Here is a 230686-nt window from a genome sequence, read left to right on the forward strand (position 1 = left end):
ATCTAGACATACTTCCATTTACCTGACGATATCCAATCAAAAATTCCTGGACTACACAAAATTTATAATGTTCAGCAAGACGTAGATAAATATCTAAATCTTCACATCCTTGAGCATTATTCTGTTTCAGTTCACTATTGTAGCCACCAATTGTTTCAAAACAAACTCTACGAATTAGTGGTACACTAGCATTTCCTAGGAAGTTTCTGAACAAAATTTCTTTGTACACATCTCCCTCTACACTATTCATATTTAGGTAAGACCAATAATTGTACTCGCCAATAATAGCGTCATCCTCATCAATGATTGCTGACCAAGCATAAACTACTCCTACCGATGAATCAGCATTCAAGAAGCATTCTACTTGTTTTTCTAGTTTTTTGGGATACCATATATCGTCAGCATCAACAGGCGCAATATATTCACCCGTAGACTTGGAAATTGCTAAGTTGCGAGCAGCTGCAACTCCTTTATTTGACTGCTTTATTAAAATGACTCGATTGTCGTTTCGCGCAAAAGATTCAACGATTTCAGTGGTTCTATCTAAAGATCCATCATCAACTACTAAGACTTCAATATTTATATATGTTTGAGATAGAACAGACTGTAATGTTTTACTTATAAATTTTTCTGCATTATAGGCAGGTATAATAACTGAGACCAAGGGATGATGTGATTGCATATACTCTCAAAACTCTGTATTTTATATTACTATAATTTTCAATAAAAATACTTCTGTTCAAAACCTTTTTTTACTTATGCTAAGTTTGTATAAAGTTGCATAAAAAGAGAAAGCTAAAACCTTTACAGTGCTATGTTTTCACTCTTTTCTTAATTCACGCAGCTTCGCAATAATTTGATATTACTATGAATAGAGAAAATGAAAGTAAACGTATGAGTAGATTATTATCAATGTAATATAGGAATCATATTTGATTTTTGAAAAAAAACTAAGAGATAAGACGGAGATAGGTCACAAGTATAATGAGGAACAATGATGAACCAGCACTTGCAGCAGGCGATCGCTGAACTACAGGAATTTGTAGTTCAAAATCTAAATACCCGTGAAGCGAGAAAAGGGTTAGCTGTCAAGTTGGTTTATCAAGGTTACTTATATAAGGAAATCCAGAAAATTCTTGGCGTTTCACTTGGTTCAATAACAGGTTGGAAACAAGTATATGAGGAAAATGGAATTGATGGTCTAAGACTAAACTACAAAGGAAGAAAGAGCTATTTGAGTACCGAGCAGCGAGAGGAGGTATTGAGTTGGCTTCAGACAAAGGATTATTGGGAAATAGGAGAGTTGGAGTATAAACTAGCTATGAGCGAGAAAAACAAACTTATTATGGAGCGATTGACTATCTCGAAGGAGAATTAATACTTAAAAGCTATGATGCAGGAAATTCAAAAAATACGATTGATTATTTACGTTATTTACTAGAACAGTCTCCTGATCAGCGATTACTAATTTTTTGGGATGGAGCTAGTTACCATCGTTCTCAAGAAATTAAAAATTTCTTAGATGAAGTGAATCAAGGACTTTCGACTGACCAGTGGAAGATACATTGCGTTCGTTTTGCTCCCAATTGCCCAATACAAAATCCAATTGAGGATGTTCGGTTGCAAGCCAAAACCTGGGTTCGACGTTTCTGCGCTTTAATACCTTCATTCCCCCATTTGAAATGGATGTTTGAATGGTTTATCCGACACACCACCTTTGATTTTCCTACTCTTCAGATGTACGCAGCTTTTTCAAAAATCAAATATTAGTCCTATACAAAACTTTTGGCTTTTGACCGGTAGTTCAATGCTTAAGTATTACGCAATTAAGACCGGACTGTTGATCAGCTGATGATGGGGAATATCAAAGCGAATGGTGTTGGCTGACCAATTTTTAAAATCAGGTGCTAACCAGATTAACTTATTAAGGATTTCATCATTGACCCACAACACTATGGGAAAGTCAAAAGTTTTGCGAAACTCATCTCGCATCATATTGGTACTGGTGATGAGTTGGTTAATCGCCGCGACAGATTCTAAACCCCTAATCATCAAGGCTTCTGGGTGAACTGTGCCAATTTCCTTGTTAATGGTTGTGTATAGTGTCTCGTCGGTTGACTGGAGAATAATTTCTTGGATATTGAATGCTGAAGATTCAGTGACTAAATTGAGTATTTGCTGTTGTTTGTGAAGGGAGTTACAGCAAGCGAATATCAACGAAAAATCACCAGCAGCAAGCATGATTGCCCTTTCTAGTCTCTTGGTGGCTGCTGTCGTTTCTGCCAGATGATTTTGCGAGTTACTGAAGCTATTCATCACTAAATTTGAGATTTTAGGTTGAAAGTTGTAAATATAACCGTGTATCCACCGTCTACTAGCTATTTTGGGTTTACGTATCCCTAGGTAACTAGATAGAAACTTTTTAATTACTAGTTAGTATACTGCTAAATATACTCTAATGGTCAATCATTCGGTATATTATTTACTTTATTCAAACAAATATGAAGATGATGCGTTGATATTAACAGATGAATCAGATGAAATCATTACATTAAGATATAAAGAAAACATAAAGATTTATCCCTTTCTATCTCTATAGATAAAAGTGTTCATCTACTAATAATCCTTATTTGGAGCAACTTCTGGCTTGTGAATGCGTCATAATTATTGTTTTATTTTCTGCCGATGTAACAATTTATGAAAATGTTTAGAAAGTGGGATATGAGGTTTTTGTTGCAGAATTTTAATCAAAAAAGCAAGCCAGTATTTTTTGCAGTGATGCTGGTTTTGAGTGTAGTGACTACAGTTATTTTATCGTTACCTTTAAACGCACAAATCACTCCCAACTCATCATTAGCATCGGAATTGAGGGGGGTTTGGTTAACTAATATTGATAGTGATGTGCTGTTTAATCGCGATCGCCTGCAAAAATCTTTACAAAAATTAGATGAACTTAACTTCAATACCGTATATCCAGCAGTGTGGAACTGGGGATATACACTGTATCCGAGTCAAGTAGCAGCGAAAGTGATTGGGCGATCGCTTGATCCTACTCCTGGATTACAAGGGCGCGATATGCTCAAAGAAATTGTCACCGAGGGACATAAACAAGGTTTAACCGTGATTCCTTGGTTTGAATTTGGCTTCATGGCCCCAGCAGATTCTCTCCTAGCTAAAAATCGTCCCCAATGGTTGACAAGTCGCAGCAATGGTACTCGCATTGTTAAAGAAGGCACACATGAACGAGTTTGGTTAAGTCCCTTTCGCCCCGATGTACAGCGATTTATCCAGGATTTAATTGTCGAAATCGTCAGAAACTACGATATCGACGGTATCCAATTTGACGACCATTTCGGCTTACCTTCGGAACTGGGCTATGATGCCTACACCATAGACTTATACAAAAAAGAACATCGTGGTCAAGCACCATCCAAAAACCCCAAAGATCCAGAATGGGTACGTTGGCGAGCTAGCAAAATCACTGCTTTCATGAAGCGGGTATTTACAGCGATTAAATCTGTCAAAAAAGATTGCTTAGTTTCCGTTGCACCCAACCCCCAGCGTTTTTCCTACGAATATTTTCTCGCAGATTGGCAACGCTGGGAACGTATGGGAATAGTTGAAGACTTGGTATTGCAGATTTACCGCGATGATCTTAATGTCTTTGTCAAAGAATTAGAGTATCCAGAAGTCAAAGCAGCCCAAAAACATATACCTGTGAGTATTGGGATTTTGTCTGGATTGAAAAATAGATCCGTACCCATGCAGCAAATTCAAACCCAAGTGGAGAAAGTACGCGATCGCAATTTTGCCGGAGTCTCCTTCTTTTTCTATGAAACCCTCTGGAATCTCACTAAGGAAAAACCCTTAGAACGTCAGACAGCCTTGAAACAAATGTTTTCAACCCCAGCTAAGTATCCCAATTTGCTGAGGGGGTGGAAAGCGTAACAATTCAAAATTCAAAATTCAAAATTCAAAAATAAATTATGAGTAATAAGTAATGGGTATTTACTCATTACTCATTACTCATTACTCATTTACCCGCCGATTCCCAACCTTCCAGCCAGTCCGGGGGTTAGGGGTAAAAGGGTGGTAATCATCAAGAACAGAACCAATAAACCCAAAGCAGCCCTTGCATCATTGGGTTCAGTGATTTCATTCAAGCTGGGGCGTTCTAAATCCCGTTGTAGAAATAGAATGACGATTAACCAATATAATGCCAGAGCATTACCCAAGCCTACCAAAGCTAAGACAATTAAAGTAGCGATCGTTGACCTATTTGCAGTTTTGCGTCCATAAATGGCCTGTACAATGCGTCCACCATCTAATTGTCCGGCTGGCATCAAGTTTAAAGCAGTGATGACTAATCCCAGCCAACCAATCACCACGAGGGGATTAACATTGACTAACGGTGATTGCAACGCTGAACCCAGAACAACCCGTGCTAGGCTACCTACTAAAATTGAACCTTGGAAAAACTGATTGGGTAGTTGAAATAAACTACCTGGGTGAGAAAGCAGCAAGCCCACAATCAGCATCAGTAAAGATACAATACCACCAGCAATCGGCCCTGCCACGGCAATATCAAATAATACTGAGCGATTCTGTAACAGCGACTCAAAGCGGGTGATTGATCCAAAAGACCCAATCTGTACCGCCGGTAAGAAGAAAGGCCAACTGAGGCGGACTTGATGACGACGGGCTAGTAACCAATGTCCAATTTCATGGGCGATCAAAATCGCAAATATACCCAAGCCGATGGGTAAAGCCTCTTGCAACCGTTCTGGGTTAGCCAGGACATCAAAATTGAGCAATAATCCCGCCGTTTCTAGACTAGTGCCAATAGTTGCTACAGCCAAGATAGCTGCAAAAACTTTTTGCGGTAACGTGATTGGGCGTGGGTCATTGCTGCTAGGTAGAACAATAACCACAGGTTTACCGTCTGTGTTTTCTAATAAAAACAAGCGATATTTATCACCAAGTTTTTCTTTTAAACTGGTAGTCAGACGTTGGTGAACATCTTGGGGTTCACCGCGTAAATTACCCTTGAAAATAGCACCTTGTTGGTAGGCGATCGTTTCTGTGGCAAAAAACGTATCAATCCCAAAAATGCTTCTAATGGAACTCAAGTCTTCTTCTGGAATTGGCAGTATTTCTACAACTACTGCTGTTGACTGTGGTAAGTTTTCAGATGCTTGAGAAGATTCATCCGCCAACCTTTGGGTTGCTCGTTGCTTCAGGATGGCATCTTGACCAGCAGCACGCAACTGTCTGCCTAAGTAGACATACAAGCCAGCAGAAACCACCACCAAGAACAATATACCAGCTATGTTGATATAAATTCCGGCTGCAAACAAACCGAAGAACAACAGCCAGGGAGTCATTAACACCACCGACTGCAACCAGGCCAAGATTCCCAGTTTCCCAAAAGGTCTAGCGCGATAAAAGCCCCAACCTAAAATGGCAAAAGCCACTAACAAAATTATCCCAAGTATAGGAGTCTCTGACGAAGTAAACATTTCCAAACCCTTCGCTGTGAAAGACCAAGCCCGAATTAGTCAGGTGATACAGATACATTACTAATCTATAACGGACGCTGTAGTCTGCCCAAATCGCAAAGGGTGTAATTTCCGTTTAAATACAAAGACACAAAGATACAGAGGCACAAAGAAAAATTCATCCAGATTTCACAGGAAAAACACGGGATGCTGGAAGCTCAGTCACGAAGAGTGCTGAGAGGAAAGCGGCACTAGCGACTTTAGTCGCCTTCAGTCTTTGCCTCAACAATAAGTCTATCAACAAATTCTCTTAACCGTTCTTGCCAGTCAGGAACGGTTTTTAGTTTGTCTTTGACACCGGGCAATACTTTAAAGCAAACAGGGTCTTTGTCGAATGGCTGTTTACTCGTAAAACCTAACTTGTTCTTTTTCTGGAATGGCATTGCAATTAGCTACATATGTTGATATACTAACTATATAACATAGTTACGAGCAACCGATGTCTTACGGATGCCAGCAGATTTTAATTACTCCAGACAACAGATTAAAAGCCTTGCTTGAGTACGTCTGTACCGAAGCAAATAATTTGATTAACTGTGGAATTTATTACAGTCGTCAATATTATTTTAAAACTGGTAAATTCCCGAGTAAAGTTGATTTACATAAGCAGATAGGGACTATTCAAAAGAACAGGCATTATCAAGCTTTGTATTCAGATACTGCACAGCAAATATTAACTGGCGTGGCTGAATCGTTCAAATCTTACATGGGACTAGTCAAGGGGATAAAAAAAGGTATAGTTACTCAAAACCCTAGATTACCGAATTACAGGACATCTGGAGGTTTAGCACTAGCAACTTTTACCGGGCGTTCTCTTAAGTTGAAAGACGGAATACTTCGATTCCCCTTGGGAAGTTTGGTAAAAACTTGGTTCGGGGTTGATGGTTTCTATCTGCCAATGCCTGCGAATCTAGATTTTAAATCGATCAGAGAGGTGCGAATTTTACCAAGAAATAGATGTTTTTATGCTGAGTTCGTTTATCAGCAAACTATAAATGTAGTTGAGCTTGATAAATCTAAGGTGCTAGGAATTGACCACGGCTTAAATAATTGGCTAACCTGTGTTTCCAATATTGGGACTTCCTTTATTGTTGATGGATTGCATCTCAAAAGTTTGAATCAGTGGTACAACAAGTCAGTTGCTAAAATCAAAGAAAATAAACCTCAAGGTTTTTGGTCTAACCGACTTGCAGCGATCACAGAAAAGCGCAATAGCCTAATGCGTAACGCTGTAAACAAAGCGGCAAGAATTGTCATTAACCACTGTATTGATAATAAAATCGGTTCAATAGTTTTTGGTTGGAATAAGGGTCAAAAAGATGGTGCTGATCTGGGCAAAAAGAACAATCAAAAGTTTGTTCAAATCCCAACAGCAAAACTAAAAAACCGCATTGAACAACTCTGTGAACAATACGGAATAGACTTTATTGAAACAGAAGAAAGCTATACTTCAAAAACATCGTTCTTAGATGATGATGTTCTACCTAAATTTGGCGCAAAACCCAAAGGGTGGAAAAGCAGTGGTGTTAGAACCAATCGCGGTTTATTCAAAACAGCAACTGGAATCAAGATAAATGCAGACTGTAACGGGGCTGCAAATATTATCCGAAAAGTAGCGATGATAGCTAAATTTGATTTAGTTGGAATCAGTAGAGGTGCTTTAAGTGCGCCTAAGAAAGTTCTTCTATGGACTCTTTAGAAATCTCAGCGTCTTTAGACCTGAGAAGCTTAATTTTATTTGCCAAACTAAATAATTGAACTGCTCGCTTATGTGGTACGTGAAACTTATGCGATTCCCCGCTTGGAAAAAAAGTTTTTTAGCTTTTAGCTTTGTAGTCTTAACAGCGTGTTCTCCAAATTCTCAAGCCCAAAATAAAAACTCTAATCCCATTGCTGATGCTAGCGATAAGCAGCACATGAATCATGGTGGTATGAATCACAACATGGCAATGGATTTAGGTCCAGCCGATGCTGGCTATGATTTGCGATTTATCGACGCAATGATTCCTCACCATCAAGGGGCGTTAGATATGGCTAAGGAATTGCAACAAAAATCCACCCGCCCTGAACTCAAACAGCTAGCTACAGATATTATCAAAGCTCAGAACCAAGAAATTAGCCAGATGAAACAGTGGCGAACAACTTGGTATCCCAAAGCAGGAGATAAACCAATGGCTTATGATGCCAAAATGGGTCACATGATGGAAATGTCATCAGAGCAAATTAAAGCCATGATGATGAGCATGGACTTAGGCGCGGCTGATGCAGAATTTGACCTCCGCTTTATCAATGCCATGATTCCTCATCATGAAGGAGCTTTGGTCATGGCTGAAGATGCTTTAAAAAAATCCCAGCGTCCTGAAATCAAAAATTTAGCGCAAGCAATTATCAAAGGTCAAAATACAGAAATTAATCAAATGAAACAGTGGCGGAAAACTTGGTATCAACAATCTAAATCGTAAATATGGGGCGATGATACAGTATCAGGTGAAACGGCAACTCACAGCAGCCACGCAAAATAACAGAAAATAATTGAGTGCTATTGAAACCTTGAGGAGTAAATTTATCATGTTCCGTCTCTCACCAGCTTGGACAAAGCAACTACTGTGGAGTATTGCTTGTGTAATATTTTTAACTTTAACTTGTAGTTTAATACTTCCTGCTACAACTTGGGCTGACTCTTCTGGCTTGGGAGTTAAGTTAGGACATCTGAGTGCTTGTCCAGTTTCAGATAACTGTGTTGTAAGTCAAGATGGTGATGCCAAACACGCCATTGAACCGATCGCCTATCATGTAGATCGCGACAAAGCACGAGAAACCTTACTCAAAGTTCTCACCGTTGTTCCCCGGACAGAGGTTTTAGAAGAAAAAGAAAATTACATCTACGCGATTTCCAAAAGCCGCATTTTCAAATTTGTGGATGATGTAGAGTTTTATTTACCTCCTAATGAGTCAGTCATTCATATGCGATCGGCATCCCGCGTAGGAGAATCCGATCTGGGAGTTAACCGTAGGCGTTTAGAACAAATTCGTTTAGCCCTGAAAGATTTAAACATTTGAGGGTAAAGTCCAAAATTTGGCGATCGCAATTAGAATAATCAAAATTTTTAGTCATGGCTTCTTTGGTTGCCAACTCTGTTGTTAGCAATCAAAAAAGCCACTATCTTCACCTCATTAGTACAGCACGGCGTAAAATAAGCGCAAAGATAACAACTCAGCGACGTGACTCCACCAGAAAAAAGCTCGACTTTTTTTGATACTATAAAAACTCTTGACTCTTGTAACCTAACCATTGACTTATGAGCAAAGGAACACTGTTCGATAAAGTTTGGGACTTACATACGGTTGGTATACTTCCTTCAGGGCTGACACAGCTATTTATTGGGCTACACCTAATTCATGAAGTTACCAGTCCCCAGGCCTTTGCTATGTTACGGGAGAGAGGACTAAAAGTTTTGTTTCCAGAGCGGACTGTAGCCACTGTAGATCACATTGTACCTACAGATAATCAGGCACGTCCCTTTAGCGATCGCATGGCAGAAGAAATGATCCAGTCGCTAGAAACAAACTGTCAAGAAAATGCTATCACCTTCCATAATATTGGTTCTGGCAACCAAGGTATAGTCCACGTCATTGCCCCAGAGTTGGGACTCACCCAGCCAGGAATGACGATCGCCTGTGGAGACAGCCACACTTCCAGTCATGGGGCGTTTGGTGCGATCGCCTTTGGTATCGGTACAAGCCAAGTACGGGACGTTCTCGCCTCCCAAACCCTATCATTATCTAAACTCAAAGTCCGCAAAATTGAAGTTAACGGCACTCTTAACCCCGGTGTCTACGCTAAAGATGTCATCCTGCATATTATCCGCATCCTGGGAGTAAAAGGTGGTGTAGGTTACGCCTACGAATACGCAGGTACGACCTTTGAGCAGATGAACATGGAAGAGAGGATGACAGTCTGCAACATGGCCATTGAAGGCGGTGCAAGATGTGGTTACGTTAATCCTGATCAAATCACCTATGATTACCTCCAAGGTAGAGACTTTGCGCCGAAAGGTGCAGAGTGGGAGCAAGCAGTGGCTTGGTGGGAATCCATCAAGAGTGATGCTAATGCCGAATATGATGATGTGATAGTCTTCAACGCGGCAGATATTCCCCCCACCGTGACTTGGGGAATTACCCCCGGACAAGGTATTGGCGTGAACCAGTTGATACCCAAGCCGGAAGAATTAGCAGAAGAAGACCGCTTCGTTGCAGAAGAAGCATATCGCTACATGGATTTATATCCCGGTCAACCGATTAAGGGAACTAAAATTGATGTCTGCTTTATTGGTAGCTGCACCAACGGCAGAATTAGCGACCTCAGAGAAGCAGCCAAAATCGCCAAAGGTCGCCATGTAGCGGCGGGAATTAAAGCTTTTGTCGTCCCTGGTTCGGAACGAGTCAAACTAGCCGCCGAAGCGGAAGGATTAGATAAAGTCTTCCAAGAAGCCGGCTTTGAGTGGCGTGAACCCGGTTGTTCCATGTGTTTGGCGATGAACCCCGACAAACTAGAAGGCAGACAAATTAGTGCTTCCTCCTCCAACCGCAACTTTAAAGGACGGCAAGGTTCAGCCTCCGGGCGGACACTCCTAATGAGTCCCGCAATGGTAGTAACTGCGGCAATTAAAGGTGAAGTCGCTGATGTAAGAGAACTGCTTTAAGAAGGGGTATAGGGGTGTAAGGGTGTAGGGGTATAGGGGGAAAGACAATACATAACATTTTCCCTCTTCCACAGTCCCCAGTCCCCAGTCCCCAGTCCCCAGTCCCCAGTCCCTATTCCCTATTGTTCAATTTTGAATTTTGTTAGCGCAGCGTTAGCGAGTCCACGAGCGTCATTTTGAATTTTGAATTGATTATGGTAAGTGAAGTTAAACAAGTTTCTGGACGTGGCATACCTTTAGTGGGTAATGATATCGATACAGACCGGATCATTCCCGCGAGATTTTTGAAAGCTGTCACCTTTGATGGATTGCGTGAAGGGGCGTTTATTGACGATCGCACTGCCCTAAATGGTGAGCATCCTTTTGATCAACCCCAATATCAAGGCGCGAATATCTTAATTGTTAACCGCAATTTTGGCTGTGGTTCATCACGGGAACACGCACCCCAAGCTATATCCAAATGGGGTATTCAAGCCCTCATCGGTGAAAGCTTTGCGGAAATTTTCTTTGGTAATTGTGTGGCAATTGGTATACCTTGTTTGACAGTTGATGAGGTGACAGTTAAACAACTACAAGAATTAGTAGCAGCTAATCCCCAAGCTAGTGTCACAGTGAATTTAGAAACTTTGCAGGTACAAGTTGGCGACTTTACCGCCCCAGTTACCCTTGATGAAGGTACTAGAAGCACCTTTGTTTCTGGTGCTTGGGATGCGTGCGGTCAGTTAGTGGCAAATACTGAGCAAATTCGGGCGACGGCTGCTAAGTTACCCTATGTGGGTTGGGGTAGGTTGGCTGCGAGTTAAGAGAAATAATCGGTTGGGTTGCGCGACAGCAAAACCCAACAAAGCCTTTATAATTTAGATAATGAACGAAATTGGATGATTCTATGGCAATTACCCTTGAATTAACTCCAGAAATAGAAGCTCGTTTGATAGCTCAAGCCGCCGCGAAAGGTATGACGGCTGAAGCTTTTGTGCAAGCCGCAATCGAAAATTTACTAACTACTGAACCCCATTTATATCGAGTTGGAACGGCCTTAGTTATTCAATCTACCCCAATTGGGAATCTGGAAACCTTTTTTGACCAAATACGGCAAGAAAGACTCAGTAGCCTAATTGCAGATTATTAATCTAAGCTATAAGCAAATGAGTTGATATTTCTTATGGTTGTGCCTACAGAAATTCGTCAAAGAGCGATCGCACTCCTAGAACAATTGCCAGGAGAATCTTTAATGAGAGCCGTTGAATTTTTGGAAGCTCTTTCTCAAGAGTCTTTGAGGGTATCAGTAGCATCATTAACAGAAGCAGACGAAGCAGCTTTACTGAAAATTATTCAACGTCGTTTGTCCCCCGAAGAACAAGAAAGATTAGCTTATTTACGTCAGCAAAACGAGACTGGAAAAATTACAGAGACAGAACATCAAGAGCTACTAATGTATGTTGAGCGCGTCGAACAACAAGATGCAGAACGTGCAGCAGCATTAATTCAATTGGCTCAACTTCGTCAAGTTGATTTGCAAGTGCTGATTAACGAGTTATTGCCTACACACAGCAGCGTAGCCTAATTTTATTTTAGCCACTCAAGTAAATAAGCTTGCATCTACATGAAAATAATCTGCTAGCAATTGTGCTTCTGCTGGATTGATCGGGCGATCGCCATTAACAATTTCCCTGACAACTTCCACTGATCCAATTACCTCAGCTAAGGCTTCTGGAGTCATATCGCGTGCATCTATCAAATGCCTTAGCATCGAATGGGAAGTACCTTGAGGGATTGGGTAATGAGTTTCTTCAAACTTTTCAATTAATGTTACCAACAGTGCCAACAGCGTCTCCTCTTCTGGTGTAAGATTGGGACGATGTTCTAAAGTTAAAGCCAGTTTGATAGCTTGTTCATTTTCTTTTTCCGTATTAATTGTTCTTGGTTGATACTCAGCTAGCAATTTACCGTAAGATTCAGGATCAAAAGTACGCGTCATTTTTCCATTTATCCTTATCATATTCGGCGTGAGTTAAAATATATTTAATATAGATTCTTTGAGCTTCGTAAACAATATCAACAATTAAACTTGCACATCTAAACCCAGATTTGAGAGCGCGATCGCCGCAGCTAAACCACCGGGGCCAGCACCAATAATTGCAACTTTTTGTACCAATAATTTTGAATCTATCATATTTTTTATGAGATACTATGTTGAGAACTTTAGCTGAAAATATTGCCAAAATTCATCTACAAAAGAGAAAATATCCAATTACATATGGACAAAAAAATTATATCTCCAACAAGTCATAATTTTGCTAATGAAGACATAAAAATATTTCCCTCAGAAGAAGTAGAAATGGTTTTATGTGTAAATAATCAGTCTTATTTGGTAAATCTAGAACCTTGTATGACGTTACTAGACGCGCTGCGAGAGAAGCTGGGTTTGATAGGGACTAAAAAAGTGTGCGATCGCGGTGAATGTGGTGCTTGTACTGTATTGATAAATGGGCGAAGAATTAACTCTTGTATGACTTTAGCAATCATGCACACAGACAGCGAAATTACTACCATAGAGGGATTAGCAAAAGATGGTGAACTCCACCCAATACAGACAGCTTTTATTAACCATGATGCCTTTCAATGTGGATACTGTACTTCTGGTCAAATAGTATCTGTCTTAGGGATGATTGCTGAAATAATACCCCAATCAGAAGCAGAAATTCGTGAAAAAATGAGTGGTAATCTTTGCCGATGTGGTGCTTATCCCAATATTATTGCAGCTATTCAAGAGGTACTAGAGGGAATAGAAGATGCAGCCATTTAGCTATGCCAAAGTAACAACAAAAGAAGAAGCAATCTTGACCTTAACACAAAACCAAACTGCGGCATTTATCGCAGGTGGTACAGATTTATTAGGCTTAATGAAAGATAGGGTGCAGTCAGCCAATATATTAATTGATATTAACAGTTTACCTTTAGCTAATATTGAAGTCTCCGCCGCAGGAGTTCGCATTGGTGCAATTTGTCGGCTAACTGATGTCGCCTTTCATCCTTATATTCAGAAACACTATTCAGTTATTACCCAAGCCATAAATCAAAGTGCGTCACCACAACTTAGAAACATGGCGACAGTTGGCGGTAATTTATTGCAAAAAGTACGCTGTTCTTATTTTCGTGATCCAACTTTCCCCTGTAATAAACATACCCCAGGTATAGGTTGTTCTGCAATTAACGGTTACAACCGGATGCACGCTATTTTCGGCACTAGTGAACATTGTATTGCCGTACATCCCTCAGATTTAGCAGTAGCTTTAACGGCATTAGATGCAGTAATTTGTATTCAAGGTGCAGAACAAGAACGCCGAATTTCTATTCATGATTTTTATCTATTACCTGGAGATACACCACATCAAGAAACACTGTTACAGCCTGGAGAATTAATTGTGGCTGTGGAAATACCAAATGATAATTTTAGTACAAAATCACATTATTTAAAAGTCAGAGATAGAGCAGCTTATGAATTTTCTTTAACATCTGTAGCCATTGCTTTAGATAGAGAAGAAGACACAATTAAAACTGCCAAAATTGCCTTCGGTGGAGTAGGAACTAAACCTTGGCGTGGGTGGGAAGTTGAGGAATTTCTACAAGGGAAACCACTAAATCAAGATACATTAACAACTGCGGCAGAATTAGCAGTTAAAGAAGCCAAACCACAGCAACATAACGAATTCAAAATTGAGTTAGTAAAACGTGTTTTAATACGCGCACTTAGTGAATAATCAGTAAGATTTATCACGCTCCAGACGCGGAGGCGCAGAGGGAAGAATCAGAGAAATAAACAAGCTGAAAATTCAAGTTCTCTAACTCCTCTTCTCTGCGTCTTTGCGCCTTTGCGTGAGCCAAATTAATCCCCAACACCCAGCGAAAAGATATGAATAACATTATCGGTCAACCCCTCAATCGCGTCGATGGTAGATTAAAGGTGACAGGAGAAGCTCAATATACAGCCGATATTCCTATAGAAAAATTAACCTATGGAGTAATATTTCAAAGTGCGATCGCTAAAGGTAAAGTCCTCACCATAGACACAACCCAAACCTTAGCCGTCCCTGGTGTAATAGATATTATCACCTATCATCAAACCCCCAACTTAATCAATATCCCCTTTATTCCCACCCCCACCCCACCAGAGAAAGATGATAATATTCACTATCATGGGCAACCCTTGGGCATTGTAGTTGCCGAAACCTTAGAACAGGCTGAATATGGTGCATCTCTAGTAAAAATCACCTACGAGGAAGAACCGCCGACAGTCACAATGGCGCAAGCACTACCAGAAGTATTTGAGCCAGAATCTATCTTTTTTGGCATTATGCCTGGAAAAATCACCAGAGGCGATATTGAATTAGGTAAACCCCAGGCAGATATTTTCATTGAACAGGTGTACAGCACCCCAATGGAACATCATAATCCCCTAGAAACTTCTGCTAGCATCGCCATTTGGGAAGGTGATAATCTAACAATATATGAAACTACGCAAGGTATTTCCGGTACACAGAAACGCCTTGCAGGGGTGCTAAAACTACCGCTAGAAAATGTCCGTGTCATCTCCAAATATTTAGGCGGGGGATTTGGTTGTAAAGCTTTGCTACGTTCCCATACTATTCTAGCCGCGATCGCATCTCGTCAAGTCCAGCGTCCGGTGAAAGTTGTGCTGACGCGATCGCAAATGTATACTAACTGCGGGTATAGATCCCAAACTCACCAAGAACTCACCCTAGGCGCAACCAAACAAGGACAGCTAACCCTCATCAAACACATCGGGACATCCTTAACTTCCATATTTGATGACTTTGTAGAACCTGTAGGCGCAGCCACTACAATGATTTACGCCTGTCCTAATTTGCAAGTAAAATACCGTTTAGCGCGAATAAATGCAGGTACACCCACCTTTATGCGTGCGCCAGGGGAAGCACCGGGGATGTTTGCCTTAGAATCGGCAATGGATGAACTAGCCTATGCCTTAAATATTGACCCCATCGAAATTAGACTGCGAAATCATGCAGATATCGACCCCCAAACAGGCTTACCTTGGTCAAGTAAATCACTCAAACAATGCTACCAAAAAGGGGCAGAACTTTTCGGCTGGTCAAAACGTCACCCTACACCCCGTTCTATGCAGGATGGTAACTTCCTGATAGGTTGGGGAATGGCGAGTGCAACATTTCCCACCCATTCCATGTCTGCAACTGTCAAAGTAGAAATTTTTGCTACAGGGGAAGTCAGCGTCCAAACGGGAACTCAAGACATTGGTACGGGAACTTATACAGTTATGACTCAAGTCGCGGCTGAGGCGTTAGGCTTATCTAGTCAACCAGTGCAGTTTAGCTTAGGTGATAGCAATCTTCCCACAGCACCCATTACAGGTAACTCCATCACCGTGGCTAGTGTATCCCCTGCTGTGCATCAAGCCGCTACTGCTGCACGAGAAAAGCTGATACAAATGGCAATAGCAGACTCAAACTCACAACTTTATGGGTGTCAAATAACAGATATCAGCGTTGAGTCAGGACAAATCTTTTTAAAACCAGAACCATCCAGGCGAGATAGCTACACGGAGATTTTGCAGCGTCATGGGTTAGAAAGTTTAGTAGTGACTGAAGCTACATCTCCCAATCCAGAAAGTAAACAATATTCCAAATATTCCTTTGGTGCGGTATTTGTAGAAGTAGCCGTTGATGAGTTATTAGGTGAAGTCAAAATTAGACGGTGCGTAGGCGTATACAGTGCAGGACGCATTCTCAACACCAAGACAGCACGCAGTCAGGTAATTGGCGGTATTACTTGGGGGATTGGGATGGCATTGATGGAAAAAACCGTTATGGATATGAATAGCGGTAAAATAATTGGTGCAAACCTTTCCGATTACTTAATTCCCGTTCATGCAGATATTCCCAACATGGAAGTGCAATTTATTGAAGAACACGATCCTCATGTCAACTCACTGGGAACTAAAAGCTTGGGTGAATTACCAATTGTCGGCGTAGCAGCTGCGATCGCTAATGCAGTTTATCACGCCACAGGTAAACGCATCCGTGACCTGCCCATCACACCAGACAAACTATTGTAAACTTTCACGATACAGGGGTGTAGGGGTTTATTAGATAAACCCCGAAAAACCACAAGGACATAAGTCCAAAAAATCAAAGCATGGCTCACACCAGGAAAAATCTGTTAAAGATAAAGAATCTGCGGCTATTAAAACCGTAGAATTATCCCCTACAGAAAACATTTAGGAATATGGATTGGAGTGCTGCATTACCAACTTTCTTTATCACCCTCAGAGAAGGTGTAGAAGCTGCTTTAGTTGTCGGTATTGTCTTCGCCTGTTTACAACAAGCTGAACAACAAAAATTGCATCGTTGGGTATATTTAGGAATTTTTACCGCCGCTATAGCTAGTTTTGTGGTTGGTTTATTACTAAATTTAGGTATCCAAGGATTACAGACATCTGAGAATATATATGCACCTGTTTTCAAACAATTATTTGAAATGGGACTGGGTGTAATTGCGATCGCTATGCTCAGTTGGATGCTCATCTGGATGACTAAACAAGCAAGGTTTCTCAAAGCAGAAATCGAAGGCTCTGTTAAAAGTGCATTAGGTCAAGATAGCAAAGCAGCTTGGGGAATTTTTAGCCTCATTTTTATCGCTGTATTTCGAGAAGGCTTAGAGACGGCTGTGTTTATCGTCGCTAAGTTTCAAGAAGGCTGGACACCTGTACTGGGTGCGATCGCTGGACTAGGTATGGCTGTTGTCATTGGTATGCTGCTATTTAAATGGAGCATCCGCATTAATTTGCGACAATTTTTCCAAGCAATGGGTGTATTGTTACTGCTTATTGTCTCTGGCTTAGTGATTTCAGCTTTGCGACATCTAGATGCAGCTGCGATCGCCTTTAACCACATCAATCCCTCAATATCTAACACTTGCGGACTAGAAAACACCTCTTGTCTTCTCGGCCCCCTCATGTGGGATTTATCAGGAATCTTACCTGATAGACAGTTTCCAGGTATTTTGTTCAAAACCCTATTTGGCTACACCCAAAAACTGTATCTCGTCCAGGCGATCGCCTATCTGCTGTTTTGGCTAACCGTAGGTAGTCTATACTTCCGTAGTCTCAGCCAACCTACACAACTAAAAACCGTCACAAATCCTTGATTTTTTCTTAAAAAACCCCAATATTTTCTTCTTTATCACTGTCACCTGTCCCCTGTCCCCTGTCACCTCATACACTATTCCTCAATCAAATGTTCTAACGCCAACTGCAAATCCTGCGTCAAACCACTTACAGCACGTTTAGCTGCTTGACGGTCATGCTGCACTTTTTCCCAGCGTTGAGTCACAGAAATGGGTTCACCTACTTTTAGTGTTGCTTTTCGTAAACCTAAACGCGATCGCCCTGGTAATGTAGATGATTGAATACGGGATAACATATCAAACATCAGTAAAGCTGTCTCTGCTAACCTGTCAGCAGTTGGCTGTTCTTGCAGATAATTAGCTTGAACAGCTACAAAACTTTCTACCAGGCGCATATGCTGTACCCGTAAGTCTGCTTCCTGGGCTACCCAGTCAGCGAGTCCCCGTTTAAAGGGTGGTAAAGTATTTATATCTGGTAAATCATCCCGATAAATCAGATTCCAACTAGCTTCTTCCAAACGGCGACAACGGTCAATAAAATTACCCTGGGGTTGCACGCCAAAATATTGCTCGGAAACTTGCAAAGCTTTATCTAGTAAGTAATGTAGCCTATCTATTAACACCTCATTGGGTGTCTTCGAGGCTTCAGATACGCTCGCTTTCGGGATATCTTGATGATAGAAGCGGCGATAAAACTCTTCCATCTCCGTAATCAGATATTCACCTAAACGACAAATCCGTTGATAGTAAATTTCCGGTTGATTTACGCCATCACCAATAGACTTGACTGGTAAACCACTATCAGCTTCTAACTTACTTAATAACTGATCTAGTTTTAACCAAGGTGGCTGAATATAGTGATATTGAATCGAAATCGGCACAATCACCACAGTTTCATCCCGGTTAGCCTTGTGCAAATCTTCCACACACCAGAACCCCATTTGCGCCACACCAGGTTCTAAGGGACTAACAACGCCACTATGACCATTATTACCTCCTTCCGGGGCAATGGCGATCGGTAATTTCCCATTCGCAAATAAATTCCGCGCCGTTTGAATCGCCTGCTTATCCAATCGCCGTCCACGACGCACCGCCACACCACCCAACCGCGAAAACAACCACCCCAACCACTCCCCAGCCCAGATAGTCATACCTCGGTCATAGAGAAAATGGCTGTGAATTGGGTATTGTAGCTTGATTCCTTGCTGACGTGCTGCTTGTGGTACAAGACGCGACAACATATATAGTACACACAGGGGGTCTTCTACCTCTGGGTGACGAAATGCCATCAACAGGCGAATTTTACCAGTTTGGAATTGTGCATATAGTTCCGCCAAGACCTCAACATTTTCCGCTTCCACTCCGACAATTCCCGCCGGTAGCCAAGGACGAGTCCGAAACCGTAAGATAATCGGCAACAACCCGTGAAAGATTCGCAGGATAAGCGGATTAAATCGGTGAGGGATAAATTTTAGCGGCGGTTGGACAGATGTAATAAATTTAGGCAAAGGAATCTCCGGGAAGTGTTGACTGTTTACTGTTGACTGGGAAGACAAGGGAGAACTATTGACCAAATTGAAAAATTTGTGCGGCGGTTAATTTTAGTTCTGGGAACGTCGGTGAGATGAGAAAGTCCTGATCTCTAAATTGATTGACTTGATACTCGCCTTCTACTAAAGTGTAGATTGAGATAGTGGGTTGTTTAGGGTTGCCAATAAATCGCCTCGCACCCAATCCTAAATAGTCAACAATCCAATATTCTGGAATTCCTATCACTTCATAATCACTAGCCTTTTTAACATAATCATCTCGCCAGTTGCTACTCACCACTTCAATAACTAACGGAACTGATGCAGCTTGGCTAACTGTTGATGTTTTTTTCCACAGAGGTTCGTTAACTAAGTTGGGGCGATTCAATATCACCACATCTGGCGAATATGCAGATTCGTTGTCTAATGGTTTAATTAATGCAGTTTTGGGAATGAAGTAAGGTAGTTGTAAACGCCTATATTCCGTAACTATTTCTTCAACCAAGAATCCAATCTCTTCTTCATGGTCGCCTGTGGGTTGCGGCATTTCAATAATTACTCCATCATGCAACTCATAACGTCGCTGTGGGTTGTCTGGATACCAAGCAACGAATTCATCAAATGTCACTAACTGGCGTAAGGCTTGAGTCATAGCTTAACCCTCAAGACAAAATTAATATAATATACGCGGGCGATCGCTGTTAGCTTAATTATCAGATGAATATCCCAGAGCGACTACACCTGAATCAGCAGGAGCATGGTAGCCTCGAATTACAGGCAAGTCTTCCCTGGAGTTGGTGAGCAACGCTTAACAAATCAATAAGTTCTAAGTAGAACGGCGTAAATAATTAAAGGTTTGTAGTAAGGACTTTAGTCCTAAAATAAGGACTAAAGTCCTTACTACGAACTCAATCCTATTTTTTTACATTACTTAACATAGTTTTGTTTTTTCAAGTTGTTCTACTTAAGCCATTATGAAAACCTTTACTGCGGTTGTTGAGAAAGACATGGACACTGGTTTATATGTGGGCTACGTTCCTGGGTTTCCTGGCGCGCATTCTCAAGCTGAAACTTTAGACGAGTTACAGATGAATCTGCGTGAAGTAATCGAGATGTTACTAGAGGATAAAAATCCAACTTTCACAACTGAATTTGTTGGTACTCAGCAAATTGTCATTTCTTAGCTCATGAGCAGTATTCCTGTTTTGAAACCTCAAGAGGTTGTTCGCATACTAGAAAATCTCGGTTTTGTAGAAGTTCGTCAAAGAGGTTCACATAAGCAGTTTCGCCATGAAGACGGTCGAGCAACAACTGTTCCATTTCACAAAGGTCGTGATATTTCCCCCAGACTGCTCAAACAGATTGCGAGTGACGTTGAATTGACAGTTGAAGAGTTTTTGGAATCCAGGTAATAAGGCTTGAGTCATAGCTTAACCCTCAAGACAAAATTAATATAATATGCGCGGGCGATCGCTGTTAGCTTAATTATCAGATGAATATCCCAGACAGGCTACACAGTCAAATGAATACACCACAAGAAGACGCACGGAAATACGCCCCAGCTACACAGCGCAATCGTGAACCCATTCTAGAACTGCTTTTGCAAGTCTTACCCACCAGTGGCACTATCTTGGAAATAGCAAGCGGTACTGGCGAACATTCCATATTTTTTGCCCCCCGCCTCACTCCCCGTCAATGGCTACCTTCTGATCCTAATCCCGAATTACGGGCTAGTATTGCAACTTGGGCAGAACATTTCCCCAGCGATAATCTTTATCCCCCTCTAGAACTGGATGCTGCACAACCAATTTGGCCAGTAGAAAAAGACCAAGACAGTCATTACTCCCCCATAGTTGCCATTGTAAATATTAATATGATTCACATTTCCCCTTGGTCAGCCTGTTTGGGACTAATGGCGGGTGCTGGGCGCATTTTACCCCCAGGCGGTATTCTCTATTTATATGGCCCCTATAAACAAGACGGAAAACATACCGCACCCAGTAACGCGGCGTTTGACGAATCTTTACGCGCTCAAAATCCAGAGTGGGGTGTACGCAACTTAGAGGACGTTGTAGCAGTCGCTAGTAAAGAAAATCTCAACTTACAGGCAACTTACCAAATGCCAGCCAATAATCTGTCAGTAGTATTTCATCGTTCTAAGTAGCCATCATGAACTGCGTACACAAGAAAACATGAAAAAGTCTTTCCCTTACACCCCTATACCCTTACACCCCTACACCCCTTTTTCAAGTCAGTACATTAATTTTAATAGGTTTGTAGTAAGCACTTTAGTGCTTTTCTATTTAAGGACTAAAGTCCTTACTACAAACAAACTTAACTCAATGAAAGTATGGAGGTTAGCGGACTCGAACCGCTGACATCCTGCTTGCAAAGCAGGCGCTCTACCAACTGAGCTAAACCCCCGTAAAATAAAAATGTGAGTAATTTTATTTCACTTAGATAAATATACCAGAAAGTTGTAATTTTACCAAAGGGATGAACCAAGAAAATACCCAAATTGTTGCCGCGTTTTATAAATTCGTGAGTTTACCGGATTTTACCGAGATGCAAGCACCCTTATTGTCTTATTGTTTAGCACAAGGCATTAAGGGAACGATTCTTTTAGCCAAAGAAGGAATCAACGGGACGATCGCAGGTTCGCGTCCAGCAATAGACTCAATTCTTAGCCATCTGCGTTCTTTTCCTCGCTTCACAGACTTAGAACACAAGGAATCTACGGCTGAAAACCCACCTTTTGAAAAGATGAAGGTGCGTTTAAAAAAAGAAATTGTGACTTTGGGTGTACCGGAAGTTGACCCAAATCAACAGGTAGGTATTTACGTCACCCCTCAGGAATGGAATGATTTAATTGCTGACCCAGATGTCACCGTGATTGATACTCGCAACGATTACGAGGTACATATCGGTACTTTTAAAAGGGCGCAAAATCCACAAACCGATTCCTTCCGCGAGTTTCCCGAATATGTCAGTCAAAACCTTGACCCCAATCAACACAAAAAAGTAGCCATGTTCTGCACTGGGGGAATTCGCTGCGAAAAAGCCTCTGCTTTCATGCTTTCCCAAGGCTTTACGGAAGTTTATCACCTCAAAGGCGGCATTCTCAAATATTTAGCAGAAATCCCCCCAGAACAAAGTCTATGGGAAGGGGAATGTTTTGTTTTTGATGAACGCATAGCCGTAGGTCATGGGTTAGAAACAGGGAATCATCAATTATGCTTCTGCTGTGGACATCCTCTATCTGAAAAAGATAAAGCCTCACCCAAATATGAGTTAGGTATGTCCTGTTCCTACTGTTTTGATCATCTCACCCCAGAGAAAAGAGTGTGTCAGCAAGAAAAATGGCGACAGTACCAACTACAAAAGCAACGGTTTGGCTAATTGACGGCTATTCTAGAATTTTACGCCAACCATCTAGAATGCCATCCCCTATCGAAATTATCGTACTATTAGCCACAACTTTTTATCAGGCGATCGCAAGTTTAATAGAAAATCGACAGCCGCCACCAGGACAACTGATTGATGTGGGTGGATATCGCTTACACTTTTACACGGCGGGAAAGTCTAGCCCCACTGTGGTCTTAGAACACAGTTTAGGCGGAATGGAAGGTTATTTACTTGTACAAGAAATAGCCAAGCTATCACGAGTTTGTATATATGATCGTGCTGGGTATGGTTGGAGTAATCATAGTCCTCATCCACGCACCAGTCAGCAAATTGTTACAGAATTAGATTCTCTCCTCACACAAGCAGGAATTGAGCCACCTTATATTCTTGTAGGTAATTCCTTTGGTAGTTATAACGTCCGGTTATATGCCCATTATTTTCCCGAAAAAGTAATCGGGATGGTACTTACTGATGGACTCCATGAAACAGGAATGCTGAAAATGTCCATCTATTTACAAGCTTTGAAACTATTTTTTGTTTCTGGTTTCTTCATGTCAATTTTAGGATCAATGCTTGGCATTATCAGATTACTCAAATTGATTGGTACTTTTGAAATTATTAAGCCAGATTTAATTAAATTTCCTCAAGCCGCACTCAACCCAATTAAGCGTTCTTTTTGCCGCCCTAAACACTGGATTACCATGAGTCGTGAACTCTTAAACCTGGATAAGAGCAGTCGCCAACTCCAATTAACTAATAATTTTGGGTCATTACCTATAGTTAGCATTAAAGCGCATACTTTTTTTCAGGCTTCTATTTGGACGATACTTTTACCGATAAAAGCAGCTAATCATTTACGAGATCAAATGCACAAGCAAATAATTAGTTTATCTACAGATTGTACACAAGTTAAAGCTCATAAAAGTAGCCATTTTGTTTGGATTGATCAACCTGATTTAATCGTAAATGCTATTAAGTTTATTTTAGAAAAGGTTGATTCTAGTAATCCGTAATTCGTAATCTGTAATTCGTAATTCGTAATTAAAGAACCACTACAAACAATTTTTTGTTCTTTAACACCTATTTTCTAAGCCTAAATGTTGTCTCAAAGCTTGGCGCATGACATCTACAGGTATATCGTCTTGCTGTAACCAGATTTTTAAGGCTGCAACACCTTGCTGGACTAGCATTTCTAAGCCGTCAATTGCGATTACCCCTTGTTGTTGTGCGTATTGGAGAAATTTGGTCGGTTGGGGGATATAGATCAAATCATAGGCGATCGCACCCAATTGTAGATTCGTCATTTCATCTACACTCACAGGCGAATCATCCACGTTGGGATACATACCGATAGGGGTTGTATTTACCAGTAGGTCGGCTTGGGGAATGAGTTGTGTTAATTTATCCCAAGTATGAACTTGTAAAGTGTCCGCAATGGGTGAATATTCCCAACTGTGCTGAAAATCTTTTAATTTCTCTAGATTTCGCCCCACCACGTGAATTTCTGCAAAACCTAGCTGGTGACAACCTGCAACAACCGCCCTAGCCGCGCCACCATTCCCTAAAATGACGGCTATTTTCTGACTCCAATCTTGTTTATAAGTAGTTTGCAAAGGGTGAATAAATCCTACTATATCCGTGTTTGTACCCACCCATTGATTATTTTTCCGGCTCACGGTATTAACTGCACCTATAGCTTGAGCCAGGGGTGTAATTTCTGAGAGTAGCGGGATAATTGCTTGTTTATGGGGAATTGTCACACTAAACCCGACAACACCCACAGCCGCCAAACCTGCGATCGCCACTTCTAAATTTTGTGGCTCAATAGGTAACGGAAGATACACATAATCTAACCCCAAATGAGCAATTGCTGCATTGTGCATCACTGGTGACAGTGAATGTCCCACCGGATACCCAATCACACCCAATAGTTTAGTTTTGCCTGTAATCATAATTATTAGTCTTTCTCCCTTGTCTCCCCTGTCCCCTGTCCCCTGTCCCCTTCCCCCACATCTGCTTTACAATCAATAAAAATACTTAACATTTATTAAAACTATGCAGGTAAAAACCGCCCCTTCTACAACCCCTATTCCTGGACAATATTGGCAGTGGCGAGGGCATCAAATTTATTATGTCCGTGCGGGAGAAAAACAACCTCACCGTCCGCCATTACTTTTAGTGCATGGTTTTGGTGCTTCCACAGACCACTGGCGTAAGAATATCACAGGTTTGTGTACTGAATTTGAAGTATTTGCGATCGACCTGTTAGGATTTGGACGTTCAGCCAAAGCAAAATTAGAGTATGGCGGCGACTTGTGGCGCGACCAACTCCATGATTTTATTAGTGAAGTGATTGGTCAAAAAGCAATACTAGCTGGTAACTCCCTTGGGGGTTATGCTTGTTTATGTGTAGCGGCTCAACGTCCTGACAGTGTAGCTGGTGTAGTTTTACTTAACAGTGCTGGCCCCTTTAGTGTCACTCCATCTACATCTGAACCAGAAGCTTTACAATCACAGATTCAACCACCTAAACAACCATCTCCCTTACAAAAACTTTTGGGTACTAGTGTTAAATGGATTTTTCAACAACCTCTAGCCCAGTTTTTATTATTTCAATACTTGCGACAAAATTGGGTAATTCGCCGAACCTTAGAAAAAGTTTATCTTGATAAAACAGCAATCACAGATCAATTAGTAGCAGAAATTGCCCGTCCTGCTTACGAACCTGGTGCTTTGGATGTGTTTGTCTCAGTGTTTAGCACTCCTCAAGGTGAAAAAGTTGATGTCTTATTAAAGCAATTAACTTGCCCTTTATTACTACTTTGGGGAGAAGCTGATCCTTGGATGAATGCTAGAGAACGTTCCCAAAAGTTTCGCCTATATTATCCTGAGTTAACAGAATATTTTCTCAACGCTGGTCATTGTCCCCATGATGAAGTACCAGATCAGGTAAACCCAATTTTCCGCGATTGGGTATTGTCAATTGTTTAAATGATGTCAAAATTGTAGGGTGCGTTCACAAAACGCACCATCTTGCTTTTATTTATCCAACTTGCTCTAAATACTGGTTAATATCTTCAATCACCCGCACCAATTCAGCTTCCGTAGTCAACCGAATATTGACATCCCGCACAGTGAGCAATACCTTAGCTGCAAAGGGGGTAGGCCAGATATTAGGATTACAGAAAATTTCTAAAAATACCTCACCCGTGTAACGATATTCCAAAGGTGGTTGAGGACTAACTTTAGTACCTGGGTTGGATTTGGCCGCCACCGCTTTCAGTCCTACCATCAATTGATCAATCGCCGCTTTTAATTCCCTCGCCGCTTCGGGGGAAAAACTGAAACCAATAGAACCTTCAACTAGATTTAATGTCAGAGGAGTGGAAGACATAAGTGAGTAAGGGGACAGGGGACAGGGGACAGGAGACAGTATAGAGCATCCCTGTACTAATGCAAAATCAAGGCGTTATTAAACCTGCTTCCGCAGGTTTTGTTTGTGTAGCCGCCACTTCTAGTCGCCCAAGCTGAAGTGAAACACAAAAAGCACGAGTAATAAAAACTACTCATGCTAATAACAGTTGACATCTACCGTCTCTCTAGAACTACAAAGCAAAATAAAAAACCGCTTTTTACCTCTTCTCAGATCATGGTTTTATTTCTGCCGTAACTTACTAGATATAGTATCCAGAGAGACTAAAACTATATTGTTGGACAAACTTTTACTATATCAGCCACCTGCGACAGCCGGGACAATACTAACTTCATCCCCATCTTTCAAAGGTGTAGCGATACCCTCCAAAAAACGGATATCTTCGCTGTTGACATACAAATTCAAAAAGCGTCTTAGCTGTCCCTTTTCATCGCACAACCGCGATTTAATCCCAGGGAAGCTTGTTTCTAAAGAGTCTAAAAGTTCAGCAATGGTGCTACCACTAGATTCTAGAGCAGCTTGATTGTTAGTGAAATTTTGTAGAGGAGTAGGGACTAAAACTTTTACAGCCATAGTGAGTTAATAGTGGTCAGTTGTTACAGAGAGATTGTCAATAGCCATTATGTAGTTTACTAATAACTAATGACTAATGACTAAGGGACTTCCAGATCAAAAAAATATCCAGACTGTAGGGTGCGTCAGTGCGATATAACCTAACTATACTCAGAAATTATTCATACTGACGCACCTTACCCAACCATCGATTGTGGATAATTTATTTTTTGGTGTTCCCTAAACAAGAACTTGTTGCCATTCCAAGCGGTCTAAAGTGCGCGATCGCTCTAATGCACGTTCAAAACTATCGAGTTTGGCATCAATTGTCAAAGGTTCGCCAATATAGCCTTGTATTGCTTCTTGGGTTTTTAAACCGTTGCCAGTGATGTAAACCACGGTAGTTTCATCTGGATCTATCTTGCCAGCTTCTACCAATTTTTTCAGTACAGCAATGGTAGTTCCGCCGGCTGTTTCTGTGAAGATACCTTCTGTCTCGGCTAACAGCTTCATACCTTCGATAATTTCTGCATCGTTGACTGATTCAATATTACCGCCAGTTTTCTTCGCAATCTCAACGGCGTAAACACCATCGGCTGGGTTGCCGATCGCAATTGATTTGGCAATTGTATTCGGTTTAACTGGTTTAATAAAGTCGCGGTTTTCTCTAAATGCTTCGGCGATTGGTGAACAACCTTCTGCTTGTGCGCCACTAAAGCGGACGTTTTTACCTTCCACCAAACCAACTTCTACAAATTCGTTGAAACCTTTATAAATTTTGGTGAACAGTGAACCCGAAGCCAAAGGTGCAACTATATGGTCTGGTAGTTCCCAACCCAATTGTTCTGCTACTTCAAAGCCTAGTGTTTTAGAACCTTCAGAATAATATGGGCGTAAATTAATGTTGACAAAACCCCAACCATGTGTATTAGCAACTTCCGAACACAGGCGATTTACTTGGTCGTAGTTACCTTTAACAGCCATTAAAGTAGGACTGTATACCAAGCTTCCTAAGACTTTACCAGCTTCTAAATCGGAGGGGATGAATACACAACAGTCTAAACCGGCATGAGCTGCGATCGCAGCTGTAGAGTTTGCCAAGTTACCGGTACTTGCACAAGAAACTGTAGTGAAACCCAACTCCCTAGCACGGGAAAGAGCGACGGACACCACCCGATCCTTAAAGCTCAGGGTGGGCATATTTACCGCATCATTCTTGATATATAGTTTGTTTAGACCCAGGCGGCGAGCCAGACGATGGGAACGCACCAGGGGAGTCATACCTGTTCCCACATCAATTACATTGTCAGTTGCGACGGGCAAAAAGGGACGATAACGCCAAATGGAGTTCGGGCCAGCTTGGATGGTTTCGCGGGTGACAGTCAGACGCAAAGCATTGTAGTCATATTTCACTTCCAAAGGCCCAAAGCATAACTCACATACATGAATGGCTTTGAGTTCATATTCCGCGCCACATTCTTTACATTTCAAAGCACTAAAGGTGGCGTTGCTTGTTTTGGTAGGAGTGGATACTGCCTGAGTCATAGTAACTATCTTTCCCTGTTTGTCCGTCAACTGTGGCTGAATAGTAACACGAGTAAAAATACCCGTCAAACATACCCGACTAAAACTATCGGGTATTCTACAGCAGAACAATATTTGGTTGAAGCGCAGTTATACGTAACTAAAACTACGGTATTACTGAATCAAAATAATAAATTTGTATAAAAAAATAGATAAGTTTTTACACTGACATGAGTGAAAAAAACTAAATATTTTTGATGTAAATCTTTGAATATTGGTAGTTTAACGGTTATGAAATCTGATGTTTTTGATTTAAGGTTGTGATTGTTCCGCGATCGCTCTGTGACAATTAATCGGTGAGACATCAGTAAATAAAGCTGATTCAAGCAAAAATCAGGTTACATCATAGTTCAGATATGAACTCAAACTAGTGTTCCGAAGTAATTGAGATTGCTTTGGAATCAGTTTCCTATGGAAAGAAATAACTGCAACTTACATCAAATTTTAGATTTGAATGGCTCAGGTGTATTTTGCATTAATTCTTATCGAAATTTATCAGGCAGCACTCTACCCAGCAACTACACCCAATGAAATCTCATCATAGAATGAATAATACCAGTAAGTCTAGACTTTACCGCGCCTTAATAGCAACAGCATTCCTAGCTAACGGTATTTTCCAATTTGTTACGCCTGTACTAGCCGAGGGAACGACAGCAGGTACAACCATCAGCAACGAAGCTACAGCCACCTACGAAGATCCCAATGACCCAGACAAACCACTGAATACTACTTCCAACACTGTTACTGTAACGGTTGCAGAAGTAGCAGGTATTACCGTCGAATATACAGGTTTAGTAGATAATAACGGCGGTAACGTTGAAGTAAACGATCAATTAATTTTCAACTACACTATCACCAACGTCGGTAACGACCCCACCGGCTTCCGCATACCCAACCTCGCCAGCACAACCGGGCCAGCAACAGTCTCAGGAACATTACCTAATGGTGGGACACCAAATAATCTGCAATATAGTATAGACAATGGTACAACCTGGACTAATATCACTGGCTCAGATGTAACCGTACCCAATATTCCTGTAGGGGGTCAGGTCTTAGTCAGAGTCCCAATTACTGTACAGTCAGGCGCGCAACCTGGTGACGTAATCACTGTTAAGTTGGGTAATACTCCCGCCAATGCTCAAAACGTCTTGCGAAGTCCTGACGGTGGTGACGTTTACACCGTAGATAATGCTGATGGTAGTCCTGGTGAAGTAGCTGGCGCACCTGTGAATGGTACTAGGGAAGCTAGCGATACATCTATAGATGTCCCAGTAGGTAGTGCAGTTAAGACTTACTCTTTAGCTACTATTCTCAAGACTCGTACTAATTACAATAACAACAATACCACTAACACAATTACAGATGACACCCTCACCTATGGGTTGAGTTTAAGAGTTGAAGGCAATGATACTACAGGACAGGGAATTACACCAACCGCTTTAGAGGGGACAAATATTCAACTTGATACAGGTTCAGGTGTAACTACTCAACAACGCATCTTAATTTCCGATGCAATTCCTATGGGTACAGATTTAGCAGCAGTACCAACTGCCCCGACTGGATGGATACCAGTTTATACTACCACTCCAGTAACAACAGATGCGAATGCTGCTACATGGACGACAACAGCACCCGGTACTCTAAGTACAGTTACCCGTGTTGGTTTTATCAACAACCCTGCTACGGTTACTTCTGTTGCACCAAATGTCACAGTTACGGGTTTTTCGATTCAATTAGCGGTTGAAGCTGGCGCAATCTCACCTCTGCAAGTTGCCAACATCGCCCAAGTATTTGGTCAAACTCCCGGTACTAACGCGCCTGTATACGATGAATCTGGTGATCAAAACCCCAGTAACTTTGATGGTCAACCCGGTAACATGACACCACCTCTAGGTACAGATACTAATGGCAATGGTGTTCCTGATACTCTTCCTGACACTAGTGTTGATGATGGTTTTATTGATACACCAGCTACGCCAGAAACAGGAGTTGACGGTAATAACGATAACACTGGGGTTGGACAAGGTGGTGAAGCCAACATCTTCACTATAGAAGTTCCTGTAACTTCAGCAGTTCTCAATGGCCCTGTCAATGCTCCTGATGCCATTGGCCCATCTGGTACAACCAATGATGACTTCACTAACAAATCTTCTTTAGTACCAGCAGGTACAACACCAGGTTCTACACTTAACCCGCAACCAGTAGCTTTCACTAACACAATCAGAAATAGTGGTACTGACCCCAGCAGCTATTCTCTAGTACCTACACCACCTGCAACTGCTAGCGATTTACCCACAGGTACATTAGTCACCATTACCTATGGTTCTGAATCTAGAGCCTATGTTTGGAATGGAACTAATTTCCTCTTTGATACTGATCGCAATCCTGCAACCACAGGTGATCAATCAGCTATTGATGCTACCACTGAATACATTACCATTCCTAATGTCCCGGCTGGCACTAATGTTAACTACGGTGTGGAAATTGATTTACCTGCTGGAACTCAATTATCTACAGATATTGACAGAGGTTTCCCAGTTCCAATTACAGCTTTTGTCGATGATGGTACTGGTGGTTTGGGTTCTGAGACTGTCCGTAATACAACTATCGACCGTGTATATACTGGTTACTTGAAACTGGAGAAACTCTCCAGAATCTTAGATGCAAATGGACAGCCAGTAGCAGGTGCTGATGGTCAACTTAGTGATACTGCCAAGAGTCCTGTACCGGGAAATATTATTGAATACGTGATTCAGTACAGTAATATTTCTGAGCCACAGTCTGGAAACAATAACATCATTTTGAACGCCAGCAATGTGGTGATTAATGAAAATGGTGTGACATCTCCTAATAACTGGGCATTAGATAACGATAGTAATGGTCAGATTGATACCAGTAATATTATTGGTTCAGCAACTGATCCTAATGGTAATATCCAGTTCTTTAACGGTAATCCAGCTACTACCTCTGGTAGTGACCAGACTGGGACAACCTTAACTACCGATGTGACTAGATATGTAAATAATGTGACTGGTCAGGTAGCACCGGGTCAGCTAAGAACATTTACCTTCCGTCGTAAGGTTAACTAAAGGTTTGCAAGGTTCGTAGTAAGTATTTTAGTGCTGAGGAATTAAGGACTAAAGTCCTTACTACAAACATGGGAATTATATATCTAAGAGTTTTTGAGGCGACTTGAATGAAGGGTGTTTTAATTGCAGGTATGGGAGCATTTGCTCTAATTGCTACTGTACCATTTATCGGGAATTTACCGGGGGTCACTTCTTGGTCATCTAGCAGTGTGGTGGCGCAAAATGTTCAAAAGCAACCACAATTGCAACTGCGTTTAGCAGCAGAAAAGCAAGTTGTGACTAAAGACCAACAAGGGAAGCAAAAGATTGCATGGAAAGCATTACAAGGTAAAGCTGTAGTGCAACCAGGGGATATATTACGTTATACCTTGAGTGGGGAAAATAAGAGCGATCGCCCCATTAAAAATCTTACTCTCAATCAACCCATTCCTAAAGGGATGTTGTATGTGTTGAAGTCTGCCAATATGACTAATAAAGATGCCAAAATTACCTACAGCATCGATGGCGGACGTAATTTTGTAGACAATCCCACAATTAAAGTTACCCTTCCTAGTGGCAAAGTCGAAACTAAACCAGCACCTGCAACTGCTTATACTCACATCCGCTTAAAACTTCCCTCTGTAGCAGCAAAAACTACAGTTCAGGCGACCTATCAAACTCAGGTACGCTAACTGACTACTTTTGTACTGTTTTTGGGCAACATTTACCTATTAGCAAGTTAGTAGTAAGGACTTTAGTCCTTAATTTTTCAGCACTAAAGTCCTTACTACAAGCCTTAATTCTTTGGTCTGACAATAATTGTCACTTTTAAATAAATGCCTTTATTCATAAATATCAGGATGCTTCTGAGGAGATAAGTCAGTGAATCTTCCTCATAACAGGAAAAAAAATAATTTTGGTAGTAACAGGTATCAACAGTTAACAGCAACAATTCTCCTTAGCAGTTTGTTGCAGACTAGCGTCTTTATACCAGCTACTGCACAAGATGCTCGTGTGGTCAATCTCACAAATCAAGCTACTTATACTTATCAAGATACTGCTAGCAATAATCGATATCAAGGACTTACTAGTCAGCTTAGTTTAAATCCTGAGCCTTTAGTTGACCCATTAGGACGAATTTTAGGTTGTGGAGGTCAGATTTTACCAGATTATACAGGTTTTTCGGTGAGTGTATATGAAACTAATCCTAATGATCCAACTGGGACAGAACTGGGGCAATTAGTTGATTTAACACGCACAGAATTACCTGATATTCCTAATAATAATATTCCTGGTGGTAAAGCACCAAATATAGAAAATAGTAACCCTTATTTCATTACCAATAATCCGGCTGGTGTTTATAATTTCTTATTTGACCCCAATAAAGGTCAAACTGATCCAGGAAGAACTTACATTCTTGTAGTTAATCCGCCAGCTAATTCTATTTATCAGCAACGACGGATCAAGATTGAAATTCTTAATAGTACAGGCGCAATTAATAACAGTATTGTACGTTATCTTGCCACTTCTTTAGATGGTCAACCAATTAGTCTTACAGGTGATACCAGAGTAGAAGACACAGTGGTTTTAGTGGCAAATGCGGAAGTGGAGGGACTGGATTTACTAGCTTTTAACTTCACTACGAATATGTGTCAAGCCAACCAGATGCAGATCATCAAAACAGGCGATCGCGCTGCGGCTGAACCAGGCGATACTGTAATCTATCGTCTATCAGTCCGTAACCTATCTGATGCGGCTTTAAGTAATGTAGTTGTCACCGATAACTTACCTTTAGGATTTAACTTTTTACCGAAAGCTGTCCGGGGAGAAATAGATGGTCAATCAGTCGCCATCACCTCTACACGTAACGGTAGTACAGTCACCTTCAGCACAGATGTGAATATCCCCGTCGGGAAAGTGCTAAATATTGCCTACGCAGCGCAATTAACAACCGATTCTCTGCGGGGGACTGGGAAGAATAGCGCGATCGCTAATGCTCTACGTGCTGATAATCAGTTTAGTATTAAAGATGGCCCAGCTACCCATCAATTAAGAATTCGTCCCGGTATAGTTTCTGACTGCGGCACAATTATCGGTCGGGTGTTTGTAGACAAAAATTTCGATGGGGAACAACAACCAGGAGAACCAGGCGTTCCCAACGCGGTGATTTTCTTACAAGACGGCAACCGCATTACTACTGACCCCAATGGTTTGTTTTCCGTAGCTAACGCCTTACCTGGAAGTCACGCCGGCGTATTAGACCTCACCAGTGTTCCCGGTTACAAACTCGCACCCAACAAAAAATTCCGTGAACGTAATAGCCAATCTCGCCTAGTGCGTTTAGAACCAGGTGGCTTGGTAAGAATGAATTTCGCCATCACTCCTATCTCAGAGGAGGTAGTTAAGCCATGAAACCTGTAACTAATTTCAATTTAAGGTTAATGGGAGTGATGGTAGGGGCTTTTAGCTGTGTTTTGTATCCGGCTATAGCTCATGGTGAAACTGCTGAGACGAATAATCACGCAGAATTTTTACCAGAATTAGAAAACCCCTCGCCCCCAACAGAACAAGAACCTTTAAATATTCCCCCTTCCCTAGTAGGGAAGGGGGTTAGGGGGTTAGGTCAAACAACCACTCAATTAAAAAAGCAAGTTTCCCCAGAAGCAGAAACGGAAAATTTTCAGATTTCTGAAAACGCCATCCCACCATTTCAACCCTCAGATGAAATTGAAGTACCATTAGCTTTAAGCAAACTCACCGCACCCATCCCAGAAAAACTTCAACAAATCCCCACATTCCAACCAGCTACCGAAACCCACTTACCAAGAGGCTTAAGTAAGTTAATAGCAGCAGAACCAATCCCCAATCCCCAATCCCCAGTCCCCAGTCCCCAATCCCCAATCCCCAGTCCCCAGTCCCTAATCACAATCCTCACCCCCATAACTGACAGCATTGTAGATGTTCCAGCAACTACAGTAACGGTACAGTTTCCTGTTGGTAGTCAGGTGGAACTGCGGGTAAATGGTGTATTAGTTGATGCTTCGTTAATAGGAAAAACAGCAACCGATGGGGATACTAACTTAGTAACGCAGACATGGTATGGAGTCTCTCTGAAAGACGGTGAAAATACTCTTTCTGCTCAAATCATCGGAAGTACAGAAACACCTGTTACAGCTAGAGTAGTAGTTAGGGGAACAGCCAGCAAATTAACCATAGAAACCATTGAGTCTCGTATCCCGGCTGATGGACGTTCAATAGCTACCATTAAAGGTCAACTCCTAGATATAAATGGTAATCGATCTAATCAAGATGCGATCGCTACTTTAATCCCCACGGCTGGCGAGTTAGTAGGAACAGACTTGAAACCAGAACAACCAGGGTTTCAGGTAGAGGTGAAGAAAGGAGAATTTACAGCTCAATTGCGTTCTGATCTCAAAGCCCAAACTGTGAGAATTAGAGCCGTAACTAATAATTTAGAAGCTTTTACCCAACTGCAATTTGAAACGGCGTTGCGTCCCAGTCTGGTAACTGGGGTGATAGATTTGCGTTTAGGTGCGAGGGGAACAAACTATTACGGTAGCTTCCGTGATTTTCTCCCTCCCGATAAAGATAACAGCACCCAATTAGATTTTCAGTCAGCTATCTTTGCTACGGGTACTTTTGGCGAATGGTTATTTACGGGTGCATACAACAGTTCTCGTAGTTTGAACGAAGATTGTAACTGTGATAATCGCCTGTTTAGGGGTTATCAATTTAGCGAACAAAACTATCCCGTTTACGGTGACAGTTCCACAGTTGATGCTGTGACACCTTCCATTGATAGCCTATATCTACGTTTTGAGCGTTCCTCTCGTATCCCTGGAGCTGCCCCTGATTATGCCATGTGGGGTGACTACAATACAGAAGAGTTTGCCCGTTCTTCGCAGCAGTTTACAGCAGTAACGCGACAACTCCACGGTTTCAAAGCCAACTACAATTTAGGGAATCTGCAAATTACAGGTTTCTATGGCAATAATTTAGAGGCTTTTCAACGGGATACAATTCCTCCTGATGGGACTAGCGGTTATTATTTCCTGTCCCGTCGGCTATTAGTTCCTGGGAGTGAAAATGTCTTCATTGAGTTAGAAGAATTAAATCGCCCCGGTACAGTATTGCAACGGGAACAACTAAACAGGGGAAGAGACTACGAAATAGATTACGATCGCGGTACTCTCATTTTCCGTGAACCAATTCTGCGGACAGATATTGACGAAACGGGACAAGTTCTCGTGCGGCGGATTGTTGTTAGCTATCAATATGACGGTGACAACTCTGACAGCAACATCTATGCAGCTCGTTTGCAATACAACTTTTCCCGCACCCTCAATCAAGAAAGTTGGCTAGGTGCTACCTACCTCAGAGAAAATCAAGGATTACGGGGTTTTGAACTCTATGGCGCAGATGCCATGATCTCTTTAGGTTCTCAAGGTAAGTTAACCGCAGAATATGCCCATTCCACCAATGATTCTGACATTATGGGACTGGTAAGCGGTGAAGCTTACCGTCTAGAAGCCCAGGGAGAGATTTTTAAAGGTTTACAAGGTCGCGCCTATTATCGCCACGCCGATACAGGTTTTGCGAATAACGCCACCATTAGCTTTGTTCCTGGTCAAACTCGCTATGGCGGACAGTTAACAGGGAGAGTTACTAAAACTACAAATATTCGGGTGCAGTACGACCATGAAGATAACTTTGGGATTGCACCCCAACCATTAGATACATTTGAAGAATTATTTTCACCACGTTCAGAAGCCATCCCCGGTAGTAAAGTTGATAATTCCCTCACAACAATTTCGGCGGGGATACAACAACGCCTAGGTAAAGCTAGTATAGACGTTGATTGGATTCACCGCGATCGCCAAGACCGGATTTCGACTAACGCCTTAAATGGCTCATCAGACCAATTGCGTAGTCGTTTCACCTATCCTCTAGCCAATAACCTGACTTTCCAAGCCCAAAATGAACTTACCTTATCTTCCCAAAAAGATACAGTCTACCCAGACCGCACTATTTTAGGGTTGAATTGGGCTGTTGTATCTGGTATCAATGTTAGTCTCGCCCAACAGTTTTACAGTGGTGGTCAGTTAGCAGGAAATTCCATCACCAGCTTAAGTGTCAACGGCGAACATAAACTTGGTACAGATACAACCTTAACTGGTCGTTACTCCATTATCGGTGGGGCTAATGAAATTACTACCCAAGGTGCTTTAGGGATTAAGAATCACTGGATGATTGCTTCTGGGTTGCGGTTGAATCTGGCTTACGAACACGTCTTTGGTAACTTCTTCAACCGCACCGCCGCAGGTCAACAATTTCCCCAACCATTTGCACCTGGACAAAGTGCTTCCGCTATTGGATTTAATGGCGGTGATAGTTACAGTGTTGGCTTGGAATATTCGGATAATCCTGAGTTTCAAGCCAGTGTGCGTTATGAACATCGCACTTCCTCCGGCGGTTCTAATACCGTGATTTCCGCCGCAGCTTTAGGTAAAATATCCCCTGCGCTGACAGGTTTAGTCCGCTATCAACAAGCTAACTCAGCCAATCAAAAACTTTCGGGACTGGGTGATACAGTGAATTTGAAATTGGGTTTAGCTTACCGCGACCCCGCCAACGATAAATTTAACGCCTTGTTGCGTTATGAATATCGCCAAAACCCTGCAACTATTCCCGACACCATCCTGTTAGGTAGTGGTACAGGTTCACAAGATCATACCTTTGCCGTAGAAGCAATTTATGCACCTAATTGGCAATGGGAATTTTATGGTAAGTATGCGTTGCGTAATAGCACTTCTTATTTAGCTAATGATTTAGCGGGTACGAGTACGGTAAATCTCGGACAATTACGGGCTACCTATCGCCTCGGCTATAGTTGGGATTTAGTCGGTGAGGCGCGTGTGATTGGTCAACCTAACTATACTGAGACGGGCTTTGTGGTGGAAGCCGGTTATTATTTGAGTCCTAACCTGCGTCTAGGTGCTGGTTATGCTTTTGGTAAAGTTGATGACCGGGATTTTTCAGGAACGCGATCGGCGGGGGGGCTGTATTTGGGTGTGACGCTCAAACTTAACGAATTATTTGATGGCTTTGGATTACAGAAACCTGTAGCAGCACCCCAAAAACAATAGAGGTATAAAAAGCACAAGAATCTCTACTCTGGGTTATAACCAATAGCAATTAACAATTAAAAACTATAAAATTATGAATCGTAGTCCAACTAATCAGAAAACACCCAAAAAAATCCCAAATATCAAATCTTTTACTACAGGTGCGGCTCTTTTTGTAGGTATCTTAGCTATTGGTATCGAACCCGTCCAAGCCGAAGGAAGCCGCAATTTATATCCAGCCTCTTCCCCTGGGACTGCATATCGAGCTAATTTAGAATGGCGAACAGAGACTACAGGTAACTTAATTAAAAGAAGAACATTATTAAAAGTTTATGCAAAGAAAGACGAATATATTCTTGTTGGTTCTACAGCTGTAGGGGTTGATAATGGTGATATTTATATCTATAATCCTGGCTTAGTAACTGGTTCAATAGGTAGCGAAACTGTCCCTAGTACACCTAGTTTTCTATGTACTAGTCAAACTGGTAGGGGAAAAATTACTAGTAGAACTCAGGAATTAGCGGGACCACAAGATATTAATGGTACAGGCAATCTGGGAGGATATACACCTTGTTACTATCAAGCACCCTCGGAAGGGATTTATGATGTAGTTATTCTTGGTCCACGGGGGTTTAATGGTAGCGGAGATGGTGGTGGAAACAGCTTACCTGCGGATATCGCATTGACTGATGCTAATAACTTTAACAGTAATCAGCGTACTAGTGTGGCAGCTTGGGATGTAACTGTTCGCAGTAGTACCAGTTCAACCACAGATTTAAACGGACGTTTATTTTCTTATTATTTAGCATTATTTACAGCAGATAATGGCAGACCAGTCTATTCAACTGTTTATCCTGTCACCACAGACGGTTATAGATATAGAACAGAAATTAGAGGTTTAGACCCCAATGGTTTTGTTCTTTATGGTAACGAAGCTGGTTTTTTTGATAGTGATGGTATCTCCACTCTATACCGTAACGTTGTTGGTACTAACGGTAACGTATCTAACATCCAAGGTGGTGCATCCTTAGCACGTCCGCAATTTCCCACATTTTTTAATCTGCTTGATCCTAATGCTTTAGCTTTTATTAATCGTTATGACCGCTTTGGGACTTTCCAGGGTGTGGGTATTAATTCTACCCCAGTTCCTCCCATTGTAGGTAGTGCTAGTTTTGTAGGTAATTTATCTGGTAACAACAGTAAAGTCGGTAATGGTGGTACTTTTAGCTTCAATAGCACTGTTACAGGGTCATACGAAATTGTCATCAAAGGTAGTGGTAGCGCAGATTTTGACCCGAAAAACCCCATAAACAGAGTTATTAGGGGTTATATGAACTCATCTGGTACACAAACTACCACTTGGGATGGTAGAGATAATGCTGGTAATTTCTTTCCTGTGGGGACAAATTATCAATTCGCTATCAGAATCAATGCTGGGGAATATCACTTTCCGGTATTAGATGCAGAAAATAATTTCTACGGTGGACCAACAGTCACTTTACTTAATCCTCCTGCTTCATACCCTGCTGACTTACCTGGTTTTGGTCTCACCACAGGTTTTTATGATGACCGTGTATATAGAACTAAAAATGGTACTATCGTCCATACAGGGGCAACACAAGCTGATATTGATAATAATAATCCTCTTTGCGGTGTGGGCGCACCCACTATTACATTCAGTAATCAAATTACAGGATTTGACACTAGCACCAATCAGCGCGCCTTTGGGCAAAGTGGTAACTTAGGTAACGCCAATACTGTATGTAATGGCTCGTTTGGGGACACCAAAGGTTTAGATCAATGGACATTCTTTCCCAGTGTTGCGGCTAATAATTTTCTCAATATTGTTAGTCCTGATTTAACAATTAGTAAAACCCATACACCAACTGATTTTGTTAAGGGTGGTACAGGTACTTATGTAATCACAGTTCCTAACTCTGGGGGTGACGCTACTAATGGTACTCAAGTGACAGTAACAGATACTCTACCCACTGGCATTATTCCCACAGCCGCTTCAGGTACAGGATGGAATTGTATAATTTCAGGACAAACCGTAACTTGCACTCGCAGCGATGTTTTAGCCGCAGGTAGTAGTTATCCTAATATCAGCATTAATGTGTCTATTGATGCCGATATTACGGCTACTACTGTGACAAATACTGCAACTGTATCTGGTGGTGGTGATGGCGATAATACTAATAATACTAGCCCCCCTGATGTTGCTAATATTATTTCTTCAAGTTCAACCTCTAATCTCATTCTAGTCAAACGTATTACTCGGATTAACAACCAAGATTACGATAATACTATCAATGGACGTAGTGATGTCAGTCCCGATGATGATCAATATGTAGCTACGCCACGGGATATTGATGATGATGATGCCAAATGGCCGAATGGTTATTTACAGGGTTTAATTCATACTGATATTGTCAAGCCAGGAGATGAATTAGAGTACACTATCTATTTCTTGTCTAATGGTGAAAATAATGCGGTAAATGTGAAATTGTGTGATTTAGTGCCTAGTAATGTCACCTTTCTCCCTGCTGCTTTTAATAATCAAACGCCCAATGATAGTGGTTTAGCTGGGGCTGATCAAGGGATTGCAATGGCAGTGGGTTCTACTGAACCTACAGTATATTTTAGTAATGTAGCAGATAGCGATCGCGGCACTTTTTACCCAGCCAATGACCCCAATACACCCAACTTCTGCTCTAGTAGCAACACCAATGGGGCTATAGTTGTAGAAATCACCCGCACTCTGATTTTACCCGTGCTACCCTTTGCAACTGGTAGCGGTACACCTCCAGAATCTTACGGCTTTGTACGCTTTAGAGCTAAAGTAAAGTAAAAGTTGGGCATTAGTTTTCCCTGTCACCTGTCACCTGTTACCTGTCACCTCTAGCCTAACCACCGCTAACGGGTGGAATTAACACCACTTCATCACCATTTTTTAAGACTGTATCGGGTTCGACAAAAATCAAATTAATCCCAAAGCGGGTAACATCGCGCCATTGGCTGAGTTTTGGGTGTTCGGTAATCAGGCGATCGCACACTGCGCTAACAGGTGTACCATAAGGAAAATCTAACACTAGCTCTGGTACTCCATAGGTTTCTTGATAGACAGCAAATAATTTGACGGTGATGGTGATGGCAGAATTGCACATATAATTTTATCGTCCGGGGTTTTACGGTACGAGCCTTGTTAAGGACGTAGACTAGATTGACAAGGTTTCTAACGTTTGGGCGATTATTTGAGGTTTACTGTTGACTATCACTAACAAAAACCCTAACTTTTTGTTTTAACGGTCGTTATATACACTTTATTTAAAATTTATTTAATTTTTGAGCAAAATGCAACCCGAATTCAACTTTTTTCAGCATTGGTATCCAGTATCACCCATTGAAGATATCGATCCTCAACGACCAACTCCTATAACACTGTTAGGGTTGCGTCTAGTCATCTGGAAGCCTCAATCTTCGGAAACTTACCGAGTATTTTTAGATCAATGTCCCCACCGTCTTGCACCTTTAAGTGAAGGACGAGTTGACGACAAGACAGGGAATTTGATGTGTAGTTATCACGGTTGGCAATTTGATACTCAAGGGGTTTGTACTCACATTCCCCAAGCTGAGAATCCAGAAATTGTGACTAAGAATCAAGATAATTTTTGTGTTACGACTTTACCAGTTCGGCAAGCGAATGATTTACTCTGGGTCTGGCCGGATGCTAAATCAACAGAATTAGCTGATCAAACACCTTTACCTTTGTCACCTCAGATAGATGCTAGTAAAGGTTTTGTTTGGAGTTCTTTTGTCCGTGATTTGGCATATGATTGGCAAACTTTAGTAGAAAATGTCGCCGATCCTAGTCATGTGCCTTTTTCTCATCATGGCGTGCAGGGTAGGCGAGAACAAGCAAAACCAATTCCTATCGACATTGTGCAATCTACACCAGATTTGATTGAAGTCAATGTGAGTAGAAACTTGAAAAGCACAATTATTTTCGAGCCACCTTGTCGTTTAGAGTATGCTATCAGTTTCGGTGATGCTGGAAAACAAGTAGGATTGATTACTTACTGTATTCCTGTATCTCCCGGTAAATCTCGAATCGTGGCACAATTTAGCCGTAATTTTGCCAAAAAACTCCATCGTTTTACACCCCGTTGGTGGGATCACATCAACAACCGTAATCCTGTTTTAGATGGAGATATGGTTCTATTACTTCAACAAGAACAGATTCTCCAACAAAAACAATTAACGGAAAGCTGGAAAACAGCCTACCAAATGCCTACTAGTGCAGACCGTTTAGTAATTGAGTTTCGTAGATGGTTTGATAAGTATTGTCAGGGAAAATTACCTTGGGCAGAAGTTGGTATCAATGTTGCAGAAAGCTCAACCATCAATGCCGATCGCGCTGTGGTATTAGATCGTTACAAACAACATACCCAGCATTGTAGTAGTTGCCGTAATGCTTTGAAGAATATTGAGCGATCGCAAATCATCCTCCTGGCATATTTTGCCATTACTGTGGCTGCGGCTGCCATCCTTCCAGACAGCCTCAGACTGAAGTTAGGTTTACCTCTAGTAATTAGCGGAGTTTTAGGTCTTGTTGCTTATGCTTGGCTAAAATTCTGGCTAACTCCAAAATTTTACTTTGTAGACTACATTCACGCGGAAAGGTGATAGGTGATAGGTGACAGGTGATAGGTGATAGGTGACAGCTAATGCCCAATGCCTATTGACTTTTTCTAAAAAATCTGATCTAACTTTTGGAAGTCGCGCTGTATTTCTTCCCATAAGGTTTTATTATGGGGGTCGGTTTTTAAGGCTTTTTTGAGATAAACTCTGGCTTTTAGTAGTTGGTTTTCATTAATCAGGGCGCGTCCCCAAATTTGATAGGCGATCGCCTGCCATTGTCTCACTTCTGCGTCTTTGGGTAAACGTGCGGCTAAGGCTTCTGCTAAGGCGATCGCTTGGGGAAATCTCCTCTCTCTCAAGAATCTTTGCAGTTGTTCGTATGTCTTCCACTTTAGCCGTTGTTCGATTTCTACAATGTTCGGCGGTTGGGTGGTCGGTGGTTTCTCAGTTGTTGCGGTGGCTGTAGTTGTTTTTTGTGGCTGGGTGGTTTTCGTCTCTTCGCGTTTAGATGTAGAAGTAGGCGACTGCTTTGTCTGTGGGTTTGTCTCCTCTGGTGGGACGACAGTCAATAAAAATCTGTATGCCTCAGTCAAGGCAATAAATTTATCCTGAGCTTTTTTATCACCGGGGTTGATATCCGGGTGATATTGATGCGCCAGTCGTCGGTAAGAGGCTTTAATATCGGTAAAAGAAGCTCCCGACCTTAAACCCAATAAACGGTAGCAATCTCCAAGATCCATTTTGATCTATTAGTGGTGAATATTCGGCTATCAGCTATGATCTGCCAACCGAAAGTTTTAATAATATTGAATAATCTTATATTTTATAGTTCATATTTGACAGATTTAGTTAAGTCTTGGGAATTAGTCCTCAACAGTTATCTGTGAAGAGTGAACAGTTATCAACTGACTGGTAACTGTTCACTCTTCACTCTTCACTGATTTTAACAAAGTATAGGGGTTTAAGTCCCCGGCTTCTATCAAGCCGCAAGTGTTGTGGCGGGGTTTAAATCCCCGTTACAACACGTAATTGCGTTAGCGGAGCGGGGCGGGAGCATCGTTGCGAATTGCGAATTGCGAATTGCGAATTGGTTTAAGTCTCCTCTGCTCCCTCAATCCTAAACGCGGTCTTCAATCACACGGTCAATTAAACCGTATTCTTTTGCCTCGTGGGCGGACATGAAAAAGTCCCGATCCATGTCTTTTTCAATCTTGGCTAGGGTTTGACCAGTATTGTCAGCATAAATTTGATTTAGCTGGTGACGAATTCGGATAATTTCTCTGGCTTCGATCTCGATATCGGTAGCTTGTCCACGAGTCCCGCCGGAGGGTTGGTGAATCATAATTCGGGAATGAGGTAATGCTAGGCGTTTACCTTTGCTACCAGTCGCCAACAAGAAAGAACCCATCGAAGCTGCTAAACCGACACAAATTGTTACTACCTCAGATTTGATGTACTGCATCGTGTCGTAAATTGCTAAACCTGCGGTGACAGATCCACCAGGGGAATTAATATACAGATAAATCGGTTTGGTTTGATCGTCAGAATCTAAATAGAGCAAATAAGCAACGATCGCATTAGCGATACCGTCATCTACTTCCTCTGTCAAAAAAATAATTCGCTCCCGAAATAGACGATCTTCGAGATCGATCCATTGCTCATAACTACTACCAGGGAGGCGATAAGGAACTTTGGGAATACCAATAGGCATAGGACAATTTGGGTAAAGACTAGAAGATAAAATTGTAGATTTTCGGTAAAGTTTGAGAGACCAGAGTCTAGGATTTAGATCAAGCCAGAATAGAATTTTCCAACTGTTTGGTACTTTCCAAAACCCGATCAATTAACCCGTATTCTTTGGCTTCCTGGGGAGTCATATAGAAAATACGTTCACTATCTTTCGCAATTTTTTGAGTTGATTGTCCCGTATTTTGGGAGAAAATATCAAGAATTACGGCTCTTTTCTTTAATACTTCTTCCGCATTAACTTGAATATCTGTTGCTTGGCCTTGCGTTCCGACCCGGAACTGAGTAAGTGCGATATTGGCGTGAGGTAAACTCACCCGTTTTCCTTTCGCTCCAGATGATAGAATCAAGGCTGCCATGCCAACTGCTTGACCGAAACAGATCGTGACAATTTCTGACTTGATATACTGCATTGTGTCATAAATTGCCAAACAAGCTTTAATTGACATCATTCCAGATGCTTCATTTATGCTGCCATCTAGGACAGGATCACCCAGGGAATTGATGTAAAGGTAGATTGGTTTGCTCTGATCCTCTGATTCTAGATACAGGATTGTAGAAATGAGGGAATTTGCCAAAGACGTAGTGAATGGCTGATTTAAGAAGAGAATTCGCTCCTGAGCCATGCGCTGACCAATAGTAACCCATTGCCAGGAATTACTAGCAGGAATGTTATAAGGAACGCGAAGTTCTGAATCAACAGGCATAGGGATAATAGGAAAAGATTAGGAATGATTAGAAGCAATTTAAGTCAGGACTGGTATAGCCTTGGGCAGATCCTTCATACTTTCTAGGACGATATCAATTAGCCCATACTCTTTCGCTTCTTGAGGAGTCAAATAGAACATCCGCTCAGTGTCTTTAGCAATTTTTTCAGGAGTCTGTCCACTATTCTTGGAGAAAATATCTAGGATAGTGGCCTTGTTTGCTAAAACTTCCTTCGCATAAATTTGAATATCTGTTGCTTGTCCCCGTGTACCACTGCGAGGTTGATTAAGTACAATGGTCGCATGAGGCAAACTAGCTCGATAGCCTTTAGTTCCGGCTGATAGAATCAGTGCGGCTGTGCCAATTGCCTGACCTATGCAAATTGTATGTACGGGGGTTTTGATATACTCTATGGTGTCGCAGATGGCAAACGCTTCCGTTTCATAGCCAATCGCATCCCCTGTATACCAGGATGTACCAGTTGAATTGATATAAAAGAAAATTGGCTTGTCTGGATTGTCAAATTTCAGATAGAGTAACTGAGCAATAATCAACTTTGTTACGTCAACCCCCATTTGACGTTTATATTCATCTGCTGAAACCAGGGGACTCCCCAGATAGACAATTCGCTCCTTCAGTAGTAGGGAGGCTAAATCTGGTGGTGGTGTTCTGTAGGAGCTGTCGCCGTAGTAAGGGGCTTGAACAGCCTTGACGGGGGAAGTTTCCATAGCAACTGATCGCCTGATATTGTGCCGTTAACTGTAATACATCCTAGCGCGATGCTCGCTATCTTCAAGTGCGGTTTTCTCGCTAATTAGCAAGACAGCTGGGCATCTGCCAATGGGTGGCTTCTAAGATATTCTGAATATATTATCTGACAATATATTAATGGATTGCTTTAATTAAGTTTTCCGTAGCACTAGTGTAATGATTTGAAGTTATTCAAGAATATGTAAGACAAGTTCCCTTACCCATGTTTGTTAATTATCCTGGAAATTTTGGGTTGTCAGTAACCCAGGCCTAAAGGGACTGAGCTTGTAAGAGAAATCAAGCAAGCTGTACTGACCCGTCTAAGTCAAAACTTGACTACGTTTTTTGAGTCACGACACCCTGGGATACGCAGCCAGTCCCCTGCTCTGTCGCTTGTGATTAAACAGTTCTAAGGTCACTGGAACAGTGTTGCAAGCCTAACAAGCTCTTAAAACATTGACTAGGCTAACTTTACTCCCGCAAGGGAAGGCTCTATTGAGCAAAACATTATGCGTACAGGGTGAAAAGTTTGATCGGTAATTGTCCCGTTGAAAGTGCATTACAACAGCACACCAAGCAGAGTAACCCCAAGGCGATAATGTTTCTAATTATTTAAGGCGGTTAAAACCGCACGAGTCGTTTTCCTCTCAGGTCTAAAGACCCGCTCGTTTCCAACTTACCGATTTTTTTTATGAAAGTTAATTTGCAGCCTACCCTCAATGATGCCAATCTGGACGCTAACCAAATCAGTAGTCAGCGTCAGTTGGCGATTTCCATTTCAGCCGGTGCAGAACCTCAAGATCGTACTGTTCCTCTGAATTTATGCTTAATTCTTGACCATAGCGGTTCGATGAATGGACGACCGCTAGAAATTGTCAAACAAGCGGCGAATCGTCTGGTGGATAGATTGAATGTGGGCGATCGCCTGAGTGTGGTAGCCTTCGATCACCGTGCTAAGGTCTTAATACCTAATCAAGTGATTGCAGACCCAGAACAAATCAAAAAACAAATCAACCGTCTCTCGGCGGATGGCGGTACAGCCATAGATGAAGGTTTGCGCTTGGGAATTGAGGAGTTAGCCAAGGGGAAGAAAGACACAATTTCCCAGGCGTTTTTGTTAACCGATGGGGAAAATGAACATGGTGATAATAATCGCTGTTTAAAATTTGCTCAGTTGGCTGCTGGTTATAACTTGACTCTAAATACTCTGGGGTTTGGCGACAACTGGAATCAAGATATTTTAGAAAAAATCGCTGATGCGGGTTTAGGTGCTTTATCTTATATTCAAAAACCAGACCAAGCGGTGGATGAGTTTGGCCGTTTGTTCACGCGGATTCAAACTGTAGGCTTGACTAATGCTTATCTTTTATTCTCCCTGATGCCCAATGTCAGGTTAGCAGAACTCAAACCCATTGCCCAAGTTGCCCCAGACACAATTGAGTTACCCTTGCAACAAGAAACTGATGGCCGCTTTGCTGTCCGCTTGGGAGATTTGATGAAGGATGTAGAAAGGGTAATTTTGGCGAATATTTATTTGGGACAGTTACCAGAAGGTAAACAACCCATAGCTAATGTGCAAGTCAGGTATGATAACCCGTTTCAAAATCAAGCCGGGATATTCACACCGAATATCCCCGTTTATGCCAATGTGGTTAAGGTCTACCAACCAGAAACCAATCCCCAGGTGCAACAATCGATTTTGGCTTTAGCTAAATATCGTCAAACCCAATTAGCAGAAGCCAAATTACAGCAAGGCGATCGCTCTGGTGCGGCTACTATGTTACAAACTGCGGCGAAAACTGCTCTGCAAATGGGTGATACAGGCGCGGCGACAGTTTTACAAACCTCAGCAACTCAACTCCAAGCTGGTCAAGATTTATCAGAAAGCGATCGCAAGAAAACTAGGATTGTCTCGAAAACTGTGTTGCAAGATACCCCTCCTCAATGAAAGTCCAATTGCTCTCAGCCTTAAGTGATCACAATATTGATGCGGCTCAACTCAATAGCCAGCGTCAATTGGCAATTTCCGTTTCTGCCATCGCCGAGCAGTTTGAGCATAATTTACCCCTAAATTTATGCTTAATTCTAGATCAAAGTGGTTCTATGCACGGTCAGCCTCTGAAAACAGTGATTCAGGCTGTAGAGCGATTATTAGATAGACTAGAGCCTGGCGATCGCATTTCTGTTGTCGCTTTTGCGGGTTCTGCTACGGTCATTATCCCTAACCAACTAGTTCTCAACCCCGAAAATATCAAATCTCAAATTAGAAAGAAACTAGCCGCTAGTGGTGGTACGTCGATTTCTGAGGGTTTGCAGCTGGGAATTACAGAATTAATGAAGGGGACAAGAGGTGCTGTTTCCCAAGCGTTTCTCCTAACCGATGGTCATGGTGAAAGCAGTCTGAAAATTTGGAAGTGGGAATTTGGTACTGATGACGGTAAGCTGTGTCTGGAACTCGCTAAAAAAGCCGCAAAAATCAACCTGACTATCAACACTCTGGGATTTGGTAATAACTGGAATCACGATTTACTCGAAAAAATTGCTGATGCTGGTGGCGGGACTCTCTCCCATATTGAGCGACCAGAACAAGCCACTCATCAATTTAATCGCCTATTTACGCGGGTGCAGTCGGTGGGGTTAACCAACGCTTACCTGCTGCTGTCTCTGACACCCCATGTCAGATTAGCAGAACTCAAACCCATTGCCCAAATTTCCCCAGATATTATTGAGTTACCCGTAGAAACAAATGATGGTAGTTTTGCTGTGCGTTTGGGAGATTTAATGAAAGACGTGGAACGGGTGGTTTTGGCTAATTTGTACTTAGGCAAGTTACCCCCAGGAGAACAGGTAATTGGTAACATACAGATCCGCTACGATGACCCATCTTTGGAGCAAGAGGGGTTACTGTCGCCTATTTGTCCAGTGTATGCCAACGTTTTAGAGGTATATCAACCAGATTTCAATTCCCAAGTGCATCAGTCGATTTTGGCTTTAGCTAAATATCGCCAAACTCAGTTAGCTGAGACTAAATTACAACAAGGCGATCGCTCTGGTGCGGCGACAATGTTACAAACTGCTGCTAAAACTGCTTTACAAATCGGTGATCAGAACGCAGCCACGGTTTTACAAACTTCCGCTACCCGCCTACAATCTGGGCAAGAACTCTCAGATGCAGACCTCAAGAAAACTCGCATTGCCTCCAAAACAATTTTACAGAGTTCTTGAACCCATGAAAACTACTGGCATTCATCACATAGCTATTATTTGTTCAGACTACGAACGCTCAAAGAAATTTTATGTAAATGTTCTAGGTTTCGCAATTATTCAAGAGACTTTTCGTGCTGCCAGAAATTCCTATAAATTAGATTTGCAGATTAACGAAACTACCCAAATAGAATTATTTTCTTTTCCTAACCCTCCCCAAAGAGTCGGTAATCCAGAGGCTTGTGGTTTAAGACATTTAGCTTTTGCTGTTGAGGATATAGAAGAGACTGTTGATTATTTAAAATTGCATGATCTAGAAGTAGAAAATATCAGAGTTGATGAGATTACAGGCAGAAAATTTACATTCTTTAAAGACCCTGATAACTTGCCTTTAGAAATTTATGAGTATTCATCAGGACTTACGCACAGAGGTTATTTGTGAAGAAGGGGTGTAAGGGTATGAGGGTGTAGGGGTGTAAGGGTTTTGAACACCTACACCCCCACACCCCTATACCCCTATACCCTCGCCCAAACCCTTGATTCTTCGTATCACTGCGTAAGTCCTATTCATAACAAAAAACCCCAGCCTTGCAACTGGGGTGATTTAGAGAAGTCCGAATGAAGATGAGAAAGTTAAACCGAAGTTAAAAATTTTAGCTAACGCCCAAAGCAACCAAAACTAAAGTAGTAACAAGCAATGTAGCGTATGCGGCTTGCAATGCGTAGCTGCGTTGTTGCTCTTTGTTGGGGTAAGCAGCGTAGTACATTTTAGGTTCGTTTGCGTAGTTATTAAGGATGCCGTTTTCGTTAATGGTGGTATACATAATTTTTTCTGTGTTTTATTAACTTATGTAAATAAATTTAACAAAATTGTTACGAAGTGTCAACCTGGCTTGACAATAAAAGGCTGATGACGTTAATAAATATTACTTATCAAGGAGAGGTATCAAAAAATGATTGGCAATGATACTGCGAGAATATCCTTGAAAAATGAACTATTGCAGCGAATAGAAGTCTTAGATTTACAGCAAGCCTTGTTTCCCTCATCAGAACCCAAGATTGATGAAATAGTGCAGAAATTAGAGAATATCAATCCCATCGCCAATCCCCTGAGTGTAAATCACCGGGCTGATTTAACTGGTAACTGGCAGTTGGTGTATGCTTCTCGCGGAACTGTTGTTACTCGTCCCTTGGCATCAATTACAGATGTTTGGGGAGGAATCAAAATCACTGGAGTTTGGCAAAGCTTAGTTACAGGCGATAACGGGAAAATTTCTGCTACTAATAGTGCTGAGTTTGAATTACCCCTATTAGGAAACTGGCAGCTGTCGGCTGATGGAGTTTGGACTTGGGGTGATGATGAGCAGGTAGCAAAGGTGAGTTTTTATTCCTTTGCTGTGCAAGCTATCAAACCCTTGGGGATATCTGGCTGGAGTTTACCGCTATTGAAAATCCCGGTATTAGAATTTTTGCGAAAAGAGGCTGTATGGATAACCTCATATTTAGATGAAGAAATCAGGGTGGGGAGAGGTGCGACGAGTAATCTGTTTGTCTTTCGTCGTGAGTAAGTTTATTACCAATACATGGCACTTCTTAACCTGCGGCTAGCTTTCATCCCCGCCTTGAAAGGACGGGGTTCTCAGCATATTTCCTATAGAAGCGATCGCTAATCATTCTACAGTTGTTAGTCAACAGCCGCCGCAAAGCGCGTAGCTAAGTTGATAATGTCTTGTTTGCGAGCAATTTGGTTATACCATTGTTGGGGTATACCTTCCACCCCATAATAAATACCAGCTAAACCCCCTGTCACCGCCGCCGTTGTATCGGTATGTCTTCCTAAGTTGACAGCTTTTAGTACCGCCTCTGCATAAGTGGAACTATTTAACAAGCACCAGAGGGAGGCTTCTAGTGTATCAATTACATAGCCACCAGAATTAATCTCTGCTATTGGTAACTTGGCAATTTCACCCCGGAAGATGCGCTGAAAATAAGGCATTTCTGGAAGATATTCATCTGCTGCATAAACCGTTTGGATGTTTTCTAATCCTTTTAAATAGGCTGTTTGGGGATTAGCACCTTTGAGCAGTTCCACGGCAATACTAATATAAATACCGCAGGCCATTTGCGATCGCAGATGAGCATGGGTAATACTAGAAACTTGATGTACTCTGGTAATCAACTCCTGTAAAGCTAAACTTCGATGACAGTAAGCCATTGGTAAAATTCTCATCAAAGAACCATTACCATTGCTCATTTCACTAGTTCCCCCAGCCTCCAGAGGTGGAACTCCCTGCTTGAGACGCATAATCACGGCGTAAGTGCTTTCACCAATACCAAAGACTTCGCCACGGGGTGTCCAGTAAGCTGCTCTATACCAACGGCAAAAAGAATCTGCGATCGCATCTATAGAATAGCCCCTACACAGACTCTCCGCTAAACAAAATGTCAGTGAACTATCATCAGACCATGTTCCTGGGGGTTGATTCCATGTCCCATAACCCAGCATCTTTGTGACTGGAGATTGAGCTAAGTCAGCGCGGCTAGTGAACTCCACCGGCACACCCAACGCATCACCGACACACAAACCCATCAAACCAGATAACGTTTTTGTAGCGGTTAGCATTTATTAAATCTCCATGCAAACTACTCAAAATTAACTTTATAGATTTCCTGTAGAGATGATTGAAGTAACTGCTACAGCTTATTTATTCTTTCTATATAAATAATCAAAAAACAGGATTGAATGAATCAATTCAAAATTCAAAATTCAAAATTAAATACAGCCACCCACATTCGCGCAGCGTCCCGCAGGGAACGGATAGAAGTACGGGTTTAAACCTAATTTTTTCCTGTCAACCTGTTTTTCCCTTCAGCTTGTGCCAGTTTTAAAAGTGCATATTACCTATTTTTAATACAGAAATTCGTAAAAATGTCTGGAACATATTTGACATATCTTTCGACTTTAAAAATAAATGTAAGAAATAAACAATTTGCTCAAGATTATGAAAAATATACTCAAGTCTCTAGTGACAATCTCTGCATTGTCTTCCGTAATTATGACCGCTTTTGTAATTAATTCTGGTCAAGCTGCGGCTGAAACTAAAAAAGGTACTGATGCTAGTTATGTCGGTGCTGGTGTCGCCGCAGGTGTTACCGAAGGTGGACAAACTAACGATGCTCCTAACTTTGGCGGTAATCTTACAGGACGCGTCAAACTAGGCAATACACCATTCTCAGCACGCGGTAACGTACTTTGGAATGATAAAACGAGTGCAATTATTCCAGAACTTTCCTTTGATGTACCTATTGCTAATCGCACTAATGCCTTTGTAACTGGTGGTTATTCCTTCGTAGAAAAAAATGGCTCACCTACTCCCTTGGGAAATAGAGATGCTGTTGTCGTAGGTGCGGGGATTGAATCTGAAGTGGCTAACAACTTCCTGGTTTACACCAACGCCAAAGTAGGATTGCGTGCTTACCAAAATAGCCCCGCGTCTGCTGTCAGTATTAATGGTGGGATTGGTTATCGGTTTAGATAGGGGACTGGGGATAGGGGACAGGTGACAGGTGACTGGGGACTGGGGACTGGGGACAGGTGATAGGGGACAGGTGACAGGGGACAGGGGACAGGGGAGCAGAGGAAGGTAGACAAGGTAGAATTTTGAACAAAAATGTTGAGCGCAGTCCCTACCTAAACTGCGTTATAGGTAGGGTAAGCGAAACCCAAGGTACATGGTAAAATACAGTTGGTACGGTAAAAGGCAAAGCCTGGAGACACGACCATTTTTATATTAGTAATTACTAGTTTTGTTGCTATTATTACTAATTTTTTACTAGAGTGTCCGTAGGCAAAAGTTCCAACGACACACTGAGAACGCCAGTTTTTCTGGTAACGCTATTTTTAGCGAATGAATCACCATCTATAATCTTTGATTTAGATGGGGTGCGTTCAACACTTTTTGCGGTAGTATATATTTAACTCAGCACTAAAAACTCAGAAACGTCAAAAGCTGGTTTGATGAAGTGTTTAATCACTGAATAAAGCCAGCTTTTTGTCGTGCTAAGATAGAGATATTCTGCACATTTCCGACCGGATTACCGGGAATAGCCAGACGCAGCAATGCTGCTAACTTGCTAATTCGGCAATTACTGATGCCTTATTGAGAATACTATAGAACTCTGATGGTTAAATCTGCTCCTTCCCCGATCGCCAGCCGCAAGCCTTCCAAAGTTGAAGGGTTGAAAGAAAATAGTAATTTTTTACGTGAACCTGTAGCAACGCAGATACTTGAGGATACTACTCATTTTAGCGAAGACGCAGTACAAATCCTCAAGTTTCACGGTTCTTATCAACAGGATAACCGCGATAACCGCGTTAAGGGACAGGAGAAAGATTACCAGTTCATGCTGCGGACTAAAAACCCTGGTGGGTTAGTACCGCCGGAACTGTACTTGGCTTTAGATAAGTTAGCTGATGAATATGGCAACAATACTTTGCGGGCAACGACTCGTCAAGGTTTCCAACTGCACGGTATTTTAAAGAAGAATCTGAAAGCAGCGATCGCTACAATAGTTAAAAATCTCGGTTCAACTTTGGGTGCTTGTGGTGACATTAACCGCAACGTCATGGCCCCGCCAGTTCCATTTAAGAATCGCCCTGAATATCAGTATGCTTGGGAATACGCCCAAAATATTGCTGACTTACTCTCACCCCAAACTGGTGCTTATTACGAAATCTGGTTAGATGGAGAAAAAGCCATCAGTGCAGAGGAAAGTCCAGAGGTCAAAGCCGCCAGAAACAGTAATGGCAATGGTACAATTATTCATGGCACAGAAGAACCTATCTACGGCACATATTATATGCCGCGTAAGTTCAAGGTGAGTGTGACAGTACCGGGAGATAATTCGATTGATTTATATTCCCAAGACCTGACTTTAGTAGTCATTACTGACCCCCAAGGCGACCTCCAAGGATTTAATATCTTTGCTGGTGGTGGCTTAGGTAGAACCCACAACAAAGAAGAAACCTTCGCCAGAATTGCCGACCCCATTGGCTATATTGATAAAGCCGATGTGTATAATGCAGTGAAAGCGATTGTGGCTACACAGAGAGATTATGGCGATCGCACTGACCGCAGACACGCTAGGTTAAAATACTTAATCAATGATTGGGGTGTAGATAAATTCCGCGCCAAGGTCGAAGAATATTTTGGCAAACCCCTCGCACCTTTCCAGGAATTACCAGAGTTTAAATATCATGATTTCTTGGGTTGGCAAGAACAAGGCGATGGCAAACTATTTTTAGGCATTTCCATTGATAACGGTCGAGTGAAGGACGAAGGCTCGTTTCAACTGAAAACCGCGCTACGGGAAATTGTCGAGCAATTTAACTTACCCATCCGCCTCACAGCTAACCAAAACCTGATTTTTTACGAAATTGACCCAGAAAACAAACCCGCAATTCAAGCAATTCTCGACCGTTGCGGCATAGTTTCCGACCCCAACACCATCGAACCTCTAGTCCGTTATGCGATGGCTTGTCCCGCTTTACCTACTTGTGGTTTGGCTATCACCGAGTCAGAACGAGCAATCCCAGGAATTTTAGACCGGATTCGCGCCCTCTTAGATAAACTTGGTTTACAAAATGAGCATTTTGTGGTAAGGATGACAGGTTGCCCCAATGGTTGCGCCCGTCCTTATATGGCGGAGTTAGGTTTTGTGGGTAGTGCGCCGGAAAGTTATCAAGTTTGGTTAGGTGGTTCACCTAATCAGATACGCCTAGCCCAGCCTTATGTAGAACGCTTGCACGATAATGACATAGAAAGCTTCCTAGAGCCGATTTTTGTTTACTTTAAAAAGTCTCGCACACCTGGAGAAAGCTTTGGGGATTTTTGCGATCGCGTCGGCTTTGATGCTATTCGTGAATTTACCGCCCAGTATGAGCCAGAAGCAGAATCAGTTACCGCTAAGTCTCGCAAGTCACGGTATCGCGTCAGCCTGCATGATGACCTGTACAGCAAAGTTAAAGCCACAGCTACCAGCCAAGGTAGATCAATGACTGAGTTAGTTAAAGAGGCGTTGGAAACTTACTTCCAAACTCTTTAATAAGCATTTTAGTGCTGACCAGCAAAGACAGGAAAGGGGGAAATTTTATCATTCCCCCTTCATCTCCGTGTTGACCCACCTAAAATTGATTTATCAATAAGAGAAAAATATTTAAGCAAATTTGACTTAATTACTGGGGTTCTTCCAGTTTCTTAAAATGAAAGCCGCCGACTTCAACACTTCCACAATCTTTGCTACTACCTTTAACTACTCGGACTAAAACTGGTTTAGCATCCTTCCTTTCACCATCAATGAATTTGAGTTCATTTCCTGAAGTTTCATTAGCTGGTAAATGAACAGATTTTAGCTTTTCAATTACATCTTTTCGCTGTTCATGTACATTCTTGTTAGATAGATCAGATTTTGATATGGCTGCAATAAAAGCCTTAGTTGCATCATAACTAGAAGCTGTTTGCCAGCTAACTTTATCTTCCCATCTTTCGCAAGCTTTCTGTGCAAATTTTTGCGAGTTTTGTTCTTCAGGCGACCAGGAAACTGGCAGTATTAGACCTTCAACATACTTTTTACCTAGTCTCAAGGTTTCTGAATTATAGAAAGTTCCTCCTCCTAAAAACATTACATCCTTTGATATGTATGGCAAACCTTCTTTAGCACGCAACATTTCAATTACAGCAGAAATTAATTCTGTATTTGGAAAAAAAACAAACGCATCGGGATGATTCTTATCAATGAGATCACTTCTAAATTTTTCTGGTGAATTCTGTTGTTGATCACTCAAATCTACAGAAGACTTCACTTCTCCTCCTTTGTGCTTAAAAAAAGTTGCAAAATTTTCCTTTATATCATCACTGTAAGCATCTTTAGATTTATAGTAAATAACAACTTGCTTAATCTTATTCTTGATAGCATAGTCTGCTAAGTGTTCAGCAGTGCTTTTATTGGAATAGATTGTCCTGAAAAAAACCTTACTGCGTAATTCATTACTAGCACTGCTGGAAGATATCATTGCTAATTCTGCCTTTTCATATTCAGAAAGTGCAGATTTACTAGCGTTGCTAGCATTGTGACCAATCACTGCTAATACATTTGAGTCTTTAATTAATTCTTTAGCCACTTTTTGAGCTAGGACTGGATCATTACTATCATTGGCTATAACAACATTCAAAAGTCTATCTTGGGGTTGAGCATTTTCGTTAAACTCATTCTGGGCTAACGCGACTCCTCTCAATATGGATATAGCAGATTCTTTTCTCGCATATATAGGTACAACTACAGCTATAGTTAAAGGCTTGATATTATGTTGATTTTGTTTTTCATAGGCTAAAGCATTATTGTAATAAATTTCTGCTTCAGGATCATTACGATCTACATTTTTAGATTTTTGGAAAAGCTCTCTTGCTTTTGAATAGTTACCTTGCTTAAAAGCTACAACACCCTGTTTTTGAAAAAAATTTCCATCACCAGAAAAGAAAGTTCTTTCTCCTTGGCTAAAGAGTTCTGGCTCTAAAATATATGGTACATGGAACACCTCTGATTGAATTGTTTTTTGTAGTTGGAATCCACTTATTCCAGCAATAATTATCATGCTAAAAGTTATTCCTGCGAGTAAGCGTTGAAAATGTTCTTTTTTTTGAATTTTAATCCCTAAATTAGCTATTTTTAATTCTTGGCTGGCATTAATAAACTGATAATCTTCAATATTTAAAATTTTACCATCGCACCATACAATGGCTTTTTGTAAATCTTGACCTTGCAATAGCCAGGATTTATCTTGACGATTAGAAGACAACCATCCTAATAATTCTTCTTCATAGGGTTTCATATCTGCTAACATTTCAGTAACCCATCCAGCATCAAATACTTCTTTGTAAATAAGGTTATAAACCTTTAAATTACCATTTTTTTCTTCTAATAAACCAGAGAGAATTAATTCTCTTTGCTCCAAACTGTCATTAACTGGTAATTCTTTTTCCTGAAGAACTTGAAGATAAAATTTAAGCAGCTTAACCAGAGATACTTGACTATTGATAATTCTATTACGAATAGTTCTTAAATGTTGAGGTTCATCCTGGTATTCCCAATTTTCAATTATTCGTGATTTTACAAATACCTCTATCCATTTAGGAATTATTTTTTCATCACTAGGTACTATATTTGCATCCTCTGCAATTATTTTGCATATTTTTTGGGTTAAAAATGGTTGTCCACTAGTCCATATCAGCACTTCTCTAACAATATATTCAGCAATTAGGGGGTCATTTACTTTACTTTCCAACCCTTTTGCTAAAGGTTGAGACTCTTGTAATGAAAAACCATTTAATTGAATTGCTTCGCCAATATTAAAAGGTGTACGTTGAGTATCTTGAATCAATTGTGAGGGTGTAGCTACTCCTAGCAATGCAAAGGTAATGCGTTCATAAATGGGGTTATTAGCACGCTGATTATAGCAATGTCGAATAAAAGCAAAAAAATCATCAGTTGGAAAATCTAAGCTGAGAACAGTATCTATTTCATCTATAAAAATAACTATATTTTTATTAATTTTTAGTAATAATTTTTTCTCAAAGAAATCACTTAAATGATGCAACGGAGTTGCAGTTGATAATTGCTCTGGTTTTAAATTGAAAGTATCTGCCAGATTTTTGACTAAAGAATTATACCATTGTAATTGAGTCACGCCTCTAGTCCCAAATTTATCGAGGCTGATTACTACACATATAAAATTTTCTTCTGCTAATTTTTTACTTACTCTTACTTGTAAGCTAGACTTTCCCATCTGCCTAGAGTTAAATACATAGCAGAAATTTCCACTTTTCAGTTCTTTGTATAGGTTTTTATCTGCTTGTCGCTCTATATAACTAGGAGTATCAGGCTTTAAAGTTCCACCTACTTGATAATATGTTTGTGCTTTATTCATTGTTAGTTATTTACCCTATATTGCAAGTAATCACTAAAGAAAAGCTCGAAAATATAGTCGATATAATTCACAACGCGGCTTGGCAAAATTCCCGTGTAAATTGACTAATCCCAAGCGTTGCAAAGACCTAGAAATTCTCGGATGTAACCGAACTGGATTGTTTTCATCCGCAGATATAACCTGAATAAATGCCATTCTTAACTCTGGACTATTTTCGAGTGTTTCCAAGAGTTCTTGTAGATGATCTCTGTATGCTCCTGATAAGGTGGATGCTTCTGCTAAAAATTTATCAAGGTTCTTTTTCTTCGATTTAATATTATTAATAGCAGTTCGTAAAAGATAGGGATGTCCTCCTACCATAGCCATAAGTTTATCTACTTGATTCGTATTCCATTTGAGTCCATATAACTTGACTAAACATTGCACCTGTTTCTGGTTAAATTCTGGTAAATCAACTATCAATCCCACATTGGCAAGAGGTGAACTATTGATATCTAGTGAAGCATAAACTTCTGTAGAATGAACAATTATTAAACGAAGTCTTTCCCAAATCCTATTATTAGGATCGCCGCGCCTTGCCATATCATAAAAACTTCTGAGAAGGCTACAAAAGTCTTGAGAAATTTCATTGTGTTCAAAAATTAAATCAACATCATTTAGAGCTAGCACTAACTCATTAGTCGTATTTGGCAACAGGTATTTTTTAAAATATTCGCTACTGTTATAAATAGGAGTCACTCGGTTGTCCCAATATTCATGTACCTGATTGGTTAAACCTAGCTCTTTGCTAACAGCAGCACAAAATGACTGGAGAAATTTCTCCATATCAGTTGCTAATTGGCGATCTATTAACCCTCTGCAACTCAATGTTACGGTTTGATAGTTATTCGCTCTCGCATAGGTAAGAATCCTATTCATTAAAGATGTTTTACCCATCTTATCTGGTGCTTTAATCCGTATTAAAGCACCCTGTTGTCTAATCTCTTCATAACATTGCTGTTCGATGGGAGGGCGTTCTACATAAAAACCATCAGGAGATTGCTGGACTGTTTTTTGATAGAGAACTGGAGTTAGTTCTTCGGGAATACCTTCTAGTCCAATCTCCGCACACCCAAATTTAAAAGCCTTTTCAGGGGAATGATTTGCTCCTAATGCTTTGTAAAAACCCACAGCAAAAGCGATCGCAGCTTGATCGCCAATAGCAGTGTTCATACCAATGACAAAAGGGATATACTTAGCAATAGCCTCCGCCTGAGTGACGGAATAACAAGCATTCAGAAGTACACACTGGACTTGATCGGCTACTAATTCAAACAATGCAGCTAAAGCTTGCGGTTTGACTGACTGAACTTTACCCAAACCATCCTCAAAGCAAAGCTCACCTGTACTTGCGCCATGTCCTGAAAAATGCACAATATGAGGCTCAAATTTCAGTAATTCCTGGCTAACATCTCCAGAACGTGCAGATAATACGTACTCTAGCTGAAATCTTTCTCGATGCTGGCTTTGTTGTAACTTTTGCTTGATTTCTCGCAACTCTTGTCCTAAACGCAGTTTAGCCGTATCAGTAGGTTCAGCAGTTAAAAACAAAATTCTAATCTGGCTATCGTTGGTGTAGGTCATCGATATCTGTTCTTAAAGCTCCATTAATTACCTCTTAGGTCTGTTTTAGCATACTTACGAGAAACTACGGAAGTGATTCCACCTAATTTTAATGTTTTATAAGATATATCGCCCAAAAGCCATCTAGACGGGAAACAAATCATTTCTAATCCCACAGCGCAGAAATATCCATGTCTCAACTACAACGAATTGCGATCGCACCTTCCCAACTCCAAGAACATCAAATTTTACTCACACCACCACAACAACATTACTTAAAGCGGGTGTTGCGTTTGGGTGAGGGTGAGCAATTTATTGCTATGGATGGACTGGGTAAATGGTGGTTAGCTCAGATAACTGGAGAACACGCAAAGGTCTTAGAATCGCTAATTGTTGAGACTGAGTTACCTGTAGCCATTACTTTAATGATGGCTTTACCCAAAGGTAGCGGTTTTGATGAAGTGGTGCGGAGTTGTACTGAGTTAGGTGTAGCTTGTATTGCTCCAGTGTTGAGCGATCGCACTTTACTAAATCCCAGTCCGCAAAAGCTGGAACGTTGGCGGCGTATTGCAGCCGAAGCCGCAGAACAATCAGAGCGTGCTTTTGTCCCAACAATTTTAGAACCTGTAACATTTAAAGATGCTGTAACTAATAGCACAGCTAGTCACCGCTATATTTGTGAAGCGCGTGGTGAGTATAGCCATCTTCAGAGCGTAATTACCAAGATTGCGGGAGATGTTGTCATAGCTACTGGCCCGGAAGGAGGATGGACAGATAGAGAAATTGAGGAAGCGATCGCCGCAGAGTTTCAACCAGTATCTTTAGGTCGTCGTATCTTACGGGCAGTAACAGCACCTATAGTAGCATTATCCCTAATTTCCGCAGCGTGTGAAGTATAAATGTAGGTGACAGGGGACAGGGGACAGGGGACAGGGAAGAAGAATATTGCACTGTAACAGACTACATCTGAATTTCTTAATTTTGCCATGATTGAGCAAGTAGCGATCGCCTTTGAGCATAATTTACTAGACTGGCTGACTCAGTATCTACCACAAGTCAAACATTACTCAGACTTTACACCCTTTGCACAGACAGTCCTAGAGCAAACAGAAATGCTGGGTAAAATTCAGTCTCACATTCACCTGTTTCGCAGAGAGAAGACCTATTGGGACCCAGCATTTCATTTATATAGCGGATTGATATTTAACAAAGACACGGCAAAAAACTATTAGTCATTGGTAATTAGTTCTTTTCCCTGTCACCTGTCACCTATCACCTATCACCTATCACCTTCAATACTTAACCAGGAGTTTTAACTTGACGCGCCATATCTAGATAAGTATTCATATTCGCGCCTGGACGACGACGACCATTTGAGCCACTAACGGAGGGAGTTAGGTACTTAGGTGCAAATGTAGTTTCAGTAGGTGTAGCGGGTTTAGTGCTAGCGGCTGGTGCTGGTACTGGTTCAGTTGGAGCAGCCTTACCATTCTGAGAAGCTTCTTTCTTAGCTGCTTTCACAGGAGATGGTTCTGGCTGTGGTGCTGTGGCTACTTTTGCTTTCGTACCGTTAGATGTTTCTGCTGCTGGTTTAGCCTCAACAACTGGTGCTGAACCTGTACCAGTTTCTTCTAGTTGTAAGTAGTAACCACCATTTTTCTTGCCAGGTAACAGCCCGGTAATGAAACTTACGATGCCAGCGATTAGATTTTTGATAAAACCGAACATGGGATATTTCTCCTGAATTCTATACGTAATTCTGTAAAATTTGACCGCAATATTAATAATTACGTCACAATGCTACGTTTTGTGATGGTCAGCTATTCATGATCCAACTTGATTGACTTTGTTTCAATCAGGCTTAGAGCGAGAGTTACAAGAGTCTCAAGTCTTATTTAGCAGCACTGTGCAATATGTAAACACTGAAGACTAATTATTAAATTTTACCCTAATCTAAAGCAAGATTCTGAAAGCTTGCTTTACAAAAATTAACATAAATTTATTTGATAGTTATCTATTGTCATCAGTAATGATTATCCAACAGAATTGACCCAGTAGAATTATTTGTTGAGGGGCAGGGGAGCAAGGGAGCAGGGGGCAGGGGGCAGGGGGCAGGGGGCAGGGGGCAGGGGAGATTTTTTCAGCATCGGCTAAAACGCCACGCTACCGCTAACACAACTCATCACTCATCACTCATCACTCATCACTCCTCACTCCATCAACCAGTCCGAAGAGTGTCATAATCTGGCTTCTAGCAAGGATTAGACTCAGTTACATTTTCTACAGAACTAATGTCAACCATATAGAATAATGAAGACAAAAAACCAACAGCGTAATCCTGTATTGTTGGTACATGGCATTACTGATACGGAAGCAGTCTTTGATGAAATGGCTGTTTTTTTAGGAAAACAGGGCTGGCCTGTGTATTCACTAGATTTAGTCCCAAATAATGGTGAAGTAGGCTTGGATGTATTGGCACAGCAACTTGCTAACTACATTGCCAGAAACTTTGCACCAGAACAAACCTTAGATGTAGTAGGCTTCAGCATGGGCGGAATTGTTAGCCGTTACTATATCCAACGGCTGGGAGGAATTGAGCGTGTGCAACGGTTTATTACGATTTCTTCACCGCATCATGGAACTGTTGTTGCTTATGCTTCCCACAATCTTGGGTGCTTACAAATGCGTCCTAACAGCGAATTTCTCAAAGATTTAAATGCTGATGCGATGATGTTAGAACAGTTAAATTTTACTTCTATTTGGACAAATTATGATTTGATGATTATTCCTGCGAATAGTTCCAAAATGCCCATAGGTAAAGAAGTAATCATTCCAGTAGCGTTGCATTCATGGATGCTCACAGACTCTCGTTGCATAGCCGAAGTAGCCGCAGCTTTGGCAGAACCAATTAAGCCCTATCACCAATTTGAGTATATTCATAGCTCCCAAAAATTGCTTCTGGGTGGCGATAATATTTAAATTCCATTAAATTATTAAACGGATCTTCTAAAAAAAAAGTGCAATGTTCTAGGGTAGAACCAACAAAGCGATTTTTGGGTTCTTCACGAAATAAAAGCTGTTTTTGTTGCGCCCTTTGTAGTAGTTCTTTCCAGTCTGTTTCTTGGGTAAAAATTAAACCAAAGTGTCTAGGATAAATAGTGCGTTGACGCGTTAAAGGTTCTTTGGTCAAATGGGCTACTAATTGATGACCATAAAGATTGAGAATGAGGGCTTGGGGGTTTTCACGACCGGGTATACAGCCTAAGCCATCAACATAGTATGTTTTTGCCTGGGCAATATCAGTCACAGGGAAAGCTAGGTGAAATAAAGTTTGGTTCATAGTTTTAATTGGAAATTGGGTATTAGTGGTTTGTAGTAAGCACTTTAGTGCTTAGAGGTTATTTATAAATTGCTTGGCTATTCTCTTAGAAAATAAGGACTAAAGTCCTGACTACGAACTTAGCTAACCTGAGTTCGGGATAAGGAAAAGGACAGGTAGTAAGCTGAAAATAACAACAAATCCAGCAGCCTGTCCTATGTTTAGTTTAGATGCTTTGTTCTGTCATGTAGATGATTTCTGTAAAGCGTTTGAAGCGCAATGGCACAAAAAATTGTTAAATCATGGAGGAATAAAACGTTTTCGTGCTAAAAGCTTATGTTTAAGTGAAATCATGACAATTATCATCGCTTTTCATCAAAATCACTACCGGAATTTCAAGCATTTTTATTTAAATCAAGTGAAACAACAGTGGAGTTCTGCATTTCCAGGTCTTCCTTCTTATCAACGATTTATTGAATGGATGCCATCAACCTTGATACCTTTGTGTGTCTATCTGAAGCATTGTTTTGGACAATGTACAGGTATCGGTTTTATCGATTCAACTTGCTTGAAGGTATGTCATAATCGTCGGATTTCTAGGCATAAGGTGTTTGAAGGTTTAGCCGCTCGTGGCAAGACTTCTGTGGATTGGTTTTTTGGTTTTAAGCTGCATCTGGTCGTCAATGAGTTTGGTCAACTCTTAAATGTATCTCTGACTCCTGGTAATGTCGATGACCGTCAACCAGTACCCGATTTACTGAGTGGTCTGTTTGGCAAAATATTTGCCGATAGAGGTTATGTTTCACAAAAACTTGCTTCTCAACTTTTACAAGACTTCGGAATTGAATTTTTTGCCAAACCCCGTCGCAATATGAAGAATAAGCTAATGCGTCTTCATGACAAGCTTTTGTCCCGTAAACGCTCAATTATTGAGACGATTAATGACCAACTCAAAAATATTTCTCAAATTGAGCATTCCAGACATCGATAGCGAAGCGGTAGCCGGTACCCCGGCGTCAGCCCTGTTAATTTTTGCGTTAACGTTCTTTGCGGATTAATCGCTTATTGTCATCAACCTAAGAAACCTAGCCTTCAACTGGAGTGGCTTTTACCTCCTTATCTTTAACCCGAACTCAGGTTAGCTAATCATTTTTTTGCTATTTTGCCTGTTTATTTCTCCCTTAAGCTGTAAAGAAAATATAAACTATGCACTTTGGGAATGGGGAGGTAAAGGAAATAAAGTTCCAAGCCAGATATACAGCCTGTTTTACTTCTGACTCCTGAATTATGACTCCTGAATTCTGTTGTTAGCTCTAAAATTCGCTATTCTGGTTGATATCTGGGCAACACTACACATGGTTCATTGCTGATGTTCTCATTTATTAGCTCTGCCAATCCTTGGTTAGTAGGAGTAGGACTAAACGCCATTTTATTGAGTTTAGTTTGGTTTGCTCCCAAAAAGCTGCTGACTCCGGCGGGAGTATTCCACGCTTGGCTATTGGGCGTATTGATTTGGGGAACTATCGGCTGGCGGGGATATGTAGTAGTGATGTTTTATTTTTTAGTGGGTTCTGGTGTGACGCGCATCGGCTTGGCACAAAAAGAGGCCGAAGGTATTGCTGAAAAGCGTTCAGGTGCGAGAGGCCCGGAAAACGTCTGGGGTTCGGCTTTGACTGCGGCGTTGTGTGCAGTAGGATTCGGACTAATTAATGCTGGAATAATTTTACCTAATTCCCAGTCCCTCATCCCCAATCCCCAATCTCTACTCTTGTTGGGCTATGTGGCAAGTTTTAGTACAAAGCTGTCTGATACCTGTGCTAGTGAAGTGGGTAAAGCCTACGGTAAAAGGACTTTTTTAATTACTACACTGCAACCCGTAGCGAGAGGGACAGAGGGTGCTGTGAGTTTAGAAGGGACTTTAGCGGGTGTAGTGGCTTCAATTGCGATCGCTATTTTAGGTTGGGGTGTGAGTTTAGTTTCACCGATGGGTATACTGTGGTGTGTCTTAGCAGCATTCGTTGCCACAAATTTAGAAAGTGTCATTGGTGCAACCCTGCAAGCTAAATACACTTGGCTGACAAATGAAGTCGTTAATATTGTTAACACTTCAATTGGTGCGATCGCAGCTATGCTATTCGCTTTTATCTGGGCAAGTTTATTTAGTTAAGGGTGCAGGGAAGATTTCAATTTGTTGACTGTTGACTGTTGACTGTTGATGCCCCGTAGTTATTGTTAATTTTAATAACTCTAATTGAGAGTCGCTTTAGCTAGGACGCAGAAGTGGACCATTTTGTATATTTGAAACGAATGTAAACCCCAAAGTTTTTCCCAGTCCCCAATCCCCAAGAGTTATTTAATTAATTTTGACTTTTGAATTTTGAATTGATTTGTCCCCAATCCCCAATCTGTTTATAAAGTTTTAGCTCTTTTACCAGGTGATTTCATGGAAACTTTATCGTTTTTGAGCATTGACGAGCAGCCAATTTCTGTTGAACAAACAGTAAAATATCTGCAAACATCAGGAAAATTGTCTCAGTTTATTAGTGATGTGCTTCGTCAGTATGTAATTGAGCAAGAAATCAGCACGCGGGAGGATATAGAAATCAATTCAGCCCTGTCAGAACAGAGTGTTATTGATTTTCGCCTGAAAAATCAACTAGCTGATCCTCAAGTTTTTCAGGAATGGTTGAGGAGAAATGGTACTGATTACAATACATTCCACGCTGCCATTACGTTCAATTTTAAATTAGAAAAATTAAAAGCTTTAGTGACAGAGGCAAAAATCTCTGAATACTTTATTGAACGGAAAATTTTTCTGGATCGTGTGGTACTCTCACGAATTGTGGTGGATAGTGGGGAACTGGCAGAAGAGTTACAACTGCAAATCACCGAAGGAGGTAGTTTTGAGCAATTAGCCAAGGAGTATTCCCAAGCAGACGATCGCATTGTCAACGGTATGATGGGGCCGATTAGCCGAGGCACAATGCCAGATATATTAAGGGCTGCTATTGATGCCGCCAACCCTGGACAAGTAGTAGGCCCTATAGAACTTGATGGACGCTTTGGGTTGTTTCGCATAGAACAATTATTACCCGCGTCTTTAGAAGATACGCAATTAACACAAGCACTACAAAACGAATTATTTGAACAATGGCTAGCGGAGAAAATTCAAAAGCTGACAGTCAAATTACAGATGAGTTAAAACTTCAGGATCATGAATCTCTAAGACAATACGTGCTAGCTAGTATACCTTGGAATCAACCACCTCTGGGTTTGCTCAATCCTGAACAAAAATCCCAATTAGAACAACGTTTAGAAACCCGTCGCTATCGACTGGGAGAGAAAATTTGGTCGAGCGAATTAGGCGGCTACCAGTTTTTAATTATTGCTGGTAAAGTTCGCCTGCGGGAAGAAGATACAGGTACACCTTTAGTAGCCTTAGAGGTGGGAGATTGGTTTGGCGACTTACAAAAAATCCCAGGGGATTATAAAGCTGTAGCTGCTACTAAAGAAGTAGTTGTAGTTTGTTGGGATACAAAACTGTGGGCGGAACTATCTACCCCAGAAATAGAAGATTTTTGGTTAGGTGTAGCACAACCTGAGAGTCCAGTCATTGCCACCAAAGTACAAGTATTCCAGCCCATTACACCAGAACCAACCCCAACTCCTCAGCCGACAGCCCAGAATTATCCTTTTGTTACTAATGGGAATACAGCAGCCGCTTGTTTAACAATGGCAGCCCAACAGTTAAATAATCCCGTGAAATTGGAATGGGTACAACGCCAACTCAGGGGACAGAATGCCAAACAAGTTGTTGAAGCCGGGGAAAAATTAGGGTTAGTGCTGCGGCGGGTGCAAATTAGTTGGAGTGAGTTACGACAGTTGTCATTTCCGGCTTTACTCCAATGGGAATCACAGTCATGGGTAATAGCTTATGGTGTGAAAGGCGATCGCTTAATTATCGCTAATCCCCTCCATCCTGATAGTATTTGTGAGAGCCTGCCGCAATCAGTGGTTGAGCAAGTCTGGGATGGGCAGTTGTGGCAAGTAGAACTGATATCCCAGCAAGAAAAATTCAACCTGAGTTGGTTTACTCCAGCTGTTTGGAAATATCGCAAACTGTTAGGAGAAGTCTTACTAGCTTCTTTTACCTTGCAGTTATTGGGGTTGGGGACACCACTAATTACCCAGGTGGTGATTGATAAAGTCATGGTACAGGAGAGTTTACCCACTCTCGATGTCATGGCGATCGCACTGTTATTTATCGCATTATTTGAGTCTATACTCGGTATTCTCCGGCTATTTATCTTTACTCACACAGCCAGACGCTTAGACTTAAGTTTATCAGGACAGTTATTTCGTCATCTCATGCGCTTGCCCTTGGCTTATTTTGAGTCTAGGCGCGTCGGGGATACTGTCGCCAGAGTGCAAGAACTGGAACAAATCCGCCAGTTTCTTACAGGTACAGCATTAACGGTAATTTTAGATAGCATCTTTGCTGTTGTCTATTTGGTGTTGATGTTCTACTACAACATCCCTCTCACCTTTGTAGCGTTAGCAGTTTTACCACTGTTTGCCACCTTGACGATAGTTGCAACACCGATTTTGCGTAACTGGTTAAACGAAACCTTTAACCGCAGTGCTGATAGTCAGTCATTTTTAGTAGAAACAATCACGGGTATCCATTCTGTCAAAGCTCATGCAGCCGAATCAGTAGCCCGCGATCGCTGGGAAGGCTTATTTGCTCGTTTTGTCCGTACTGGCTTTAAAGCTTCCACTACTTCTAACATTAGCAGTAATATTGGTGACTTCCTCACTAATTTATCTTCCCTATTAATCCTCTGGGTAGGTGCAAAATTAGTGATTGATCAAAAGCTGACAGTTGGGCAACTTGTAGCCTTTCAAATGCTATCTGGTAGGGTGACAGGTCCACTGTTGCGGTTAGTGCAGTTGTGGCAAAATCTGCAACAAGTTTTACTCTCAGTAGACAGAATTGGGGATATTCTCAACGTCGCCCCAGAAGCGGAAATGGGGACAGGTTTAGTCTTACCACCCCTGAAAGGAGAAGTTAGCTTTGAACAAGTATTTTTTCGTTATAAAGCTAACACTGAACCTGTTTTGCGAGGCATTTCTTTTAATGTTGAACCAGGGCAATTTGTCGGGATTGTCGGACGCAGTGGTTCTGGTAAAAGTACCCTATCTAAACTCTTACAAAGACTCTATCAAATAGAATCAGGACGCATTCTGATTGATGGTTTTGATATTAAGAGTGCTGATTTATCATCACTGCGGCAACAAATTGGTGTAGTTCTCCAAGAAGACTTTTTATTTAATGGTACTATCTTGGAAAATATTACCCTGGGCAATCCCAATATTACCGCCGAACAAGTAGTAGAAGCGGCAAGAATGGCGGTAGCCCACGACTTTATCAGTCAATTACCCTATGGTTATGAAAATAATGTTGGGGAACGGGGTACAGCCTTATCTGGAGGACAAAGACAACGCATTGCTTTAGCGAGGTTGTTTCTCTCGGAAGCACCGATTTTAGTATTAGATGAAGCTACCAGTGCTTTAGATAGTGAAACTGAGCAACAGGTACTACAAAATCTGCAAAAGATATCCGCTAACCGGACTGTATTTTTGATTGCTCACCGCTTTGCACCTCTCAAACGAGCTGATCAAATTTTAGTGTTAGAGCGAGGGGTGATTGCTGAACGTGGTACTCATCCACAATTATTGCAGCAAAAGGGTTTGTATTGGTCACTTTACCAACGCCAGCAAGCAAACGTGTAGGGGAAGAGTTCGTAGTGAGGACTTTAGTCCTCATCTAAGGACTGTTCGCGGAGCGTTCCCGAAGGGTAGTCCTTACTACAAACTATTTTCTTAACTGAACTGTATTGATCTTTATCCCCCTTCTATTCCTCTGTTGCTTCTAGTTCCAGCAATTCCCAAATTAGGATAGCTAACTCCATCACAATTCCTGAGCCGGGAAACAACCAATCAACAACTAATGGAATCAGAAAACACAAAACCGCTATCAGCCTTTTAGATGTCATTTGCTTTACCTTGAATGCTGAAGCAAAGCTAAATTTGGGGTAGTACCTGAAGGCAAAAGCGGTTATTTCTTCGTGGTAATGCGTGAATATGCCGAAGTTTAAGTTTGGGGATGCTAGATTAAGTTTGGGGATTCCCTAAACTTTGTCGCAAATTTGGGCAAGAATAACTGATGGCGCGTGTTAGCTATGGTGATGATGTCAAAGCACGGGTAAGGCTGCTATTAGAAAAGTTTTTGGCTTATGTTAATCATGAGTTAGAAAACAGTGAACTTTATAAAATTGCCCTTAACTGGGAAAACTCACAGCAAGTTATAGTCAGAACACAGCTAAGAGTCTTGGCGGAACTTAGCGGTTTAACCACAAAGCAAGTCGGAGAAGCACTAAATCGACTGAAAGATTTTTTAGACATTCTCGAAGATTTGCGCGAACACAAGCAAGGTTCGGCAGACTGGCACTTTCGACTGAAGCTTTGGCATGATAAAAGCGACAAAGACGGGAATTTACAGAAATTTGATGCAGAATGGCAACGCCGCCGAGAAGAATTACCAGGTGTGCAGCGTGGGGAAGGTAGAAAAACTCAACCCCAGCCTACCCGTTACGAAAATATTCCTTTTAGTTGGGTGGTGGAGTTTGTCGGACGAGAAACGGAATTGCAAAAACTGCATGAACTATTGCAGGAAAATCAACAGGTAGCAATTGCGGCTATTGCTGGGATGGGTGGAGTCGGGAAAACAGAACTAGCTGTGCAATACGCCAATTCTCACCGCGTTACTTATCAAGGTGGGATTTGTTGGTTGTCTGCATTACAGGATGTGGGGGTGCAACTGGTGCAGTTCGCTGCTAATAAACTGCAATTAAAGCCGCCAGAAGATTTAGATTTAGTTGGGAGAGTACAGTATTGTCTGACAAATTGGCATGAGGGTGAGGTTTTATTGGTAATTGATAACGTCACTAACTATCGAGATGAGGTTAGGTGTTATTTAGAATCTGTTCCTTCGCGGTTTAAGCAGTTAATTACCACACGGGAAAAATTACAGTCGCCAATAGCGCGCTTGGATTTAGATGTGCTGACACCACTAGCGGCGATGCAGTTATTAAAATCCATAGTGAGTAGGGAACGACTGCGACGTGAGGCTTTAGTTGCTAGAAAGCTTTGTAAATGGTTGGGATATTTGCCCTTGGGTTTAGAATTAGTCGGGCGTTATTTGTTAGGTGATGAGGAATTATCCCTAGCAGAAATGCTGCAAGACTTGGAAAATGAGCGTTTGCAGCATGAGGCTTTAGACGAAGCTCCCCAAGAAATGGCTGTGAAATGGGGTGTTGCGGCTGCTTTTGAGTTGAGTTGGCGACGTTTGCGAGAAAATGCCCAACATTTAGGCTGTGTTTTGAGTTTATTTGCTTTAGCTCCCATTTCTTGGGAGTTGGTGGAGGGGATAACAATAAATAATGAGGCTCAAAATTGGAAAAAAGCCAGACGTGAGTTGTTACAGTTACACCTACTTCAGCCTAAAGGTGAGGGAATATATCAATTGCATCCCCTGTTGCGGGAGTTTTTCCAATCTAAGCTTACAGGTTTAGAACAGGCAGAGGAATTTAAGCATTCAGTTTGTAGAGTGATGATAGCAGTTGCTCAAGATATTCCTGAAACCCCCACACTTGAGCAAATTAAGGATGTCGCCCCAGCAATACCTCACTTAGCTGAAGTAGCAAACAATCTCATTCAATATGTCAGCGATAAAGATTTACTTTGGCCATTCGTCGGTAATGCTCGTTTTTACAATGGTCGGGGATTGTATAACCAAGCTATACCTTGGTCTGAGCAGTGCCTAAAAATCACCAAAAAACGCTTAGGGGAAGAACATCCATCTGTCGCTACTAGCCTCAACAATCTAGCGGGACTCTATGAATCCCAAGGCAGATATAGCAAAGCCGAACCTCTATACAAGCAAAGTTTGACGCTAACGCAACACCTGCTAGGAGACGAAAATCCATCTGTCGCCACTAGCCTCAACAATTTGGCATTACTCTACAAATCCCAAGGGAAATACAGCCAAGCCGAACCCTTGTACATCCAAGCTTTGGCACTGCGGCGCAAACTCCTGGGTGAAGAACATCCATCTGTCGCCACTAGCCTCAACAATCTGGCATTACTCTACAAATCCCAAGGAAGATATAACGAAGCTGAACATATGTGTTTGAAAGCTTGTGAACTAATGCAACGTCTACGGGGAGACGAAGATTTAGATGTTGCCAATAGCCTTGACAATTTAGCGTTAATCTATGATTTCCAAGGAAAATATAACGAAGCTGAACCTCTATACCTGCGAGTTTTAGAAGTAAGACGACGCTTACTGGGGGAGCAACATCCCGATTTTGCACTTAGCCTAAATAATCTGGCAGCACTCTACTACTCCCAAGGAAGATACAGCAAAGCTGAACCCTTATACCTAAAGGCTTTGTCACTATGGCAAGGACTGTTGGGGCAAGAACACCCTTATGTTGCACTTAGCCTAAATAATTTGGCAGGACTCTATTACTCACAAGGAAAATACAGCGAAGCCGAACCACTGTTTCTGGAAGCATTGGTATTAACACAACGCTTAATGGGACAGCAACATCCAGATTTTGCTCAAAGCCTTCACAATTTAGCAGTAGTCTACCACTCTCAAGGACGATATACAGAAACAGAACCACTCTATCTGCAAGCTTTGGAGATTTTTGAGCAACAGTTAGGCGTGAATCATCCCGATACTGTTAATTGTCGTAACAATTTGGCAAAACTTCGTGATCGCCTCAACTCAGATCAGCAATTATAATGATAATTCTTGAATACGCGATGCTGGCGGCGATGCTTTTCTACATTCAAACACAAACTTTGATGTTCTAACCTCAAACTTTCGTGTTCTGAACTCGAAGTTTCCTGTTGCAAGTGAGAATGTTCGTGTTTTGAACTCGAAGTTTTATGCTCTGAACTCAAAGTTTCGTGTTTTGAACTCGAAGTTTCATGTTCTAAACTCAAAGTTTCGTGTTTCAAACGAGAACGTTCTTGTTTTGAGGTGAAATGATGGTGTTGTGAAGGCGATGCCTACCTACGGCTGGCTACGCTTACTCTCTACCTTTTGACTCGAAGTTCCCTGTTCATTTTTAGATGATAACAAAAATCAGCGATCGCCCTTCAAAATCGCAAAAATAAACTGATAATTTTACTCATATTGGCAATCGCCTCACTCGGAAAGTTTCATTACTGACAGAAATAATTGACCCTGCTTCTAGCTCATCCTGACACTCACTCAAAACTTGTGTCAAACGTTCATTAATTACATCATAATTTTCATTACCTAACCTAAACAAAATTACGCTAGGTAAACTATCCCCACTCACTGCTAAAAGTTGAGCAAAATCCAAATCTATCGTTAATAAAATTCTTTCTTCTATGCGAGCTTTGATTAAAATCTCATGATCTGGTAGCTTTTGTAACCCTTCATCACGCAAATGCAACACATCATAACCACAATTACGCAACCAAGATACAGTTCGTAGCGAAATTCCCATATCTGCCAAAAACTTCATAATTTATCATTAAGCCGTTTTGAAGGGATAAACTCGCTCTTGTGTCAACCATGCAGCGTAAAGTAAAGATTGACGTATATCTTCTGGTTCTAAATCTGGATATTCTTCTAAAATTTCCTCTACAGGTTTGCTATTAGCTACCAAATTCACCACTAAAGAAACTGGGATTCGCATCCCACGAATACAAGCTTGTCCACCCATAATGTTGGGGTCAAATGTAATTCTGTCTAAACCTAACATAAAAATATTTCTGATATTAATTACTTGACTAAATATAACGCTTATTGGCAAATCAAAACAGTTGGTAGGGTGCGTCAAATAGCGCACCAAGATATTAGTATCAACTCCAATCACTTGAACCCTCTTGAATCGCTGTTTCCATGTCTCTTAAAGTTGCACTCTTCATTCCCGGACGATGTAAAATACCCGATAAACTTTGAACAGGGACATTCAGGGGAATCAATTTAACTGTCCCATTTTCATCAATCACAAAATCAACTTTACTACCTGCATCAAGATTCAGATAATCTCTAATTTCTTTAGGAATAGTTACTTGTCCTGTAGTGGTGATGGTGGTGGTGCTAACCATGACACACATTCCTCATATACACTCTTTATTGTTAGATGATAACAAAAATCAGCGATCGCTCTACCTTTTGACTCGAAGTTTTGTGTTCTCATTAATTCTTGGCACTTTTATATTTTTGTTGAAATCGCCAATCGCAAGCGGTTCTACTCCCAAAAGAGTATCTAGTTTATTTGTTTCTGGGGTTTCCCTACCGTTAAAATAGTCTACCCATACACTTGAATCTACAATAATCATGAATTTGTTCTAATCTCATCAAGGTTGCCTTCCCATCGGAGATTACCTCGATAAGCTTTTATTTTTTCTTGCTGCTTTAGTTTAATTAGTGTCTTCAATCCAAGCTCAATCACTTCTTGTTTAGTCTTTAGACCAGTTACTTTAATTGCTTCATCTATGAGCTTTTCATTGATAACAAAATCAGTTTTCATAGTAAGTTTAGATATTTGTATTCAAATAGGGTCTAATTTGATGTTATTTAGTACGTGCTGAGGTTGTCAATTAAATTCTGAATTATTCTTAACTGCTTGCAGTTTACTAAAAAAGGCGGAATGATGGTGTTGTGAAGGCGTAGGTGCAGCTTGTCGGAGACATCGTTGCTGTTGGGAGTGTAAAATGAGGTGCGTCAACGCTTGCGGCTTGTCGTCAGACATCGCTGTGAGAAGTGAAAGATGAATGTAATCCCGTTAGCGCAGCTTACTGTAAGTATCGCTTGTTTTAAAAGACAGTGTGACAAAAATCTATATGACTAGGGTTTATCTAGACACCAGTGTTTATAATCGTCCATTTGATGACCAAACACAACCAAAAATATTTTTGGAAACACAGGCTGTTATCTTAATTTTACAAATGGTAGAAGCAAGATTGATAGAATTAGTGAGTTCTTCAGTTCTACAATATGAAAATAGCCGTAACCCTTTTGTTGTCAATCAGCAATCAATGGATAGATACTTACAAATAGCTGCTTTGAGAATATTGGTAGATGAAAATATTAGAAACAGGGCAGAACAGCTAGAAAAGGAAGGAGTTAAAGCTATTGATGCACTTCATGTAGCGTGTGCAGAAGCTTCTCACAGTGATTACTTTATCACTTGTGACAAGAGACTAATCAACCGATGTCAGAATTTATCAATCACAGTCATCAATCCAAATAATTTTATTTTTGAGGTAGAGAATGACAATTAAAGTTATTAATGATCAAGAAAATTTACATGAAGTAATGCAAGTTTTACTCACTCACTTAGAACCATCAAAAGTAATGAAATTTTGGGCAATCTGTAAACTAAGTGAAGGCGACTATCTACAAGTTAAAGAAAAACTGTTTGCTCAAGAAACAGTTGCTAGTTTATATGCCAAAATCCAAGAATTTCAGGATGCCGAGAGTAAACAATCCTCAGAATCAAACTCATGACAATTAAAGTTATTAATATGAATTAGTGAAAAATTACCAATGAATAAAGAACTGACTCAAGCGATCGCCTCCGAAATTCAGTTATTTCAGAATATCGAACAAAAAGAAAACTTTCTGTTTTTACTCGGTGCTTTACTTGCTAAAATAATCAGCTTAAAAAAAGCTGCGGAAGTCATGCAGCTAGAACCAGCAGAATTACTTAAAATTCTAGACTTGATGGGAATTGAGTTTTCGTATCTCTGTGAAGAAGATGTTGCTTTAGAAAAAAGCTGGTGAATGAATGCAAATTATTATTAATTCATCGCCACTGATTTTCCTGTCAAAATTAAACTATTTGAATCTGTTTGTTGAATCTCCTGATGATTTCTACATTCCTCAATCTGTCGCGGATGAAATAAAAGCTAAATCAGATCCATCTAGCCAAACTGTTCAAGTTTTTGTTGTGATACCAATTCGCAATGGACTAACCCCGCATTTCTCACAAACATTAGGGGCGGGTTCACAGATATTCACGAATATTTCGCTCAACCCGCCCCTACGGACTCTGGACTGAGGTTGCAAGAATTGGTGACAAATTCGGGATATGGTTCGTTACGGCTAAATATCATTTACTCAGAAGTCTAAATCTTGACACAGCCGTAACACACCCTACTTAATATTTACTTTAAAAATAGACTCTCAATTTTATCCAGTTAAATTTGTAAAAATCAAGTCATTTTACTTATTTATTTTATAGTAATTATGGGTTAGGAGGGCGAATTTGTCCCTGAGAAACTGCTATGTCAGTTTTAACAATTAATGCTGCCAAAAAACAGTTATGTTATTTGAGGAGAAACTACCAATGCCTAATCATGATGTTAGTAGAAAATCAAATTCTTTTGACGGGCAAAGTTCTACTTATTTCTCCTCATCAGATACTTTTAATACTGAAAATTACTATAGTTCCCAACTGAATGGCCGTAGTAGCTCTATCCCAGAAACAGATGCTCATGCAACTAGTCAATATAATTCTAATAATGGCTATGGCTTAATCGATGCCTCAAAATCAGTATCACAAGCGGCTGGGCAAAATCCCTATAATGATGTGCCTCAGCTTGGCGGTAATAATTGGGGGTTAGATATGATTAAAGCCCCGGCGGTGTGGGGAAATGGATATACAGGTAATGGGATTGTGGTGGCAGTCATAGATACTGGTGTGGACTACAATCACAATGATTTAAAAAATAATATTTGGACTAATACTAAAGAAATTGCTGGGAATGGCATCGATGATGATGGCAACGGCTATATAGATGATGTGCAGGGTTGGAACTTTAACGGCAACAACAACAACACTTTAGACGATAACGGACATGGTACTCATGTTTCTGGGATTATCGCAGGTGAGAATAATGGCTATGGCGTGACTGGCGTGGCTTATAATGCCAAAATTATGCCTGTGAAAGTTTTAAATAGTTCTGGATCTGGTTCTTATAGTGCGATCGCTAAGGGCATCTACTACGCTGTAGATAATGGTGCAAATATCATTAATCTCAGTCTAGGCGGTGATGCTTCTAGCCAGACACTCAAATCAGCTATTGAGTATGCCAGCAGTAAAGGGGTAATTGTCGTCATGGCCTCCGGTAATGAAGGCGGTTCAGTTCCAGGTTATCCCGCCCGCTATGCTGATAAGTCAGGAATTGCTGTGGGGGCTGTCAATCAAGAGGGTAATCTAACAGACTTCTCTAACCGCGCTGGTGGTAATCAACTTGCCTATGTCACCGCCCCAGGACAGAGTATTTATTCTACAGTTCCAGGTAATGAGTACGCGAATTATAGCGGTACATCAATGGCATCACCTTACGTTGCTGGGGTAGTTGCTCTCATGCTCAGTGCTAACCCGACTCTCACAGAAAGCCAAGTCAGAGAAATCATTACCAGCACAGCAGGTAATAATAACACTAGCAATAATACACCAACATCAGACTCTAATTTTGACTTTAACCCTTTTCTAGATGAGTTCTTTAGAGATTTTTCCACTACTAGCTCATTCTCTCAAGCTTCTAGTTTTAGCATCAAATCTTTACCAGATATCAATACTGTCACTGATAGCTCAAATCCCACGGCTGGAATGACCAATAATCAAACATCTCAGAGTCCGAAAACTGAGTTTACATTCGAGTATTATCTAGATACACCAATGAATAGTTTGGCTAACAGTCCGACCGATATTAATAATGGTATTGATTTCGTTCAATTAATCACAGAAATGACCAGGCAATTTGATAACTTACGAAGACTGTTAGGGTAGGGAATAGGTGACAGGTGACAGGTGACAGGTGACAGGTGACAGGTGATTGGGGACTGGGGACTGGGGATTGGGGACTATAAATACTAGGGAAACAGCTTTGGGTAAAGTCATATTAATCACTGGCCCTGCTAGGTCTGGTAAAAGTGAATGGGCAGAAAATTTGGCTATAGAATCAGGTAAACAGGTGGTTTACGTGGCGACGGCTACTGTTAACCTGGATGATGCAGAGTGGCACAAACGCATTCAATTACACCAAAACCGCCGTCCTCAAGATTGGGTGACGTTGGAAGTTCCGGTGACACTATCTGCAACTCTGGCTGATGCGAAACCTAATACTTGTGTTTTAGTCGATTCTTTGGGGACTTGGGTGGCTAATCTGCTAGAGGAAGATGATGAGAGTTGGGAAAATACCTTGGCGGAATTTTTAGAAACGGTGCAGTTAGTTGCTGCGGATATGGTGTTTGTGGCTGAAGAAACGGGTTGGGGAGTTGTACCAGCATATCCTTTAGGTCGAGCATTTCGCGATCGCCTGGGGGCTTTGGTGCGTCAGTTAAGCTCAATTTGCGAAGCTGTTTATTTGGTTACTGGTGGTCATGTTTTAAATCTGAGTATACTTGGCACACCATTGCCACAATCTATACATGATGAATAATGAAGGTTAATTTAAGAAATTTTAAGAGAAATATATCATTATTCATTAGTGCAATTTTAGTCTGATTCTTAATACAAAATTAAACAGTCAGTATCAAAATTTTCCTCATACCGACTGTAAAATTGTGGTATGGCAACTAAAGAAGAAGTCAAAAGGTATCTTTCCCACTGGTTTCAGTTAGGAAAGAAGGTAGTGGTCGGGAATGAGGGAACAAGCTTGCTACCTCAACCTATATTCCAAGGCGATCGCTACAGCAAAGAGTTTGAAGAATGTTGGCAAAAGATTCTCTCATCGGCAAGTAATTGTTATTTAGAGGGAACTCAGGAGACTATTGCCGAGTTACTAACCCCAGTATGGGAAATGTCACCTTGCGGTCGCTGCACTATGCCGGTAGCTATGCGTACTGTTGGTATGCCTGCGGCTTTTTGTCCATGCAACAATTTACCAGATTGGCCTAATACTGAATTACCGAGTCCAAGGTGTCCAATTAATAATGAAGAACAATTAAAAATAATTCGCGATCGGCTTTTAGGAAATTTTTCTTCCGCTAGTCATTAACTGATCAATCTGCATTAATTAAGTGAGTCGGTGATAAATGAGTAATGAGTAATGAGTAATGAGTAAAGACCCATGACTTATTACTTATAGAAATCCGATTTGATATCTGAAAAAATCTCAGTATATGTAGGGTGTGTTAGGCGTAAGCCTTAACGCACCGAAGACTTTGGGGGGTGCGTTACGCTGTCGCTAACACACCCTACGTATCTGTTCAAAAATCAAATATGAGTCCTATATTACTTCAAAAATAAGTCTGATATAAACCAGATTAAACTATAACTTCAGGTTGTATTTTTCGGAAAAGTCACAAACTTAATTAAGAAATTAAGCTTCATGAATTTGGTAATTAAGTTTGCAGTAAGTGTAAATGACTCAGCTATTTAATCACAGGTATTGTAATAAGCAAGCGAAGAGTTGAAGAGCCAACAAGAGGCAATCAACTAGTAGCTTATCTAGTTCAAAACAATCCTGTTAATGGAGTCAAGTTTCATGCTAGTTCTCGAAAATAACCTGTTCACCGAAGTCACCGTTGAAGAATCTGCTACTGTTAGCGGCGGTCAAGTTGATAATTTATTTAACCTTGATCAATACCTTTACACTTTAGGTGCTGGTGTCACCTTTGGTAATCCTGGATTGACTACAGCAGAAGTGCAATTTGCTTTTGAAAGTGCATTTATTAATGACAACAACGCAGTCCCCATGATAGCTATATAGCTTAATCAGAAATATTTACCTTGAAAAGCTAAAAAATTAATTACTAGCTTTTCAAGGTTGAATTAATCAGCAATTACCCAATAGCTAATTCAACTGAAAATCATCCTGTTCACCCCTTTAATGGAGTCAAATATCATGCTAGTTATCACCAATAATAACCTGTTTACTGAAGTTTCTTTTGAAGAATCTGCTACTGTTAGCGGTGGTCAAGTTACTAATTTATTCAACCTCGATCAATACCTTTACGTTTTAGGTGCTGGTGTCACTTTTGGTAACGCTGGATTGACAACAGATGAAATCCAGTTTGCTTTTGAAAGCTCATTTGGTTTCAACAACAACACAACTGCTTAATTTTCAAATGATTGGCATTAAAAAGCTAGAAAAATTATATTATGCCCAGCTTTTTAGAGGTTGCCTAATCATACTTCAGGGATAATTGAGTAATTTTAAATTTGCTAAATACTGGAGCATTTTGAACGTTCCAGTATTTAGATTAATCCCTTGGAGAAGCATAAAAATAGCTACTGATATTTCAAGGAAAATAAGACTCATGAATGAGAACAGACTTTTTTTTAGATTACTCAGTGCTGAAGAATCTTGTGTTGTTAGTGGCGGTGCTATGCCATTTTTTGATATGAATTCTACAGAGCAAAATACACAAGGTAGAATCATAAATGCCGATGGTTATGGACAAGACGTAACTATTTATGGTTCTCAAACTTCGGACAAAAAAACTCAACCAACTGCGGCTCCTTATCAAGAGATAGCTTTACCATCTATGGTAGATGTAACTCCTACAAGGCGATAAATGAAGGTGAGCCTTGATTGAGTTCAACAGCTAATTTATGCTGATGAGAGTCATGTAATTAAAGTTCCAGGTTTGTCAGGTTTCTAATCGTAATACTGCTGATGAGATAAAGACGATGGAAGAAAAAAGCCCACTTTTTACAGAACTATCTTCTGAAGAATCTGCTGCTGTCAGGGGAGGAGTAAGAGTTAGTTTTGACTTGGATACTTATTTCTATATTTTGGGTGCTGCTGTCGTATTTGGCAATCCTGGACTTACTTCCGCAGAAATTCATTTTGCGTGGATGAATTCGTTTATTTTTAAAGATGTTCAAGTAAGTAATGACAACACTAATACAAGTGCATTCGGCACAAGCTTATCAAGAAGTTCAAGAGTAATATTCTCTAATTTTGGCTTTGTATAAGCATTTTTGCTTTATGAAATACGATTACGTTTTACAACATAGTCAAGAAGATTGTGGTGCTGCTTGTCTAGCAGCAGTAGCTAAACATTATGGACGCAATTTTACACTCAGTCGCATTCGTGAAGCTGTAGGTACAGGACAATTTGGTACTACTTTACTAGGACTAAAAAGGGGAGCAGAAACCATAGGTTTTAATGCTCGTCCAGTGAAAACATCTCCAGAACTTTTGCAATCGATAAATGAAGCACCTTTACCAGCAATTATTCACTGGAAAGGAAATCATTGGGTAGTTTTTTATGGTAAAAAAGGTAAAAAATGTGTAATTGCTGATCCGGCTGTAGGTATTCGTTATCTGTCACCAAAAGATTTAGTAGAGGGTTGGACAGATTGGTTAATGTTGTTGTTAGAACCAGATCCGAGTTTATTTTGGCATGGAGAAGATGATAAAATTGGCGGTTTTTGGCGTTTCTTCAAGCGTGTCTGGCATTTTCGCGGCATTTTAGCTCAAGCTTTACCCCTAAATCTCTTATTAGGAGTTTTGTCTTTAGCGTCTCCTTTTTTGTTACAAATTCTTACGGATGATGTTTTAGTTCGCGGTGATACTAAGCTACTAACTACGATGGCGATCGCAGTCGTAGTCATGAATTTTATTGCTAGTAGTCTGGCTTGGGTACAATCTAACCTGATCGCTCATTTTGCTCAACGTTTACAACTAGGTTTAGTCCTAGAATTTGGACGGCAGATTCTGCGCTTACCTCTGAGTTATTATGAAGCTCGTCGGAGTGGAGAAATTGTTAGCCGTCTGCAAGATATTAACCAAATTAATCAGTTAGTCGCTCAAGTTGTTGTTAGTCTACCTAGTAAATTTTTCGTTGCGGTAATTTCCTTTAGTTTGATGGCTTTTTATAGCTGGAAACTAACATTGGTCGCTATGTTAGTTGCTGGGATGATGACCACATCTACCATTGTGTTTCAGCCAACTTTACGGCGAAAAACCCGTGAGTTATTAGTGCAGGATGCAGAAAATCAAGGTATTTTAGTAGAAACTTTTAAAGGTGCGCTGACTCTTAAAACTACTACTGCTGGTTCGCAATTTTTAGAGGAATTAAATAATCGCTTTAATCGTCTGGCGACTCTGACATTACGCACCATTCAAATAAGTATTATCAATAATACTTTTTCAGGATTTTTCTCGGCAATTGGTAGTGTAATATTACTCTGGTTTGGCGGTAATTTGGTGATTAACCCCGCAGAAAATTTGAGTATTGGACAGCTATTAGCTTTTAATTCGATGAATGGTAATTTTCTCGGTTTAATTGCTACTGTCATCAGCTTTGTTGAGGAATTTACCCGCGCTAAAACTGCCATGCAACGCCTGACAGAAGTTATAGACACTACACCAGAAAATGCTGATGATGGGAAGAAACCATTTGCTAAAATTCTGCCTGATGCGGATATTATTTGTACTAATGTTAACTTTCACTATGCAGGAAGAGTTGACCTTTTAGAAGATTTTACTTTAACTATTCCTGGCGGAAAAGTTACGGCTTTAATTGGTAAGTCTGGTTGTGGTAAAAGCTCTTTAGCTAAACTAATTACTGGGTTATATCCTCTGCAATCTGGTAATATCCGCATTGGATTATATAATTTAGAAGATTTAGCTTTAGATTGTTTACGTCAGCAGGTGGTGCTAGTTCCTCAAGATGCTCACTTTTGGAGTCGTTCAATTGTAGAGAACTTTCGCTTAGGTGCGCCCTATGTGAGTTTTGAACAAATTGTGAGAGCTTGCCAAATAGCTAATGCTGATGAATTTATTAGTAAACTACCAGATAAATATCAAACTGTTTTAGGCGAATTTGGAGCTAATATTTCTGGTGGTCAACGTCAGCGTTTAGCAATAGCTAGAGCGATAATTACAGAACCTCCAATTTTAATTTTAGATGAATCTACAGGCGGGCTTGATCCAGTCAGTGAAACGCAGGTTTTAGATCGATTATTACGTCATCGCCAAGGTAAAACTACAATTTTAATTAGTCATCGTCCAAAAGTAATTAATCGAGCTAATTGGATTGTTTTGTTAGAGCAAGGTAGGTTAAAGTTGCAAGGTTCTGTAGACGAACTACGAGCTAAAACAGGAGACCATTTAGACTTTTTAAATTCGTAATTCGTAATTCGTAATTCGTAATTCGTAATTCGTAATTCGTAATGGGCTAACGCCCCGCTCCGCTAACGTAACGATGCTCCCCCCCGCTACGCTCTACCTACGCAAATAATTTCCATCATCAAAGCGGATTAGTATAGGTGAAATATGCTGTATATTCAGAATCAGAAAATCCTCACAGCACCCCAAGATGATGATTTTTTACCTCCTGTTAGCATTTGGACATCTTTAGTAGGAATTTTACTAGTAGGAACTGTTGGGACTGCGATCGCACTTGCGGCTTGGATTAAATATGATGTCGTCGTCAGAACCCCTGCTACAGTCAGGCCTGTGGGTGATGTGCGCCTAGTGCAGCCGGAAATGGAGGGGACTGTTGAGAGTGTATTAGTGAGGGAAAATCAAATTGTCAAGCGGGGTGATGCGATCGCGCGTTTGGATACAGATCAATTACAAATCAAACAAAGTCTATTACAAAGCAATATTCAACAGGGTAAATTACAACTCATCCAAATTGATGCCCAAATCAGCACTCTAGAGACTCAAATACTTGCTGAAGCTAGGTTAATTGAACGTACAATTGCATCCGCTCAAGCTGATTTAAGCAGAAATCAACGAGATTACCAAGAACGAAAAATTACTACTTCTAGTGAATCCCTGGCTGCTGAAGCGGGGTTACAAAAAGCCCTAGCCAATTTGCAAAAAGCTGAAGCTGATTTAGAATTTGCCAAAGTAGATCGCGATCGCTACCAGCAGTTAACAGAAATAGGTGCGATTGGTAGGCGGGAATACGAACAGAAAAAACTCGTTGTAGAACAGACTAAAGCCTTACTAGCAGCCGAAAAACAAGTTGTAGAAATTGCCCAAGCCCAATTGCAATCTGCAAAAGCGGCGGTGAACCCCAGTAACGCAACAGTAGCGATCGCCACAGAACGCATCGCCCAGGAACGTGCTAGAGGGGAGGCTAGCATGGCTACGCTAAACAAAGAAAAACAAGCCCTCCAGCAGCGCAGAGTGGAAATGCAAGCCCAATTCAACCAATATCACAAAGAACTACAACAAGTAGAAAGACAATTACAAAGTAGTATTATTCGCGCCACTAGCGATGGTGTAATTCTCAAGTTAAATTTACGCAACCCTGGCCAAGTGGTACGCGCGAGTGAACCAATTGCAGAGATTGTTCCCCAAAATACTCCTTTAGTAATCAAAGCCATGATTCCCACCGCAGACATTAAAAAAGTAGACGTAGGGCAGAAAGTACAACTGCGCGTTGATGCTTGTCCCTACCCTGATTATGGAACTCTCCAGGGTGTAGTCAGTGCCATTTCTCCAGATACCATCACACCACAGCGCAATGATACTAATACAGGTGCAAGCAATGCTGTAACACCCACGGGGGGATATTTTGAGGCAACAATTCAACCAGAAAGTCTTAAATTTGGTGATGGCGATCGGCAATGTCACATCCAATCGGGGATGAATGCCAACGCCAACATTATTTCTCAACAAGAAACCGCATTACAATTCATACTCAGAAAAGCCCGATTAGTTACTGACTTATAAATCGGCATAAAGCATTGATTTTCTTCCCCAATCCCCAGTCCCCAATCCCCAGTCCCCAGTCCCCAGTCCCCTATAAGCTATGACCCTTGTTAAATTTCTGCCATCTTATCAGAGAATTCAACAAGCATTGCAATGGTGGTCTTCTAGACAGTCAATAAAGCTTTTTCTCGAAGCTGAAAAAATTCGGGATGATTTATTGCAAGAAGCCTTTACAATTCGTCGCAATCTAGATGTATTAGCGACAGATAATTTCAATTTATCCAACCACAAAACTCAGGAATATCTTAGACAAATTGATAATTTCCACAATTCTTTAGTAAAATTAAGCAACCGCTTATTTCCCGAATCACTTCAAGATAGTTTTCCCTTAGCTATTGAGTGCTTAATAGAACCTTGGTTAACAGTTAACCCCCATCTATATTTTCATCTTGATTTACCAGTTTATTGGCGACATGAACAAGCATCACATAGTTTGATTGTCCTATCAACGTTAGAGGAATTACTGACAATCACTTTGCCCCATATTTTAAGTAAAATTACAATTTGTATTAGTTTAAAGCAGCAAAAAAATATGGGGCAGTTAAATGTACAAATTAACTATCCTGATGTCACTACATTTGTTTGCCATACTAGCTTACCAGAATTAGATTATCTTTGTGATACTTTTCAATTTTTAACTTCAGGTAGATGTTTTTATCGTACTAGTCATCACAAAGTAGTTTGGTATTTATTTTGGTAATTATTGTCCTAAAAATTTTTGTATTGCACCTAAAAATGCTTTCTCCACAATCATTTCATCGATAGAATAATCTCACTAGGTAATTCTGAAAATCAAGAATCTAAAATTTGATAGTTACATTCTCTCATTCTTTTCTTTGTGAGGTCAATCCTAAATACTCTCTACAAAACTTTCCGCAAATGCTGCACTGCATCAGCTTCTCTTTCCCTACGGGACGATCTGCGAACAGAGAGGCTGACACGAACACTATCGTAAATTGTAAATCTAAAATTAGTTGGCAGGGTGTTAATTATGAAACAAACATTAACTGAAAAGGCACTCCTGAAAATTTTAGTTATTGATGACCATGAATCTGTTTTAAGCGGAACAGTAGAATTACTACGAAAACATTATTTAGATGCAGAAATTATCACTGCTATAAACGCTTATCATGCACTAGAACAAGTAAGTATTTTACAGCCTGATCTTGTAGTTATGGATCTGTCTATTCCCAAAAATATGGGAGTAACAGCGCGTCCTGATACGGGAGTGCAACTCCTCAGAACATTCATGAAAAATTATCCCGATTTAAATATTGTTGTGCAAAGCGCACATATCAGAACATTAGTCAGAATTAAACCGGAAGTTGATACTCATAAAGGAGGTTTTACTGTTGCTGATAAGAGTCTTTCTACCCAAGAAATGTTAACCAGAGTTGATTGGGCATTACAAGGATTAACTCATACAAAAGATATCAAAGGCATTCATTCGGGATTAGAAATTAAACCAGAGTGGCTAAAGGTATTAAATTTAGCATTTGATGAAGGCTTACAAGATAAAGCGATCGCTGAAGGAATGTCTATCTCTGAACGCATGGTACGTCATTACTGGAGTAAGCTGCAAGATGCTTTAGACATTTATCCCGATCAGGGTAAAAACATTCGCATTCAAACAGAAATGAGGGCTAGGGCTGAAGGGTTAATTGATTAGGGACAAATCAAGTCAAAAGTCAAAAAAATATTTCTTGTCCCTGTCACCTGTCACCTGTCACCTGTTACCTGTTACCTGTCCCCTTTACCTATCGCTAAAGACTGGAGAATGAACTTATGCCTCCTGGACTTTGGAATATTATCAAAGCAGAAATTGCTATGTGGCGTGTGGGAATATTACCAGGATGTGCCGTCATTGGTCTAGTAATATTAGCTCGTACCCTGGGTTTAATTCAGTCTTTAGAATGGCTAGCATTTGATAATTTTCTGCGTGTGCGTCCAGAAGAACCTATTGATGAAAGAATTGTGATTGTAGGAATTAATGAAGAAGATATTCATCGTCATAATGACTATCAAATAGAGTCTTTTATTACCGATCGCGATTTAGCTGCAATGTTATTAAAATTGCAGACATATCAGCCTAGAGTTATTGGTCTGGATATTTATCGAGACTTACCAGTCAGACCTAGTGATAGTGAACTAGCGGAGGTTTTGATACCCGAACGAATTGGTTTTGTAGACCAAATTACTGATATTGACGGTAAATTAAGAAGAATTTTATTAGGCACGCCAACATCTCATGGCTACAAGTTATCCTTGTCTGTGAAATTAGCATCTGCTTATTTAGCCCATGAGAATATTTTCTTAGAAAATGGCATTCGCGATCGCGCCACCATGCGATTCGGTAAAACCGAACTACCGCGCTTTTTACCTAATTCTGGGGGATATATCCGCACTGATGCAGGTGGAGTCCAGATATTGCTCAATTTTCGTAGTGGTCGCGCCAGATTTCGCACTGTATTGGGGAATGATATCAAAAGTGGTAAAATAAATCCTGAATGGATACGCGATCGCATCGTGATTATTGGCATCATCGCCCCCAGTCGTCAAGATTTTATTACTACTGCTGCAACTCCATCCACCCAAACCGCCCAAGGTCGAGTCTATGGAGTTGAAATTCAAGCCCATGCTGTTAGTCAAATCATCAGTTCCGTCCTTGATGGTAGACCCCTATTAAATACCTGGGATGATCACTGGGAATATATATGGATTTTCTCCTGGGGTTTTGGCGGAATTGCGATTGCTAGACTAACTAAGTCTCCCTTGAAAAATTTGATAGTTGTTATTTTAGTTAGTTGTGCTTTGGTAATTATTAGTTATTTATTCTTAATTTGGGGTTGGTGGCTGCCAGTCATTCCCGCTATTTTGGTATTGATTATAAATGGGATGGAACTCACAGCTTTATATCAATATGATCAATCTTTACGTTCAGGAATAAAAATTCGTCAAGCTATTATAGAAAGCACATTTGAAACAATTCATAATGGCCCTTTGCAAAGTCTCGCCAAAGTTTTGCAACTGCTACGAGTTAAAGATAAATCAACAAAAGAATTGCTTCCACAAATAGAAAAGGAACTAGAAAAATTAAACCATGAATTAAGAGGAATTTATGAATATTTACAGCAGCAATCCTTAGATCAAGATACAAGTCTTTATTTGGGAAATAATTTGGTATTAAATTTACAAGAACCTCTGCACGACATTCTTTATCAAGTTTATAGTTATACTTTAGAGAGGAATTTTGCTTGTTTTAAACATATTCGAGTTAAGATTCGCAGTTTTGAACCTCTAGATGAGCGATATTTAAGCATCGAACAAAAGCGAGGAATTTGTAGATTTTTAGAGGAAGCCTTGTGTAATGTTGGTAAGCACGCCACAGGTGCAACCCGCCTGCAAGTTACTTATGCTTTATCTAACGGTTGGTACACTTTGAGCATAATTGACGATGGCGTAGGAGTCAGTTCTGCTAAAGCAGGCCGGGGAACGCAACAGTTTATTAATTTAGCACAACAACTAAAAGGGAAATTTCAGCGATCGCCCCTTTCTCCTCATGGTACTATTTGTCAATTATCTTGGCGAATGGATAGATAATGGGGATTGGATATTGGGTAATGAATCAGTTGTTAGACCTGCCTTGAAAATAGAGAGTGGGGAGTAGAGAAAATCATAGGTTCTGAAATAATAGGATTTCTGACAATTATTTAGTGCGTTCTCCGCTCTTTTAGTAGTGTAGTAAAACTTTTAAAAAGTGGTATCCGGATCAGCCGCACTATCCTGCTGTATCCCGCCGGCTAAATCCAATACAAAAATCAGAGCTTGCTTGATTTCAAGCATCGTTTCGTCTGACAACTCTCCTAATTTGCGCTCTAGTCTTGCCGCAGAAATTGAGCCTAAACCTTGTACATTGGCAACAGAACCCTGTCGGAGAGAAGACACATTGGGCAGTTTAACTTCGTAGTTACTCCCTCGATTTTGTGTCGTCACAGGTATGTAGAGAATTAAAGCGCGAGGTGGATTTGGATCATAACGAGACACAATGACAATCGGACGAGTCTTAGCTGCAAGTCCTAAATCGACCAGCCAGACTTCACCAGCTTTAGGGCTCATCAATCAGATCCAATACTTCTTGTTCAACTACTCTAGAGCGAAGAATATCTAGAGCATCTTGGTCTGCCAATTCAATGATTTCTACAAGGTACTGGCGTACCTGTTCAACAATATCAGGTTTCCATTGGCGCAGTTTGATGTCAAGTTCTTGAACTAAGGCATCCATATCAAATTCTGACAACGAATATTATCTCTATTTTATCTGAATAGAGCCAGAGAACTCCCGGTACAGCTACAAACTTACCGGGAGACGGCAGTTGCTACAAGTCGGCGTAGCCGCCCAACGCGCGGCCTGATGAATTGCGACCAATATAAATTATTGACTTCCAATTCGCTTCTAAGTATTTAATTACCCACACGCCAAACTCTGATAGTGTTATCTTCACTACCACTAATGAGACTTTGACCGTCAGGTGTAAAAACGACGGATGTGACTGTGTTTTCATGCCCAAGGAGGGTACGAAGTTCTTCACCGGTTTCTAAGTTCCAGAGTTTGATAGTTTGGTCGCGGCTAGCACTGGCGAGGGTGTTACCATTGGGACTAAAGGCAATAGCCGTCACTGTTTCCGTATTACCTTTGAGGGTGCGGAGTCTTGTACCTTCGTCTATATTCCAGAGTTTGATGGTGCGATCGCGGCTAGCACTGGCGAGGGTGTTACCATCTGGACTAAAGGCAATTGATGTCACTGTCTCACCACTACCTGCAATTGTGCGGATGAGGGATTCAGCTTGTAAATTCCAAATTTTGATGGTTTTGTCAAAACTACCACTAGCAATAGTTACATTATCAGCACTGATGGCAACTGAACGTATCCAAAATCTATGACCTCTCAGTGAAGTGATTAATCTGCCGTTAGCTAGATTCCAGACTTTGATAGTTTTATCATCACTACCACTCACCAAGGTTTTACTGTTGGAACTGATAGCTAAGGCATGAATTGCGTCGCTATGGGCTGCTAAGGTGTGAATTACCTGACGAGTTTTGAGATTCCAGATTTTAATGGTGTTATCATCACTACCACTCACCAAGGTTTTACCATCAGGACTAATGACTACAACATTGACTTTGCGGGAGTGTCCTTTTAAAGTGGCGATTTCTTCACCTGTGGCGATATTCCAGAGTTTAATGGTGCGATCGTCTCCACTGCTAGCAATGATTTTACCATCTCGGCTGACTGCGACGGAGGAAACAGAGTTTTCATGTCCTGGGAGGGTGTTGGTTAAAGCCACCTCTCTCAAGGTTGTCTTTTGTGGCTGTGCTAAAAACGCTTTCCCTGGTGCGGAATTATTGCGACGTTGAATTAGCTTTGGGGATAAATTGCTGTAAATTCGGCGATATTGGTCATACCAAGATTCACTAAATCCGAATAACATCACCAAAGCAGCCACTAAAACACCAGTTCGCATTAACCCGTATAAGATTCCTAAACGTGGTTTCCGATGTACTTGGGTGGAGGGGATTTTTCCCGATGTTTGACCTGCGGCTGGTAATGCAAGCTGCTGTTTGGGAGTAATATCTTGGAGGGCTTCATCGGCTGATTGGTAGCGGTCTTTGAGGTCTTTTTGCAACAGCTTATCCAGGACAAAATCCAACTCTGGATGAATAGGACGGTGCAAATATTTCCGCCAATTAGTTACCCAACCATAGCCGTGTTCCATCCACAATTGGAACGGCGAAACTCCCGTTAACAGGTGAAAGCAGGTAGCCCCCAAGGCGAATAAATCACTAGCTGCATAAGCCTTACCATCGCGGATTTGTTCTAGGGGTGAGTAACCATGTGAACCAATTGATGTCCCAAAATTTTGGGCTTTGGCGGTTAATTGCTTAGAAGAACCAAAATCGATGAGATTTAATCGCCCATCACTGCGACAACGGATAATATTTTCTGGTTTGATGTCACGATGAATTACACCGCGATCGTGAATAAATTTCAGGACAGGTAATATATCTAAGAGAATGGCTTGAATTTCCCCTGGTCTATAGTTTTTGCGTTGCTGTAACTCCTTTAATAAGTTTTGTCCATTGATAAACTGTTGTACTAAATACAAGCAGTTGTCTTGTTCAAAGTAAGCCAGCAGCGTGGGAATTTGGGGATGTTCTCCTAGTTCTTGTAATCGTTTCGCTTCTTCAGCAAACAACTCTACGGCTTTTTTTTGTGACCAAGTTCCTTGAAATTTTGGTGCTAGTTGTTTAATGACACAATGTTCATTTAATTTATCTTTATCTTCTGATAGATAGGTTCTACCAAATCCGCCTTCATCAGAAAGCACTCGGATGACACGAAAGCGATTTCTTAACAGTGATACTAAGGGAGTACCACAGCTTTGACAGGACTTTTTTCCATCTGAATTATGAGGATTTAGGCAATCTGGATTTAAGCAGCAGATCATGTTCTGATAGGTGCGGCTGCATGACAATTTATGTTAAATTAACCCCGCAAATTCCCTGAATGTAGAATAGGTATTGTGTACTTTTGGTAGATCACACGGGTATCAGGAATTGGGGTTTTATTGATATGGTAAATCTTGGTAAATGCTAGTACAAACAGGAAGTTCCTAAGCAGGATTTTTTCTACCTGATTAATTATTCTCCCGATTATATAATATTCCGCAATAAAATATCTTGTTCTAGAGGTGCTAGTAGTAGGTTGAGTTAAGCGCAGCGCAACCCAACATGAATATTGGTGTTGGTTTCCTTGTGTCAACCCAACCTACAGTCCTACAACTTTCCTGGCTTAATATAATGGACGCTGAGACTGTTTGGTTTTTAGTTTAGCTTTCCATTCCCGAATAGCGATCGCAGTTCTGGCTACAGGTGGTATATATTCCTGAGACGGGGCTATTTTTTCTGTAAGTTTATTTTTAATGGGTTGCGTAGTCAAACAGTTACTCAAGTTTGGTATATCACTTTCTACCCTCAAAGCTCTAGTCACATCACTAGGTTTTTGGAAGCGTTCATTGAGGGAAAATTTTAACATTTTGTTTAAGATATGAGCAAAACTATCACTTACGGTTACATATTTATACCAACAAATTTCACCAGTCTGGCTATCATTATCCATTTCTAATGGGGCTTTACCAGTTAACAAGTAAACACACGTCATCCCCAGGGCATAAATATCGCTAGCATATACTGGACGCAGAGAAAATTGTTCTGGCGGTGCAAACCCCATTGTGCCGACAAAGTTAGTATTAATGGTTGTATTGTGTGCATCATTCCCAACATCAACCAAATTTTCTTTGACTGCACCAAAATCTATCAAGACTATGCGCTGATCATCCACACAGCGCAGTAGGTTTAGGGGTTTAATATCTCGATGAATGACTTGATTTTGATAAAGATATTGTAAAACTGGCAGTAATTCCCGCAAAAACTGTTTTACTTCAGCTTCTGTTTTCGTACCATTGCATCTGACTTCCCGTGCTAAAGTCGAACCCTGGATGTATTCTTGTACCAAATACAGTTCCCCGTCGCCTTCAAAATAGTCTAGCAACATGGGAATTTGCGAATGGCTACCGAGTTTAGCTAAGATTTTAGCCTCTTGTCCAAAACGCTGACACGCATTTTGCCAACTTTTAGTGCTAGTAGCCTTGGGACAAAGTTGTTTAATCACACATAGGGGATTTCCGGGTAATACCGCATCTTGTGCGAGAAAAGTGATACCAAAACCACCCCTACCTAAAATGCGTAAGATTTCATAGCGATCGCGGAATAATTGCTTAGAACCACACATTTGAGCCAGCAGATTTTGCTCTAAGCTGTACTCACGAAGATTTGTGATGTTCCCAGAAAAACGATTCATAGATCAAATAATGGCTGCTTGGTAATGTTCTTAATCTAACCACATTTTTTTATCTATGCTAGTAGCATTACTGGTTCTTTGCAAAATCATAATTTTCTCTACACACTAACTACCAATTCACTATCGAAAGTTTATTATTTTTTTATCAATTTATCGTGATGCTCTCATGAATGCTTGAAATTTCGGGAGTTTGGTGATTTTGATCACACCATTTCTTGAGCATTCAATATCCCAGTATTTTCACTTGTTCCAGAAACTGAAGAACCCCGGCTTCTCAAAGAAGCCAGGGTTCTAAATTATGAGGCTGTCAAAAAATCAATTTTGATTTAACACTTAACTAAAGAGTTAAAGATTGAGCATTAGTCTCAATTAACTTAGCTAAGTCTTGTAAAAACGCCGCCGCATCAGCACCATAAATAATGCGGTGGTCAGAAGTAATATTGACCTGCATTTGTTGACGCACACCAAACAAACCATCTGGGGTAGCTACAACTTGGGGACGAGATGCACCGATCGCTAAAATTGAACCTTGTCCGGGGGGTAAAATGGCATCAAATGTATCTACGCCATACATTCCCAGGTTAGACAGGGTGAAAGTACCACTGTTATATTCATCAGGTTGTAGTTGTTTGGCTCTAGCGCGTTCTACTAGAGACTTCCAGTTGCGTGAAAGGGAATAAATATCTACTTGGTCAGCATTTTTTAATACGGGTGTAATTAAACCGCCATCATCCATCGCCACAGCTACGGCAATATTGATGTCGCCATGATAAACCACACCTTGATCGGAATAGCTAGCATTTAAAAGTGGGTGTTTTTGTAATGTCACCGCTACTGCTTTCGCCAGTAACGCTGTCATTGTTACGCCTTTAGATTTAATTTGTTTGTAAAGTTTGTCTAACCCATCAGTGGTGATTGTGTAACTAACCCGGAATTCTGGGACAGCTAGGCTAGCTACCATATTCCGAACCACGGCATTTTGCAGAGCATTGAATGGTGCTATTTGACCAGGAACTGCTGCTACTGGTGCAGGTGCGGGTGCTGCTGTCCGTGGTGCTGGTGGTGCAACTGGGGTGATGCTTGGTGCAGGAGTTGTGGGAGCAGCAGGTGCAGTAATTTTACCCACGACAGATTCTACATCCTCGGCGACAATCCGACCGTAAGGGCCACTACCTTTGAGGGTGGTTAAATCCACTTTCAGTTCTTTGGCTAACTTCCGCGCTCTTGGTGACGCAACAAGTCTACCTTCCTTGTGGTTAGACCCGTTTTGAGATGCTACAGTTGGTGTTCCTACTGAGGCTGTAGCTGCAACTAGTTCAGGCGTAGCGGTAGGAGTAGCTGCTGCACCGCCGGCATTTCCCATAGATTTGGCGGCTTCGATTTCGGCTTCAGTTTCTGCAACATAAGCGATCGCAGCTCCTACAGGCGCACTGTCACCAGCTTGGACTACGATATGTGCGAGATACCCTTCATAGAAGGTTTCTACATCCATATCTGCCTTATCTGACTCAACAACCACCACTGTTTCGCCTTTTTCCACTTTATCCCCCGGCGATTTTACCCAGGAGACAATTTTGCCTTCGGTCATAGTGGAACTCAACGCCGGCATGAATACTTCGTGAATGCTCATATGGTGGTTCTAGAATCGATGGGTTTATGGACTTTAACAGCTTTTGCCAGATCGAATTGTATCTTGGCTGGAGAGTTTTATGTTTGAGATTTTCTATTTTAAATCGGGAATTGGGAATTGGGAATTGACTGAAAATCTTCCCTGTCACCTGTCACCCGTCCCCTGTCACCTGTCCCCTGTCACCTGTCACCTGTCACCTGTCCCCTGTCCCCTATCCCCTATCCCCTCGGAACATCCAGGCAACATTGAAGTCTATGCTTCCATGCTAATAATCAATTGTTGGTGCTGGTTATCAGTCCGTAGCATGAGTTTTTCACAATTTCCCTACAATTTTTATATATTTTTGTATCACTCATCACAAATTATCAGAAATTAGGAGCTTTCTCAAGGAAGATGATAGGGAATAGTTAGTGGTGAAACATCAATTGAAAATCCCAACTTGACCATTAGTTTTTTTTGAAATGCGTGTTTAGTTTTATGTCAGTAAAACTGAAGTTCTTTTTGATTTTGATATTTAGTATCTTTGCTGCTGCTGGTGCTGGTGTTTATATGATTCAGCACCAAACAGCAATGCCAATTGTGGATAATATCAATGCTCAACCACAGCCATTGTCAGATGTACAACATTCTCAAGAGATTGTGGAAGATTCGGAACGCGCTCAATATCAAATTATACCTTTAGAAAATATCAATTCCCCTTTACAAGGTAGCGATCCGACAAAGCTGGCTGTGAATTTCTTGGATGATTTTATACCCACAAAGGGTAAACGCAAGGTAGAAGTTGTCTATCCACAACCGAATCAAGCTTTAGTGACAGTGATCCAAACACCGTCTCAAGACGATTCGGCTGAGTCTATAAGATATCGATTGGAGATGAATAGCTTTGGGCGATCGCTCTTATCAAGTTCACCGCCAATCTGGCAAATTGTTTGGGTAGGTTCTCAAATTCAATGTCAAGGTGAGTGCTGAGTGGTGAGTGGTGAGTGGTGAGTGGTGAGTGGTGAGTGGTGAGTGGTGAGTGGTGAGTGTGGTGTGTGGTGTGTGGAGTGCTATTAGCGGTAGCGGGGCGTGAGCAACGTCCTGAGTTAAAAGACCGCCCACTAGGGGCGGGGTATCACAAATTTAATTTGAGAATTCGTAACTTTAATTAAAGATCGCCACGAATGTCTTCGACAACTCCATCACGGAGAACGATTTCAACTTGCATTTTGCTAATTAAGTTATCGCCCCGTTCAACACGGAAAAAGCCTTCCATTTGAAATTGATTCACTTCTTGATCCAACTCCAGCAACTGTACTTGCTGGAGATTTTGGAGCATTTGGTTTTTCTGTTCTAGGAATTCGGTTTTCTTTTGATTGATTTGCTGTTGGATATTATCAATTTGTTGGAGGGTTTGGGGGCCGGGTGGCTGGAGACTTTGCTTTTGAATGGCGGAAATCGCTCTTTGTCCTTCAACGTCCAACTGTTGCAATTGCTGATCAAGTTGGTTGATCTGCGCTTGCAGTTGTTGTTGCACTTCCTCTTTCCAGAGGGGGGTGACAATGACTTTGACGTTAACGACGCGCTTTAACAGCAAATTCGGGTTGGAGAAATCTGTCATAAAAGTTTCACGTTCACTCTTGTATTTTGCAGTCTGGAATTATTAGGCAAACATGGCGGCAATCATATCGTGGTAGCGTTCCATGACAACGTGTCGCCGGATTTTCAGCGTTTGTGTCATTAAGCCATTTTCCATCGAAAACGGCTCTAGAATCAGTCTAAACGGCCCTACACGGTCATCTGGGCGATAACCCGGACGGTTCTGCACTTCCCGATTCAATTCTTGCCGGAATAAATCCTGGATCATTTTACTCTCCAGGGTGATGGTTTTACTGGATGAAGAGGTTAAATTATCATCCTGTGTCACTAAGGTAAGATTTTGACCCTCAGCCCATTTTTCCAAGGCTTCCAAGTTGGGGACGATCAAAGCACCGATACAGCGTTGGTCTTGTCCAACTAGCATAATCTGGTCAATGTAGGGCGATCGCAAGCAAGCATCCTCGATGGGTTGCGGCTCGATATTTTCCCCATTGGTCAAGACAATCGTATCTTTTGCCCTGCCCGTCAGCACTAGGTCATTATATGGTGTTATCCAGCCTAAGTCACCGCTATCAAACCAACCTTCAGCATCAATGACTTTGGCTGTGGCTTCAGGATTTTGGTAATAACCTTGCATGATTTGCGGCCCTCGCAACAACACCAAACCTCGTTGTCCATCTGCTAAAGGTCTGCGAGTTTCAGGGTCTACAATTTTAACTTCTGTACCGGGAATTGGTTGTCCGGATGAACCGCGCAAATTGTGCCAAGGACGGCGGGCGTTGGTAACGGGGGAGGTTTCTGTTAAACCGTAACCTTGTAAAATTTCTACACCAACAATTTCAAAAAAGTTATCTATATGTCGGGGTAATGCACCGCCACCGCTAATGACGTGCTTAATGCGTCCTCCCGTAGCTTCCCTGACTTTGGCGTAAACTAAACGTTCTCCTAGGGCGTGGAGGGGGAATAACGCCGATGCTAATATTTTCGCGCCTAAACGTCCCACAGATGAGACATGGAAGTGATCTAAACTTAACCTTTGAGCAACTCTCTTGGCTTTGATATATCTCTCACTTGCACCTAGTAAAGAATAGATGAGGCGTTGCTTTTTGGCTGGTTGTTCACGGAACTGCTTCTGCACACCTTCATGAATGGATTCCCACAGTCGGGGAACAGCAATCATGTAATGGGGTTTAAATTCTTTTAAATCTTTTTTAACGGAACGCAAATTAGTATAAACTTGCGTACAACCTTGAGAAAGCAAGAAATATTCACCACTACGTTCGTAGCTGTGCCAAGTCGGCAGAATACTCAAGGCTATATCCCCTGGTTGGGGTTGTACTACTGTGCCTATGGTTTTGACTTGGTGTAACAAGTTACCATGAGAAAGCATAACTCCCTTGGGTTTACCTGTAGTCCCAGAAGTGTAAATTAAGGTGGCGAGGTTTTCTGAGGTTTGCTTGACTTTCACTAGGGTATGGTTAGCACCAAGTTCGATTAATTGAGGAAAGTTCAATATCTTAATAGTTTCCTCGGCTGGTGGTGTTTCGTCGGAAAGTAAGATAATGAACTCAATTGGTAAATCGTTAAGGCGATCGCGGAGTCTCTGGAGTGTCTTTAAATCTTCGATGACTAAAGCTTTACTACCACTATGCGCCACGATATACAGCAGTTCTTCCCGTTCAGCTTGGGAACTCCGCACTGCGTCTACTCCGCCGGCGGTAATTATGCCTTGATCGGCGATGAACCAACGTGGACTATTATCTGCAATCAAGGAAAGGCGATCGCCTAATTGCACCCCCAAGACTTGTAACCCAGCCGCGAATTGCTGAATTTTTTCTGCTAACTGGCTATAAGTAATTTTTACCTCTGGTTTAGCATGGGGGTTATGCAGAGCAACAATGTTACCAAATTTTTGCGCTGCCAAAGGCCAAATTTCTGGCAGTGATTCTACATTGGTGTAATCTACCAAACGCTGTATTGATAGACTTTCTTGCTTGCTGATATTGGCTAAAAGAGAAGACCCTGGTTGGATGCTTACCATTACATATCACCTCAAATTCAAAATTGGCTCTGTCTAAATTGATTCTGCTATTACGCTACAATATCGCTTCTCTCTATCTACATCACTCACGGTGTAGTCAGTTTCGTAACCTTAACATTTGAGATTCAAGTTAATTCTGGATCATTCTCTTAGTCATTAAACCCCTGCGGAGACAAAGTATAGCTTTGGCGGGGTGGGGTTATTCGTGTTGAATAAGTAATCAAGCGGACATGACAGGATATAACTCTATGCTAAAGTTAATTTATATAAACCAAAATCTATGGTTTTTAGGTAGGAATTCAGAACACAGAAGTCAGAACTGATAATTTATCAGCGTTTGGTATCGTTGATAAATTCATTGAGTGGAATAATTTCCCGATTTTGGTAATACGTCTGACTCTTGAATTCTGACTGCTAAATCCAATTTGCAACTATCAATAGCGACCACCTAATTATTACATGGGGGTGATTACCTATAGAGTTACTAGACGCTTGCCTGCTAACACTGATCAATGTTTTAGCCTGTTTGGCATTACCCAAACTTTTATCATTGATTCTCTCCCCGCCTAAAAGCAAACATAATCACAGATTACCCCAGGTGGCAAAATTGCAGCAAACAGGTAGGGGAATTACCAGCTTTCCATACTGCACCACTTACGCTTTAACTGGTAGTGAGTTTTGTAAATTCAGTCCACACTTCTGTGACAAATGTTCTCCGAATTGATAGAGTATTTCAGGTTCTAATATCTGCACAATTAAGACCGAATTTGTACTGTTATTAGTTCGGGAGATTTTTGATTTATAGTCTATGTTTTAACCTTGCGAAAACTTCAAATTTAGACTGTTATAGTCAGTTTGAATAAAGTTTTTTCGCAAGGGATTTTTAATTTTATATATAAATTGATTATACAGATAAGATATATTTTAGTTTTATGTTCAGGACTTCCGCAAGTGTCACAATCGATGGTTGGTGCGTGACGCTATAAGTCTCATGACTACGTTCAAATACTTTTGCCGCGTCACACACCCTACGACGTGAAAAATATGCCAGTTGCGTAAGTCCTAATGTTTTGAGAAATAGATATGAACATAGTTCTGCTTAACAAAAATATACATAGACCAAACTTATGGATAGCAGAAGAAAATCAAAATATGTGATTAATGATGCAATTCGCAATTCACACTAATATAAGGATTGAATCACAAATTTTAAAACAGGGGTAAATTCTATGAGTTTGATTGATGGTATCCTCTTGACTCTGGTAAATACTGCTGTCTGTCTGGTGCTACCAAAGTTGCTATCTGTCATTTTGGCTACACAAACTAAGAATATTGTATCAGCACAGCCTGTGATGGAATCACAAGATGCCAGTGCTAATATTCCTAGTTATGTAGATGTAGTTTCTTGATCAAAGCAGCAAGCTATCGGCTGCGCCCCACCGGGGGCGATGGCACAGAAAAATTAACAAACACAAATAGTTGAAAAAAGCTACAAATTTAATAAAAAGCAAACTTTAATTAATGCGATCGCTAATCAGCTATCCTTCTTAAAGACTGTCACCTGTCCCCTATCCCCTATCCCCTATACCCTTCAATTACTTCCGATTTTGTCGCCGCCACTTTTCTCTAACTAGGCGAATCTCATTAAAAGTATAACTTTCGCCCAATTGTTCTTTAATTGGTGTCAAAGCAAGATCACCCAGCACTTCTAAAACTTGCCAAATTTTTTGCTGATGTTCTAGAGGGACTAATTGATTTAAATCCACTGGCTGATTTTTCTCAATGAGTTTTTCTAAATGACTAGCAATAGTAGATGGACTCAGATTGCGTTTTTGAGCAATTTGAGCAATATTTAAACCTTGTTGATGTAACTGTAATGTTTGTAATTCACTACCAGAGACTGAACTGGATGAAGATGTAGAATTTACAGGTTGAGTTGTCGGGTTTTGTTCTTGACGGTAGGCGCGAATTTCCGTGAGGAATGTTTCCCCATACTGAGCTAGTTTGTGACTACCGACACCCGACAGTTTACCGAATTCAGTCATGTTTTTCGGCTGTACCTGCGCCATCAATTTTAAAGTCGAATCATGAAAAACCACATAAGGCGGTACAGACTGTTCATCAGCTAATTGTTTACGCAGCGATCGCAGTCTATGCAATAATGCTTCTGCGACTTCTGCCTTGGGATTCTCTTTGACTACACTAAGCTTCTGCACCAAAGGAACAGATAGCATAACTTGGCGTTGTCGCCGCATGACTTCCCAACTTAAAGCATTTAATTTCAGTACAGAATAGCCGTCGCTAGTTTGTTCTAATAAACCTTGATGTAAAAGCGATCGCCCCAACATTCGCCATTCATCTACAGTTCTATCTTTACCAATACCGTAGGTAGAAAGTTTATCATGTTCGTATTGAAGAATCTTATCTTTTTTTGCCCCCCGCAAGACATCAATAACGTGTAACATCCCAAATCTTTCTTTACAACGCGCCACACAAGATAAAAACTTCATGGCTTCAATTGTCCAATCTTCTAAAGGTTTAGGATGGCGGCAATTATCACAATTACCACAATTACCAGCAAAGCGTTCCCCAAAATAACCCAGTTGAATTGTGCGGCGGCAATCTGTCCCCTCAGCATAATCTATCATCTGCCGGAGTTGTTGCCTAGCAATCAATTGTTCTTGGGGGTCAGTTTTTTGTTCAATACTCCATTCAATAGTTTTAATATCAGCAAAACTGAAAAATATAGTACACCGTGAGGGTTCACCATCTCTCCCAGCCCTACCTGATTCTTGATAGTAACTCTCCAAATTACGGGGAATATCAAAGTGAACAACTAACCGCACATCAGGTTTATTAATCCCCATCCCAAAAGCGATAGTCGCCACCATCACCCGCACATCATCCCGAATAAATCGCGTTTGATTTTTACTACGTTCATCATCAGGTAATCCGGCATGATATGACAAAGCAGACACCTTATCATTTTGTAGTTTAAAGGTAAGTTCTTCAACCTTTTTACGAGTTAAACAATAAATAATAGTTGAACCTTCACTATCTCGAATTAATTCTAATAATTCAGCGTAAGCCTGTTTACTTTTAGGACGGACTTCGTAATAAAGATTTTGCCGATTAAAGCTAGCCAGGTGAATACTCGGCTGTTTTAATCCTAATTGTTGAATAATATCAGCCCGGACGCGATCTGTAGCTGTAGCGGTAAGGGCGAGAACAGGAATATTCGGGTAACGCTTCCGCAGAGACTTCAACTGACGATATTCTGGACGAAAATCATGTCCCCACTCAGAAACACAATGGGCTTCATCGATTGCAAAGATAGAAATCCCGACTTTTTCATTAACTAAATCGACAAACGGGAGAAACCTGTCACTCAAAAGACGTTCAGGGGCAACGTAGAGTAACCTTACCTTACCATTAAGAATGGCTTCTTCCCGCGATCGCACCTGATACGCATTCAAACTACTATTGAGGAACGTAGCCGAGATATTATTATTTCGCAATGCTTCTACTTGGTCTTGCATCAAAGCAATCAACGGCGAAACCACTACAGTTAGCCCCGTTTTCATCAGTGCAGGTAACTGAAAGCACAGAGACTTACCTCCACCCGTAGGCATGATCACCATTAAATCCCGATTTTGCAGCGCATCTTCAATAACTTGCCGTTGTCCAGGACGGAACTGATCATAACCGAAGTGATATTTTAACGCCTGTTCGAGATGAGGATACTGAAGCATAGCGATCGCTTTTCTGATTGCGTTCTGCGAGAGTAGTTACGAGGATAAAAGGATTGTAACAATCTCTAGCCTAGAAGTCATAGATTTTTCTCTGTGTCTCCGTGTCTCCGTGGTTAAAAATCATGTTTTCACTACACAGGCGGTCAGATGGGATTAAAAAAAGTTGCAATTCTCACATCTGTCTTTAAAATAAGGCGAATAGTTAAAGTATCAGACATTTGATCTGGTTAGATATATAAACACACCTTCTAAAAATTAGGAGTCGATCACATGAGAAAAGTAGAAGCAATTATCCGTCCATTTAAGCTAGACGAAGTAAAAATCGCTTTAGTCAACGCTGGTATTGTAGGTATGACCGTTTCTGAAGTTAGAGGCTTCGGACGGCAAAAAGGACAAACAGAACGCTATCGTGGTTCTGAGTACACCGTTGAATTTCTGCAAAAACTGAAAGTAGAAATTGTCGTTGAGGATAATCAAGTAGATATGGTGGTTGACAAAATCATCTCAGCAGCTCGCACTGGAGAAATCGGTGATGGTAAGATTTTCATCTCACCTGTAGAGCAAGTGATTCGGATTCGGACTGGCGAAAAGAATACAGAAGCAGTGTGAATGCTGTTAGCGGTAGCGGCGCACTAGTCCATGTCCTAAGCAGCATTGATGCGATCATTGCCGTGCTGTTATCGGTAGCGACGCGTTAGCCAGTGTTGGTAGAGACGCGATAAATCGCCGTCTCTACAGAATTAAGTCATGCAGGCTGGTCAAAGTTTCACCAGTAGTTAGATTATTTTGGATACAAGTACGGGGGGGGATAACAATCAAGAAGCACCTTGTCTTTAGACCTTGTGCGACCCGTTCGCCAGAAATAAATGTTCGCAATCTTCGCTCTACAAAATCTAGAATAAGATCAGGGTTACTAATTGTTTGGCAATGGAAGTTTTAAAACTTACAACAAAAATCGATCAATCAGGATATTTAAATCTTCATATTCCCACGCAGTTAGCGGCGGTTGAAGTGAATATTGTAGTTGTTTTGAATCCAGTTTCTTCAGAGGGAAAGCTGCAACCTAATTATGATTTCTCCGATTTAGTAGGGCGATTAACTTGGCGGGGAGACGCGGTAGAAACGCAGAGGAATCTACGCGATGAATGGTAATCGCTACGTGTTGGATACGAATGCGATGTGTCTCTGCTTCAAGGATGTTCTCAACTTATTCAATTACTTCAAGATGCTGATTGGATTGGAGTTTCAGTTATTAGCCAAATTGAATTTCAGGCGTTTTCTGGGCTAAATAAAGAGGATCGTCAGCTTTTTAATCAGTTTTACAACGAGTTGAGGTTGTCAATTTAGTGGCGAATGATGCTGTGTTAATTGAGAAAATCATTGAAATTCGCCAACAATATCGGTTGAAACTACCAGATGCAATAATTGCAGCAATGACTATCAATAATTCAGCCAGCTTGGTGACTGCCGATCGAGAGTTTGCAAAGGTAACAATTTTAACGGTAATTAATTGGTAGCTATTTAACTTTATCACAAAAAGCCGTCCTAAAAGCGATGCCCTGAGCGTGTCTACGACACGCTCCCCGTACTCCTTCCCTGCGGGACGCTCCGCGAACGGAGAAGCAAGCTACGCGTAAGCCTCCCGCAGGGAACGGAGAGAAGGGAGCTTGTCGAAGTGAACGGGACTTTAAACCCAGTTTTTTGGTAATGCTGCAAAAGCTTTACCCCGATGACTAACAGATTTCTTTAATTCTGGTGTCATCTGGGCAAAAGTTAATTGCTTTTCTGGCACGTAAAAAATTGGATCATAGCCGAAACCACCATCACCAAGTGGTGCATGAAGAATTTCGCCAGGACAAATCCCTTCAGCTTGGATAGCAATATTACCATCAGGAGAGGCGATCGCCACTACACACATAAATTGAGCTTTGCGGTTAACTTCGCTACCTAATTCCCTCAGTAATCTGGCAATGCGATCTGAGTCAGATGTACCGTAACGGGCAGAATATACCCCAGGTGAGCCATTGAGGGCATCTACCTGTAAACCAGAATCATCTGCGATCGCCCAATTTCCTGTCGCTTTCGCTACTTCAGAGGCTTTCAAACAGGCATTCTCAGCAAAAGTATCACCGGTCTCTTCAATTTCTAATTCTTCCGGCTTAAGTTTTAATTCCCAGTCGGTATCTTTTAGGTAAGCTTGCATTTCCCGCAATTTACCAGGATTACTCGTAGCTACGATAAGTATAGTCATTAGTTCTGAGAAAATGCGTAATTTCTAATTCGTAGTTCATAATTACGTTAGCGTAGCGGGACGTTAGTCCATTACGAATTACGAATTACGAATTATAAGGGAAATGCCGAAAACCCCTGAGAGATAGGTGCGTAAGCACCGCATCTCGTACTTAAGGCAGGGGATGAAGGCTAACAGCACCCTTTAGGGTGTTCTGACTTAATCTTTTTGGTGTGCAATATACTCTATTACATTCTTTGTAGAAATATTGCCAGCAGTGGAAACAAAATAGCTCGGTGTCCAGAGAGTTGGAAGCTTAAGTAATTCTGGAAACTCTTTTCTTAAGTGATGAGAAGCCCGTCCTTTAATTCTGGTCATAATTTGGGATGGGTTGTCTGTTGGCTTTACGTTCAAAAATAAGTGAACGTGGTCAGGCATGATTTCCATTGCAATAATTCTCCATCTATTCTCATTGCAAACTTCACAGATGATTTCCTGTAATCTCTGTGCTATTGCGTCTACTAATACCTTCTTTCTGCGTTTGGGTATAAAAACGAAGTGATAGTTAAGAAGTGATATTGCATTGCCTTCATGTCTGTATTCATCTGGAGAAAAAATTCCCATTTTTCTATAATCGCTGATTGTGTTTTGTATATATATAGTGTATATTTGACTAAGCTAATCAACAACGGGAGGTGATAGTATTTGCTAACAAATTACGCCTACAAGCTGCGTCCTAATGTTACTCAGTCAAAAGAAATGGATGGATGGCTAGATATGCTGCGCTCCACTTACAACTGGAGTCTAGCTGATAGAATAGCCCAATATAATCAGCAATTCTTTCAGGGTGAATATTGCGACATCAGGACAAAAGGAGAAGCCTGTCCACTAACTTGTTTTGTGAGCAAGAATGGTGCAAGTGGAGAACCTTGGAAAGATACCAAAGTTGACAAGGATGGCAAACTCAAAAACCCACGACGTAGTGCTGGAGATATCCAAATAACGGCATTACCAGAGTTAAAGAAAGCTAGACCTTGGTTTGGTCGAATTGACTCTACAGTGCTACAGCAAAATGTTAAACGTCTAGATACTGCTTACAAAAACTTTTTTGTTCGCGTAGCGTCTCCGTCAGGAGAGGGTAGAGGTTTTCCAAAGTTTAAAAACCGAAGTAATTTTACATCCTTTACTTACCAGATGGGTGTAAAAATTCAAAGCAATAAAATCTATCTTCCCAAGTTAGGATGGATGCGTTTTTTTAATTCCCGCTTGATACCAAAAGGATTTACCATCAAAGCTGCAACAATTCGCAAGCGTCAAGATGGTTGGTATGTCTCGATTAGGATTGAAGATAAAGCCGTTCCAGATTACGTATCCAAGCCACTGGATGAAGTCAATTCTATTCTTGGTTGTGATTTGGGAATAACCAAACTTGTCCACTTGTCGGATAGGCATCAAATCGATAATCCTAAATTTTCAACTAACAAAAAAGCTAGGCGGACTTTGAAGATTAGACAAAGACGAGTTAGCAGAAAAGTTAAGGGTAGTAAAAATCGTAAAAAAGCAGCAAGTAAACTAGGACGTTTTCACAAGAAGATTACAGATAAACGAGTCGCCTACCAGTGGGATGTTGCTAACAAAATAGTATCCAGAAAGGTTGATGCTATTGCGTTAGAGAATTTAAATATATCTGGAATGTTGAAGCGTTGTAAAGTCAAAGTTGATGAAAAAACCGGGAGATTTTTAAAGAATGGGCAATCCAGAAAAAAAGGTTTGAATCGTGCTATCTCTGATGCAAGTTGGAGTGAGTTAATTTTAAAGATTCAGTATCTCGCTGCAAAGCAAGGAAAGGCCGTAATTAAAATTAACCCTAAACACTCTAGTCAGCAGTGCAGAAACTGTGGACATATCGATAAGTCAAATCGTGATGGTGAGAAGTTCATTTGTACAGAATGCGGACATCGCGAACACGCTGACATTGGTGCTGCAAAGACCATTAGGGATAGAGGTTTAAGAATAGTACGTGGGGACTCCGCGAAACTTGCTGTTTAACAGCTAAACGTCCAAAAGATTAGCCAGTGCGGTCTTGGGGTCTCCCCAAGTAGAGCAACTGGCGTATCACCACGCTCAACGAAGCACACGTGGTGAGTTTGGAAACCTGAGCAATCAGGATATTAAGTCCGTGAGGTCTTAAGAATCTCCGTGGCTTCAGCCCGGAGAGTGTCAATTAATCTTACTCTGCCCAATCTTTCGCCCAAGCCAGAGTTTTATGTACTTCTTCAATGGTGGAAGCTTCGCAGTAGAGGCGTAAAACTGGCTCTGTACCACTGAATCTGATCATTAACCAGCTATGATCAGCTAGGCGGAATTTGTAGCCGTCGATGGTTTTACAGTCAATTACGGTTTTACCTGCAATTTCTGTTAATGGTTGAGTTTTTAGTTGTTGCAAAAGACGCGCCCTTACTTCCATACTGGCTAGGGGCAAATCAATGCGATCATAGGCTGAGGTAAAGCCTGTTTGCTGTTGTAAGTGGCGGTAATAATCTCCTAAATCCTGCCCAGATTCCACGATCGCCTCTAAAACATACAATGCTGATAAGAGGGCATCTCGTTCGGGTATATGACTACCATAACCAATCCCTCCCGATTCTTCTCCACCTAATAAAACTGGTGCGGCTAACATCCTGTCAGCAATATATTTATACCCAACGGCTGTTTCAAATACTGATAAGTTATGTAGTGCGGCTACCTTGGGCATCAAATCTGAACCACTGACGGTTTTGACGATTTCCCCAGTAAAGTTGCGTCTCAGGGTTAAGTGGTCGATTAATATGGGGATTAAAACTTGGGAACTTAAGAAATTAGCATTACCATCAACGGCGGCGATGCGATCGCAATCTCCATCAAATACCAACCCTACTGTTAAACCTGATTTATCAGTGTCTCGGTGAGTTTTGATGACATTAAATAGTGCAGACAGATATTTTGGTAAAGGTTCTGGCGCACCGCCACCGAATAAGGGGTCTCGGCTGCTATTGATTTCCTGGACACGTTCACCTAATAATCTGCCCAAACCGCTTGCGGCTGCACCGTGCATGACATCAGCAAATACGGTGAGTTTACCAGAGGCGATCGCTTCTCTTAGTTTGGCGATATTAACTTTTCCTTCTAAGCCTTGGGTATAACTAGGCCAGGGGTCAAAAGTTTCTAACTTTCCAGGAGTAGCTGCTAGTGGTACACCTGTAGATAACTGTTCTTCTATATTTTTTGTAACTTCTGGTGATACTGAACCACCAAAATAACCTTTGACTTTTAATCCTAAATATGCACCTGGGTTATGACTAGCTGTAATTACTAATGCACCTAAAGCGTTGAGTTGTTTTGCTGCCCAACTAAAAGCGGGGGTTGGGGCATAGCTTTCACTCAGCAGAACATCAAAGCCGACGGCTGTAACAGAATTGGCAACGGCGCGGGCAAAATCTTCTGCCATAAATCGGCGATCGTAACCCACAATAATAGTGCGGCTACCCACTTCTGAAAAATATGTATCATATAATACTTTTGCTGCAACTGGCGCGACCAAAGCTAGACGTTCAAAGGTGAATTCATCACCAATTACGCCTCTCCAGCCGTCTGTACCAAACTTGATCGGGCTAGCTATAACTGGCATTCAGGTATCCTCGGTAGTACACTTGAGGATTTTAGCATTTGTACAGTTGACTCAGTAGCAAAAGAGGCAGAGGAAGGTGACAGGTGACAGGTGACAGGTGACAGGGGGAGCAGATGAAGGAAATCCTATGCCCAATTACCAATATATAATTATTAATAATCCTTAATAGTCAAAACTATTAAGGAGTTTGATAGGAGCATGAGATGCTCACAATTTATGGTGCTTTCTTAAAAATCATCCAGAAACTGACTTAAACGACTGATAACTGGGTCAACCTCTTCTGGTGGTTCAACAGGATAGGTAGTAGTGTTAACTACATCTGCTGCTGGTGCGGGTGTGGGTGCGGGTGGAGGCGAAGAGTATATTACAGGTCGTTCTGTAACCATGATTGCCAGATGCGCCATTTGCTGGGTTAGTTGCATAATTTGGCTCTCTAATGCCTCCAACCGATGGGATTCTTTGGCAAAAAAACGTTCCTCAAGGCCAGCTACTTGACGTTGCAGGTCATCAATTTTTTGTTCAACCGAAGCTATCTCTGCTGTTTTGAGACCAGGTTTTACGGATTCCGGTACGCATAGAGTTTGCCACAAGGCTTCTTTACAGAGGTCGCTGAAAGTTTTTTCTGGTTGTTTTTCTAAATAATTTTCTACAACCGCTAACAAACTTTCGTCAGCAACCTCTGGGTTGAACGTAACCGATTTAACTACCTTTTTTGACCATTGGAACATTCTTTTTAAGCCCTAGAAGAGCGACTGGAGGATAATTGCGCCTCTCCATAAATATACTGCCCCAAAGCGTTAGCTTGTCGAGAAGGAGCTGATAGGTGGGCGTTAATTTTCGCTTCTTTGAGTAGACGTTGCACATCTTCCCAGAAGAATTCTCCACCGCCACCGGTGATAATTACATCGGTGACGCGTTCTGGCAACCAAGCTAAAACTCGACTGCAAATTTCTCGTGAAAATTGCTCGATGAGGTTGGGTAGAAAATCATCTAGGTTAGTAGGCTTGCTTGCGCCTTTGGGGCGGTAGAAGCGATCGCCTTTGGGTTTGTTGACAGCAGAAATTAAGGCTAGAGATTGACTATCTGCGCTCTCAATTTCAGCTGCTACCATCTCATAAAACTTGCTCATGCCGAAGTCTTCACTCTTAGAAGCACCACGAGCAAACCGGAAGTTATCCACCATCAATAAATCGATGGTTTGGTGTCCGATATCGACAATCGCCACAGATATTTTTGTAAAATCAGGGCTGCTACCACCTTTTTTGGGTTGGGCTTCTGACCATAACAAACTGCCATAGCCTTCTGGCATGACCCAAACTTTGGAGATATTCAAAGATAAAGATTCGCCCCGGAAATTCAACATATGAGGCCCGGTGACTTGGCTGATTATCTGGGCTTTTTCTCGTTCAAATTGTTCTAAGGAGAGGAAAGGTAAACCCAGCACGACAGAAATTTCATCTTTGAGTTTGAAGTAGCCAGCACAGGACAAAACTTTCACCAGCGCATCTTCCACTTTGGACTGGCCGACTCCTAAGTTAGCCCCAAAGTCTGCTGCTAATTGACCAACTGCGTAGCCTTTGCCTTGATATTCCAGCCATAAGTCCATGAGAGGGTCAGTAGCACGAGCTTCAAACACGCCACCGCGTACCTGTTCGATGGACATTTGCTTGACGTTGGCAGGTACGAACATCACATTGTTAGGTTCGCGGCTCACACAGGTCTTTGTGGAGGTTCTGCCTAAATCGACACTGAGAATAGATTTGCCCAAACCATTATTAGATTTAGGCACTGTGGTGGTATTGAGGGGGGTAGATGCTGTCACCCTGTTTAAAGGGATGGCAGCAGCGTTCATTGGGGTAGCGGCGGAAGGTTGGTCAGTCATACAAGCTCCTAGTCCTTACTTAACTGTAAAAAGTTACCATGCCTATCGTACAAATATGCGGGATACCAGAAATTTTCAGCTTCGTCAAGTGTAACTACAAATACGCCAAATTTTAAAGTTTTAATAAAATTTAGGCGATCGCTTTCTTCACCATTATTTGGCATAGTGTAGGCGAATTTTTACCAGATGTAACCCCCACTTGACAACTAAAAGTAACTGTTTTTCAAATTCTGCTATTTCTGCGCTTACGTTTGAGTATCCAGGCGACAAATGCTAAAACCAAAATCCCAAGTACAATTTTGGATACAGGGGCTAGGTACTTATCCACAAGTTCATACTGACTACCCAACATATATCCTGAGTATGTTAGCAAACCAACCCAAGCTGCGCTACCTAAAGTTGTATAAAATAAGAATGGTATTAACGGCATATTGCTCATGCCTGCGGGTACGGAAATCAAAGTCCGAATGCCTGGGACTAAACGACCAATGAAAACTGCTTTATTACCCTGTGTATTAAACCACCGCTTGGCTTTGGTAATATCCCTACTAGAGACACCAATCCACTTGCCATACTTTCTAGCGAAGACCTTCAAACGCCTTTCACCCAAAAATTTACCGGGATAATACCAAATCAGTGCGCCAGTGACAGAACCGAACAGTCCAGCGAAGAACACACCAAAAATATTTAGCCTTGAATCTGGAAGATTTGCTGTATAACCGGCTAGTGGCATAATCAATTCGGAAGGAATTGGTGGAAACAGGTTTTCCACAAACATCAACACAGCAATTCCCCCATAGCCCAAAGATTCAATAATATTTTTTATCCAATCCGATGACATAACATAAAAGATTTACTTAAAAACTTGTAAGTTAGGTTTGTAGTAAGGACTTTAGTCCTTATGGTTTTGAGGACTTTAGTCCTCACTACGAACAACTAAAAAACAAAAAGGTAAAAGTCAATTTTTTTACTTTTGACTTTTACCTTTTACCTTTTACCTTTTAGCTAGTGACTTTTTTACGCTGTCGGAGTCAATGATTGCACTCTTGATTCAGACTCCCAATCTAATGGATTCCATACCCGTTCTTCCAAAGCCATCTGTTCAATTAAACTAGCTAATCTTAAAGCCTTAAGTGCCTGTTCACCACCCACTGAAGGCTGATTACCACCGTGTACGCAGTTGACAAAATGTTCTAATTCTGCACTGAGGGGCTGAATATTAGTAGTATAAACTTTTTCAATCAAACCATCTTGCCGATATAATACTTGCTTATGATCGTTGAGAGAGTTAGCAGGTGTTTGGCGATGAATTAAAATTTCATTTTTGAGAAAATCTGCTTCAGTAAAGGAGTTTTTACAGTGGGCGACGATGCGGCGGATTTTGCGGTGTGTGACTTTGCTGGCTGTCAAAGTAGCAACAATGCCATTAGCAAATCCCAAGGTAGCAGTTACATAATCTAAATAACCGGAGTCTAAGGAGCGAGTACCACTAGCGGTTAATTTTGTTACTGGTGAAGCTGCCAATTCCAACAACAAATCGATGTCGTGAATCATCAAATCCAGCACCACCGAAACATCATTGGCTCGGTCAGAGTAAGGACTCATCCGGTGAGCTTCTAGTGCTAGCACTTCTTCCGTTTTCAGCACTTTGTGTAGCTCACGGAAGGCTGGGTTAAATCGCTCAATATGACCTACTTGCAGGATACACTGAGAGTCAGCAGCAGCATTGACTAAGGATTCCGCCTCAGAAATACTAGCAGCAATGGGTTTTTCGATTAAGACATGAATACCTGCCAAAAGACAGTTGATGCCCACAGCATAATGCAAGCGAGTGGGAACAGCTATGCACACCGCTTCTACATGGGGGAGCAGGTCACAGTAATCTTCAAAAAAACGCACCTTGTATTTACTGGCGGTTTCTAAGCCTCGTTCGACATTAATATCTGACACTCCGACCAGTTCAACATCCTTCATTGAACTCAGTGTACGGGTGTGATGTTGTCCCATGTTGCCTACGCCGATTACACCTATGCGAATCGGTCGTGGCTGGTTGCGCTGTGTATATGAATTGGGTTCTGCCACTGATATGCTATTTTGCACTATTGTTCTCTCCTCAACCACCAAATTTAGAGACGCTATGGCCGTTGGCGTTTATACTTGACAGCCGATTATTATCCGTCTAAAACCATCCAGATGGTAACATAGAGGCTCTGTTTATGAAGAATTTCAAAGTTTGTGATCAGTTCCCGTAATTTGGCTGTCTTTTGTATAGACATTGCTCAAGTGTAGGGTTTTTTCTGTTATACACAAACTACAATAAGCCTTTTTATTACCTTTAAAAACCTAGTAGTTCTAGGTATAAATATTTAAAAGACAATTAGACAATAAATGATCTGGACTAAAGATTAGCAATTCCATTGTGAGGAAAATTACAAATTAATTAACCACAATATCATACTGGAATACTTACACAAAAAAAGATTTATCTAAGATGTCCACTACGGTTATAACTAAATGATTTTGGCATAATTATTTGCATTCTTCACAAATTTGACTAATGATTTTTACGGGTACTAATCAGGAAGACCACTTTCTTAGCGGTGATTTTGATTTGGCGATTTACATTAAAAATTTGAAACGGAAATGAAAGCTGTAATTTTGTTGTCTGGGGGATTAGATTCTTCCACCATTCTTTACCAAGCAAAGGCTGACGGTTGTGAGTGTTACTCAATGTCATTTGATTACCAACAGCGACATCGCCGAGAGTTACATTCAGCTTTGCTTGTAGCGCAAAAAGCTGGGGTTGTAGAACATCAGGTAGTTAACTTTGATTTAAGACAATGGGGTGGTTCAGCATTGACCGATGATGCGATCGCCTTACCTGAAGCACGTTCTCTGGATGAGATGTCACAAAGTATTCCTGTAACCTACGTACCTGCACGGAACACAATATTTTTAAGTTTTGCTCTAGCCTATGCGGAAGCGATCGCAGCTGAACGTGTTTATATCGGAGTCAACGCCCTAGATTATTCAGGATATCCTGACTGTCGTCCTGACTATATCCAAGCAATGCAAGAAGTTTTCCGACTGGGAACTAAACAAGGAAGGGTTGGACAACCAATCAAAATTGTTGCTCCCTTGCTAGAACTGAAAAAAACCGAAATTATCCAACTTGGCAACCAATTAGAAGTACCTTGGGATCTCACTTGGTCTTGCTATGCCGGCGGTGATGTCGCTTGCGGTGTCTGTGATTCTTGTCGTTTGCGACTAGCCGCTTTTGCCGAATTAGGACTTGTTGATCCACTACCTTATGCTTAATGGGGGAGTGTCAATCCTCCAACCGTCGCAATTGAATTTGATGCAGGCGCGGCCCATCAACAGATACAATGGTGAACTCAAGATTTTCATAACGAAAAAGTTCGCCCATATGAGGCATTTTCTGCAATTGGTAGAGTAAAAAACCAGCTAGGGTCTGATATTCCTTGGTTAAGGGTAAATTGAGATGCAACACTTCGTTGAGGTCTTCTAAGTTAACCTGGGCTTGGACTAAAAATGTTTGCGGATCTAACATCTCAATTAGCAAATCGTCACTGGTTTGGGATTCACCCACATCGCCAATAATTTCCGCAATCACATCTTGGATAGTCAAAAGTCCTACCGTTCCCCCAAACTCATCCACGACTATCACCATAGCTGGTTTTTCTTGCTGCATCATGGGTAAAAGTTCACTCAGGGGGGTTATTTCCGGCACAAATCGAGTCGGACGCATCCAAGCTTGAATCTGGCTGTTTAAATTGAGTTGTCCCGTAGCTAGGGGTTTGGCTAAATCCCGAAAGTAAACAATTCCTCGAATGTCGTCTAAAGATTCACCAATAATGGGATAACGAGAATGTCCAGTAGAGAGCATTTCTTGGAGTAAAGTATCAAAAGTAGCATCTTTCGACAAAGCAACCATACCAGTACGAGGAATCATCACATCTTGGGCTGTGACATCACCAAATTCAAAAACATTATTGAGCAGTTCTCGTTCTGTGGTTTCTAAACCAGTAGATTCCCGTTCTGTGGAGATAATTAGTTGTAACTCTTCAGGAGTCACAGGTGGTCGCCAACTTTGACCAGTGTATTCAATCCTAAATAGTCGCAACAGATAACTAGTGGATTGGTTGAGAATCCAGATAAAGGGGCTAAAAAAACGCACGATCGCTTTGACTGAAGGCCCTAAAAACCGAGCCAACTGCTCAGAATACAGCATGGCGACTGATTTAGGGCATAACTCCCCTAAAACAATTTGCAGATAGGCGATTAAAAAAAAGGTTAAAGGAATTGATAGGGAATGAGCGATCGCATGACTCATACTGGCGGTTAAAGGAAAAGATTTGAGCCATGAACCCATGACCACCACAATCGAAGTTTCGCCAATCCACCCCAGAGCCAAACTAGAGAGGGTAATACCCAACTGAGTAGTTGATAATACTCTATCAATACTACGTTGCAGCGTTTCAACTGCGATCGCTGGGATATCACCAGCCTCAACCAACTGATGAATACGCGATCGGCGCACTGTTACTATAGAAAACTCTGCCGTTACAAAAAAAGCATTGATTAAAATCAGTAATAGTACCGATAACAACCGCAGCCCTACATCTGTCAAGCTCAAACTAGGAAATTCATTCACCGCCACAGCTCATACAAAACTCTTGCTATTGAGGATTGGGGAATTGAGCAGAAAAAACTCAAAATTCATTAGTTTTTCGCCCTTCCCCAATCCCCAATTCCCAATCCCCAGTCCCTATTTATCTACAGGAATATTTGATACTTCTAGCTTCAGTTTTTGATCAGGATAATCTGTCAGAGAAAGGGATACTTTCTTCACATCATCTAGTAAAGCTGTAGGAATGCTCACTGTACCAGAAAATGCCGTGCCACTTGCTGGTAATTCTGAGGGTAAACCCTCTGTACTTGCACTCAGAGTTCTACCTTTATCATCAGTCACATCTAAGAAACTATACAAAAAGCGAACAGAATCAGCACCTTTATTCTGCATTTTTACTTTCAGTAGCAAATCACCACCAGAATAGCGAGCAGATTGCACCGCCAAAGTTACACCTTCACTTTCAGCAGTTACAGGAAATCCGGCTTGAGGTTTTTCTTCAACCACTACCTCCGTTTTCTCTTTTTGCTTCTGCTTGCGGTTGTTAATTTCCTCATCGTCCTCATCTAGCTTGTCTGATTTAGCTACTTTAGCTTTACCTTCAATTCGTGCCTTAACAGTTTTCAGAATTTCTTCCTCTTTTAAAAGTGTCACTTCTCCAGATTGGGAGCTATTGGACTTAGTGGTAGCAAATTTGCTAGTAGGACGACCATCTGGCGTGGTGACACCTTTGAGTGCAGAACTTCCCAAGTTAAAACCCAATAAGGCACTAACAGAACCTGCGCCTAACATGAGGATTAACAAAACCAGAGTAAGAATTACAGTAGAATTTATCTTCATTGCTGACAAGCTATTGCAAAAGAATGCTGGTCTATACTAGCTGGAGTATATTAAGAGTGTTAAAGCTATATACCAAAATCTTTAATGTAACTTAATTAATCATAGTCTGCACTATGCCAAAAATAAATTGTGTAGTATAAAAATCAATAAGACGATTTGGGATGGTACACAAACTCTAAACAATAGGATACAATTTAATTCTAACCAGGGTTGGCCGAGCGGTTGAGGCAGCGAACTCATAATTCGCCCAAGGCAGGTTCAACTCCTGCACCCTGGATTTAATCAGTGATGAGTGCTGAGTTATGAGCTATGAGTGCTGAGTTATGTTAGCGGTAGCGGGGCGTTTAGCCCGTGCTGAGTTATGAGCCTTAAGTGATAAATAAGAGTATTTTTAAGTGACTACAGTACAAAAACTAGGTCTAAAAGCCAAATACTATAAATTGTTTCACTCACTACTCACTACTCACTACTCACCACTCACTACTCATTACTCATTACTCATTACTCATTACTCATTACTCAGCACTCAGCACTCAGCACTCAGCACTCCTATCTTTGTAGTGAAGTATCAAAGCGGAATTCTGTTCCTACCTTTAACTTGTTAGCATTCAAGCGTGGGGACATGAGCAGTGATGAATTGTAAGGATTTGGTAAATCGGGTGTACGAAGATAAGGATCATTCATTGACTGCTGTGTTAAGACATCTTTATAAAGAGTATTTAGCAATTCCGCATCACGGGCAATCTCATTTTCGGGGAAAGAATTGCGAAAACCAGAGCCAGAACCCAAAAATGAGTCTAATTGACGTTTAGGGGTACTATTTTCATAAAAGTTGCGATCGTGGCGAAAATAAGCACGCTCAAATACATCACTTGTGCTTTCATAATTGGGTATTTCTGACTCAGCATTAGCGATCGCTGGAAAAGCCATACCAGTAGCTAAAAGCACTAACAAACCACTAAGAGACTTAAATTTTATACCCATCTTGTTTACTCCTCAATTTTTGGGTAAATCTTAACTTATGCTTAAGTTCAGAACTCTCATGAGTTCAACCTTTGGTGTAGCATAACTTTTACTGTTTTGTAATGACGTATTCTACTGAAACCCTTACCCAGTCAGATATTTGGGCAGCTACTGCGGATGTCACTAATCTGCGTCAAAAACTACTGGATTTATTTTGTCAACTCGCCTATCAAGAGGGTGATTTTATTCTTTCTTCTGGACAACCCAGTTCTTACTACATCAACGGTAAGCAGGTCACACTCCATCCCCAAGGTGCTTTAGCAATTGGTCGCATTCTCTTATCTCTATTACCTTCAGATACTCAAGCCGTAGCTGGTTTAACACTGGGGGCTGATCCAATTGTGTCGGCGGTGAGTGTAGTTTCTGCTTATGAAAATAGACCAATCCCAGCCTTGATTATTCGCAAAGAAGCTAAAGGTCATGGGACTAAGGCGTATATTGAAGGCCCCAACTTACCGGAAGGTGCAAAGGTGGTGGTTTTGGAAGATGTCGTCACGACTGGACAATCTGCGATGAAAGCAGTTGAACGACTCAGGGCGGCTGGTTATGTTGTTGATGAAGTAATTTCACTAGTAGACAGACAACAAGGGGGAGCAGAATTTTACCAGTCTGTCGGGTTGAAGTTTGAAGTAGTGTTTACGATTAAAGACCTTCAAGAACGGTATCGAGAATTAGGGAATTAGTGGGGTAATTTAGGGTCGCGTAGCGACTCTCCCCAGGTAATTTTTGATTTCGTTCTGGGATACTTCTACTAATTACAGTAGTATCAAAATTTGATAATCAGCGCATCTATAACCTGATGACAAAATCCGCAGATGTCAGCACAAAACGCTTGATTAGCCTCGCACCTGATAACTGGGTGAAATGGGTAAGGCAATTTCCTGATATTACAGCAGGGGAAATAGTCAACTCAGAATTTCAGTGGATAAGCAGAGAAAGTGACGTTTTAATTCGTGTAAAAAATCCCCAGTATGGTAATTTTCTCGTTCTCAATGAGTTACAACTGCGTCCCACATCAGAAATGCCAAGAAGAATGCGTGCTTATGCGGCACTTGCAGAAGAAAAATATAAATTACTGACATATCCTGTATTAATCAACATCCTCAAAACTACTAACTCAGAAATATCTACAACTTATGAATCAAATATTGCTGGATTACGCGCAATTCAGGATTATCGCGTCATTAATTTATGGGAAGTCGATGTAAATATCGCTTTTGATCAACCACTACCATCTTTATTACCCTTTGTACCAATTCTCAAAGGTGGTGAGAATGAGGCTACAATTCGGGAAGCTCTACAAATACTCCGGTCTGATGAACAGTTAAACCAACTTGAGACGGTATTAGCATTTTTTGCTACTTTTGTATTAGAAAGCTCCCTAGTTCAAGAAATAATGAGGTGGGATATGGCTGTATTACGCGAATCGCCTTGGTATAAAGAAATTTTAGAACGAGGAAGACAGGAAGGGGCTGAATTGGCATTGCAGGGTATTGAAATGCTGTTAGATATTAAGTTTGGTAGTGAAGGTTTAGAATTGATGCCTGCAATTTATCAAGTTAATGATTTAGAGCGATTAAAATCGATTCAACAGGCAATTAAAACTGCAAATACAGTTGAAGATTTACTTTTGGAAGTCCAGAAAAATTGAGGGGAAAATCAAAACTCTAACTATAAAGCGTACTGCACTAGGTGAGTTATTTATGGTTGTAGTTGCTGATGAGGGTAGGTATTTAATCAGGTGGGCAATTCTTGCCCACCCTACGTTACTACGTTACTAACTTTGCGTTACAGGTTCTTTTGCCAAGAACTTCTCTAGTTCAGTCAGTGCATCAGCATCAACTTTGGTTTGCATGGGGCAGAATTTAGGGCCACACATGGAACAAAACTCAGCAGTTTTGTAAATATCTGCTGGTAACGTTTCATCATGGTATTCTTTCGCTCTTTCCGGGTCGAGTGATAATTCAAACTGACGATTCCAGTCGAAATTATAACGAGCATGAGAGAGTTGATCGTCTCTATCTCTTGCGCCTGGGCGATGTCTGGCAATGTCGGCAGCATGAGCTGCTATTTTGTAAGCAATCAGACCATTCCGCACATCTTCAGCGTTAGGCAGTCCCAAATGCTCTTTTGGTGTAACGTAGCACAGCATTGCTGTACCATACCAACCAGCCATCGCCGCACCAATCGCGGAAGTGATGTGGTCATAACCTGGTGCAATGTCTGTCACCAAGGGGCCAAGCACATAGAAGGGGGCTTCAGAACACTCTTCCATCTGCTTTTTGACGTTGAACTCAATTTGATCCATTGGGACGTGTCCTGGCCCTTCTACCATGACTTGGACATCATGTTCCCAAGCTTTGCGGGTGAGTTGTCCGAGGGTTTTGAGTTCGGCTAACTGGGCATCATCGGAGGCATCATGAGTACAGCCGGGGCGGAGAGAGTCCCCTAAACTGAAGGAGACATCATATCTCTTGAAAATCTCAATAATGTCGCGGAAGTGGGTGTAAAGTGGGTTTTGTTTGTGGTGATGCAACATCCACCGCGCCAAAATACCGCCACCACGGGAAACAATACCGGTGATGCGGCTTCTTACTAAAGGTAAATGTTCTATCAAAATCCCGGCGTGGATGGTTTGATAGTCTACCCCTTGCTGGGCGTGTTTTTCGATGATGTGCAGAAAGTCTTCTGGTGTCAGATTTTCAATTGTGCCGTGGACGCTTTCTAAAGCTTGGTAGACTGGCACTGTCCCAATGGGAACGGGGGAGGCGTTGATGATAGCAGTACGAATTTCATCTAAGTTACCGCCACCTGTGGACAAGTCCATCACGGTATCAGCACCATACTTCACCGCTAGATTCAATTTGTCTACTTCTTCTTGAAGATTAGAAGAGTTGGGTGAAGCACCGATGTTAGCATTAACCTTACACTTAGAGGCGATGCCGATCGCCATTGGCTCTAAGTTAGTGTGATTAATATTAGCAGGGATGATCATTCGCCCCCGCGCCACTTCATCACGAATCAGGTCAGCCGGTAGATTTTCTCGTTGGGCGACGTAGTGCATTTCTTCGGTGATGACACCCTGACGTGCGTAGTGCATTTGAGTTACATTGCTTTGCCCACTACGTTTAGCAACCCATTCTTTCCGCATATGAAATTCCCTCGATAAACAGCTTCCCTTCGCTGGTATTACCCAGTCTCAGGTGTTAAGGGTGTGATCTCAGCCTGTTGGTGCAAGCACCCCTAGCATGGATGTAGTGTATCACCTTGTTTATGGGTGGGGACAAGAAGGTTAACAATTTATAAGGTGAAGCGGTTTAGTTCATTAGGGGTGTAAGGGTGTAGGGGTGTAGGGGTGTAAGGGTTGAAGGTGTTGGACGGGGATTGAAAGTTGCCCCAAGGAGCAGGGCTTTTAACCCTTGGGTGGTTGGAAAAAAGTTCTTCCCCCTATACCTCTACACCCCTACGGGGCTTAGTAAGGTGACTATTAGGTAATTGGGGAGACAATTCAGTAGAGGTGCAGGGGAGAATAACTAATGACTAATAACGATCGCTATATTATTTTTCATAAACCCTATGGTGTTCTGAGCCAGTTTACTCAGGAAACTCCCAAACATCAGACCCTCAAGGATTATATCGATGTACCGGATGTTTATGCTGTGGGGCGATTGGATTGGGATAGTGAAGGGTTATTGTTATTAACCAACGATGGGAGGTTGCAGCATCGTCTGTCTGATCCACGTTTTGGACATGAACGAACTTATTGGGTACAGGTAGAGCGCATTCCTGATGTAGATGCTATAACCAGATTACAAACAGGGGTAGAAATTCAAGATTACCGCACGCGACCAGCACAGGTCAGGTTATTACCAGCAGATCCGCCTGTGTGCGATCGCCATCCGCCGATTAGATTTCGCAAAAATGTGCCTACAGCTTGGTTGGAAATGACCTTAACAGAGGGTAAAAATCGCCAAGTACGGCGCATGACTGCGGCGGTGGGTTTTCCGACTTTGCGTTTAGTCAGGGTGAGCATAGCTCATTTGCGCTTAGATGGTCTAGCTTTGGGTGAGTGGCGAGATTTAACGTTATCGGAAGTTAAACTGCTACATAATTCGCCTGCAAAGCGGGGAAAAAATCATAGCTAGGCGTAGATAGAAAATCTGCCAAGGTGCATAAAGCATAAAAATATTTTTATTTGCTGATTTTTACCAGAAAGCTAGGAAAAACACTATATTGCTGTTTTTTTTCCCAACTAGTCAACATCAGCCTTGGAGTGCAATTTTAACTCTTATGAGCCTGAATCAGCGTAAACGCGTAGCTGCTTGTCCTCAGATATCGCTCTGGCCTCAAACTCATCAATTAAATATCTTGTCTGCAAATCCTAGTTGCTTAGAACTTGTACCTGAACCAGTCTCTAATTTAGAACTGGGGTTAGCTGAACAGCTACGCCATACCCAAGCAGAACTGCAACGGTATCGGATGCTGTATGAAAATATTCCGTCTGTGTACTTGAGTTTGGATGTAACAGGGGTAATTTTATCTGTTAACCAGTTTGGAGCTAATTGTCTCGGCTACACACGAGAACAATTAATTCAACAGCCCATTTTAAAATTGTTTGGCGAGTCAGAGAAACAAAGGCTAACTGATGAATTTAAAGCTTTATTGACAAATACCTCAGAAGGTGCGGTTAACTGTGGTGATTTTCGTTTAGACTGTCCCCTGAGTCAAATAAAATGGGTAAAAGTAACACTGCGATTTATACCTGATTATGAAGTTCACAAGCCAGTAATTATCATGCTTTGTGAAGATATTACTGCTCACAAGCAAGCGGAAGATACTCGGCAAGCCAGTGAGTCATGCCCCCATACACTGATACAGAATGAACAACATGATCAAGTATTAATACCAGATAAATTAGAAGAAGTAGAAAGCCTGACTCGCCTGAAAGAAGAATTTATCAGTACGGTTTCCCACGAATTACGTACACCCCTCACTAATATGAAAATGGCGATTCAGATGTTAGGAATCGCACTACATAAAGAACAGAAATTTGTAGAGAACGCAGAAAATTCTAAAGCAGCTTGCTATTTTGAGATTTTAAATAATGAGTGCGATCGCGAAATAAATCTTATTAATAATTTTCTCGATTTAAAGCGTCTAGAACGCGACTCTCAACCTTTGGTATTGGAAATAATTCAACTTGAGCAATGGCTGTGGCAAGTGTTGGAGAAATTTAAACAGCGTCATTTTCACCTTTGTCAGCAAAATTTAAGCATCAAGATACCGCACTCCCTACCGCCTCTAGCCTGCGATTCATTTATTTTAGAACGCATAGTCATAGAACTACTCACCAATGCCTGTAAATTCAGCCCGCCAGATGCAGCCATTATGATTTCCGCCGAGCGAAAAGCCAACAACATCCTCTTGCAAGTCATTAATTCCGGTGTAGAAATTCCTAGCACTGAATTACCCCGCATTTTTGACAAATTTTATCGTATTCCCACCAACGACCCTACCAAGCAAGGCGGTACAGGCTTAGGATTGGCATTAGTCCAGAAACTTATTAAGCAATTGGCTGGAACAATTACAGTTGATAGCGGGTCAAATCGTACCTGTTTTACTATCCAATTATCGTTGAAAGGATAAGAATTGGGCATATAAATTCAAAATTGAATATAGCGGTTTTCGCTTTAGTCAGGTACAAGAACCCCACCCCCAACCCCCTCCTCCGAAGTTCTGTTCGGCGGAAACCGCCGCTCAGACTTCTCTCCGCCGCAAGGAGGGGGCTATGATATACTTCATGCGATTAGGAAACGCTATAACTTCTCCCCCTCTGCTTCCCCAATCCCCAATCCCCAGTCCCCAGTCCCCAATCCCCAATTTCACAAAAATTCCCTTGCCGATATCTGAAATATTTAGCTAATATGCGTCACAATTAATACTGCCACCAAAATTCACGGGTGAAACCACAATTTTTTGTAGGTCTACTGTAGGAAGGTGCGGCCAATTGTGGCACTTTGGATCTTAGTGGCTAGAAGCACCTTGGAACGGGAATTAAGGAACTTCCACTATGCTGATTTGTCCTGAGTGTCAATTTGAAAACCCTAACGCTAACAAATTCTGTCAAAAATGTGGTGCTTCCTTGTCCTACAAGGTATGTCCTCAATGTAGTACCGATGTTCCTGTCAATGCTCTACAGTGCCATAACTGTGGTGCAGAATGTGGAACAGTTTGGTGGGCAATTGTTGCTCAATTAGGGACTGGGGACTGGGAATTGGGAGCAGGGGGTGCAGGGGAGGAGGAGAACATCGGTGAGGAAATGCCCGATTCCCCATGCCCGATTCCCAATGAACCAGCTTTATCACCACAATTCTCTGTAGGCTCTTATTTAGATAAAGAGCAACGCTATCAGTTTTTGGAATCGCCATCAGCCCAAAATGCTGAAGTGTGTGCCAAAGTTTTAGACTGCCAACCTTATCAAGTCTCACTAGTGGAGACTATATTAGCCAATCAGCAACAGGGCTTGATTGCGCCAGTAGCAGAAGCTAATGGGATTCCCAAAATTGCAGAGCCTTACATTGTCTTACAATCCCCCCATCACCCAGAAATACCCAAGATTCATGATGCTTGGCAGGATGGTGATGTGCAGGTGATACTCATTGAAGACCGTTCTCATTGGCAGTATCTACTAGATTCGTGGAAAAAGGAAACAACCAGTTCGTTACAGATTTTGCACTGGTGTTATCAAATGACCCAACTCTGGTTTTTACTAGAACCACTTGAATGTCATTACAGTTTGTTAGATTTGTCGAATCTGCGATTGGATGAAGACCAATCTTTGGGACTACAAAGGTTATATGTAGAAACACTGAATAGTCAGATATCGGCTGGATTAAAAGAGGAGGAAGAAGAACCTCTGGAGCTTTCAGGAGAGCCTATAACTCTGAAAGCCTTGGGGCGAGTTTGGCAGGCGTTGTTTAGAAGTTCACAACGCACTCAATTCGGGTTATTAATCCAAGTTTTGGATGATTTAGAGCAAGGTACTATTCAGACGATCGCACAATTGCGATCGCGTTTACAAGAAGTAGCCACGGAATTAGAAGTCACAACATCCCCTATTTTTCAGTCAATGGAAGAAGAACAAACAACTTCACCCACGCTCTTACAGGTAGATGATTTTGAAGATTCTGCCAGTAGAGCAGATGACCTACCGACAGTTGTGCTATCAGTACAGTTAAGTAGTTTAGAAGACGCAGGATTGACCGATGTTGGTCGTCAACGTCAGCATAACGAAGACTGCTTTGGGATTGCGACTAAAATTGAAAAAGTAGACTTACCAAAAAACCGCTCTCTTCAAGCACAAGGCTTATATATTCTCTGCGATGGTATGGGGGGACACGCCGGCGGTGAAGTAGCCAGTGAGTTAGCAGTCAACACCCTGCGGCAATATTTTCAAGAACACTGGAATACTGATCAACTGCCCACAGAAGAAATCATTCGGGAAGCGGTTTATTTAGCTAATAAGGCAATTTACGAGCAGAATCAACAAGATGCCCGTTCTGGGGTAGGGCGCATGGGTACTACCTTGGTGATGCTCCTAATTCAAGGTAATCAAGCCGCCGTTGCCCATGTGGGAGATAGTCGCCTCTACCGCCTAACTCGCAAACGCGGCTTAGAACAATTGACAGTAGATCATGAAGTTGGTCAACGGGAAATCAATAGAGGTGTAGAAGCTAGTATTGCTTATTCCCGCCCTGATGCTTATCAATTGACTCAAGCCTTAGGACCTCGTGACGAAACAGCTATAAATCCCGATGTCGATTTTTTTGATATTAATGAGGACAGTCTCTTTATTCTGGTTTCAGATGGTCTATCAGACAATGACTTACTAGAAACATACTGGGAAACCCACCTCCAACCCTTATTAAGTTTTGCCAATAATTTGGAACAAGGTGTCACAGGATTAATCGACTTAGCCAATCAATACAACGGTCATGACAACATTACTGCTATACTTATCCGGGCAAAAGTGCGTCCGAATATGGGGAGTAGCGAGTAATCAATTCAAAATTCAAAATTTAAACCCTTTTGCAGAACTAGGAAATCAAAGTGTAGAAGTGCCGTAGGGGCGGGTTTACCCGAATCATCGTGAATAATTGAGGATATCTGTGAACCCGCCTCTACTAAAATCTAAAATCTAAAATTGGTTGATTTTTAACTTTTGACTTGATTTGTCCCCAGTCTCTAGTTATTTAATTTTAACTTTTGACTTTTGATTTTTGACTTTTGACTTGATTTGTCCCCCATCCCTAACTTTTATCCAGGTTGTATTGTGGTTACTCTCACCTTGTTAGAACCGCAACAAAAAACACCCCTTAAACAGTGGTGTTTTGAAAATTCCGCCGTAATTCGGATTGGTCGAGCGGCGGATAATCATGTTGTTTTAACTGATAGTTTGGTTTCCCGGCATCATCTCGAAATTCGGCAAGTCAGTTCTGCTAAGAATCCTGGCTCATGGCAAGTGATTAGTAAAGGCACAAATGGCACTTTTTTAGACGGTGTGCTGGTAATTCAGGGTTCGTTGCCTAATAATGCCCAGCTACAACTGGCGCAGGGTGGACCAATCTTGCAGTTCCAGATTCAGGAGGAGACAGCACCGAATCCTAATTTGCGATCGCCTACGGTGAGCAGTAGTTCATCGCCTACGGTGGGGCGTAGCCCATTCCCTGATGCTGGCGAGATACCGGGAAATATTGTTAAACCAGTTGTTTCTAGTAGCAAGTCGAGTAGTTCATCCCACAGTTGCAACCATGAAGGTAATGCTCCTGGGAATCTGTTTTGTGTTCATTGTGGTCAACCTATTGTTGTACAGCAGACAATTCGCCGTTACCAGGTGTTGCGAACTCTGGGACAGGGAGGTATGGGTACTACTTATTTAGCTTGGGATGGAGATAGCTTGATTGCAGGACGACAGCAATTATTCGTGTTGAAGCAAATGAATGCTGATATGGCAAAAATTGCCAAAGCTCAGGAATTGTTTGAACGGGAGGCTAACACCCTTAAATCCCTGAATCATGAGGGAATTCCTAAGTATTATGACTTTTTTGTAGAAGCTGGTAAAAAATACTTGGCAATGGAATTAGTTCATGGCCAGGATTTAGAAAAACGCATCTATACAACTGGGCCAGTTACACCAAAGCTAGCGATCGCCTGGATGATTCAAACCTGCCATATTCTAGATTACCTCCACAGCCAAGAACCACCACTGATTCACCGTGATATTAAACCCGCTAACCTGATGGTACGAAATGCGAATAATCAAATAGTTGTGCTAGATTTTGGCGCAGTGAAAGAGATTGGTACAACCCCTGGTACTCGCATAGGTGCAGAAGGCTATTGCGCCCCCGAACAGGAACGGGGACAACCTCTAACACAATCTGATTTATATGCGATCGGACCTACACTAATTTTTCTGCTGACAGGCGAAAACCCTTTCAAATTTTATCGTCAAAAAGGGCGCAGTTTTCACTTTGACGTGAGCAAAATTCCCACTGTCACGCCCCAATTAAGGGAGATTATTGAGCGTGTTACCGAACCTTTACCGCGCGATCGTTATCAAACGGCGAAGGAACTAGCCCAAGCATTAGCTAATTGTCATTAAGGTATTGGGGACTGGAGACTGAGGACTGGGTATTTGGTTATTGGATATCTGACTTTTCACGGGATCTGGAAAACCCCTCTCCAAAGAAGCGGAGCGGCTTCTCGCTAGACCTGGGTTTCTCAAAAAGGTTGAAGAAATAGGGAATACTCATCCCGATCCTCTGGATTTGCCCCTGCGTAATCCCCCCACCCGCAAGCAACTAGCATCTCGGAGGATTCTTTCTTTCCTACGGAACGCTTCGCGAACACTACACTTCGTTCAGTTCAGAATGACATTGGGCATTTCTTTTTGTGGAGTTCTCTTAGTCATTTTCTCTGTCCCCTGTCCTCTGTCCTCTGTCCTCTGTCCTCTGTCCTCTGTCCTCTGTCCTCTGTCCTCTGTCCCCTGTCCCCTGTCCCCTGTTCCCTGTCCCCTGTCCCCTGTTTCCAAAATGTTCTGGTACAACGGTAGTTTAATTCAGTCCCACACTCTGGAATTAGATATTAATGACCCAGGTTTACTTTATGGGGCAACGATTTTTACAACTTTACGAGTGTATAACAGTTCGCTAGATAGTAGTTTAACTAACTGGCAGGCACATTGCGATCGCCTACTTTTCTCTCTACAAGCTTTTAGTTGGCAACAACCAGACTGGAAACGCTTACGTCAAGGCGCAGAGGCGATGTTAACTCACTTCCCCGTTCTCAGAATTACCATCTTTCCCGATGGTAGGGAATGGATAATTGGCAGAATATTACCAGAGGATTTGTCAGCAAAGCAAAAACACGGTGTTGCTTGTGCTGTTGCTAGTTCAGCATGGTCTCGTAGTCTTCCTTCTCATAAAACTGGTAACTACCTGGGTGCTTGGTTAGCCAAAAACACAGTCTCAGGAAATGCCCAAGAAGCCATTCTTGTAGATGGCACAGGGAATTGGCTGGAAACCAGCACAGGTAATCTTTGGGGGTGGGTTAATGGTAGTTGGTGGACACCATCATTAACTGCGGGTATATTACCTGGAATTAGCCGTCAGCAATTAATGAGTCGGCTGCACAATCATCAACAGGTAGTGCATGAAGAACATTGGACACCTAAATTCGTCCAAAGCTTAGAAGCGATCGCCTACACTAATAGTGTGGTGGAAATTATCCCCATACATACCGTTAATCAGCCTACAGGGTCGCTACAATATAATCCCTACCATCCAAGCTTACAAAAACTAAGGGGACTATTATTTAGCATGACAGAACTATGATTTTGTTATACCTTAAGATAAGTTAACATAATTCTAATAATGCCCTACGCACAAAAATACGGGAGGATCAACCTCAGTGAATAAAAGATGGAGAAATGCGGGGCTGTACGCGCTGCTATTTATTGTTGTAATTGCACTTGGCACAGCTTTCTTTGATAAACCCCGCGAAAGTCGGGAAACATGGCGATATAGCCAATTTATTCAAGAAGTTGAAAAAGGCAGAGTGGAAAAAGTCAGCTTAAGTGCAGACCGTTCCACCGCTTTGGTAACACCCAGATACGACCCCAGTAAAAAACTTGTTACTTTAGTCAACGACCCAGACCTTATAAATACTCTTACTACCAAAGGCGTTGATATATCCGTTTCACCTCAAAGCGAAGATGGATTATGGCTCAAGGCACTAAGCAGCTTATTCCTCCCAGTATTACTGCTGGTAGGCTTATTCTTCTTGCTCCGTCGCGCTCAAAATGGCCCTGGTAGCCAAGCTATGAACTTTGGTAAATCCAAGGCGAGGGTGCAAATGGAGCCTCAAACTCAAGTCACCTTTAGCGATGTTGCCGGTATCGACCAAGCCAAATTAGAACTAAACGAAGTTGTAGACTTTTTGAAAAATGCCGATCGCTTTACCGCAGTCGGTGCAAAAATTCCTAAAGGTGTGCTACTAGTAGGCCCTCCCGGTACAGGTAAAACCCTCCTAGCTCGTGCAGTAGCCGGAGAAGCAGGTGTACCTTTCTTCTCCATCTCCGGTTCTGAGTTTGTGGAAATGTTTGTCGGTGTGGGTGCTTCCCGCGTCCGTGACTTATTTGAACAAGCTAAAACCAATGCTCCCTGTATCGTCTTCATTGATGAAATTGACGCTGTAGGTCGTCAACGGGGTGCAGGTTTAGGTGGTGGTAACGATGAACGGGAACAAACCCTTAACCAGTTACTCACCGAAATGGATGGATTTGAAGGCAACACCGGCATTATTATTATTGCCGCTACTAACCGTCCTGACGTATTAGACGCAGCTTTATTACGTCCCGGTCGTTTTGACCGTCAAGTCGTTGTAGACCGTCCCGACTATGCTGGACGTAGCGAAATCCTCAAAGTCCATGCTCGTGGTAAGACCCTAGCCAAAGACGTAGACCTAGATAAAATCGCTCGCCGTACCCCTGGCTTTACTGGTGCAGATTTATCTAACCTGCTCAATGAAGCGGCAATTTTGGCAGCAAGACGCAACTTGACCGAAATTTCGATGGATGAAATCAATGATGCCATCGATCGCGTCTTAGCTGGCCCAGAGAAGAAAGACCGGGTAATGAGCGAAAAACGCAAAACTCTAGTAGCTTATCATGAAGCTGGTCACGCTTTAGTTGGTGCTTTGATGCCCGACTATGACCCAGTACAAAAAATCAGCATCATTCCCCGTGGTCGTGCTGGTGGTTTAACTTGGTTCACCCCCAGCGAAGACCGCATGGATACTGGCTTGTACAGCCGCGCCTATCTAGAAAATCAGATGGCTGTGGCTTTAGGTGGTCGTTTAGCTGAAGAAATTATCTTTGGTGAAGAAGAAGTTACCACCGGTGCTTCCAACGACTTACAGCAAGTTGCTCGTGTAGCGCGTCAAATGATTACCCGATTTGGTATGAGTGATAAACTCGGCCCCGTCGCCCTTGGTCGTCAACAAGGCAATATGTTCCTCGGTCGGGATATCATGTCAGAGCGTGATTTCTCTGAAGAAACTGCTGCTGCTATTGACGCAGAAGTTCGGAAATTAGTAGACACAGCCTACGATCGCGCTAAAGATGTGTTAGTAAGTAACCGCCACATTTTAGATCAAATCGCGCAAATGCTGGTTGAAAAAGAAACTGTAGATGCCGATGAATTGCAAGAAATTCTGGTAAATAACGACGTAAAAACCGCCGCGTTTGCCTAGTTTTGTTAGCTGAAAAACATCAAAAATGGGGTTGTTCTCACCAGAATGACCCCATTTTTTTAATGATAAAAGTGGATAAGAACCCCACCCCCAACCCCCTCCCCGCTAGCAAGGAGGGGGCTATGACGTTACCTCATGTGATATTTATTAGCAGATATCTAATAGATTTGAGTCAAGTATTGTTCTAAGAGTGAGGCGATCGCATCAGGACAGTTTTTCTTGTATTTCTTCTTACCTAGCATTAAAACACAGTTTGGCGCACTGCTACAGCGTTTTTGGCAGTCTGTGTGTTCGATAGTTACTTTGTCGAGTAAACCGCGATCGCATAAAGTCTGTTCTAAATCTGATAATAAACCTTTACCACCCCGTTTCATGCAACCGGATTTTTGACACACCATGATCTTGGCTGATGGTTGCGGTGGTAAATCTTGAGTAAGATGGGAGTGTAGCCCATCGCTAATCGTTGTAACTTGATAAGCTTTGAGTTTAATTGTACCTTTATATCTATTTAACTTACCGACACCATAAATATTAATTCGTTCACCTATTTCTAAGGATGAACTCAAAGCAGTCCGTAACTTTTTTGGTAGTTTAATTAACACATCTCCAGAGGAAATTGCCAAACTTAAGTATTTAACCTTTTTAGGTTTATTGCCAATAAAACCTAAAAAATCACCCTCAAGATTAAACTCTGATAACGTCAAAAATTTGTCACCCATATTCAATAACTCAAAAAGTTTTGGCTAGAAAATACTCTGTGTCTTTGTGGCTCTGTGGTTCAATATTTTTTTACCACTCCAGACACAAAAACACAGAGAGAAAAATGGTTTTTTACCTGCCGCTAAAAATTTTAGGAAATTCTTTTAGCTTCTAGGGTTTTAGGTAAATTACTTGCATCGGGTATTTCCAGAAATTCTAATTCCCAACCGTTAGCTAGGGTCAGAATCTTGCCTTCAGCACCATCTGTTTGTTTAACTACTATTTCCTCTAAGTCTTTTTTAGGAACATAGACTGTTAAGTTACCGCCATTATCCATTCGTAACATCACTTTCATGGTTTTCCTCAGCAGATTCTATTTCTCTTTCCCGACAGCCAACAATGATTCCTTTGTCCAAAAAATGTATTGCATAAATATAGGAACGCTGTAGAAAAGTTCCTATACTCGATACATAACCGATGTCTCCCTTTTTCGCTAAAATTTCCCCCAGTTCTCTCCCTGGAAATGTGCCATCATTCTTAATTTGTTTGCGAAGTCTGACTTTTTCTCCAAGTTCAAAAGCGGGTTCTAAATCCAACTCGTATTCATCGCGCTGCATGAGAATACCTCTGTTCTTTTACCAAGTTCAGCAGTTCTTCGGTGGTCAAACTGCGCTTTTTCTTGACGGACTCTTGGCGGACTGCATCTAAAACAGACTGGGTTTCTTCTGCATTGAGAAAAATCCCATTTTGTTCTAGTAAACTAGATACCAAGTGTCGTCCAGAATGTTTACCTAGTACCAAGCGACGTTCCCAACCGACTTCTTCCGGTGCAAAGGGTTCGTAGGTGTTGGGGTTTTGCATGACACCATGAGCATGGATTCCTGACTCGTGAGCAAAGGTATTTTCACCAACGATCGCTTTCCAAGGTGGTACGCTAGCACCAGAGGCGGCCGCTACCAGTTGTGATAATTCCAACAACCGGGCTGTTTTAATACCCATATCTACGCCATAGATGCGTTTGATGGCCATGACCACTTCTTCTAAAGCAGCATTACCAGCTCTCTCACCCAAGCCAATAACTGTAGTATTTACAGATGTAGCTCCAGCTTTAATTCCAGCTAAAGCGTTGGCTGTAGCCATACCGAAATCATTGTGGGTATGAATTTCTACGGGAATTGATAAAGCAGAAACCAGTTGCTTTACTTCGCCATAGGTGCTGAAAGGATCAAGAACTCCTACGGTATCGCAATAGCGAAAGCGTGATGCACCCCATTCTTCGGCTGAAAGTGCGACATCCAAGAGGAAGCTTTCATCAGCTCTGGAGGAATCTTCTCCCCCGACTGCGACCCAAAGACCTTGATCAACCGCAAAGCTGATACAGTCTTTGAGTCTTTGCAGACTTATCCGCCATTGACCGTGGAATTTCGCGGCGATTTGAATACCCGAAACCGGGATAGCAATATGTACACGCTTCATTCCACAAGCAATAGAAGCTTTAATATCTGAGATGACAGCGCGATTCCAAGCGAGGAGATCAGCACTTAAACCTAAGTTAGAAATTGCCGAGATAGCACGCATTTCTTCCTCTCCCATCGCCGGTATCCCTACTTCTAATTCGGGAACACCAATGCTATCGAGAAATTTAGCGATCGCTACTTTTTCTTCTAAGGTAAAAGCAACACCTGCGGCTTGCTCGCCATCACGTAATGTAGTGTCATTAATGAGAATTTTATTCATCTCAAACATCCCTCTTAGCAATTTTTCTTAATATATTTTCTGTGTGGAGAAGCGCACTTTTTTACAAGCCCTGGTATTGGTAAATGCTGAGAATAACTGGTGAAGAATGAACGGTAAATGCTCTAATCTCCCACTCTTAATAATTCATCTTCATCATTTCTAAATATTACCTAAACAATAACAATATATCTGTATGGCAGTAGACAGAAACTATGTATATTTTAAGAATCTCTTTGGAAGCTTTACAGAATTTTAAAATTTTAAAATGTCCAAATCTAGATATTGAAAAATATCCGCAAGCCCTTAAGAATAAAGGATAATTGCCGGATCACTTTTGCATTGCAGTAAAAATTTAATATTTGTTTAAATACTAGTTAGCAAACTAATAGATACATTAATAACTTGAAAAAACCTATAATTATTTTTCAGTAAATCAATAAAATAATAAGCTTTTGTTGACTAGATAATTTAAATTTATCAAATATTCTTATATAACCAATCTAAAATTTTTTCCAATTGTTCTAAATTAACTAAGCCATACTGCCAAAGTAACATCGGTAAAGGTGCATGATCAAACTCGCGGTGTTTTAGAGCTATAGCAATATCTTTATGGGAAAGCTCAAGTTCATTATGTAAAAAATGTAGCAATTCTATATCTTTATTGTGAATAGTCACGTCGCTTCACTCCAAAGTCAAAAGTCAAAAAAATAATGCTTATTTTGTCAGCTTTTCGCCGCGCTGTACCAGTTGCTACTCAATATGAGTTTAAACCTTGCCAAACGAACAGCACCCTGATCCGAATTACGAATTAATAACTCCAACAACGTTCTAGCCAATCCAGCAACTCTTGACGAGGGGCTAGAAATTGCATAACTGTACTGCGAACTAAAATTGCTGTCAAGCAACTGTTCACTTGTACCCGTAACGAGCCATCAGGGGGACAGGAACAGGGAATCATCAACTCTTGCAAACGGTGATAAATTTGCCAGCGATCGCACAATGGTATCTGCAATACATGATCACCGAACATATCAGAACCCAACATCATTACTTATCCTTACCCGCAAGTTTTTCTGCTTGGGGTTGACTGGTGAGAGTTTGCAGTTTTTGTTCCAGTTGCTCAATCCGAGCCAGCAGCGATCGCATCACATTAGCTTCCACATCAGGTAATTTCCCATGATCTAGAGGACATGAGTTATTTTTTTCCTTGCGGGAAATAATCCGTCCGGGAATCCCCACGACTGTAGAATCTTGAGGGACATCACGCAACACAACCGAACCAGCACCAATTCTGACGCGATCGCCAATTTGAATATTACCTAAAACCTTCGCGCCAGTACCCACCACAACATTTTTCCCCACAGTCGGATGGCGTTTACCAGTTTCCTTCCCAGTACCCCCCAGAGTCACACCCTGATAAATTAGGCTATAGTCTCCCACAATCGCCGTTTCACCAATCACAACCCCCATCCCGTGGTCGATAAACACACCTTTACCAATCTCTGCACCTGGATGAATTTCGATTCCTGTGAGAAACCGAGCCACATGAGAAATCAACCGGGGGAAAAACACCACACCCCGGAGGTGTAACCAATGGGATAAACGATGTAAACAGATAGCGTGCAAACCGGGGTAGCAAAAAACCACCTCCAGCCAATTACGCGCGGCCGGGTCACGTTCAAAAATAATGCGAAAATCACTTAACAATGGCTCTAAAAAACTTCCAGAGAGAAGACTTTTCAGCAAAGATGTATGACTAGAATTAGGTGGATTATCGATATTATCTAAAGACTGTTGCATCGGTACTGTCTGGGTAAAAGAGCCGTGTGCTTTTATGCTTATAGCAGGCCACTCCCAACAGGACAGTACAACCCATATTGATTGGATTTATTGGATTAATTAAGCTTGTACTCAACCCCCCCAACCCGCAACTTCCATCAGCTTCAAATTTCTCTTGGGGTAGAGGGACTAGTGTTTTAGATATGGGGTACTAGTATTTTTAAGTGAGGGGTTCAGAATTTTTGTACTCGCTACAAAAAACTTAATATGTAAGACTCTGATACGATTTCAGCCAGATATTTTGCGATATATTAAGCTGTACTCAAATCCCCTGGAATATCAAGTAGACAAGACTACAACCCAAATTTCTGTATTCCCAGTTACTATATCCATCATATAATTTTGGTACTTCAACAACCAAATTCTTCACCTTATTTTAGTTTTTCTAGAAACAGGCATATTTTTTATGTAGGGGAGTATGTAATACCAACTCTCTGTGAAGTTGCACCAAATAAATGATGTAGAGACGTTGCATGCAACGTCTCTACATTACAGAATGATAAACCGAGCAAAAATACTCGTCAACGAGTATCTGAGATAGATGAACGGAGCAAAAATACTCGTCAACGAGTATCTGAGATAGATGAACGGAGCAAAAATACTCGTCAACGAGTATCTGAGATAGATGAACGGAGCAAAAATACTCGTCGATGAGTATCTGAGATAGATAAACGGAGCAAAAATACTCGTCGATGAGTATCTGAGATAGATGAACGGAACAAAAATACTCGTCAACGAGTATCTGAGATAGATGAACGGAGCAAAAATACTCGTCAACGAGAATTAATTGATCAAGAACCCGATGTAACTTTAGTAGATTTACTTCTAATAGCCTTAAAACGCTCCCCTAACTGTTCAGCGACAGTTTTTAAACCCGGAGTCTTTTTCGCCGCAGTCTTCACATAATCATAAACAGTCAAACTGCTAGTCATAGCTTCACTACTGACTGCCATTAACGTATCATCCACCTGTTCGCTAAGTTGGTGCATAGAGGTTAAAACCTCAGCGAGTGTAGTAGCTAATTGATAATCCCGCACCAGTTCATCAACATCAAAACTAGCTGGCAAAATTTCCGGATTAGACTTAGCCGCCGAAACGCTATTGTTTACAAAAGCCAGACTTTTATCACCCATTTTTACCAACTTGCGCCGTTCTTCAGGACTGAGAGTAATCAAAAAAGGTAACTTGCGTTGAATTGTCTGTAGTGCTGCTTTAATTTCTTGAATATCTGCTGGCGACAGGGAGGCTGTAATATTTTGATAGGGCATAGTACAATTACCAGTGTAATTCTATGGTTTAATTAGCAATAACTGCTAAGTATAGAATGCCCATTGGTAAGAGCAAATTAACACATTGAGCCTACTTATTTATCCGCTTTAGTGCCGATGGCGATGGATATTGATCAGATGCTCTCAACGCTTGCCGTTCAATCACCCGTTCATCAGCATTAAAATCTAGAATACGTGAGGTAAATAGTTGGATAGGAACATTTATAGTCATTGCGAGACGCTCCGCGAACGCTTCACTCGCAATTACAGGAGTGAGATTTTGCACTCCCACAAAAATAGCGTAATTTTATTGGGCATAATCTCAGCTTACATTCTCCCTTCCCAGTGGTTCAACTGCTTCTGAGCATAATCCCGCACTTGTCTATCTGGGTCATTTTCTGCCCTGTCGCGTAACAGTGGTAAAGTCTGGGGATGCTGAGGAAATTCCTTGATAATTACTTTAAGCACTACTTGCCGAGACCAACTACCAAACAGGTCTTCACTCTTAGAAGGTTGATTAACGACTACATAACGCAAAAATTCAAACATTCCTGGTTCATTATTAAAAGTATGCGCCAATTCTTGGACTGCGGCACTTTGTACATAAATACTAGATTTATCAGAAGTCGCAAGTTTTTTGAGGAACGTTAATGTGTCAGGGTTCTCTTTCCATCCATGAGCCAACTCTTGGACTGCTGCACTTTGCACATAAGAATTACCATCTTTAGTAGCAAGGTTTTTGAGAAAAATTAATGTATCGGGGTCATCTTTCCAAGCTCTTGCTAATTCTCTGACAGATGCAACTGGTAACTCTGATTCATCTTCGTTTGAGGTAGCGTGTTTTTCTAAGAAAGCTTTTGTATATATGTCATCTTTGAAAGAGCGGACTAACTCTTTTAATGCTTCAAGTGTTACATTAGAATGATGATTTAAAATATGATCAAACCTAGTATATTCTGCAAGCCAACATAAGACTTCAGGATTATCTTTGTAGCCTTTAAATATCTCATCTACAACTCTTTGTCGCACTTCTTTATCATTAGCAGCGAGTTGTTTCAAAAAGGGTAAAGTGTTAGGGTCATATTTCCACCCGCGTATTAATTCTTGTATTGCTGTTTGTTGAACATATGGAAAATCTAACACAGCGCGTTCTTTGATAATACTTAAAGTATCGGGATCTTCTTTCCAGAAACGAGCTAATTCCTTCAATGTAAATTCTCGAACTTCTTCACAAGAATCTGTATTGCTTTCTTGAAGCAAGTCTTTGATATCGGGATCATATTTCCACCCAGAAGATAACTCTTCCAATGCTGCACATCTCACATAACCGTCTTCATCAGATGTGACTCTTTCTTTCAATAAAGCTTTGATATCTACGTTAGATTTCCACAATGAAGCCAACTTTTTCACTGCCACGTATCGCACATTATTATCTTCATCAGATGTTGCACGTTCTTTGAGCCAGGGTAAAATTTTAGAATCATCTTGCCAAGTCATTACAACTGCTGTAATTGCTTTGGTACGAATCTCTTGAACTGAGTAATTATTGTTTACATATTCTTGATATTTTTCTAAATCTTCTCTATCTACCTTCAAATATATGTTAATTATATCACCATATTTAGTTAAGTCTTGTATCTGATTAAGTAGCTTATTATCTGCTTTTACAATCACCGAGCGATTTCTCACTTCTGCAAGACACTTAGCTGCTAAAAACAAGTTAATAAACTTATGCTCTTCGCCATCCAGCAGCATTAAGTATTCAAGAATTTCACCAACAAATGTTGGCTCAATCATCCCAGCAATTAACACCAACACTTCATGCCAATTTTCATCCTGCCAGTGTTTAGCAAAGACTACCGATTTCAAATCCTCAATTGTAATACTGCGTTCCTTCTCAAACCGCCAAACAAACTCCCAAGCACAGAAATATTCTAAAAATGTCCGATGCACAAAAGCATAGTAATCAGCACCCGAAGAACATAAAATAAAGTTGCGAGTCCGTAGTTGATTAATTATTAACCGCGCAGATCCCCTGGCTGGACTAACTTCTATACTTTTTAAATAGCCAGTCATAATTCTTTCTAAATCATTCACATTAATCAAATTACCTGCCAAACCTTTATCACTGGTTTGCATAAAATAGGCAACCTGACGCAGCATTGCTTGCTTATCTTTATAATCAATAGTCTTAGGATCTAAACGCTGATCTTCTACTAAAGCACGTTCCACATCCCACTGATGTAAAAGTAAGCGCGATGCTTGATTGTAAAGTTCTGGTCTATCTCTTGGCAATTCCTGATTGCGATTAAGAATTGCCATCATCGTTAGTAATAAAGGATTACCCGCTAATTCAGCAATAGATTTTGATGTCTCAATTGCCCTTTGTAATCGTTCCCGTTTCTTAACTTTATCTGCTTCATCATTAAAAGTTAATTCATGCCAACGGTGAATAAAATCTTGAATTTGTTCTAAGTCCAAATCTTGCAGCATGAAGTGGTGAAACTCCGCATCACGTAATCGTTGTGGTTTATAGCCAATTATGCGAGAAGTCACAATCACCTGCACATTTGCATATTCATTAGTAAACCGATGAATATCAGTAATGACATCCTCTCGTTGCCCAGCGTCAAATACTTCATCTAGACCATCAAACATGACAACAGCGTTACCAGCTTTTAGTTGTTCATGGAGTTGATGTTGATTGAGATGAGCAATTGCACCGCTACAGTTATGGAAAAATTCCAGAAAATTATGACACTCTTTGTCTTCCCGCCGCCGCATATAAATGCGTAACTCAATCAGCAACGGCATCGCTTGAGAGATAGTATTATCCAGTGGTGAATCAGCCCAATTCAAAGCTAAGAATTGCAATAATGTAGACTTACCTGCACCGGGATTACCCAAAATCACAATATATTTATAAATATGCCTATCATTAACAACATCTAATACTAAACGTATTGGCTGTTCTAAATAAACTCGCTTGTGATTTTCTAATTCTTCCGCCTGAAGTTCCGCCTCTAATTGGTCACTTTTTCGCAATCTTTTAAGATGTTCTTTCGGCAATTCGTGTACTTGCGGTAAAACATGAGGTACTTCCCGCACATTCTGAGCAATAAATATTCGCCATAACTTCAGTTCGTTATAGGCGTAGCCACTGGTGTCTAAGCTGTCTAATTTAAGATTGCCATAGCGTTCACGAATTCCTTCTTGATAGCGTTGTAAATCAAACTCAGGAATGATTCTTGCTGTTTCTTTTGTATATTCCTTGATTTGCTCTATATTCTTAGAATCAATAGCTTGTCTGAGTTCAGGAAATTCAAGAATAATCTCTTTCACCTTTTGGACATACTTCTTACCAAGCCGTTTCCAATTAAAATCATCTGGTAAAGGAATGGCAGGATTAAGTTTATCCCATAATTCTACTAATTTATTGATATTTACAGTCTGGGCATCATCTTTAAAAGCATTTCCCAAATTTTCTTTTACTTCTTGATTTTTCAAATAATGCTTGATTGGCTGTTTGTACTTTTTAATGTCATCTTCAGAAAGTCCACTATCTTCTAAATCTTGCTGCATCAGTTGCAGAAATTCTTTTAACGCCTTAGCAGCAGCAATTTCTCTATCGTCTTTGTTCAGTTTATCTAAAATCTTACTAGGGATGCCTTTTAAAAAGTCTTTAGCCCAATCTTTACCCGCTTCTTTTACCAAGTCTTCCAGAATAGGCTTAACAATCAACCCGACAGCCTGAGTTGCTCCCCAAAAGGCTAACCAGTCCAGCATAATACTTATGTCTGTTTATATTTTGATTACGAGTATATCTACTAAGTTGCCTAGGTTGCCTGAATTACAGGAAAATTGCAGAAATATCAAGTCAGAAACTTCGCAACGCAACATCTCACTTTAGCTATTAGCCAAGAAATAAATTTCTTGGTGAGACAAAAAGCTGGCGCAAGATATGAGCCGAGCCTACAGGTTAGCAATAACCCAAACCCCTCCACAGGCGCAATTTTCCAGATGCACACTAGACATCTCCGAAAACAGTCAAAGCCTTTGTTTGGCTAGGCTGTAGCCACTAAATGCAATCATCTTAAATTAGCTATTCTGTACGATGAAATAAGACTTTGAGATATTTGCTGTTGATAATTAGGCAAAAATATCTAGTTATATGCGATAATTTTAACCTGATGATATAGCTGATATTTCTAATGGTAATATTAGCCCTCGAATCCGTAACCTTACTAGCCCACAAATCGTCAAAATTACTTGCTTATATTTGCGGGTATTTAACCTAAATCTCTCTTGGACAACTCGAAAGATTTTGACTGACCGTATTCGATGTTCAACAAAGATTCGTTTAGATGAAAATATTTTGTTCTGTTCTTTCTGTTCAGTTGTTAGTTCTTGATTTCTTGGTTTCTTAATTGGAGTTGTAATTAAATCTTCTCCAAGATATGCCTTATCTCCTTTAAATCTTTGTTTGGCATCAAACTCTGAACGATATTCTCGGAACAAAGTTATATCGCTTTTTGGACCAGGTTCACCTGCCACAACATCAACGATATCACTAGCATCAGGTAAAATAATCATTTGAGTTTTAAATGTATGATTACTCTTCTTACCTGAAAAATATTTCTTTTGTTCATCATTGTCTCTAGGTCTTTCTCTGACTTGTTCATAGCTATCTACTATTAATTCATATTCTGTGAGCATTTCTTTTACTACTTCATAGTCAGAAGCGTTTTTTTTTACTTGTTCAAGCAAACTTGATGGCAGTAATTCTCGCAAGTTAGGCAACCAATAGTTAAACGTATCGTTGGCTGTAGACTCACTTACTTCAAACTGAATACCTAGAAGTTGAAAGGTTGTCAGATGTCGGAGATACACTAAAGTTAAAATGATTTGTTCAGAAATAGATAATTTTGGTTTCCGACCTCCTCCACCAGCAATAATTCTCACTTTCTTAGATTCCAGTAAAGCTTTTTTTTCATGATATAATCTTTCCCCATTTATGATTAATTGTTGTAACTGTTCATATTCCAGACCTATTAACCTTTGGGTTTGTTTAGGATTCTCTTCAATGTAATTCAGTATATTGCTCATGCTTCTGTGTCAAAATAACGCTTTAATGTTCTTTTATCACAGAATAATACTATTTTGGAGATGTCTAATAGAGACAATATTGGTTTATAAATTTCCTCAAATGAGTCGAAAGGAGATAGAGGCGATGTTTGGATTAAGTGAATTGAAGCAAACGCGGGTTTATCAAGAAGCTAGAGAAGAAGGCAAATTAGAAGGCAAACTAGAAGGCAAACTAGAAGGTAAGCAAGAAGGTAAACTAGAAGCTATACCTAAGCTTTTAGCACTGGGTTTAACCGTGGAACAAATAGCACAGGCGTTAGACTTAGATGTTGCACAAGTCCAGCAAGCACTTCCAAATGAGTAAGTATAGCGGTTCTCGCTTGAGTGAGGTACAAGAACCCCACCCCCCTCCCCGCAAGCAAGGAGGGGGCTATGATGTACCTCATGTGATTAGGAAACGCTATATATTAACGCTCAGATACCCGACTTTTGAAAAAAGTCGGGTATCTTGTTTTTATATGACTACACCCCACCGCAGGAAATAGCAATTTTCCCCACAGCGCGTTCACTCTCGCTATGAGCATGAGCCGCCGCTAGTTCCTGTAGGGGATAGGTACGGTCAATCACAGTTCTTACTTTCCCGGCTTCAATCAACTCTTTTAGGTAAACTAAGTCTTGCGCGTTGGGTTTCTCCATCACAAACTTTGCTTTTTGACCGGAAAGGAACATAGAGAAAAAACCCTGGATTAAAACGTCTGGGGTGGGTAGAGTGCTGATGTATACCCCATTGGGTTTGAGAACTTTTTTACAATGAGCAAGCGATCGCTTGGCTACTGCATCAAAGATAATGTCATACTGTATTATCTCGGCAGTAAAGTCTTGTTCTGTATAATCAATAACGCGGTCTGCTCCTAAAGATTTCACAAACTCTAAATTTCTGGTACTGCAAACACCTGTCACCTCAGTATTTAGAGCTTTAGCAATTTGCACTGCAAACATACCTACCCCACCCGCAGCACCATTAATTAACACCTTTTGTCTGGGGAGGATATGACCCAAATCGCGCAAAGCTTGTAGTGCTGTCATTCCGGCTAAGGGTACGGTAGCCGCTTCCTCATAGCTCAAATTGGTCGGTTTTAACGCCGCCAAATTTTCTGGAACAGCCGTAAATTCTGCATAAGCTCCCCCTGGAAACTTAGTGCTACCGTAAATTGCATCTCCCACTCGAAACCGGGTGACTTGCGAACCAACAGCAACTACCTCCCCCGCCACATCAAACCCCAAAATCATCGGGAATTTATTCCCAGTCAAAAAGCTCAACATTCCTTTGCGGGTTTTCCAGTCGATGGGGTTAACACTGCTAGCGTGTACCCTCACTAATAATTCGTCAGGTTTGATTTGCGGCTGCTCTAATTCTTCATACTGTAAAACATCAGTAGCTCCATACCGCCGGATAATGACTGCTTTCATCGCATTCCTCCTGCTACCCTGTGTTCTTGATTGAGTGCGTTATGAGTTTAGTTTAGTGATTCGATGATGATTAAGTAACTTTCAAGAGTGGTATTGATAGCGTTATTTTTGCATCTAATATTATGTCTCCCCTCACCGCTTGCGGGGAGGGGATAAAGGGGAGGGGTATCAGGACTGTGGGAAAGATAACTAATTATCCAAACTTGATTAATTCACTACTCCGGTAAATTAATCGCCGGATTGCGGCTAAAAAAGCCTCTAGGAGATAGCTTAAACCCTAGTTTGTGAACAGGCATTACAGGCCAATCTTCTGGTTTAGGTACATGAGTAATACCCATTGTGTACCATAAAACAACATCTTCACCAGTCAAAGATTCATTATCAGCAATATATTTTGGTAAACCTTCACCCGGTGCAGCTTGATTGGGATAATCACCGCCAGCATATAATTCATTAGGCTGATATTTTGTCACCCAAAAATGATGGCTAGCAAACTCAGCTTTCTGGCGAATTTTTGCCCCTTCCACGGGAAATAATATAGTATTACTTCCTGGCATCAGCATATATGTAGGTGGCGCACCCAAAGTATTCTTTTTCTCTGCACTCGCAATCATCCATTCCCGACTGTGTTTGATATCTGCATCACGCACAGCCGCTTTTTCTGTTGTTAATGGGGTATCTTCTACAATAATGGCATTTCCTAGCGGGTTATTCTTATCTATTGGCAAGCTGTTGACGTTCATTTCCATCACAGAATTAGCTTGTCCATCGACATCCATATCTAGGCGGTAGTTGAAAAAGTGCTGGTGATTTACCCCAAAGGTCTTTTTTGCCAACATCCGGCCATAGGAATTATCAAAAGTCTCTTGTTTAGCAGCCGTTCCCTGCGCCAAAACAATCCCTGATAAATCGTTTTCTACCTCTATAGTCCCGTCTTGGTGAAAAATCCAGTTAATGTTGTAATCATAGTTGTCAATTGCCGCCGTCATGGTCATGACTAATTCGCGATCGCGGCGTACATCATTACGCTGGGTACTATAATCGTAGTGTTTCCATAATATACCGCGATCGCGCTCGTAAATACCTGCGACTCCCGGCATGGTGTAAGGTTCGCCCTCTTCATTGGCAAACACCGCATCAAGTAAAATCCCATTTTCTGGGACTTCCTTCCCTAATTCCATTGTGTTGGCGAGTAACCCTAGATTATATTCCCCGACATCAAAAGCATTTCTAAATGACCAAGTAGGGTTAGGATCGCCATAGGGTACGACCATCTCCGATAAACTGGCGCGGTATAATATGGGACGCTCATTTTCACCGTCGTTATAGCTGACTTGATACAGCACCAATCCACTACGGGGGTGCATCATGTAACGAAATTTCCAACCTTGCCAAGTAATTTCATTCCCCTTGATTTGGAAAGTTGTGCCATTAGGTTGGAGGATTTTTAACAGTTTTGGCGGTGACAGGAGTTTACCCAAAGACTGTAAATCGTAGTTCCAATTAGTTTTAGATATGGGAACTATGGCGTTATCTATAAAATTGGTAACTGTGTTTGTGTTTAAATTGACAGTGGCTAGTACCCCTTCAATGGGACTGCCGTAATAATTCCAGCCGGGTTTGTAATAAAATAGAGTCCGACACAGACGGCTACCTGTTGCGGTTTCTTCTGGGCTTAAAATTCCCGCCGCCCAGCAGCTAATCTGCACTTTGTCAAAATCTTTAATTCCCCGCTTTTGCATAGATTTCTGCCATCGGGGGTCAGATTTGACTATCTGCCGGGCAATTTCGTATTCTGATGTTATGATAGCAGGCTGCACATTGGGTATTTTTTGCCAAGATGCGATTTTTTGAGTCTTGAGATCAACAATACCCTCATAGGTTTTATTTTGCGATCGCTCATAGACTACCAAAAAAGCTTGGCGGGGAAATCTTTGTCCTGGGGTAAATTTTATAACTTCGGTTTTATCTGGTTCAGCTAAGGTAATCAGGGGAAAAGCAGCCATATCAGTCAAAGGCTTTTCTTTTCTAATTACTGCTACAGCTGTTTTAATTTCTGCTGCTGTTAACGCTGTTAGAGGATGGGTAATAGCTGACTGTTGAGCCGCAACTATCCCCATTAATTTTAGTGATAGAGCAAAGCAAAGAATAATGGTAGTAAGTAAACCAAAAAATAACCGTAGCCGTTTAATCATGCTTGAGTGTTGAGAAACAACTTGATTGTTATTTATTTCCAGAAATTAGACAAAAAACAGAATAATTAGATACCCGACTTCTTGAAGAAGTCGGGTATCTTGCAAGTCGGGGATCTTGCAATTAAGCAGCTACCAAACGACGCAAAGATTCAGCACGACGTTTAGCTGTAGCGTTATTGGGTTGAAATTTGAGTGCTTCCTCGTACATTTGTAACGCTTGAGCATTCAACTTTTTCCGTTCATAAGCATGACCCAGATTATTTAGTGCTACCACATAATCGGGTTGAAGTTTCAGAGCTTCTTTATATTGACGAATTGCTAAGTCATATTGCTCTTGGACAAAATAAGCGTAACCTAGACCATTGTAGATAGGAGATGTATTTTCTTCTCCCTCTTCTTCAGCAGCTTTGAGTGCTTTTTGAAACAATGGTATAGCTTGGGTAAACACTTTTTTCTCAGAATAAATACAGCCGAGTTCGTAATATTCTTGAGCCGTACCCTTGTCTTTACTCAACTTATTTCGTAAGCGCGATAAAGAACTTTCACGCTTGCGCGTTTTGAACAGCTGGCGGAGAACATTCACAACTGCGAATGCCAGTAAACCCACCAAAACAGAGAGATAAACGACCGCTAGATTGCTATCCATTGGGTTCAAATTAAAATATTAAAGTTGCTTCTTTATCTATTATCGGTCTTTCTGAGGCATGGGGATTGGAGATTGGGAATTGGGGACTAGGGATGATTAATTTTGAATTCGGAGTGCAGCGATGTGGCTAATCCCCAATATTTGATGCGTTCTTTCAGCCAGCCGTTGGCGATGTAACGGGCGATCGCTTCATTGACTTTTCTTCTAAATTCGTCGTACTGTAATCCTTTGGGCATGACTACAGATAAGGGTGCGGTTGATAACTTTGTTGGTAATATGCGATATTCGGGGTTTTGCTGCACCCAACCACTGAGAACGCTAGCATCGGCGGCAAAGGCTATTACAGTATTATTTTCTATTTGTTTTTGCGCTTCACCGTAGGAATTAACCCCTACTAACTCGCCATCAGGGATGTAGTAACGGACTTCGGCGATGGTGCTGGAGTGATTTAAAACAGCGATTTTCTGTTTTTTCAAATCACTCAATTGCTGTATTGATGGGTTTTTGGTAACTAAGAAAGTGCCATCGTAGTAGTAGGGAACACTAAAGCTTACTAAGCGTGAGCGTGATTCTGTGGCTGTGACTCTAGCGATCGCCATATCTACTTTATGATCAAATACTGCCGATAAGCGATCGCGGTTCATTACAGGTTTGAATTTCACCGCATCGGTTTTACCCAACAAGTCAGCCGCTAAACGCTGCGCTAAGTCAATTTCTAAGCCTTGTAACTTCCCATTCCCATCTTTAAATCCCAAGGGAGGTAAGTTATCTTTAACGGCAACAGTTATATACCCTCGCCGTTGAATTTCTGCCATTGGCGCGGCAGATGCAGTCAATCCCGACCCAAAAAATACGCAGTAAATGCAAATAATAGTAGCGGATAATACCAGATGTAACCGACTAATTATTTGCCATCTGTTACATCCGTTATTCATCCGTTTTAACCTTTAACCTTGAACTTGACTCGCCATTTCAATAACTTTAGCGAAGCTAGCGGGATCGAGAATTGCCAATTGTGCCAACATTTTCCGGTTAAGTTGAATGTTAGCTTTTTTCAGGTTGCCGATCAAGCGACTGTAGCTTAAGCCATGTTGTCTAGAAGCAGCGTTGATTCTGGTAATCCACAGACTACGGAAATCGCGCTTTTTCTTTTTGCGATCGCGGTAAGCACTCCGTAGTGCTTTCATTACCTGTTGGTTAGCGGTTCTAAACAGAGTTGAGTGAGAACCACGAAAACCTTTAGCTAGTTTGAGAATTTTATTGCGGCGTTTACGAGCAACATTACCGCGCTTTACACGAGTCATATTTTATTCCTAAAGAACCTAACAAATTTACAAATAAGGAAGCATCAAGCGCACGTTTTCTTCGTCGCGTTCGTTCACGACTGCCATTTTAGAATATTGACGCTTTTTGTTGGTGGTCTTGTGTTCCAAAAGGTGGTTTTTAAAAGCTTTGCGGCGCACAATCTTACCGCTACCAGTGGCGCGGAATCGTTTCGCAGCTGCTTTGCGTGTTTTAAGTTTAGGCATGGCTTGGCTTTAATTCGACACAATCCCTCATTATATACTAATGAAACCAAATTTAAAGCCCCAGCTAGACCTGGAAACTAGAAGCTACAAGCAATAGGGTTATTTTACGTACAAACTCAAAAAGCGGTTCAGTAGATTCCTGAACCGCCGATCATGAAATAATTTAATTTTTTTCAGGTCGAATTTTCTCAAGACTTAATATTGCCCTGAGTATCCACCATTACTCTTTCCCCAGCTACCACCTCCAGAGCGAGTGCTTTTCTCCTCCCGTGGACGAGCTTTATTAACTTTCATTACACGACCCATCCATTCAGCACCATCCAGGGCTTGAATAGCAGCATCTTCAGCAGCCGATGATTCCATTTCTACGAAACCAAAGCCACGAGCGCGCCCAGTTTCCCTGTCTGTGGGTAACTGAACGCGCTTAACTGCTCCGTACTCGGAAAATACTTTAGTGAGGTCGTCTTGAGTGACGCTGTAGGACAAGTTCCCTACGTAGATTGACATGAAACTCTCCAGAATCCATTGATATAGAGATGCTGATCGGGAGAGATGCTTGTAATTATGACTAAAAACAAGATACTTATCACCGAACTCAACTTCTCCAATCGTATATTATCACAACTTCATGAATAACAAAGTCTAGTTTAAATTATTTGTTTTAATGTATGGTAAAATACCAAACTTTATAATCTTAATCTTGGCAAAGTATTTTTTTAGTCGTACCAGCATTTTGATAAGTTAGTACATAGTTCGCAACAATTATAGTTATCGCTAAGAGGGGATTAAGTTGACTCAGCATCCAGATGCCATTGCGCCGCACGGTGGACAGTTAGTAAATCGTATTGCCACACCAGAACAAAGACAAGAGTTTCTGTCTAAGGGTGATTTTTTGCCACGGGTACAACTTGATGAGCGATCGCTTTCTGATGTAGAAATGATTGCGATCGGTGGTTTTAGTCCACTCACCGGTTTTATGAATCAGGAAGACTACGATCGCGTAGTAACCCAAATGCGTCTCGCTAACGGTGTTGTGTGGTCAATACCCATTACACTGTCTGTAAGTGAAGCCGTAGCTGCCACCTTAAAGGAAGGTGAGCTTGTGCGTCTGGATAATCCCCAAGGTGAATATATTGGGGTTTTGCAACTCACCCAAAAATATCACTATGACAAAACCCGCGAAGCAATTAATGTTTACCGCACCGATGACGCTAAACATCCAGGGGTACAGGTAGTTTATAACCAAGGTGCAGTGAATCTGGCTGGTGATATCTGGCTACTGCAACGCAATGATCACCCTTCTTTCCCTGCATACCAAATTGATCCGGCTGCTTCACGGCAGATGTTTAAAGACAAGGGTTGGAAAACAATCGTCGGTTTTCAAACCCGCAACCCCATCCACCGCGCCCATGAGTATATTCAAAAGTGCGCTTTAGAAACAGTCGATGGTCTATTTTTGCACCCCTTAGTCGGGGCAACCAAAGAAGATGATATCGCTGCGGATGTGCGGATGCGCTGCTATGAAATTTTGCTAGAACATTATTACCCCGCAGATAGGGTGATTTTAGCAATCAATCCCGCCGCTATGCGTTATGCTGGCCCCCGTGAAGCCATTTTCCATGCTTTGGTGCGAAAAAATTACGGCTGTACTCACTTTATCGTCGGTCGGGATCATGCAGGCGTGGGTGATTACTACGGCACTTATGACGCTCAATATATCTTCGATGAATTTGAGCCAGAGGAATTGGGTATTAGACCCATGAAGTTTGAACACGCGTTCTACTGCACCCGCACCAAACAAATGGCTACCACCAAAACCAGTCCTAGCAAACCAGAGGAACGTGTTCACCTATCTGGGACTAAAGTTAGGGAAATGCTGCGTCGTGGTGAGTTACCCCCACCAGAATTTTCTCGTCCCGAAGTGGCGGCAGAATTGGCACGGGCAATGCGAGTACAAGTATTGGCCTAAAAGGGGTATAAGGGTATGAGGGTATAGGGGAGAAGAGAAGCATGGGGAGTAGGGGGAGCAGGGGAAGCAGGGGAAGCAGGCTAGAAAAACTAACTCTTGACTCAACACCCTGCTACTGCTAACAGGACGTTGCTCACGCCCCACTCCTCACTCAAAACTGAGTTCCTCACCCCTAAACCCCCTTACACCCTTATACCCTTACACCCCTATCCCCCTACCTACACTATGAAGCGTCGGAGTTTTTTACAAAGGATTGGCTCAATACTCGCTGTTTTGGGTGTGACTGAAGCTGAATGGTTGACTTTGGGTAATCGCTATTATCAAGCTTTAGCACAACCAACACCGCGTAAATTAGCACTGTTAATTGGTATTAATCAGTATCAAAAAAGCCTTTCTCTGAATGGTTGTCTGACTGATGTGGAACTGCAAAAAGAATTATTAATTCATCGATTTGGCTTCCAATCCTCAGATATTCTGACACTGACGGAAGAAGAAGCTAGCAGGGAATTTATTGAGGCTGCTTTTATGGAACACCTCAAAGAGCAAGCCAAACCTGGGGATGTGGTAGTTTTTCATTTTAGCGGTTACGGTACGCGCATTCAGGTAGCACCAGATCAAATACAAAATGCTTTAGTACCCACCGATGAAAATCAAGCATTACAAAATGCTCCAGTAGCTAATTATTTATTAGAAGAAACCTTATTATTATTATTGCGATCGCTGTCTACAGACCGAGTAACAGCAGTATTAGATACCAGTTATTATCCACCCAACACAGTCCAAACTAAAGGATTAAGAATTCGCGCCCGTCCAGAATTAGCACCAGGACAATTAGCACCAGCCGAACTAGCCTTTCTTGAGCAACTCAAAACCCAAATCGCCCCCAAAACTCAAGATGCTGAACTTACTAGTCCGGCTTTGGTGTTGTCGGCTACCTCAGATTTGCAACAAGCAGCAAGGGAAGTGCTGCTATCTGGGTTTAGTGCAGGGTTATTCACTTACGCTTTGACTCAACAGTTATGGGAATCTCTGCCATCTACAACCATTCAAATTAGTCTTGCTCGTGTAGCTAGTGCTATGTCCCAATTGGGTAGCAAACAGCAACCAGGACTCGTAAGTAAGAAAAAAAATCAAGCGGGAGTGACTATTGAAAATTTACTCCCCGATAGAATGATTGGGGCTGAGGGTGCAATTATTGCCACAGAAGACGATGACAAAGCAGCACAGATATGGTTAGGAGGACTACCCGCCCAGGTTTTAGAACACTACGGCATCAATTCTAGACTAGCTTTAGAAACAGGAGAACAGTTAGTAGTGCGATCGCGTACCGGATTAACAGCCAAAGCTCAACTTGTTAAAATTGGTGATGTTACACCCCTCAAAGTTGGGCAACTCCTGCAAGAAACAGTCCGTGTTTTACCTCGAAATCTTAAATTAGCAGTAGCCTTAGATATTGGATTAGACAGAATTGAACGGGTGGATGCTACTAGTGCTTTTGCCTCAGTTCCCCACGTTTCCACTGTCGTAGAAGGAGAACAACCAGCAGATTATGTCTTTGGTAAGCTACTGCAAACACCCAGCCGCTACGGGTTATTTTCTATGGGTGGTGAACCGATACCCAGCACCACGGGGGAATTTGGAGAAGCTGTCAAGGTGGCTGCACTACGGTTAGTGACAAAATTACCTACTCTCTTAGCGGCTAAGTTATGGCGGCTGACAGACAATGAAGGTTCTTCTCGCTTACCAGTGAAAGTAAGTTTAGAGGTTGTGGGGATTGCACCTAGGGTAGTATTGCAACGGGAAACCATGCGTACCGTCGTAGCTGATACTTCCCCCAAAAAATCACCCAGCACTCAGTTATCAAACCTGAAGCCTCCCGTGATTCCTATTGGGAGTCGCATACAGTATCGAGTCCAAAACAAAAGCCAAAAACCAATATATTTGATGTTGTTGGGGATTAAGAACAATCGAACTGCGATCGCTTTTTACCCTTGGCAACTTCTTTCAGCAGCAGACACTTCCGAGAATAAACTGCAACTGCAACCTATAGTCATTGCTCCTAGTGAGACAGTCACTTTACCACAAACCGCCACAACATCGGGATGGATGATTTCTGGGCCAGGCTATGAATGTGAATACCAATTAATTCTCAGTACCGCACCCTTTAAGGAAACTTTGAAAGCTTTAGAAACTGCTAAGTATCCCACAGGCGACCAACAGCCAATTAGTACGCTGGTTAATCCTTTAGTTATTGCCCAAGCTTTACTGCAAGACTTACACAATGCTAATACCATCAAGGCTGAGATGAATAGTACAATTACTGATTCTTACATATTAGATGTGAATAATTGGGCAAGTTTAAACTTTAGCTTTCAAGTCGCCTAGATAGGGATGCGAAATATAGCATCTTTGCAATTTTGAGATCATACAATTAACCCTCTGTTAGCACTAAGAAACAAGGCTTAAAAAAGCTATTGGTGTTTTTGGTGAGTATCCCCCAGTTTTACAAGAATTTAATTTTGTGGGGGATGCTTATAAGATAACTGCACCTCATCCCATATTGTTGATGATTGCTTTTCTATTTTCCAAAAATAGGACTGTTATTATACCGATTGCATAAGCTACTATATCCTTCCAATCAAATGTACTTCCCAAAGCAACAGCCAGAATCTGATATTTTTGCCACCCCAATTTATTTACAAAATTAAAATATTGGAGAATTTCGATAGTACAAGCAAAGGCAAAAACTGATAAAGCAACGATAGATGAGTTGATTTTACCAAAAGTTTTGACAAAGCAATAAATTAAGATAACTACTAAAACATCACCAATAAAAGGACGGATAAAGCCGTCATCTACAAAAACAGCAATACATACCTCGATTAGAAATAGTAGAAATGTGAAGTAAAAATATTTTTTGTTGAAAGTAAACATAACAATATATAGCTGATCAAAAAACTTCTGTTTGACTATGGCACATAATTAAGATTTATATTGTCTGATGAAAATTTAACTGTGATTCTCAATTATGACGCAGTTGTTAGCATTACTGATTTCCTGGGTAATTGAAGTACCAATAATTTTAATAGCCTTAGCAATTACGCGTAAGTTGTCTTCTCTTGAGGACATCTGCAATGTGGTAATTTTAGCCTGTGCTGCTACTCTCTTCACTCACCCTTTAGCTTGGGAAAGTAACCAACTTCTTATTCCCTATATGGAATTTACTCTAAGAGTAGGACTGATAGAAAGTTGCGTGGTAATTGTTGAAGGTATTTTGTATGCGCTATTTTTAAAATTAGGTGGGCGACAAGGTTTATTATTATCGATGATTGCTAATACAGCTTCCTTTTTCGGAGGTTTGCTAATTAATCAATTGTTCCTTTGACAAACTTTCAGTATTCATTGTGCTGTTTTCTGGAATTACTAAAGCTAGCAGCAAAATCGGGATTTCCACCCAAGCATGAACTGCGGCAATAATTCCATATACGGCACGAGAATTAATGAATGATATAGTAAAGCTAACAAATAACAACGTACTTAAAAACACCACCAACCAAGTAAAGAAACTGTTAGCTATTCTAGATTGATAACCATTTTCCCACTTTGGTAAGACTCCAATAACTACGACGTAGTGCATGGATTGTAAAAAGACGGCGGCGGAAAAAGCAGGAATTGCAATCGCTTGATTTTGTAGTTGGGGTGGTACATAGACTCCCAAATTAAACTCCAGTTCTCCTACTGGAAAAAAAGATGCGTTTAAATTTATGAAACCGATAGACGATAAAAATTGAGTAGGGAGTCCTGAAAGAATCACTAAAGGAACTAAAATAAATACCACACCACAAGCTAATAAAGCAACATTTCGTTGTTTACCTCGCAATTTTTCGGCGATAAATCCGATAGGAGTAAGATTATGTAAGATAGCAAACAACAGCAATGTGAGAGTTGCTGACCAACATAGTCCTACTATGATACTGGCACATAATACAGTTCCCAAAATTCCTAATCGCCAGTCTTTTTTTACTAACACCGGGATGACAATTATAACTAACCCGATTACACAACTTAATTCTAAGGGTATACTTACCCAATTAGGAATTAAACCAAATACTTGTAAGCTGCGAAAACAAATGATTAGTAACAATAGCTGGCTAATACTAAACCGTAAACTATTTTCCAGACGCTGGCGAAAGCGATTGTCAACGTAATGAAGTTCTGTTAAAACATGGCTCAGTCCAAAGCTTGCTAAAGTAAAGGTGTAAGTAGCAAGAGGAAAAGAAACAGATAATATTGCACTGATTAATATTAAAGCAGTAGCCGCAATTATTGACATTATTTTGAAAATTAGTTCTGTCCTTTAAAATTTTTTGTTTTTCTAAAAACTAGCATAATACCAACTATAGAAATTCCAGGAATTATTAAATTTAATAAGTTTAATTGATTACCAAAAGAAGGTAATGGTCTTTTATCTTGTGCTTGATAAGCTTTTACTTCTGAGTCTCCTATTTGCGAATTGTATATAACCTCTTTATATTTTAATTCAAGAGATTTAGGTGTAATTGCTACAATTTCTAGAATATCAGCAACTTCCTTGACTCCATATCTATCTGGTAGTAATCGCAGAGAGGAAATACTATTTGTGCTGGGAATCAACAAAGATTTTTTACTATTCAAGTTCTTAATTGATGCACCGTCTTTACTCTCGATAATATCCCCAGATTTTAATTGAGTTTTTTTGATGGCGTAGATATCGCTATATTCCCGATATCCATTTAATTCCAAGCATTTACCTTGTTTGAGAATTCTGTTATATGTTGGCAGACTAGGGTTTTGTGAACTTATCTGTGCAATTAATAAATAATTGGAATATTTATTAAGATTTGCTACTTGGAAACAGTAAGAAACTGGAGATTCACCGGGAGGTAATACATCTGCCCAAGCCGGTGGTAATTGAATGTAGGTAATGAAAGTAAGTAAAATCGATATTTTGAGGATGTTTTTCAGGAATTTCATGAGGCTTAAAATATAATTGAATTTACAGTTAATAGTTATAACCTATAAAATTAAAAAATTAAAAAATTAAAAAATAAATAATTTATATTTGACGGTTCGTAGTAAGGACTAAAGTCCTTACTACAAAAAAGCTTATTTGGCGTTGCTGAGTAAAAATATGATTTGTCGGGCTACGCCGCGCTATGCTAACACGCAGAGACATAGAGAGGAAAAGGTAAAATTCATATTCCAATTCAGCAACGACCAAAATTTAGTTACGAGAAATCTACAAATATTTCTTTAACAACAAACCCAACTTCTTTTTTGTCTCTGCTGGTGCTTTGGCTAAGTTTGTCAAAATCGCATACTTTAAAGCTGAGTGTGCATCACTGCTTGGTGGGTTTTCACTCAAGCGGCGTACAGTTTCTTGAATCACTTTTTGAGCGTTAACGGCATTGCGTTGTAAATTGGCAATTACCATTTCTACTGTGACGCTATCATGATCTGGATGCCAACAATCATAATCTGTCACCAGTGCTAAGGTTGCATAGGCGATTTCGGCTTCCCTCGCTAATTTGGCTTCTGGTAAATTGGTCATACCAATAACGGTTGCATCCCAACTGCGATAAAGGTTGGATTCGGCTTTAGTAGAGAATGCTGGCCCTTCCATGCAAACATAAGTACCACCACGATGTAGAGTGACATCTGGTAAATTTAAAGATGCGATCGCTTCCCCTAATACCCCCGCTAAATTGTGACAAATCGGCTCACCAAAGGCAATATGTGCCACAATCCCTTCTCCAAAAAAGGTGGAAACCCGATTTTTGGTTCTATCGATAAACTGATCTGGTACTACCATATCCAGTGGTTTTGCTTCTGCTTTCAAAGAACCCACCGCACTAGCTGAAATTAAATACTCTACACCTAGTTGCTTCATAGCATAGATATTCGCACGGAAGGGTAACTCTGAAGGTAACAGCGTATGATTACGCCCGTGGCGTGCTAAAAAAGCTACTCGCACTCCATCCAAAGTCCCCATAATTAACGCATCAGAAGGTGAACCAAAAGGCGTTTCCATTTGCACCTCTTCCACATCTTTTAGGGCTTCCATTTTATATAAACCGCTACCACCAATAATCCCAATCCTTGCATTACCCATGAGCTTTAACTTATTTCTTGCTAATCTACCTAGTTATTTTACCGAAAAGGCGAGTATCAGAGGAGGCATAAGAGTTATCACTATTGAACTTAAGTGATTCGGTATAGCCACTAATGTCACACTTTATAAAAAATTGTTATTTTGATATAACTAAGTTTAAAAAAACATAAAGTTTTGGTGAGGAATATGCAAGCTACCAGTACCTCAACCCCAATGTCTTTAGAGACAGTTTTGGAGCGCATATTTGCTATTGGCAGAATTACGCGCCGTGATCAGCAGTTACTCATGTCTACACTGCTATCTAAAGAAGGCTTAAATGAAAGAGAACGGCAACAAATCAGTAGAATATTTGATGGTATACAAAGAGGATTGCTCAAGGTTGTAGATTAACGCGTCTAAGCGGCAGTCAAAACTCAAAAGTCGAAGGAAAGAAAGAAGCAGGGAAGAGAACAATACTCAGATTTACCCCCTGCTACGACACTAAAAGCACTGATTCAAGATGAGCGCACTTCAGAAACAGTGACAATTTTCTCATCCCGGTTAAGTTGCAGGATACTTTCCCCTTTAGCGTCTCTGGTCAAAATCGGTACAGTGTCTGTAGGTATCCGCACTACGCGGTCTTTGTTCGTCACGATCGCCACTTCTGACCCTGCGATCGCTGTCACCATTCCCGCAAGATTATCTGTTTTACTCGCAAATTTTATGGCTTGCGTCCCTAAATCAGCACGGTTAGCCGATTTTAACTGATTCAGAGGTAAGCGTTTAGCATATCCTTCTTCCGTTACTAACAATAAGTGTGTGGCTTCAGATGAACTAACACAGCCAACCATGTGTTGATGTTTCAGGATGCGTAATGCTTGTAAGCCCATCGCTGTCCGTCCCATGATGGGTAGTTGTTCGTCATTGGCTGGAAACCGCAGCAACCGCCCGCCAGAACTAGCTAAAATCAAGCTTTCTCCTGACTTAGTGAACTGTGTCAATAACAATTCATCGTCATCTTTAAGTTTGATAATCGTAATTCCCCGCCGTGTCAGGTTAGTCAGTTCTTCTAAAGACAGGCGTTTAATTCTTCCCTGCTTAGTCAAGAGAACAATTTGCTGAGTCCCTAAATCTGTCGGGAGTATAAAGCGACTAACCACAGGTTCTTGATTACCTTGAGCTGTACTTGTCAGCATGGTAATTAGAGGTGTTCCCCGTGGTGAACGTCCGGTGGTGGGGGGAATATCGCCGATTTTGACTGGGTAGAGTTTACCGCCATTGGTCAGGACTAATAAATCTTTGTGGGTGTCGGTCAACTCGGTTTGAATAATGAAGTCGTGGTCATTTAAACCGTTGTCTAATTTTGACTTTTTCCCGGATAGCTGAATCCGACGGAGATAACCCCGGTGAGTAGATTCTAAAATTACTTCCTCTAGAGGTTCAGCTGATTCTGGTTCTGCTTCTATTTTGGTGAGGCTTTTTTGTCCGTCTGTGCTTTTACCTTTTGGTAATTCCTCTGTAATGGTAGTCCCTAACTTAGTACGTCGAGGATCGCCGTATTTCTTTTTGAGCGATCGCAAATCTTTTTTCAAAGCCTTGAGTAATTCTTTGCGATCGTTTAACAGGTTTTCCAGTACAGCAATTTGTGTGCTGAGTTCCTCAAATTCACGCTGTAAATTCTGCTGTTCTAAACTCGTGATTCGACGCAATGGCATTCCTAAAATAGCATCAGCCTGACTTTCGCTTAAATCCAGTCGGCTACAAAGACTAATTTTAGCCGTACTACCATCGGCGGCTTGTCGCAAAATTTCGATGACTTCATCTACATTCGATAAAGCTTTGAGTAAACCTGCTACTGTATGCAGGCGACTTTGCGCCTTCCCTAACTCATAGTTATAACGACGATTGAGGGTATGTTCTCGGAACTGCAAAAACTCTAATAAAAGTTGTCGCAAACTTAACTGGCGGGGTTGTCCATCAACTATCGCCAACAAAATTGCCCCAAAGGTAGTTTGCAAGGCGGTTTGGTGATACAAATGCTGGAGAACTTCTTGGGGGTTAGTATCGCGTTTGAGTTCAATGACAACTCGCATCCCTTCGCGATCGCTTTCATCCCGAATATCAGAAATACCATGTAGGCGACCGTGATTTACTAAGTCAGCCATTTTTTCAATCCAGCCAGCCTTATTAACTTGATAAGGCAATTCCGTGATCACAATTGCTGTTCGCCGTTTGCTACTTCTACCGCCGGGAACTTCCTCAACTGTGGCGACTCCCCGTAAGACAATTCCACCTTTACCTGTGATGTATGCCTCACGAATGCCTGTATCACCAATGATTTCCCCACCAGTAGGAAAGTCAGGCCCCGGAATTAAGCCTAATAGCTTTTCATCTGACAAATCAGGTTGGTCAATCAGGGCAATTAAACCATCAACAATTTCCCCTAAATTATGCGGCGGAATATTTGTCGCCATCCCGACAGCAATCCCAGAACAGCCATTAAGTAGTAAAAAGGGCAACTGTGCAGGCAATACCGTGGGTTCTTGCTGAGAATTATCGAAGTTACCGATAAATTCTACAGTTTCTTCGCCAATTTCAGTCAGCATCCCTTCATGACCAATTGATGCTAGACGGGTTTCTGTGTAGCGCATCGCCGCCGGGGGGTCATTATCAACGCTACCAAAGTTGCCATGTCCAGCCAATAAAGGGTAACGACTGGAAAAATCCTGCACCAGTCTCACAAGGGCATCATAAACAGCCTGATCGCCATGTGGGTGGTATTTACCCAATACATCCCCTACCACACGAGCGCATTTCCGGTAAGGTCTATCGGGTGTTAAGCCCAGTTCGTGCATAGCGTATAAAATCCGCCGATGCACTGGCTTTAAACCATCACGAACATCTGGTAATGCCCGCCCCACAATCACACTCATGGCATATTCTAAGTAAGACCGTTGCATCTCCGTGTGCAGGGCTGTTGTAATTACCTGTCCCTTTGAGAGAAGGTTTAACTGTTTTGCCATGAGTTTTTTCCCTGAGATTGAACTACACAAAAATCGGTGTTACTAAACAATGCAGCAAACAAAGCATAACGGATGCAATAGGATTCATAACATAATCTTGATTATCACAGCATAAAAAGCCGTAGTATCATCCTTGATGGAAGGGATCTACATAGACTATTACAAAGAATGTAAGTAGTTTCATCCAGTGATTATTCATTTTCACCCATCTAACTCACATACAGTTCCCTACTCAAGATAATTGCTATGATTGGATTCCTTTAATTTTGACTTTTGACTTGATTAGTCCCCCTTAGCTCTATAAATAAAATTCTCATGAAAACTGTTCTGATTGTTGAAGATGATCTGATTAATGCTCGCGTTTTTTCTAAGATTTTGACCAAGCGGGGCGGTTTAGGTGTTAAACATACTGAAAATGTAGAAGAAGTAATGAAAATTGCCCAAGCAGGGGAAGCAGACCTTATTTTAATGGATGTTTCTCTATCTAGAAGCGTTTATCAAGGCAACTCTGTAGATGGAATCAAAATCACCCAAATGTTAAAGTCTGACCCCCAAACAGCAAATTTACCCGTGATTTTAGTCACAGCACACGCGATGGAAGGCGATCGCGAAAACTTCCTCAAGCTCAGTGGTGCTGATGGGTACATTTCCAAGCCTGTTGTAGACCATCAACAGTTTGTTGATCAAATTGTGGCACTTCTCCCTACAGATAAAGAATAAAAACTTCCGACATTTTCTGAGGAATATTCATTCACTAATGTTTTTAGCGAACAATTCCTCATCTATAGTATATATGTACTGCAATTAGTGATCATCGGCAATAGCCGATACTTACCAAATTCGTTTTGCTTTGTCAAATTATTAGGTAACTTATTCTTGCCCGATTCCTTAAGAACATGGATTAGTTGACGTACAAAAGTAGGGTGTTTTAGCGGAGCGTAACGCCCCACTTGCAGTTCCAGAGTAGAGCGATCGCTTAAGTTTTAAGACGGTCGCTATTTTTTTGCCTCATTTTCAGCAAAAAGTACAGTAATCTTACCCTATGCTAATTTGTAGTTCCGTAAAGTCAACTATAGATTTTATCCCTCCCCCTATTGATAGAGCTTGAAAATAGTGAACTTTACTTGATAACCCTTAAATATACAAACTAAAAAATACATAGCAAAAGTTTTGATTAAGTATATATATGGAAAATTTAGATAAAAGACAATCTCTAGAACATTGACTAATAAACAACTTTATTGGTACTTAAGATTATATCGGTGAAATATATTTTTCAGTAAAAATTACTGCTTAAGACTACACAAATATCTGTATGGCGTGTCAGGCTATGGATAGCAAACACCTCAACAAATAAATCAATGTCTTCTAAACTCATTAAAAGCTTTTTGACTGGAACATTACTGACTGTTGGTTTAGCAATGGCTAGTGCAGGTCAAGCAATGGCGGTGACTCTCAACGGAACTGCAACTGTTACCGCAGATAATCATTACGGATTATTTTATGGAGATAAATCTGGCAACTCCCTAAATTTTGTCGGACGTAACGAATTGGGAAGTAAGGGAAGTGAAGGAGCTTATAATTGGTCTCGCCCAGAAAATTGGACATTTGACGTAGACTCAAAAGATTACTTATATATGGTTGTCTGGGATGATAAAAGTGTTGATGAGATGTGGGTAGGTGAATTTAGTTTTAGCAATGGTTCGACCCTTCTGAGTAAGGCAACTGATTGGGAATTTATGATTTCCGACAACGCCAACCCCTTCTCTCGCACAGTACCACAGGCTGAACGCGACCAAGGTTTCTTGGCTGCTGGCGATCGATTTGAAGGGAATGTGCCAAAGAACGGAGAATTGGCTCAAGAAATTCAGAATGGGAATTGGGTTAATTCTTTTACTCGCGGAAATAACGTTAGCGGTGGCGGTCGGCCTTGGGGTCAAATTGCTGGAATTAGTGCAAATGCAGAGTTCCTGAATACTACTACATCTGGTGGACCAACACGGGGAACGGATCAAAACAACAAGTACACCATATTCCGAACTCGTAATACTGTAGGAGAATTGGTTGGTGTCGTTGAACCTGCGTCTGTTCCTGAACCTACTTCTATTATTAGCTTGTTAGCTTTCGGTGCTGTAGGTGCTGGTTCATTCATCAAGCGGAAATCAAAGGTAGCTTAAATCCATTTGCCGAGGCATTCTAAACGCAGATTTTGCTAGGATATGTAACCCAGTATTATATTCGCTGGTTTTAAATTTTGGTTTGATATTAAAAAAAGACGCAAAGTTATTCTTTGCGTCTTTTTAGTGGAATATAGGGGACTTCCAATTAAAAAAATTCCCATTTTGGATTTTGGATTGAATAATCTAAAATCCAAAATATAAAATTCCTTGTCCCCAGTCCCTACTCAGCACTCAAAATTATCTTGGTGTTTCTCTCTGTTCCAAGGCCGCTTGAATGCGGGGTAATTCTAGGAATTGTTTCGTATCAGACAGTAAACGATCGCCCCAGAGATTTTCTTTGAGAAAATCTAAATCACCATAGCGTTGATCGATGCGGAGAGCTGCTTCTCCCAAGGTCACACCTTGTTGGCGGTCGCCTTTGGCGTATAGGGCGACGGCTAGAGCCAGTAATGGTTCTGCGGCTTGCTTGTCAATAGTAACAGCAGTTCGCCAGCGTTTAATTGCTCCGTCAACATTACCCTGTTCATATTCAATTAAGCCAATGTTGTTAATTGCAGGCCAAAATTTTGGATCTTGAGCAACAGCTTTGTTATATTCAGCGATCGCATCTGGTAAACGTCCCACCATATAGTAGGCGTTACCTAAATCAAATAATCCTTCTGGATCTTTGGGTTTTAACTTCAAACCTGCTTGGTAATTTTCTATCGCTGCGGCATATTTTTTCTGTTGAAAATTAGCTGAACCCAAAGCAAATAAAACGTCTGCATTTTTAGGATTCAGGGATTTAGCCTGATTCAATGATGCGATCGCTGCATCATAATTTTTGGTTTGCAGCTGCAAGCCACCTAAAAGAAACCAAACTTTATCATTACGAGGGGCTAACTGACTAGCTAGTTTAGCTCGCGGTAAAGCCAACTCAAACTGCTGAAATTGTCCCAGTTGAGCAGCTTCTTGTGCTAAACCTAAGCCCTGCTTCTCTAACTTGGCAGTATCTAATTGCAAAGCATGAGGTATCAAAGCCTGGGCTTGAGCAGTTTTTGGCATACTCCACAAACCACAGACAACTAAAAGGGAAATTAACCGAAAGTATCTAGGCACACTACCGCCTCTTAAATCACATATCAAATAATCTTTCAGCTAGCTTAAACGATATCCGCTTGAGAGTGAAAGGTAAATTTTACAGTCGTTAGCACTGGCGGACTTAAGAGGAAGGAAAACAAGGGAGAATGTTTTACTTTGTCCCCATTTCCCAATCCATGACTTTTTTCATACGTCAATTAGTAAATATACGTGACTTTATTCACTGATGAAATCACTACCACTGGGTTGATAATTGGTGGCATAGCCGGATATTTTCCCTATACCGAAACCCAACATATCGCAACCACAGTATAGAAAAGGAGACAGTTTCATGTTGAAACAAAACCGTGTAACTATCTTATTAGCTGCTGCTTTAATATTTGCTCCTATGGTAATGGCTACACCAGCCCAAGCACAAAGCAGAAACCGTCATAGACAGGTGTACGAAACAAATAGACAGGTTTACCAAACCAGAGAAAATTATCAAAGAGTAGTTAGACTTCGTAATGGTGACTATCGATTGCCCAATGGACGAGTAGTTACATCTAGAAGAGTAGTCAGATTTCGTAATCCAGGTTATTGGCGGCTTCCTAACGGAGATGTTATCCTTCCTAATCAAGAAATTGTTCCTGCTAGAAGAGTCGTTAGACAAGGTAATGGTCTAATCAGACTACCCAACGGAATCACCATCAGACTCTAAATAAAAATTCACGTTAAGGAGATACCAGGTTACAGTTCTAGTATGGAAAAACTAGCTCTGTAGCCATTTTTTCCATACAATCAATCACAGAAAACTCCCACAACTATTGCTGAGAATATCTTTTAGACCTCTAAACCCATTTTCAATACAGCATGAGATATGACACTTGAGACATCAAACCCTGTAGACTCACTACCATTAGTTCCCCAGACAAAGAAAAAGAGCAGAACTAATTGGCTATCTTGGTTAATTGGTTTGAGTCTTTTAGGTGGTATTAGCTACACAATTTATTACCAAGTCGCTGTTAGTCCTCAACAACAAGCCAGGCGCAGAGTCCTGACACAACCTGTAGAACGGCAGACTCTAGAAATTACAGTTTCCGCTAACGGAACTGTTAAGCCAGAACGATCTATTAATCTTAGTCCTAAAAATTCCGGCATTCTCAAAAAACTGTTAGTCCAAGAAGGCGATATCGTTAAAGAAGGGCAGATTTTAGCTTATATGGATGATTCCAACTTGCGAGGGCAACTTGTCCAAGCACGAGGACAACTAGCACAAGCTGAAGCGAATCTACAAAAAGCCCAAGCGGGTAATCGTCCTCAAGATATTGCTCAAGCTCAAGCACAATTAGACGAAGCCCAGGCGAATCTACAAAAAGTTGAAGCAGGTAATCGTCCTCAAGATATTGCCCAAGCCCAAGCACGTCTAGCCAGTATTCAAGCTAACTTGCAAAAGGCAGAAGATGATTTTCGCCGCAATCAAGAACTTTACAACGCTGGAGCGATCGCTCTCCAGATTGTCAACCAAAAACGCGCCGATCGCGATAGCGCACAAGCTCAAGTTAACGAAGCCCAGCAAGCATTATCACTACAAAAAGCTGGTTCACGCCTAGAAGATATTGCCCAAGTACAGGCTGTAGTCAAGCAAAGACAAGAAGCCTTAGCACTGCTCAAAGACGGCACACGCCGAGAAGATATTGAGGTAGCCCGCGCCCAAGTCATGTCTGCCCGTGGTGCGCTGCAAAATATTCAATCTCAAATTAATGACACCATACTACGCGCCTCTTTTGATAGTGTAGTCACGCAAAAATATGCTGATCCTGGTGCTTTTGTGACACCAACAACCTCTGGTAGTGCGGTTTCTTCCGCTACCTCTTCTTCAATTTTGGCTTTGGCTGCAACCAATGAAGTAGTCGCCAATTTATCAGAATCAAATGTGGCTAAAATGAGCTTAGGTCAAAAAGTCACAATTAGAGCCGATGCCTACCCTGGTAAAACCTTTACAGGTGAGGTGAGTCAAATTGCAGCTCAAGCCACAGTCGAGCAGAACGTCACCAGCTTTCAAGTTAAGGTAGCACTTTCAGATCCAGAAAGATTACTGCGATCGGGGATGAACGTAGAAGCAGATTTTCAAGTCGGTCAATTAGAAAATGCCCTAGTTATACCAACAGCCTCCGTAGTGCGCCAAGAAAACGCGACGGGGGTATTTGTTATGAGTGCGGATAATCAACCAGTGTTTACTCCCATTCAAACTGGAGTCACAGTCAATAAATTTACAGAAGTCAAATCTGGACTAACGGGTGATGAGAAAGTTCTGCTCAGTTTCCCACCAGGAACGCGAACGCAATCAAGACCAAGAGGCGGAGTGCTTCCGGGGACAGGGGGAAGAGGTCGTTCTTCTCAGTAATGTTGCGCCATAAATTTTTTATATAAAACATTATGATTCAGGGTTTTTATAAAACAGATAATCCTCGTGCAGTGCCATTTTTAGAAATTTTGTCAATGGCAACAGAAACCTTGTGGAGTAATAAATTACGCACAGGATTAACCATGTTAGGTGTGATTATTGGGATTGCTTCTGTAATTGCGATTACTTCTGTGGGACAAGGCGTACAGAAAAGTGTAGAACAACAAATTCAAGCCTTGGGTACAAATGTGCTGCAAATCTTGGCAGGGGCGGCTAGGAGTGGCAATATTAGTCGGGGTGTGGGTTCTACTAGTACCTTAACTTGGGAAGATGCCGAGGCGATCGCGCAACAAGCACCGTCAGCTGAACTTGTTTCTGCTTACCTACAACGAAATGCACAGGTAGTCTACAACGGTCAAAACACCTCTACCACCATCTACGGCACAGATTTAAACTACCCAGATGCGAGAAATACTTATCCCCAAGAAGGAAGATTTTTTACCCAAGAAGAACTAGACATGGCTGCACAGGTAGCAGTAATTGGGCCGACAGTCCAGAAAACGCTATTTGGGGAAAGTGCCAACCCTACAGGTGAGAGAATCAGGATTCAGGGAGAGGCTTATGAAGTCATTGGGATTATGGAGGCTAAAGGTTCTCAAGGGCCAATGGATCGAGATGACCAAATTTTCATCCCGTTGACGAGTATGTCAAAGCGAATCGTAGGAAACAATTCCCTGACCGGTGTTTCCGTCAATGGGATTTTAGTTAAAGCCAACAATCAGGAACAATTAGAAGCAGCCCAATTCCAAGTCACCAACCTCCTTCGTCTGCGTCACAATATATATCCGCCCCAAGCCGATGATTTTCGGCTAACAAACCAAGCTGATATAGTCAGTACATTTACGAATGTCGTAGGTTTATTTACAATCATGGTAGTAGCGATCGCAGGCATTTCCTTAGTAGTTGGGGGGATTGGAATTGCCAACATCATGCTAGTTTCCGTCGTGGAAAGAACCAGAGAAATCGGCATTCGCAAAGCAGTAGGCGCGACCAATTCAGCCATTCTTAATCAATTTTTAGCCGAGGCGATCGTTATTTCTATCCTTGGCGGCTGTGTGGGAATAGGTAGCGGAGTTTTAATCGCCTTTGCATCTGCGACTATTTTCAAATTCCCCTTTGTGATTTCTGGCTTATCAATTATTGTTGGCTTCAGCCTCTCGTTAACTGTTGGCTTAGTAGCTGGGGTAATTCCCGCCAGAAACGCAGCCAAATTAGATCCTATTACAGCTTTACGTAGTGATTAGGAGTGCTGAGTGCTGAGTGCTGAGTGCTGAGTTAGGAGTGGTGAGTTAGGAGTGGTGAGTTAGGAGTGCTGAGTGCTGAGTGGTGAGTTAGGAGTGGTGAGTTAGGAGTGGTGAGTGCTGAGTGCTGAGTGGTGAGTTAGGAGTGGTGAGTAGTGAGTGGTGAGTGCTGAGTGCTGAGTTAGGAGTGGTGAGCTAGGAGTTTTGAGTGTAAATTTATATAGTTTGTTTAGTCGTAATTACTTTGTTTTTTTTGCTGTTTTTGTCGAGCAACAGAGATGCGAAGACCACCAATAATTTTTGCAACTTCTTCTGCTTGAGTTAAAAGTTGATTAAATTTGACCTGATCAAGATAGCGGATATCGAGAGCTACATAAAGTTGAGAACGTAATTCTGCACATGATGACTTAGCTATGGAAAGAAACTGATGAAATTCTCCTAAATGAGTTCTTTCAAAGCCTTCAGCAATATTAGACATAATAGAAACTGCTGCTCTTTGTATCTGTCCCGATAACCCAAAATCTTTAGCAAACTGACCTTGCTGAGTAACTTGATAAATATCCTGAGTCAAAATTCTTGCCTTTTGCCAAGCTATCAAATCCTCAAATCGCTCAACTTTACTCATTATAATGACTACTCAAATCTCAAAATCAATAACTGTTATAACTCACAACCCCCAACTCACAACTCACAACCCACAACTCAGCACTCAGCACTCACAACTCAGCACTAAATTATGACCACAATGATTTGGATGGATGCGATTACTAAAACTTACCAACTCGGAGAAGTTCAAGTTCCCATACTCAAGGGTATTCAACTGGGGATTGAAGAAGGGGAATATGCGGCCATCATGGGTGCGTCTGGTTCGGGTAAGTCTACACTCATGAATATTATGGGATGTCTAGATCGTCCCAGCAATGGCGACTATATTTTTGAAGGTAGAAATCTGACTACTTATGGTGATGATGAATTAGCCTACATTCGCAATCAACGAATAGGTTTTGTGTTTCAACAATTTAACCTACTCTCAAGAGCCACAGCGTTAGAAAATGTCATGCTACCAATGGTTTACGCCAACATACCCAAACGCAAACGCCGCCAAAGAGCATTAGAAGCCTTAGAAAGAGTAGGACTAAAAGAACGCATTTCCAACCGTCCCAGTCAACTTTCTGGTGGACAACAACAACGAGTAGCGATCGCTCGTGCTTTAGTAAATAGGCCAGCCTTAGTTTTAGCCGACGAACCTACAGGTGCTTTAGACACCGAAACTTCCCATGAAGTCATGAACTTACTAACAGAACTAAATCAGCAAGGCATCACAATTGTCATTGTCACCCACGAGCCAGATATTGCCGCCCAAACCCACAGAATCATCCGAGTTCAAGATGGTTTGATAGTAGCTGATCGAAATTCCCAACTTCCTGCTGGCTCATAAAACTCCGCGCCCCTCTGCGCTAACCTCCGCGCCCCTCCGCGTTAAAAACTCTCCTAAAACTTACTCTCTAAAACCTTCTCCTCAACATTGATTGCAGCCAACCTTCTACCATAAAAAATAGCAATCAACCCCGTCACATACATAAACAAACTATAAACTGCCGCCGGCACTGCCATATCAGGATTATTGAGTAGTCCGGCGGTAATTGCGATCGCCAGCGTACCATTTTGCAGACCAACTTCAATCGCAATGCAGATTTGCTGAGGAGGATTTAGCTTAAATAGCTTGCTAATATAAACCCCTGCAAACATAGAGACAACATTCAACAGCACAACGCCGACACCCACTTGCACAATAAAACCAGGGAGACGATTCCACTCCCGCACCAGCAGTATAAGAATAATTGCAGCAAGTAATGCGATCGCCAATCTGCTAGTCACTTTTTCCAGACGACGTGCTAGTTCTGGAAATATCTGCCGCACCCCCATTCCCAAGCCTATAGGCAGAAGCGTAATGAGAAAAATTTGTAGTATCGTTGAACCAATAGGTAAAGCAATAGCCGCAGTTTCTCCGATAAAATGCTGGAAAGCCAGGTTAGCGAACACCGGAATTGTAAAAACTGTAATCACACTACTAACAGCCGTGAGAGTGACTGAAAGTGCAACATCACCTTTAGCAAGAAATGTAATGATATTCGAGGACACCCCACCCGGACACAACGCCACGATCATTAACCCCATTGCGATCGCCGGTTGCATGGGTACAATTTTAGCAATAACAAAACCAATAATAGGTAAAAACACTAATTGACTGATCAAGCCAATTGAGACAGCTTTAGGATACTTTCTAACACGTTGAAAATCTTCTGGAACAAGAGATAAACCCATGCCCAGCATCATGATAGCTAAAGCCGTAGGTAAAATAACAGCCGTAAAAATGCTTGCTTGCATAATCAATTTAGTATGAATTAGACCCAGAGTTAAAATACAACAAAATCCCACCTCTGCGACAAAAATCAACTCTGTGTCTCTGTGCCTCTGTGGTAAAAATAATTTTTTCAACCACAGAGACACGGAGACACAGAGTTAAATTTCTAGACTCTCAGCAACACAAAGAAGGATTTTGCGTCTTACTAGTTAGTGTTAAACAAAATATTTATTCCTACAATATTCTTAACGATTTAAATTTCTCAGCAGACCACCAATACTTTTCATAGGTCAATATTTATGATTGCGTACATAGAAGTTCCCATTATTGGTAAAGTGAAACACCCAACCAGATGGCTAGTTGGATTGTTAGCGGCTGGGACTTTGATTGTTGGTACAACTAGCTACAGCTTGATCAATGGGGGAAAGAATCAAGATGATGTAACACAACTGACTGTACCCGTAGAGTCCCAAAATTTCACCTTGCGGATTACAGCTAGTGGCAAGGTTGTGCCAGTTCAAAGTGTTAATCTTAGTCCCAAAAACCCTGGTGTATTAGCCGAGTTATATGTAGAACAAGGCGATCGCGTGGAGAAGGGACAAATTATTGCTCGGATGGATGTAGGTGACATCCAAGCCCAAATTGCTCAATACCGCGCCAATTTAGCCCAAGCTCAAGCCCAGTTAGCGGAAGCTCAAGCGGGGACTCGTCCTCAAGAAATTGCCCAGTCTAGAGCGCGTTTAGCCCAAGCTCAAGCTCAGTTAGCAGAAGCCCAAGCGGGTAGTCGTCCCCAAGAAATTGCCAAAGCCCAAGCTCAAGTAGATGCAGCCCGTGCTAGGGTAAATTACACATCTGAACAAGTCAAGCGTTATCAATACCTCTACGCACAAGGTGCAGAGAGAAAGCAATTACTTGATCAAGCTATTAGCGAAGACAAAAGTGCTAAAGCCAACTTAGCAGAAGCACAAAAACAAGTCTCACTGCTGCAAAGTGGTACTCGTAGCGAGGTTGTGGCTGCTAGAGATGCTGCTGTTACAGAAGCACGCGCCGCATTTGTACTTTTGGAAGAAGGTAGCCGTCCTGAACAAATTGCCCAACGCCAAGCAGCCGTGAAAGCAGCCCAAGCACAGTTGGTAGGATCACAGGTGAGGTTGCAAGATACCATTATTCGCGCGCCCTTTGCTGGAGTTGTCACCCAGAAATATGCCAACATTGGGGCTTTTGTAACTCCCACAACTTCCGCCTCAACCAGTGCATCGGCAACTTCTAGCTCAATTGTGGCTGTAGCCAAGGGTTTGGAAATATTAGCTCAAATCCCGGAAGCGGACATTGGACGCATCCAACAGGGACAGCAAGTAGAAATTGTTGCAGATGCCTATCCAGATGAAATTTTTAAAGGTAATGTTCGCCTTATTGCTCCTGAAGCAGTGGTAGAACAAGGTGTGACTTCCTTTCAAGTACGGGTAGCTCTTGATACTGGCATAGATAAACTACGTTCTGGTTTAAATGTGGATTTGACCTTTCTGGGCGATCGCGTCAATGATGCTTTATTATTACCGACCGTAGCCATCCTGACCGAAAATGGCAAAAATGGCGTGTTAGTACCCGATGCCAAAAATAAACCCCAGTTTCGAGAAGTGACTATTGGCGCACAAATCCAAGACCAAACCCAGGTTATATCAGGGCTAAAAGCAGGCGATCGCGTATTTATAGATTTGCCTAAAGACTACAAAATCCAAAAGGCTAAAGAAAAAACAAATCGATGAACTTTCTAGAAAGTATGCAAATGGCAGGCAAAACCCTGCTAGCTAATAAACTACGTAGTGCGCTGACTATGCTGGGTATAGTGATTGGTAACGCTTCAGTAATTGCCATGATTGGGATTGGTGAAGCCGGACAAAACTTTGTCAACAAAGAACTAGAATCCTTGGGGCCAAACGTATTATTTATCATTCCGGGGAATCAGGCGACTGAACGCATTTCTAGAGAACTGCCAAAGACTTTAGTCTATGAAGATGCCAAAGCGATCGCTAGTCAAGTACCTACCATTGTCAACGTCACTGCGGAGTTAAACACTAGGCAAGTAGTTACTTATAGTAATCGAAATACCGATGTCAATATTATCGGCACAACGCCTAATTTCTTAGTAGTGCGAGACTTTGAAGTTGCCCAAGGCAGATTTTTTAGCGACGTAGATATGAAACGCAGCAATCAAGTTGTCGTCATCGGTGGCAAATTAGCCAACAGACTTTTTGGTAATAGTAACCCTGTAGGGCAACAATTAAGAATTAAAAACGCTAGTTTTCAAATTATTGGAGTATTAGAAACCAAAGGTTCAAGCTTAGGTGTTGACTACGATGATTCGGCTTTAATACCTGTTTTTACGATGGCTAACCGGATTGTGGGGCGGACTTCTCCCTATGGATTGGAGTTAACTTATATTGTCGCCTCTGCCAAAAATGCCGAAAGTGTTGATGCAGCAGTCTTTCAAATCACTAATTTGTTACGTCAACGCCACAAACTCATCGGCGAAGATGACTTTACGATTAGAACTCAAAAAGATGCTTTGCAAACAGTCGGGCAAATTACTGGTGCATTGACAATTATGCTAGCTGCGATCGCCGGCATCTCATTATTTGTTGGTGGTATCGGTATCATGAATATTATGCTCGTTTCCGTCACCGAACGCACCCAAGAAATCGGACTGCGGAAAGCCATCGGTGCTACTGAGCAAGATATTTTACTGCAATTTATGATTGAAGCAGTGATTGTATCAGCAATTGGCGGTTTAATCGGGACTGGGATTGGTGTTGGTGGCATTTTGTTGGTAGCAGCCGTTACACCCTTAGAATCAGCACTATCTCCCGTAGCGATCGCCTCAACTGTTGGTATTTCCGGCTGTATCGGGTTATTTTTTGGTGTAGTTCCCGCAAGACGTGCGGCTAAACTCGATCCCATTGTGGCACTGAGAAGTGCTTAGTTTGCAGTAGCCAAGATTGTTTTTAAACCCTTGACTAATCTTGCCATGCCTACTTGGACAGTATCTTTTTGCAACGCACCATAGGCTACTCTTAGATAACAGCCATTGTCCATGCCAAAAGTTGTGCCGGGAATGACGGCTATTTGATGTTGCTGAATCAGTTGTTTAACTAATTCAAAAGCATCCATTGGGGTGTGAACTTTGAGGAAAAAATAAAAAGCACCATCAGCATGAGTGATAGTACATAAGTCTTGTAGTTGTTTAAGGTATGCTAAAACTAATTCTCTAACTTCAGCGATCGCACCAATATTTTCCTGTAAATACTCTGGTTTAGCTTGCAATGCTCCCAAAGCTGCATACTGAGAAACCACTGGCGGACAAATCAAAATTGTATCTTGGACTTTTTTAATCGCTACTAGTAGATGCTTGGGTATGACCATATAGCCAATTCGCCAACTAGCAAAACCATAAGCTTTAGAAAGACTAAACAGGGAAATAGTATACTCACTACTGCCAGTAAATGCAGCCGGAGAAACGTGTTTTATACCATCATAGGTAAAGTATTCATAGGCTTCATCACTAATGTGATATATACTGCGATCGCTACAAATTTGATTGACTTGTCGCAATAACTTTTCCGAATAAACCACACCTGTAGGATTATTTGGTGAAATAGTCACAACTGCCCGTGTTTTGGGTGTAATAGCTTTGGCGATCGCGTCTGGACGCAGTTGATAGTTTTCATCCGTTTCCACTAACACCCCACGACAACCAGCCATAGTAATAGCCATTTCATGATTGAAGTAATAAGGTGTATTCAAAATAATTTCATCACCAGGAGAAGTAATAGCGAGAATGGCATTCATAAATGCCATATTGCTGCCCGCAGTTACTACGATATGATTTTCTCTATTAATTTCAATCCCGTTAAATGTTAATAATTTTTTGGCTAATGCAGTCAACAAAAGAGGAATACCTTCAACGGCTTTATATAAATTATTAGTAGGTTCAGCCAAAAACTGCGGCAAAATTTCAATCGCCTCTGGTGGTGGATTATAAGAAACTACACCCTGTCCTAAAGAAATCGTGCCAGGAGAATTTGTAATTAATTCCCCAACTAGAGGAATAATTGGCGATTGTACCGCCTGCATTCGGGAGATGAATTGAATCATTAGTTATTAGTCAATATTCAAAAATTAACCCGGATTGCCATGTAATTAACGTTTATAATAATTGTTACTATAGCTGGCATTGCCCACTTTACCATTATTAAGAATGGTGCAAAATATAAACTAGGAATTACAAAAATGACTATAGACAAACAACCAATACAAGTAATTGGAGGTGGACTAGCTGGGACAGAGGCTGCATGGCAAATAGCCCAAGCTGGAGTACCTGTAATTTTACATGAGATGCGACCTAAACGCTTCAGCCCTGCCCATCATACCGAAGATTTGGCAGAGTTAGTATGTAGTAATTCCTTTGGCGCAATGTCAAGCGATCGCGCGGCGGGTTTGCTGCATGAAGAATTACGTCAACTAGGTTCTGTTGTTATATCCAAAGCCGATGAACACGCTGTACCGGCTGGGGGTGCGCTGGCTGTAGATAGAGGACAATTTGGGCAAGATTTAACCCAAACGTTAGCCAATCATCCTTTAATTGAGTTCCGGCGCGGGGAAGTCCCAGCCATCCCGGAAGGAATTGTGGTTTTAGCAACCGGCCCCTTAACCAGTCCCGACTTAACAGAGGACTTACACCGCTTCACCGGGATGGAATACATGAGTTTCTTTGATGCGGCTAGTCCCATCATTGTAGGAGATTCCATCAACCGCGATATTGCTTTTATGGCATCGCGCTATGACAAAGGTGAAGCCGCCTATCTGAACTGTCCCATGAACAAGGAGCAATATCTGCTGTTTTGGGAAGCACTGCGTCAAGCTGAACAAACAGAACTCAAGGACTTTGAGAGGGAAACCGCGAAATTTTTTGAAGCCTGTCTCCCCATTGAAGAACAAGCACAACGGGGAGAAGACACGATGCGTTACGGCCCTTTAAAACCAGTAGGTTTGTCTGATAGCCGCACCGGGGAACGTCCCTATGCAGTGGTGCAGTTGCGACAAGAAGATAAAGCCGGTCAGTTGTGGAATATGGTAGGCTTCCAAACAAATCTGCGTTGGGGTGAACAGAAGCGAGTATTTCAAATGATTCCCGGTTTGGAGAAAGCGGAATTTGTGCGCTTGGGAGTCATGCACCGCAACACCTTTATTAATGCACCCCAGTTAATGCTACCGACTTTGCAATTTAAACAGCGTCCGACATTGTTGGCGGCTGGACAGTTGATTGGGACTGAAGGTTATACAGCAGCAGCAGCCGGGGGTTGTTTGGCGGGAATTAATGCTGCACGGTTAGCTTTGGGGAAAGAACCAATGATACTTCCCAATACAACCATGATGGGAGCATTGTTTGATTTTATCAGTTCCGCCTCGCCTAAACATTTCCAACCGATGCCGCCCAATTTTGGTATTTTCCCCGATTTAGGAGTGAAAATCAAAAATAAACAGGAACGTTACGGACGTTATCGCGATCGCTCTTTGGCTGATTTGGCTAGTTGGAAAGCTAATTTGTAAGAGTTATTAGCCTTAAGAGTTTTCATTCCTATTGACCCCAAATCAATAGTACGTACAATTATACGTAAAGATAATTGATCACGCATAACTTATGAATCTGGGGAATTTGGGCAATATCTACTCAGATGAGCTAATTACAGCCACTGAATTAAATCGTCAACCTGGACGAGTTCTAGACAAAGCTTTAGAACGTCCAGTGACAATTACTCGTAATGATCAGTCTTTTGCGTTGTTGCGTCGGGAGGAAGTAAATTCTTTAGTAAAGACAGCAACACAGAGTAAAGCTGTTTTTGAAGGATTAACCGTGGCTTTTTCCCTATTATTGGGTAAAGAAATCGGTTTTGAGCATCCCTATAGATGGCTGAGTGTATTTGAACAAGATGATCTGCAAGACTTTATCAAAGAACTCAGTGAGGCTTTTCGGTTAATAGATTCCTCAACTACAGCATGGGAGATGATTGACGCGATTATTCATGAATGGTACGAGAGTGCGATCGCGATCGCTAGTCCTCAACTCATAGCAGCGTTTAGTGCTGAGACAGATGAAGTACAGTTAACCAAGCCATCTGCTGAGAATGTTGTGTGAATAAGAGTATGTCAGACAATCCAGCAGAAAATGCCAAAGTGGAGAATGTAGAGCCACCAGAAGTTGAATTGACGGCTTCTGCATTATCTGAGATAGAAAGCACTTGGTTAGTAGTAGCTAAAAATCGTCGAGTCAATCGAGACTGGGAAGCTTTAATGCAGCGTCATCCAGAAAACACACGTCGATGTTATGAGGATTTATGTACCGCACCAACCACTAGACAGCCTGGCCGTGTTTTCCCTTTAAAGGGCAAACTTTATCAAGGTGCATGGGAATATGAAGTGACAAAAGGGGACAGAGTGTTTTACGTTCCTAATCAAGAACAGTTAAAAATCGTTGTTTATTACGCAGGAAAACATCCAAATTCTGCACCTAAACCGTAAATTACCCAACTCACAGACTGTTTGCTGTTAGATGTTCTTTAGTTTTGGGAACAATGCTATCTATGCTTGCAATCCCTTGGCTGAACATAACGGCATGAAAACGGCATTGATTCGACACTGGAAATTGTGCTGGTGTTTGCTTATAATTTGCTGGATGCTGGTTTGGCTACCAGTATCTGCAACACCTCCAACAGTTAACAACCTCCGACAACAACAGCAACAAATTAATCAAGAACGCCAGAATGTGATTCAGGAACGCGATCGCTTAACTAATTTACAACAAGCGGCGCAAAATCACCTGACTGGGATAGCCAAGCACCTGCAAACTACCAACAGCCAAATTCAAGAGAGTGAGGCGCGATTACAAGCTGCTACTCAACGTCTCCAGCAACTAGAAGGTGATTTAGCTGTAGCAGAACGTAGCTATGAAGAACGACAAGTAGCCACAGTCGCTAGATTAAGATATCTCCAGCGATCGCCAATCAGTCAAGGATGGGCAGTATTATTACAAAGCCGTGATATCAGCGACTTTATCAGTCGTCGCTATCAATTAAAGTTAGTGTATCAGGCAGACCAACAAATTTTGGCAAAACTGAATCAACAAGCCAACTTGCTAATTAAGCAAAAAACTGAGGTAGAAGAGAAAAAGAACGAAGTTGCTGTAATTAGAGAGCAATTATTGGCGCAAAAAGCTGACTATCAAGCTCAAGCACAGTCACAGTCAGAATTAGTGCAGAGGCTAAATAGCGATCGCCTAGCTTTAGAAGCCGCACAAAACCAATTAGAAAGAGATTCCCAAAATTTAGAAACCCTCATTCAACAAAAGGTAGCAGAAGCCAGAGCCAGAGAGGAGGCGCAAGCTAAAGCCAATAACCGGAAAAACGTTTTTATTGGCGGTACTGGATTATTTGCCCTTCCTAGCAATGCACGTACAAGCAGTTCCTTTGGCTGGCGTGTACATCCCATTCTCGGTTATCGCCGCTTTCATGCTGGGTTAGATTTTGCTGCTAGCTACGGGAGTACCATTCGCGCCGCGGATTCCGGGACAGTGATTTTTGCTGGTTGGTATGGCGGTTATGGTAAAACAGTAATTATCGATCACGGCAGAGGTATAACTACACTATACGGACACAGCAGTGAATTATATGTGACAGAAGGAGAAACAGTGCAAAGAGGTCAGGCGATCGCTTCTGTCGGTTCTACTGGGTTATCTACCGGGCCACACCTGCATTTTGAAGTCCGCCGCAATGGTACACCAGTCAACCCAGCCGATTATCTCTAACACCAAATGTTTAATATCGTGATATAATCAGTCAATAACGAGGGCGCGTAGCTCAGTGGATAGAGCAACAGATTCCGGTTCTGTGGGTCGGGGGTTCAAATCCCTCCGCGCTCGTTTTGGTAGATTGGTAAGTGTTTGTTAACTAAAATCTACAGTAAATATTAAGTAGTTTGTGTTACTGAAACTTAGGGAATTGAGCGTTAGCAAGGATAAAATTTAGCCGTAAGTAAAACAACATTCAACGCACCCTACAGTTCCAGGGTTAGGGACTTCCAGATAAAAAAATATCCAAACTGTAGGTTGCGTCAGTTCGATAGAACCTAACTATACTCAAAAATTATTCATACTGACGCACACTACCCAACCATGAATTGCGGATAATTTATGTTTTGGTGTTCCCTGACTAAAAGTAGTATGTTGATATTTTATTTTCTACGAACTAAATCTATTATTGTTTACTTAATTTAAACAAATGTATAGAAAAATCAGCTTATTGCTATAATTTCTATTTTATTAGTGTTTGAATTAATTAACTAAATTGTATCTACTTTGAGTCATAATAAACAAGATAATTGCTACTATATCGCCATCCTATCGTGATCCAAACTAGCTTAAACTTAAAACATCAAGAAAATCCAGTCAGTCCAGTATTTGCCAACCATGAAACTTTTCACCCGCGTTTTGGCTGGTTGAAAAAAGGATTTGATGCAACCAAGAGAAATCCCGGCATTTTCTTACAAGATGATGCACCTGTACGTTTAGGTGTGGGGAAAAACATGGTACGCGCTATTCGTTATTGGTGTACCGCTTTCAAAATTATTGATAAGAATAGCTCACCCACACCATTTGGAGAAAAACTTTTAGGAAACAACGGATGGGACTCTTATTTAGAAGATCCCGCTTCACTATGGTTATTACATTGGAATTTGCTAAAACCTACTTGTGAAGCAGCTGCTTGGTATTATGTTTTTAATGTTTTTCGAGATTTAGATTTTACAAAAGAAGATATTCTTGTAGGGCTTAAAGATTATATAGGTAATTTCAATAAATCTATTGCTGAATCTTCTTTTATCAAAGATATAAGTTGTATTTTAAGAATGTATGCAGCACAGGATTTTGTGAAAGACAATGCACCAATCGAAGACTCTATTGATTGTCCTTTTAATGAACTAGGTTTAATTCGTCATTTTGGGAAAACCTATCAGTTTAAAATTGGTGCGAAAGTGAATTTACCTGCATCAATTATAGTGGCTACTTGTTTAGAATATGCTAGTTGGGCAAGTCAAGATAGCAAAACAATTACTATCCGTAAATTACTTTATGATGAAGGTAGTCCGGGGATGGTATTTAAACTAACGGAAAGTATTTTATGTGCAGCTATTGAAACGGTTGCTAAAGAATTTGATACGATAATTCTTGAAGATACTGCTGGGTTAATTCAATTATCTTTACCTGAAAATCCAGAAATATTAGCTGAAGAAATTTTAGAAAAATATTATCAATAAATATTAATAAAAATGAGTGAAGTTATGACTAACAAAAAGCTATCCTATTATTTTAATCTCCAGCGTCGCTATTCTCGGTCTATAAATTTAGAAAGAGATTTAGATAGTGTGGACGCTTTAGAGGGTTATGTGCTGACTAAAAGAGCAATCGATTCTCTCAAACGTATTTTAAATAGTTTTAATGCTGATGAAGGAAATAGAGCTTGGACTTTAACTAGTGTTTACGGAACTGGGAAATCGGCTTTTGCTCATTACTTAATTTCCCTTACTGCTAAATCCCAAAGTAAAATACATATCAAAGCTTTATCGATAGCTGAAGATAAATTAGGTAAAGATAGTGATATTTATCAACTAATTCAAGAGAAAATTAACTCGAAAGGATTAATTAAGGCTGTAGCTACAGGACAAAGAGAACCGATTAGTCATACTATTATTAGAGCTTTGTTAACTGGCGTTGATAATTTTTGGACTCCCAGCCAAAAGAACAAAATCAATGTTGTGCGTCAGTTGGTAGATTTAGAAGCAGAAATTAATGATGGGGGAAAGGTTGATAGTAGAGAAATTCCGAATTTAGTTTTGGAATTAGCTAAGGAATCTCAAACGGGTATTTTCTTAGTTATTGATGAACTAGGGAAAAATTTAGAGTATGCGGCTCATGCTCAAGGAGATGAAGATTTATATCTTTTACAACAATTAGCTGAATTACCCAAAAATAGCAAAACTCCTATTTATATTTTAGGTATTTTACACCAAGCCTTTGGTGAATATAGTCAACGATTAGCAAATGTTCAACGCAACGAATGGGCGAAAATTCAGGGGCGATTTGAGGATATTACTTTTACTGAATCATCGGGACAAATGATGAGTTTGATTGGTGAAGCAATTGACTCGTCAGCAGCAGATAATATTAAGAGTGCTACTAATACTTATTCGGAAGAGTGGAGTAAGTATTTAGAATCAATCATTGTTGATGAAGAAGTTACTGCTCAAGTTATTAAAAAAGTTTATCCCCTACATCCTTTATCCGCTTTGGTGTTACCAAGCCTCTGTCAAAAGTATGCTCAAAATGACCGTTCTTTATTCACATTTTTAACTAGTAGTGAACCTTTATCATTTCGGAATTTCCTAGACTCAGAAACAGTTCAAAACTATAATTTACCCTGTCTGAAATTATATCAAGTTTATGATTATTTTATTGAATCTGCGGGAATGGGTTTAGCTTCTCGTCCTAATTTGCAAAGATGGGTAGAGGTTCAAGATTTAATTAATGATGCTAAACGCCTAGAAGAAGATAGTCTCAGGGTACTAAAAACTATTGGGATTTTAAACCTAATTACAGTTACAGGTTCAATGAGGGCGACAAGAAATTTAGTCTGTTTAGCAATGTGTAATTTACCCTCAGCCGCCGAGATTAATTATTGGCAGGAAATTATTGATAAACTACTAAAACAGAATCTCATTACTCATCGTCGTCAATTAGATGAGTTACGGATTTGGCAAGGTTCTGATTTTAATGTGGATAGTGAATTAAGTACATATATAGAACAAGAGAGAACTTCTTTAGTTAAACTGTTATCTCTGCACCGTCCTCTCAAGCCTTTAGTCGCGCAGCGTCACAGTTATAAAACGGGGACTTTGCGTTATTTTGAACGCCATTATTTAGATAGTTCTCAAGATTTAAGCCAGTTGAGTTGCAGTAGTGTTGATGCAGATGGGTTTGTCGGTTATTGGGTAGATGAAACAGTTCCTGGTGCTGTTCCCTCCATAACTAGCGACGGTAAACCATTGGTGATTTTGACTGCGGCTAGCTTAGATATATTGCGAATACGTACCCTCGAATTTGTGGCGTTAAGTAATATCAAAAAAACCGCCAAAGAGTTGCAAAGTGATGGAGTGGCGAGAAAAGAGGTAAATTATCGCTTACAAGAAGCTGAAGAATTTTTAGATGAAACTCTGAATCAGTGCTTTAGTATTGGGGTGAATCAGGAATGCTGGATTCAGGGACACACCGAAACACTCCACAACATTACTGATTTTAATAGTAAGCTGTCTGATATTTGCGATCGCACTTACCATCGCAGCACCATTTTGTGGAATGAATTAATCAACCGCCGCGATTTAACCTCCCAAGGGGCGAAAGCTAGACGGGAGTTGATTCAGGCGATGTTAGAACACCAGTATGAAGAGAGATTAGGGTTAGAAGGATATGGCCCGGAAGTGAGTATGTATTATTCTCTGTTAGAGGAAACGGGGATTCACCGTCAAGAAGATGACAACTGGGATTTTTACCCACCATTAGACAATTCCGGCTTAAACTCTCTGTGGGAAGCAGTTGAAGATTTTTGTTTAGCAGCCACAGAAACCAGCCAAACATTTAATTTACTCTATCAACATTTAGCCGCGCCTCCATTTGGTGTCAAACAGGGTGCTATTCCCGTGATTTTAGCGGCTGTGCTTTTATATCACGCTGATGATTTGGGACTGTATCAAGACGGAACATTTATTCCCGTGTTGGGAACAGAACATTTTGAATTATTAGTCAAATATCCTGAACGGTTTGCTGTGAAGTATTTTGCAGTCGTCGGATTAAGGGCGGAAGTATTCAAAGAATTAGAAGCAATTTTACGCAATCCCCAGTTAAAAAATTTGGGTAAAGTGCGTAACGCCACGTTGTTAACTGTGGTCACTCCGCTTTATCAATTTGTTAAGAAATTACCTAAATATACCAAACAAACCCGACGACTAGAAGCAGAACCGAGAGCCATTTTAAAAGCATTACAAACCACTGTCGAACCAGATGAATTGTTGTTTAAGGCTTTACCCGCAGCTTGTAATTTACCCCCAATTGGGACGGAAACTGGGGATGATGGCGTGACGGCGAGAACTTTACGGACTAAATTAGTTCATGCCCTGAGAGAGATTCATACAGCTTATGATCATTTATTGAGTGATTGTCAAAAACTGATTTATGAAGCCTTTGGGGTGAGAAGTCCAGAAACAAAACTCAGGGAAGATTTGCGAGTCAGGGCGAATTATTTGGCGGGAAAATGTATTGAACCATTACTAAAACGCTTTATTCGCGCCGCATCGGATGAAACCAAGAGTGATGCTCAATGGTTGGAAGCTTTGGTGATGATTGTCGCAGATAAACCGGCGGAATCATGGACTGATGATGATGCAACTGCGTTTGAGATGAAGTTAGCCGATTTGGTGCGGCGGTTTAAGAATTTGGAAGCCTTGCAAAAGGAAGTCGCCGCCAAGGGGGAAGGTTTTGAAGCGCGACGCATTACCATGACTCGTCCCGATGGTCAGGAAATCCATCAAATGGTATGGGTAGATCATGGGAGAGAGTCTCAGGTTGAGAAGATTGTTGATAAGATTCTGGCGGAATTACCCGATGAACAGCAGTTACGCCAAGCAATTTTAGCAAGGTTGAGTGAACGCATTTTAAATGCTGATTTACCAGAGACGGTGACGCAGATTGGGGATAAGGGGAATGATGAAATAGCGGGGAAAAATGCCGGTTAATAGAAGTAAGTAGAACGAGTTAAAAAAACCAAACTATGTTAATTAATGTAAAAAGAATAAGATTGAGTTCGTAGTAAGGACTTTAGTCCTTATTTCAGAACTAAAGTTCTTACTACAAACCTTTAATTATTTACCCTGTTCTACTTATTATGATGAAGAAAGAGAACCTAACACCAGTATTTATGAATCCTCTAACTGTGACGCTAGAAGTAGCAAATAATCCCTGGACAGACTTTATTGGGATGTTTGAAGGAGATGAAGAGTTTGCAGAACTAGCGCAGGAACTTCGTGATGAGCGTGAATTAGATGTAAATCATTAATTAGGACACACCAAAAAATAAATTATCCGCAATTGATGGTTGGGTAGGGTGCGTCAGTATGAATAATTTCTGAGTATAGTTAGGTTCTATCGCAATGACGCACCCTACAGTTTGGATATTTTTTATCTGGAAGTCCCTTACCGCAGGTGATTGCTAAGATAAATCTACAGGATTTTGGAGTAGTGACAATGTTAGGTTTACTAGCAAAATTGAGTTTATGGGAAGAATTGACAAGTCACTCAGAACTACAAAACGTTGATTCTGACCAAATTTTGTTGATGAATGGGATTAGCTGGGATATATATCAGACACTATTAAAAAGTTGTCAAAATAATTCTCATTATCGCTTTAAATATTTAGAAGGTACTTTAGAAATAATGTCGCCTAGTCGTCGCCATGAGGTCGATAAAAAAATTATTGCTTTATTGTTAGAAACCTTTTTTTTAGAAAAAGGGATTGATTTTTATCCTTTAGGCTCAACTACTTTTAGAAGAGAAGTAGCCGCTAGGGGTATAGAACCAGATGAATGTTATTGTTTTAATTCTGAAAAAGCTGTTCCCGATTTGGCGATTGAAATAGTTGTCACCAGTGGCGGAATTGATGATTTATTAATTTATCAAGGTTTAGGTGTACCGGAAGTTTGGTTTTGGCGGAATAATCAATTTTTCTTATATTATCTACGCGGTAATAAGTATGAGCAAATAACGAAAAGTGAACTTTTACCAGATTTAGATTTAGAACTTTTAGCAAGTTTAATTAAGTCTGGTGAAAAACCAAAAGATTTAATTTCAAAGTTTCGGGAAAGTTTTAATAGCCAGTAGGGTGCGTTCAAGCAACGCCTAACGCACCGTATGATAATGGTGCGTTACGGCTAGATATGATTTGCTCACACTTCCAAATTCTTTCACAGCCGTAACACACCCTACAATTTAAGTTTGATTTTTGATGGTTTAAGTAGAACGACTTGAAAAAACCAAACTATGTTAAGTAATGTAAAAAGACTAAGATTGAGTTCGTAGTAAGGACTTTAGTCCTTTTTTGAGAACTAAAGTTCTCACTACAAACCTTTAATTATTGACCCTGTTCTACTTATTCTTGTTGTTGGTTTAACCAAGTTTCTAAATCAGCAATGTTAGAAAAGTCTAGTAATGCTTCTCCTAGATTTTCTAATTGTTCAATTGATAATCTTTGAATGCTCTCGATTAATGATTGGTTAATTTCCCCAAGTCGGCGATTGAGTAAACGTATAATTAAACGTTGTTCTCCCTCTTGTCTTCCTTCCTGTCTTCCCTCTTGTATTCCTTCTTGTCTTCCCTCTTGCTTGGCTTGTTCTCTGTCTTTTTGATAAAGTGGTTCTAATCGCATAATTAACTCCCTATCGTCTGTTTCTAATTCTTGATTGATTCTTAAGTTTTCGCGCAGGTTGTAAACTAATTCGAGGGTGGCTTGTTGGTATGGATGATTTAATGGTAACGCTTGCAATTCCATAATTGCTTGTGACTGTACGTTTCCTCTACCTAAAAGCCTCAACCATAATGTTTCCGGTGTTTGTGGTAGTTGATGTATGGCTACAATTGCTGTGCGTAGTGCATCTGGGAGAAAATGTACTCCTGATAACCAATCTTGTTTTTGCATAGTTCCAAAGCTAGATAGTCTGGTTTCGGATACTGTGGGAGTCAGAACCCACAATTGGGGAATTTCTGCGTCTTGAAGTTTAGTTTTATTGGTTTTAGCTTCTCGTCGTAGTGAAGCTTTGACTTCTAATAATTTGAGTATACAATCACATATTTCATCAGCAGAAGCTGGATTGCGAAATGGTTCTATGATGGCTGGATTTTCGGCAAATCTTCCTAATAATCCCAGAATTTGTAAGTTGGATTTTTGCTGTTGATTCGGGGTGAATAAAACATCTATTTCTTTTATTTCTCCTGAGACTTTTTCTGATGCTTTGACTTCTCCGTAATCTTTTAGTAGTTCTTCTAGATAATCTTTGGCGAATTTGTCATGTATGAACCGTGTCATTTAATTTGAATGTTATGAGTGATGTGGGGGCGGGTTTACCCGAATCATCGTGAATAATTGAGGATATCTGTGAACCCGCCTTTACTAAAATCTAAAATTGGTGACTTGTAAATCAAGTTTTGCAACTCGAAAATCAAGTTTACAACTTGTAAATTAAGTTCACGACTCAGAAATCAAGTTTACGATTGATAAATTAACTTTACGAGTCGTAAATCAATGTGAGAACTCGTAAATTAATTTTTTGGCTTATATCTCAATATTTTTGATGTGTAACCGTGTTATTATGCCAAAATTCGGCAATGCGATCGCAACTAAAAGAGCAGCGATATCTATGATCGCTCTTGACACTCAATACACTCTCTAGGCAAATTAAGGTTTTTAGCTCTACTAAACCTTATTGGCAGATCATAAATTTTAAGTTAAGTATAATAGCATGATTAGTTAGTGGATAAATAGCTAATAATATCAGTAAATTTACTAGATTGTTTTCAAATTAATCTGAAAAAAGTACACGTTTGCTTTGCATATTTGCTAAAATATTAGTACGATTAATATACTTGCCTAAGCGCACTAAAAACCAGGATGGCAGAGAAAAAAGTTAGACATATACTGGGGCTTTCTGGGGGTAAGGATAGCACGGCTTTAGCGGTATTACTGCATAAGGAAATTCCAGAGATGGAATACTTTTTTTGTGATACCCATAAGGAATTACCGGAAACTTACGATTATCTTGACCGCATTAAAGCCCGTCTGGGGCTTAAAATTCATTATCTCAGTGATAAACGCGGTTTTGACCATTGGTTAGCGATTCATGATGGTTTGTTACCTTCTCCCCAAATGCGGTGGTGTACGGTGAAGATGAAAATTAAGCCGTTGGAGGATTTTGTGGGGGATGATGAGGCTATTAGTTATGTTGGTATCCGTGCTGATGAAAACCGTGATGGTTATATCTCCACTAAACCTAATATTAAACCTGTGTTTCCTTTTAAGGAACAGGGTTTAGTTAGGGCTGATATTATTCGGCTTTTAGAAGAAAGTGGAATTGGACTCCCTGACTATTATCGCTGGCGCAGTCGTTCTGGGTGTTTTTTCTGTTTCTTCCAACGCAAGTATGAATGGGTAATGTTGGCGCAGGAACATCCTGATTTATTTCAAAAGGCTGTTGAGTATGAATCTAATCATGCTGATGGACGTACCTATACTTGGACTGATGGGGAAAGTTTATTGCAGCTTCTAGCACGCAAGGATGAAATTATTGCTCAACATGAAAAGTTAATGGCTAAAGAGAAAAACGAAGCTTTTAACCCTTATGTAGCTGAAACATTAGAAGCACTTTTAGATAAAGAAGATGATAATTTGCCTTGTTTAGCTTGTCATTTGTAATTCTCACCAATATTAAATATTTTATTTTGACAAGAGCTAGTGCGATCGCCCTAACTCCTGTATAGTTTATTTCCTAACCTTGCTGTCTAATTAATACACTCACTACATCGCCTAATTCACCTAAACTTCCTGCTATGACTGGTTTTGACCAAGAACCCACTTCTGCATAACCTGTAGTATGTAGCTGATAAATTGTTCTCCTGACTAGTTCAGGACTACCCACTAATATGTGCTTTATCTTTTCTCGCCTCACCTGGACTTGATTGCTACTGCTATCTTCTAACCTCAAAAATTCTTCCGCCATAACGCACCTGTTTAAAATTATCTCTGTGTTGTTATCATATATGATAACTTTTACGACAAGTTAGTTATCATAAAAGTTAACAAAATTGCGATCGCTATCCTGTGATAATGGAAATTATGGGAAAAGCAGGACAAGCACTTAAACAGGTTTTAGAGTCTTACAACATCAGCCAAAGCCAACTCGCGGCGGGTTTAGGTGTTGAGCGTCCGATTGTCTTCCGTTGGTATCATGAAAAAATTGATCCTACGGCTGAAACTGTTGCAGAAATTGTCAAGGCGTTAAATAAGATTAATCAATCTGCTGCTAATGATTTTATTCAAGTATATTTAGGAGATTTAATTTTATTTAGAAATCCCATCATGAATCAGGATTTACCACTGTCAGATAAAGTTAATGTTACAGTTTTATCCCAAATATTTAACAATATTACTAACTCATATAAATATCTTTATTTTTTATCAATATTAGATATTCTCAAAAGAAGAAATTTTGATACTTTATCGCCTATTAGCTTTCGGGAAATTATTGTCGAGATATTAGCTAATGCTTGGTATCCACACAATTATTTTAAACTGTCTTTTGGGAAGCAAGACCAAATTGCTAATAAATTAGATGCTCTTGAACTTGAAATTACAGAACCGATTTTAAAGTTTAGAGATACTGATAAAAAGCTTTTGCGGACAGCCATTAATAACCAAAATCTCGATGATATTGTTATTTCAATTAATCGCTATGTGTCTTATCGTTTAATTCGTCCTTTCTTTGCTCAAGAAACAAGGGGCTTAAAAGATTATGATGTTAATCCCGCTATTATTAATTTAGCTAACAATCAATTTGATACTAGAAAGCCTTTATATTGCTTCAATTCTGAAGACCAAAAAAATTGTAACGCCATTATTTTGCATCCTGACTGGATTCAGTATTTAGAGGAGAATTACACAATAGTTAGGGGTTGGGCTGCTTGGGAATGGTTGAATTATATGCAGCAGAGAAACCCCAGCACCCCTAATGTAGTTAATAAATTATTTATGCCACAAGAGAGAGATTATCTAGGTAATCAAACTAAATATTGGAAAACCATTTTAGAACATCGAGAGATTGAATGTATTTATTCTAAAATTAAATTAAATAAGAATGAAATTTCTTTAGATCATTATTTACCTTGGTCTTTTGTAGCTCATGATCAGTTATGGAATTTAATTCCAACTACAAAATCTGTTAATTCTTCTAAGTCTAATAATTTACCATCAGAAACATATTTACGTGATTTTGTATCATTACAGCATTTAGGCTTAACTATTTATAAGCAAAATGTCTCTCAAACAAAATGGTTAAATGATATTGAATCTTTTGTGGCAGAGTTGAAAGTTGATCAACCAGATGATTTATTAAATTTAGAAATTCTGATGAATGTTTATACAAAAACTATCCAACCTTTGATTTCTTTAGCTACTCTGCAAGGTTTTAGCCCTAATTGGGTTTACACTTGAAATTCTTAATTTTGAATTTTGAATTTTGAATTTTGAATTTGTATTAGACATTCCCCAATATATCCTCAATCGGTTAGCCGCAGACGAACAACGCAACCTCCGCATCATCCTAGAACTGGAAGCACTCGCCCCACATCATCAACGCATCATAGTATTTAATACCTGCGTGGAACACGCCCAACTCATCGCTTCTATATTGCGTTTACGAGGCTTGAATGCTGATGCGGTGACAGGTGAAACCCCCAAACCCGAACGAGAAAGACTGATTCAAAGCTTTAAAGACCAACAAACCCAAACCAAGATTTTATGTAACTACGGCGTGTTAACCACTGGCTTCGACGCACCTAAAACCAGTGCTGCTGTTATCGCCCGTCCTACCAAATCCCTGGTTCTCTACAGCCAAATGGTAGGACGCGCCATCAGAGGAATCAAAGCTGGGGGTAATGCTACAGCCGAAATAGTCACCGTTGTAGATAGTCAACTCCCTGGTTTTGGTTCAGTCGCATCAGCCTTCCACAATTGGGAAGACGTTTGGAGGAAAACCCATGAATAACGCCCATGATATCGTTCCCACACACCTCGCAGTCCAAGCCATGCGGGATAACGGTTATAAAAACGCCGCCTACGCTTTAGCCGAATTAATGGATAATGCCATTCAAGCCGGTGCATCGCAAGTAGAACTGCTGTGTGGGGAACGGAAAGAACAGGGGGAAGTGAGGAGGCGATCGCGCATTGAACAAATCGCCGTGTTAGATAATGGTTGTGGGATGGATGCGAATGTCTTACGTCTCGCCCTGCAATTTGGTAATGGTACTCATTTAGAAAAAGATAAACATACCGGAATCGGTCGTTTTGGTATGGGTTTACCCTCGTCTTCTATTTCTCAATGTCAGAGAGTTGATGTCTGGTCATGGCAAAATGGCATAGAAAACGCACTGCATAGTTACCTAGATTTAGATGAAATCAAAACTCGGCGGATGACCGAAGTACCAGAACCGACACCTCAACCAATTCCCATGACTTGGAGAAACATCGGTCATAAATTTGGTGACAGTGGCACATTAGTAGTATGGTCAAACATCGACCGTTGTATATGGCGCACCGGCAAAGCAATTATTGATAATTCTGAATTTGTGATTGGTAGAATGTACCGCAAATTTATTAATAGCGGTAAAGTCAAAATCCGTATGGTAGCCTTTGATTTAGAAGCTTTATATAGCCTGATTTTAGAAAAATATGCCCTACCCAATGACCCAGGTTATCTAATAGAAAAAACATCTTGCGATCCACCATTTGATAATCAGGCGATGTTCCAAACTTGGCAGGGAGATACATCTTATGAAGCCACTTTTACTATTAATTTTAATGAACAAGAACATGAAGTCAAAGTTCGTTTTTCTTATGCTAAAGAAGAAGCACGGCTAATAGAGGGAGTGAATAATCCAGGAAGTACACCTCACGGACAACACGCTAAGAAAAACATTGGCGTTTCTATAGTTCGTGCTGGTAGAGAATTAGAGCTAGATATCGGAATTGTGAATGGTTATGAAGCAACAGAACGCTGGTGGGGAGTAGAAGTAGAATTTCCACCCTCTCTTGATGATATTTTTGGAGTCACCAATAATAAACAATCCGCTCGTAATTTTAGTGAACTTTTAAGAGTCAATATTCAATCTTTATTGGATGAAGGTAAAACAATTACCCAATTAAAAGAAGAACTTAAAGAAGACGGAGATCCAAAAAGTCCTCTTTTAGATATAGCTCATAAAATAAATACTCAATTAAGTGTTATCCGTGGTTTACTCAAAGCACAAACAAAAGGTACTCGTAGTAACCCAGAAAAACGCCATGACCCTTATAAACCTGAAAAAGTAGCAACAACTGTAACTAAAGAACGTAAATCACAAGGTTATAAAGGTCAAAGTGATATAGATGAACAATTACCCAAAGAAGAACGTAAACAAGTTATCAAAGAAACTCTTAAAGAAGACGGAGTAACTGAAACCAAAGCCGAATTATTAGCCGCCACAACAGTAGATGACGGTTTAAAGTATACCTTTGTCGAATCTCCGCTTGATACACCTGCTTTCTTCTCCGTTAAACCTAGAGGCGGAGCAATTATTGTTACTCTAAATACCAATCATCCAGCTTATAAAAACTTAGTTGAAATATTAGAAGAAGATGTAGATAAAGCCGATATAGATACCTTACGTTCTCGCTTAGTTAACTCTTTAGATGGTTTAAAATTACTGCTAATGGCATGGGCAAGATATGAAGATGAACAGCCCGATGGTAAATTTAAAGATAATGCTCAAGATACCCGCATTGATTGGGGGAGAGTCGCTAGGAGGTTTTTAGAGAATGAATAGCGAAGTGATAAAATAATGTCTAATGAACTACAAAATGATCCGTTTTTTACAGAACTCTGTCAAGAATACACATCCTCAGAAATCGCAGAAATCGAAAAATACTTAACAGAGTGGGATAAGGCAAGTTATATCAGCGTTTCTCATAACATTTTAGATCATGCCGCCAGAAAAGAAATTGACCCATTAAAATTACTCCGTAAAGCACATAATTTTAACAAAAAAGGAGCAATAAGAGTACCAAAAACAGGTTATCGTCAAGATAGTTCAGCCGTTTATCGTAAAGGAAATGAATATTTAATTGTGCGTCCAGATAAATTTGGAACTGAAAAAATAGTCACTTATGGAGTGAACGATGACTAATACTACCCTGACTAATCAAAATCCTGAACTAACTAAAAATTATATCATTCAACTGTTAGCTCAGTTAACAATTGACTACCAAAATAGTAAATCAGAACGTCAGGCGATCGCTCATCAATTACCTGTATCAGAAACGGAATTTACATTATTAGAAGAAATTGAACTATTAACTACAGATATTCGAGGTTATGCTAGTCAAATTAAAGCTAGAGGATATATAGAGAATACACAACAAGCAATTAAAAAACTCAAACAAAAACGAGTGTTTGATGTTCCTAGTATTTCCCAGTTGTATTTGCATAATTCTCATGAATACGAGAATATCAAATCATACCTAAGAATGTTAGATTATTTACGATTACTAATTTTAGAATATTTAACCTTTCCGTAAAAGTGATTAAATCTCACGCAGAGGCGCAGAGACGCAGAGAGTTAAGAGAGTTGTTATGATAATTTTCTGCGTTACTCCGCGTTTAAAAAAATGACTAAAATAATCTACCTCGATTACCACTCAACTACTCCAGTTGACCCCAGAGTAGCCGAGAAAGTCATGTACTATATGACTACCGCCTTTGGTAATGCTAATAGTGTAGATCATAGTTATGGAGACGAAGCAGCAAAAGCAGTTAAGCAAGCACGTCAACAAATAGCAGAATTAATCAACGCTTCCCCCAAAGAAATTATTTTTACATCTGGTGCAACAGAAAGCATTAACTTAGCAATTCAAGGACATATTTCTCAACAAAATACCCCCGCCAAAATCATTGTTTCCCCAGTTGAACACAAAGCCGTTTTAGATACCTGCAAAGCATTAGCTAAAAAAGGATTGATTGAAGTTATTTGCTTAAAAGTCAATCAACAAGCGCAGATTGATTTAGAACATCTAGCAAAAGTCTGCTCAAAAGGTGCTGCTTTAATTTGTGTGATGGCGGCTAACAACGAAGTAGGGACAATTTACCCCATAGAAAAAATTGGCGCGATCGCCTCATCCCACAATATCCCTTTTTTATGCGACGCATCCCAAGCAGTAGGGAAAATTCCCCTCAACTTCCAAGACTGGGGGATTACCTATCTAGCTATTTCTGGACATAAACTCTACGCACCCAAAGGCGTTGGTGCATTAGTAGTCAGGAAAAATCATCATCTCCCACCGATGATTTACGGCGGGGGACATCAACAGGGACTCAGATCCGGTACACTCAACGTCCCCGGAATCGCTGGTTTAGGGGAAGCTTGCAGATTGAGAGGTTTGGAGATGGAAAGGGATGAAAGTAAAATTGCAGTTTTGCGATCGCAATTACAAAACCTCCTACAATCAAAAATCCCTAACTTAGTAGTGAACGGAGACTTAAACAACCGCTTATCAGGTAACTTACATATTTCTATCCCTGACATCCCCAATACTGCCATAATTGCGAGACTGCGCCATCAATTAGCTATATCTACAGGTGCTGCTTGTTCATCAGGTATTGTTGCACCCTCTCACGTTCTACAAGCTATGAATCTCTCAGAAAATATAATTGAAGGTGCATTAAGAATTGGTATTGGTAAATTTACAACCAAAGCAGAAATCGAAACAGCATCCTCTCTGATCATTAATGCAGTCAATGCAATTCATCAAATTTATTTTTTATAAATTAAAAACACCGAACCAATAAAACCAGGATTTTCTACATAGATTTTATTGTTATAATAAAGTCCTGGTGACATACCACCATCAAATAAAATTCCTTCTTTAATTTTGCCTAAACAATTATTGCGTGCAATTCCTTCTAGAACATCATCAAATTTATCTGGTGTCAACTCTTGATTAACCCCAGATGGCTCAATAGTAGAATTAGCTTTTATATCATTAACTAACAAAATCACATAACCCTTACTTGTGATAGCCGCCATAGAACGATTAGTAGCTTGTCTACAGGCAAACTCACCTAAATCTTGACAAATATCTTTAAATTTACCTTGACGATAAAACCTGCCATTACCGCCTACTAAATTGTAATTTAAAATATTATTTGCTCTTCTACCAACGTCGATTGTAGCCTTTCGTTGTGAAGCTTTACCACCAGAAATACCAAAAGAAGAACGTTTACTTTTAAAATCTCCTGCATACTCAATTCCACGAGAAATATTTAAGCCTTGGGGTTTATTTTCCGTGTCTATATAGTCGGCGTTAATTGCTGCTATTGGTTTTTTGCCATTTAGCTGAGAGTTAGCATGAGAAATAAGTTCACGAAATTGTTTAGGTATATATTCTCTCCGAAATTTACCCCTACTATCTTTAGCATAAATTGGATGAGATAACCCCAGATTCACTTTAAAATCTAGTGCCTCTGACCTAGGATTAAAAATAATCACATGATTAATACCTTTAGCAAATTTATCACCACGATTATTCGTTTTAAAAAATTCAATACTAAATTTACTATTTTCCCCAGCACAAGCTTTTACAACTTTCGGTGCTGAACTAGCATCGATTTTTTGACAACCTGACAATAAACTGACAGAAACCAGAAATATAGATAAAGAAACTATTTTTTTGAAGTACATAAAAACTAAAACCCGCTACAGCATGACTATAGCGGGTAATAATTCAAAATTTCAATCAAGGTTGCTGATTAGAGGCTAGAAACTAATCCTGTCCCCTGTCCCCTGTCCCCTGTCCCCTGTCCCCTGTCACCTGTCACCTTCCTAAGAAAGCCATTCTAAAACAGCTTCGTCTTTAGTATTGGTGTTACGAGATGGGGTTTCACGATTAAATTTCATGTGAATTGAGCGTGTTTGCTCACCATCCGCCGCAACAGCCAAAATGGGGTAGTCGATTAAGCCATCTTGGAAGGACATCTGGAAGCGGAATGTACCATCTGGATTCAACTTGATGGGACGACCACCAATTGTTACAGTAGCATCGGGTTCAGTTGCACCGTAAACAATCAACTCAGCATCAGCAATTAACCAGAACTGACGAGGACGCATTGGTACGGCGGAAGCGGAGAAGCCTACACCGGACATTCCCACACCGGACATATTGATGCCGGAAGCGGTGGGAACTGCCCACATACCTACACCAGATGGGAATACGTAGGAACTGATAGCTTGTTCTGGACGGGCAGAACCGGGGACTTGCTGCATAGAACCGAACAGCGAACCAGCAACCCGTTGTGCTTCGGCGGACTCTGCCATGCCAAAGATTTCGTCGTAGATGGGGTTGCCATTGCTATTACTAGCACTAACAGCAGGTGTTTTCTTCGCAGGGGGAACGAGTTCGTACAGGGTTTTGCCGCGTAAATCTTCCTCAAAGTTGACGGTGATGAAGACATCTTCAATCCAGTCAGAGGGATAAACGGGGGGAATGTGAACACGCGCTGAACGAGCTAGTACCAACCAACGGCCATCAAAGGCACGATAACCGATATCAAGAACATAATCGCGATCGCTCACTGGAATAGGAATATACCATTCCCTCGCTAGTTCATCAGCAGGATACTCTTGGATGCTGTGGGGGCTTTGGTATTCGAGATTTACATCGGTAACGTCATAAATCCGCAGTGCCAGTTGTTGTCCCCCTTGGCGGCGCAACTCTTCTTTATGGTCGTTGGCGATATCCCAGTAAGCATAAGCCCACTGAGGATCACGCGGTAACAGGACAATCCGACTGTCACCGTAACCACCTGGTAAATCTGCCAATGCTTCATCAACATCAGCTAGAGATCCACCAGTACGGTCTTCTTGACCAAGTTCAAATTTTGCTGCTTCCACGGTTTCCTGTGCCTCCAGTGAGCGAGATGGGTTAAGCGATGCTTTTTGACGCTGAACTTCTTGAATTGATGCTAGTAATTGAGATTTCCTCATCCGGCTATAGCGAGAGATGCTAAATTCGCTGGCAACTTTACGTAGTTGTCGCAGTGTCATCTCTTCTAGCGGTGGGCGTTCTTTTGCCATGAATTTTGGCCTCCAGTAGTTTGAAAGGTAAATGATTTCCCTGGGTAACAAAATGCTTAATTAAACTTCATTTATCCCAGATGAATTTCTTATGCCTGACTCCTGGTTTTGCCCAGTGTGTTTTTTTTAGTCTTTTGTTAAATAAAGGTCACTTCCTTTCAATTTCTTACTCATGCCAAAATCAGCACTTTGGGATCTGAGGAGTCACTTAATTAAGTTTGTTGAACTTATATTAACTAGTAAACGTTCCTAGGGATCAAGGGGTGTCAACAGGCTTTTTTACCTATTCTACGAACTTATAAGCTCTTGCGGGATCAATTTGTTATGATCCCCTGACATTTACCTTGATTGACAGTAGAGCTATATCATGTTTCCATGACAATAGTTGATATACCAGCGAATATAAGCGTGTTATTATAGATTGCTCGAAAGCTTCAGATCCATCAAACAACCCTCAAATAAATTTATTTGGTGGCAGAAGCCGCTAAAACATAACAATTAGATACAAAAATTCATATTAATTGACAACGGCTGCCATGCTCTGAATTCGCCACCCGTCTGCTTGCCGAACTAATTCATAGCGCACACGGAGATTTTCATCAGTTGAATTTCTTCTTTGACCATTTTCGTAGAATTGAGTGATTTCCCTGACGGTAGCTCTGACTAAAGCGCGATCGGGATCTCTATCAAATTTATTGATATTTTCGACTCTGACGCTGTGGCTATACATCCGATAGCTGTCTCTTGCTCTCACTTGCTGGGCAGTGAATCGCCACTGTGACAAGGCAGAACCCGTTAAAATTCCAGCTAAACCCTCAATCTCGTGGTTAGGTCCTAATGCTGAGGCTTTGGTGGATAGCCAAGTTTTAATCACCCCTTCGGCTATTGCTTCTGTCACCCCACCATCCTGGGACTGTAAAGCACTGTTGTTCTCTAGGGTGGCTATTAACGGTTCATTGAGTTGAGTCAAAAATGTTTCTGCCTGTAAAGCAGGTGCGGGGAAAAACAGATTCTTGACTGTACCAAAAATGGTTGAGACTAACAGCCAAAAAACTAATATCCCTCCCATAGAAATAAATACAGTCCACACTAAGCGGGTTTTGGGATCTAACGTACCGACCAACTGACGCTGTGGGTGAGGACGATTCTGCTCTCGGCTAGCAGTTTCCTTGGGCTTGCGTCTCCTGCGCTTAGTAGTTGGAGTTGGGCGAGGTGCAGAGCTTGGATGCTGATTAGCCCTAGCTGTATGCTGTACAGCAGGTATCTGCGATTTAACAGGTGCTTCTGGATGCGGTATGCCAGTGTATGGGGGTATAGGCGCAGTATTTTCTCTAAATGCTGTAGAATTGACCGATTCTGCTACTCTGTGGTTGTTGGTTGCTGGTAACTCTGGATCTGGCGTTCTGTGGTGATCTGACTCAGGTCGAGTCGTTCCACTGGTATGATTACGGTACTGCGTGCGATTAATGACCTTCCACTCATTAGTAGTTTCTGCATCATTAGGCAGAGCTTCTAGATAAGCTTGGACTTGGGGGTTAGCAAAATAATCTTTCAGCAATGCTTGCTGCTTGGCTAAATCCCGAAAATGGGGAAATACTTCATTTTGTAGCCATTGTTCAGCATAAAGGCACAAACCAGGCAGTAAGTCTGGGGAATCTTGAGATTTTTCTCGAATAAAAGCTAGGGATTCATATTCTTGGCTCAGTTCTAGAACGCGGGATGCTTCTTCAGTTTGCCCTAATAACAGCGCACAGAGAGACTGTTCTAAATGTACATCTTGCCGTTTAGACAGACGCATGAGCATTTGCTTGGCATGACGAATCAAAGCGGGTTGACGGTGGGTAAATCCCCGTGCAATGGAGGCGTAGACAGCCAAGTAGGTAGCCACAGCCGAAGGACGTTTACTTTCCGCCTCAAACAGCTTGTGTTGTTCGGCGACTGTTAAATAGTGGCGTAGTTGCTGGATGAAGCGGAGAAAGTCATCTATACTTAAGCCCGATTCATCATGACCATTGCCGTCAATGCCACCGCGATCGTCTAAGATATTTTGCAGCAATTCCAGACCTTGGTGACGTTCGACGGTCTGATCTGGAGGTAGTGCCAGTAATTCTAGAATGCGATAGGGGCGTAACTTATAAAGGTCAGCTTGAATTTCTGCCTGGACATTAGGAAACAGACCTTCACGAGCTAACATTTCTTGGCCGGTTTCGAGAGAAATAGCCGCATTTTCGTAGTGACCTTGCTGCCATTGCTCACGACCTAATTCTAAACAAGCCAGAGCAACAGTCAGAATAATATCTGGGCGTTCAGTATTTTGAAGAAATTCCTCAGTAGCCAGATGAACGCCTTTTTTAGGCACTACACCGTTTTGATTCCCCAAATAGGTACGACCTAGTTTTAGCACTAGCTCGTATTCTCCTAGTTCTTGCAGGATTAATAAAGCACCAACTAACTCATCAGAGGCAATTTCAATACTGAGATTGTGAGCATTAAACTTACCCTGACTGCTGTTCTGACGATTTTCTAGTGCTACTTTGGCACTACCAGAGCTATCTGGATCATAAGCATGAGCAAGATATAACTGGTCGTAACTACTACGTTCCTTGGAATCTGATAAAACCACGTAAGCTTCTTCTATAAGTTGTTTACGGGAAGCAATTGCTGCTTGAGAATACTCTTTGCGTGGCAATTGTACAATGCGATCGCTATACGCTTGCCGCAACTGTTCCTCGCTTGCCGCTAATGGTAGTCCTAAAATTCGGTAGTAATCAAGCGGAATTCGCACAGCCTACTTCCCCTGCACCGTGATCAACATAATCCACCTAGAGCATTCCAGGCGTGTAAAACCGTGCCATAATCATACGGTGAATAATACCGTGCCGGACTTACACTATAAGTGTATATTGCAACAATCAATTTTGTTGCTTCCCAAAGTTGTGTCACATTCTAGTACCAACATTTTGTCTTCGCCTAGGAAGTGCTGATACTTTGTCTTAATTCTTAGTAATTTTCCTGAGAATAAATGTTATCAGTTTTTGAGCCTGTAAAACTGAAATAGCATATTAGTTGTATAAGCCTTGCTTCCACAGCAGACTATGATTTATTTTTATTCAGATATTTATTTATCTGAGATATGGAATTAAAGATGCACCGCCTCAAGTATATATGCTGATAACATAAAGGCCAAGATTATATCATAAGGAGAAGAGATGACAACCCTATAAAATATACTTAGGGATTTAGGTGTTGAATTTCCCTAAATTGTTCATAGATATGCAGAAACCAAGCTATCCTGAGTGATAGCCTATGAACTGGAATGGGGAATAGCAAGGTGCAGAAAAAGAGCGTTGCTATTAGGCTGAGATAGTCATATATAGATATGTGAAAACTAGCAAATTCACCCTGTTTTTTCCTGAATATTCTCTATAACTGTTTTTGGTGCATAAACATCGGTTGTCAACTCTAGCAAAACCTCTGTAAAGAAAACAAATTTGTTGAGAGAACAACCTATTGAAAATGGTAAATTTCGTTTTTAGAATAGGAATACTAAAAAATAATGGTTCAAGAACGCGCATTACCTAAATTTGATACTGCTACCGCCCAGATCAGCAAAGAAAAAGGCTTGCTTTTATACGAAGACATGATTTTAGGGCGTTTTTTTGAAGATAAATGCGCCGAAATGTATTACAGAGGCAAAATGTTTGGTTTTGTCCACCTGTATAACGGGCAAGAAGCAGTTTCCACCGGCGTAATTCAAGCCATGCGCCCAGGGGAAGATTTCGTTTCTAGCACTTACCGCGACCACGTTCATGCTTTGAGCGCGGGAGTACCAGCAAAAGAAGTCATGGCAGAACTATTTGGCAAAGCCACCGGTTGCAGTAAAGGGCGCGGTGGTTCGATGCATATGTTTTCTGCCGAACACCGCTTGTTAGGTGGCTATGCTTTCGTAGCTGAAGGCATTCCCGTAGCGGCTGGTGCAGCTTTTCAAAGTAAATACCGTCGTGAAGTTTTAGGCGATCGCAACGCCGATCAAGTAACAGCTTGCTTCTTCGGTGATGGTGCAGCTAACAACGGTCAGTTTTTTGAAACGCTGAATATGGCAGCCCTATGGAAATTGCCAATTCTTTTCGTAGTAGAAAATAATAAATGGGCAATTGGCATGGCGCACGATCGCGCCACCTCCGACCCAGAGATTTACAAAAAAGCCAGCGTGTTTAACATGGTGGGCGTAGAAGTAGATGGTATGGATGTACTAGCAGTACACACCGTAGCCCAAGAAGCCGTAGCCCGCGCCCGTGCAGGTGAAGGACCAACCTTAATCGAAGCCCTAACCTACCGCTTCCGTGGTCACTCCTTAGCAGATCCAGACGAACTGCGGAGCAAAACCGAAAAAGAATTCTGGTTTTCTCGCGATCCCATCAAAAAGCTAGCTGCTTACCTAATAGAGCAGAACTTAGCAGATGAGGCAGAATTGAAAGCGATCGAGAACAAAATTCAGGCAGTGATCGACGAAGCCGTAAAATTCGCCGAAAGCAGCCCTGAACCTGATCCCAGCGAATTGTACCGCTTTATTTTTGCAGAAGACGAATAACAGTAATGAGTAATGAGTGCTGAGTAATGAGTAATGAGTAATGAGTAATGAGTAATGAGTTGTGAGTAAAGAGAAAAACACTCCCTCACTCAGCACTCAGCACTCAGCACTCTCTCACTCCCTCACTCAGCACTCAGCACTCTCTCACTCAGCACTCCATCACTCTCCGAGGACTAATCCTGTGTTTAGTATTGCCATTCAACAGCAACAGTACAAAACCTATATCCTTTCTGATGAAACTGCTGGTTCTCATCTGGAAGTAGTACCAGAACGCGGTGGAATCATTACCCGTTGGCAAGTTAAGGGAGAAGAAATTTTCTACCTAGACACAGAACGCTTTACCAATCCAGAGTTGAGCGTCAGAGGTGGAAACCCAATTTTGTTTCCCATTTGTGGCAACTTACCAGATAACACCTACACCCTCAACGGTAAGCCGTACACTCTCAAGCAACATGGCTTTGCTCGTGACCTACCCTGGGAAGTAACTGATCAACTCACGACAGATAAAGCAGCACTCACACTGGTTCTTAACAGCAACGAGCAAACCAAGGCGGTTTATCCCTTTGATTTCCAAGTGGTTTTCACTTACGAACTACAAGGAAATACGCTCTTAATTAAACAGCATTACCACAATCTTTCATCTACACCGTTGCCATTTTCGGCTGGTTTTCATCCTTACTTCCTCGCAGGGGATAAAAATCAGCTAGAGTTCGCTATTCCCTCTCAGGAGTATCAAGACCAAAAAACCAAAGAAGTTCATTCCTTTAACGGCAATTTTGACTTCAGCCGGGATGAAATTGATTTCGCCTTTGGGCAGATTACCAGTCAGTCTGCTAGTGTGACAGACCATAGCCGCAAGCTCAAACTTACCCTAGACTCCGACGATATTTTTTCTCTGCTCGTATTCTGGACGCTCAAGGGTAAAGAGTTCTATTGTCTAGAACCTTGGAGCGCACCCCGCAACTCACTAAATACAGGTGAAAAACTGACTGTACTTGAACCAGGAGCTAGTTACACAGCATCTGTGAAACTAACGGCAGATTTTTTCTAGTTATCCCTTGACAAACACCTAGACATTAGTGCTATAATAGCGAAGTTGCGAAATGCAGCGCGGGTCGCTAACTCAACGGTAGAGTACTCGGCTTTTAACCGATTAGTTCCGGGTTCGAATCCCGGGCGACCCATTTGATAGATAGTTCTAGATATCTCTAGACGTAAAACAGAGCCTACCAAGAAACCCTTTAGAGACGTAGCAATGCTACGTCTCTACATTATTTTTCGGAGGTGTCTGTTGTTGAACTGACATCAACTTGCTTTCGTATTCAAAGCATATTCCTTAAACCTCTCTAAATCGGCTTGGATTGTTGATTCTACGGCTCGCCCTAAAAATAGGTTATCCATGATTTTGCCCAGTAAACCAGGAATAGCATAGGAAATAGTCATTTTGACAATGCTACTACTGTGGCGATCGTAAAAGCGGATTGCTCCCTGATTCGGCAACCCATCCACAGATTCCCACTGAATGATTTGGTTGGGGACAACTTTGAGGATGCGAGATTTCCAAGTAAATTCCAATCCGCCTGTACTCAATTTCCATAGTGAAATTTCTGGATTATCAGGCAGAATTTTCACTGAATCAATCCACTTCATCCACTTGGGCATTTGCTCCAAGTCAGACCATAAACCCCATACTAAATCTATGGGAGCTTCTACTTCTACCTGTACGCTATGCTCTAGCCAGTCAGCCATTATTTTTCGGTTTGTATTTAATGAGAGTAACCCATAACTCTATTGTTTAATATTTTCTAGGATGACTCTTGCCGCCTGTCGTCCAGAAAGTGTTGCTCCTTCCATACTATCGATGTAGTCTTGCTGAGTATAGCTACCCGCTAAGAAGAAGTTAGGCACAGGAGTTTTTTGATGAGGGCGATAAACATCCATTCCTGGTGCTTCGCGGTATAGGGATTGAGCCAATTTCACCACGCTGTACCAAGTCATATTTAATTCCCGTGATGAGGGAAACAATTCATGAACTTGCTTAAGGACGTGCTGCGCGATCGCTTCGTTACTTTCTTTAATAAACGGATCTCCCGGTGTCAGCACTAGCTGTAACAATGACCCCTGCCCTTGGCGATAATAATCACTAGGGCTAGTCAAAGCTAAATCCGCAAAACAAGAAAAATCAGCGTCAGCCGTATAGAGTAAATTATCTATACCGGCTGCCTGATCTAGTTGTTTACGCTTCTCCCCATCTTGCAGTTCTGTCACCCAACCATCAAATCTCAACTGTACAGTGGCAACTGGTACGGCATCTAATTTATAAATATTGTCAAATTCTGACCACTTGCGCCATTCTTGGGGTAAGACGCGCTGAATTCCTGGCACATCACAAGCACAGACATAGGCATCAGCCGTAATCAATTCTGTTGTGTCACCTTGGGCAACTACTATACCAGTGACATGGGTTTGTCCCTCTACTTCAGCAAACTGAATTTCCCGGACTTGGCGGCGAGTGTAAACCTTTGTACCTCTATCTGCTAAATATTTCAGGATGGGTTTGTGGAGGTATTCATCAGGAGAACCTTCCAACATTCGCAGTATGGAAGCTTCGGTGCGGACTGCGAAAAATTGGAATATGGTTAACATACAACGGGCTGACATATTTTCGCAGTCGATAAATCCCAAAGCATAAGCAATGGGATTCCACATCCTTTTGATACTACCTTCGCTACCTCCATGACTACGAAACCAATCAGCAAAACTGACTTTATCTAAGTTGCGGATGGTTTTCATCGCTCCTTCAAAGTCTACTAATCCCCGCACGATAGGGCTAGTACCCAGAGCGATCGCATTTTGTAACTTATCCTGTAATGAGAGTTGAGAAGTTGTAAAAAATGCTTTCAACCCATTAAAAGGCGCACCTGTGAAGAAGCGAAAATCCAAAGCACCAGTGCGTCCCCCCTTGTTGATGAAAGTGTGAGTGTGTTCTTTGAGGCGTAAATTTGATAACGCCCCTACTTTTTTCATGAGATCGAACAGTTGGTAGTAGCACCCGAAAAATACGTGCAACCCCATTTCAACGTGGTTGCCATCACCATCAATCCAACTGCCAACTTTACCCCCAACAAACGGACGGGACTCGAAAATCTGGACTTCACAGCCTGCATCAGCTAAATCTACTGCGGTTGCTAGTCCAGCCAATCCCGCACCTACAATTGCAACGCGCATTCCGTCTTTCCTTTTCAGTTTCTTTACAAATTGTAACTGGGTTGGTGTCGGAATTTGCTACTTATCTCTAGCGACACATTATTTTGAGGTATGGCAAAGTCATGCACCTGATGATCAATATGCTTGTATTACCCTGTTAATTGTCAGTTAATAGATGCAATTAACATAAAGCGTATATTTGCCACTAGACAAATTTTTGTCAGAAAAAGTGGATTTAAAACCGCTATATGGGTATTTATTGAGTAGTCAAAAGATGTCTTGCCATAACATCAAAACACCTCCTATCTACTCACTTCTTTGCTGTCATCTGATACAGGTAAACTTCTAATCAGTTCCCGAATTACATCAGTTGCAGGTCTACCTGTCTGTTGACAGTATTTTTCTAGTTTCTCTGCTTCCTGTGTAGCTAAATTCACAGTTATACGTTTAACGGCCCATTTTTTATTAGTCATTATCATGCTATTTGCTGTGTATTAACATCATCAAAAACAACTAAATTGAAGATGAAGACGATAAGATTATCAGAATTTGTGTCGCGAAACAAGTGATAGCGACCATACTAAAAATGTTTGTTTTGTCAAATAGTTCATAGTTTTTCAAGAGAATAGAAGAAATCTCTACTAGGTGATGAGGATAATAGTGCAGACTCGCTGTTTCAGGAGATGTCTTTACCCAATTAAATTTCTACAATTAAGTTAAGCTAATTAGTTTCCATATAATCCATCTCTCCAGAGGTTTGGTTTATAAAAAAGTGGGGAATTTTTATTCTATCCGTGACTAGAGCCTGAATACCTCTATTGAGGTTCAGGATTAAATCAATAAATTAGCTACCTACTCCATCAGCTTCTTATATGCTTGTTGTATGGCTATTATAGCCATGTTTTTTGTGCTTTAGGAAAACTTTATTAAACCGATAAATTGTATATTTTTGGAGCTTCATAAGAAACCCATAAAGATAAAATCGTTCTGTTTGAATTTCTCTGTAACCTTATATATACTTCATCAGAAATATAATTTAAAAACATTATTATTTTTTGATTTTCCACTCAAATTTCATTTTTAATAAATAACTAACTATTGACATTAGTAATTACCCTGACAAGTAAGTTTTTATCTACCTTATTAAGTTACCCAACTAGTTATGAGAAATAACTAAAAAATGGGTGAGTTTATGAAAAATTGATGAATTCACCCGTTAAGTAAATTGACTGAGGATTGGGGATTGGGTATGGGACATGGATACTAGAGGTAAGTATTCTTTACTCAGCACTCCCTAGCAAATTGATAAGCTGTTGGACATTTAGTTTGCACAACATAGGCGGACAAGATGCCCACCCCACAATAGTTAGGCGCATTCATCATATGCAAACTAGAGGTGCTTTAGCTGATGAAGAAATAGAAGCGATAGCGGCTACCAAGAAGATAGCCGCTATCGCAGATGAGGGAAATAAGTTGGAAATTTATCTATAGATAATGACCGAAATTGCTATTCCAATTGAAATTGGGGCATTAATTGGAGAGTACCGATACCTAAATCTTTGGGTGAGAGCGATCGCGCTTCAAATAGAGCCATCATATCTCGCAATTGCGGATTACCACGGGATGCACCTGTTAAGCCTTTGGCAATGATTAACCCACAATAACCTTTGGTCTGCTTACAGCGTTGATTCCATTTTTTGCGAGCTTCTACATGGATGGGGTCTTCATCTAAAAATTCCCCGAAAAGAAACAATTCACCATTTTGAGTTTGTAATAAACCTAAGTCATAGCGATCGCCATCAAAAGGATCAGCACCGGGGTTAAAACAAATAGCGTTGAGACCACCAGCTGCTTCCATGCTTTCAATAACAGTTTTAGCTTTGGGGCGAGAAGTTTGAATCAAAATTACGGGTAATCCATCACCTACTGGTTGAATTTCACCAGCTTGGTGATGAGTAACTCCCTTTCGCAGAGACTCCAGCATCTCCCAAGAGATGACTCCCAAGCTGAGAAAAGAGTCTTCTGGGATTAAGTCATCTCGCAGTGAACGAAACGCATTTGAGTCAAGCTCATCTATTTCTTCTTCTGACATACTGGATTCTGCCATTTCTTCTAATTCGGCGGCGAGTTCCGGCATAGTCGCAACAGTGACAGATACTGATTTAGTATCTTCCTTAGCTTCAGGTAGAGAAATGCGATAGCGATGACTCACACTGGGGAAGTCGTCTGCAAACAGTTGATGACGGTGGTCACGAATAAAGCGGGAAAGGCTCTCTAAAGCTAAGAAGATAGCTATGGCTTCTTCTTCATACAAAACCGACCTTAGCCCTTCCAGGGGGTGGATAGTACCAAAGGTTGGGGTAATTTCTGATAAGGCTAAATCAGCTAAATCCTCAAATTCATCATCATCATCATCATCATCATCCTCATCCTCATCATCCTCAGTATCAAAAGTCAGAAACAGACAATCTTGTTTGAGAAAAGCCTCTTCTAAATGCCCTTGAGAATCATCATCTTGTAAAACTGCGGCACGAAATCGCTTGAGGGAATCTTCTGAACGGTAAAACAAAATGCCATATTCCATCCCCAACATTCCCATGATTGAGGCGTAGAGTGTGCCAACATCCCATTTATTAATCTCTATAGACAAGATTTGCTGCTCTTCCAAATATTCCCAAGGAGCAGCTTGCCACATTGCAAATGCTTTATTGTGTAATGCTTGGGCATACTGTGGAGGTAAATCGGGGATTTGATTGTCGATAATTTCGGCAAATCCGCGAAATAATTCATCAATTAAAGGTAATTCTGGTGCATAGTCAATGGCAATATCTAAATCTTGGAGTACGCCACGCAGATAAAACTGAATTTCCCGGTCTTTAACGATAATTCTTTGAGGTCTAGCGGGTTTCGCGGGACTGTGGGGATTTTCCATCGCTCGCATTAAGGTGCGAACGATCGCTTCCGGCCCAGTATCTGGAGATATCACATCCATTCCCCGAACCATACCTTGTGAACCATCCACCCAAAGAATACATTCGCCCTTGTCTTCTGAGTGGGAATGCTGGGTCGGTGATGACAACGGACGGCGATCGCCCTCCCATACAGAAGGAATTTGCGTTAATTTCTTCAGCCGACGACTGGTAGAGCGATTAAAACTTGTCATAGAGTGAGTTAACCAAAAAGAAGCAATATAAAAGTAACCTTTGGGGAATGGCTAGCCAGTGATAGCATTTTTCTGGCTTTACCTGAAGGTGTTGGCGACTCATGTTGTCACAGGGATGTATCTTTAAAAAATACCCAATCTCTAAACACACCGAGTCTCTCAATTCTAGAATAAAAACCTTTGGCTGCTTTTGACGGAGTGTTTATATTTTGGCAATTAGCGTCATCATTCTCGCTAGAATATATACAAAAATCGCTAGACAATCACTCATAAGGTATTTTCAACCATTTAAGGAGTCGGAAAAGCGGATGACACAAGTTACTCAATCTAAACAAAGCGGCATACAGTTGAGTCAAACAGCTCTGCGCCAAGTAAAATCCCTCCAGGAGAAGCAAGGCCAAGACTTATGCTTACGAGTAGGAGTCCGTCAAGGTGGCTGCTCTGGAATGTCTTATTTGATGGACTTTGAACAAGAAAGCCAGATCACTCCCCAGGACGAAGTATTTGACTACGATGGCTTTAAGATAGTTTGCGACAAGAAGAGCTTATTATATCTTTACGGTTTAATGCTCGATTACAGCGATGCCATGATTGGTGGTGGTTTCCAATTCACTAACCCCAATGCCAATCAAACCTGTGGTTGTGGCAAATCATTTGGTGTTTAGTTAAATAATCTATAGTCTATAGTCCAGTTTGGCAGAATTTTTGGCTATAGATTGTTGACTTAGGACTATGATGAGCTATTGACCATTGATTAATTTTCTATGACTCAAACAGTAGAATCCCTGTTTGATACAGGTTTGTCTCGTTATAAAGCCGGAGAACCCGCCACTGATTTAATCCCTGTGTTTAAAGAAGTGTGCGATCGCTCTCCGAAAACAGGTGCAGCATGGATTTGTTTAGCTTGGTTATATCTTCTAGAAGATAAATACACCTTGGCCTTGAAGGCTGCCCAAAAAGCTGTAAAGTTAAACCCTCAAGATCCCCAAGCGAGAGTTAATCTCGCTGTAGCTATGCTGGAAACTAATCAAAAAGGTATCAGACAACACATTGATGTTGCCAACCAATTAATTTTGGTGAATCCAGAATGGCGGGAGGAAATTCAAAATAGTATTGAAGATGGTTTTAGCAGAAAACCTGATTGGCAAAGTTTGGCAAAAGTCAAAGCCTGGGTTTTAGGTGAGTAGAAGATAGGAGGAAGCAGGGGAGCAGGAGAGCAGGGGAGAATACTTAATATAAGTATTAACCCTTTGATACTCTGCTCTCTTCTTCTATGTAACCAATCCCCAGTCCCCAGTCCCCAGTCCCCATTGCCCCTTATCCCCAGAGGGGGCCCCGAGTTCCCCAGTCCCCAGTTACCTATGAAAGAGAAACTGTTAAATTGGCTTAACTTGATTTTAGTTGCGGATGTATTTTTGGTTTTTTTTGGGTTTGCTTGGTTTGCGATCGCAGTTATGGGTGATGCAAGCGGAGTTAACCTAGGTTTAGATTTGTGGCACAAACTTTGGCAACCTGTATTTAACCCGGCTATTGGTATACTAATGGGGGGTGCGCTTCTCAGTGGTTTAATGAGTTGGGTATCTAGGAAGTTTCTTTCTAGCCATTGACTTCTCCCCTGGATGGAATCACAGGGGATTCTAAACTGATGTTGCTACTTGCGTCTTCAGACACGCTACGCAACGTTTACGATATGATTTATTTAATCTCTTAAACAAGTCATATCGTTGTGGCACAGTCAAAGATGCCCTACCCACCTCGGCTAAAGATAAACCTAGCTGTGTGGCTACTTTTCTTAAAATATTTGCTGCTGCTTGTGCATCTGCGGAGGTTAATAATCCTTTAGCTGATTGATATAATCCACGTTTTACTCTTTTACCTGACGGTTTCCATCCTGCGGGTTTTTCACCATGCTTGTAGAGGTTATCGTCATCTAGGTAAGACGCTTTTGAAGTGTAAGCTTCTTCTGTTACGGTAACAATAATTCCATATTCACTAGCCAATTCTTTTAATCTTTGAATTAGTCTACCTGTTGGAATTGGGACAAAGTTTTGATTATTTGCTTTACCTAAACTAGCGTTAACTTTTTGCCCTTCATTCCAGCCAATAACTATATTTCCGATTCGGTCATTTAGGCATCGGTTAACAATAAATCTAGCTGCCTTGTTGATTGTATCTCGCATTTGGTTATTGCGCCTACGCTGAATGCGGTCAAGTTTAGCATCCCAATAAAAATCAGATTTACCTTGCTTGTATTTGGCGACTAAACGACAATAACCTTGATTCATTGACTTGAGTTTTCTGCCATCAATAATCAAGCTTTTACCCAGTGTAGCAACTCCAGTCAGCCAATTTGTCCCCCCGTGGTCAAATCCCCATGCCTGGGAGTAATCGAGATGTGGGTTGTTTTTAATCGGTTGCTTACCATCATCAATCACCCAGTCAATCCAGAACTCGCCATAATAAGGACGAACTTTTACTTCCTTTACCCAATCAGAATCAATAAAATCAGGCAAAGGTAGTTTGATATCTGTGATTAATTCTGGTTTAGTTTCTTTACTAATTGATGGCTGGAAATAACCATCTTTAAAAGTCAGTGCTTGACGAGGAAATGTTACTGCTGCCAAACCTCCTTTCTTGCGATACTTAGGCAACGAAGGTTTATCAACTGCGCTGTTGTAGTAAGCCTTAACTAATCCGTTGTAGCTAGTTATTGATTCGCCAACTAATTTCAAAGTTTGTTGTGCTGCTTGTGCTGCTAAACCTTTGTAATGTGGATTGTCCTTAAGAGCTTTATCTAATTCAGGATAAGTTGTTTGACAATAATAAGTTTTCCATCCACTACGCAATTCGTCACCGCACCAGTAAGTTGTAAAAGCATTATCCATGCTTTCTAATCTTGCGTAATGACTTTGGCGAGTATGGTAAATCGCACAATTTATTAAGCTGCTTGAGTGTTGGCATTGGTGAACCCAAAAAGTTTTTTCTTCATCCGTGAATTTAGCTCTGATTGGAATTGTTCTGTACAATCTTTACTCACCTCCTGTTTAGGAGAATAGTTGAAACAACAAACAGAGTCAACACTTGGCAATGGCTAAATTATCACGCATAAGATTACGAGTACAGACGCACAGAAAACTCTGTATCATCAATCAACTACCACTTTGTATTTGTACCAAAGCGTAGAAAACCCGTATTAGTTAAAGACGTTGCTAGGCGATTACAAGAAATCATCTTTGATTTGGTTACTGAGCATGGATGGAAATTAATTGCGCTTGAAGTTCAACCCGACCATGTTTATTTTTTTATTAATGCACCGACCCATGAATCACCCGCAGATATTGCTAGGTGGGTTAAGGGTAGGGCATCAAATTACTTAAGAAAAGAATTTCCACAATTAAAAAAACTACCCTCCCTGTGGACACCAACTTACTTTGTTGCAACAACTGGGCAAGTGAGCTGCGAGGTGGTTAAAAAGTACATTGAAAATCAACGTGGTAAGTGAGGAAACACGGGGATAAATCCCCTTGAGTCGCGTTTCATCCCCTCGAAGACAGCGTAGGGGTTCTCACGCTCCCACTACATCCTGATAGTTATTAGTCATTAGTCAACAGTTAAATATCACCTCAACTTTTGACTGTGGACTATTGAATCTAATGTAAAATATCCTTCAAGGCTGGTTGTAACTTAGGATACTGATATTCAAACCCAGTCTCTAAAGTCAGTTTAGGTAGAACTTGTTGCCCTTCTAACACGACGATCGCACCATCTCCTAACAGTGCTTCTAAGGCAAATCCAGGAACAGGTAGCCAGGAGGGACGATTCATCACTTCCCCCATAGTTTGGCTTAAATCATTCATCCGTACAGGATTAGGAGCAGTAGCATTATACACTCCTTCCATGTCTGACTTTGTGAGGGCTTGCACAATTAAGCTTACCAAGTCGTCTATATGAATCCAGGAAAACCACTGCCTACCGCTACCAATCGGCCCCCCAGCAAACAGTTTAAATGGGGTGATCATTTTACCTAAAGCCCCACCCAATCCCAGTACAATCCCAAAGCGCAAAATTACTAAGCGGACACCAGCATCTTTCACTTTTTGGGCTTCTGCTTCCCAAGCTTGGCAAACTTTAGCCAGAAAATCTTTACCAGATGGGCTACTTTCATCAAAGGTAGCGGTTTCACTAGTGCCGTAATAGCCAATGGCGGAAGCATTAACTAACACCCTAGGCTTAGGGTCAGCTTTGGCTATAGATTCGACGATTTTTTGTGTACCTATCTGTCGGCTATTGAGGATTGCTTGTTTTTCTTCTGGTGTCCAACGTTTCTCGGCTATTGGTTCGCCGGCTAAGTTAACTACGCCGTCACAGCCTGCAATGGCATCTTGCCAAGCACCGGATGTAGTGGGTGTGTAGGCAACAATCTCTACATTAGTAAAAACTTCTGCTGGAAACACCTTGCGAGCAAAAGTAGTGTTTCTCGTTAATATCAATATTTGATGACTTTGTTGCTGGAGTCTTTCCACCAAACGACTGCCCACAAATCCAGTTGCGCCAGTAATTGCTATTTTCATCATGCACCTCAGCCAAACCCTTATTTTAAATTTTTTTATCAAATTTTCAACTTGTATTGCTTGATTGGGCGTTGGGCATTTGGCATTGAGGAGACGTTGCACTGCAACGTCTCTACAGGCGTTATAAAGTAGGATTATCTATTTTTGGTGGTGAATATGGTTGTGAACATCATTAACATCCCACCACCAAGAATAGCGATCCCTAGTCCTCCTATCACCAAATCGAGCAAGTCTTGATTTTCCATAAGTTAAAAGTCAAGGGTCAACAGTCCATAGTCAATAGTTTATTCAAAAATCTACTCCTCGTTTGAGTTCTACGCCGTGGTTAGCATAGTGCTTGTGACAATAAACTTCTGAGTGAATGCTGGCTAAATCAAAGTAGGCGGGTTGATTTTGGCAGCGACCGGTAATAATAATTTCGGTGTCGCGGGGTTTGCGGAGTAAAGCTTGGACAATGGGATCAACGGGAAGTAATTCTAAATCAACGGTGGGATTGAGTTCGTCGAGGATGATTGTTTTATATAAGCCAGAAGCGATCGCAATTTTGGCAATTTCCCAACCCCGTTCAGCTTCTACATAGTCCAATTCTTGCCGAGAATTGCGCCAGACGATCGCATCTCGACCGCAGCGTTGATGATCGACGACTTCAGGATATGATTGTCGCAAGGCGGCGATCGCTGCATCTTCTGTATAGCCGCTACCACCTTTGAGCCACTGCATAATTAATACACGGGTTGAGCCTGGGTGATTGATACCTCTACCTATGGCTTGTAAGGCTTTCCCTAAAGCACTGGTAGATTTACCTTTACCTGCGCCTGTATAAATTTCAATCCCATTCATCAATAATTGTTTGGCCGTAGGATGATGTTGCGGTTTCATTTCTGAGTGTAAATCCGCAATATCTAGTAGTTGTTGCGGCGCAGCGCGTCCGGTGGCGATGATTTCTAACTCTTGGGGTTTAGCTTTGAGTGTCTGCACTACTTCATCAACTGAGAGTAAACCTAAATCGAGGACGGGGTTAAGTTCATCTAAAACGACGACGGAATATAAACCAGACGCGATCGCGCCTTTGGCGACATCCCAACCCCGTGCTGCTTCTTCGCGGTCAAAGGCTGTAATTTGTTCTACGCCAAAAAATTCTGCTCTCCCGGTGCGGACTTGATCAATTAAATGGGGAAATCCGCGCTGTAAAGCAGCGATCGCTCCATCTTCGTCATAATCCCGTTCTGGCCCTTTTAAAAACCGCAGCAGTAAAACCCGGTTGGAATTATTCGGTGTGTTGATCCCCAAACCAATCGAGCGCAAAACCACCCCTAAAGCAGCTTGGGATTTCCCTTTGCCCACACCATCATATACGTGTATTTGGCCAGTCAGCCGTTCTGAACGCACTTGTGCTGTGCGAATACCGATACCGTTTCTTGTCATTTGTTTAGTTAATAGTCAGTAGTCAACAGTCACCAGTTATTTTCCCCTGCATTCTACTGTTTGAAAATCTGTGGGTATATTAACGATAAATTGGAGTATACTGGCACACCAAGGCAGTAAGCAGCAGCAACAGTCAGAAACCCCACGGATAAATCCGGGGCTTGAAAAAGCCTTAATCTGACCAGACTAAGTTCTTAACTGAACTACGTTAGAGGCAAGAGTTAAAGACCTACCAAGGAATGCGTAGCTAGTTCCTTGCTCTAGAACTGAACGATTAAAGAGGCTTAACGGGGTTAAACCAGTGTCGTTTGGAAGTTACCGACCTCTAACATTGTCTAAGCTCACATTACCCCGTAAGGGAGGCTCTTTGGAGCAAAACATTATGCGTACTCTTCTTTGTCAAATTTGAAACGGTAACTGTCCCGTTGAAAGTACAAAACAAAGGTACACCGAATGAGCAGCCCCAAGGCGATAATGTAACGGCGAATAAATTCGCCTGCGCCTTACCCCCATGTCTAAAGCCAGGGGCTTCCACGGCGCGAGGTGTTTGGTGAGATAATTGCCTCCAGCAGTCTCATGACTACAGCTATACTCTCTACAGTTTAACTTTTAGTTTGAACCTGTATGTTTGAAGATGTTGTTTTCCCTAGAATTTTCCCAGTTGGTGTGATTCTGTTTAATTTTCTGTTCTTTTTGATTGCTATTCCCCTAGAAGGTTACGTTTTTCACAGAAGGTTAAATTTTGATAAAAAATCGAGTATCTTTTATGCGATCGCAGTCAATTTATTTTCTGGTGTTCTTGGTTGGTTGATGTTCTTTTATGTAGAACCTAGATTACCAGTTCAGCTTAGGACTGAGCTAATTAATTATGTTTTGTTTAATATTTTAAAGTCCACTAGTACCCAAGGCGTTTTAGTTTTCACTACTATCACAATTTTCTTTGGGACATTTTTGATGAAGTTTTTTCTCTTGAGGTTTTTAGTCTTTTCATTAAGTGAAGACCTAGGAAAAAAGCAAGAAGACAAACCTCTACTTACGCGCTTGAAATTTAGCTTTCTCAGTAAGGCACAATTTCAAAATACTAATTTAGTTACTACTACAATTATAGCAAATTCATTGAGTTATACGGCTATCACACTGATTTTATGGATAAGGACTTTAAAAATATTTTCCTCATCAATATAAGGTTTATTACTAGAGGTATCTGAATGAACGCATTTCTTAAAGATATTTTCGGGATATTTAGAATATTTGAAGATGTTTATGAACGTCTGAAAAAGATATTAATTCCCCCCCAGGCTTATTCTTGGCAAACTTTAATTTATTTAAGTGTTTTTTCTGGTGTGATATCGTCTTTTGCTGAAGGTTATGTCAGAGATATCATTGCCCTTTGTGGTTGGTTATTTTTAATTGCTGGCACAGCTTGGTATACAACTGATGATCCTCTAAAAGTTCCAGGTACTTATATGCCTGTAGGGGCAGTAATTACTGGATTTTTAGTTGCTGTTTTTGCATTTGGTAATCAAAAAAATTTGTTTACACCAATGACAATTGTTCTTTGGCCAACAATAGCGGCATTAATTACAGCAATTCCAGAATTTATTGAAGGGAGTGACATTGATTCTAAAGCTAGAATTCCTAAACCAGAAGCTCGACAAAAAATTATTATTTTGGTCGGTAGTTGTATGGTTATTAGCTGCTGGCTACAGTTCTATTTTGTCATCGATAAATGGTTGCAGGAATATCCTAGCTTACTAGCAGATGATTTCCAAAATAGTACCTTTGTAATCACAAGAGAAGAACCAGAAAAAGTACCAGCTAATGGTGTTTTGATACTTAATCAACTACAACCATTAGTTGAAGGACAAATATCTGAAAAACCTTGGTCACAAGTCGAAAGATGGCTGCTAGAGGCCAATGTAAGGGTAGGACAATTAGGTAAAGAAATTTTGGATAACAATTTATCAGGAATTAGAGAAAAAGAACTATGGCGTATTGAGCCGCGTGTTGCTAATACTAAATCTGGTTATATCTTAGATTTGCTGAGTATTTGGATAGGCCCAAGTTCTAGTGCTAAAGGTTATTTTTTAAAGAAATCATGTCGGATTGAACCGCTAGCAACATCAAGAAATCGTAATACAAGTAGTAGTGTAGCAGAAGATAAAATTGCGGTTGCAGAAATTAACTGCGATCGCACGATTTCAATCAAGCGAGACACACCACCACCGCAGCAGTGAGTGGTGTTAGCGGTAGCGCGGCGTTTAGCCGGTGCTGAGTGCTGAGTGATGAGTAGTGAGTGGTGAGTAGTGAGTGGTGAGTGGTGAGTGTGGAGTAGTGATTATGACCAAAATATTAGTAATTGCAAAGAATGTATTTCAGGAAGTGGTACGCGATCGCATCCTGTATATTATCGGTTTTTATGCTTTAGTCTTGGCTGTGGCTAACCGCGCTTTACCTGAATATGCAGCTAGTACCGAAGACAAAATGTTTTTAGACTTTGGTATAGCAGCGATGAGTGCAATTAGTATAATTGTTGCTGTGTTTATTGGCACAGGATTAATTAACAAAGAAATTGAAAAACGTACCATTTTATTATTGATTGCTAAACCTGTTAGCCGTGGGGAATTTATCACGGGTAAATTTTTTGGTTTATCGGCTGTATTGGCTATTTTAATTGCTAGTATGACAGCTATTTATCTACTATTTTTGCAGTTGGGTAATATTCCCTACTCAATGGCCAGCATTTTAATTGCAGCAGTTTTTTTATGCTTGCAATTAGCTGTCATGACTGCTGTGGCTATCACATTTGGTGTATTTACTAGTTCTTTGTTAGCCGTGGCTTTAACATTTGCCGTGTATTTAATGGGGAATATTACTCAAAATTTAGTCCAACTGAGTCGGATGAGTCGTAACCCTGTAATGGAGGGTATTAGTCAAGGTTTATATCTGATATTGCCAGATTTATCTCGACTAGATTTAAAAAATGATGCTGTTTATGGTTTGCAAGCAATACCGGATATGGGTACATTGCTTGGTAATGGAGTGTATGGCTTAATATACATTACCTTGTTATTAGCGATCGCTATTTTTATATTCTCACGGCGAGAATTTTAAGACTCTTCGCCCCAACTTTGTAATTGCAAATAGACTAATACAAGGGTGAAAGCTAATAATACTGTAGCGGCGGCGGCGGCGTAACCAAAATCAAATTGAGCAAAAGCTTCTTGATAAATGTAGTAAACCAGCAAATTAGTAGTATTTAGGGGGCCACCACCTGTGACTACATACACTTGCTCAAAACTCCGCAAAGTAAAAATAGCAGTCGTAATTGTGGCAAAAATTAAAGTTGGTCGCAATCCCGGTAAAGTGACATACCAAAATTGTTGCCAACCATTAGCACCGTCTAGTTCTGCTGCTTCATAGCGACTAAAGGGAATGGCTTGCAAGCCTGCCAAAAACACCACCATATTAAAACCGAGTTGTTTCCACACACTCAAAATAATTAATACAGGCATTGCCCAAAATGTATCTCCTAGCCAAGCAATAGCCTGAATACCAAACAAACTTAAAAATCCGTTGACGGGGCCAGTGGACTGAAATAACCAACGAAATCCTAACCCAGCAGCCACTAAAGAAATAATAGAAGGTAAAAAATAAGCACTCCGCAGAAAACCCCGTAGGACTATAGAGCGATTTAATAAGACTGCTAGACCTATAGGAATAACTAAACTAGGAATTAAAGTGGCAACGGTAAAATAAACTGTGTTACCCAGAACCTGCCAAAAATCGGGGTTGAGGATTAAACGCCAGTAGTTTTTCAAACCTACCCAATAAGTACCTGTAGAAGTAAAACTACCAGCAGTAAAGCTGAGGTAACACAAATAGGCAATTGGCCAAATAACAAATAAACCTAATAAAATTAGCGCAGGTGTGAGAAAAGTCCAGGCGGCAAATGTATCATTATCTAACCATGACTGAGCAGATTTTTTGTGCATTGATAATTTTCCCCTTAGCTATTGGGCTAATCTATTTATATGTTTGTAACTTTGAATTTTGTTAGCGCAGCGTAAAGCCTTCGGCATAGCTTCTCCTAGCGGAGACGCTTCGCGAACGCTTAGAGCGAGTCCATGAGCGTCATTTTGAATTTTGAATTGTTTATGATCGTCCGCCCTGATTTTACCTCTAGCCTTGTTTCTCCCAGCGTTAATACTCATCAATTTACTGAAGTAACTCCTTTAAAATTGGGAATTATGGCTTCTGGTAGTGGGAGTAATTTTGAAGCAGTTGCCCAAGCTATTGAAGACAAGCAACTCAATGCCCAAATTCAAGTTTTAATTTATAATAATCCGTCGGCTAAAGCAGCAAATAGAGCGGCTAATAGAGGTGTAGAAGCTGTTTTGTTGAATCATCGTGAATATAAAAATCGTGAAGCATTTGACCAAGAAATTGTCAATACTTTGCGGCGATATGATGTAGATTGGGTAATTTTGGCTGGTTGGATGCGAGTTGTCACGTCAGTATTTATTGATGCCTTTCCCAAGAGAATTATTAATATTCACCCCAGTTTATTGCCTAGCTTCAAAGGTATTCACGCTGTAGAACAAGCCTTAGAAGCTGGGGTAAAAATCACTGGCTGCACAGTGCATTTAGTTTGTTTAGAAGTAGATAGTGGGCAAATATTAATGCAAGCTGCCGTGCCAATCTTACCAGATGACACGGCGGAAACACTACACGCCAGGATTCAAGTTCAAGAGCATACGATACTACCACAGGCGATCGCACTAGCAGCACAAAGGAAATTAGATACACCACTTATATCAATTCGTAATTCGTAGTGAAGAATTGCTTATGGCTGCTGAATTTTCCACAAGCAGCTAGAAATCCAATTGGTCATAATGTGAGCGACAATTGGCACGAGCAAGTTGCCACTCCAAAGTGCGCTGTATCCTAGGATTATCCCAATAATAGTTGCCCAAATTACATAAGGCCATTGTTGAGGGCCGCTAAGATGCAAAATACCAAAGCAGACACTAGATCCGATTACTGCTAGATGATCTAGTCCTAAAGCGGGTAACATGACACCGCGAAATAATAATTCTTCACTTAATCCCGGTAATAAACCTAACCAAATTAAGTCAGGCCAAATTAAGGGTTTCAGTACCAATTCCAAGTAATAATCCGCACTTTTGCGGTATGGTAGCCACAAACGATAAGCTATACCACTTATACCTGTGATGAATAACCCTACACCTATTCCTAAGAGAAAATCTCTAGGATACCAGTGCCATTCAAATAGCAAAAAGTTACCGAAGCGCAACCACAGCCTAGCGATTATCCACAACAGAATTGCCGTGACTCCCATAGCGACTAGCACTTGGGTTCGTGTCAAGTATGGAATTTCTGGTTCTTGTTTGTGTTGTTCTACCACGGGTGTTTAGGGAATGGGGAGGAATCAATTCAAAATTCAAAATTAAGAATTTCTGTTGACTTTTGTACAGGTGTGATTAATCACGTCTCTACCAAAGGATATATTTTAGGAATTAGGGAAGCTGGGTTAATGCCTGCTTTATGGGCTACTAATAGACCTACTGCTTCTAAATATGAGTTTACTTGTATTGATTTTATCCCTAATGATTGGGATGAGACTTTGATTTGAGTTTGATTTTCCTCCACGGTGATGATTTGACATGGTTTTTGGCTGAGGCTGAGTAATGCACTACTACCACAGGCAGTGGCTGGCATAATTAAAGCATCTACTTGTTCTGCCCAAATATCTGTTTGGAGAGATTCAGTTAATCTCTTTTCTAAGATAAATTGTGGGGCGCGACTTAATCCTACGAGTACGCTTGGTAAAAAAGTATAACCTAATTCTTCCGCAGCCGATCGCGGTGATAAATTTGGCGCGGGAGGTTCAGCAGCTAAAGCTGGTGCATGGGCGCAAGGAATTTGCAAGTTTCTGACTACTAAATGGCTAATTACGGCTTCTGCTCCGGCAATGGGGTCTACGCCTTGACCTAGGCGATAGTTTTGCGCTGCTTCCTCATCCATATTATCGGGGAAACGGGCAACAACTGCGATCGCTTCTGCTCCTGCTTTCTTAATTAATGTTTCCGCACCTCGCAATAAACTATCTGGGTTGCCAATTGTTCCCCAACTCGCACCTGATGGAGAAGACCGCAATTCTACGTTTAATGGTGCATCAGTAATTACATAATTTGTTAAGGTCAAGCCCAGAGTTGCCCGTGCTGCATCGGCTGCTTGTAGGTGTCGCAGCCTTAACTCTGGCTCAATGCCTTGGTCTAAAAGTAAACCTATCTTATTATTACGTACAGGACGCAAACCCCAGCACCCAGCAGCGAATTTGTCAAGCCCGTAGCCTTCTACATAGAAAGCATTGGAGATATTCCAGTACAAACTTGCACCATTGAGAACATTAGGGTGAGTGATCAGGCGATCGCAAACCTGTGCTATTAATCTAGCAACGGGTATAGCATCCCCGGCATAGCCACCAATGGCTGCACCAACGCCAGTTGGGACAATGAGAATAGCAGTGTAGGGACGGTTCATATTTAAGTGCTGAGTGCGTGGTCTAGCGCAAAAGCTGTGATAAGTTTGTAGTAAGCACTTTAGTGCTAAGAATATTAAGGACTAAAGTCCTTACTACAAACCTAGATCCACCATCATCCTTTCATACTTTTAATTATTCAGCACTAACTGTAGTTACTACAGCTTCTACAGTCGCTTTTTCTTTATCAGCGTCTACAGCCGTAATTGCCCATCTTAAGGGTTCTCCCTGTTTTTGCAACTCAGCTTCAATCACTTGTTGCAACTCTGTAGGTGTTTCTTGAAGGTCGATTTCTGCGGTAATGAAATGGGTTGTCATCGCTGTCCATCCGGTTGATTTGTAGATTCTAGAATAACCGATCTTAGGCAGAGCAAAATACTGATTTTATTTATCCTGTTGATTATCAACAGTAATTGGTAATAATCACCATCAGCAATTTGTGTTTTCTGCCATAAATCCTGACAGCAAAAAGTTACCAATTACTAACATTAATCTTTTGCGATTATTTACCGAATTGCTTCTGATAAACAATGTCTTCTTTTTCTGTTTCAATTTTCACATCAGAACGGGGATAAGCTACACAAAGCAATACGTAACCTTGTTTTTGCAGGTCTGGACTGACTCCCATCCCCTCAGTTTGATCCACAGTTCCGGTAACAATTTGGCCAGCGCAAGTGGTACAGACACCCGCGTTGCAAGAACTGGGTAAATCTAGCCCTAGCTCATCGGCAACTGATAAAATGGTTTTATCTTCAGGCACTTGTAATGTGTGGGTTTTGCCTTGGTGAAGAATCTCAACGGTGTAAGTTGTAGACATATGCTAAAAAATGAGTGCTATAGACAAACTCATTATTATATCTGAATTGTTGAAAACATCGCTCAATAATTTTATAAAATATCCGGGTCAATATTTAACTCCCGCAACTTAGCGGCTAGGCGTTCAGCACGTTGCTTTTCCTGTTCAGCACGCTGTTTTTCTTGTTCAGCACGTTGCTTTTCTTCGTCTGCACGCCGTTTTTCCTGTGCTGCTAGTTCTTCCGGTGTCGGCACTAACTCCCCTTGTGCCGTAAAATAGCGTAATTGATTATTCTGTACACCCAAATATAAATCTAACTGCTGACTCCATAACCAACCTTGGGGATTTGGTTCTATAGGTTGGTAATGAGCATCTACTAAATGAAAACCGACAAATTCTAAATTGTTGGGGTCAAACCAAAAATATTCCGGTGTGCGAAAGATATCTTGATAGATTTGCTTTTTCAAGCTTTTATCCGTGGCTTTTGTGGAAGGTGACAGTAACTCAACAATAATATTGGGATACTTACCGTCTTCTTGCCAGATTACCCAACTTTTGCGCGGTTTTTTTTCACATCCTCGCACGACAAAAAAATCAGGTCCGCGAAATTCTTCTGATTTAAGTTGACGTTGGCTATAGTATATTGTCAAATTTCCCGCAGCATAAAAGTCATTGCGGTTTTGCCACCACAATTCTAAGCATTGTAATAACAGAATAATTTGGCGTAAATGTAAATCGCTTTCCAATGGTGGTTCGTGACTTTCTATATCTCCTGGCGGAAATATTATATCTTCTATTGGTAGGTCACTTTCAATATCTCCTGGTGGAAATATTATACCTGCTACTGGTTGTAAATCTTGGGCGACTGACATGACTTAATTGGGGCTAAAGGTGATGTTGTCTTAGGTTGGATGCACAGGTGTTATCAATATCATAATCTCACTAATTAATAATGACAGTTTGTAGTGAGGGCTTTAGCCCTCAATTTCAGGACTAAAGTCCTTACTACGAACTTGTTTACCCTACATTAATGATCGCATTTTACCAGCACATCCTGAAAATGCTTTGGTAAAAGAGTTTCATCAATCACTATAATAATAAGAGATAATTAGTTAAATTTGCTTAATTATAAATAATTATGCGCGATTAGGCTTTGCCTACACTTCGTGAACGCGTTTCCGTCTGCCTTTTGGCATTGGTTCGATGTCTTGGGAAGTTAACCGTAAACAACAGGAAGCCGCTTGGTCGTTGTATGTGGAGTTGGTGACGCGCATTGCTGTGCAACCTTTAGCACTTGACCAAGGTTTAGTGCGAGAAGCTATGAACTCTCTTTATAGTTTATTCGACACTACCCGCGAAATTCTCAAAGCTGCTGGGCCTCGGGTTTCTGAAACTTAGTTAACAATCACTTGAAAATTAAATCTAAACGTTGCTGACTAGCTTGCAATGCTGCTTGAGGAGAACTTTTACCCAACACAACAGCTTCAACTGCTCTACCTATGCTATCTGAAATACGATTATAACCAGGAAAAATCGGACGACTACGCCCATATTTTGCCTGTTCTAAAAATACCTTTACTTGTGGTAATTTCTGCACAAATTCTTGATATCTTGTACTTTCACGCGACTTTAAATTAATCGGTAAATAACCTGCTGCCAATGCAATTTCTGTTTGAAACTCTTCACTCATTGTATATTCAGCAAACTTAAACGCAGCTTTTTGGCGTTCTGGTGTTGTCTTAAAAAAGAAGAGATTTTCGCCGCCAATACTGGTAGCTGGATTTTGATGAACAGGTAGCGGAAATACCCCAAAATCAATATCAGTTGTCTGCAATTGTCCTAAATTCCAAGGGCCGTTGATTTGCATTGCTACCTTTCCAGACAGTAGGGGGTCTGTCTCATAACCTCGTTCTGGACTAGATAGCATTGTCGAACCATCTTCGACTAGATTACGCCAAAATTGCAACGCTGCGATCGCACTTTGATTTTCTGGCAACATCACACCTGCTGCACTGTGTCCGTCCCCACTTACCAATTCGCCGCCACCACTCCACATAAATGGTAGCCAAGTAAACACCGTAAATTCTCCCTTCCCTAAAGGCAGAAACATTCCATACTGGTCTATTCGTCCATCACCATCAACATCACGAGTTAATTGCTTGGCAACTTGGCGAAACTCCTCCCAAGTGCGGGGTATGGCTTTGATACCTGCTGCTTGAAATAAACTTGGACGGTAAAAAATGCCCACATTATTCGTAGCGAAGGGAACTGACCAAAGTTTGCCTTGGTATTCCATCGATGAATATAGAGTGGGGTCAATTTCCTCCTTAATTGGAGATTTGGACAGCATCTCATCTACAGAAATCAACGCACCCAGTTCGACTAATTGACCTGTGATAGTGGGATTAAACCACAATAAATCAGGTGGTGCATTACCTACAACAGCCGCCAAAATTTTCGGCATTTGCTGATCTTGCTGACCCACATACAGCGACTCTACCTGAATATTGGGGTGAGTTTGGTTAAATTTATCAACCAGCCTTTGTAATACATCCCGGTTAGGCGGCGGATTTACCCCATGCCAAAAAGTGATATGTGTAACTCGATTCCCTTCCACTCCAGAGCGTATAGTCTGACATCCAGTGACAGATAGTATTCCTACCAGCAGTAACAGCAAGAAACGGCAAAGCTTATACTGCAAATTTCTTCTTACTTTGGATGTGAGAGGAGTGGAAAAAAAACCGCATAGCAGACTAATTCGTAATTCTCTAACAAAGAGTACGCCTATATGGGAACAAAGCCAAGACCCTTAAGGCTTATCTTTTACCCAATCCCCAGTCCCTAACCTTCCCTTTGCATCTGGGCAGAAGCTATGTATATCCTAGACTATTGGAGAGTGCAGAAATAATTTCAGCTTATGGCAGGTCATAGTAAATGGGCAAATATTAAACGCCAAAAGGCAGTAGTTGATGCCAAAAAAGGGAAAACTTTTACACAGTTATCCAGAGCGATTATTGTGGCTGCGAGAAACGGTGTCCCAGACCCAGCAGGTAATTTTCAACTACGTACAGCTATTGATAAAGCTAAGATTGCGGGTATTCCTAATGACAATATTGAAAGAGCGATCGCTAAAGGTGCAGGTACATTTAGCGGCGATAATCATACCTTAGAAGAGATTCGCTACGAAGGTTATGGACCTGGTGGTGTAGCAATTTTAATCGAAGCCCTAACCGATAACCGCAATCGCACGGCGGCTGATTTACGGGTAGCTTTTAGTAAAAACGGCGGGAACTTGGGTGAAACTGGCTGTGTTAGCTGGATGTTTGACCAAAAGGGTGTATGTATAGTCTCAGGTGTTGTGGATGAAGACCAGTTGTTAGAAGCATCTCTAGAAGGTGGTGCTGAATCTTACGAAATGACAGAAGAAGACACAGCCGAGGTATTTACCACCATAGCCAATTTAGAAATCCTTAACCAAAGCCTCAAAGACCAAGGCTTTACAGTTACTGAGGTAGAATTGCGTTGGATTCCCAGCAATAATATAGAAGTGACAGAACCAGAGCAAGCGCGATCGCTCCTCAAGTTAATTGATACTCTAGAAAGTCTTGATGATGTCCAAAATGTCACCTCTAACTTTGATATGTCAGAGCAATTATTAGCTGTCAGTATGGCTTAGAAATAGCTATTGCTGAAGCTTTTACCCTAGTGATACCTTAATATGGCATTGGTTGAGGTAAAAACCATGAAACGGGATGAAGTCCTGGTAATTCTAGCTGCACACCAAGAAAAGTTACAGGAATTAGGAGTAAAATCCCTTAATTTGTTCGGTTCAGTGGCACGGGATGAAGCTCGTCCAGATAGTGATGTAGACTTTTTAGTGGAGTTTCATCGACCGGGTGGATTGTTTCAACTTTTTCAAGTTCAGTATTATTTAGAAGATATTCTAGGGTGTTCTGTAGATTTGGGAACTCAGGATGCTTTGAGAGAACATTTACGTGAACCTGTACTCAAGGATGTTATTCGTGCCTTCTAGAGACTGGCGGCTTCGCATTCAAGATATTGTGGAATCTATTACTGAAATTGAACAATGTACAAGTAATGTCAGCTTTGAAGAATTTGAAAAAAATCAAACGCTTGTCAAAGCTGTTCTCTACGATTTCGTAGTGATTGGAGAAGCTATTAGGAGTGTACCTCATGAAATCCAGTTACGGTATCCTCTCATCCCTTGGCGTTTAATGGGAGGTATGCGAAATGTTGTCACGCACGAATATTTCCAAGTTAACTTGAGTAGGGTTTGGGCAACGATTCAAGAGGATCTACCTTCGTTAGTACCACACCTATTAGAAGTGCTGGAGAACGAAGGATTGGGAGAATAGGTGAAGTACTCCGGCTTGCTACGCTGAAGCCGGAGCTTCAAAAATAACAACCATCATCGTTTCGCGTCTCATTCGCCGTTGCTCTGTTGGGTGTACTTATCGCTAAGTACCCGGAACTAAATCCGGTCTGAGTCTTACACAGCGTTTCTGGTATTGCTACCTTTATCTCTTCATGGAGAGAACCCGCGCCGCCGTCCGCCCTCCGCAGACAGTTTTATTACTTTTTCGTACAGTAGGCTTGGTTTATTTTTTACAGCAGAACGTAATCATGCTAACCAGTGGTCTACTCTTTCCCCCTTTCTCTCGCTCTTAGTCTAGGCAAGCATATTACTGCTACTGTGGCCGTTTGTTATATGAGTCGAGTGGGTGGGTCAACAACCATTTATATAATCCCATAAATGTATCCATGCAAGTGATACATTATCAAAGAAAGATCCATAGCAAGTTAGGCTTTCCCAAAAGCGAAATGACAAACTAAAAGCTTATGCAAACAGTAAAGAAAAAACAGTTACACAGTTGGTTGAAGATTGGATCGACAGGTTGCCTAGCCCCAAGATTAACGACTCCTTATCCAACCCACTCCCTAATCAACCTGACGGTTGATATTGGTCGGAGTTGGAATCGTCGCCGTCCGCTCACAATCCCCACCCTACTAAGAGTTGTTCGCGTAGCGTCTCGCAGAGAGGGTGGGGACTTCCGCGACACGTTAAACAAGTCCCTAATCACCTATTTTTACTGCACTGTCAAAGTGAAATTATAAAGTCCACTTTTCTATGTAATAGGAGAAAGTCTGATGACTCATACACCATCAAAATTTCTCACTTTCGAGGATTTTCTGGCTCAATACCGCGACAATCCCCGCTACGAATTGTCTGACGGAGAACTAGTTGATATGGAACCCACAGGCCCCCACGAAACCGTTAGCGGCAAACTAGCGACCAAAATTGGTATTGCCATTACCAACGCACAACTCCCTTGGTTTATTCCTAGGACTTGCCTGATTCGCCCCTTTGCTGATGCTATGACTGCCCGTAGACCAGATATTATTGTCCTGGATGAAACTGTTATCCCCAGTGAACCCCTTTGGGAGCAAGAACCAGTAATTACCCTCGGTCGCTCGGTTAAACTAGTGGTCGAGGTTGTTAGCAGCAACTGGGAAACTGATTACGCCCGTAAAGTCGAAGAATATGCCCTCTTAGGCATCCCTGAATACTGGATTGCTGACTATCGAGGACTCGGTGGAGTTGCTTTTATTGGTAGACCCAAACAGCCCACTTTTACAGTTTGCCAGTTGAGTGGTGATGATTATAACCAGCAGCAGTACCGTCTGGGTGAAGCGATCGCTTCTAGTATCTTGCCAAGTATGCAACTGCGACTGGATGATATCCTACCTCTCTAAACACCTATTTTTCTTGCACTATCAGAGTGTAATCGTACTTAACTCCAGGTTTGAACGCACCCACCCAAATCTTATAAGACCCTCTTTTCCATTGCTCATCGTCGATACTAGCATCCTTACTCTTACCAGTATCATCACCACAACGAATAGTCTTATCGTCTGGCCCCTTAATTAATAAAGTAGTATCATTACCTCTACTGTTGACCAGCACTTTCAAACGGGAAAAATCTTTTTCTAGAACCATAATGTGATCTGGTTTAGGGTCAGCAAAACCAATACAGACATTTCTATCGCGATCGCGGTTACTGATTGCTGACAAAGAGAAAGAACCGCCCGTAAAGCCAGTAAATTTTGCCTTTGCTGTTTCAAACCCCGGTGATAGGTTGAATTTACCGAAATTTGGCGTTTCTGCAATGACAGGGGAAGCAATCATAGCAGCAGATAAAGCTACAAGCCACCCGCCACGAAAATTCAGCCAAGGGCGATAATTTTCCATATTAACCTGCTAAATATGCTTTTATAACAATAAAGATATATACATATTCTAGTTAAAAAATTTCGGTTAAATCACATAAAATTGTGACACATTTCTATGTGCCACAATTGTTATCTTTGAAAAAATTGTAAAGTTAAATGATGATGCAGAATTAATAGTTTCTGGACGGGAAGCTGGCAGTTATCTGCTTCATCTAAGATAGATTTACTAGGAACGAAGTTCCAGAAAAGCTGCACCTTTGAGTGTTCCTGTGTCAGTACCATAGCTACTGAAGGTGAGCGATCGCAGTTGGTCGAAAAATGCTTTATCAAGCACTTCTAAAAGCTTAAGAATAGGCAACTGCCGCTCTAACAAATCGTGACTTTTATTCCAGTCAAGATACACGTAACCTTGGTTTGGTTCAGGAATTACCGCAATACTGTTTTGGAAATTACGGTTTTTCATGAAAGAATTATCCTTATTAGTAAAAACTTCATTAATTGTTTCTAAGTCAGAAGTGAAGACTTCGTAATTACCCAAGGTTGTATGTATGCCTTTAACGTTCGCTTCCACGGTGAATGATGGACTGTCTTGAGCATCAGACTTTTTAGTATTAGCGATTAATTCTGTCCAAGCAACAACTTTTTGCTCATCCAAACTCAGAGAATTGGTGTTGAGTCCTTGAGAGGAGGCGATCGCATCTAACCGCACAATTCCTTCTGGAAGACTATCTTGTTTTTCCGCCACAAAAACCCAGCCAGGAGCAGTTTTTCCAGCACGCGGTATGAGTCCTAGCGCATATTCCCCTTGCACCCAGCTAAATACATCCTGTGTCAAGTTAATACCCCAAGCTTTTTGGATGGCTAGTAAAGGTTGCTCTAACCGGGAAATCACATCTGTTCCTGAACCAGAGATGGCTGTTTTAGCTTGCGTCCAGAGTTTGGCTAAATTGCTGTCATTCAAATTATCTAAATGAGAGCCAGAAATTACCAAGCCTGCCGATGAGGGAATATATTGCAACGCTCCCACAGGCTGAGACAATGGCGCAGATGGAGGCGTAACTTCCGACATAGTGAGAAAACTAGTCTCTGCTAACAGTCCTTTGGGGTTTAATGTCAGAGATGTAATTTGACTATCGTAAATTGGTTCTGGTAGTTCTAACCCTTGCCATTGCGCCAAGGTGGGAAGATTAAAGAAAGTCACCGCCACAGCACCTTTTGGTAGTTCTTCGATAGCTTTTTGGTATTGGGGAGAACTAGTCAAATTCAAATCAGGTGCTTGGACATTATTAATTGCATCCCGCAGCACTCTAGCATCGTTGGCAAACAAAACAAAGTTATCCACCACCGCACCAGCTAAGGGTTCTAGCTTTGGTTGTGCATCGTCATAAATGAGCTTTGCACCGTTATATTCCTCCGTTGTGAGGTTTGCTCCCGCTAACACCCGCTTGGAGAATAACAACTGTACAAAATCGCTACTTTTTGCTGGCTTCTCCGTAGCTAGAGCCATCAGATACCCTGGTTGCTTGCCATTTTCAAGATCGCGGTCAATATCTAGGGTGGTGACAGCCAGAGTAATTTCGTTTCCTAGCCAGGGTTGAATATCTTGGCGATAATCTAGACCACTCTCGGCCAATAAACTGGTTTTGAGTTTAGATATTTCTCCCGCACTTTCCAAAGACTGCAATCGGTCGGGATTTACCAGTAATGACACCGTAACAGGTGCAAGTTTAGACACGAATATAGCAGCACCAGATTGAGAAGTAGAAGCAATCAGGCTCACCGGACTTTTAGTAAAAAACCAGTAACCAGCTGCGATCGCCATAATCACCAGTGCGATCGCACCAGCTACGATAAAACTAGAGAATGAACGTTGTGTATTTACAGTAGACATATCTAGCACAAAGGTTTACATAATTGGGCAATTCAATCTCAAATCCCCAGTCCCCAATCCCCAATCCCCAGTCAGCACATTTTCTGTCAACATGAATAATATAGGATTGTTTACAAAAACGACATGACAGGGAATATTTCGGGTCAACCCATAACTCAAGTTAGTGTAGAAGAACTCGCACAACGTCTGGCTACTAATGATGCAAGTATTCAGTTGGTAGATGTACGTGAGCCACAAGAATTAGCACTTGCAAAAATTGACGGTTTTGTTAACTTACCACTGAGTGAATTTACTCAGTGGTCAGAACAAATTCACACAATATTGAATCCTGATGCTGAAACATTAGTGCTATGTCATCATGGCATCCGTTCAGCCCAAATGTGCCAGTGGTTAGTTGTTCAGGGTTTTACAAATGTGAAAAATATTTCAGGTGGGATTGATGCTTATTCGATCCTAGTTGACCGTTCTATTCCCCAGTATTGAGCAGGGTGGGGTGTAGGGGTGTACTTCGACTTCGCTCAGTAACCGGGGTGTAGGGGTATAGGGGTGTAGGGGTGTAGGGGTGTAGGGGTGTAGGGGTGTAGGGGTGTAGGGGTGTAGGGGTGTAGGGGTGTAGGGGTGTAGGGGTGTAGGGGTGTAGGGGTGTAGGGGTGTAGGGGTGTAGGGGTGTAGGGGTGTAGGGGTGTAGGGGTGTAGGGGTGTAGGGGTGTAGGGGTGTAGGGGTGTAGGGGTGTAGGGGTGTAGGGGTGTAGGGGTGTAGGGGAGACAAGGAAGCCGTCGATAATGACTAATGCCCAATACCCAATCCCCGAAAAAATACGTATCTAAGAATACAATTTACTTGATGAATCTATATAATAATACCGAAAAAGATAAATAATAGTTGTAATTCAAAGTTTTCGACATAAAAATGTGCTAGACCAATAGCAACTGAATACTTTCACGTTATCTACTAAAATAGAATTAAATATTTATTTCGCTAATTTCATTAGTCAATTTTAAATTTTTGGTATTCATATTCAAAAACTTTTTTAAAGCTTGAATAAAATTTGCTCTCCGTCAAACATACTCTTATGCAAGTCCAGTTGACAAATCGACAACAGCATATACTTTGGGCAACGGTGCGTCATTACATAGCTACAGCAGAACCTGTGGGTTCAAAAGCTTTGGTCGATGAGTATGACCTGGGGGTTAGTTCAGCCACCATTCGGAATGTGATGGGTGTCCTAGAAAAATCTGGGTTACTTTACCAACCACATACCTCGGCTGGGAGAGTACCTTCTGACTCAGGTTATCGCATCTATGTTGACCAACTAATTACACCCTCTCTGCGAGACACTACGCGAACGGATACTTTAGCCAAAGATGTAGAACAGGCTTTACAGCAGCGTCTCCAGTGGGAAGACTGGAGTATGGAAATACTCTTACAAGGAGCAGCGCAGATTTTAGCTAGCTTGAGTGGGTGTATTAGCTTGATTACCATGCCTCAAACCCACACAGTAGTTGTGCGACATCTGCAATTAATGCAGATAGAAGCAGGACGAATCATGCTGATTTTGGTAACTGATGGCTATGAAACCCATTCCAAGCTGATGGATTTACCCCCAACCAGAACAGAAACAAAACCCGACTCAGACGTAATTGATCGGGAGTTGCAGATTGTTTCTAACTTCTTAAATAGTCACCTGCGGGGGCAAAGTCTGCTAGAAATCAGCAACCTAGACTGGAGTAAGTTGGATCGGGAATTTCAACTTTATGGAGAGTTCTTAAAAGATTCCGTTGCTGAATTAGCGCGGCGGACTCTTGCACCAACTGCTACTCAAATTATGGTGCGGGGTGTAGCGGAAGTTTTGCGTCAGCCGGAATTTTCCGAACTCCAGCAAGTGCAAACAATTCTCCACCTGCTGGAAGAAGAACAAGAACAACTGTGGCGATTAATCTTTGAAGAAACAGAGGGAGAAGAAACCACCAAATCAAAGGTAACGGTGCGGATTGGCGCAGAAAACCCTCTAGAACCAATTCGGACTTGTACCTTAATTTCTTCCACTTATCGCCGGGGTGCAGTCCCGTTAGGGAGTGTAGGAGTTTTAGGCCCAACACGCCTAGATTACGAAAGTGCGATCGCAGTTGTCACGGCTGCTGCTGATTATCTCTCAGAAGCCTTCAGTTAATTACAACAAATCATGGTCAGAAAAATTGCTTTTGGGGTGCTGTGGCTAGGATTCATCGTCTATTTCGTATCTAAAAGGAAACCTAGAGCGATCGCATTTATGTGAGAGCCTAATATATGTATGCGATCGCTAAGTTTTACTTAATCAACATTTCTTGTCTTTGCTAAGAGGGTGTTTGAAAAGTCCCCTTTTATGTCATGCTGACGAAGGAAGCATCCCAGTATAACGGTGAAAACGCGGATTCTTTCCTTCGGAACGCTTCGCGTTAAGCGCAGCTATGCCGCAGGCTTTACCTTCCGCAAAGCTCCACTCAGAATGACAAAGGATACCTGACAAAACTTTTCAAACAGCCTCTAACCCCCATCTGCCAATCTAGCAGACAATTCATCTTCAATACCTTGATTCTCTTCAGCATGAAAAGACATCAAATAAGATAAAAGCTGATCATGCTGAGAAAGTTGTTGATATATTGCAATAGATAAACGTGTAAAATCTTCCTCATCTACACAGTGAATGATCTCCTCAACAATTTCTGGATTAAGATGATGGGAAAAATCATCAATAATTTGTTCCGCACAATCAATTATGTTAGAGATTTCACTGGGAATCCGATGGGAGTAAAAAACGGGTACATATTCATTTTCCCCTTGTTTGAGAACATCCCTAACCATTGGCTGATTGATGTAATTCAAAGTTTCTAGGGTATCAATATTGAGATTCAGCCTTCCAGGAGAAATAAGAGAAAATATGGCTGAATGTAGCTCATTATCTAGATAGATTTTTTTCACCCTATTGAGATATGTATGATGAAAAAAGACAATGGACAGAGACAAATCTTGGTCTATTTTTTTTAACATATGAGATAGGGACAAACCTGTACCTACCAAATCCACAATGGCGGAATTTTTCTTGTTTTTTACAAGATGTAGTAAATAATTTACATAATCTTCACTGCATTTGACACGGGCTAAACGACTGGTAAAGAAATATTCGCCATCAACAGCAAATTCGCTGTTTTTAGCAATCTGACAAAATATCTTATGTAAATGATAACAATCTCGACTGGAAAACAAATATTTTTCGATCTGATTTCGTTCAGCCATTCGTAACAAAAAGACTGAGAAGATAACTAAAATAACCAAGTTACCTTGAACGAAACAATGATAAAAATCCTGTTTTAAAGGCTCTTTAAAGTGATTTCCTAAACGAATTTTCCTGATAACTCTTGCTAGATTCTGCGCGCCAATTTCATGGAGCGCACTTTCTACAGGCGAGAGTTGAGACCCTTGGTACAAATTGGCTCTGATGCCGTATCTTTGGGCCATCTGTACATCTGAGTGGGGATTATCTCCCAGATGTTGGGCAATCCTCATCCCATTAGTAATTTCACGCCATGCTGTACCGTTATGTTTGCCTTTAGCTGTTACGTAAAGGTTTACTGGCTTTTCTAACCCAGCCTTTTGCAGCATTTTCCGCAGCACATCTTCGGGAAGATACATATCAGATACAAGCAGATCGCCATCTCTAACTTTATCCAAGTTTTCTTTAATCCCAATGACGTTTTGAAGTTCTGCGGCAATTTCTGCATCTTTTAAATATTCGATATCTTGCCTATTGAGATTTAGCTCTTGAGCCAATCTCAGATAGATATCATCCAAGTCATAATTTTCGACGTTTCTCAGAAAATAATGCTCTGCTTGCTTGCGGTAATGGGTAAAGTTCTCGAAGTTAGTTAAGCACTCAACTTGCAAGAATATTTCATCAGGATCGACACAAAAACGGGTGATTAGTGTATCAAAAATATCAAAAGACAAAAGACTTGTCTGTGCAGTTAGAGGGTTTTCTAGCCGTTCATGGGCGATCGCCAAGTCTGGTTGCAAAGCGATCGCCTGTTGATAGTAAACTTGAGCAGTCTGCCAATCCCCTGCCTGCTCATGAGCCACACCCAACTGACAATTTAATTGGGCATAGTGGAGTTGTTGGTTTTGTGAAAGTTTTCCTTGGGCGTGGAGTGCATTACCCCAGTTGACATCAGCTTCGGTGCAATCAGGGGCAATTTCCAATGCTGTTTGATAGCAAGCAACTGCTTCATCCAACTTGTTTTGTTGTTGCAGAGCATAGCCGAGGTTGTTGTAAATAGCTGCTTCCTGGGGACGAATCTCCACAGCCCTTTGGTAAGCTGACACTGCTGCTGCCCACTGACCTTGACCTTGATATAAATTGCCTAAACTAAACCAAGCTTTAAAGGATTCTGGCTCCACTTGCAGGACAGCTTGAAACAGCTTCTCGGCTTCAGTGTCGTTGCTTTTTTGTCGTGCTAGCACCCCCAAACTATACAATACTTCTACCTGGTCTGGCTGGACCGTGAGAATCTCGCGGTAAACTGCCTCGGCTTGGTCTAAGCGATGCGCTCGATGGTGTTGAACAGCTACTTGAAAGGCTTCTGCAAGGGTTGTCATCATCTTCTTCTAACTTGATTTTTTCTTACTAATTTAACAGTCTCTTAGGTAAATCAATAGCGATAACCCAACCTCTGGCAAAAGCAATATCGTTAAATTTTAAAAATTTAGTTTTGCCAATTACAATATCACCATCACCTGTAACTATCACATAGGCATTAGGGTCATCACCCACTGCCAAAGCAGAACCGCTCCCAATTGCAATGCCACCGCCATTACGAAGACTTCTGGAAATCACATTTGCACCTGCAAAAGTGTAAGTTGGTGAGCCGGAGGCTGATGCAGCTGATGTCACACTTACTCCTACAGAACCAAAAATCAAATCGTCTGTGGCAAGATTCTCTAAATATTGTAAGTCTGTAATTACCATAGTAATGACCTTTCCTGAGGTTAAAGGTTAACTGTATTTAGGCATTCTCAACCCATTGTGGTACTTGTTATATTGACACGCACCAGTTAATGAGTCTGAGAAATCGAAACCGAACTAGAACTAGAACCAGAATTTGATGATTTACTACAGCTAGATTTGATGTAACCGCTGCATCTGTTGCCAGATGCAACTATTACGGACACATCTTGATGTATTTCTGCGGTAGCATTACCAGTTGACTTGTCAAAAGCTTTAGCTTCGGCTATGATCTTCAAGTCTGGTAAGTCTATCTGTTGGCAAACAACTCGGTAGCGAGCCATGATTAATCCTGACTGGTAATGTTTATGTGTGTTTAGACATGCTAAACAAGTCAAAGAAGGGGTTAGGGAGAAAAAGCTTCTTTTAGTTTCTATCTGATACGCCAGAGAGAAGATAAAAGTTTCTCCGGAAAATTACTAACTTATTTTTGGGAATTTTTTGCTGTGGGCAATTGTTATTCAGTTGCCCACATTTATATTAACTCAATTTTGGACAAAATGGTTATTTTTCATGGGATTTCATTAAATTAAAATTCACAAATTATTGACAAATTATTGACAATGAAAACATCTCTGGATAATTCTTAAAATCTAAGATTGCCCAGATTTAATTGATGGGATTTTGATAATTGAAGTTGAATATTACTATTGGTAAGTCACTTGTACCTCCTCGATTTGCTCTTGATATAAATTGCCTAAACTAAACCAAGCTTTAAAGGATTCTGGCTCCACTTGCAGGACAGCTTGAAACAGCTTCTCGGCTTCAGCGTCGTTGCTTTTTTGCCGTGCTAGCACCCCCAACCCATACAATACTTCTACCTGGTCTGGCTGGGCTGTGAGAATCTCGCGGTAACCTGCCTCGACTTGGTCTAAGCGATGCGCTCGATGGTGTTGAACAGGTACTTGAAAGGCTTCTGCAAGGGTTGTCATCTCCTTCTCCTAACTTGATTTTTTCTCACTCATCAATCCAGTTCTGATAGGGTATTTTTACTTTTGAATTGGTTTTACCTCTGCTGCATAGAGCTTTTCGCTTCGATCTAAACTTTGCTTCACCTGCAAGACAATCTTTAAATGAGTTATTTGACTCTTCCAAGCTGAACGAGGTAGCAAAGGAAGATTTCCTGACTGATTTGACGATAAATCTTGTGTATTTGCCACGGTTAATTACCTCACTAACGCATCAGAATTTTCTAATTCTTCCTGCCAACTTTCAGACCACTGGATACTGTCAGCGCTAAAGTTTAGTGGATCATTTTCTGGCCAAGGTTGATCGATAGATTCCACAATTAGCTCAAATTCACCGTTATCAAAGGGCAAACCTTGGGCTTGCACTTTCGGAACTACTCGCTCTCTTAGCCCTTGTTGTGTATGGGCTAAAGCACGATAATGGCAATAAGGATTATTACCTCTCCTATCAAAGAAAACATGGGCAGTCCAACTGCAACCACCACGGCAAAGTTCCGCAAATTCGCAAGTTTGACAAAAACCCCAGAGGTGTTGCGTACCTTCTGGTGTACCGGCTCCCAAGTTTAAGCGCAACTCGGCGGAATTTTCAATGATGTCATGTAAGGAACGCTCTCGAATATTACCGCCTGTGTAGGCAGTGGTAGGTAATGAGGGACAACCTTTAATTGCACCATCGGCTTCTATTCCCAAGGTTGAAAGTCCAGCGTTGCAACCTTGCCAGAATGAGAATTCATGCTCGCTACCCCGTCCCCGCAACAGGCGTTCATAAGGACCGTAATAACCAATGTTATTTCCCGCTTGGAGTTGTACCCCTTCTTTATAGGCGCGACGAGCAACGCGAGCCAGCATGGGGTAAATATCTAGCAGCTCATAAGGCTGAAGGAGAATGTCTGTATTGTCAGCAGCATTCCCCATTGGTACAGTCAGTTGAATTTGCCAAGCACGCGCACCTGCATCACGAATGCACTCGTAAATACGGGGAAACTCTGGGGCTGATAGGCGGTTAATTTGAGTGTTGCAACCAAAGGCAATACCCACTTCTTTAAGATGGCTCATGGTTTTAAAAGCGTACTTCCATGAACCTTTTTTTCCCCGCAGACAGTCATGGGTTGCTTCCAAACCATCAATGGAAACGGAGACAGTGCGAATTCCCGCCGCTTTCATTTTCTGTGCAGTTTCTAGGGAAATCCCATAACCACCAGTGGTCATACCACAAAGCATTCCCTCATCGTTAATAGCTTTGGCAATTTCTAGCCAGTCTGGACGCAGAAACGCTTCACCACCAATCAAGGTGACTTCTTTAATTCCTACTTCTGCCATTTGCCTGACTAAATCCAAAGCTTCTTCAGTAGAAAGTTCTTTGGTACGCTCATGTCCGGCACGGGAACCACAATGACTACAGGCTAAATTACATTTTAAGGTAATTTCCCAAACTGCATAGCTTTTACGATGGTAAGTCATTTTTACGGTAATTAAATTGCGATTTGTATAGTTTTGTTCAAAACAAGCTAAGTAAGTTACATTTTTTATTCTGCAACAATCACTCCGTATAAGGGTTGAACAATAGGATCAATCGGATCAACTACAATGCCATACAGGGGTTGTGGTTGTGGCCATGGTTTTGGTCGTGGACGCGGCTTGGGATGTCCTATAGGAGGCCAGTAGATCACACCATAAAGTGATTGTGCGATTATTCGATCACGATTAATTCTAGCGGTTGTTAATCCCCCAAAAGCACCTAACAATTCTTCCTCCGTCAATTCTTCAAACTCACCTGATTCTTTCAATTCTAAGATTTTGATCACAGATGTTTCAAATTCTTGCTGAGAAAAGTTATAGCCATTTTCTGACATAACTTTTTTAATTTCCTCGATTTTATCACTCATTAATTGAGTGCGAAAACCTTCGTCTTTAACTAGCCTAAATAAAAAATCCTTGACTCTTTCTAAAATGTCGAGCGACATATTTTCTGCTCCTGAAGTGATGATGCTATTGCTAAGTTAACGAGGCTGAAAAATTGAAACAGAACTAGAACTAGAATTTGATAATTTGCTACAGCTAGATTTGGTGTAACCGCTACATCTGTTGCCAGATGCAACTATTGGATAATTCTTAAAATCTAAGATTGCCCAGATTTAATTGATGGGATTTTGATAATTGAAGTTGAATATTACTACTGGTAAATCACTTGTAACTCCTCGATTTGCTGATGATTTTTGTAGATTTCTGCTAGGCATTTGTGAGCGTCTGCGTGGGTGGAATGCAGTGCTAAAGTTTTTTGGAAATAAGCTGTGGCTGTTTGTAAATCTCCTGCTTTTTTGCGATTCAAACCCAATTTGTAGTTTAATTCTGCATAATGAATTTGCTTGTCTGGAGAAAGTTGATTTTGAGCATGGAGGGCATTACCTAAATTGACATCTGCTTCTACACAATTGGGTTGTAGTTGTAGAGCTTGGCGATAGGCTGCGATCGCTTCTTCCCATTTACCTTGTTGTTGTAGGTTGAATCCTAGGTTGTTGTAGAGTATGCCTGTATCTGGTCTCAGGGCGATCGCTCTTCGGTAAGCTGATTCTGCGGCTAATAGTTGTCCTTGCGCTTGTAGTAAATTGGCAAGGCTAAACCAAGCCTTAATTGAGTCTGGCTGTACTTGCACAGATATACTCAAAAATCGTTGTGCTTCTAGGAAGTTTCCTGTTTGCTGTGCTAATACTCCCAAACCATATAAAGCCTCTGGGTGGTTTGGTTGGAGTGCTAAAACTTGGTAATAGCCTTGTTGGGCTTGGGCTAGGCGTTGGGAACGATGATCTTCCATTGCTAATCGCAGCACATCACCTACCTGAGCCGCAGTGAACCTTCTGGGTTTATTGACTACCTGGAAGAAAAGATCCTCCAGCGCTCTCACTGGTGTAAGGTCGCCGTATAATTTATGTTTATTGGCGGCAATTAATCGGGAAAGGTATTGGCGATATTCTGGCTCTCTCCCCAGACGGATGGCAATTTGCACATATTCCTCTTTACTGGATGCGATCGCTTCTTCAATACCCATCATTTTCAAAATAGCCAAAGAATGTCGTCCCCGCATCAGTTCCCCTGACATGGTCACAACAGGAATGTTATGGATTATGGATTCTAGGGTAGAGTTGCATCCAGACCAACCCAAACTATCCAAAAACACATCTGCAATAGCGGCAGTTCCAGAAAAGACATTGCTATCCATCCGTGATAAGAAGATGCAATGGTCTTGGTAATTCAATCCTAAAACCTCAAAAGCACTACTGAGGCGTCGGCGAAATACTT

The 230686-nt window shown here is 41.1% G+C and carries 215 protein-coding genes, 4 tRNA genes, 6 pseudogenes and 1 riboswitch (2 of these 226 only partly in view); of the genes and pseudogenes, 118 read left to right on the forward strand and 107 right to left on the reverse strand.

Annotated elements, in window-relative coordinates; genetic code table 11:
• Positions 1 to 682 carry the 5' portion of a glycosyltransferase family 2 protein gene (locus tag L6494_RS22080; RefSeq protein WP_237989893.1) on the reverse strand. 422 nt of this gene lie to the left of the window's left edge, so only the first 682 of its 1104 coding nucleotides appear in the window; it begins with the start codon at positions 680 to 682; its stop codon lies beyond the left edge, outside the window.
• A 312-nt stretch (positions 683 to 994) separates the two neighbouring features.
• Between L6494_RS22080 and L6494_RS22085 the strand changes: the two are divergent.
• Positions 995 to 1770: pseudogene (locus L6494_RS22085) on the forward strand (transposase).
• A gap of 48 nt (positions 1771 to 1818) precedes the next feature.
• Here L6494_RS22085 and L6494_RS22090 read toward each other — a convergent pair.
• Positions 1819 to 2316: a hypothetical protein gene (locus tag L6494_RS22090; protein WP_237989894.1), complete on the reverse strand. Its 498-nt coding sequence runs from the start codon at positions 2314 to 2316 to the stop codon at positions 1819 to 1821.
• A gap of 381 nt (positions 2317 to 2697) precedes the next feature.
• Between L6494_RS22090 and L6494_RS22095 the strand changes: the two genes are divergently transcribed.
• Entirely contained in the window at positions 2698 to 3948 is a 1251-nt protein-coding gene (locus L6494_RS22095) for a glycoside hydrolase family 10 protein (protein WP_442946968.1), read from the forward strand.
• An 89-nt stretch (positions 3949 to 4037) separates the two neighbouring features.
• Here the strand turns inward: L6494_RS22095 and L6494_RS22100 are convergent, their stop codons facing one another.
• The gene (locus L6494_RS22100; protein ID WP_237989895.1) at positions 4038 to 5519 is read right to left on the reverse strand and encodes a site-2 protease family protein; all 1482 of its coding nucleotides are present in this window, start codon (positions 5517 to 5519) and stop codon (positions 4038 to 4040) included.
• A 239-nt stretch (positions 5520 to 5758) separates the two neighbouring features.
• On the reverse strand, positions 5759 to 5941 hold the full coding sequence (locus tag L6494_RS22105; protein ID WP_237989896.1) for a hypothetical protein: 183 nt from the start codon (positions 5939 to 5941) through the stop codon (positions 5759 to 5761).
• Between the two features lie 56 nt (positions 5942 to 5997).
• Between L6494_RS22105 and L6494_RS22110 the strand changes: the two genes are divergently transcribed.
• From L6494_RS22110 to L6494_RS22140, 7 genes are all read left to right on the forward strand, one after another.
• Positions 5998 to 7257: an RNA-guided endonuclease InsQ/TnpB family protein gene (locus tag L6494_RS22110; protein WP_237989897.1), complete on the forward strand. Its 1260-nt coding sequence runs from the start codon at positions 5998 to 6000 to the stop codon at positions 7255 to 7257.
• 88 nt (positions 7258 to 7345) lie between these two features.
• Positions 7346 to 8020, forward strand: a complete 675-nt coding sequence (locus L6494_RS22115) for a DUF305 domain-containing protein (RefSeq protein WP_237996219.1) — start codon at positions 7346 to 7348, stop codon at positions 8018 to 8020.
• Between the two features lie 106 nt (positions 8021 to 8126).
• On the forward strand, positions 8127 to 8618 hold the full coding sequence (locus L6494_RS22120) for a DUF1499 domain-containing protein (RefSeq protein ID WP_237989898.1): 492 nt from the start codon (positions 8127 to 8129) through the stop codon (positions 8616 to 8618).
• A gap of 239 nt (positions 8619 to 8857) precedes the next feature.
• Positions 8858 to 10261, forward strand: a complete 1404-nt coding sequence (gene leuC, locus L6494_RS22125) for a 3-isopropylmalate dehydratase large subunit (RefSeq protein ID WP_237989899.1) — start codon at positions 8858 to 8860, stop codon at positions 10259 to 10261.
• 194 nt (positions 10262 to 10455) lie between these two features.
• Positions 10456 to 11064: a 3-isopropylmalate dehydratase small subunit gene (leuD, locus tag L6494_RS22130; protein WP_237989900.1), complete on the forward strand. Its 609-nt coding sequence runs from the start codon at positions 10456 to 10458 to the stop codon at positions 11062 to 11064.
• Positions 11065 to 11147: 83 nt separating this feature from the next.
• Positions 11148 to 11390 carry a CopG family transcriptional regulator gene (locus L6494_RS22135; protein ID WP_237989901.1) on the forward strand — a complete coding sequence of 81 codons (243 nt, stop codon included), beginning with the start codon at positions 11148 to 11150 and terminating at the stop codon, positions 11388 to 11390.
• A 33-nt stretch (positions 11391 to 11423) separates the two neighbouring features.
• Positions 11424 to 11825 carry a hypothetical protein gene (locus L6494_RS22140; protein WP_237989902.1) on the forward strand — a complete coding sequence of 134 codons (402 nt, stop codon included), beginning with the start codon at positions 11424 to 11426 and terminating at the stop codon, positions 11823 to 11825.
• A gap of 15 nt (positions 11826 to 11840) precedes the next feature.
• On the opposite strand, the gene L6494_RS22145 is transcribed toward L6494_RS22140, so the two are convergent.
• The 3 genes and pseudogenes from L6494_RS22145 to L6494_RS22155 all read right to left on the reverse strand — a co-directional run bounded on the left by L6494_RS22145 (position 11841) and on the right by L6494_RS22155 (position 12434).
• The gene (locus L6494_RS22145; RefSeq protein ID WP_237989903.1) at positions 11841 to 12239 is read right to left on the reverse strand and encodes a helix-turn-helix domain-containing protein; all 399 of its coding nucleotides are present in this window, start codon (positions 12237 to 12239) and stop codon (positions 11841 to 11843) included.
• Positions 12223 to 12327, reverse strand: a pseudogene (locus tag L6494_RS22150) (type II toxin-antitoxin system HigB family toxin); the annotation flags it as partial. The pseudogene L6494_RS22150 and the gene L6494_RS22145, both read right to left, overlap by 17 nt.
• Positions 12324 to 12434: an NAD(P)-binding protein gene (locus L6494_RS22155; RefSeq protein ID WP_237989904.1), complete on the reverse strand. Its 111-nt coding sequence runs from the start codon at positions 12432 to 12434 to the stop codon at positions 12324 to 12326. The pseudogene L6494_RS22150 and the gene L6494_RS22155, both read right to left, overlap by 4 nt.
• An 84-nt stretch (positions 12435 to 12518) precedes the next feature.
• On the opposite strand from L6494_RS22155, the gene L6494_RS22160 reads away from it, so the two are divergent.
• From L6494_RS22160 to L6494_RS22175, 4 genes are all read left to right on the forward strand, one after another.
• The gene (locus L6494_RS22160) at positions 12519 to 13067 is read left to right on the forward strand and encodes a (2Fe-2S)-binding protein (protein WP_237989905.1); all 549 of its coding nucleotides are present in this window, start codon (positions 12519 to 12521) and stop codon (positions 13065 to 13067) included.
• Entirely contained in the window at positions 13054 to 14022 is a 969-nt protein-coding gene (locus L6494_RS22165; protein WP_237989906.1) for an FAD binding domain-containing protein, read from the forward strand. The genes L6494_RS22160 and L6494_RS22165 overlap by 14 nt, the downstream gene beginning before the upstream one ends.
• Positions 14023 to 14174: 152 nt before the next feature.
• Positions 14175 to 16373, forward strand: a complete 2199-nt coding sequence (locus L6494_RS22170; RefSeq protein WP_237989907.1) for a xanthine dehydrogenase family protein molybdopterin-binding subunit — start codon at positions 14175 to 14177, stop codon at positions 16371 to 16373.
• A 170-nt stretch (positions 16374 to 16543) separates the two neighbouring features.
• Positions 16544 to 17464 (forward strand): FTR1 family iron permease, encoded by a 921-nt coding sequence (locus L6494_RS22175; RefSeq protein WP_237989908.1) that lies wholly within the window; start codon positions 16544 to 16546, stop codon positions 17462 to 17464.
• 74 nt (positions 17465 to 17538) lie between these two features.
• Here L6494_RS22175 and L6494_RS22180 read toward each other — a convergent pair whose 3' ends face one another.
• Positions 17539 to 18951, reverse strand: a complete 1413-nt coding sequence (locus L6494_RS22180; protein WP_237989909.1) for a lysophospholipid acyltransferase family protein — start codon at positions 18949 to 18951, stop codon at positions 17539 to 17541.
• Positions 18952 to 19006: 55 nt separating this feature from the next.
• Positions 19007 to 19624 carry a Uma2 family endonuclease gene (locus tag L6494_RS22185; protein WP_237989910.1) on the reverse strand — a complete coding sequence of 206 codons (618 nt, stop codon included), beginning with the start codon at positions 19622 to 19624 and terminating at the stop codon, positions 19007 to 19009.
• 322 nt (positions 19625 to 19946) lie between these two features.
• Between L6494_RS22185 and L6494_RS22190 the strand changes: the two genes are divergently transcribed.
• The 3 genes from L6494_RS22190 (at position 19947) to L6494_RS22200 (ending at position 21136) form a co-directional block, all read left to right on the forward strand.
• Complete coding sequence (locus L6494_RS22190) at positions 19947 to 20156, forward strand: type II toxin-antitoxin system HicB family antitoxin (RefSeq protein ID WP_237989911.1); 210 nt, start codon at positions 19947 to 19949, stop codon at positions 20154 to 20156.
• 3 nt (positions 20157 to 20159) lie between these two features.
• Entirely contained in the window at positions 20160 to 20384 is a 225-nt protein-coding gene (locus L6494_RS22195; protein WP_237989912.1) for a type II toxin-antitoxin system HicA family toxin, read from the forward strand.
• A 110-nt stretch (positions 20385 to 20494) separates the two neighbouring features.
• Entirely contained in the window at positions 20495 to 21136 is a 642-nt protein-coding gene (locus tag L6494_RS22200; RefSeq protein ID WP_237989913.1) for a class I SAM-dependent methyltransferase, read from the forward strand.
• Positions 21137 to 21323: 187 nt separating this feature from the next.
• Here L6494_RS22200 and L6494_RS22205 read toward each other — a convergent pair.
• A tRNA-Ala gene (locus L6494_RS22205) sits at positions 21324 to 21396 on the reverse strand.
• A gap of 72 nt (positions 21397 to 21468) precedes the next feature.
• Here L6494_RS22205 and trhO point away from each other — a divergent pair.
• Complete coding sequence (trhO, locus tag L6494_RS22210) at positions 21469 to 22371, forward strand: oxygen-dependent tRNA uridine(34) hydroxylase TrhO (RefSeq protein ID WP_237989914.1); 903 nt, start codon at positions 21469 to 21471, stop codon at positions 22369 to 22371.
• Between the two features lie 38 nt (positions 22372 to 22409).
• On the forward strand, positions 22410 to 23390 hold the full coding sequence (locus L6494_RS22215) for an alpha/beta fold hydrolase (RefSeq protein WP_237996221.1): 981 nt from the start codon (positions 22410 to 22412) through the stop codon (positions 23388 to 23390).
• A gap of 60 nt (positions 23391 to 23450) precedes the next feature.
• Here the strand turns inward: L6494_RS22215 and L6494_RS22220 are convergent, their stop codons facing one another.
• The gene (locus L6494_RS22220; protein ID WP_237989915.1) at positions 23451 to 24329 is read right to left on the reverse strand and encodes a shikimate dehydrogenase; all 879 of its coding nucleotides are present in this window, start codon (positions 24327 to 24329) and stop codon (positions 23451 to 23453) included.
• A 103-nt stretch (positions 24330 to 24432) separates the two neighbouring features.
• Between L6494_RS22220 and L6494_RS22225 the strand changes: the two genes are divergently transcribed.
• Positions 24433 to 25368 carry an alpha/beta fold hydrolase gene (locus tag L6494_RS22225; RefSeq protein WP_237989916.1) on the forward strand — a complete coding sequence of 312 codons (936 nt, stop codon included), beginning with the start codon at positions 24433 to 24435 and terminating at the stop codon, positions 25366 to 25368.
• A gap of 52 nt (positions 25369 to 25420) precedes the next feature.
• Here L6494_RS22225 and L6494_RS22230 read toward each other — a convergent pair whose 3' ends face one another.
• The 3 genes from L6494_RS22230 to thrC form a co-directional block, all read right to left on the reverse strand.
• Positions 25421 to 25771 (reverse strand): hypothetical protein, encoded by a 351-nt coding sequence (locus tag L6494_RS22230; RefSeq protein WP_237989917.1) that lies wholly within the window; start codon positions 25769 to 25771, stop codon positions 25421 to 25423.
• Between the two features lie 336 nt (positions 25772 to 26107).
• Positions 26108 to 26383, reverse strand: coding sequence for a MoaD/ThiS family protein (locus L6494_RS22235; protein WP_237989918.1), 276 nt, complete (start codon positions 26381 to 26383; stop codon positions 26108 to 26110).
• Between the two features lie 219 nt (positions 26384 to 26602).
• Positions 26603 to 27907, reverse strand: coding sequence for a threonine synthase (gene thrC / locus L6494_RS22240; protein ID WP_237989919.1), 1305 nt, complete (start codon positions 27905 to 27907; stop codon positions 26603 to 26605).
• 584 nt (positions 27908 to 28491) lie between these two features.
• Between thrC and L6494_RS22245 the strand changes: the two genes are divergently transcribed.
• From L6494_RS22245 to L6494_RS22265, 5 genes are all read left to right on the forward strand, one after another.
• Positions 28492 to 31035: a DUF7925 domain-containing protein gene (locus L6494_RS22245; protein WP_237989920.1), complete on the forward strand. Its 2544-nt coding sequence runs from the start codon at positions 28492 to 28494 to the stop codon at positions 31033 to 31035.
• Positions 31036 to 31142: 107 nt separating this feature from the next.
• Positions 31143 to 31706, forward strand: coding sequence for a hypothetical protein (locus tag L6494_RS22250; protein ID WP_237989921.1), 564 nt, complete (start codon positions 31143 to 31145; stop codon positions 31704 to 31706).
• A 190-nt stretch (positions 31707 to 31896) separates the two neighbouring features.
• Positions 31897 to 33426: a hypothetical protein gene (locus tag L6494_RS22255; protein WP_237989922.1), complete on the forward strand. Its 1530-nt coding sequence runs from the start codon at positions 31897 to 31899 to the stop codon at positions 33424 to 33426.
• Positions 33423 to 37181, forward strand: a complete 3759-nt coding sequence (locus tag L6494_RS22260) for a TonB-dependent receptor (RefSeq protein ID WP_237989923.1) — start codon at positions 33423 to 33425, stop codon at positions 37179 to 37181. The genes L6494_RS22255 and L6494_RS22260 overlap by 4 nt, the downstream gene beginning before the upstream one ends.
• Before the next feature lie 73 nt (positions 37182 to 37254).
• A complete protein-coding gene (locus L6494_RS22265; protein WP_237989924.1) occupies positions 37255 to 40011 on the forward strand; it encodes a DUF11 domain-containing protein in 2757 nt (918 codons plus the stop codon).
• 55 nt (positions 40012 to 40066) lie between these two features.
• On the opposite strand, the gene L6494_RS22270 is transcribed toward L6494_RS22265, so the two are convergent.
• Positions 40067 to 40327 (reverse strand): MoaD/ThiS family protein, encoded by a 261-nt coding sequence (locus L6494_RS22270; RefSeq protein ID WP_237989925.1) that lies wholly within the window; start codon positions 40325 to 40327, stop codon positions 40067 to 40069.
• A 187-nt stretch (positions 40328 to 40514) separates the two neighbouring features.
• Between L6494_RS22270 and L6494_RS22275 the strand changes: the two genes are divergently transcribed.
• Entirely contained in the window at positions 40515 to 41846 is a 1332-nt protein-coding gene (locus L6494_RS22275) for an aromatic ring-hydroxylating dioxygenase subunit alpha (RefSeq protein ID WP_237989926.1), read from the forward strand.
• 65 nt (positions 41847 to 41911) lie between these two features.
• Here L6494_RS22275 and L6494_RS22280 read toward each other — a convergent pair whose 3' ends face one another.
• The 4 genes from L6494_RS22280 to L6494_RS22295 all read right to left on the reverse strand — a co-directional run bounded on the left by L6494_RS22280 (position 41912) and on the right by L6494_RS22295 (position 44983).
• Entirely contained in the window at positions 41912 to 42541 is a 630-nt protein-coding gene (locus L6494_RS22280; RefSeq protein ID WP_237989927.1) for a J domain-containing protein, read from the reverse strand.
• 377 nt (positions 42542 to 42918) lie between these two features.
• Positions 42919 to 43512 carry an ATP-dependent Clp protease proteolytic subunit gene (locus L6494_RS22285; RefSeq protein ID WP_237989928.1) on the reverse strand — a complete coding sequence of 198 codons (594 nt, stop codon included), beginning with the start codon at positions 43510 to 43512 and terminating at the stop codon, positions 42919 to 42921.
• Positions 43513 to 43591: 79 nt separating this feature from the next.
• A complete protein-coding gene (locus L6494_RS22290) occupies positions 43592 to 44254 on the reverse strand; it encodes an ATP-dependent Clp protease proteolytic subunit (RefSeq protein ID WP_237989929.1) in 663 nt (220 codons plus the stop codon).
• A gap of 39 nt (positions 44255 to 44293) precedes the next feature.
• Positions 44294 to 44983 (reverse strand): ATP-dependent Clp protease proteolytic subunit, encoded by a 690-nt coding sequence (locus L6494_RS22295; protein WP_237989930.1) that lies wholly within the window; start codon positions 44981 to 44983, stop codon positions 44294 to 44296.
• Positions 44984 to 45696: 713 nt separating this feature from the next.
• On the opposite strand from L6494_RS22295, the gene L6494_RS22300 reads away from it, so the two are divergent.
• The 3 genes from L6494_RS22300 to gloA2 are packed head-to-tail and all read left to right on the forward strand — an operon-like array spanning position 45697 to position 48651.
• Positions 45697 to 46953, forward strand: coding sequence for a vWA domain-containing protein (locus tag L6494_RS22300; RefSeq protein ID WP_237989931.1), 1257 nt, complete (start codon positions 45697 to 45699; stop codon positions 46951 to 46953).
• Positions 46950 to 48230, forward strand: coding sequence for a vWA domain-containing protein (locus L6494_RS22305; RefSeq protein ID WP_237989932.1), 1281 nt, complete (start codon positions 46950 to 46952; stop codon positions 48228 to 48230). The genes L6494_RS22300 and L6494_RS22305 overlap by 4 nt, the downstream gene beginning before the upstream one ends.
• 4 nt (positions 48231 to 48234) lie before the next feature.
• The gene (gloA2, locus tag L6494_RS22310; protein WP_237989933.1) at positions 48235 to 48651 is read left to right on the forward strand and encodes an SMU1112c/YaeR family gloxylase I-like metalloprotein; all 417 of its coding nucleotides are present in this window, start codon (positions 48235 to 48237) and stop codon (positions 48649 to 48651) included.
• A 211-nt stretch (positions 48652 to 48862) separates the two neighbouring features.
• Here gloA2 and psb34 read toward each other — a convergent pair whose 3' ends face one another.
• Positions 48863 to 49033, reverse strand: coding sequence for a photosystem II assembly protein Psb34 (gene psb34, locus L6494_RS22315; protein ID WP_237989934.1), 171 nt, complete (start codon positions 49031 to 49033; stop codon positions 48863 to 48865).
• Positions 49034 to 49162: 129 nt separating this feature from the next.
• Here psb34 and L6494_RS22320 point away from each other — a divergent pair, with 129 nt between their 5' ends.
• On the forward strand, positions 49163 to 49777 hold the full coding sequence (locus tag L6494_RS22320; protein ID WP_237989935.1) for a PAP/fibrillin family protein: 615 nt from the start codon (positions 49163 to 49165) through the stop codon (positions 49775 to 49777).
• A gap of 116 nt (positions 49778 to 49893) precedes the next feature.
• Here L6494_RS22320 and L6494_RS22325 read toward each other — a convergent pair whose 3' ends face one another.
• The gene (locus L6494_RS22325) at positions 49894 to 50832 is read right to left on the reverse strand and encodes an ADP-ribosylglycohydrolase family protein (protein ID WP_237989936.1); all 939 of its coding nucleotides are present in this window, start codon (positions 50830 to 50832) and stop codon (positions 49894 to 49896) included.
• Between the two features lie 379 nt (positions 50833 to 51211).
• Between L6494_RS22325 and L6494_RS22330 the strand changes: the two genes are divergently transcribed.
• Together L6494_RS22330 and sir are read left to right on the forward strand one after the other, a co-directional pair.
• Complete coding sequence (locus L6494_RS22330; protein WP_237989937.1) at positions 51212 to 51748, forward strand: porin family protein; 537 nt, start codon at positions 51212 to 51214, stop codon at positions 51746 to 51748.
• Between the two features lie 643 nt (positions 51749 to 52391).
• Complete coding sequence (sir, locus tag L6494_RS22335; RefSeq protein WP_237989938.1) at positions 52392 to 54314, forward strand: sulfite reductase, ferredoxin dependent; 1923 nt, start codon at positions 52392 to 52394, stop codon at positions 54312 to 54314.
• A gap of 130 nt (positions 54315 to 54444) precedes the next feature.
• Here sir and L6494_RS22340 read toward each other — a convergent pair whose 3' ends face one another.
• Both L6494_RS22340 and L6494_RS22345 read right to left on the reverse strand, forming a co-directional pair.
• Positions 54445 to 57192: an ABC transporter substrate-binding protein gene (locus tag L6494_RS22340; protein WP_237989939.1), complete on the reverse strand. Its 2748-nt coding sequence runs from the start codon at positions 57190 to 57192 to the stop codon at positions 54445 to 54447.
• A 33-nt stretch (positions 57193 to 57225) separates the two neighbouring features.
• Positions 57226 to 58815 (reverse strand): AAA-like domain-containing protein, encoded by a 1590-nt coding sequence (locus L6494_RS22345; protein WP_237989940.1) that lies wholly within the window; start codon positions 58813 to 58815, stop codon positions 57226 to 57228.
• Between the two features lie 170 nt (positions 58816 to 58985).
• Between L6494_RS22345 and L6494_RS22350 the strand changes: the two genes are divergently transcribed.
• Both L6494_RS22350 and L6494_RS22355 read left to right on the forward strand, forming a co-directional pair.
• Complete coding sequence (locus L6494_RS22350) at positions 58986 to 59693, forward strand: 16S rRNA (uracil(1498)-N(3))-methyltransferase (protein WP_237989941.1); 708 nt, start codon at positions 58986 to 58988, stop codon at positions 59691 to 59693.
• A 117-nt stretch (positions 59694 to 59810) separates the two neighbouring features.
• Positions 59811 to 60026 (forward strand): annotated as a pseudogene (locus L6494_RS22355) (tetratricopeptide repeat protein); the annotation flags it as partial.
• 67 nt (positions 60027 to 60093) lie between these two features.
• On the opposite strand, the gene L6494_RS22360 reads toward L6494_RS22355, so the two are convergent.
• Positions 60094 to 60522, reverse strand: a complete 429-nt coding sequence (locus L6494_RS22360) for a hypothetical protein (RefSeq protein ID WP_237989942.1) — start codon at positions 60520 to 60522, stop codon at positions 60094 to 60096.
• A 582-nt stretch (positions 60523 to 61104) separates the two neighbouring features.
• Here L6494_RS22360 and L6494_RS22365 point away from each other — a divergent pair.
• Complete coding sequence (locus tag L6494_RS22365) at positions 61105 to 61773, forward strand: lipase family alpha/beta hydrolase (RefSeq protein WP_237989943.1); 669 nt, start codon at positions 61105 to 61107, stop codon at positions 61771 to 61773.
• Here the strand turns inward: L6494_RS22365 and L6494_RS22370 are convergent.
• On the reverse strand, positions 61703 to 62134 hold the full coding sequence (locus L6494_RS22370; RefSeq protein WP_237989944.1) for a VOC family protein: 432 nt from the start codon (positions 62132 to 62134) through the stop codon (positions 61703 to 61705). The genes L6494_RS22365 and L6494_RS22370 overlap by 71 nt on opposite strands.
• 196 nt (positions 62135 to 62330) lie before the next feature.
• On the opposite strand from L6494_RS22370, the pseudogene L6494_RS22375 reads away from it, so the two are divergent.
• The 4 genes and pseudogenes from L6494_RS22375 to L6494_RS22390 all read left to right on the forward strand — a co-directional run bounded on the left by L6494_RS22375 (position 62331) and on the right by L6494_RS22390 (position 67906).
• Positions 62331 to 63239 (forward strand): annotated as a pseudogene (locus L6494_RS22375) (IS982 family transposase).
• Positions 63240 to 63482: 243 nt separating this feature from the next.
• The gene (locus tag L6494_RS22380; RefSeq protein WP_237989945.1) at positions 63483 to 64280 is read left to right on the forward strand and encodes a TIGR00297 family protein; all 798 of its coding nucleotides are present in this window, start codon (positions 63483 to 63485) and stop codon (positions 64278 to 64280) included.
• A 276-nt stretch (positions 64281 to 64556) separates the two neighbouring features.
• Positions 64557 to 65315 (forward strand): peptidylprolyl isomerase, encoded by a 759-nt coding sequence (locus tag L6494_RS22385; protein WP_237989946.1) that lies wholly within the window; start codon positions 64557 to 64559, stop codon positions 65313 to 65315.
• Entirely contained in the window at positions 65264 to 67906 is a 2643-nt protein-coding gene (locus L6494_RS22390; protein ID WP_237989947.1) for a peptidase domain-containing ABC transporter, read from the forward strand. The genes L6494_RS22385 and L6494_RS22390 overlap by 52 nt, the downstream gene beginning before the upstream one ends.
• Before the next feature lie 122 nt (positions 67907 to 68028).
• Here L6494_RS22390 and L6494_RS22395 read toward each other — a convergent pair whose 3' ends face one another.
• A complete protein-coding gene (locus tag L6494_RS22395; protein WP_237989948.1) occupies positions 68029 to 68169 on the reverse strand; it encodes a hypothetical protein in 141 nt (46 codons plus the stop codon).
• Positions 68170 to 68339: 170 nt separating this feature from the next.
• Here L6494_RS22395 and L6494_RS22400 point away from each other — a divergent pair, with 170 nt between their 5' ends.
• The gene (locus L6494_RS22400; RefSeq protein WP_237989949.1) at positions 68340 to 70985 is read left to right on the forward strand and encodes a tetratricopeptide repeat protein; all 2646 of its coding nucleotides are present in this window, start codon (positions 68340 to 68342) and stop codon (positions 70983 to 70985) included.
• 391 nt (positions 70986 to 71376) lie between these two features.
• On the opposite strand, the gene L6494_RS22405 is transcribed toward L6494_RS22400, so the two are convergent.
• The 4 genes from L6494_RS22405 to L6494_RS22420 form a co-directional block, all read right to left on the reverse strand.
• The gene (locus tag L6494_RS22405; RefSeq protein WP_237989950.1) at positions 71377 to 71739 is read right to left on the reverse strand and encodes a DUF5615 family PIN-like protein; all 363 of its coding nucleotides are present in this window, start codon (positions 71737 to 71739) and stop codon (positions 71377 to 71379) included.
• Between the two features lie 9 nt (positions 71740 to 71748).
• A complete protein-coding gene (locus tag L6494_RS22410; protein ID WP_237989951.1) occupies positions 71749 to 71979 on the reverse strand; it encodes a DUF433 domain-containing protein in 231 nt (76 codons plus the stop codon).
• Positions 71980 to 72079: 100 nt separating this feature from the next.
• Positions 72080 to 72328 carry an AbrB/MazE/SpoVT family DNA-binding domain-containing protein gene (locus L6494_RS22415; protein WP_237989952.1) on the reverse strand — a complete coding sequence of 83 codons (249 nt, stop codon included), beginning with the start codon at positions 72326 to 72328 and terminating at the stop codon, positions 72080 to 72082.
• 230 nt (positions 72329 to 72558) lie between these two features.
• Positions 72559 to 72753 carry a type II toxin-antitoxin system VapB family antitoxin gene (locus tag L6494_RS22420; RefSeq protein ID WP_237989953.1) on the reverse strand — a complete coding sequence of 65 codons (195 nt, stop codon included), beginning with the start codon at positions 72751 to 72753 and terminating at the stop codon, positions 72559 to 72561.
• Positions 72754 to 73066: 313 nt separating this feature from the next.
• On the opposite strand from L6494_RS22420, the gene L6494_RS22425 reads away from it, so the two are divergent.
• From L6494_RS22425 to L6494_RS22495, 15 genes are all read left to right on the forward strand, one after another.
• The gene (locus L6494_RS22425; protein WP_237989954.1) at positions 73067 to 73507 is read left to right on the forward strand and encodes a PIN domain-containing protein; all 441 of its coding nucleotides are present in this window, start codon (positions 73067 to 73069) and stop codon (positions 73505 to 73507) included.
• A complete protein-coding gene (locus L6494_RS22430; protein WP_237989955.1) occupies positions 73497 to 73733 on the forward strand; it encodes a hypothetical protein in 237 nt (78 codons plus the stop codon). Before L6494_RS22425 ends, L6494_RS22430 begins: the two co-directional genes overlap by 11 nt.
• A 39-nt stretch (positions 73734 to 73772) precedes the next feature.
• Entirely contained in the window at positions 73773 to 74009 is a 237-nt protein-coding gene (locus L6494_RS22435; RefSeq protein WP_237989956.1) for a hypothetical protein, read from the forward strand.
• Between the two features lie 565 nt (positions 74010 to 74574).
• Positions 74575 to 76023, forward strand: coding sequence for a S8 family peptidase (locus L6494_RS22440; RefSeq protein WP_237989957.1), 1449 nt, complete (start codon positions 74575 to 74577; stop codon positions 76021 to 76023).
• Positions 76024 to 76120: 97 nt separating this feature from the next.
• Positions 76121 to 76675: a bifunctional adenosylcobinamide kinase/adenosylcobinamide-phosphate guanylyltransferase gene (cobU, locus tag L6494_RS22445; RefSeq protein WP_237996223.1), complete on the forward strand. Its 555-nt coding sequence runs from the start codon at positions 76121 to 76123 to the stop codon at positions 76673 to 76675.
• A gap of 129 nt (positions 76676 to 76804) precedes the next feature.
• The gene (locus L6494_RS22450; RefSeq protein ID WP_237989958.1) at positions 76805 to 77233 is read left to right on the forward strand and encodes a hypothetical protein; all 429 of its coding nucleotides are present in this window, start codon (positions 76805 to 76807) and stop codon (positions 77231 to 77233) included.
• Between the two features lie 489 nt (positions 77234 to 77722).
• Complete coding sequence (locus tag L6494_RS22455; RefSeq protein WP_237989959.1) at positions 77723 to 77947, forward strand: hypothetical protein; 225 nt, start codon at positions 77723 to 77725, stop codon at positions 77945 to 77947.
• Between the two features lie 135 nt (positions 77948 to 78082).
• Positions 78083 to 78298, forward strand: coding sequence for a hypothetical protein (locus tag L6494_RS22460; protein WP_237989960.1), 216 nt, complete (start codon positions 78083 to 78085; stop codon positions 78296 to 78298).
• Positions 78299 to 78497: 199 nt separating this feature from the next.
• Positions 78498 to 78755 carry a hypothetical protein gene (locus L6494_RS22465; protein ID WP_237989961.1) on the forward strand — a complete coding sequence of 86 codons (258 nt, stop codon included), beginning with the start codon at positions 78498 to 78500 and terminating at the stop codon, positions 78753 to 78755.
• Positions 78756 to 78870: 115 nt separating this feature from the next.
• A complete protein-coding gene (locus L6494_RS22470; protein ID WP_237989962.1) occupies positions 78871 to 79158 on the forward strand; it encodes a hypothetical protein in 288 nt (95 codons plus the stop codon).
• A 13-nt stretch (positions 79159 to 79171) separates the two neighbouring features.
• Positions 79172 to 81322 carry a peptidase domain-containing ABC transporter gene (locus L6494_RS22475; protein ID WP_237989963.1) on the forward strand — a complete coding sequence of 717 codons (2151 nt, stop codon included), beginning with the start codon at positions 79172 to 79174 and terminating at the stop codon, positions 81320 to 81322.
• Positions 81323 to 81466: 144 nt separating this feature from the next.
• Positions 81467 to 82879 carry an HlyD family efflux transporter periplasmic adaptor subunit gene (locus L6494_RS22480; RefSeq protein WP_237989964.1) on the forward strand — a complete coding sequence of 471 codons (1413 nt, stop codon included), beginning with the start codon at positions 81467 to 81469 and terminating at the stop codon, positions 82877 to 82879.
• Between the two features lie 79 nt (positions 82880 to 82958).
• Positions 82959 to 83618: a hypothetical protein gene (locus tag L6494_RS22485; protein ID WP_237989965.1), complete on the forward strand. Its 660-nt coding sequence runs from the start codon at positions 82959 to 82961 to the stop codon at positions 83616 to 83618.
• Positions 83619 to 83909: 291 nt separating this feature from the next.
• Positions 83910 to 84587: a response regulator transcription factor gene (locus tag L6494_RS22490; protein ID WP_237989966.1), complete on the forward strand. Its 678-nt coding sequence runs from the start codon at positions 83910 to 83912 to the stop codon at positions 84585 to 84587.
• 116 nt (positions 84588 to 84703) lie between these two features.
• On the forward strand, positions 84704 to 86518 hold the full coding sequence (locus L6494_RS22495; protein WP_237989967.1) for a CHASE2 domain-containing protein: 1815 nt from the start codon (positions 84704 to 84706) through the stop codon (positions 86516 to 86518).
• A 150-nt stretch (positions 86519 to 86668) separates the two neighbouring features.
• Here the strand turns inward: L6494_RS22495 and L6494_RS22500 are convergent, their stop codons facing one another.
• From L6494_RS22500 to L6494_RS22520, 5 genes are all read right to left on the reverse strand, one after another.
• A complete protein-coding gene (locus L6494_RS22500; protein ID WP_237989968.1) occupies positions 86669 to 87034 on the reverse strand; it encodes a type II toxin-antitoxin system PemK/MazF family toxin in 366 nt (121 codons plus the stop codon).
• The gene (locus L6494_RS22505) at positions 87024 to 87200 is read right to left on the reverse strand and encodes a hypothetical protein (RefSeq protein ID WP_237989969.1); all 177 of its coding nucleotides are present in this window, start codon (positions 87198 to 87200) and stop codon (positions 87024 to 87026) included. Before L6494_RS22505 ends, L6494_RS22500 begins: the two co-directional genes overlap by 11 nt.
• A gap of 179 nt (positions 87201 to 87379) precedes the next feature.
• On the reverse strand, positions 87380 to 89425 hold the full coding sequence (locus L6494_RS22510; RefSeq protein ID WP_237989970.1) for a serine/threonine-protein kinase: 2046 nt from the start codon (positions 89423 to 89425) through the stop codon (positions 87380 to 87382).
• A 344-nt stretch (positions 89426 to 89769) separates the two neighbouring features.
• Positions 89770 to 90837, reverse strand: a complete 1068-nt coding sequence (locus L6494_RS22515; protein WP_237989971.1) for a serine/threonine-protein kinase — start codon at positions 90835 to 90837, stop codon at positions 89770 to 89772.
• Positions 90838 to 91174: 337 nt separating this feature from the next.
• A complete protein-coding gene (locus tag L6494_RS22520) occupies positions 91175 to 92467 on the reverse strand; it encodes a dihydrolipoamide acetyltransferase family protein (protein WP_237989972.1) in 1293 nt (430 codons plus the stop codon).
• A gap of 477 nt (positions 92468 to 92944) precedes the next feature.
• Between L6494_RS22520 and L6494_RS22525 the strand changes: the two genes are divergently transcribed.
• On the forward strand, positions 92945 to 93436 hold the full coding sequence (locus L6494_RS22525) for a hypothetical protein (RefSeq protein WP_237989973.1): 492 nt from the start codon (positions 92945 to 92947) through the stop codon (positions 93434 to 93436).
• Between the two features lie 178 nt (positions 93437 to 93614).
• Here the strand turns inward: L6494_RS22525 and L6494_RS22530 are convergent, their stop codons facing one another.
• Together L6494_RS22530 and L6494_RS22535 are read right to left on the reverse strand one after the other, a co-directional pair.
• A complete protein-coding gene (locus L6494_RS22530) occupies positions 93615 to 94067 on the reverse strand; it encodes a YlqD family protein (RefSeq protein WP_237989974.1) in 453 nt (150 codons plus the stop codon).
• 42 nt (positions 94068 to 94109) lie between these two features.
• Positions 94110 to 96086, reverse strand: coding sequence for an AMP-dependent synthetase/ligase (locus L6494_RS22535; protein WP_237989975.1), 1977 nt, complete (start codon positions 96084 to 96086; stop codon positions 94110 to 94112).
• Between the two features lie 1229 nt (positions 96087 to 97315).
• Between L6494_RS22535 and L6494_RS22540 the strand changes: the two genes are divergently transcribed.
• Positions 97316 to 97495, forward strand: coding sequence for a hypothetical protein (locus tag L6494_RS22540; protein ID WP_237989976.1), 180 nt, complete (start codon positions 97316 to 97318; stop codon positions 97493 to 97495).
• A gap of 186 nt (positions 97496 to 97681) precedes the next feature.
• On the opposite strand, the gene recQ is transcribed toward L6494_RS22540, so the two are convergent.
• A complete protein-coding gene (gene recQ, locus L6494_RS22545; RefSeq protein ID WP_237989977.1) occupies positions 97682 to 99838 on the reverse strand; it encodes a DNA helicase RecQ in 2157 nt (718 codons plus the stop codon).
• A gap of 270 nt (positions 99839 to 100108) precedes the next feature.
• On the opposite strand from recQ, the gene L6494_RS22550 reads away from it, so the two are divergent.
• The 3 genes from L6494_RS22550 to L6494_RS22560 all read left to right on the forward strand — a co-directional run bounded on the left by L6494_RS22550 (position 100109) and on the right by L6494_RS22560 (position 101355).
• Positions 100109 to 100447 (forward strand): P-II family nitrogen regulator, encoded by a 339-nt coding sequence (locus L6494_RS22550; protein ID WP_190704343.1) that lies wholly within the window; start codon positions 100109 to 100111, stop codon positions 100445 to 100447.
• 318 nt (positions 100448 to 100765) lie between these two features.
• Positions 100766 to 100990: a hypothetical protein gene (locus tag L6494_RS22555; protein ID WP_237989978.1), complete on the forward strand. Its 225-nt coding sequence runs from the start codon at positions 100766 to 100768 to the stop codon at positions 100988 to 100990.
• Positions 100991 to 101184: 194 nt separating this feature from the next.
• Positions 101185 to 101355 (forward strand): PIN domain-containing protein, encoded by a 171-nt coding sequence (locus tag L6494_RS22560; RefSeq protein WP_237989979.1) that lies wholly within the window; start codon positions 101185 to 101187, stop codon positions 101353 to 101355.
• Between the two features lie 170 nt (positions 101356 to 101525).
• Here L6494_RS22560 and rdgB read toward each other — a convergent pair whose 3' ends face one another.
• Complete coding sequence (gene rdgB, locus L6494_RS22565) at positions 101526 to 102089, reverse strand: RdgB/HAM1 family non-canonical purine NTP pyrophosphatase (protein ID WP_237989980.1); 564 nt, start codon at positions 102087 to 102089, stop codon at positions 101526 to 101528.
• A 198-nt stretch (positions 102090 to 102287) separates the two neighbouring features.
• On the reverse strand, positions 102288 to 102692 hold the full coding sequence (gene tnpA / locus L6494_RS22570; RefSeq protein ID WP_237989981.1) for an IS200/IS605 family transposase: 405 nt from the start codon (positions 102690 to 102692) through the stop codon (positions 102288 to 102290).
• Between the two features lie 81 nt (positions 102693 to 102773).
• Between tnpA (L6494_RS22570) and L6494_RS22575 the strand changes: the two genes are divergently transcribed.
• Complete coding sequence (locus L6494_RS22575) at positions 102774 to 104117, forward strand: RNA-guided endonuclease InsQ/TnpB family protein (protein ID WP_237989982.1); 1344 nt, start codon at positions 102774 to 102776, stop codon at positions 104115 to 104117.
• 181 nt (positions 104118 to 104298) lie between these two features.
• Here L6494_RS22575 and L6494_RS22580 read toward each other — a convergent pair whose 3' ends face one another.
• The 6 genes from L6494_RS22580 to L6494_RS22605 all read right to left on the reverse strand — a co-directional run bounded on the left by L6494_RS22580 (position 104299) and on the right by L6494_RS22605 (position 109717).
• Positions 104299 to 105735: a phosphoglucomutase/phosphomannomutase family protein gene (locus L6494_RS22580; protein WP_237989983.1), complete on the reverse strand. Its 1437-nt coding sequence runs from the start codon at positions 105733 to 105735 to the stop codon at positions 104299 to 104301.
• A 227-nt stretch (positions 105736 to 105962) separates the two neighbouring features.
• The gene (locus L6494_RS22585) at positions 105963 to 106463 is read right to left on the reverse strand and encodes a plasmid segregation centromere-binding protein ParR (RefSeq protein WP_237989984.1); all 501 of its coding nucleotides are present in this window, start codon (positions 106461 to 106463) and stop codon (positions 105963 to 105965) included.
• A 5-nt stretch (positions 106464 to 106468) separates the two neighbouring features.
• On the reverse strand, positions 106469 to 107617 hold the full coding sequence (locus L6494_RS22590) for a ParM/StbA family protein (protein ID WP_237989985.1): 1149 nt from the start codon (positions 107615 to 107617) through the stop codon (positions 106469 to 106471).
• 8 nt (positions 107618 to 107625) lie between these two features.
• Entirely contained in the window at positions 107626 to 107781 is a 156-nt protein-coding gene (locus L6494_RS22595) for a hypothetical protein (RefSeq protein ID WP_237989986.1), read from the reverse strand.
• Between the two features lie 59 nt (positions 107782 to 107840).
• Positions 107841 to 108458, reverse strand: a complete 618-nt coding sequence (locus L6494_RS22600; RefSeq protein ID WP_237989987.1) for a DedA family protein — start codon at positions 108456 to 108458, stop codon at positions 107841 to 107843.
• 176 nt (positions 108459 to 108634) lie between these two features.
• A complete protein-coding gene (locus L6494_RS22605) occupies positions 108635 to 109717 on the reverse strand; it encodes a Gfo/Idh/MocA family protein (RefSeq protein ID WP_237989988.1) in 1083 nt (360 codons plus the stop codon).
• 543 nt (positions 109718 to 110260) lie between these two features.
• Between L6494_RS22605 and queC the strand changes: the two genes are divergently transcribed.
• The gene (gene queC, locus L6494_RS22610) at positions 110261 to 110935 is read left to right on the forward strand and encodes a 7-cyano-7-deazaguanine synthase QueC (protein ID WP_237989989.1); all 675 of its coding nucleotides are present in this window, start codon (positions 110261 to 110263) and stop codon (positions 110933 to 110935) included.
• A 10-nt stretch (positions 110936 to 110945) separates the two neighbouring features.
• Here the strand turns inward: queC and L6494_RS22615 are convergent, their stop codons facing one another.
• Positions 110946 to 112292, reverse strand: a complete 1347-nt coding sequence (locus tag L6494_RS22615) for a hemolysin family protein (protein ID WP_237989990.1) — start codon at positions 112290 to 112292, stop codon at positions 110946 to 110948.
• 114 nt (positions 112293 to 112406) lie between these two features.
• On the reverse strand, positions 112407 to 113108 hold the full coding sequence (locus L6494_RS22620) for a hypothetical protein (protein ID WP_237989991.1): 702 nt from the start codon (positions 113106 to 113108) through the stop codon (positions 112407 to 112409).
• Positions 113109 to 113312: 204 nt separating this feature from the next.
• On the opposite strand from L6494_RS22620, the gene L6494_RS22625 reads away from it, so the two are divergent.
• Positions 113313 to 113385 (forward strand) — tRNA-Ile (locus tag L6494_RS22625).
• 272 nt (positions 113386 to 113657) lie between these two features.
• Here L6494_RS22625 and L6494_RS22630 read toward each other — a convergent pair.
• On the reverse strand, positions 113658 to 114092 hold the full coding sequence (locus L6494_RS22630) for a hypothetical protein (protein ID WP_237989992.1): 435 nt from the start codon (positions 114090 to 114092) through the stop codon (positions 113658 to 113660).
• Between the two features lie 101 nt (positions 114093 to 114193).
• Here L6494_RS22630 and pyrE point away from each other — a divergent pair, with 101 nt between their 5' ends.
• Both pyrE and L6494_RS22640 read left to right on the forward strand, forming a co-directional pair.
• Complete coding sequence (gene pyrE / locus L6494_RS22635) at positions 114194 to 114814, forward strand: orotate phosphoribosyltransferase (protein ID WP_237989993.1); 621 nt, start codon at positions 114194 to 114196, stop codon at positions 114812 to 114814.
• A gap of 116 nt (positions 114815 to 114930) precedes the next feature.
• Positions 114931 to 115782: an Rpn family recombination-promoting nuclease/putative transposase gene (locus L6494_RS22640; protein ID WP_237989994.1), complete on the forward strand. Its 852-nt coding sequence runs from the start codon at positions 114931 to 114933 to the stop codon at positions 115780 to 115782.
• Between the two features lie 126 nt (positions 115783 to 115908).
• Here L6494_RS22640 and thiC read toward each other — a convergent pair whose 3' ends face one another.
• Positions 115909 to 117282 carry a phosphomethylpyrimidine synthase gene (gene thiC / locus L6494_RS22650; RefSeq protein WP_237989995.1) on the reverse strand — a complete coding sequence of 458 codons (1374 nt, stop codon included), beginning with the start codon at positions 117280 to 117282 and terminating at the stop codon, positions 115909 to 115911.
• Positions 117283 to 117289: 7 nt separating this feature from the next.
• Positions 117290 to 117386: riboswitch (TPP riboswitch) on the reverse strand.
• Between the two features lie 281 nt (positions 117387 to 117667).
• Between thiC and L6494_RS22655 the strand changes: the two genes are divergently transcribed.
• The 6 genes from L6494_RS22655 to ftsH3 all read left to right on the forward strand — a co-directional run bounded on the left by L6494_RS22655 (position 117668) and on the right by ftsH3 (position 126941).
• The gene (locus L6494_RS22655) at positions 117668 to 118276 is read left to right on the forward strand and encodes an rRNA large subunit pseudouridine synthase E (RefSeq protein ID WP_237989996.1); all 609 of its coding nucleotides are present in this window, start codon (positions 117668 to 117670) and stop codon (positions 118274 to 118276) included.
• A gap of 145 nt (positions 118277 to 118421) precedes the next feature.
• Entirely contained in the window at positions 118422 to 119777 is a 1356-nt protein-coding gene (locus tag L6494_RS22660; protein ID WP_237989997.1) for a PAS domain-containing sensor histidine kinase, read from the forward strand.
• A 424-nt stretch (positions 119778 to 120201) separates the two neighbouring features.
• Positions 120202 to 122190, forward strand: a complete 1989-nt coding sequence (locus L6494_RS22665; RefSeq protein ID WP_237989998.1) for a serine/threonine phosphatase — start codon at positions 120202 to 120204, stop codon at positions 122188 to 122190.
• Between the two features lie 273 nt (positions 122191 to 122463).
• Entirely contained in the window at positions 122464 to 123792 is a 1329-nt protein-coding gene (locus tag L6494_RS22670) for an FHA domain-containing serine/threonine-protein kinase (protein WP_237989999.1), read from the forward strand.
• Positions 123793 to 124222: 430 nt separating this feature from the next.
• Positions 124223 to 125023 (forward strand): aminotransferase class IV, encoded by an 801-nt coding sequence (locus tag L6494_RS22675; RefSeq protein WP_237990000.1) that lies wholly within the window; start codon positions 124223 to 124225, stop codon positions 125021 to 125023.
• A 76-nt stretch (positions 125024 to 125099) separates the two neighbouring features.
• Entirely contained in the window at positions 125100 to 126941 is a 1842-nt protein-coding gene (gene ftsH3, locus L6494_RS22680; RefSeq protein WP_237990001.1) for an ATP-dependent zinc metalloprotease FtsH3, read from the forward strand.
• 158 nt (positions 126942 to 127099) lie between these two features.
• Here the strand turns inward: ftsH3 and L6494_RS22685 are convergent, their stop codons facing one another.
• The 11 genes from L6494_RS22685 to L6494_RS22735 form a co-directional block, all read right to left on the reverse strand.
• Positions 127100 to 127660: a (2Fe-2S) ferredoxin domain-containing protein gene (locus L6494_RS22685; protein WP_237990002.1), complete on the reverse strand. Its 561-nt coding sequence runs from the start codon at positions 127658 to 127660 to the stop codon at positions 127100 to 127102.
• A 131-nt stretch (positions 127661 to 127791) separates the two neighbouring features.
• Positions 127792 to 127995, reverse strand: a complete 204-nt coding sequence (gene nifT, locus L6494_RS22690; RefSeq protein WP_190698818.1) for a putative nitrogen fixation protein NifT — start codon at positions 127993 to 127995, stop codon at positions 127792 to 127794.
• Positions 127970 to 128257 (reverse strand): nitrogen fixation protein NifZ, encoded by a 288-nt coding sequence (locus L6494_RS22695; RefSeq protein WP_190698816.1) that lies wholly within the window; start codon positions 128255 to 128257, stop codon positions 127970 to 127972. The genes nifT and L6494_RS22695 overlap by 26 nt, the downstream gene beginning before the upstream one ends.
• Positions 128244 to 129377, reverse strand: a complete 1134-nt coding sequence (gene nifV, locus L6494_RS22700; RefSeq protein ID WP_237990003.1) for a homocitrate synthase — start codon at positions 129375 to 129377, stop codon at positions 128244 to 128246. The genes L6494_RS22695 and nifV overlap by 14 nt, the downstream gene beginning before the upstream one ends.
• A 477-nt stretch (positions 129378 to 129854) precedes the next feature.
• The gene (locus tag L6494_RS22705; protein WP_237990004.1) at positions 129855 to 130052 is read right to left on the reverse strand and encodes a DUF2949 domain-containing protein; all 198 of its coding nucleotides are present in this window, start codon (positions 130050 to 130052) and stop codon (positions 129855 to 129857) included.
• Between the two features lie 133 nt (positions 130053 to 130185).
• On the reverse strand, positions 130186 to 130425 hold the full coding sequence (locus L6494_RS22710; protein WP_237990005.1) for an Asr1405/Asl0597 family protein: 240 nt from the start codon (positions 130423 to 130425) through the stop codon (positions 130186 to 130188).
• Positions 130425 to 131177 (reverse strand): serine O-acetyltransferase, encoded by a 753-nt coding sequence (cysE, locus tag L6494_RS22715; protein WP_237990006.1) that lies wholly within the window; start codon positions 131175 to 131177, stop codon positions 130425 to 130427. Before cysE ends, L6494_RS22710 begins: the two co-directional genes overlap by 1 nt.
• Positions 131178 to 132007: 830 nt before the next feature.
• A complete protein-coding gene (locus tag L6494_RS22720) occupies positions 132008 to 132484 on the reverse strand; it encodes a hypothetical protein (RefSeq protein WP_237990007.1) in 477 nt (158 codons plus the stop codon).
• Between the two features lie 91 nt (positions 132485 to 132575).
• Entirely contained in the window at positions 132576 to 132716 is a 141-nt protein-coding gene (locus tag L6494_RS22725) for a hypothetical protein (RefSeq protein ID WP_237990008.1), read from the reverse strand.
• A 95-nt stretch (positions 132717 to 132811) separates the two neighbouring features.
• Entirely contained in the window at positions 132812 to 136270 is a 3459-nt protein-coding gene (locus L6494_RS22730; RefSeq protein ID WP_237990009.1) for a HEAT repeat domain-containing protein, read from the reverse strand.
• A gap of 396 nt (positions 136271 to 136666) precedes the next feature.
• On the reverse strand, positions 136667 to 137590 hold the full coding sequence (locus L6494_RS22735) for a transposase (RefSeq protein WP_237988802.1): 924 nt from the start codon (positions 137588 to 137590) through the stop codon (positions 136667 to 136669).
• 64 nt (positions 137591 to 137654) lie between these two features.
• On the opposite strand from L6494_RS22735, the pseudogene L6494_RS22745 reads away from it, so the two are divergent.
• Positions 137655 to 137933 (forward strand): annotated as a pseudogene (locus L6494_RS22745) (Rpn family recombination-promoting nuclease/putative transposase); the annotation flags it as partial.
• 158 nt (positions 137934 to 138091) lie between these two features.
• Here the strand turns inward: L6494_RS22745 and L6494_RS22750 are convergent.
• From L6494_RS22750 to L6494_RS22780, 7 genes are all read right to left on the reverse strand, one after another.
• Positions 138092 to 139039 (reverse strand): NAD(P)-dependent alcohol dehydrogenase, encoded by a 948-nt coding sequence (locus L6494_RS22750; protein ID WP_237990010.1) that lies wholly within the window; start codon positions 139037 to 139039, stop codon positions 138092 to 138094.
• A 215-nt stretch (positions 139040 to 139254) separates the two neighbouring features.
• On the reverse strand, positions 139255 to 141234 hold the full coding sequence (locus tag L6494_RS22755; protein ID WP_237990011.1) for a primary-amine oxidase: 1980 nt from the start codon (positions 141232 to 141234) through the stop codon (positions 139255 to 139257).
• A gap of 121 nt (positions 141235 to 141355) precedes the next feature.
• Positions 141356 to 141880: a tetratricopeptide repeat protein gene (locus L6494_RS22760; protein ID WP_237990012.1), complete on the reverse strand. Its 525-nt coding sequence runs from the start codon at positions 141878 to 141880 to the stop codon at positions 141356 to 141358.
• Between the two features lie 86 nt (positions 141881 to 141966).
• Complete coding sequence (locus L6494_RS22765; RefSeq protein ID WP_237990013.1) at positions 141967 to 142815, reverse strand: transporter substrate-binding domain-containing protein; 849 nt, start codon at positions 142813 to 142815, stop codon at positions 141967 to 141969.
• Positions 142816 to 142827: 12 nt separating this feature from the next.
• Entirely contained in the window at positions 142828 to 143184 is a 357-nt protein-coding gene (gene rplT / locus L6494_RS22770; protein WP_237990014.1) for a 50S ribosomal protein L20, read from the reverse strand.
• Between the two features lie 27 nt (positions 143185 to 143211).
• Entirely contained in the window at positions 143212 to 143409 is a 198-nt protein-coding gene (rpmI, locus tag L6494_RS22775; protein WP_190697063.1) for a 50S ribosomal protein L35, read from the reverse strand.
• 195 nt (positions 143410 to 143604) lie between these two features.
• The gene (locus L6494_RS22780) at positions 143605 to 143916 is read right to left on the reverse strand and encodes an RNA recognition motif domain-containing protein (protein WP_237990015.1); all 312 of its coding nucleotides are present in this window, start codon (positions 143914 to 143916) and stop codon (positions 143605 to 143607) included.
• A 283-nt stretch (positions 143917 to 144199) separates the two neighbouring features.
• Here L6494_RS22780 and sat point away from each other — a divergent pair, with 283 nt between their 5' ends.
• Together sat and L6494_RS22790 are read left to right on the forward strand one after the other, a co-directional pair.
• The gene (gene sat / locus L6494_RS22785; protein WP_237990016.1) at positions 144200 to 145378 is read left to right on the forward strand and encodes a sulfate adenylyltransferase; all 1179 of its coding nucleotides are present in this window, start codon (positions 144200 to 144202) and stop codon (positions 145376 to 145378) included.
• A gap of 225 nt (positions 145379 to 145603) precedes the next feature.
• Positions 145604 to 147763, forward strand: coding sequence for a caspase family protein (locus L6494_RS22790; RefSeq protein ID WP_237996228.1), 2160 nt, complete (start codon positions 145604 to 145606; stop codon positions 147761 to 147763).
• A gap of 165 nt (positions 147764 to 147928) precedes the next feature.
• Here L6494_RS22790 and L6494_RS22795 read toward each other — a convergent pair whose 3' ends face one another.
• Positions 147929 to 148312: a ribosomal maturation YjgA family protein gene (locus L6494_RS22795; protein WP_237990017.1), complete on the reverse strand. Its 384-nt coding sequence runs from the start codon at positions 148310 to 148312 to the stop codon at positions 147929 to 147931.
• 94 nt (positions 148313 to 148406) lie between these two features.
• On the opposite strand from L6494_RS22795, the gene L6494_RS22800 reads away from it, so the two are divergent.
• Positions 148407 to 148763 carry a hypothetical protein gene (locus L6494_RS22800; RefSeq protein WP_237990018.1) on the forward strand — a complete coding sequence of 119 codons (357 nt, stop codon included), beginning with the start codon at positions 148407 to 148409 and terminating at the stop codon, positions 148761 to 148763.
• On the opposite strand, the gene L6494_RS22805 is transcribed toward L6494_RS22800, so the two are convergent.
• The 3 genes from L6494_RS22805 to L6494_RS22815 form a co-directional block, all read right to left on the reverse strand.
• A complete protein-coding gene (locus L6494_RS22805) occupies positions 148740 to 149711 on the reverse strand; it encodes a hypothetical protein (protein ID WP_237990019.1) in 972 nt (323 codons plus the stop codon). The two genes, L6494_RS22800 and L6494_RS22805, sit on opposite strands and share 24 nt — an antisense overlap.
• 11 nt (positions 149712 to 149722) lie before the next feature.
• Positions 149723 to 150391 (reverse strand): hypothetical protein, encoded by a 669-nt coding sequence (locus L6494_RS22810; RefSeq protein ID WP_237990020.1) that lies wholly within the window; start codon positions 150389 to 150391, stop codon positions 149723 to 149725.
• A 265-nt stretch (positions 150392 to 150656) separates the two neighbouring features.
• Positions 150657 to 151529 carry an S-methyl-5'-thioadenosine phosphorylase gene (locus L6494_RS22815; RefSeq protein ID WP_237990021.1) on the reverse strand — a complete coding sequence of 291 codons (873 nt, stop codon included), beginning with the start codon at positions 151527 to 151529 and terminating at the stop codon, positions 150657 to 150659.
• 186 nt (positions 151530 to 151715) lie between these two features.
• Here L6494_RS22815 and L6494_RS22820 point away from each other — a divergent pair, with 186 nt between their 5' ends.
• Positions 151716 to 151919, forward strand: coding sequence for a hypothetical protein (locus L6494_RS22820; RefSeq protein WP_237990022.1), 204 nt, complete (start codon positions 151716 to 151718; stop codon positions 151917 to 151919).
• A 104-nt stretch (positions 151920 to 152023) separates the two neighbouring features.
• Here L6494_RS22820 and gyrA read toward each other — a convergent pair whose 3' ends face one another.
• A complete protein-coding gene (gene gyrA / locus L6494_RS22825; protein ID WP_237990023.1) occupies positions 152024 to 154531 on the reverse strand; it encodes a DNA gyrase subunit A in 2508 nt (835 codons plus the stop codon).
• Positions 154532 to 154846: 315 nt separating this feature from the next.
• Between gyrA and L6494_RS22830 the strand changes: the two genes are divergently transcribed.
• Both L6494_RS22830 and L6494_RS22835 read left to right on the forward strand, forming a co-directional pair.
• A complete protein-coding gene (locus L6494_RS22830) occupies positions 154847 to 155251 on the forward strand; it encodes a response regulator (RefSeq protein ID WP_237990024.1) in 405 nt (134 codons plus the stop codon).
• A gap of 641 nt (positions 155252 to 155892) precedes the next feature.
• Positions 155893 to 156708, forward strand: coding sequence for a PEP-CTERM sorting domain-containing protein (locus L6494_RS22835; protein ID WP_237990025.1), 816 nt, complete (start codon positions 155893 to 155895; stop codon positions 156706 to 156708).
• Between the two features lie 240 nt (positions 156709 to 156948).
• Here L6494_RS22835 and L6494_RS22840 read toward each other — a convergent pair whose 3' ends face one another.
• The gene (locus tag L6494_RS22840; protein WP_442947019.1) at positions 156949 to 157755 is read right to left on the reverse strand and encodes a tetratricopeptide repeat protein; all 807 of its coding nucleotides are present in this window, start codon (positions 157753 to 157755) and stop codon (positions 156949 to 156951) included.
• A gap of 367 nt (positions 157756 to 158122) precedes the next feature.
• Between L6494_RS22840 and L6494_RS22845 the strand changes: the two genes are divergently transcribed.
• From L6494_RS22845 to L6494_RS22855, 3 genes are all read left to right on the forward strand, one after another.
• Positions 158123 to 158491, forward strand: coding sequence for a hypothetical protein (locus tag L6494_RS22845; protein ID WP_237990027.1), 369 nt, complete (start codon positions 158123 to 158125; stop codon positions 158489 to 158491).
• Positions 158492 to 158650: 159 nt separating this feature from the next.
• Positions 158651 to 160177, forward strand: a complete 1527-nt coding sequence (locus tag L6494_RS22850; RefSeq protein ID WP_237990028.1) for an efflux RND transporter periplasmic adaptor subunit — start codon at positions 158651 to 158653, stop codon at positions 160175 to 160177.
• 32 nt (positions 160178 to 160209) lie between these two features.
• Entirely contained in the window at positions 160210 to 161481 is a 1272-nt protein-coding gene (locus tag L6494_RS22855) for an ABC transporter permease (protein WP_237990029.1), read from the forward strand.
• A gap of 226 nt (positions 161482 to 161707) precedes the next feature.
• Here L6494_RS22855 and L6494_RS22860 read toward each other — a convergent pair whose 3' ends face one another.
• Positions 161708 to 162103: a four helix bundle protein gene (locus L6494_RS22860; RefSeq protein WP_237990030.1), complete on the reverse strand. Its 396-nt coding sequence runs from the start codon at positions 162101 to 162103 to the stop codon at positions 161708 to 161710.
• Between the two features lie 111 nt (positions 162104 to 162214).
• On the opposite strand from L6494_RS22860, the gene L6494_RS22865 reads away from it, so the two are divergent.
• The gene (locus L6494_RS22865) at positions 162215 to 162916 is read left to right on the forward strand and encodes an ABC transporter ATP-binding protein (RefSeq protein WP_330911040.1); all 702 of its coding nucleotides are present in this window, start codon (positions 162215 to 162217) and stop codon (positions 162914 to 162916) included.
• Between the two features lie 53 nt (positions 162917 to 162969).
• Here L6494_RS22865 and L6494_RS22870 read toward each other — a convergent pair whose 3' ends face one another.
• Positions 162970 to 163866 carry a bile acid:sodium symporter family protein gene (locus L6494_RS22870; protein ID WP_237990031.1) on the reverse strand — a complete coding sequence of 299 codons (897 nt, stop codon included), beginning with the start codon at positions 163864 to 163866 and terminating at the stop codon, positions 162970 to 162972.
• Positions 163867 to 164142: 276 nt separating this feature from the next.
• Here L6494_RS22870 and L6494_RS22875 point away from each other — a divergent pair, with 276 nt between their 5' ends.
• Both L6494_RS22875 and L6494_RS22880 read left to right on the forward strand, forming a co-directional pair.
• On the forward strand, positions 164143 to 165609 hold the full coding sequence (locus L6494_RS22875) for an efflux RND transporter periplasmic adaptor subunit (protein WP_237990032.1): 1467 nt from the start codon (positions 164143 to 164145) through the stop codon (positions 165607 to 165609).
• Positions 165606 to 166823 (forward strand): ABC transporter permease, encoded by a 1218-nt coding sequence (locus tag L6494_RS22880; protein WP_237990033.1) that lies wholly within the window; start codon positions 165606 to 165608, stop codon positions 166821 to 166823. Before L6494_RS22875 ends, L6494_RS22880 begins: the two co-directional genes overlap by 4 nt.
• Here L6494_RS22880 and L6494_RS22885 read toward each other — a convergent pair.
• A complete protein-coding gene (locus L6494_RS22885) occupies positions 166820 to 167995 on the reverse strand; it encodes a pyridoxal phosphate-dependent aminotransferase (protein ID WP_237990034.1) in 1176 nt (391 codons plus the stop codon). The two genes, L6494_RS22880 and L6494_RS22885, sit on opposite strands and share 4 nt — an antisense overlap.
• Before the next feature lie 141 nt (positions 167996 to 168136).
• Between L6494_RS22885 and trmFO the strand changes: the two genes are divergently transcribed.
• The 9 genes from trmFO (at position 168137) to L6494_RS22930 (ending at position 177875) form a co-directional block, all read left to right on the forward strand.
• Positions 168137 to 169450, forward strand: a complete 1314-nt coding sequence (gene trmFO, locus L6494_RS22890) for an FADH(2)-oxidizing methylenetetrahydrofolate--tRNA-(uracil(54)-C(5))-methyltransferase TrmFO (protein WP_237996232.1) — start codon at positions 168137 to 168139, stop codon at positions 169448 to 169450.
• Between the two features lie 91 nt (positions 169451 to 169541).
• The gene (locus L6494_RS22895; protein ID WP_237990035.1) at positions 169542 to 170036 is read left to right on the forward strand and encodes a hypothetical protein; all 495 of its coding nucleotides are present in this window, start codon (positions 169542 to 169544) and stop codon (positions 170034 to 170036) included.
• Positions 170037 to 170044: 8 nt separating this feature from the next.
• On the forward strand, positions 170045 to 170419 hold the full coding sequence (locus tag L6494_RS22900) for a hypothetical protein (RefSeq protein WP_237990036.1): 375 nt from the start codon (positions 170045 to 170047) through the stop codon (positions 170417 to 170419).
• Between the two features lie 94 nt (positions 170420 to 170513).
• Positions 170514 to 171701: a murein hydrolase activator EnvC family protein gene (locus tag L6494_RS22905; protein ID WP_237990037.1), complete on the forward strand. Its 1188-nt coding sequence runs from the start codon at positions 170514 to 170516 to the stop codon at positions 171699 to 171701.
• Positions 171702 to 171742: 41 nt separating this feature from the next.
• A tRNA-Arg gene (locus tag L6494_RS22910) sits at positions 171743 to 171815 on the forward strand.
• A 482-nt stretch (positions 171816 to 172297) separates the two neighbouring features.
• Positions 172298 to 173206, forward strand: a complete 909-nt coding sequence (locus L6494_RS22915) for a DUF4007 family protein (protein WP_237990038.1) — start codon at positions 172298 to 172300, stop codon at positions 173204 to 173206.
• A gap of 24 nt (positions 173207 to 173230) precedes the next feature.
• Positions 173231 to 176734 (forward strand): hypothetical protein, encoded by a 3504-nt coding sequence (locus L6494_RS22920; protein WP_237990039.1) that lies wholly within the window; start codon positions 173231 to 173233, stop codon positions 176732 to 176734.
• Positions 176735 to 176883: 149 nt separating this feature from the next.
• Positions 176884 to 177054, forward strand: coding sequence for a hypothetical protein (locus tag L6494_RS22925; protein ID WP_237990040.1), 171 nt, complete (start codon positions 176884 to 176886; stop codon positions 177052 to 177054).
• Between the two features lie 188 nt (positions 177055 to 177242).
• Positions 177243 to 177875, forward strand: coding sequence for a Uma2 family endonuclease (locus L6494_RS22930; RefSeq protein ID WP_237990041.1), 633 nt, complete (start codon positions 177243 to 177245; stop codon positions 177873 to 177875).
• 268 nt (positions 177876 to 178143) lie between these two features.
• Here the strand turns inward: L6494_RS22930 and L6494_RS22935 are convergent, their stop codons facing one another.
• The gene (locus tag L6494_RS22935) at positions 178144 to 179076 is read right to left on the reverse strand and encodes a DUF4351 domain-containing protein (RefSeq protein ID WP_237990042.1); all 933 of its coding nucleotides are present in this window, start codon (positions 179074 to 179076) and stop codon (positions 178144 to 178146) included.
• 582 nt (positions 179077 to 179658) lie between these two features.
• Between L6494_RS22935 and L6494_RS22940 the strand changes: the two genes are divergently transcribed.
• The gene (locus L6494_RS22940) at positions 179659 to 180459 is read left to right on the forward strand and encodes a phosphoadenosine phosphosulfate reductase family protein (protein WP_237990043.1); all 801 of its coding nucleotides are present in this window, start codon (positions 179659 to 179661) and stop codon (positions 180457 to 180459) included.
• 73 nt (positions 180460 to 180532) lie between these two features.
• On the opposite strand, the gene L6494_RS22945 is transcribed toward L6494_RS22940, so the two are convergent.
• Positions 180533 to 180763, reverse strand: coding sequence for a hypothetical protein (locus L6494_RS22945; protein WP_237990044.1), 231 nt, complete (start codon positions 180761 to 180763; stop codon positions 180533 to 180535).
• A 116-nt stretch (positions 180764 to 180879) separates the two neighbouring features.
• On the opposite strand from L6494_RS22945, the gene L6494_RS22950 reads away from it, so the two are divergent.
• The 6 genes from L6494_RS22950 to L6494_RS22975 all read left to right on the forward strand — a co-directional run bounded on the left by L6494_RS22950 (position 180880) and on the right by L6494_RS22975 (position 186618).
• Positions 180880 to 182253, forward strand: a complete 1374-nt coding sequence (locus L6494_RS22950) for an HNH endonuclease domain-containing protein (RefSeq protein ID WP_237990045.1) — start codon at positions 180880 to 180882, stop codon at positions 182251 to 182253.
• A 25-nt stretch (positions 182254 to 182278) separates the two neighbouring features.
• Positions 182279 to 182806 (forward strand): DEAD/DEAH box helicase, encoded by a 528-nt coding sequence (locus L6494_RS22955; RefSeq protein ID WP_237990046.1) that lies wholly within the window; start codon positions 182279 to 182281, stop codon positions 182804 to 182806.
• Positions 182799 to 184622, forward strand: coding sequence for an ATP-binding protein (locus L6494_RS22960; protein ID WP_237990047.1), 1824 nt, complete (start codon positions 182799 to 182801; stop codon positions 184620 to 184622). The genes L6494_RS22955 and L6494_RS22960 overlap by 8 nt, the downstream gene beginning before the upstream one ends.
• Before the next feature lie 15 nt (positions 184623 to 184637).
• Positions 184638 to 184982 carry a hypothetical protein gene (locus tag L6494_RS22965; RefSeq protein ID WP_237990048.1) on the forward strand — a complete coding sequence of 115 codons (345 nt, stop codon included), beginning with the start codon at positions 184638 to 184640 and terminating at the stop codon, positions 184980 to 184982.
• Positions 184975 to 185373: a hypothetical protein gene (locus L6494_RS22970; protein ID WP_237990049.1), complete on the forward strand. Its 399-nt coding sequence runs from the start codon at positions 184975 to 184977 to the stop codon at positions 185371 to 185373. Before L6494_RS22965 ends, L6494_RS22970 begins: the two co-directional genes overlap by 8 nt.
• 90 nt (positions 185374 to 185463) lie before the next feature.
• Positions 185464 to 186618: a cysteine desulfurase family protein gene (locus tag L6494_RS22975; protein ID WP_237990050.1), complete on the forward strand. Its 1155-nt coding sequence runs from the start codon at positions 185464 to 185466 to the stop codon at positions 186616 to 186618.
• Here the strand turns inward: L6494_RS22975 and L6494_RS22980 are convergent.
• The 3 genes from L6494_RS22980 to L6494_RS22990 all read right to left on the reverse strand — a co-directional run bounded on the left by L6494_RS22980 (position 186606) and on the right by L6494_RS22990 (position 191709).
• Positions 186606 to 187532 (reverse strand): phosphodiester glycosidase family protein, encoded by a 927-nt coding sequence (locus L6494_RS22980; protein WP_237990051.1) that lies wholly within the window; start codon positions 187530 to 187532, stop codon positions 186606 to 186608. The genes L6494_RS22975 and L6494_RS22980 overlap by 13 nt on opposite strands.
• A 141-nt stretch (positions 187533 to 187673) precedes the next feature.
• Positions 187674 to 188924, reverse strand: a complete 1251-nt coding sequence (locus L6494_RS22985) for a DUF4912 domain-containing protein (protein ID WP_237990052.1) — start codon at positions 188922 to 188924, stop codon at positions 187674 to 187676.
• 517 nt (positions 188925 to 189441) lie between these two features.
• On the reverse strand, positions 189442 to 191709 hold the full coding sequence (locus tag L6494_RS22990) for an IMS domain-containing protein (RefSeq protein WP_237990053.1): 2268 nt from the start codon (positions 191707 to 191709) through the stop codon (positions 189442 to 189444).
• A gap of 771 nt (positions 191710 to 192480) precedes the next feature.
• Between L6494_RS22990 and pdhA the strand changes: the two genes are divergently transcribed.
• The 3 genes from pdhA to L6494_RS23005 all read left to right on the forward strand — a co-directional run bounded on the left by pdhA (position 192481) and on the right by L6494_RS23005 (position 194699).
• A complete protein-coding gene (gene pdhA, locus L6494_RS22995; protein ID WP_237990054.1) occupies positions 192481 to 193515 on the forward strand; it encodes a pyruvate dehydrogenase (acetyl-transferring) E1 component subunit alpha in 1035 nt (344 codons plus the stop codon).
• 181 nt (positions 193516 to 193696) lie between these two features.
• Positions 193697 to 194566 (forward strand): aldose epimerase family protein, encoded by an 870-nt coding sequence (locus L6494_RS23000; protein WP_237996234.1) that lies wholly within the window; start codon positions 193697 to 193699, stop codon positions 194564 to 194566.
• Positions 194567 to 194627: 61 nt separating this feature from the next.
• Positions 194628 to 194699 (forward strand) — tRNA-Lys (locus tag L6494_RS23005).
• Between the two features lie 121 nt (positions 194700 to 194820).
• Here L6494_RS23005 and L6494_RS23010 read toward each other — a convergent pair.
• The 3 genes from L6494_RS23010 to L6494_RS23020 all read right to left on the reverse strand — a co-directional run bounded on the left by L6494_RS23010 (position 194821) and on the right by L6494_RS23020 (position 197201).
• Positions 194821 to 195264 carry an SRPBCC family protein gene (locus L6494_RS23010; RefSeq protein ID WP_237990055.1) on the reverse strand — a complete coding sequence of 148 codons (444 nt, stop codon included), beginning with the start codon at positions 195262 to 195264 and terminating at the stop codon, positions 194821 to 194823.
• 39 nt (positions 195265 to 195303) lie between these two features.
• Positions 195304 to 196743 carry a 9,9'-di-cis-zeta-carotene desaturase gene (gene zds / locus L6494_RS23015; protein WP_237990056.1) on the reverse strand — a complete coding sequence of 480 codons (1440 nt, stop codon included), beginning with the start codon at positions 196741 to 196743 and terminating at the stop codon, positions 195304 to 195306.
• Positions 196744 to 197024: 281 nt separating this feature from the next.
• Positions 197025 to 197201: a CopG family transcriptional regulator gene (locus tag L6494_RS23020; protein ID WP_237990057.1), complete on the reverse strand. Its 177-nt coding sequence runs from the start codon at positions 197199 to 197201 to the stop codon at positions 197025 to 197027.
• A gap of 847 nt (positions 197202 to 198048) precedes the next feature.
• On the opposite strand from L6494_RS23020, the gene L6494_RS23025 reads away from it, so the two are divergent.
• Complete coding sequence (locus L6494_RS23025) at positions 198049 to 198213, forward strand: hypothetical protein (RefSeq protein ID WP_237990058.1); 165 nt, start codon at positions 198049 to 198051, stop codon at positions 198211 to 198213.
• 16 nt (positions 198214 to 198229) lie between these two features.
• On the opposite strand, the gene L6494_RS23030 is transcribed toward L6494_RS23025, so the two are convergent.
• A complete protein-coding gene (locus L6494_RS23030; protein WP_237990059.1) occupies positions 198230 to 199885 on the reverse strand; it encodes a DUF6930 domain-containing protein in 1656 nt (551 codons plus the stop codon).
• Between the two features lie 308 nt (positions 199886 to 200193).
• Between L6494_RS23030 and L6494_RS23035 the strand changes: the two genes are divergently transcribed.
• The 3 genes from L6494_RS23035 (at position 200194) to L6494_RS23045 (ending at position 201492) form a co-directional block, all read left to right on the forward strand.
• Entirely contained in the window at positions 200194 to 200550 is a 357-nt protein-coding gene (locus L6494_RS23035) for a HesB/IscA family protein (protein WP_237990060.1), read from the forward strand.
• Positions 200551 to 200649: 99 nt separating this feature from the next.
• Positions 200650 to 201072 (forward strand): tetratricopeptide repeat protein, encoded by a 423-nt coding sequence (locus L6494_RS23040; protein WP_190698999.1) that lies wholly within the window; start codon positions 200650 to 200652, stop codon positions 201070 to 201072.
• 174 nt (positions 201073 to 201246) lie between these two features.
• Positions 201247 to 201492 carry a hypothetical protein gene (locus tag L6494_RS23045; protein WP_237990061.1) on the forward strand — a complete coding sequence of 82 codons (246 nt, stop codon included), beginning with the start codon at positions 201247 to 201249 and terminating at the stop codon, positions 201490 to 201492.
• A gap of 30 nt (positions 201493 to 201522) precedes the next feature.
• On the opposite strand, the gene L6494_RS23050 is transcribed toward L6494_RS23045, so the two are convergent.
• Positions 201523 to 202911, reverse strand: a complete 1389-nt coding sequence (locus L6494_RS23050) for an RNA-guided endonuclease InsQ/TnpB family protein (protein WP_237990062.1) — start codon at positions 202909 to 202911, stop codon at positions 201523 to 201525.
• Between the two features lie 122 nt (positions 202912 to 203033).
• Between L6494_RS23050 and tnpA (L6494_RS23055) the strand changes: the two genes are divergently transcribed.
• Positions 203034 to 203387, forward strand: a complete 354-nt coding sequence (gene tnpA, locus L6494_RS23055; protein ID WP_237996236.1) for an IS200/IS605 family transposase — start codon at positions 203034 to 203036, stop codon at positions 203385 to 203387.
• 148 nt (positions 203388 to 203535) lie between these two features.
• Here the strand turns inward: tnpA (L6494_RS23055) and thyD are convergent, their stop codons facing one another.
• Together thyD and L6494_RS23065 are read right to left on the reverse strand one after the other, a co-directional pair.
• Positions 203536 to 204456, reverse strand: a complete 921-nt coding sequence (gene thyD / locus L6494_RS23060) for a thylakoid membrane protein ThyD (RefSeq protein ID WP_237996239.1) — start codon at positions 204454 to 204456, stop codon at positions 203536 to 203538.
• Positions 204457 to 204744: 288 nt separating this feature from the next.
• Positions 204745 to 205881, reverse strand: a complete 1137-nt coding sequence (locus tag L6494_RS23065) for a cob(I)yrinic acid a,c-diamide adenosyltransferase (protein WP_237990063.1) — start codon at positions 205879 to 205881, stop codon at positions 204745 to 204747.
• Between the two features lie 624 nt (positions 205882 to 206505).
• Between L6494_RS23065 and fraC the strand changes: the two genes are divergently transcribed.
• The 3 genes from fraC to L6494_RS23080 all read left to right on the forward strand — a co-directional run bounded on the left by fraC (position 206506) and on the right by L6494_RS23080 (position 208995).
• Positions 206506 to 207066: a filament integrity protein FraC gene (gene fraC / locus L6494_RS23070; protein ID WP_237990064.1), complete on the forward strand. Its 561-nt coding sequence runs from the start codon at positions 206506 to 206508 to the stop codon at positions 207064 to 207066.
• 23 nt (positions 207067 to 207089) lie between these two features.
• Positions 207090 to 208118 (forward strand): septal junction protein FraD, encoded by a 1029-nt coding sequence (gene fraD, locus L6494_RS23075; RefSeq protein WP_237990065.1) that lies wholly within the window; start codon positions 207090 to 207092, stop codon positions 208116 to 208118.
• Positions 208119 to 208221: 103 nt separating this feature from the next.
• Entirely contained in the window at positions 208222 to 208995 is a 774-nt protein-coding gene (locus tag L6494_RS23080; RefSeq protein WP_237990066.1) for an ABC transporter permease, read from the forward strand.
• Here the strand turns inward: L6494_RS23080 and L6494_RS23085 are convergent.
• Positions 208992 to 209876 (reverse strand): carbohydrate ABC transporter permease, encoded by an 885-nt coding sequence (locus L6494_RS23085; RefSeq protein WP_237990067.1) that lies wholly within the window; start codon positions 209874 to 209876, stop codon positions 208992 to 208994. The two genes, L6494_RS23080 and L6494_RS23085, sit on opposite strands and share 4 nt — an antisense overlap.
• 162 nt (positions 209877 to 210038) lie before the next feature.
• Here L6494_RS23085 and purN point away from each other — a divergent pair, with 162 nt between their 5' ends.
• Positions 210039 to 210716 carry a phosphoribosylglycinamide formyltransferase gene (gene purN, locus L6494_RS23090; RefSeq protein ID WP_237990068.1) on the forward strand — a complete coding sequence of 226 codons (678 nt, stop codon included), beginning with the start codon at positions 210039 to 210041 and terminating at the stop codon, positions 210714 to 210716.
• A gap of 11 nt (positions 210717 to 210727) precedes the next feature.
• Here purN and L6494_RS23095 read toward each other — a convergent pair whose 3' ends face one another.
• The 5 genes from L6494_RS23095 to L6494_RS23115 all read right to left on the reverse strand — a co-directional run bounded on the left by L6494_RS23095 (position 210728) and on the right by L6494_RS23115 (position 214114).
• Positions 210728 to 211309 carry a CPBP family intramembrane glutamic endopeptidase gene (locus tag L6494_RS23095; RefSeq protein WP_237990069.1) on the reverse strand — a complete coding sequence of 194 codons (582 nt, stop codon included), beginning with the start codon at positions 211307 to 211309 and terminating at the stop codon, positions 210728 to 210730.
• An 80-nt stretch (positions 211310 to 211389) separates the two neighbouring features.
• Positions 211390 to 212448 carry a DUF3326 domain-containing protein gene (locus L6494_RS23100; protein ID WP_237990070.1) on the reverse strand — a complete coding sequence of 353 codons (1059 nt, stop codon included), beginning with the start codon at positions 212446 to 212448 and terminating at the stop codon, positions 211390 to 211392.
• Positions 212449 to 212581: 133 nt separating this feature from the next.
• The gene (locus L6494_RS23105; RefSeq protein ID WP_190698970.1) at positions 212582 to 212764 is read right to left on the reverse strand and encodes a hypothetical protein; all 183 of its coding nucleotides are present in this window, start codon (positions 212762 to 212764) and stop codon (positions 212582 to 212584) included.
• A gap of 184 nt (positions 212765 to 212948) precedes the next feature.
• Entirely contained in the window at positions 212949 to 213263 is a 315-nt protein-coding gene (locus tag L6494_RS23110; RefSeq protein ID WP_237990071.1) for a 2Fe-2S iron-sulfur cluster-binding protein, read from the reverse strand.
• Positions 213264 to 213334: 71 nt separating this feature from the next.
• Positions 213335 to 214114, reverse strand: coding sequence for a Uma2 family endonuclease (locus L6494_RS23115; RefSeq protein WP_237990072.1), 780 nt, complete (start codon positions 214112 to 214114; stop codon positions 213335 to 213337).
• A gap of 331 nt (positions 214115 to 214445) precedes the next feature.
• Here L6494_RS23115 and L6494_RS23120 point away from each other — a divergent pair.
• Positions 214446 to 214628, forward strand: a pseudogene (locus tag L6494_RS23120) (hypothetical protein); the annotation flags it as partial.
• A 19-nt stretch (positions 214629 to 214647) separates the two neighbouring features.
• Here L6494_RS23120 and L6494_RS23125 read toward each other — a convergent pair.
• Positions 214648 to 215943: an ABC transporter substrate-binding protein gene (locus L6494_RS23125; RefSeq protein ID WP_237990073.1), complete on the reverse strand. Its 1296-nt coding sequence runs from the start codon at positions 215941 to 215943 to the stop codon at positions 214648 to 214650.
• A gap of 216 nt (positions 215944 to 216159) precedes the next feature.
• Here L6494_RS23125 and L6494_RS23130 point away from each other — a divergent pair, with 216 nt between their 5' ends.
• From L6494_RS23130 to L6494_RS23145, 4 genes are all read left to right on the forward strand, one after another.
• A complete protein-coding gene (locus tag L6494_RS23130) occupies positions 216160 to 216918 on the forward strand; it encodes a YebC/PmpR family DNA-binding transcriptional regulator (protein WP_237990074.1) in 759 nt (252 codons plus the stop codon).
• Positions 216919 to 216960: 42 nt separating this feature from the next.
• Positions 216961 to 217275, forward strand: a complete 315-nt coding sequence (locus tag L6494_RS23135) for a nucleotidyltransferase family protein (protein WP_237990075.1) — start codon at positions 216961 to 216963, stop codon at positions 217273 to 217275.
• Positions 217265 to 217618 carry a HepT-like ribonuclease domain-containing protein gene (locus L6494_RS23140; protein WP_237990076.1) on the forward strand — a complete coding sequence of 118 codons (354 nt, stop codon included), beginning with the start codon at positions 217265 to 217267 and terminating at the stop codon, positions 217616 to 217618. The genes L6494_RS23135 and L6494_RS23140 overlap by 11 nt, the downstream gene beginning before the upstream one ends.
• A gap of 793 nt (positions 217619 to 218411) precedes the next feature.
• On the forward strand, positions 218412 to 219017 hold the full coding sequence (locus tag L6494_RS23145; RefSeq protein ID WP_237990077.1) for a Uma2 family endonuclease: 606 nt from the start codon (positions 218412 to 218414) through the stop codon (positions 219015 to 219017).
• Positions 219018 to 219021: 4 nt separating this feature from the next.
• On the opposite strand, the gene L6494_RS23150 is transcribed toward L6494_RS23145, so the two are convergent.
• Both L6494_RS23150 and L6494_RS23155 read right to left on the reverse strand, forming a co-directional pair.
• Entirely contained in the window at positions 219022 to 219513 is a 492-nt protein-coding gene (locus L6494_RS23150) for a hypothetical protein (protein ID WP_237990078.1), read from the reverse strand.
• A gap of 207 nt (positions 219514 to 219720) precedes the next feature.
• A complete protein-coding gene (locus tag L6494_RS23155) occupies positions 219721 to 221385 on the reverse strand; it encodes a DUF3352 domain-containing protein (RefSeq protein WP_237990079.1) in 1665 nt (554 codons plus the stop codon).
• Positions 221386 to 221508: 123 nt separating this feature from the next.
• Between L6494_RS23155 and L6494_RS23160 the strand changes: the two genes are divergently transcribed.
• Positions 221509 to 221868 carry a rhodanese-like domain-containing protein gene (locus tag L6494_RS23160; protein ID WP_237990080.1) on the forward strand — a complete coding sequence of 120 codons (360 nt, stop codon included), beginning with the start codon at positions 221509 to 221511 and terminating at the stop codon, positions 221866 to 221868.
• On the opposite strand, the gene L6494_RS23165 is transcribed toward L6494_RS23160, so the two are convergent.
• A complete protein-coding gene (locus L6494_RS23165; RefSeq protein WP_237990081.1) occupies positions 221839 to 222183 on the reverse strand; it encodes a hypothetical protein in 345 nt (114 codons plus the stop codon). The two genes, L6494_RS23160 and L6494_RS23165, sit on opposite strands and share 30 nt — an antisense overlap.
• 275 nt (positions 222184 to 222458) lie before the next feature.
• Here L6494_RS23165 and hrcA point away from each other — a divergent pair, with 275 nt between their 5' ends.
• The gene (gene hrcA, locus L6494_RS23170; RefSeq protein ID WP_237990082.1) at positions 222459 to 223556 is read left to right on the forward strand and encodes a heat-inducible transcriptional repressor HrcA; all 1098 of its coding nucleotides are present in this window, start codon (positions 222459 to 222461) and stop codon (positions 223554 to 223556) included.
• A gap of 353 nt (positions 223557 to 223909) precedes the next feature.
• Here hrcA and L6494_RS23175 read toward each other — a convergent pair whose 3' ends face one another.
• From L6494_RS23175 to L6494_RS23210, 8 genes are all read right to left on the reverse strand, one after another.
• Entirely contained in the window at positions 223910 to 226018 is a 2109-nt protein-coding gene (locus tag L6494_RS23175) for a tetratricopeptide repeat protein (protein ID WP_237990083.1), read from the reverse strand.
• A gap of 25 nt (positions 226019 to 226043) precedes the next feature.
• A complete protein-coding gene (locus L6494_RS23180; RefSeq protein WP_237990084.1) occupies positions 226044 to 226385 on the reverse strand; it encodes a hypothetical protein in 342 nt (113 codons plus the stop codon).
• 86 nt (positions 226386 to 226471) lie between these two features.
• Complete coding sequence (locus L6494_RS23185) at positions 226472 to 226705, reverse strand: hypothetical protein (protein ID WP_237990085.1); 234 nt, start codon at positions 226703 to 226705, stop codon at positions 226472 to 226474.
• A gap of 363 nt (positions 226706 to 227068) precedes the next feature.
• A complete protein-coding gene (locus tag L6494_RS23190) occupies positions 227069 to 227353 on the reverse strand; it encodes a tetratricopeptide repeat protein (protein ID WP_237990086.1) in 285 nt (94 codons plus the stop codon).
• 57 nt (positions 227354 to 227410) lie between these two features.
• Positions 227411 to 227581, reverse strand: a complete 171-nt coding sequence (locus L6494_RS23195) for a hypothetical protein (protein ID WP_237990087.1) — start codon at positions 227579 to 227581, stop codon at positions 227411 to 227413.
• Positions 227582 to 227587: 6 nt separating this feature from the next.
• Positions 227588 to 228850: a nif11-class peptide radical SAM maturase 3 gene (locus L6494_RS23200; RefSeq protein WP_237990088.1), complete on the reverse strand. Its 1263-nt coding sequence runs from the start codon at positions 228848 to 228850 to the stop codon at positions 227588 to 227590.
• A gap of 65 nt (positions 228851 to 228915) precedes the next feature.
• Positions 228916 to 229353 (reverse strand): Nif11-like leader peptide family natural product precursor, encoded by a 438-nt coding sequence (locus tag L6494_RS23205; protein WP_237990089.1) that lies wholly within the window; start codon positions 229351 to 229353, stop codon positions 228916 to 228918.
• Between the two features lie 209 nt (positions 229354 to 229562).
• A protein-coding gene (locus L6494_RS23210) for a tetratricopeptide repeat protein (protein ID WP_237990090.1) crosses the window boundary here: on the reverse strand, positions 229563 to 230686 show its end. The gene runs 3607 nt beyond the window's last position; 1124 of the gene's 4731 nt are visible here — the last part of the coding sequence; the start codon falls outside the window, past its right edge; the stop codon is at positions 229563 to 229565.

This window comes from Nostoc sp. UHCC 0870, from assembly GCF_022063185.1.
GTDB lineage: Bacteria > Cyanobacteriota > Cyanobacteriia > Cyanobacteriales > Nostocaceae > Trichormus.

Excerpts from the sequence above, each read along its gene's own strand:
- L6494_RS22140 (WP_237989902.1), top strand. The coding sequence starts at position 11,424 with ATGGTTGTGCCTACAGAAATTCGTCAAAGAGCGATCGCACTCCTAGAA.
- L6494_RS22110 (WP_237989897.1), top strand. The coding sequence starts at position 5,998 with ATGTCTTACGGATGCCAGCAGATTTTAATTACTCCAGACAACAGATTA.
- L6494_RS22950 (WP_237990045.1), top strand. The coding sequence starts at position 180,880 with ATGGGAAAAGCAGGACAAGCACTTAAACAGGTTTTAGAGTCTTACAAC.
- L6494_RS22720 (WP_237990007.1), bottom strand. The coding sequence starts at position 132,484 with ATGCCCTATCAAAATATTACAGCCTCCCTGTCGCCAGCAGATATTCAA.
- L6494_RS22435 (WP_237989956.1), top strand. The coding sequence starts at position 73,773 with ATGAATAAAGAACTGACTCAAGCGATCGCCTCCGAAATTCAGTTATTT.
- L6494_RS22250 (WP_237989921.1), top strand. The coding sequence starts at position 31,143 with ATGAAGGGTGTTTTAATTGCAGGTATGGGAGCATTTGCTCTAATTGCT.
- L6494_RS22385 (WP_237989946.1), top strand. The coding sequence starts at position 64,557 with ATGGAAACTTTATCGTTTTTGAGCATTGACGAGCAGCCAATTTCTGTT.
- L6494_RS23160 (WP_237990080.1), top strand. The coding sequence starts at position 221,509 with ATGACAGGGAATATTTCGGGTCAACCCATAACTCAAGTTAGTGTAGAA.
- L6494_RS22095 (WP_442946968.1), top strand. The coding sequence starts at position 2,698 with ATGAAAATGTTTAGAAAGTGGGATATGAGGTTTTTGTTGCAGAATTTT.
- L6494_RS22945 (WP_237990044.1), bottom strand. The coding sequence starts at position 180,763 with ATGGCGGAAGAATTTTTGAGGTTAGAAGATAGCAGTAGCAATCAAGTC.
- L6494_RS22830 (WP_237990024.1), top strand. The coding sequence starts at position 154,847 with ATGAAAACTGTTCTGATTGTTGAAGATGATCTGATTAATGCTCGCGTT.
- L6494_RS22655 (WP_237989996.1), top strand. The coding sequence starts at position 117,668 with ATGACTAATAACGATCGCTATATTATTTTTCATAAACCCTATGGTGTT.
- L6494_RS22900 (WP_237990036.1), top strand. The coding sequence starts at position 170,045 with ATGTCAGACAATCCAGCAGAAAATGCCAAAGTGGAGAATGTAGAGCCA.
- L6494_RS22930 (WP_237990041.1), top strand. The coding sequence starts at position 177,243 with ATGTTAGGTTTACTAGCAAAATTGAGTTTATGGGAAGAATTGACAAGT.
- L6494_RS23065 (WP_237990063.1), bottom strand. The coding sequence starts at position 205,881 with ATGACAAGAAACGGTATCGGTATTCGCACAGCACAAGTGCGTTCAGAA.
- L6494_RS22320 (WP_237989935.1), top strand. The coding sequence starts at position 49,163 with ATGATTGGCAATGATACTGCGAGAATATCCTTGAAAAATGAACTATTG.
- L6494_RS22345 (WP_237989940.1), bottom strand. The coding sequence starts at position 58,815 with ATGACCTACACCAACGATAGCCAGATTAGAATTTTGTTTTTAACTGCT.
- L6494_RS22360 (WP_237989942.1), bottom strand. The coding sequence starts at position 60,522 with ATGTTCGGTTTTATCAAAAATCTAATCGCTGGCATCGTAAGTTTCATT.
- L6494_RS22525 (WP_237989973.1), top strand. The coding sequence starts at position 92,945 with ATGTCAGTAAAACTGAAGTTCTTTTTGATTTTGATATTTAGTATCTTT.
- L6494_RS22170 (WP_237989907.1), top strand. The coding sequence starts at position 14,175 with ATGAATAACATTATCGGTCAACCCCTCAATCGCGTCGATGGTAGATTA.
- hrcA (WP_237990082.1), top strand. The coding sequence starts at position 222,459 with ATGCAAGTCCAGTTGACAAATCGACAACAGCATATACTTTGGGCAACG.
- L6494_RS22760 (WP_237990012.1), bottom strand. The coding sequence starts at position 141,880 with ATGGATAGCAATCTAGCGGTCGTTTATCTCTCTGTTTTGGTGGGTTTA.
- L6494_RS22530 (WP_237989974.1), bottom strand. The coding sequence starts at position 94,067 with ATGACAGATTTCTCCAACCCGAATTTGCTGTTAAAGCGCGTCGTTAAC.
- L6494_RS22960 (WP_237990047.1), top strand. The coding sequence starts at position 182,799 with ATGAATAACGCCCATGATATCGTTCCCACACACCTCGCAGTCCAAGCC.
- L6494_RS23205 (WP_237990089.1), bottom strand. The coding sequence starts at position 229,353 with ATGTCGCTCGACATTTTAGAAAGAGTCAAGGATTTTTTATTTAGGCTA.
- L6494_RS22780 (WP_237990015.1), bottom strand. The coding sequence starts at position 143,916 with ATGTCAATCTACGTAGGGAACTTGTCCTACAGCGTCACTCAAGACGAC.
- L6494_RS22750 (WP_237990010.1), bottom strand. The coding sequence starts at position 139,039 with ATGAAAGCAGTCATTATCCGGCGGTATGGAGCTACTGATGTTTTACAG.
- L6494_RS22765 (WP_237990013.1), bottom strand. The coding sequence starts at position 142,815 with ATGAATAACGGATGTAACAGATGGCAAATAATTAGTCGGTTACATCTG.
- L6494_RS22475 (WP_237989963.1), top strand. The coding sequence starts at position 79,172 with ATGAAATACGATTACGTTTTACAACATAGTCAAGAAGATTGTGGTGCT.
- L6494_RS22350 (WP_237989941.1), top strand. The coding sequence starts at position 58,986 with ATGTCTCAACTACAACGAATTGCGATCGCACCTTCCCAACTCCAAGAA.
- L6494_RS22985 (WP_237990052.1), bottom strand. The coding sequence starts at position 188,924 with ATGGCAAAAGAACGCCCACCGCTAGAAGAGATGACACTGCGACAACTA.
- L6494_RS23035 (WP_237990060.1), top strand. The coding sequence starts at position 200,194 with ATGACACAAGTTACTCAATCTAAACAAAGCGGCATACAGTTGAGTCAA.
- L6494_RS23200 (WP_237990088.1), bottom strand. The coding sequence starts at position 228,850 with ATGACTTACCATCGTAAAAGCTATGCAGTTTGGGAAATTACCTTAAAA.
- sir (WP_237989938.1), top strand. The coding sequence starts at position 52,392 with ATGGTTAAATCTGCTCCTTCCCCGATCGCCAGCCGCAAGCCTTCCAAA.
- L6494_RS22295 (WP_237989930.1), bottom strand. The coding sequence starts at position 44,983 with ATGGAAACTTCCCCCGTCAAGGCTGTTCAAGCCCCTTACTACGGCGAC.
- leuD (WP_237989900.1), top strand. The coding sequence starts at position 10,456 with ATGGTAAGTGAAGTTAAACAAGTTTCTGGACGTGGCATACCTTTAGTG.
- L6494_RS22220 (WP_237989915.1), bottom strand. The coding sequence starts at position 24,329 with ATGATTACAGGCAAAACTAAACTATTGGGTGTGATTGGGTATCCGGTG.
- L6494_RS23030 (WP_237990059.1), bottom strand. The coding sequence starts at position 199,885 with ATGACAAGTTTTAATCGCTCTACCAGTCGTCGGCTGAAGAAATTAACG.
- L6494_RS22580 (WP_237989983.1), bottom strand. The coding sequence starts at position 105,735 with ATGCCAGTTATAGCTAGCCCGATCAAGTTTGGTACAGACGGCTGGAGA.
- L6494_RS23185 (WP_237990085.1), bottom strand. The coding sequence starts at position 226,705 with ATGGCTCGCTACCGAGTTGTTTGCCAACAGATAGACTTACCAGACTTG.
- L6494_RS22380 (WP_237989945.1), top strand. The coding sequence starts at position 63,483 with ATGTTCTCATTTATTAGCTCTGCCAATCCTTGGTTAGTAGGAGTAGGA.
- trhO (WP_237989914.1), top strand. The coding sequence starts at position 21,469 with ATGAACCAAGAAAATACCCAAATTGTTGCCGCGTTTTATAAATTCGTG.
- L6494_RS22415 (WP_237989952.1), bottom strand. The coding sequence starts at position 72,328 with ATGGTTAGCACCACCACCATCACCACTACAGGACAAGTAACTATTCCT.
- L6494_RS22460 (WP_237989960.1), top strand. The coding sequence starts at position 78,083 with ATGCTAGTTATCACCAATAATAACCTGTTTACTGAAGTTTCTTTTGAA.
- L6494_RS23180 (WP_237990084.1), bottom strand. The coding sequence starts at position 226,385 with ATGGTAATTACAGACTTACAATATTTAGAGAATCTTGCCACAGACGAT.
- L6494_RS22505 (WP_237989969.1), bottom strand. The coding sequence starts at position 87,200 with ATGGATGCCTTAGTTCAAGAACTTGACATCAAACTGCGCCAATGGAAA.
- L6494_RS23135 (WP_237990075.1), top strand. The coding sequence starts at position 216,961 with ATGGCATTGGTTGAGGTAAAAACCATGAAACGGGATGAAGTCCTGGTA.
- L6494_RS22160 (WP_237989905.1), top strand. The coding sequence starts at position 12,519 with ATGGACAAAAAAATTATATCTCCAACAAGTCATAATTTTGCTAATGAA.
- L6494_RS22665 (WP_237989998.1), top strand. The coding sequence starts at position 120,202 with ATGCTGATTTGTCCTGAGTGTCAATTTGAAAACCCTAACGCTAACAAA.
- L6494_RS22735 (WP_237988802.1), bottom strand. The coding sequence starts at position 137,590 with ATGAGCAATATACTGAATTACATTGAAGAGAATCCTAAACAAACCCAA.
- L6494_RS22905 (WP_237990037.1), top strand. The coding sequence starts at position 170,514 with ATGAAAACGGCATTGATTCGACACTGGAAATTGTGCTGGTGTTTGCTT.
- L6494_RS22135 (WP_237989901.1), top strand. The coding sequence starts at position 11,148 with ATGGCAATTACCCTTGAATTAACTCCAGAAATAGAAGCTCGTTTGATA.
- L6494_RS22585 (WP_237989984.1), bottom strand. The coding sequence starts at position 106,463 with ATGTTCCAATGGTCAAAAAAGGTAGTTAAATCGGTTACGTTCAACCCA.
- L6494_RS23150 (WP_237990078.1), bottom strand. The coding sequence starts at position 219,513 with ATGGAAAATTATCGCCCTTGGCTGAATTTTCGTGGCGGGTGGCTTGTA.
- L6494_RS22490 (WP_237989966.1), top strand. The coding sequence starts at position 83,910 with ATGAAACAAACATTAACTGAAAAGGCACTCCTGAAAATTTTAGTTATT.
- L6494_RS22390 (WP_237989947.1), top strand. The coding sequence starts at position 65,264 with ATGGCTAGCGGAGAAAATTCAAAAGCTGACAGTCAAATTACAGATGAG.
- L6494_RS22875 (WP_237990032.1), top strand. The coding sequence starts at position 164,143 with ATGATTGCGTACATAGAAGTTCCCATTATTGGTAAAGTGAAACACCCA.
- L6494_RS22860 (WP_237990030.1), bottom strand. The coding sequence starts at position 162,103 with ATGAGTAAAGTTGAGCGATTTGAGGATTTGATAGCTTGGCAAAAGGCA.
- L6494_RS22925 (WP_237990040.1), top strand. The coding sequence starts at position 176,884 with ATGATGAAGAAAGAGAACCTAACACCAGTATTTATGAATCCTCTAACT.
- L6494_RS22495 (WP_237989967.1), top strand. The coding sequence starts at position 84,704 with ATGCCTCCTGGACTTTGGAATATTATCAAAGCAGAAATTGCTATGTGG.
- L6494_RS23155 (WP_237990079.1), bottom strand. The coding sequence starts at position 221,385 with ATGTCTACTGTAAATACACAACGTTCATTCTCTAGTTTTATCGTAGCT.
- pyrE (WP_237989993.1), top strand. The coding sequence starts at position 114,194 with ATGACGTATTCTACTGAAACCCTTACCCAGTCAGATATTTGGGCAGCT.
- L6494_RS22800 (WP_237990018.1), top strand. The coding sequence starts at position 148,407 with ATGACGCAGTTGTTAGCATTACTGATTTCCTGGGTAATTGAAGTACCA.
- L6494_RS22660 (WP_237989997.1), top strand. The coding sequence starts at position 118,422 with ATGAGCCTGAATCAGCGTAAACGCGTAGCTGCTTGTCCTCAGATATCG.
- zds (WP_237990056.1), bottom strand. The coding sequence starts at position 196,743 with ATGCGCGTTGCAATTGTAGGTGCGGGATTGGCTGGACTAGCAACCGCA.
- L6494_RS23115 (WP_237990072.1), bottom strand. The coding sequence starts at position 214,114 with ATGTCAGTCGCCCAAGATTTACAACCAGTAGCAGGTATAATATTTCCA.
- L6494_RS23175 (WP_237990083.1), bottom strand. The coding sequence starts at position 226,018 with ATGATGACAACCCTTGCAGAAGCCTTTCAAGTAGCTGTTCAACACCAT.
- L6494_RS23080 (WP_237990066.1), top strand. The coding sequence starts at position 208,222 with ATGACCAAAATATTAGTAATTGCAAAGAATGTATTTCAGGAAGTGGTA.
- fraD (WP_237990065.1), top strand. The coding sequence starts at position 207,090 with ATGAACGCATTTCTTAAAGATATTTTCGGGATATTTAGAATATTTGAA.
- L6494_RS22685 (WP_237990002.1), bottom strand. The coding sequence starts at position 127,660 with ATGGGTGACAAATTTTTGACGTTATCAGAGTTTAATCTTGAGGGTGAT.
- L6494_RS22120 (WP_237989898.1), top strand. The coding sequence starts at position 8,127 with ATGTTCCGTCTCTCACCAGCTTGGACAAAGCAACTACTGTGGAGTATT.
- L6494_RS22395 (WP_237989948.1), bottom strand. The coding sequence starts at position 68,169 with ATGACATCTAAAAGGCTGATAGCGGTTTTGTGTTTTCTGATTCCATTA.
- gloA2 (WP_237989933.1), top strand. The coding sequence starts at position 48,235 with ATGAAAACTACTGGCATTCATCACATAGCTATTATTTGTTCAGACTAC.
- gyrA (WP_237990023.1), bottom strand. The coding sequence starts at position 154,531 with ATGGCAAAACAGTTAAACCTTCTCTCAAAGGGACAGGTAATTACAACA.
- L6494_RS22090 (WP_237989894.1), bottom strand. The coding sequence starts at position 2,316 with ATGAATAGCTTCAGTAACTCGCAAAATCATCTGGCAGAAACGACAGCA.
- L6494_RS22325 (WP_237989936.1), bottom strand. The coding sequence starts at position 50,832 with ATGCTAACCGCTACAAAAACGTTATCTGGTTTGATGGGTTTGTGTGTC.
- L6494_RS22500 (WP_237989968.1), bottom strand. The coding sequence starts at position 87,034 with ATGAGCCCTAAAGCTGGTGAAGTCTGGCTGGTCGATTTAGGACTTGCA.
- L6494_RS22300 (WP_237989931.1), top strand. The coding sequence starts at position 45,697 with ATGAAAGTTAATTTGCAGCCTACCCTCAATGATGCCAATCTGGACGCT.
- L6494_RS22675 (WP_237990000.1), top strand. The coding sequence starts at position 124,223 with ATGTTCTGGTACAACGGTAGTTTAATTCAGTCCCACACTCTGGAATTA.
- L6494_RS22145 (WP_237989903.1), bottom strand. The coding sequence starts at position 12,239 with ATGACGCGTACTTTTGATCCTGAATCTTACGGTAAATTGCTAGCTGAG.
- L6494_RS22640 (WP_237989994.1), top strand. The coding sequence starts at position 114,931 with ATGACAAAATCCGCAGATGTCAGCACAAAACGCTTGATTAGCCTCGCA.
- cysE (WP_237990006.1), bottom strand. The coding sequence starts at position 131,177 with ATGCAACAGTCTTTAGATAATATCGATAATCCACCTAATTCTAGTCAT.
- queC (WP_237989989.1), top strand. The coding sequence starts at position 110,261 with ATGAAAGCTGTAATTTTGTTGTCTGGGGGATTAGATTCTTCCACCATT.
- L6494_RS23085 (WP_237990067.1), bottom strand. The coding sequence starts at position 209,876 with ATGCACAAAAAATCTGCTCAGTCATGGTTAGATAATGATACATTTGCC.
- rpmI (WP_190697063.1), bottom strand. The coding sequence starts at position 143,409 with ATGCCTAAACTTAAAACACGCAAAGCAGCTGCGAAACGATTCCGCGCC.
- L6494_RS22810 (WP_237990020.1), bottom strand. The coding sequence starts at position 150,391 with ATGAAATTCCTGAAAAACATCCTCAAAATATCGATTTTACTTACTTTC.
- L6494_RS22880 (WP_237990033.1), top strand. The coding sequence starts at position 165,606 with ATGAACTTTCTAGAAAGTATGCAAATGGCAGGCAAAACCCTGCTAGCT.
- L6494_RS22805 (WP_237990019.1), bottom strand. The coding sequence starts at position 149,711 with ATGTCAATAATTGCGGCTACTGCTTTAATATTAATCAGTGCAATATTA.
- nifT (WP_190698818.1), bottom strand. The coding sequence starts at position 127,995 with ATGAAAGTGATGTTACGAATGGATAATGGCGGTAACTTAACAGTCTAT.
- L6494_RS22480 (WP_237989964.1), top strand. The coding sequence starts at position 81,467 with ATGCTGTATATTCAGAATCAGAAAATCCTCACAGCACCCCAAGATGAT.
- L6494_RS22450 (WP_237989958.1), top strand. The coding sequence starts at position 76,805 with ATGGCAACTAAAGAAGAAGTCAAAAGGTATCTTTCCCACTGGTTTCAG.
- L6494_RS22600 (WP_237989987.1), bottom strand. The coding sequence starts at position 108,458 with ATGTCATCGGATTGGATAAAAAATATTATTGAATCTTTGGGCTATGGG.
- L6494_RS22215 (WP_237996221.1), top strand. The coding sequence starts at position 22,410 with ATGCCATCCCCTATCGAAATTATCGTACTATTAGCCACAACTTTTTAT.
- L6494_RS22550 (WP_190704343.1), top strand. The coding sequence starts at position 100,109 with ATGAGAAAAGTAGAAGCAATTATCCGTCCATTTAAGCTAGACGAAGTA.
- fraC (WP_237990064.1), top strand. The coding sequence starts at position 206,506 with ATGTTTGAAGATGTTGTTTTCCCTAGAATTTTCCCAGTTGGTGTGATT.
- L6494_RS22105 (WP_237989896.1), bottom strand. The coding sequence starts at position 5,941 with ATGCCATTCCAGAAAAAGAACAAGTTAGGTTTTACGAGTAAACAGCCA.
- L6494_RS22410 (WP_237989951.1), bottom strand. The coding sequence starts at position 71,979 with ATGTTAGGTTTAGACAGAATTACATTTGACCCCAACATTATGGGTGGA.
- L6494_RS22470 (WP_237989962.1), top strand. The coding sequence starts at position 78,871 with ATGGAAGAAAAAAGCCCACTTTTTACAGAACTATCTTCTGAAGAATCT.
- thrC (WP_237989919.1), bottom strand. The coding sequence starts at position 27,907 with ATGACTCAGGCAGTATCCACTCCTACCAAAACAAGCAACGCCACCTTT.
- L6494_RS23145 (WP_237990077.1), top strand. The coding sequence starts at position 218,412 with ATGACTCATACACCATCAAAATTTCTCACTTTCGAGGATTTTCTGGCT.
- leuC (WP_237989899.1), top strand. The coding sequence starts at position 8,858 with ATGAGCAAAGGAACACTGTTCGATAAAGTTTGGGACTTACATACGGTT.
- L6494_RS23130 (WP_237990074.1), top strand. The coding sequence starts at position 216,160 with ATGGCAGGTCATAGTAAATGGGCAAATATTAAACGCCAAAAGGCAGTA.
- L6494_RS22330 (WP_237989937.1), top strand. The coding sequence starts at position 51,212 with ATGAAAAATATACTCAAGTCTCTAGTGACAATCTCTGCATTGTCTTCC.
- L6494_RS22185 (WP_237989910.1), bottom strand. The coding sequence starts at position 19,624 with ATGACTCAAGCCTTACGCCAGTTAGTGACATTTGATGAATTCGTTGCT.
- L6494_RS22200 (WP_237989913.1), top strand. The coding sequence starts at position 20,495 with ATGAATACACCACAAGAAGACGCACGGAAATACGCCCCAGCTACACAG.
- L6494_RS22855 (WP_237990029.1), top strand. The coding sequence starts at position 160,210 with ATGATTCAGGGTTTTTATAAAACAGATAATCCTCGTGCAGTGCCATTT.
- L6494_RS22100 (WP_237989895.1), bottom strand. The coding sequence starts at position 5,519 with ATGTTTACTTCGTCAGAGACTCCTATACTTGGGATAATTTTGTTAGTG.
- L6494_RS23020 (WP_237990057.1), bottom strand. The coding sequence starts at position 197,201 with ATGATAATGACTAATAAAAAATGGGCCGTTAAACGTATAACTGTGAAT.
- L6494_RS22885 (WP_237990034.1), bottom strand. The coding sequence starts at position 167,995 with ATGATTCAATTCATCTCCCGAATGCAGGCGGTACAATCGCCAATTATT.
- L6494_RS22965 (WP_237990048.1), top strand. The coding sequence starts at position 184,638 with ATGTCTAATGAACTACAAAATGATCCGTTTTTTACAGAACTCTGTCAA.
- L6494_RS22285 (WP_237989928.1), bottom strand. The coding sequence starts at position 43,512 with ATGCCTATTGGTATTCCCAAAGTTCCTTATCGCCTCCCTGGTAGTAGT.
- L6494_RS22425 (WP_237989954.1), top strand. The coding sequence starts at position 73,067 with ATGACTAGGGTTTATCTAGACACCAGTGTTTATAATCGTCCATTTGAT.
- L6494_RS22365 (WP_237989943.1), top strand. The coding sequence starts at position 61,105 with ATGAAGACAAAAAACCAACAGCGTAATCCTGTATTGTTGGTACATGGC.
- L6494_RS22975 (WP_237990050.1), top strand. The coding sequence starts at position 185,464 with ATGACTAAAATAATCTACCTCGATTACCACTCAACTACTCCAGTTGAC.
- L6494_RS22190 (WP_237989911.1), top strand. The coding sequence starts at position 19,947 with ATGAAAACCTTTACTGCGGTTGTTGAGAAAGACATGGACACTGGTTTA.
- L6494_RS22540 (WP_237989976.1), top strand. The coding sequence starts at position 97,316 with ATGAGTTTGATTGATGGTATCCTCTTGACTCTGGTAAATACTGCTGTC.
- L6494_RS22270 (WP_237989925.1), bottom strand. The coding sequence starts at position 40,327 with ATGTGCAATTCTGCCATCACCATCACCGTCAAATTATTTGCTGTCTAT.
- L6494_RS22935 (WP_237990042.1), bottom strand. The coding sequence starts at position 179,076 with ATGACACGGTTCATACATGACAAATTCGCCAAAGATTATCTAGAAGAA.
- L6494_RS23040 (WP_190698999.1), top strand. The coding sequence starts at position 200,650 with ATGACTCAAACAGTAGAATCCCTGTTTGATACAGGTTTGTCTCGTTAT.
- L6494_RS22730 (WP_237990009.1), bottom strand. The coding sequence starts at position 136,270 with ATGCTGGACTGGTTAGCCTTTTGGGGAGCAACTCAGGCTGTCGGGTTG.
- L6494_RS22820 (WP_237990022.1), top strand. The coding sequence starts at position 151,716 with ATGCAAGCTACCAGTACCTCAACCCCAATGTCTTTAGAGACAGTTTTG.
- L6494_RS22845 (WP_237990027.1), top strand. The coding sequence starts at position 158,123 with ATGTTGAAACAAAACCGTGTAACTATCTTATTAGCTGCTGCTTTAATA.
- L6494_RS23190 (WP_237990086.1), bottom strand. The coding sequence starts at position 227,353 with ATGACAACCCTTGCAGAAGCCTTTCAAGTACCTGTTCAACACCATCGA.
- L6494_RS22695 (WP_190698816.1), bottom strand. The coding sequence starts at position 128,257 with ATGCAGCGCGATGAATACGAGTTGGATTTAGAACCCGCTTTTGAACTT.
- L6494_RS22245 (WP_237989920.1), top strand. The coding sequence starts at position 28,492 with ATGAATAATACCAGTAAGTCTAGACTTTACCGCGCCTTAATAGCAACA.
- L6494_RS22520 (WP_237989972.1), bottom strand. The coding sequence starts at position 92,467 with ATGAGCATTCACGAAGTATTCATGCCGGCGTTGAGTTCCACTATGACC.
- L6494_RS22835 (WP_237990025.1), top strand. The coding sequence starts at position 155,893 with ATGTCTTCTAAACTCATTAAAAGCTTTTTGACTGGAACATTACTGACT.
- L6494_RS22755 (WP_237990011.1), bottom strand. The coding sequence starts at position 141,234 with ATGATTAAACGGCTACGGTTATTTTTTGGTTTACTTACTACCATTATT.
- L6494_RS22290 (WP_237989929.1), bottom strand. The coding sequence starts at position 44,254 with ATGCCTGTTGATTCAGAACTTCGCGTTCCTTATAACATTCCTGCTAGT.
- L6494_RS22405 (WP_237989950.1), bottom strand. The coding sequence starts at position 71,739 with ATGAAGTTTTTGGCAGATATGGGAATTTCGCTACGAACTGTATCTTGG.
- nifV (WP_237990003.1), bottom strand. The coding sequence starts at position 129,377 with ATGAATAAAATTCTCATTAATGACACTACATTACGTGATGGCGAGCAA.
- L6494_RS22370 (WP_237989944.1), bottom strand. The coding sequence starts at position 62,134 with ATGAACCAAACTTTATTTCACCTAGCTTTCCCTGTGACTGATATTGCC.
- L6494_RS22725 (WP_237990008.1), bottom strand. The coding sequence starts at position 132,716 with ATGACTATAAATGTTCCTATCCAACTATTTACCTCACGTATTCTAGAT.
- L6494_RS22555 (WP_237989978.1), top strand. The coding sequence starts at position 100,766 with ATGGAAGTTTTAAAACTTACAACAAAAATCGATCAATCAGGATATTTA.
- L6494_RS22590 (WP_237989985.1), bottom strand. The coding sequence starts at position 107,617 with ATGACTGACCAACCTTCCGCCGCTACCCCAATGAACGCTGCTGCCATC.
- tnpA (WP_237989981.1), bottom strand. The coding sequence starts at position 102,692 with ATGGGAATTTTTTCTCCAGATGAATACAGACATGAAGGCAATGCAATA.
- L6494_RS23045 (WP_237990061.1), top strand. The coding sequence starts at position 201,247 with ATGAAAGAGAAACTGTTAAATTGGCTTAACTTGATTTTAGTTGCGGAT.
- L6494_RS22870 (WP_237990031.1), bottom strand. The coding sequence starts at position 163,866 with ATGCAAGCAAGCATTTTTACGGCTGTTATTTTACCTACGGCTTTAGCT.
- L6494_RS23105 (WP_190698970.1), bottom strand. The coding sequence starts at position 212,764 with ATGACAACCCATTTCATTACCGCAGAAATCGACCTTCAAGAAACACCT.
- recQ (WP_237989977.1), bottom strand. The coding sequence starts at position 99,838 with ATGCTTCAGTATCCTCATCTCGAACAGGCGTTAAAATATCACTTCGGT.
- L6494_RS22235 (WP_237989918.1), bottom strand. The coding sequence starts at position 26,383 with ATGGCTGTAAAAGTTTTAGTCCCTACTCCTCTACAAAATTTCACTAAC.
- L6494_RS22850 (WP_237990028.1), top strand. The coding sequence starts at position 158,651 with ATGACACTTGAGACATCAAACCCTGTAGACTCACTACCATTAGTTCCC.
- L6494_RS22430 (WP_237989955.1), top strand. The coding sequence starts at position 73,497 with ATGACAATTAAAGTTATTAATGATCAAGAAAATTTACATGAAGTAATG.
- L6494_RS22710 (WP_237990005.1), bottom strand. The coding sequence starts at position 130,425 with ATGATGTTGGGTTCTGATATGTTCGGTGATCATGTATTGCAGATACCA.
- L6494_RS22535 (WP_237989975.1), bottom strand. The coding sequence starts at position 96,086 with ATGGTAAGCATCCAACCAGGGTCTTCTCTTTTAGCCAATATCAGCAAG.
- L6494_RS22790 (WP_237996228.1), top strand. The coding sequence starts at position 145,604 with ATGAAGCGTCGGAGTTTTTTACAAAGGATTGGCTCAATACTCGCTGTT.
- L6494_RS22175 (WP_237989908.1), top strand. The coding sequence starts at position 16,544 with ATGGATTGGAGTGCTGCATTACCAACTTTCTTTATCACCCTCAGAGAA.
- L6494_RS22920 (WP_237990039.1), top strand. The coding sequence starts at position 173,231 with ATGACTAACAAAAAGCTATCCTATTATTTTAATCTCCAGCGTCGCTAT.
- L6494_RS22940 (WP_237990043.1), top strand. The coding sequence starts at position 179,659 with ATGGCAGAGAAAAAAGTTAGACATATACTGGGGCTTTCTGGGGGTAAG.
- L6494_RS22305 (WP_237989932.1), top strand. The coding sequence starts at position 46,950 with ATGAAAGTCCAATTGCTCTCAGCCTTAAGTGATCACAATATTGATGCG.
- L6494_RS22420 (WP_237989953.1), bottom strand. The coding sequence starts at position 72,753 with ATGAAAACTGATTTTGTTATCAATGAAAAGCTCATAGATGAAGCAATT.
- pdhA (WP_237990054.1), top strand. The coding sequence starts at position 192,481 with ATGGTTCAAGAACGCGCATTACCTAAATTTGATACTGCTACCGCCCAG.
- L6494_RS23010 (WP_237990055.1), bottom strand. The coding sequence starts at position 195,264 with ATGGCTGACTGGCTAGAGCATAGCGTACAGGTAGAAGTAGAAGCTCCC.
- L6494_RS22275 (WP_237989926.1), top strand. The coding sequence starts at position 40,515 with ATGCAACCCGAATTCAACTTTTTTCAGCATTGGTATCCAGTATCACCC.
- L6494_RS22840 (WP_442947019.1), bottom strand. The coding sequence starts at position 157,755 with ATGCCAAAAACTGCTCAAGCCCAGGCTTTGATACCTCATGCTTTGCAA.
- L6494_RS22265 (WP_237989924.1), top strand. The coding sequence starts at position 37,255 with ATGAATCGTAGTCCAACTAATCAGAAAACACCCAAAAAAATCCCAAAT.
- L6494_RS22230 (WP_237989917.1), bottom strand. The coding sequence starts at position 25,771 with ATGTCTTCCACTCCTCTGACATTAAATCTAGTTGAAGGTTCTATTGGT.
- L6494_RS22515 (WP_237989971.1), bottom strand. The coding sequence starts at position 90,837 with ATGAATCGTTTTTCTGGGAACATCACAAATCTTCGTGAGTACAGCTTA.
- thyD (WP_237996239.1), bottom strand. The coding sequence starts at position 204,456 with ATGAAAATAGCAATTACTGGCGCAACTGGATTTGTGGGCAGTCGTTTG.
- L6494_RS22155 (WP_237989904.1), bottom strand. The coding sequence starts at position 12,434 with ATGATAGATTCAAAATTATTGGTACAAAAAGTTGCAATTATTGGTGCT.
- L6494_RS22795 (WP_237990017.1), bottom strand. The coding sequence starts at position 148,312 with ATGTTTACTTTCAACAAAAAATATTTTTACTTCACATTTCTACTATTT.
- L6494_RS22815 (WP_237990021.1), bottom strand. The coding sequence starts at position 151,529 with ATGGGTAATGCAAGGATTGGGATTATTGGTGGTAGCGGTTTATATAAA.
- L6494_RS22165 (WP_237989906.1), top strand. The coding sequence starts at position 13,054 with ATGCAGCCATTTAGCTATGCCAAAGTAACAACAAAAGAAGAAGCAATC.
- L6494_RS22980 (WP_237990051.1), bottom strand. The coding sequence starts at position 187,532 with ATGTACTTCAAAAAAATAGTTTCTTTATCTATATTTCTGGTTTCTGTC.
- L6494_RS22865 (WP_330911040.1), top strand. The coding sequence starts at position 162,215 with ATGACCACAATGATTTGGATGGATGCGATTACTAAAACTTACCAACTC.
- L6494_RS22895 (WP_237990035.1), top strand. The coding sequence starts at position 169,542 with ATGAATCTGGGGAATTTGGGCAATATCTACTCAGATGAGCTAATTACA.
- L6494_RS22280 (WP_237989927.1), bottom strand. The coding sequence starts at position 42,541 with ATGGATCTTGGAGATTGCTACCGTTTATTGGGTTTAAGGTCGGGAGCT.
- L6494_RS22595 (WP_237989986.1), bottom strand. The coding sequence starts at position 107,781 with ATGCCAAATAATGGTGAAGAAAGCGATCGCCTAAATTTTATTAAAACT.
- L6494_RS22620 (WP_237989991.1), bottom strand. The coding sequence starts at position 113,108 with ATGAAGATAAATTCTACTGTAATTCTTACTCTGGTTTTGTTAATCCTC.
- L6494_RS22340 (WP_237989939.1), bottom strand. The coding sequence starts at position 57,192 with ATGAATAAAGCACAAACATATTATCAAGTAGGTGGAACTTTAAAGCCT.
- thiC (WP_237989995.1), bottom strand. The coding sequence starts at position 117,282 with ATGCGGAAAGAATGGGTTGCTAAACGTAGTGGGCAAAGCAATGTAACT.
- L6494_RS22225 (WP_237989916.1), top strand. The coding sequence starts at position 24,433 with ATGCAGGTAAAAACCGCCCCTTCTACAACCCCTATTCCTGGACAATAT.
- L6494_RS22485 (WP_237989965.1), top strand. The coding sequence starts at position 82,959 with ATGACCCTTGTTAAATTTCTGCCATCTTATCAGAGAATTCAACAAGCA.
- L6494_RS22510 (WP_237989970.1), bottom strand. The coding sequence starts at position 89,425 with ATGATCTGCTGCTTAAATCCAGATTGCCTAAATCCTCATAATTCAGAT.
- L6494_RS22400 (WP_237989949.1), top strand. The coding sequence starts at position 68,340 with ATGGCGCGTGTTAGCTATGGTGATGATGTCAAAGCACGGGTAAGGCTG.
- L6494_RS22260 (WP_237989923.1), top strand. The coding sequence starts at position 33,423 with ATGAAACCTGTAACTAATTTCAATTTAAGGTTAATGGGAGTGATGGTA.
- L6494_RS23100 (WP_237990070.1), bottom strand. The coding sequence starts at position 212,448 with ATGAACCGTCCCTACACTGCTATTCTCATTGTCCCAACTGGCGTTGGT.
- L6494_RS22440 (WP_237989957.1), top strand. The coding sequence starts at position 74,575 with ATGCCTAATCATGATGTTAGTAGAAAATCAAATTCTTTTGACGGGCAA.
- L6494_RS22630 (WP_237989992.1), bottom strand. The coding sequence starts at position 114,092 with ATGGGTATAAAATTTAAGTCTCTTAGTGGTTTGTTAGTGCTTTTAGCT.
- L6494_RS22195 (WP_237989912.1), top strand. The coding sequence starts at position 20,160 with ATGAGCAGTATTCCTGTTTTGAAACCTCAAGAGGTTGTTCGCATACTA.
- L6494_RS22115 (WP_237996219.1), top strand. The coding sequence starts at position 7,346 with ATGCGATTCCCCGCTTGGAAAAAAAGTTTTTTAGCTTTTAGCTTTGTA.
- purN (WP_237990068.1), top strand. The coding sequence starts at position 210,039 with ATGATCGTCCGCCCTGATTTTACCTCTAGCCTTGTTTCTCCCAGCGTT.
- rplT (WP_237990014.1), bottom strand. The coding sequence starts at position 143,184 with ATGACTCGTGTAAAGCGCGGTAATGTTGCTCGTAAACGCCGCAATAAA.
- L6494_RS22455 (WP_237989959.1), top strand. The coding sequence starts at position 77,723 with ATGCTAGTTCTCGAAAATAACCTGTTCACCGAAGTCACCGTTGAAGAA.
- rdgB (WP_237989980.1), bottom strand. The coding sequence starts at position 102,089 with ATGACTATACTTATCGTAGCTACGAGTAATCCTGGTAAATTGCGGGAA.
- L6494_RS22970 (WP_237990049.1), top strand. The coding sequence starts at position 184,975 with ATGACTAATACTACCCTGACTAATCAAAATCCTGAACTAACTAAAAAT.
- L6494_RS22465 (WP_237989961.1), top strand. The coding sequence starts at position 78,498 with ATGAATGAGAACAGACTTTTTTTTAGATTACTCAGTGCTGAAGAATCT.
- L6494_RS23110 (WP_237990071.1), bottom strand. The coding sequence starts at position 213,263 with ATGTCTACAACTTACACCGTTGAGATTCTTCACCAAGGCAAAACCCAC.
- psb34 (WP_237989934.1), bottom strand. The coding sequence starts at position 49,033 with ATGTATACCACCATTAACGAAAACGGCATCCTTAATAACTACGCAAAC.